This is a genomic window from Metabacillus halosaccharovorans, from assembly GCF_002019635.1.
Classification (GTDB): Bacteria; Bacillota; Bacilli; order Bacillales; family Bacillaceae; genus Metabacillus; species Metabacillus halosaccharovorans.
Genome location: NZ_KV917371.1, coordinates 288,057 through 518,742 on the forward strand (window position 1 = coordinate 288,057; position 230,686 = coordinate 518,742).

Here is a 230,686-nt window from a genome sequence, read left to right on the forward strand (position 1 = left end):
CTACTGTTGGTATTCCCAATTTGCGCACCTTACCATTCTCTTTTGGGATCTCCACTCTTAAGGCAGCTTGTGGTTGGTACTTTCTTGTTCTGATGCGCTGACGTAGCTCATCCTTGTTCTCTCTCAGATATTGTTTCAGTTCATCGACCGTTATTCCATCGACCCCACTAGCACCTTTGTTTTTATATACACGCAAGTAGGCTTCATTCATATTTTGATTACTTAGAATTTGTTCTAAAAGTTCCACACTCGTTTCTCCTTTCCTCTCACGTAGTAAGTGATAGCTCCATTTTGGTTATCCTTTGAGGTACGCCCATACTTTCACCATTAACACATTCGGAGTATGTCACTTACGCATTCGTGGTGTTGAAACACTATAAATTGTTCAGCCCTTCATGAAATTACTTCACTACTATGGCTTCTGCTGACTTCTTGCGACTAACCTTTTTCGACTGTACCTTTTGTACATCCGCAAGATCTCCCAGGGTAAGACAACCATCTTTCCTCTTTTACTCGCCTGATCTACTTTACAAAGTTACGCACATCTTTTGGACTTTAACTTGTTTAGGAGTCTTATCCCTTTGTAAAGCCTTAGTATCAGATTTCTGTTCGTCGAGCCAAGATTTTATTCCACGCTTCCTCCAGCCCTTATCTCACGATAAGTACCTTGCGCTTCCTTAGTGGTTGGTCGATGTGTACCCCCACAGTGGACTTTCACCACCTAGATAGTTGCCATGCCTGGCACACTAAAAAAAGAAACTACATTTGCAGTTTCTTCAAGCTAAGGTTTATATGGTATTTTCACTTCGAATAATGTTGAATATTTGTTTGATTCCACATTAATTGTTCCGCCATATTTGAGCACAACTTGTTTCACAATACTAAGTCCGTCTCCTCTTGGAACTCCTCTCTTTTCCGCTTTGGTCGAATAGCCCGCCTGAAAAATTTTGTTAAGGTTTTCCTTTGAAATGGTTGGCCCAATATTCTCTACTCTAAAGATATATTTATTTTGAGTAACACGAGCTTCAATATTGATGAATCTCTCAGATTCAAGTCCTAAAAGTGTGGCGTCAAAGGCATTATCTATTAAATTCGAAAATATTTTAATTAAATCAATCGTATGTATATGCTTAAACAAATGATCATCAACATGGAGGTGCATATCAACCTTTTCATTTTGTGCTCTTGCCCACTTGGACTGGAGCAAAATGAAGAGTGCCGGATTCTTGATGACAACAGGTAATTCCATTGTTTCTACTTCTGTTGTTAATGAGTTCACATATTCGTATGCCCGATCTTCCCGACCAATCTTCATTAATCCCTGGATAACTTGAATATGATTAAGAAAATCATGACGAATCGATCGCATTGTGTGAAGCATTGACTGAAACTCACCCTGGTAGGTCTCCTCCGCATCACCGACCTGAGAGTTCACTTTTTTTCGGTACCAAATTTGAAAAGCTATAAAAATACTAAAAGACAACAGAACTAACACACCACTCATAATGAATGAGGGAATACTTTTTTGCATAACATCCCGTTTTACCTTCTCAACTGATTCATGTGTTAACTCCACATCAAGGGAACCATTAAATCCCTCTTCACTCTTTTTTCTTTCTTGAATTTTTAATAATTCCTCTAAACTAGCAGTATCCCAAAATTCTAACTCCTGGTTTGAAGTCGGCATCGCCAAATGTCCAATTGTCAGATCGATCGTTTTAATCGTATTTAAATAAGTAGCATACAAATTAAATGCTGAAAACACCATGATAAGAAACATTGTTACAGAGATAATGACGGCATACTTTTTCTTTTTACTTTGTCTAATTTTCAGCCACCTCTGTCCCTCGAACTTATCCCTAATGAAAAACTCTATCAAATCAATATCTATAGATAATATACAACAGGTGATATTTTATAGGGTAATTTTTTCTTTATTTTCTAATTTTTTATACTATCAGAAAATATATGAATTTTATGGATGATAGTATAAGAAAAACTAAGGCTTTCGCCATTAGAACTTGGCGACAGGCCAAGTTTTTCTAATCATAAAGGAAAATGGTATATTAAGGAAGGCTAATTCCCTAAAACTCTTCCTAAATTATCATTATACAGCAAAAATAATCCTTTTGTCATATCCAAACATAGAACTTTGAACCTACAAGAATTCTTTTATATCATATACCCTTCCATTTTCTAACGGACCAGATAAAAGATTCATTAATGCCTTTGCCACAAAACTCGGTGAACGAAGCAGCCCTTTTTCATGATATTCCTCGAATTGATTGAGGGATGAGAATTCATCCTTTGTTGCTTTTCTAATTGTTCCTTGCATGTCTGTATCCATAATACCCGGTGAAAATGCAATTGATGTAATATTTGTTCGTTTCTCTTCTTGTTCAACCCCAACCGTTTTAGTATACATATTTAGTCCGGCTTTGGTACTACAATAAGCACTCCATCCTGGAACCGGTCGATTCGCGGCTCCTGATGTGATATTAACAATCACCACATTCGCAGAGGTCCCTTTTGTTTCGCGAATCAAAGCCTCACTTATTAATATCGGTGTTAGTAGATTCAGATGAACATGCAAGATTAACTCCTCTTGCTTAGCATTACCTGCTCCTTTAATCGGATTTACCGTGCCGGCGTTATTGATCAGTGTAATTTTTTGTGCATGACCGATATCCATCATCGATAATAGTTGGTCTATTATCTCAGAAAGCTGCTGTATATCTGACAAATCACATTCAATAAATGACAAAGGTATTTGTTTTTCTGCTGCGACTTTTTCAAGATTTGTGTTCATGGTTCTTGACAAACAAATGATCTTGCAATTTTGATCATTTATTTCATTCACAATTGCTTCTCCTAACCCTCGAGAGGCGCCTGTTACAATATAATAATTCATTTATGTCAGCTCACTTTCATTTGGATCGTCCTTCCAATTCCTTCTTCTTTTTAGCACATGCTACCAAGGAATGCAAGAAGTTCAATTCTCCATATTTGCCTTTGACAAACTAGAACCTTAATACTAAGCTAAAATCAACATATACATATATAAATTGCTAAATAAAGTAGGGATAACATGACAGGATTTTCTAAGGATCCATTTAACTATCATTTTGAACGCCTTGAGGATGTAGCAGAAAAGATTAGTGAAGTCCTTCAATGTCCAATTACAATAGAAGATGTAAATCATCGATTATTAGCATACAGCACCCATGATGACAGAACTGATCCTGCCCGAATCTCCACTATAATAGGTCGAAGAGTTCCTGAAAAAGTCATTAACAGCTTATGGAAAGATGGAACCATTCCAAAACTCCTTCATACAGATGAGCCTATACGAGTTAAAAATATTGATGAAGTTGGTCTTGGCAATCGCATCGCCATTTCTATTTGGAAAAATGATGAGGTACTGGGTTTTATCTGGGCTTTGGAAATTGAAAAGCAGCTCCAGCAATCAGACCTGCTTCTTTTGAAAAAAGCGGCAAGAGCTGTAAAAAATAAAATGCTGAAATTACAAGTTCGTAAAACCAAGAAAGAAGAAAGGAATCAAGAATTTTTTTGGAAGCTTCTCACTGGTCATGTCTCAACAGAGCATGAAATTACTCAAAGTTTCCATGAACTAAACTTACATGTCCCCTCTCCGTTTTCGGTATGCATTTTTAAGTTTCCTCAGGAAATAAATGAAGAAGCAGAAAAGAAACTTTCTTACCTGCTCCAAACCACTCAGCAGGTAACAATTCTTTTATATACATTTGATTTTGATGAACTCATCATTTTATTATCGGCAAAGAGTTCTGCACCCTTAACGGATATCAAACATTTTACTTATTCTACTATTCGTCAGCTTAACGAAAGATATCAATTAAAAAATGTAACGGCAAGTATGGGTGGGATTTTTTCATCACCGGTCTTTATTGAAAAAAGCTATAAAGAAGCGATAGCTGTACATTCACTAAAAAAAAGGTTTCCTAAAGAAACAACGGAATTAACGAGTTTTTCCGAGCTTGGCTTTTATCAGTACTTGGATATTTTATACAACCAACGAAAAGAATCAGGCCATCAGCATTATTCGCTGACAAAATTAAAAGAATACGATCAACGGCACAGCACAAATCTTGTTCACACACTTGAAGTGTTTCTTGACCATGACAGCAACGTCCACGATGCTTCAAAAGCACTTAACATTCATATTAATACACTAAATTATCGACTAAAGAGAATTTCAGAAATCGGTGAACTAAATCTTAAAAATATGAACCAAAAGATCACCATCTACTTACATTTAAAGCTCGATCATATGCCTTTGTGATTTTTCACAAAAGAATTCAAAACCTTTCTCGTTTTTAAACAAAGATATTTATATAATTTTTATTTATACTTGCTTTATTAAATAGAAACTATATAAATATTGCGTTCAAAGGAGGAAGGTTTATTTATGATTATCGGGGTTCCAAAGGAAATAAAAAATAATGAAAACCGGGTAGCCTTAACACCTGGCGGGGTCACACAGTTAGTTGCGTTTGGTCATCGGGTCTTAATTGAAGATCGGGCAGGTGTTGGAAGCGGTTTTGAGAATGAGGATTACAAACAAGCAGGTGCTGAAATTGTAGATAACGCTGAGAAAGTATGGGCAAATTCCGAAATGGTTATGAAAGTAAAAGAACCTCTGCCGTCAGAATATGCATACTTTCGAAAGGGACTAATTTTATTCACATATCTACATCTTGCAGCAGAGCCTGAATTAGCCCAAGCATTAAAAGATCAAGGTGTAACTGCAATCGCTTATGAAACAGTTACCGTAAATCGTGCATTGCCATTGCTTACCCCAATGAGTGAGGTTGCCGGCCGGATGGCAGCACAAATTGGAGCGCAATTTCTTGAAAAACCTAAAGGAGGAAAAGGAATTTTATTAGCAGGTGTTCCCGGAGTAAGTCGTGGAAAAGTTACGATTATCGGGGGTGGTGTAGTCGGTACGAATGCAGCGAAAATGGCGATTGGCTTAGGTGCTGATGTGACGATTATTGATTTAAGTGCAGACCGTTTACGCCAATTAGACGATATATTTGGTACACAAATTAAAACATTAATGTCAAACCCAATGAACATTGCAACATCTGTAGCTGAAGCTGATTTACTTATTTGTGCGGTATTAATTCCTGGAGCTAAAGCGCCAACTCTCGTTACGGAAGAAATGGTCCAAAAAATGAAGCCGGGTTCTGTAATTGTTGATGTTGCGATCGATCAAGGCGGAATCGTTGAAACCGTAGATCATATAACAACACATGATAACCCAACATATGAAAAACACGGTGTCTTACATTATGCGGTTGCTAATATGCCGGGAGCTGTTCCACGTACCTCAACAATTGCTCTTACAAATGTTACAGTACCATACGCATTACAAATGGCCAATACAGGTGCATACCGAGCGATTAGCGAAAGTCCTGCACTTCAAGCCGGAGTCAATGTTATGGATGGGGAAATCACATATAAAGCTGTTGCTGATGATCTTGGATTTTTATACAAGTCAGTTACTGAAGTTTTAAAAAGAGAACATTTAATGAAATAGCTCAATTTTAAAAGCCGTTTAAAAAAGTTTAATTAGATTTCACTTCACTTTTCCTTCATCATCCTTGTTGTTTACCGATACAAATGATAAGGGGGGTGAAACCTTGGATATTGCAGCCTTATCAATCGGATTAAATCAAGCATCTCTAAATCAAAATGTGAGCATTGCATTAGCTAAAAAAGTAATGGAAACTTCACAGCAAAGTAACGAACAACTGTTAAAAGCTATGGAAGCCCCACACCCCAATTTAGGGAAAAGCATTGACGTAAAAGGTTAAATCAAAAGTCCCTGTATGAATATGGGGACTTTTGAAGTCCAATTGTATCATCATTGGTGACAAAAACCTTCCCTAAATGTCGAAATTCCACTAACAATTCTCCTTATAATCCATCCATCCTTTGGAAAAGCTAATGTTATCAGGTAAGACTAGACACAATCATCATCTCAGCATAGTTGCTCTACTATTCATCCACGTCTTGCCTGTAAGTGAATTTTTATCCTACTTTCCCTACTCTTTTTTATAATGATATCGTATACTTTATAAAAACGTTTTTATCATTTTTTTTAAATCAATGAACAATTAATAGAAAAATTAATAGTATAGTACAACCTCCGAATTATTTTTTGACAGTTATCCTACGGTAACTGTCTTTTTTACATCCTATTTTATCTTGATCTGTCCTATGCCTCAATCAAAACTGTACCTTTGCTCAAGCCAAGGGTTACCCTCCATATGATAGCCGTTTCTTTCCCAAAAGCCGGGATGATTATGCTCTGTAAACTGGATTCCTCTTATCCATTTTGCGCTCTTCCAAAAATAGAGATGAGGAATAACGGCTCGAAGTGGGAAACCATGCTCGGGAGTTAACGGTTCATTGTTAAAGCTATGAGCTAGTATAGTTGTTTCTCTCATAAAGTCATCAATTGGTAGATTAGTCGTCCACCCTTCTTCTGCATAGAGGATAACGTATCTGGCATCAGAGTGAACAGTAATTCCTTCTAATAAATCTACCGTTTTAACTCCCTGCCAACATGCATCTAATTTCGACCACCCCGTAACACAATGAATATCATTTATTTGTTCTGACTGAGGGTATTCCTCTTTTAATTCCTTTAATGTAAGAAGCTTAGGATTATCGACTAATCCATAAATTTGTAAATTCCACTTACTAATATCATCATAGTAAGGAACATTTCCCGTATGTAAAACTGGAAATGAGGTTGTAACATTTTGATTTGGTGGAACCCTTCCGGAAGGATGTGTTTTTTTCTGTTTTCCAAAATACATGACAATACCTCCATCACTCCATTATGTTAACTTATATTAAAAATAAGTTGACAATCTTTTCTGGATTATATTATTCTTTTTTTAAGGATTTGTTTAGAAGGGGGAAATACAATGAAACGAAAATTAACTACATACGATATTTCATTAGCCGGTATGTTTGCAGCACTAATGGCTATTGGTGCTAATATTACGTCTTGGGCGCCATTTCTTCAAGTAGCAGGTGTTCCATTATCAATGCAGCCTTTTTTCTGTATATTAGCAGGGCTTTTATTAGGAAGCAGGCTTGGTGCATTGTCGATGATTATTTATGCATTAGTTGGAATTGCAGGCGCGCCTGTTTTCGCTCAGTTTAGCGGTGGAATTAGCGTGATTTTCCAAAGCACCGGCGGATTTATTTTATCTTATATTGTTGCCGCTTATGCAGCAGGTAAAATTCTGGAGGTTAGTAAAGAAAAGAAACTGACTGTTTTCATGGCTGCCTCATTTGTTGGAATTGTTCTTATTTATATTGTCGGGACAACGTATATGTGGCTTGCCTTAAATGTATGGTTAAATGTTCCGATGTCATACGGTGCTGCTTGGGGAGTTATGGCATGGTTTATTGTGAAAGATGTTGCTTTTACAGTTTTAGGTGCACTGCTTGCTCCCCGTATTTATTATGCTGTGACGAAGGCGGTTAATAAAAGAATTGCTGCTTAATTTATAAAAAGCCTTTGTCAATGACAAAGGCTTTTTTATTTATTTAATACTTTCATCATATCTTTCTAAGTATTGTTGCTCTTGTTCTTCTGACATGATACCGGTTGCTTTTCCGATTGTTCCTCCTTGAATACTCCAGATGGCATTGTGATCTTCATCAGCTTGTGAGAAATCACCTTCCTTCCAGCGGGTTAATATGTCCATCATTACTTCTTCATGTTCATGCTGACCATTTTCTACAGCATTGGATAGAAACAAGATTCGCTCATCTGTCATTTCGTAATGTAGCCACTTTTCATCTGCAATTACCTTTTGATGAGACATTCCGTGCATATAATTAAGAATATCATCTTCAGATAATGATGCCTGCTCACTTCCGAACGGATTATTACTCATTACTACTTCTTCAGATACAACCTCCTCTGGAGTTTTCGCGCTTTCTTCAACGTCTTCTACCTTCTGTGCAGTTGTTGGAGTTGCTTTTTGATTCAACATATCAAAAAGAATATACCCTAAAAATCCGAAACAAACAGCAACAACTACTACACTAGCTAATATCCACTTATGCTTTTTTATCCAAGACACGATAACACCCTCCTTAGAAGTATTTTACTTGTTAGCTTAATCAATAGCTTATCTATCAAAAAGAATAATGATTCTATAAGATAAAGATAGTCTAGTATCATCATACAATGGATAAATTAGGTTAAACAAGGAAAGACTTTGTCGAAATAAATCAGATTCATATTTTTTTACTATTCTGTTCTATTATATGTATAATGTTTACTAGTTTTGGTTATAAAAATAGTAGAGTACATGAAAGAGGTGTGAATATGAAAACATTAGTTGTAAAAAAATATTTCTTAGTTACAAAGGATAGAGAAGCATTCGAGAGTGAGATACTGGAGCACCATCCCGAATTGATAGAAACGATACTTGGATGGGATGACGAAGAATTGGTGGAACATTTACATATAATTAAGAAAAGCGCAAGCGAATCGATCAGCACCGACAAGCATAAGGCGATTTAGAATAGAAGGCGTTCTTTGTCTTCAATTCCAAATTGACTAGACCCTAGAGGGGCTAGGCGCTGGAGCTAGACACCTGCACTAAGTACAAGATTTGAAACTTTCTTATCTGTTTGAAAAAAAAACTTGGTAAAATAAAACCAAGTTTTTTCCTTTATGTTCTTCTATAGAATTATAGCTGCGATCCAACCGAAAATAATAAGTGGAATATTATAGTGAACAAAGGTCGGCACACATGTATCCCAAATATGATGATGATTTCCATCTGCAGCTAAACCAGATGTTGGACCAAGTGTACTGTCAGATGCAGGTGAGCCTGCATCTCCAAGGGCTGCGGCTGTTCCTACTATCGTAACAGTTGCCATTGGGCTAAATCCTAACTCCAGACATAGTGGAACGAAAATAGTCGTGATAATAGGAATTGTTGAAAAGGATGAACCAATCCCCATTGTGATGAGAAGACCAACAATTAACATTAACAATGCACCAAGTGCCTGATTACCATCAATTAACCCGGCAGCATCTTCTACAAGCTTTTCAACATGTCCAGTTTCTTTTAACACACTGGCAAATCCTGATGCTGTAATCATAACGAAGCCAATAAAGGCCATCATCTTCATTCCGTTTGTCATCATTGCATCTGCTTCATTACGCTTTAGTACACCACCAAGATATAATATACTTAAGCCGGCTAACGCACCAAAAATCATCCCTTCAACCTCAAGCTTTTGGGATAAAAAGAGTTGAACAGAGAGTGATACTAATATGGCGAGAACGGCAATAGTAATACTTCTTTTTGTATACACTTGTGTCACTTGTAGACCTGATATTTCACGGGTTTCATATTGTCTTTTTTTACGATAAGTAATGAAAACCGCTATAAGCAGGCCACACACCATGCCAATAGCCGGGATGGCCATTGCTGTTGGAATAGAAGATAAGGAAACAGTTAATCCACTCTCCTGCATATTCGTTTGCATGATCCCGTGAAAGATGGCCCCAAACCCAACAGGTAAAAACATATATGGCGTAATTAATCCAAATGTCATAACTGCTGCAATTAATCGGCGATCTACTTCAAGCTGATTCAAAACTTTCAAAAGGGGTGGAATAAGCACCGGGATAAATGCAATATGTACCGGTACCAGATTTTGAGAAAAAATCGCCATCATTAAGATTAAAAATACAATAAGTGCCTTAGATAACGTTTTTCTTCTCGTTTCTCCCTCACGTCCAACAATTTTTATCACACTAGAAACCATCGCATCAGGTAATCCTGTTTTCGTTAAGGCAACAGCAAATGCTCCTAGTAAGGCATAACTTAGCGCTACAGTTGCATTTCCACCTAATCCGTTTGTAAATGTCTCAATCGTTGCGGCTAACCCTAAACCTCCTGTTAGACCACCTATTAAAGCTCCAATCACAAGAGCAAAAACAACATTTATTCTTAATAAACTTAAAATTAGCATAACAATTACTGCTATTATGACTGCATTCACCGTCAAGACCCCCGAAATCCTTTAGTTTGCTAATATAGTAGAGAAATAAAACATCGAAAATAAACTTATCATATTTGGTTGAAATCTGTCAATTAGTATATCAAGATATTATTTTTAAAACATACAAGTCTCCGGCATCCCAATTTATATAAAAGCCCTTTCATTTTCTTTTTTTAATAAATCTTCAACTTTTTATATTAAAATTATTTCCAGTTTGTCCGATATAAACACTGGTCAAGTTTACATAAGTAATTTTCGGCCAAGCAACGGCAAACTTATTGAAAAATAAGGACGCAAAACTATGGGTCTAAGGCAATCGCTATGACCGCCAAGTTGCAAATGCTAATTCCATTCCCTTCTTGGTTGTTCATCTTAGATCCTCGCTACAAAAGAGAGGAGACATACAATGTCAAAAGGTAGTTATGAAATTAAAGTAAATCATGGTGCAAAAATTGTGGAGATGTATATTGGCGGTACATTTACTCCAACAGATGTGCAAAACTTCGTCAGTGATTATCAGAAAGAGGTTTCAGCTATTAACGCTCCTGTTTATACTTTAGAGATCGATTGTTCCTATATGGACCTTCTTAAACAGGAAATGATTCCAAGCTTAGAAAATTCCTACAAGATGTATAAGGAATCCGGATTCAAAAAAGTTATTTTCAAAATTAAGCAAAATCCTGTTTTAAAACTTCAATTAAATCGCCTTGCAAGAAATACAGGATTAACCAATGCTGAAGTAATAGAAGGTTAATAACTTTCAGGATGAATCAAAGTACTATACCTTGACTCATCCTCTTTTTTTATTTCACACTTATATAGGAGGAATACACTTTGCAATTTGTAAAAATACATTCTGTTGATATTTATCATCCAACAACAGTTGTTGATAACACATATTTTATCAATCATTTTCAACAGAGAGAAAAAGATATTACACGGTTTCTTGATCATATGGGAAGAAAAGAACGTTATATCATTGATAATCCAGACGAGAATAGTTTAACAATGGCAATTGAAGCAGCCAAACGTGTTCTTACTAAAGCTAAAATGAGTGGAAAAGATATTGATTTAATTATGTTCTCATCACAAATTCCTGAATACACATTTCCTACAAATGCTACATATTTACACGATGCTATTGGGGCTGGTTCACAAACCATTCTATTAGATTCAAATGCCAATTGCGCCGGCATGACTGTCGCTGTCGATTATACTTCAAGGTATATGTTAACAAGTAAGGAGATTAAAACCGCCTTAATAGTTGGGTCAGATTATAACTCTATCATTAGCGATCCTGAAGATGAAATAACATTTTCAAATTATGGTGATGCAGCGGCTGCTGTTATATTAGAAAAAACGGATGTTGAAACAGGTTTTATTGACTCCATTTATTTTACAGACTCGATTAATAAGGATAAAATTTTATATCCCGCAAAAGGCTTATCCAATGTTCTCCAAAACAAGGAACCTGGAAAGTATATCAAGTGGCTTCCTTTTGATGGGAATATTGCCCTGCCTCCTACTTATGAAATGATCCAAAAACTATTGGAACGTAATAATTTACAAGCAAGTGATATCAGTTGTTATTGCTTTTCTCAATTTTCTTTAGCCAATATTTTAAAAATACAAGAGAAGTTTGACATACATGATAAACAAATTGTTTATGTTGGTGATCGTTTCGGATATACGGGTACCTCCAGCCCGTTTCTTGCATTACACGAAGCAATAAATAGGGGAACTATTAAAAGAGGAGATTATATTTTATTTTGGACAATCGGTTCCGGTTACCAATTAGTATCCATGTTATTTAAATATTAATAGATGTATAAAAATATCACGAGTGACAGATACATCATGTAAGTAACTGCCACTCGTGTTCGCCACCAAATTCCCTACACATAATTACTGTTATTGACCAACTTCAAACCTCTCAACAAATGTTGCTAAGGTTCTCGCCATTACACCTGTTGCACCTGATGGGCCAAGTTCGCTTTCTTTTGACGTTGTTGCTGTACCCGCAATATCAAGATGTACCCATGGTGTATGTTCAGCAAATTCACCAATAAAGGTTCCTGCCATTATTGCATGCCCTTCTCGACCAGGTGAATTATTCAGATCAGCCATTTTACTATTTCGAACTCTTTTTTTATCGTTTTCCGAAATCGGCAAACGCCAAACAGGCTCATCACATTCATGTGATGCTTGAAGAACTTGTTCAAACATCTCTTCATTATTTGTCATAGCACCAGTCGTTTCAGTTCCTAAAGCAATGATGACTCCCCCTGTTAATGTCGCAACATCAACTAAGTAATTCGCTCCATGGAATTTTGCATATGTAACGCCGTCTGCTAGAGCCAAACGACCTTCTGCATCCGTATTTAGGACCTCAATCGTTTTACCGCTTAAAGAAACAATGACATCATCAGGCTTAAATGCTCCTCCACTTATCATATTATCTGTTGATGGAATTACAGCTACAACATTTTGTTCAGGTCTTGTTTCACCAATAATCTCCATTGCTCCAAGTACTGCTGCCGCACCACCCATATCTGTTTTCATGCCGACAATTCCATCCTTAGGTTTGATAGAGTAACCACCTGTATCATAGGTAATTCCTTTTCCAACAAGTCCAATAACATCTTTCCATTCTTCTTTTCCTTGATACTTTAACACAATCATTTTTGGAGGCTCTTCTGACCCTTTGTTGACAGCCAACAGAGCCCCCATCCCAAGACGCTCCATATCTTCCTTTTCAAGAATCTCATACTCAAAATTGTATCTCTTGGCAAGCTCTACAGAATACGAGGCTAATTCTGTCGCTGTTAACAGATTAGGTGGCATATTCGTTAGTGTTCTTGCACTGTTTGTACCTGTCCCAAATGCATATCCAACCTCGAGACTTGATTTTATTTCATCCAGTTTTCCATTTTCTGAAAAGATATAAACCGTTTCAATCTTTTTTTCAGGTTCATTAGATTTTAGCTTATAATCTAAAATTTTATATGTCGCGAGGACAGAAGCCTCTGAAAGCGCGTGGGCAATATCATTTATGTCATTTTCTTCATTGCGAAAAGAGTCAAGTGCAAAAGCAATACTTTGATGTTTTGCCTTTTGAATGGTTTGAAATAACTCTCCAAATGCTCTCTTTAATCGATCAAAGGTTAGGTTCTCCTCTTTTCCCAATCCAACAAAGTAAATACGTTTAAAAGAATGCTTCCCCAGGGTATGTAGCTTAGTAATTGATTTGTATTTTGTTTGCAGGTCTCCGTCTCTTAATAACTGAGATAGATCACCTTTGAGTTGTTCATCGATCTCACTAGCTAAACCTGTTAGTTTGCTTGTTTTTTGATATAGTCCAATAACAAGTGTTTCTTGATCTTTGATTTGTTCTAAGTGATGATGTACTTTAAATATCATCTCTGCACCTCCATATATGTATACAGTTCCATTTTAAAGCACAAAGTTTAAAAAGTATAATAAGGTGTAAATGAATAAGTGAAAAAGGTTTTCTAAACAAATTCTTTTCACGAGTAGAAGATGCAGGATGGTTATATGCTATAATGAAGAAAATCTTTTTATCCCATTTTTCTATCTATTTACAGTTTAGAGAGGTTTTATGCTGTTGAATCTAGGGCATTAGATCAAGGTGAAATGACTCCAATCACTCTGTTTAAATAGATGAATACTTCGTTAGAATGCAGAATGAAAGGAGCATAACATTGGAATTACTATATAATTTTCCCTTACTCGCTTCTCTGGCGGCTATTTTCTTTGCACAATTCATTAAAGTTCCGATCTACTTTATTGTTTCAAAAAAATTGGATTGGTCTTTAATCACAAGTACAGGAGGAATGCCGAGTTCGCATTCTGCAGCTGTTACTGCCCTTTCAACAGGTGTTGCACTTGATCATGGCTTGGATTCCTCCATCTTTGCTATTTCGGCTGTATTCGCCATTATTACCATGTTTGATGCAACTGGAGTCAGAAGACATGCCGGTGAACAAGCAACTGTACTTAATCAGCTTGTATTAGATTTCAATAAATTCGTTGAAGAAGCAAAGGTCTGGCCTAAAAAGGCTGAGCAGGATAAACAAAAAAAATTAAAAGAACTGCTTGGTCATCAACCAATTGAAGTATTTTTTGGGGGATTAACAGGTATATTACTTGCTTTATTTTTACATTATCTTTTTATGATGTAGATTCAGGGCTAAAACGAAATGATTTTTACATAAAAAAAGCTAGTGGCTGCGTACCATTAGCTTTTTGTTTTACTTTTTATATATTTTTGCCTAAATACCTGCATAGATTCTTCTTCATTTAAATTTTTTAATTGTTCTTCTGTTAATGTTCCATCACCCATTTGTACAACATAAACATCCAATTGTTTTTTTCCCCAGCTATTATATACGTCTTTTACTGTTTCATAATAGAGATCCAATCGGTTTCCTTTAATTGCTCCACCTTTATCAGCTACAACTCCATATCCATATCCAGGAATGAAGAGGATTGTCCCTAAGGGGAATACGTCTAAATCAGCTGCAACCGTTGAATATAGGTCACGTTTTACTTTAACACCTGAATATGTAATTCCATAGCTTGGATGATTAGGGCTTTTACCAGTTGATTCTACACCCGCTGTATATCCTGTTGCCACTACTTTTTTCACCGGGTATTGTGACCAATCAATAGCTTCTTCTAATGACATATCTTGATTAACCGCCTCAACACGTGAAGATATTTCTGTTTGGACAGTTGGTTCACTATTCATTGTCTTAAATGTGAGTCCTAAAACACGAAATGTACCACTTTCTTCACCAATTGTAAGATTCTTAGCATACCATTTCACCACATCTTTTGCTTCAACTCCGGATATAACTTCAAAAGTTGTGGTTAGTGCACAAAGAAATAATATCGACATGAAAAGCCTTCTACACATTCTTTTTATACTGATCATATCTTCCCTATTCACTCCTCTCACAAATCTATTCGTTCCCAATTTGTTGAGGAAATATTCATTTTTAACAGGAAACATACTTTACCAGTTTGAAAGCCACTCCCAAATTTTTACAAAAAACACAACAAAAAGGCTGATTATCAACAATGTGAAAATCAGCCTTTTTGTTATGTTTTTAAAACATTTGGTAACCTCTTTTTCGAAGCATTTTAATGATTATGCCTGAAAGAATTGCTCCAATTAGTCCTGAAGATAAAATCAGTATGTCAGCTAAAGCTAATGACAGAATTTTATTTCCTAACGCTGAGAATGAGGCACCGGGTTTTTGAAAATATTCTATAAATCTTACATTATCTATAATAAAAATACAGACAATTGGGTACACAATTGCCATAATCCAAGACATGCGTAAGAGCATATTTAATAAAAATCCAATACCGAAAAATAAAACTAAAAATAATAGCATTGATATTAGTAAAACAGGTAAGCTTAACATGTCTATCACCTCCATTACACCATTTTTAGTGTACTGAACAAAAGATAGACAGTCAATCATAACTTAGTGAACGTTTTATGACTTCTTCCCAGTTCCCTCACAGCTATTACAAGTTTCGGAGCCACCTAAGATCAATTGAAAATATCCTTTTCCATCACAGTACGGACATTCCTTCGTCTCTACCTTAGTTGTTGTACTCATATAAAGTCTCTCCTTTAGTAAATAAATGGTTATAATACAATATACCAATTATTCTGACAATAATAAAGGAAGAAAATCTAACAGAGATGTTTATGTAAGCGAATACAACATATATTTCCTTTGAATTTCTTTATCTTGCTTATTTTTAGAAAATTACAAAAATAAAGTATAGGAACTATATCCAAATTGATTCCCCGGATGAATGTGATCATATTTAATTAATTTCGGCTTTATATTTCTATTTGCCAAATCTTTAATCAAATTCGATGACTCACGATTCAGGACTAATTCTTCGGGTAGCATGAAGATTACTTCCTCCAGCTCTTTCTCTTGAACAACAATATCCTTTGTTATGGCAGTTAAAGAAAAAATAATCATGTTATCACTTATGTGGTCTCCAATTACACCTGACCTAATCCCAACTACTCCATTAACGGTAGCTGTAATCCCTGTCTCTTCTTTAATTTCTCTTAATACGGCTTCATCAATGGTTTCACCCTGCTCGACAAATCCGGCAGGAAGGGACCACAGTCCTTTTAGTCCACCATATTTTTTTTTAACAACAAGCCACTCACCATTCTCATTCTCGACAATACCTGAAACAGCAAGCCAGACATTTCCACTTTTAGAGTGACTCAACTAACACCACTTCTCCTTTTTAAAAAGGACAAGAGCAAAAGCTCTTGTCCCCCAACTATATTATAGAATATTAAATTTACCTTTTTTCAGTACTAATGAAGGTCCACCAACCATATATAATGCACGGTTATCGATCATTTTCTTCATAAATGATGCTTTTGTTCCAACAAGTTTTTTACCAAACACAACACCAACTGCATCATCTTCACCAAGGGAAGCTACAGATCCTTTAATGTCTGGTGTAAAAGTACCCATTTCTCCGCGTCCACGAATGGCAACTGCCAAGTTTTTCGCACAAGTTTCACCTTGTTGCATCGCAATTTGAGCTGTTGGAGGATATGGACGATTAATTTCTTCGTTGATAATTAATGAACAATCTCCGATGATGAATACTTCATCATGTCCTGGAGCACGTAAGTATCCATCAACTTTTACACGGCCACGCATGTTTTCAAAGCCTGCTTCTTCCACAACGCTGTTACCACGTACACCTGCAGCCCATACAACCGTACCAGCTTTAATTGTTTCAAGCTCCTCACCTTTTGCAACGATGATTCCATCTTCGATACATTCTTTAATAGCTGTACCGATCATGAATTCTACACCTTTCTTTTGAAGGTGATTTACAGCATAATCAACTAACTCAGGATCAAATCCAGGAAGTGCTGTTGGTGCTGCTTCAACACAAAGGATACGCACTTTCTTGAAATCAATATCATATTCTTTGCAAAGCTCAGGAATTCTGTTTCCAAGTTCACCTAAGAACTCGATACCCGTGAATCCTGCTCCACCTACTACGATAGTTAAACGCTCATCCTTCTTCTCTGCTTCCATATTGTATGTTGCAAATTGGTATTCAAGATGCTCACGTAATTGTCTAGCTGAGTCAATGCTTGTAATTCCAAATGCAAATTCTTTTAATCCTTTAATACCGAAAGTTTCAGGATGTGCACCTAATGAGATCACTAAATAGTCATACTCAACCTCACCGTTTTCTAACACAACTTTTTTTGCTTCTTTATCAATTGAAACAACTGTGTCTTTCACAAACTTCACACGATTATTGTCAATGATATCTTTAATTTGATAGCGAGCTCGATCGTGATGCAGTGTACCTGCTGAAGCTTCATGTAACCATGTTGTTTCATAGTGATAATCATTTCTATTCACTAACGTAATTTCTGCTTCATCAACACTGATTTGTTTTTGTAAACGAGTAATTGTAATTAATCCACCATAACCTGCACCTAAAATAACGACTCTTGGCTTTCTCACCGATACATCCACCTTTTCCTTAGAATTGTTGTCAAATTCGAATGATGTTTATTACTTATAATCCACCGAATCACAACATTTTATTTAGTTTAAGAGATAAAACTTTGTGAAATGATTCACTTACCAAAACACACGTTGGTTATTTTCTCTTAGAAATACATATAAATATATATAATTACGCCTATATTCCATATTATCTATACTATCATTTTTTTTCAAGTAGTTTTTTCTTACAAGGTAGTATATTTTTTTTTGAAAATATACTATAATTTAGAATATTTCGCCATTTTCAAATTAAAGCTACAAAGTTTGTAGGACATGAAATAACAGAGCTGGATATGATAAGATTCTGACATAGGTGAAAAAAGGAGGATGTTTTGTGAAAGAAGATACGAAAGTTTATGATATAACCATTATCGGGGGAGGTCCTGTAGGATTATTTACAGCTTTCTATGGTGGAATGCGACAAGCAAGTGTCAAAATTATTGAGAGCCTTCCACAATTAGGCGGACAGCTTTCTACATTATATCCTGAAAAATACATATATGATGTTGCAGGCTTTCCAAAAGTAAGAGCTCAGGAACTTGTAGACAATTTAAAAGAACAAATGGGGCAGTTTTCCCCTACAATCGTTCTGGAACAAGCAGTAGAACAACTTGACAAACAAGCAGACGGTGTTTTTAAGCTTACCACTAACAGTGAGGTTCATTATACGAAGACAATTATTATTACGGCTGGAAACGGTGCGTTCCAACCTAGAAAACTAGAGCTTGAGCATACTGAAAAATATGAAAGTGAAAACTTACATTATTTTGTGGATGATTTAAATAAATTTGCTGGTCGAAATGTTGCAATCCTTGGCGGAGGTGATTCTGCTGTTGATTGGGCACTAATGCTAGAACCTATTGCTAAAAATGTAAAATTAATTCATCGACGTGATAAATTCAGAGCTCACGAACATAGTGTTGAGCTTTTAAAAAAATCAAATGTTGATATTCTTACACCATTTGTCCCATCAGAGGTTCTCGGTGAAACAACTATTACGCAATTAGTTTTAGAAGAGGTAAAAGGTGACCGTAAAGAAGTGATCGAAATTGATGATCTTATCGTGAATTACGGCTTTGTTTCTTCGCTTGGTCCAATTAAAAATTGGGGTTTAACCATCGAAAAAAATTCTATTGTGGTCAATTCCAAAATGGAAACAAATATTGAAGGAATTTATGCTGCCGGAGATATTTGTACGTATGACGGTAAAGTGAAGCTAATTGCGAGTGGATTCGGTGAAGCACCGACGGCTGTAAATAATGCAAAAGCCTTCTTGGATCCCAAAGCACGTGTTCAACCTTTACACAGTACCAGCCTTTTTAATTAACTATAAGAAAAAAACGACTACTGAATTTTCAGATAGTCGTTTTTTGATGTTAACATTCTTCCGGAGTACCAGTATTCGTTGCTGTTCTGAAAGATGAACCACATCCGCATGAAGCAATCGCATTTGGGTTATCGATGGTGAAGCCGCCGCCCATCATGGATTGTTTGAAATCAATGATCGTACCCTTTAAAATCGGGGCATCTTCTTTTTTGATAAGCACTGTCATTCCATGCTGTTCAAGAACTTGATCTTCTTCGCTAATCTCATGCTCAAAGCCCATACCATAGGAAAGGCCGCTGCAGCCTCCACCTTTTACTCCAACGCGGAGATAAGCATTTTCTTCCTCATGTTCTTTCATCATATCTTTTATCTGATAAGCAGCTGCTTCTGTAATCTTTACAATATCACTCATTTAAATATACCTCCTCGCTCTTTATGAAAGGATCTATTTATAGTATACATCTAATAGCACTCATCACTCAAATAATTCACTCAAGAGGTAACAGATAGACATTATCATCTCAAGAAAAAAGTACCTGTACAAACAACTTCTGCAGGACCAGTCATTAAAACAGTACCTGTTTTTGTCCAATTGATTAGCAAATCTCCACCCGCAAGGTGGACAGTCGTTTCTTCTCCTTGGGAAGTATGGCCATTAAGTACCGATGAAACCACTGCAGCACACGCTCCTGTTCCACACGCTTGTGTAACACCGGAACCTCTTTCCCATACCCTAAAATGAAGCTCATTTTTTGATACAACTTCTACAAATTCTACGTTTACCCCCTCAGGGAAACGTTCATCTTTTTCTACGATAGGGCCAAGACTTGTAACAGGGGCTTGATTAATATTATCTACATAAAAGATAAGATGTGGATTTCCCATTGAGACCGCTGTCGCCTGGAAAACTTCACCTGCAAATTCCATCGGTTCATTAATCGTTTTTTCTTGATTCTTGCCTGCCATTGGTAAATCTGCCTTAAGTAATCTTGGTTCCCCCATATCAACTGTCACTAACTCGACTAAGTCATTGTTAACATGCACTTTTGCTTCAACAAGTCCTGATAATGTTTCGATTTTGAATGTTTCATTTGTTACTAATTTATGTTCGAATGCATATTTAGCAACACATCTTAACCCGTTGCCGCAATTTTTCCCTTCTGATCCATCATTATTAAAAATCCTCATTTTTACTTCTGCTCGATCAGAAGGACAAATGAGGATTAACCCGTCAGATCCAATACCTGTATAAACACTTGATACTTGCCTTGCAATCTCTGGTAAAGATTCTTCCTCAAGCTGTTCCTCAAAAAGATTCACATATATATAGCTATTACCTAAACCGTGCATTTTTGTAAATTGAAAAGAACTCATCATACGCCTCCAAAACTCTTTATTTTTACTAGTATAAAGTGATAGAAGTATGAAAACAATAAAAATATCCCCCGTTTGATAAGGAAAAGCTTCCTGTATAGCGCAGGAAGCTTTTTCAATGACTTTTCACCTACTCAAACTAAAAACTAGTCCATTTTTCATACAAATCTGATATAATTAGATCTTATATAATCGTTTACAAACTTATTAGGAGTGATTCCTATGAATAAAGAACTAGAATACTTATACGATCGAAAAGTTGAGTGTCAAATTTGTAAAAATACATATGTGACAAAAAAAGTAAGATCACGTTTTATACGTGCTCATCGACATGATACTGATTTTTGTTCATTCTATATTTCAACAAAAATTAATCCTCTGTTGTATTACGTTTCTGTTTGCCCAGAGTGTGGCTTTTCATCTTCAGAAGAATGTACCAACTATTTTCCACCAAAGGCAAAGGATCTCATTAAACAGAAAATCTGTCATAATTGGAAAAGAAAAGATTATGGTCAAGAACGCACATTAGACCTGGCCATTAACTCCTACAAATTAGCAATATACTGCGCAACAATAAAAAAAGAAAAACATATTGCACTTGGTGGACTTTATATACGACTTGCCTGGTTATATAGAACCGAACAGGTAAATCCTCAAGAAGAACAGCGTTTTTTAAGGCTCGCCCTTGATGAGTATATTCTATCCTATTCTGCTGGTGACTTTACCGATACACCTTTCTCTGAAACCAAGTTGCTTTACTTAATTGGAGATTTAAGTAGACGAGTTGGATTAGACGGACAAGCAACACGCTATTTTTCACGAGTCATTGAAAAACAAAAAGAAACGATTGAGAAAGGAATCGTTCAAATGGCGAAGGATCGCTGGAGTGAAATGCGGGAAGCAAAAAAATCAGGGTAAAAAGCCACAAAAGTGGCTTTTTTAAAACATTGGATTTTCTTCTAAAAATGTATACACATTCTCGACTAACTCATCTGGCGTGTCACCCATGACCATTTCCCCATTTACTAACGCATATAATGAATGGCCACATTTACCACAATAGCTTAAACAACCATATTCTATAATATCTAAATTAGGGTCCTTCTCCAGCTTCTCTAACGCTGCTTGTCCCCCATTAGCTAAATTGCTTATACAAAATTCAATAATTGGCTTCATTTATTCCCACCTCTCCACTGTTTTATCCTAATAGGATAAGCATTAATACGTCAAATTTTATTATACTCTATGTTTTCTATCGAAAATTAATTATTTCAATTCATAATCCATTATACATCTGGAAACTTTTTTGTATAAAGTATAGAAATGGGATTGTAAACACTATCTAAATAATTCATAATTGTGTTGTACTGTATCTTAGAATAGTTCATTTTACCAAAAAAGAAAACGTTCTATCAGCATTTATATTGTGAAAAAATGCGAATTTCGTTATACTTTTTATGGCATTTTTTAATCATACGTAAGAAAAGATATTTATTTTAAGATATAGGGTTATCTCTTTCTTATTCATTCATTTATGTAATACAACATTATTTTCAAAGAGTTTTTTAAAAAAGTGGGGAAAAAGGAGTATTAAAAAATGAAGAACCTAGTTATCCTTGGTGGCGGGTACGGCGGAATGAGAGTCTTACTTCGCTTGCTTCCGAATCAGTTACCTGACGATGTGCAAATTACTCTTATTGATAAAAACCCTTATCACTGTCTGAAAACTGAATATTATGCTCTGGCAGCAGGGACTATTTCCGATCATCATATTCGTGTATCCTTTCCGGAGCACCCTAGACTTCAAACTGAATTTGGCACAATTACAAAAGTTGATCCTAACAAAAAGGAAGTTATTCTAAACGAGGATCGTGCTATATCATATGATGATCTTATTGTCGGTTTAGGCTGTGAAGATAAATACCACAATGTTCCGGGTGCTGATGAGTACACATATAGCATCCAATCAATCGACCAATCTCGTGAAGCATACCAAAAATTAAATAATTTACAAGCTGATGCAACTGTTGCCATAGTTGGGGCAGGATTAAGCGGTGTTGAGCTTGCCAGTGAACTTAGAGAAAGCCGAAAAGATTTAAAAATAAAGTTATTTGACCGTAGCAAACATATCCTTTCCAGCTTCCCGGAAAGATTAAGCACTTATGTAGCCAATTGGTTCACTGAACATGGTGTTGAAATTATAAGTGAAGCAAATATTACTAAGGTAGAACCAAATATCGTATTTAACCATGATCAACCATTTGAATGTGATGCGATTGTTTGGACAGCCGGTATACAGCCAAATAAAGTTGTTAGGGATCTTGATGTTGAAAAAGATAACCAAGGAAGAGTTAAATTAACGATCCAGCATTTCATCCCTCAATATGAAGATATATTTGTCGTAGGTGACTGTGCAAGTCTGCCACATGCTCCTAGTGCTCAGTTAGCTGAAGCACAAGCTGAACAAATAGTTCAAGTTTTACTTAAAAAATGGAATAACGAGCCTCTTCCTGAAAATTTCCCACCATTTAAATTAAAGGGAGTTTTGGGATCATTAGGAAAGAAACAAGGCTTCGGACTTGTTAATGACAGACCTTTAATGGGCCGCGTTCCACGATTACTAAAATCTGGTGTTCTATGGATGTATAAATATCATAACGGATAATATTAAAACACACACTCGTCGAGTGTGTGTTTTTTTATCGTCTAGGAAATTATAAAATTCTTGAACTGTAGATAAGTGCGCGACATCCAGCTCCAGCGCCTAGCCCCTGGGCAAATAAGACGCAAAGGAATAGAAGCCGTTCTTTGTCTTCAATTCCTTTGTGGCTAGACCCTAGAGCTAACCAAGGCGCTTGCGCTTTTGTTCTGTTCATCACTGACCATACCCGTACCTTGCCATTTCTTCGTAAATGGTTTTCAGTCGCGGGCTTCCTTCACCAACAACCTTGCCTTCAATCACAACTAATGGATAAAAATATTCATCATCTAAAATCTTTTGAACAAATTCCTGTTTTTCTTCATCATGTTGAGGTTTATCAATATCAATATAAGTGATATGAAAAGGCTGATTATTAAATTTTCGTTTCAGTGCTGCATCAAGCCATTCATATGTTTCCTTAGCTGATGGCAAATTGACACAGCTTGGACAAAGTACCTCTGCACCATATACACTAATTTCAACTTTTTTCACTCTAACACCACCGCTCTTTTCTCCATTGTATTCCATTTCTCAAAATCTTTCCATCTTCATCATTTGGGTATACTTACTAATGTAAACAGGTGGTTATCTCTTACGTTTATAAAGGAAATATGATAAAATATACTCGATTACTTAATGAAAAAATAAATCATACGATTAGATTTTTCTCGCCATTTCAAATATAATATGGAATAAGGAAAGGAGTCGATAATAATGACAACTGAAACTGCAATGTTGGAACAAGTTCAAGAAGTTCTAGATAAATTACGTCCATTCTTACTTCGTGACGGAGGAGATTGTGAACTTGTAGATGTAGAAGATGGTATTGTAAAACTTCGCCTTTTAGGTGCTTGTGGAAGCTGCCCAAGCTCAACAATCACATTAAAAGCTGGTATAGAACGTGCATTATTAGAAGAAGTACCAGGAGTTGTAGAAGTAGAGCAAGTGTTTTAATTTAAGAGTCCGGTATACCTCTATGGTGTGCCGGACTTTTTTTACCATAACTATACAAAAAGGATTCGGGTCAATGTCCGAATCCTTTTTAACTATAAACTCTTTATCTCTTGTACCTGCTCTACTCGACAGCCAACTACATCAATTTCCAAGCTTTCAACATTACAATTTACAAAATCTTTTGCAAGTGTTTGAGCAAGGTCATTTCCCTTTCCTTTTGCTGTGAAACAAATGACAGTTGGACCTGCCCCGCTTAACGCGGAACCGTAGGCACCAAGATGTTGAATCTTTTCTTGAACAGCTTGGATCTCCGGAATCAGCTTGCCGCGATATGGTTGATGAAACAGGTCTTTAACCATCATCTCTCCAACAAGGTTCCAGTTATTTGTAAGAAGTCCAGCCACGAGCATATTGCTAATTGCACTAGCTTCTACAGCGTTTTTATAGGAAAGTTCTTGTGGCAAAACATTTCTTGCGTCACTTGTGAATACCTCGTATTTCGGAATCACGACAACCGTATCTACTTCGATATCCTTTATACAAACCAAGTCTGTTTTTTCAGCCTGGTGTAAACCGATAACCAAACCTCCGTATAGTGACGCCCCAACATTGTCAGGGTGTCCTTCTTCAAGACTTGCAATTCGAAGTTTTTCTTCATCACTCATTTGCAGCTGACAAAGCTGATTAGCAAGCTCAATTCCGGCAATAATAGCAGCGGCACTGCTTCCAATTCCTCTTGCCATTGGAATGTCACTCCACACCTTTACCTCACAAGGAGGAAGAGGCTTGTTGTACGTTTCTGCAACTTGTATAGCAACCTTAGCAATTAAATTATCTTCATTTGTAGGTAGATCCTTTACATGCTCTGTCATAGGCAAAAAAAGCAATTTGTCTGCTTTTTTCACCTCAAGTGTTAAGTACTTACCAAGAGCAAGACCGACAGAATCAAAGCCAGGACCCAAATTAGCTGTACTTCCAGGAACGATAATTCTTAACATGTCTCCTTCAATCATTGTACCGGCACTCCACTTAATTGCTGTAAGAATGCTTCTTCATCATTAGGAAGAACAATCGGCTTAATTTCAGAAACATCAATTGCTGTGTTAGGATCTTTTAATCCATTACCAGTTAAAACTGCTACAACCTTGCTACCCTCTGCAATAAGACCTAATTTACGATGTTTGATAAGACCTGCAATTGAAGCACATGAACCAGGTTCAGCAAATACACCTTCCTCACGGGCAATCAATTGATAAGCCTCTAGAATTTCTTCGTCAGTTACAGAGTCAATTCGACCGTTGGATTCTTCTTTCGCTTTAACTGCTGTTTCCCAGCTGGCTGGATTTCCGATACGAATCGCAGTTGCCACAGTTTCCGGATTCTCAATTGGTTCACCGCGAACAATTGCTGCTGCACCTTCTGCTTGGAAACCGTGAATTTTCGGTAAGCCAGTTTGTTTTTTCTCATTGTATTCCTTGAAGCCTTTCCAGTACGCAGTAATATTCCCTGCATTACCTACAGGAATAGCTAAATAATCCGGAGCACTTCCCAATTGCTCACAAACTTCAAATGCCGCTGTTTTTTGACCTTCAATACGGTAAGGATTAACTGAGTTAACCAGTGTAATCGGTAGCTTTTTACTTATGTTACGAACCATTGTTAACGCATGATCAAAGTTTCCTTGAATGGCGTAAATATCAGCACCATACATAACTGCTTGAGCTAATTTTCCGAAGGCAATTTTTCCGTCAGGAATAAGAACGATACACTTCATATTCGCTCTGGCTGCATAAGCTGCTGCAGCTGCCGATGTGTTTCCTGTAGAAGCACAGATAACTGTATCACTGCCTTCTTCTTTTGCTTTAGCAACTGCCATAACCATTCCACGGTCTTTAAATGAGCCGGTAGGGTTTGTTCCTTCTGTTTTCACATAAAGCTCCACACCCAGCTTTTCAGAAAGCTTAGGAAGATGGATAAGTGGTGTATTTCCTTCTTGAAGTGTTAATTTAGGTGTTTTTTCTGAAACAGGTAAAAACTCTGCAAATTCTTGAATTAAGCCTTTCCACATCATACTAATTCGTTCCCTTCTACACGGTAAGTACTTTTTACTTCTTCTACTACATCTAAATCATTCAGGAGTTGTAATATTTCTTCAAAGTCACTTTGTGCCGCTTTATGTGTGACAATGACAATTTCTGCTAGGTTGCTATTTTTTATTGGTAACTGCAGGATTTTCTCAAAGCTTACGCCTCTCTCAGAGAAAAGGGATGTAATATTTGCAAAAGCTCCAACTTGATCTTTTGCACTAATTCTCAAAAAGTGTTGAGCGTAAATATGCTCAGGACTTTTTAATTGTTTTTCAAATTGAGGTGCTACCGCACTTCTTCCGTTAACATCAAGTCTCATATTTTTCATTACACCAACTAAATCGGACACAACAGCTGTTGCAGTTGGTAAGCTTCCTGCTCCAGGACCATAAAACATTGTTTCTCCTACAGCTTCACCATACACATAAACTGCATTGTACTCATCATTAACTGATGCTAGCGGATGTGTTTCAGGTAATAATGTTGGCTCAACTGATACTTCGATTTTTCCGTTTTCGCGCTCAGCAATTCCAATTAGTTTCATAGTGTAACCTAGACGTTTACTATAACTAATATCATCATCTGTTACACTTGAAATCCCATTTACATTTACATCATCTAAATCAACATGCATCGAGAAACCAAGTCTGGCAAGGATGGCCATTTTTCTTGCCGCATCTAAGCCTTCTACATCTGATGTAGGATCTGCTTCCGCATAGCCTAAGTCCTGTGCTTCTTTTAGCACTTCATCATATGCACTTCCGAATTTGGACATTTTTGTGAGAATAAAGTTTGTTGTTCCATTCACAATTCCCATCATTTTTGTAATCCGATCAGATGCTAATCCATCTACTAAACTACGTAAAATTGGAATACCTCCTGCAACACTTGCTTCATAAAATAAATCACAGCCGTTTTCTGTCGCAATCGATAATAACTCTGTTCCGTACACCGCCATTAAATCCTTGTTCGCTGTTACAACATGTTTTTTTGCTTTTAACGCTTCGATCAATTGCTTGCGTGTTTCTTCTACCCCACCCATTACTTCAATGACAACATCAATATCAGGGTTATGAATAACATCTTCTACATTTGTTGTAAGCATTTCTTTATCAATATGAACTTGACGCTCTTTTTCTAAATTTTTCACGACAACTTTCTTTACTTTTACCGGACATCCTACTTGATGCATAAGTTTATCTTGATGGTCTTCAATAATTTTCACAACACCACTACCAACCGTACCGAGACCTAAAAGTCCAACATGAATTGCCTCCACACTACTCCACTCCTTCTTGTATATCTATAAAGCACAACTGTACTCTCATAAAAGACACTAATAATATACTTGTCATTATAAGATGCTTAGAACTGTTTTACAAGGGTGAATTTTCAGTTTTTTAAATTAAAACGTTTTCACACCAAAAAAAATATAAATGAACACTTTTTTAATTAAATAACAACTTTTGTTTTAGGCTCATTTCCATTTAGAACTGCTGCTATATTCATTGCGCAAAGCTTCATCATTGCGTACCTGGTTTCATAGCTTGCACTTCCGATATGCGGGAGGGCCACAACATTATGTAATCCAACAAGAGGATGCTCGGCACCAATCGGTTCATTTAAAAAGACGTCAAGCCCTGCCCCTGCTATCTCACCATTTACAAGAGCATCATACAAGTCTTCTTCATTTACAACAGCTCCCCGACTCGCATTGATAAATATGCTTGAGTTTTTCATTTTTTGAAAGGTCTCTTTATTAAAAAGCTCTCTTGTTTCCGGAGTTAAAGGTGCTAGACATACAATAAAATCTGAAGCAGTAACCAATTCATCAAATGAACGATAAGTTGCACCTAATGTTTTTTCAGCGTTTTCATTTCTTGAACGATTATGATAAAGAATGTCCATCCCAAAACCTGTTGCACGCTTTGCGACAGCCTGTCCTATTTTACCCATTCCGACAATGCCAATCGTTTTATGGTGAACATCATGTCCTGCTAGCAAAAGTGGTCCCCAGCTTTTCCATTGATTTTGTTTAACATACTCAGAAGCTTCCATTAAACGCCTTGCTGTTGAGAGCAATAATCCAAATGTCAGGTCGGCAGTTGTGTCAGTTAGTATATCAGGGGTATTACACACAACAATACCTTTTGAGTTGGCATATTGAACATCAATATTATCAAATCCTACCGCAAGATTAGCGATCACTTTCAATTGGTCTGCCTTATCAAGTAATTCCTTATCGATAGAATCTGAAAGCATTGTTAATAAGCCATCTGCCTTTTCAGCCTTTTCAAGTAAGATTTCACGGGGACAAGGTATTTCCTCTTCCTTCCACATGTCAACATCAGCCACTTCATATAGCGGTTTTAACTGTTCTTCTGAGCATTTTCTCGTAATATAGATGTATGGTCTTTTCATCTTTTTCACCTCTTCTATTAAATGAACTACCTTTATTTTATCATAATAAAAAAGAATCCTCCGTATAAGACCGGAGGATTCTTTTTTATTATGAGTATGTTGATAACCACTCTATGTTTGGAAGCATGATTCTTTTTGTCTTCATGGATAACATGCTCGAATAGGCTCGTAAGAAAGCTTCATATTGTGCAGAATTATTTAGAATACGGTTTAATTCTTCTTCAAATAATGGTTTTACATCTTCGGGTGATAAATAGTATTCTTCCACACATTCAAAATAATGGATAGGAAATAACAATCTGCTGTAAATTAATCTCCAGGAAAATGGAGATAATGGTGATGTTCTATCATACTCTTCCAGAAATCGAAAGCCTTCCAGCTTTAACTGTTCTTGTTTTTCAAAGTAAAGATGTCTCATATATTCCGCTAAGTCCCTACTAGCATGGTCAAACACCCAATCAACAGGCGATTTAATCATGAAGACCGGATTCCAAGTTGTTGAATGAAATCTTTGATGGCAAATGGTTCCCGAGTCATTTGGAAGTGGTTCCTCATCCAGTTCTGTGTCAACTAAATATTGAATCGCATTTTCCGCCAGCCCCAAATAATATGGAAATGATTCAACAAACATTTTTTCAAATTGAGTGAGTGGTTGTGTTTGGACTTTTCCTCTCCAAAACATTTCTAATTGATCTAACCGTTTCTCCCATAAGACTTTCCACTGGCCGATACGCTGAGTCTTCGTAACTTGATAAGGATAGATCCTTGCTTTTGCATGGAAACGAGCAAGATCTCTTCCAGGCTGTGTTGAGCGTCCTTCTGTATAGGCTGAGCATTTCATTACGACATACCTTACTTGATTTTCTTCAAAAAACAAATGGTTTTTTTTGGTTAGTACAAAACTTGCAACATATGGTTCTCTTTTGTCAATCATAAATTGACTTAATTGATATAATTCAAATAATTCCTCTTCTTCTATATGAGAAACTGGTACAATCACAAATTGGGTTTGATGCAGACGAAATGAATCATATCGTCCAACCTTTTCAAACTCTGTTACCTTAATTCCATACTCATCATATATTGTTTTTTTCACCACATTTCCCCCCTGCATTACTTTCCCTATTCTATCGTAATCAATTATTGGGAAGTTTATGATTAAATGAGGAAGGGAGAAATCTTTTTTTGGAGAAGTATACTATAAGGGTCGGTTTCAATTTACAGCATAAACGATTACCAATCCTTGATTTCGTTAAGAATGGTAAAAGTTCATTGTATTTAAAGTTTACATGCATATATCCAAGCACGGCATCATACAATGAATGAATACACCATATGCAAAATAAAAGAATGGGTGATCAAGATGAAAAGCAATGAAAAAATGGATTTTGTGGAAAAAACAGCTAGAGATTGGTTAGTCAAAAGAGGAGTCAAAATTGAAGATATAGCAGACCTCGTTTATTTTCTTCAAGAAAAATATCATCCGAATTTATCAATGGACGATTGCATTGAAAATGTAGACAGAGTCCTGACAAAAAGAGAAGTTCAAAATGCCATTCTTACTGGAATACAGTTTGACATACTTTCTGAAAAAGGCCAATTAGAGGAACCATTACAATCGATCATAGCGACTGATGAGAGCTTGTATGGTGTAGATGAAATTTTAGCCTTTTCAATTGTTAATATATATGGATCAATCGGTTTTACAAATTATGGATATATCGATAAAATGAAACCAGGTATATTACAAGCCCTAAATGATAAGTCATCAGGACAATGCCATACCTTTTTAGATGATATTGTTGGAGCTATTGCAGCAGCTGCTTCAAGCAGACTTGCTCATAGAGCTAAAAATGTGGAATAAGTTTTGAATATTAAAAAACAGGAAAAGCCATCGGACAGGTTAGAAGATGCTAATCGATGTCCATATGGCTTTTTCTTATGTTTATGAATGAAGTAGGTTTAAATAATCTGTTAATGAATCAACTGAGTATGTTGGTTTTTGTTCATAACGCTCTAAATGCACCTTTGTCGTAACCCCTGTATGAACAAGTAATGTATCCAATCCACAGTTCATTCCAGCTTTTATATCTGTATCATAATTATCCCCTACCATGATCACCTTGTCCGGATCTATCCCAAGAACTTGTATTGCCTGATCAACAATAATTTTTTCCGGCTTCCCAATGAAAATCGGTTTTGTATTGGTCGAAACAGAAACAACTGAGGTTAAAGCTCCATTTCCAGGTAACAGACCTCTTTCTGTCGGAATCGCAATATCTGCATTTGTTGAGATAAAGGTGGCTCCATTACGCACCGCAATACATGCCTTCGCAAGCTTTTCATAGGAAAGTTCTCTATCAATTCCAGTGACAACGAAATCGGGATTTTCATCTACAATCTGAAGTCCGCTTGATTGAAGGGCTTGTTTTAACCCTTCTTCTCCTATCATATACACAGGAGCATTTGCCTTTTTTTGAGCTATAAAGTTGGCTGTTGCCTGACTTGTTGTGAACACACGGTCTTCTGTTGCTAAAATATCAAATTCATTTAGCTTCTTCGCCACAAGTTCAGGTGGCTGTGAGGAATTATTTGTAACAAACAAATACGGAATGTTTTTCTCTGCTAAATAGTGAACAAATCGACTAGCATCTTCTATTCTCTCCGTCCCTCTATACATCGTCCCATCTAAATCTATAAGGTAACCACCATAGGTTTTCAATCAAAATTCCTCCTGTTTCCTCCATAGAAAGAGGATGACTTTATCGTCACCCTTTAGCTTTATTCATCCCACCTTAACGGGCAGTAAATCTCCAACTTTAAGATTCGAGTAAAGCAGAGAAGATAAATGGGCAATAAACTGCCCGTTAAGATCCGATATGTCTCGCTAATCATCAGTGCGGGTTGAAGCCCTTCCACTGATGGAAGTCTCACTTTATTTATTTAATGGTATAAAAGCTGAAACCGGACCAAGCTCATTTTCCAGATAATTTCTAACGTCGGATGAAAAACTAACTAAACCTTGTTTATGAGAAGAAATAGTAGTCACCAGTTCCTGGTGATCGATCTCAATATAATCTTGTACAAGTTTTTTTCTAAGCATAATAACCTGCTTTAAATCATGGGCATTTCTTTCATTCACTACTTTTTCATCCAGCAGGATGTCAATGATATCCTCATAGCTTCCAGGGTCTCTCATAATAAAGCCATCAATCATCGCATTACCAACATCAATGATTGTCTCAATAAACATATGACAAATACGCTCAAGTGCCGCTTTTTCCAAATCACTGCCCCATGTGGATTGATGTTCAAACTGTTTAATCTTTTTATTTAAAAAGTCTAGCTTTGCTTCGATCTTTCCCCGATCAACAAAATACAAAATATCACCTTCCTATAATAAAGCAACACGTTCTTTCTCCATATTACCAGGCTTTGCATAGAAATAGCCTTGTGCCAAGTCTACATGGTTCCTCTTCAGAACATCTGCTTCTTCCTTCTTTTCAATTCCTTCTGCTACTACAAGCGAACCTGTTTCACGAGCAATTAATATAAGGCCTTTTAACATCGATTCCTTTACCTTGCTCGTGTCAATGTCTTGAATAACTGAGCGGTCAATCTTGATAATATCAGGGAGAATTTCACTTATTGTATGTAAGCTGGAATAACCAGCACCTGTATCATCAACCGCAATTCGAAACCCCTTTTTACGCAATTGCTTAATATTATCATGGAAAAAGTTTAAACCTTCAATGGAATCTCTTTCTGTTACTTCAAAGATCATCTTTTTGGGATCAATATCAGGATGACGTGTTAACAACTTGTCAAGGCCTGCTATGAATCGTTTATTCCCAAGAGTGATTGGAGTAAAATTAAGGAATACATCATCCACACACCCAACAGCATCAATTAATTGAAATGATTTTTCCAAAACTAATAACTCTAGGTCATAAATTAAATTGGACTGTCTGGCAAGGGAAAATAGCTGGAGTGGATTTTCAAGTGCTGTCCCTTTAGGACCTCTTGTTAAAAACTCCCATGCATTAATTTGATTGCTGGATAAATCAATGATGGGTTGAGCCAGCAACGATATATCCCGTTTTTGGATAATCTCCCGCATTTCCAGTAGTGTTTCAATATATCGGGATTGTATTCGTTTTTCCGCCATGGCAACTGCTTGTTGCTGGGCTGTATATAAAGCTTCCTGTGTAGTGGAATAATTTCTTTCGATAAACATATATCCAACTTCAAAGGATTGCTTAAAATATGGATATTTAGTAAACATATACTTTTCTAATTTCGGAAGAAGAATTCTAATTAATTTTTCAATATGCACAACACTTTGTTTGTCATCGTTAATTTTTAAAAAAATTGTAAGACCTTCACTATAATAATCATGCACAACTAAAAGATCCTCACGGAAAGGGGAATGCTCAACTACTTCCCTAAATCCTTCCCTAAGCACGCTTTTATATTCTTTAAGCTGTACTGGTTCAAATTGCTGGGAAAATTCACGTAGGTTTGAAATGGTGATCACAACGACAGCAACCTGATTTCCTTGTGTCATTGCTTGATAGACACCTTCTAAGATTGGGTCCCTTAGTACAAATTTCGGTGGATAATACTTTAATTTATTTTGACGCACAAAAAGTTTACTCCACTTTTTCAACCTGCTTATATGCTTATCACAAGACCCACTCATCATATGTACTCAACCCTTCTGGCATTAACCTATACATACGTCATATTTTATCATATTTTTCTATCTTTCGACTGATTTCCCGGAAAAATTTATTACCTCAGACATTTATCAAAGGAAAAGGATTTGTTATGATAACAATAGTCTTAGCTTAAGATTAAAGGAGAGATACCATGTCTGAACGCTTTTTTTTATATGATGATACTGTCGAAACTAAAACACGCTTCGTCAGTTTTATGGGGGATAACCAGCGATTTGATTTAGCAGTTATTCAAAGTGACCGATATTATGGAAAACAGCTTGTATTGGATATACAAAGTAACCGTTTTGCCATTATTGGAGAGGATGATTTAAAGGAACCAGGTTATATAGAACATGCCTTTAACTTAAATGAAGAAAATGCAGAGGAGCTTCGTGATTTCTTATTTGAGATCGTTTAATGTAAAAATAATTTTAAAAAGTTAAAATGAGAAAAACCCCCAATTAAACAAAGAAGGGGGTTTTCCTGCCAAGTATACTTATTTCTTTACTTTTTTCAAAACAAAATATGCACAACCAAAGTTACAATACTCAAAAATGTACTCCTCAAGGGTGCTGATTTTTGTGTCGTATGTAGCTTTTTGGTTTTGATCATCGAAAAAGCCTCTTAGCCTTAACTGATTATATCCCCAATCTCCCACAATAAAATCATATTTATTTAAAATTTCACTATATCTTTCTTTAAATGCTTCTTCATTAAATCCATCTTTTTCTTCTTTGATTAATTCAAAAAATTGATTCTGAACAGTTATCATGATTTTCACCTCATCCATATTCACTAATCTTATCATAATCGAAACAACCTCAACCATCAATTGCTATGCAATTTTCCTCTTCCTTTGGAAACGATAAAGACGAGGAGGTGCTACTGTTGATAAAAACAAAATTAGCAGCCACTGTTTTAGGCTTATCATTATTAACTGCCTGTCAATATGGCGCAGAAGAAGATACATCTTTCATGCATGAAAATGGAAACACCATTAATGTTAGTGACCGAACTGACTTGTACAATGAAGAGGGAGTTCCGAATGCAAATGACAAAGGTGCAAGCTTTGGATTTGTTCGTCACCAAAAAAGCGGAATTCCTCAAGATGTTGCCTACACACCTACTCCTGGAATGAACCGTGAGCAGGTAGCAAATACAATTAGTAGTCTAAGCGTTCAGCTTCCGAATGTAAATGATGTTGCGACATTGGTGACTGATGAAGAGGTATTAGTCGCTTATGACACGGACTCAAAGGATCGAAATGAAACAGCCGATCAAGTCAAAAAGACAGCATTATCTGTCGTTCCACGATATTATCACGTGTATGTGTCAGATAATCCTAATATGATTCAACAAATACAAGCATATAGTCCACTCGATTCAACAAGCCGTGACATTGATGAAATCCTAAACGATACAATTCACAAAATGCTTGAATCTCCACAAGGCCGTGCTCTTAACAAAGGAGAAAATGCAAACGGTGAGGGTTATGGAGAAATGAATGAGGATATTGATGACGATATGAAAGATGATTACGAAAAAGTCCGTTATGAAAAGGATAAAATGCAATAGTATTAATTGGTGAACTGGCCTCCGGGTAGTTCACTTTTTTATTTTCGCTGAATAATCTTAGTATTCGCTGATATATTTTGACATACGCCGATATATTATAGATTTAGCTGATATGTGTCCTCAATACCGGGAAATAAGAAAAGCGCAAGCGCCTTGATCAGCCTTGGGCAAATAAGGCGATTTGCCTTCAATTCCAAATTGACTAGACCCTAGAGGGGCTAGGCGCTGGAGCTAGACACCTACACTAAGTACAAAATTTTATACTTTCTTATAAAACAAAAAAGGAGAGAAACCAAAATTAGGTTTCTCTCCCCTTTTTCAATTAAGCATGAGCTTGTTTTTGTTTAGCTGCTGAGTTTACTTGCTCATCAGCATGATAGGACGACCGAACAAGAGGACCTGCTTCACAATGGCTGAAGCCCTTGCTTAGCGCAATTTCACGTAGTTCTGCAAATTCATCCGGATGGTAGTACTTTTGGACTTTTAAGTGCTTTTTCGTTGGTTGTAAATATTGACCAATTGTCATAATGTCAACATCATGTGCTCTTAAATCGTCCATTGTTTCAATGATTTGTTCTTTTGTTTCACCTAACCCGATCATAATACTCGATTTTGTAGGAATGTCAGGCTGCATTTCTTTCGCTCGCTTTAAAAATTCCAATGAGCGATCATATTTTGCACGAGCACGGACCCTTGGAGTAAGCTCACGAACTGTTTCAATATTGTGGTTTAAAATGTCGGGCTTGGCGTCCATTAAAATTTTCAAGTTTTCATAAACGCCACCCATATCAGAAGGTAATACCTCAATAGAGGTGAATGGGCTTTTGCGTCTAATGGCACGAACTGTTTCAGCAAACACATTTGCACCACCGTCTTTTAAATCATCACGGGCCACAGCTGTCACAACTGCATGCTTCAAATTCATAAGTGCAACAGAATCTGCCACGCGTTCTGGTTCTGCTAAATCAAGCTCTGTTGGAAGACCTGTTTTAACCGCACAGAATCTGCAGGCACGCGTACAAACTGCTCCTAATATCATAAATGTTGCTGTACGACGAACTGCCCAACATTCATGGATATTCGGGCATTTCGCTTCTTCACATACGGTGTGAAGATTTTTTTCTCTCATTAGTTTCTTTAGATCTGTATAGTTTTCGTTAGTATTTAGTTTTATTTTTAACCATTCTGGCTTACGTAAATATTCTTCCTTTTTCGCCATCTGATTCATCTCCAATATGTATTCTATATCGATTTATTCCTCAAAACATTACCATATACGTTTACCACTTTATCATAAGGTCATGTGTTGGACAAGGAAAAGGAACGTATGTAATTTCTAACATTTTCTATTAATGAAATAGAAAATGAAAACCAAACTATAAAAAGAAACTTTGATATGGGTATTCCTTATATACCAGTATTACCTCTCATTTTCCTAATTAACCAATAACAGGATATCGAGCTGTCACCAGAGAAATTAAAGAAAGGAGCTCATTACTGTGAAAAAAGCGGTATCACTCATCATCATCTTTATGGTGATTCAACTTTCAGTCCAGACGAGTGTCTTTGGGGCTGAAAAAACAGATCAACAAAAAGAAAACGAAAAGCTAATGAGCTTATATAGAAAAGTTGAGACAATTACCTCTATTCCTTGGTACGTATTAGCTGCTATTGATCAATATGAAAGAAATGTCCGTCACTCAAGAAAGGATATTCCTAAGGCTGATGGATCAATTGAAATATATATTAAACCTGAGGTATGGGCTGGTCCATTAAACCCAAATCCAGATGATAAAAATCCAGCAAGTATAGGGCTTTTTGGTGGAATTGGGGAAGATGGTGATGGTGACAAAATAGCCGATCCAAAAAATGATGAAGATGTTTTGTATTCATTTGCCCATTATCTGCAATCATATGGAGCTGATTTAGAAAATCTAAAGATTGGCTTGTGGGATTATTACCAACGCGATAAGTCTGTGGGACTTATTTTAGGTCATATGAAATTGTATAAACATTATGGCCGCTTAGATTTAGGCAAACACACTTTCCCTGTTCCGCTAGGTCATAATTTTAGCTATAAGAACACCTGGGGTGATGCACGCGGCTGGGGAGGGCGAAGAATCCATGAAGGTACTGATATCTTTGCAAACTATGGTGTGCCTGTTAAGTCAACATGTTATGGAGTCATCGAAATGAAAGGATGGAACCGTTTTGGTGGATGGAGAGTTGGAATTAGGGACATTGACAATACTTATCATTATTTTGCCCACCTAAATGGTTTTGCAGATGGACTTAAGGTGGGACAAATTGTTGAACCCGGTCAATTAATCGGATCGGTCGGAAGCTCCGGCTATGGGCCTCCAGGAACAGCAGGGAAATTCCCACCGCATTTACATTATGGATTATACAAAGATAATGGGCGAACTGAATGGTCATTTGATCCTTTTCCACATCTTAGGTCATGGGAAAGAGCAGATCGAGCGGAAAGAAGAAAAAAATAAGAGGCTGATTTCCATTATCAGCCTCCCTCTTTATTTATTATTTTTGTTTAGCCTTAATTACAGCGTTAGCTATACTAGCAGCCAAGCCACCCCATACAACAACGACACCTATTACCATCATTACTATAGCAGACGTACTCATGATCGAGATACCCCCTTACTTGATGATGCTACTGTGCCACTTTGTTTTCTACGTGAAATTGAGAATAAAACCCCAATAAAGATAGCTCCTAATGCAACTGTCCATCCCCAATTAAATAGGAATTCGCGTGGATAATCACCATATTCGCTTGTTAAGTTTGTTCTTAAATTATCAAACATCATGTATCCTAAGACGATTGGAGTAATGACGCTTAAACAAATTCTCCACCAAGCCCCAAGCTGAATATCGGATATTTCATTTGCATGTTTTTGAATGTTCTTTAATTCTTTAGCAAACCATGCAATCGCAAGAACTTCGATTAAACCAGCTAATGTGACACCAAATGTATTGATGAAATAATCAACTGAATCTAAGAAGTATAGCCCCCCTCTTGTAGCAAATATTAATGAACAAAGCGCTGCTAAACCGCCGCCAATAGCAACTGCCTTTGTACGTGAAATATTAAACTTCTCTTGAAGACCTGCAACATATGTTTCAATGATTGAAATTAAAGATGTTAAACCGGCTAAGATCAATGATCCGAAGAATAAAAACCCGAATAATCCGTTAAAAGCAGGAAATTCATTAATAATTTGCGGGAATACGACAAATGCTAAACCAACTCCAGAAGAAACAACTTCTGCAACTGGAACGCCTTGTTGTACCGCCATAAATCCTAGCGCACTAAATACACCTATACCTGCAAGCACTTCAAATGCTGAGTTACCAAATCCAGTAATAAACGCATTGTTTGTAATATCCGATTTTTTCGGTAGATAACTTGAATAAGTAATCATAATAGCAAATGCAATAGATAAACTAAAGAAAATTTGACCATAAGCTGCAACCCAAACTTTACCGTCTAATATACTGCTCCAATCAGGTTTAAAAAACGCCTCTAATCCTTGTGCAGCACCGTCAAGTGTAATTGCGCGAACAACTATAATCCCAAACATGACTACTAGTACTGGAATAAATACTTTGTTTATAGCTTCAATTCCTTTTTTAACACCGGCAAATAGTACACCCAAAGCAACAATCCATACTAAAAGCATTGGAATCAAAACACCTGGCACTAAACCGCCGAAATCACCAGGGGTATCGGCTAATTTTAAATATTCACCGAATAGGAATCCTTCTGTATCACTGCCCCAGTTTTGATTAAATGAAAAAATTGAATAAGATGATGCCCATGCAATAATAACCGGATAATAACAGGAAATTACAAATGAGATTGCTAATTGCCACCAGCCTAACCATTCTTTCCCTTTACTTATTTTTGCAAATGTCATCGGAGCTGAACTGCGATATTTATGTCCTAATGTAAATTCCATGATCAATAACGGAATCCCTGCCGTTAATAAAGCAAATAAATATGGTAAGAAGAATGCGCCTCCTCCATTTTCATATGCTGTTGCAGGGAATCTCCATATGTTCCCTAAACCTACTGCAGAACCAACGGCTGCTAGAATAAAGCCTGCCCTAGTCCCCCACTGTGGGCGATTATCCATCCTTTTTCCTCCTCTTATGTTTCTCTTTTTAAAAAGTGGAAACAATTAGAAATTATATAATATTCTGATTATTTATTATAATCTATACATAGTATAAATGGACTTTATTCCTATGTCTATAAAAAATTTTGAAAAAATACTATTTTAAGATGATATTTTCAGAAATTTTAAATAGTTTTTTAAAAATATGGAAATAGTTTATGCATTACACTTCATATCCTCTTTTTCTTTATTTATTTAGTTCATAAAAGCATGAAAGTAAAATTTTTATCTGAAAAATGTTTTTATTAATCATATTATTACTTCTAGCAAGAAAGATAAATTACTATTGTTCTCATAATAAATTTTTGGTGGAAATTGGATTATGTCAAACCTTTCTTGCATAATGTACGTACATAAGACAAAAGAGAGAGCTATGCTCTCTCTTTAACCACTTGCTTTTGTTTTTTTGCAAAGATCGTAATAAATGCTCCCACTAAAAGAATGATACTAACAAAGCCAATTACACTGCTTCCTGTAAAGCCTAAAACCAGATAACCAACTGCTGCTATTCCACCGCCTATAATTGCATAAGGCAATTGAGTCATAACGTGATCTATATGATGACTTCCCGCTCCTGTCGAGGATAGAATGGTTGTATCAGAAATAGGTGAACAATGGTCTCCTAGTACTGATCCTGCAAGAACTGCTGCCATGGCCGGAAGAAGCATATTAATATCCGTTGCGGCTGTAATTTCTCCCGCAATTGGCAGCATAATTCCGAATGTACCCCAAGATGTCCCTGTTGCAAATGCCATAAATCCAGCAAGAACAAACATAACAACTGGTAGATATGATAGATCTAAATTAGATTTTTCTACCAATCCTGCCAAATATTCACCCGTACTCAATTGGCCGATCAAATCAACAATAACCCATGCAAATAAAAGAATATAAATGGCCGGTAGCATGGATTTAATTCCTTCTTTCACTGCTAAAGGTAAATAACTAGCCTTTATTCCTTTCGCTAAAAACAGGATGATTGTAATGGCTAACCCAAAAAGCCCTCCATATAATAGGGATGCAGAAACATCCGTGTTTTCAAATATCGTAAAAATTGTTACATCCGCTTTATCTTCAATCGCACTATATCCTGTGTACAACATAGATGAAACTGTTCCAATAATTAGGGAGATGATTGGCCAAACTAGATTTCCTATTGTTCCTTTGTCACTAGTTGGCAAGTCTTCTTTCACTTCACCAAGTACCTCTTTATTTGGATCAACAACTTGACCTGTCTCAATTGCTCGATTTTCGTGGATTTTCATTGGACCGATATTAATATTGAATACAGCAACGGCAAAAACTAAAGCTAATGCTGCGATAACATAATAATTCATCGGTACCATCGCCATAAAAGCACCTAGTGGCGTATACTCTGATACTCCGTGCGTAGTTAGAATTGTTGCAATCATTGCTATAATATAAGCACCCCAGCTTGATACAGGTGAAACAACACAAACTGGCGCTGAAGTGGAATCAATAATATAAGCAAGCTTAGCTCTGGATACTTTTTGGCGATCTGTAATCGGGCGACTAACCTGCCCAACTGCAAGTGCATTAAAATAATCATCGATAAAAATTAAGATCCCGAGCAATGCTGCTGTTAACTGTGCACCAGCACGGGTTTTTACACGTTTTTTTGCCCACTCACCAAAAGCGCGGCTTCCGCCTGAAATAGAGATAAGTGCTGTGACAATTCCTAAGATTAACAGGAATAAAATAATATAAACATTCCAGGTATTCACTTCTCCGTCAGAATAAAAAACACCTTGAATTGCCTTTAATATGACCATTCCTGAACCCGTGATTGAAAATTCTTCAATCAATAACGCCGCTGATATTATCCCTACTCCAAGAGATAATAAAACTCTTCTTGTCAAAATCACCATTAAAATGGCGATAATTGGTGGAATAATAGAAAAAATAGTTCCTGCCATAATGTTAAAAAGCCTCCCATTCTTTAATAATGGAAGGCTCTGAATTGATCATAGGATAATTTGTCTTTTTATTACATCCTAAAGAATAGAAAATAACAATTTTTCTTACTATGTTATCCTCCATCTCGATCAGTAGCCCTCCATTATAGATTTCTATAATGACAGTATTACCTTTATTTAAAGTAATACCAGCAAATGTAACCTGACTAGCAAACATTTACTTCGGCAAAAAACCCTTTCCAATATGATCTTCGATGTCATACTCACATATTGTACTTTTGTTTTCTGCGCCTCTACCTCATCGTGAGATAAGGTGATGTAGGTCAATATTTAGTATTATAAAAGCTATTCTACCAAAATAGTTGAATAAGAACAACTATGGTTTTTTTGGTAATTCAATAGAATGGTCTGCACCTTCCCCACTGTTATAATATTCAGGGACTTCTCCTTGTTCTGTTTGGATGACAACCGGAATAGTATTTACTGCTTTTACTACATCTGTAGCAAACGGAATCACTACCTGCACACTTACTTCAACGAATATAGCAATTTCATGAACAGCATTATTAATTCCATATTCCTCTGTTGTTCTTTTAATATCCGTAAATACATCTCCTATTAAATAGTATTCGATTGGTATTCCCGGTCCGAGTGTACTTAATATTGAGTTGCCTGTAATTTTCCCTAAAGGAATTTCATAAATAATTCCAGTATTACTCCCCTCTTCATTAAGCGTCATTCCATGGAAATTGTTTCTTTCTATTTCCCCAAGCTTTTTTGTTACATTATCAGTTACTCTTTTCTTTGCCATTGTTACAGCTCGTTGATTAAATGTAAATGAATTCACATTTCCTTCAGAATCCTTGTCAATTTTAACTAAATTCTCTTGTTCTTCATTTGTTAATATTTCTTCTTCAACAGCATCATGAATGATCGTCGTTGCAACTTTATTGGCTTCTAACCTCGCAATCTTCATCATGGTGGATTCGATCTGAACGTTTACTATCCAGAAGCTTATGGAAGTGATCAATATAAAAATAACACTTGTTAGTAATACAACATAACGAAAAGGTAAAGGCCCTCTACGCGGGCGTCGTCCGCGAAATTTAGCCAAAACAAATCCCTCCTTTACAAGCTATGTTTATGCATGTATGGAGGGATGTACGCTAATTTTTTATGATATTTTTCTCTCGAAGATGCGCTACATCATTTTAAGTAAAGCATCTCTTCCTTTTGTACCAACGGTAATTCCACGCTTTTCAGCCTCATAAGTGACTGATTCTAAAGGGGCCTCGAGAAGTTGTTCAATGGTGCGGACTCCTACCGCACGACCTGCAATAATTCCCCTATCTTTGAGCTTTTCATTTAATAATGCGACATCAAGCGCGCCGCACATAATATATCCCTTTTCGTTTGTGATTGCCATAAAATTTGTCTTAGGCAACGCAACCGTTATAGCTGTAAATTGGTTTCCATCAATGACGATTGGTGTCATAGTGACCATTATTTCTCTACACTCCTTTCTTGTTATATTTTTATGAACAAAGAAAGGATACGTGTAGATCAATGCCTATAGCTTCGTGGATTTCTTGCCTAATTTCCAGGCTAAAAGGTCTCGAAGCAACTCTGGCATATAGAAGATTTTTTTCTCGGCATGCCCGATTTCCGGATATAATGGTCCAAGTGTAAACATATCAATTGTTGCTACAGCATAAATGCGATCCGCTTGAATCTGTTCACCATTTATAAAGATGTCTGTTACATGCTCCTTACCATCCTGTAATACCTTCATTCGAACATCAATTCCATCAAATACCATTCGTCCCATTACTTTCCCTCGAAATCCTAATCCCTTTAATTTTAATTGTTCCATCTTTTCATCTCTTGACTGGACGATCACTTCTTTTAAAACATCACCTTTTAAGAAAACTTTACATGGGTTAATAGGATGAGGGCATATTCGATGGAGATCCTTTTTTGTAACAGGACCTTTTTGTAAGGGCGCTAAAATAATCCCGGAATTCACCATAGCTACTTCACCATCACACCACTCTTTAATGGCCTGAACAAGGAGCTCTGGAAAAGTAGAGTCTTGAAACCAATCAAGAGATAAATTTTCTCTTGATGTACCTACAACTTCTGAAAGAATTTGATCACTTTCCAAACTCGTTTGCTGCAACCATTGAATCGTTTCTTCACAAACCTCTTTTTCATGATCCATCGGATAAACGGTTGCTTTATGAGTTATTATCTTTTTTTCTTCTGTATCGATTGTTAAGGAAATATGACCGATGTAACGCCCGTATTTTCCTGCTCCTGCTATAAGAGTTTGGTTGATCTCTTTTCCCTCTGGTAGTACGTGATGAGTATGTCCCCCAATAATAACATCAATATCCGGAAACTCATTTGCAATGATTTCATCATCACTAATTCCTAAATGGGACATAAGAACAATAATATCAACCTGATCCTTAACCTGCTGAATGGTTTCTGTTAAACTTTGAAAAGGATCTTTAACTTTCCAACCTAATAATTCATAAAATTTCTCATAAAAAACAGTTACACCTAATAAAGCGATTTTCGTTCCATTATGTAATGTTAAAATATGATATGGCACAACCCATTTAGGTCTCTCGCCTAATTCTGTATACAGGTTTGAAAGAATGACCGGAAACTGCGCATCCTCATAAAGCATATCAAGATCATCATGAGAAAACGTAATGCCTTCGTTGTTTCCAATGGTCACTGCATCATACTGCAAATGATTTAATAAATGAACATTTGCCTTCCCTTTTGTTGCCTCCGTAATTGGATGAAAGCGATCAGCATGGTCACCAATATCGAGTAAAATCATTTGTTCCTGTTGTTCAGCATGATATGTCTTTTTTGTCTTTAGAAACTGAACAATAGATGGCCAGTTTTCAAAATGACTATGTAAATCGTTTGTATGATATAGATGAACCGTCTCTAACATATTCCTCTCTCCTTATTTACTGTGCCAACAACATGAGACCATACAAAAATGACCTAGTCCTCATCTGAAAACAAGCTTAACTGTTTTTCAGCAAGTCCGGAATATTGTATTCCTAATAATGATATCATCATCTTTGCATTATCTGCTGCATCACCACCAGAGTTATTATTAAAAAGCATATAAACTGTTTCTGTGCGGCTTTTAATTTTTGATAGATGTTCTTGCCATTCTTGCAATTCCTGCTCATTATATCTGTATAAATATCGTACATCCCGCCAGTTATCACCATTTGCAGGCTTGTTCCATCCATATACATTACGGCCATGAAGTCGAATCAAGGTCTTATGGGGATTTGTAGGCTGTAATACAGTAGGAATCGATCTTTCGCCAGCCTGCGGTTCATCAACGATACTGTGAATCCATCCCTCAGACTCCATAAAACGTAATGTTTTTTCATAGTAAGTTGGTGAAAACCAGGAACGATTACGAAATTCAAGCGCAACCTCTGTATCTCCCATTATTTCTCGACACCATTTTAAATAAGCGACATTCTCCTTCGTACAAGAAAACCATGGTGGAAATTGAAACAGCACCATTGCAAGTTTATTAGATGCTTTTAACGGTTCGAGTGACTTGAGGTAAGCATTGAACATATCAATTTTATTGTCAAAAGGAATTTCCTCCCGAAGATGGCCCGTCATTCCTTGATAGGCTTTTGCAATAAATTGAAAGGTTTCGGGTGTATCTCTGACCCACTTTTCCATATTACGCTCGGGTTGAATGGCATAAAATGAAGAATCAATTTCGACCGTTGGAAAATGAGCAGAGTATTCCTGTAATTTGCTTTTTGTATTTGAGTTCATGTAGAGAGAATCATGATCTCCCCATCCGGTTAATCCAATTTGAATGGTTGACATTCAGAATCACCCTGGAATATAGTTTTAGATTTTCTACCCATACTATACCACGTTCATAGATAGAAAGTTTAAAAAAAGGAACCGACATAATTGTCAGTCCCGTTTTGTTTCATTATATTAACCGATAGAACCTTCCATTTCGAACTTGATCAGACGGTTCATTTCTACTGCATATTCCATTGGAAGCTCTTTTGTAAATGGCTCAATGAAGCCCATTACGATCATTTCAGTTGCTTCTTCTTCTGAAATACCACGGCTCATCAGATAGAATAATTGCTCTTCTGATACTTTCGATACTTTTGCTTCGTGCTCGAGTGAGATATTGTCGTTTAAGATCTCATTGTATGGAATCGTATCAGATGTTGATTGATTATCCATGATAAGTGTATCACACTCAATATTTGATCTTGCTCCTTCAGCTTTACGTCCAAAGTGAACAATACCACGATATGTTACTTTACCACCTTGTTTTGAGATGGATTTAGACACGATTGTTGATGATGTGTTTGGAGCAAGGTGAATCATTTTTGCCCCTGCATCCTGGTGTTGTCCTTTACCAGCTAATGCAATTGATAATGTCATACCTCTTGCACCTTCACCTCTAAGGATAACTGCAGGGTATTTCATTGTTAATTTCGAACCAATGTTACCATCAATCCATTCCATTGTTGCATTCGCATCACAAACCGCACGCTTTGTAACAAGGTTAAATACGTTGTTTGCCCAGTTTTGGATTGTCGTATAACGGCAGTATCCACCATCTTTTACAATGATTTCAACAACAGCACTGTGAAGTGAGTTTGTTGTATAAACTGGAGCAGTACATCCTTCAACATAATGTACATGTGCGCCTTCATCAACAATGATTAATGTACGCTCGAATTGACCCATGTTTTCAGAGTTAATACGGAAGTATGCTTGTAATGGAGTATCCACTTTTACGCCTTTTGGTACATAAATAAATGATCCACCAGACCATACAGCTGAGTTAAGTGCAGAGAACTTATTGTCTGCAGCCGGAATAACCTTACCAAAGTGCTCACGGAAAATATCTTCGTTTTCTTTTAACGCTGTATCCGTATCTTTGAAGACAATTCCAAGATCTTCTAAATCTTCTTTCATGTTATGGTAAACAACCTCTGATTCATACTGAGCTGATACACCAGCTAAATACTTTTGTTCTGCTTCAGGAATACCTAATTTATCAAATGTAGCTTTGATTTCCTCAGGCACCTCATCCCATGAACGTTCTGATTTCTCAGAAGGTTTTACATAATACGTAATTTCATCGAAATTAAGTGAAGCCAAATCTCCACCCCATTGTGGCATTGGCATATTATAAAAATGCTCTAAAGATTTCAAACGGAAATCAAGCATCCATTGTGGCTCATCTTTCATACGAGAGATTTCTTCCACTATCTCTTTCGTTAATCCTCGTTTAGAACGGAAGATGGAAACATCCTTGTCAGCAAAACCATACTTGTAATCGCCGATTTCAGGTGCCTTTTTTGCCATCTACATTCACTCCAATCCAGTTAGATTTATAAGCGTAAATTATTCGTTTCCTTCTTTCACGCCTTTTTCCATTGCCTTCCAAGCAAGTGTCGCACATTTAATACGTGCAGGGAATTTTGCAACTCCCTGTAAAGCTTCAATATCACCTAAGTCGATATCATCATCATATTCTTTACCAAGCATCATATTCGAAAAGATTTCAGAAAGCTTTAGTGCCTCATCTAATTTTTTCCCTTTAATGGCTTGTGTCATCATAGATGCTGATGACATAGAGATGGAACATCCTTCACCTTCGAATTTTGCATCCTTTACCACATCATCTTCAAGATCAAGTGTTAAACGAATGCGATCTCCACAAGTAGGGTTGTTCATATCGACCGTTAGGCTATTATCAAGAATCCCCTTATTACGCGGGTTTTTATAATGATCCATAATTACCTGACGATAAAGTGTATCAAGGTTTACATGATTAGACATTACTGAAGTACTCCTTTGTCTTTTTAATACCTGCAACTAACTTATCTACTTCTTCTTCTGTGTTGTACAGGTAAAAACTAGCTCTTGCTGTTGCAGATACCTTTAACCATTTCATTAAAGGCTGTGCACAATGGTGACCTGCACGAACAGCAATTCCCTCAGCATCTAAAACTGTTGCAACATCATGTGGATGAACATCGTCAATATTAAATGTTACTAATCCGGCACGATGTTTAGGTCCGTAGATGGTCATTCCGTCAATCTGACTAAGTTGTTCCAAAGCGTACTGAGCCAGTTTATGCTCATGTGCTTCAATTGCATCTAAGCCGATATCCTCAAGAAAATCAATCGCAGCACCGAGTCCGATAGCTCCGGCAATAATAGGTGTACCAGCTTCAAACTTCCAAGGAAGCTCTTTCCATGTTGATTCTTGCAGTCCTACAAAATCAATCATTTCTCCACCAAATTCGACTGGTTCCATGTTTTCTAATAACTGCTTTTTCCCATAGAGTACACCAATTCCTGTCGGTCCACACATTTTATGTCCAGAAAATGCATAGAAATCACAATCTAAATCTCGTACATCAATTTTCATATGAGGGGTGCTTTGAGCACCGTCCACAACCATAACAGCTCCATTTTTATGGGCAATTTCAGTTATTTCCTTAATTGGATTAATCGTTCCAAGCACATTTGAAACAAGCATAACTGAAACGATTTTTGTATTTGAAGTGACTGTTTCTTCAACATCCTTTAGAGCAATCGTTCCATCTTCCTGTAAAGGAATATATTTTAATGTTGCACCCGTAATTTTAGCTACTTGCTGCCAAGGAATGACATTTGCATGATGCTCCATATACGTAATGACGATTTCGTCGCCTTCTTTTACATTGGTAAGACCGTAGCTTTGCGCAACAATATTTAACGCTGTTGTCGCACCACGGGTAAAGATAATCTCCTGCATTGATTTTGCATTTATGAATCTTCTTACCTTTTCACGTGCTCCTTCATAACCGTCAGTTGCCTTTGTTCCTAACGTATGAACTCCACGGTGAACATTAGAATTGTATTCCTTATAATAAGTCGATAAAGCCTCAATAACAGCTAATGGTTTCTGAGATGTTGCGGCACTATCTAAATAAACGAGATCATTGCCGTTTACTTGTTGATTTAGGATCGGAAAGTGGGCACGAATATCATGGATATTCATTACTTAACTTTCCTTTCAATAACCTCAACTAACTGCTTCTTTACGCCTTCAATCGGAAGCTCTTTAACAACCGGAGCCAAGAAACCATGAATAACTAAGCGCTCAGCTTCAACTTGAGGAATACCGCGACTCATTAAGTAATAAAGCTGAATTGGATCTACACGTCCAACAGAAGCAGCATGACCTGCCGTTACATCATCTTCATCAATTAATAATATTGGGTTTGCATCTCCACGGGCTTTTTCACTCAACATAAGAACACGTGATTCTTGTTCTGCATTTGATTTTGTTGCACCATGTTCGATTTTACCGATACCGTTAAAGATGGAAGAAGCACTGTCTTTCATAACACCGTGCTTTAAGATATAACCTTCAGAGTGCTTTCCAAAATGAACAACCTTTGTAGTAAAGTTTTGCTTTTGCTCTCCACGACCTACAACAACTGTTTTTGTATCACCGAAAGATCCGTCACCCATTAGATTTGTTACATTCTCAGAGATTGTATCTCCATCGTTCATTAAACCTAAAGCCCACTCAATACGTGAATCACGGCCGACAACTCCTCGACGGTTAACATAAGTTGTCACACCATTAGCTAATGTATCAACTGCACCGTAAGTTACACGGGCATTTGTATTAGCAAATACCTCTGAAATAATATTGAATACACCTTCAACCTTTTCAACAGTAGAAATATAGTTTTCTACATAGGTAACAGAACTGTTATCATCAGCTACAACAATAACGTGATTGAATAATGTTGTATTCGGGTTATCATGTACAAACACCGCTTGAATTGGTTCCGCGACTTCTACATTTTTAGGAACATAGACAAACACTCCACCATTAACAAGAGCAGCATGCAAAGCTGTTAGACGATGCTCGTCAACTTTTACGCCATCTGTCATAAAGTATTTTTGAAGTAATTCAGAATGTTCTTTAGCTGCTGTGTGAATATCCGTTAAGATCACACCTTGATCTTTTAATTCACTAGATACTGAAGTAAATGCAGCTGTGTTGTTTAGTTGAACATACAGATTTTTGTTTGCTGATTCAAGATCGATTAAAGATTTCACATCTTCATGTAATTCATTAAGAGAACTTAACTTTTGATTCTCAACAATATGTTCTTTAAAGTTTGTGAAATTCCATTTATCAATTTTTGTTTTATCTGGTTTTGGCATCGGAAGATCCTCTAGTTTTGCAAGAGCTTGTAAGCGAAGATCTTTTAGCCAATCCGGTTCACCAAGCTTACTAGAAAAGCTTGTGACATAATCCTGATTGATCGTTAATGTTTCCATACGTCTCTAATCCCCCTTACAATTATGCTTCTTGTCCAACAGTTTCGTCTTCAATACCTAATTCTTGCTTAATCCAGTCATATCCTTCTGCTTCAAGACGTTGAGCTAATTCAGGACCACCTGATTTTACTACACGTCCTTGCATCATAACATGTACTTTATCTGGTGTAATGTAGTTTAATAAGCGTTGGTAGTGAGTAATCATTAAGCAGCCGAATTCCTCACTGCGCATTTTGTTGATTCCTTTTGCTACAACTTTTAATGCATCGATATCAAGACCAGAATCGATTTCATCTAAGATCGCAATTTTTGGTTCAATCATCATTAACTGAAGAATTTCGTTACGTTTTTTCTCTCCGCCAGAAAATCCTTCATTTAAATAACGTTGTGCCATATCTTGATCCATTTCAAGCTCTTCCATATTAGCATCCATTTTACGGATAAATTTCATTAATGAAATCTCGTCTCCTTCTTCACGACGAGCATTAATGGAAGAACGTAAGAAGTCAGCATTTGTAACCCCACTGATTTCACTTGGGTATTGCATTGCTAAGAACAGACCTGCACGAGCACGCTCGTCAACTTCCATTTCAAGTACATCTTCACCATCCAATGTGATACTGCCTTTTGTCACTTCATATTTAGGGTGACCCATAATTGCTGAAGATAAAGTTGATTTCCCCGTTCCGTTTGGTCCCATGATTGCGTGGAACTCTCCGCCTTTTATTTCAAGATTTACACCTTTAAGAATTTCTTTCCCATCAATTTCTACGTGTAAATCCTTAATGATTAATGTAGAACCTGCCATATTGAAAACCCTCCATGTTATATAAAGTTTACTAATTCTCATTTTATTCTCATTCTAATATTATAACAAATGAAAAGTGAACACAACCTTTATGAAATATAGTCGAAAATTGTCGTGTGATAAATCCATGTCTTTCATACATTTACACTACAATGATATGTAGATAGAGAAATTAGCCAGTTTCTACTATATAACACATTTCTCTGTGAATCTACCCTTTAGGTACCTTGTATATTTTCTTCCTTTCTACTATAAAACATTCTCTAGGGATGAAATTTATTCTGCTTATATTATATTGGTTCAAATAAAAGAAGAATCAGTGTCTCCCACTGATTCCCCGATCATCTATAAATCCTACTTTTTCATTTTTCGTTCAAGATCTGCATAAATCAACTGACTTTTTCGGTATTCTTCTTCCCGACTCATTTCAACATCCATGCGTTTATCATGCTTTCTAGCATACTCTGCATATCCTATTCCGTGAGACTGATGCATCGCCTTTTCCATTTCCGGAGTAAATTTCAGGTCGAGTGAAGCTTGATTCGAGTGAATAATGAATCAATCCTTTCAGCTTATTATTTATTACATAATAAGCATAGCAAGAATTTTCACTCAACTCAAAGTTCGTAAGATAATCTCACAAACCATACTGTCTCATTACGAATCATTTTGTCAGATTAGATACACTATCTGTTGTTTTTCTCCTTGATTCTCTATTTTACTCAACTTATTGGTTTAATTGATTCAATTCTTGAATACATTCCTGAACAAGTGTAACAGCTTGGCTCATCGCAGCTCCTCCACCAAAAGCTGCTGTAACACCAACTGCTTCCAGGATTTCCTCTTCACTTGCCCCGTTATCAAGACATCCTTTTGCATGGTAAATAATACAGTATTCGTCTTGGGTATTAATCGCAATGCCTAAAGCAATTAAATGCTTTTCCTTCTTAGAAAGTTTTCCTTCCTTAAAACATGCCTCTGTAAATGCATTATAATGTGTTGCAATGTCCGGCATTTTTTGAGTGAACATTCCTAAACCCATTTTATATTCATGTAAAGCAGCTTCAGTAGAGGTCATAAGTTCTTCATTCTGTTCCATTTTACACAACTCCATTTCACCTATTTTTCACGGTTAGTATGCTTAACACATGATAAATGTATTCGGAATTTAAGCTATGGCTAGAAAAGAAAAAATGCTGACTACGAATTATCGTAGTCAGCATTTTATAGACATTACTCTCCTTTTGCAGCAGAGATAACAGAACCTTTGTATTTAGTTTCAATAAACTCTTTGATTTCATCTGATTGAAGAACATCAACAAGGGCTTTAATTTCTTCTCTATTTTCATCACCTTCACGAACAACAATTAAGTTTACATATGGGTTGTTTTCAGGTGACTCAAGTGCAATTGAATCTTCTGCCGGGTTTAAGTCGGCTTGAAGAGCAAAGTTACCATTGATTAAAAACGCATCTGCTTCATCATTTTCATATGCTTTAGTTAACATAGGTGCTTCAATATCTGCTTCAAATTCTAAGTTTTTAGGATTCTCTGCAATATCCTCAAGAGTAGCAGCTGTTTTATCAACGCCCTCTTTTAGCGTAATTAACCCTTTTTCTTCTAACATTGAAAGCATACGACCATGATCTGCCACTGAGTTACTCATGATGATTTTAGCACCATTAGGAAGATCTTCTAATGATTTATGACGTTTGGAATAAATTCCGATTGGTTCAATATGAACTCCGCCAGCATTTACAAATTTATAATCATTATCTGCAATTTGGGATTTTAAGTATGGCTCATGTTGGAAGTAGTTAGCATCTAATTCTTTTCCTTCTAATGATTTATTAGGTAAAACATAATCTGTAAATTCAACAATATCTAGTTCAATACCCTTTTCCTCTAATAGTGTTTTTGCTTCTTCTAAAATTTCAACATGGGGTACTGGTGAAGCACCTACACTAAGTGTTTTAGTTTCTCCTGCAGTACCTTCTGTTGTATCGTCTCCTTTGTCTGCTCCTCCACAAGCTACAAGTGCAGCCGCTAGGATAGTTAAGATCATAGCCAATAATGTCTTTTTCATTCTTTTTCCTCCTATCGTTTGTCGATTGATTTAGTTATGATATCTCCAATAAATTGGATAATAAACACAAAAATTAATATAATAATTGTGGCAACTAACGTCACCTGACTATTCCCTCTATTAAAACCTTCCATAAAGGCAAGGTTACCAAGACCACCTGCTCCAATGGCACCAGCCATTGCTGTATAACCGATTAATGAAATGGCTGTTACTGTAATTCCTGATACTAATGCAGGCATTGATTCAGGTAATAGCACTTTAAAAATAATGGTACTTGTTTTAGCTCCCATTGATTTTGCAGCTTCGATAACACCCTTATCAATTTCTCTTAGTGCAATTTCAACCATACGACCATAAAATGGTGCTGCTCCAATGATTAATGCAGGTAATGCTGCATTTACACCTAGCATTGTCCCGACAATTGCTTTCGTAAAAGGTATTAACAAAATAATTAAAATGATAAATGGTATTGATCGAAAAATATTAACGATGGCAGCTATCAGCTGATTAATCACTTTATTTTCCCATATGTTTCCCTTAGCCGTTAAAAATAACAATAAACCAAGAAGAAGTCCAAGAAAAAATGTAGCGATGACTGACCATGTTGTCATATATATTGTTTCATAAGTAGATTCCCAAACCTTTTCCCAGTTCACTTCTGGTAAAAGCTGCTCAAGCATGTGCGATCACCTCTACTTCTACATGCTGTCCGTAAATAAACTCTAATGCTTTGTTGATTTCCTGTTCGTCACCATCGAGGTGAATAAATAAGTTACCATATGAACCACTTTGAGTCTGAGCAATTTTCCCTTGCAGGATATTAACTTCTAAATCAAATTGTCGAATTAAATTTGAGATCAATGGCTGCTCAGCGGCTTCTCCGACGAAGGTAAGTTGAATGACTTTTCCTTTTGGATACAACTCTAATAAATGAGCTACAACTTCATTCGTTTCTTCAGGTTCTGTTACTTGCTTAACAAATCGCTTTGTTATTTCCTTTTGTGGATTTTTAAATACATCTAAAACCTCACCTTGTTCCACAACTTCCCCATTCTCCATTACAGCTACACGATGACAAATTTTACGGATTACATGCATTTCATGAGTAATGAGAACAATTGTTAACCCTAAACGTTTATTAATATCTACTAATAATTCTAAAATAGAATCAGTTGTTTGAGGATCTAATGCAGAGGTAGCCTCATCACATAATAATACCTTTGGGTTATTTGCTAGTGCTCTTGCAATCCCAACACGTTGTTTTTGTCCACCACTTAACTGTGACGGATATGCATTTTCCCGGCCTTCTAATCCTACAAGTTTTATAAGTTCATCTACACGCTTTAGTCGTTGAGACTTTTTCACACCTGCTATTTCCAAAGGAAACGCGATATTCTCTCGAACTGTTCTAGACCATAAAAGATTAAAATGTTGGAAAATCATACTTATTTCTAATCGAGCTTTACGAAGCTTTGCTCCAGTGATTGAGTCAATCTGACTTCCAGCAACATTTACCTGACCACTTGTCGGTCTTTCTAAACCATTTAAAAGGCGAATTAGTGAGCTCTTACCAGCACCACTGTAACCAATTATTCCAAAGATTTCACCTTTTTCTATTTCCAAATTCACATTGTTAACTGCCTGAACCTGACCTGATTTTGTTTCATATATTTTATTGACATTTGATAATGTAATCATCCTGTCACCTTCTTTCTAATTTCTTTATTATTAAAGATAAATAAAAAAACCTTTCTACTAATGAGCAGAAAGGCACTTATAAATCCTTTCTCTCATCTCTCAAAGCGATTGCTTTGCGTGAATTGGCACCATTTCAACATCTGTTGTTGGTTGCCGGGCTTCGTCGGGCACTTCCCTCCACCTCTCTTGATAAGAGCTTCATATATTAAATTAAGTAAATGTCGGTTTTTAAATACGAGTGTGATTGTATCATGTGTTAAAAAATTATGTCAATTAAAAACTATTTGTTATAAAATTAAAAAAATTCTGGCTAATCACTGGGTTAACTATAAAAAACGCCCTAATACAAAAAGAAAATAGGATGACATAAGCGATCATCCTACTTCTTTTTATATTTTATATATTCACTTGTTCTAAACTTCTTTTCCCTGTAGCCTTTTCAATGGCTTGTTCAAGGTCCTCAATTAAATCATCAATATGTTCTATTCCCACTGAAAGGCGTATTAAGTCTTCTTTAACTCCCGATTTCTTTAAATCCTCAACATTTAGTTGTTGATGTGTTGTACTTGCCGGGTGGATAATTAAGCTTTTGGCATCCCCGACATTTGCCACATGTGACCACAATTCAACGGAGTCTATTAAGGATGCTCCTGCTTCTCTCCCACCTTTAATGCCAAAAACGATGACTGCCCCTGCACCCTTAGGAAGATATTTATCAGCTAAATCTTTTGCAGGATGATTCGGGCTTTCAGGGTATAGCACCCATTCTACAGCGGGATGGTTCTCAAGGTAATCAACCATTTTTCGCGCATTTGATATATGCTCTTTCATTCGAACATGAAGAGTTTCTAAACCAAGTGTAAATTGAAATGCATTGTAAGGGCTAATGGCAGGTCCCATGTCTCTTAATAATTGGACTCTCGCTTTGATGATATATGCTTGTGCACCTAATGCTTCTGAATATACGAGGTCATGATAGCTTGGGTCAGGTGTTGTAAATCCGGGGAATTTAGGGCTATTCCAGTCAAACTTCCCACCGTCTATGATCACTCCTCCCAGCGTTGTTCCATTTCCTAATAACCATTTGGTCGCAGAGTGAACAACAATATCAGCACCATGTTCAATCGGCTTACACAAATATGGAGTTGCAAATGTATTATCAACAATTAGCGGAATACCAGCTTCATGTGCAATCTCTGCAACCACTTCAATATCAAGTATATCTAAGCTTGGATTACCAATCGTTTCAGCAAAAATCGCTTTCGTTTTTGGAGTAATTGCTGCGCGGAAATTCTCAGGGTTCTTCGGATCAACAAAAGTAGTGTTAATTCCATATTTCGGCAAGGTTGTGGCAAACAAATTATAAGTTCCACCGTATAAGGTAGATGCTGATACAATTTCATCGCCAGCTCCGGCGATATTCAATACGGACAATGTAATCGCTGCCATTCCACTTGCTACAGCTAAACTGCCAATACCTCCCTCAAGTTGGGCAATTCTTTCTTCAAATACTGTTGCTGTCGGATTATGTATTCTTGTATAGATATATCCCGGCTCTTTCAGTCCGAATAAATTAGCGGCATGTTCTGTATTATCAAACACATAAGCATTTGACTGATAAATAGGTACAGATCTTGCACCTGTCATTTCATCTTTTTTTAATCCACCGTGAATCGTTAATGTTTCTTGTCGATACTGTTTTTCACTCATATTGATTCCTCCCCTATTGTATTACTGCCTTGTCTACAAATAGGTGCAAATACTTGATGAAAAAACTCTGTTTTTAGACTCTTTTATTGTAATCTCCCAAGCATATTTTCGGCAAGTCTTCAAGGAGATTTAACCCTATGCTAATTTGATAAGTGCTTCGAGCTTTAAAAAATCACGATAAGACCCCTTTATGGATATACTGCCGAACGATATTAACTGTTTCATGCTAATGTTATTTTTGATCATTTCCTCTAAATCTTGCTTTCCCCCCTCAATTACGAAATCAACCTTTTGAGGACAAGAGGCCAAAATACTTGACCCTTTTGATGAAAACTCCAGAAAATAACTCTCAGTACTTTTAAGCTTAACTTCAACAATAAGGTTTCGATTCGTTAAGATGGGTTTTATAAAATCAGCTTTATTTAGGCTGGAAATAAAATCAGTCAAGAACATAAAAAATCCTCCCGATCATCAATTAGTTTATTAACTAATTTCATGAATGATCGGAAGAATCCTTTAAATAAAACTCGACAGTTTCTGCCCTTCTTGTGAAAACAACACTATTTCCCAAGAAATATGTCATCTTTTCCATTATATTGTTTTAAAAGGTCGTAAAGATATCCCACTGACTGAAACGCATATATTTTTTCCTTTAATTTTCCATCTTCAAAAATAAGTAAACATGGGACACTTTCAATTCCTAATTCTTTCGCTTCTTCAGGATAAAAATTTAAATTAACTGAATAAATATCTAAATCTGGAAGTAACTCATCCACTACACTTAACATTTTTCTAGCAACCTGACATGTACCACACATTGGTGTAAATAAATACATTACATGAAGGCCTTTATTCAGTATCGTAAGCTGCTTTTCATTCCACTCAATCATAGTCCTAACTTTTTTACACCCTTCTAAAGAAATTTTGCATTTACATCTATATTAGCAGTAAGCAGGACTGACGCAACATGGTGATCAGGTGCTGTTGCAACCTCACGATAAGCCCTGTCAATATAGAGGTGGGAAGCTTCTGGAAATTCCCGTTTAAATTGTTTTCGTAAACGATCTCCGGCATCATCTGAATCGACTAAAATATACACATCTTTAAGGAATAACTCATCGATTAATTCATCCATTTTTGTTAAACTGATCGTTCCATTTGTACAAATGATTTCTATAGGTTCACATATTACATTTAATACCTTCTTTTTATCTGATTTCCCCTCAACAATTAATACTTTTTCAACCTCAACTAACGACATAACCATCACCTAATTTTAAATGTAAAAGTCTTTTCTATAACGTATTCGATTTGTCGAGGTTGTTTCCCTTTAATTTCACGTTTTTTCTATTTTATAAAGAAAAAACATATAAAGAAAACAGACCATTAATTATATAGGTAAAAGTGCAAAAAAGCAGTGGTGTTAGCCACTGCTTTACCATTAACACCAGCCATTTTCATCGTCACAATCGACATATTTTTGATCTGGTCCAGATACTACATCTGCAATTTGATAAAAGTGGCTATTATTAAATTCATAACCAGCTTTCAAGTTATAATTATTTTCAGAGACCATCTGGCCAATTTTTTCTTTTTCCAGATAAAGATTTAATTGCCCATCTCCGAATTTCCCGACAACTCGATCAGTAATATCTAATCGTTGTTTTTGAATAGACATATGGACACCCTCCTTTACCTTACTTATAGGGTGTCCATTTTTTTTTACATCATGCTCTTAGTCTTGATTTGTCTTTTCTTCGTATTGTTCTGCAGTCATTAATTTTTCAACATCCGCAATATCTGAAGGCTCAATAACAATCATCCACGCCTTTTCATATGGTGATTCATTAACAAATTCAGGGCTATCATCAAGATCTTCATTGATTTCAATAATCTTCCCACTAATTGGTGCATAAAGCTCAGAAACAGTCTTTACAGATTCAACACTGCCAAATGGCTCGTCCGCTTTTATTTCATCGCCAACTTCCGGTAGTTCGACGAAAACGATATCACCTAGTTCTGATTGAGCAAAATCAGTAATGCCAATTCGAACTTTTTCTCCTTCAACTTTTACCCATTCGTGCTCTTCTGAATAACGAAGTTCTTTTGGTGTGTTCATGTTCTCATACCTCCAGGATTTTTATCATTATGAATGTCATTGGATCCGCTATATCCTTTAATAGTAATTACTATTGTTTTAGCAGTTTTTTGGCACTGTTGCAAGAGCTTCAGTTAATTCCCCCATGCTTCAACAAATTGGTCTTCCTTAAAACCTATTGTTACCTTTTGATTTCCAACAGTAAGTGGACGTTTCACTAACATTCCATTAGACGATAGTAGGTTGAGCATTTCGTCCTCTGACATTGATGCTAATTTATCTTTAAGACCAAGCTCTCTATATTTTTGTCCACTTGTATTAAAGAATTTTTTTAGTTCTACTTCACTCTTTTGGTAAATGCTTGATAATTCTTCTTTGGAAGGAGGATTTTCCACAATATGTATTTCATTAAATTCAATGTTATGTTCTTCTAACCATTTTTTCGCTTTTCGACATGTTCCACATTTAGGGTACCAGTAAAAATCTAATGCCATTTGTATCACCTCCAACATCACATGATCTATAAAGTGCTATTCCATTTTTGAGAGGAATATTTTTCTTTATCTTATCATAGATTTTTGACGGCGCCTAATTAGGAATGTCCTGTTTGTGACAAATTTTTTCAAATTTAAAAGGCTGTTTTTTGTATACTTTGCAATGTTATAGGTGAAAATTAGTTCGTTTCATTGCGCTCAAGACACTATAGAATAAAAATAATATTCAACTGCTACAATCTTTAAGAAGATAGCCGTAAAAAAGAGGCAATCCTCGTTAAAAGGATTGCCTCTTTCCCTTATGCCAAATAAGCGTTTTTATCAATAATAGCTGCAGCGATTTCTCTTTTCTTGCCGATTACATTGATCGGTGTGTGTCTAGTGAATTTTCTTAATGCTGATAACATCATGCGGAGGGAATCACCTGATTCGACTGCAATTAATGACTCTTTAGCATGGGACTCAATTTCATTAAATGCTTCCTGACAGTATACCTGTGTGTAAAGAAGCTTTTGCTTATTTTTTTCTTCACCTGTTTTGGCGATTCCCTTTTCTGTTCGAAGAATCGCTGATTCCATTGCATATACATTGCTCACGATGTCTGCAATATTCACTAATACTTCCTGCTCTTTTTGTAGTTCTTTTCCGTATTTTTGTGCAGCAAGACCTGCAATTAATACGCCGATTTTCTTCGCATTTTTCAAAAGGTATTTCTCTTGCTCCAATGTTCCCTCTCCAACTTCCTCAGGCATAAGCATCATCAACTCTTCTTGTAAGCTTTGTGCTTTTTGGAATAAAGGCAATTCTCCTTTAAGCGCTTTTCGCAAATAAGTTCCCGGTACTAATAAACGATTAATTTCATTTGTTCCTTCAAAAATACGATTAATACGGGAATCACGATAAACACGCTCTACTTCATATTCAGCCATAAAGCCGTAGCCCCCATGGATTTGGACAGCTTCATCGACAACATAATCTAGTGTTTCCGAACCAAAAACTTTATTCAATGAGCACTCAATTGCATATTCAGCTATAGATTGGGCTACTTCTTTGCCATCTTTGATTTCCTCATCTGTTAGTCTGCTCATACGGTCTTCAAAAAGTCCGACTGTCCGATAAACTGAGCTTTCCATTGCATATGTTTTCACAGCCATATTGGCAAGTTTTTCTTGAATAAGTGAGAAGCTAGAAATTGGAGTTTTAAATTGTTGACGTTGATTTGCGTATTGAACAGCAACATCGATTAATCTTTTTGAACCGCCAATTGTTCCAACTGCAAGTTTGTAACGGCCAATATTTAATATGTTAAAAGCAATGACATGACCTTTTCCAAGCTCACCTAATAAGTTTTCTTTAGGGACAAGTGCGTCTTCTAAAATAACGGTTCTTGTTGATGAACCTTTTATCCCCATCTTCTTTTCTTCAGGTCCTGTCGACACTCCCGGGAAGTCTCTTTCTACAATAAAGGCTGAAAAGTGTTCTCCATCTACTTTCGCATATACGATAATGACATCAGCAAACCCGGAGTTTGTGATCCATTGCTTTTCACCATTTAACACAAAATGTGTACCTTCTGCATTTAATCTTGCCGTTGTCTTTGCTCCTAATGCATCAGATCCTGAGCTTGGCTCTGTTAATGCATAGGCAGCAATTTTTTCACCTGTTGCAAGTTCAGGTAAGTATTTCTTTTTTTGCTCCTCATTTCCAAACAGAACGATCGGTAATGATCCAATCCCTACGTGTGCACCAAAGGAAAGGGAGAAGCTTCCTGCTCTTGAAATTTTCTCTGTAATAAGTGCCGAGCTTATTTTATCTAAACCGAAACCACCGTATTCTTCCGGAACATCTGCCCCTAATAAACCAAGTTCCCCTGCTTGCTTTAACAGTTTCACAGATTTTTCAAATTGATGATTTTCAATGTCTTCTAAATGCGGTAAAACTTCATTTACAGTAAAATCTTCTGTTGTTTTTGCAATCAACTTCTGCTCATCTGTAAAGTCTTCCGGGGTAAACATGCGATCGTACGAGATATCCTCAATTAAGAAGCTGCCACCTTTAATCACCGAATTCGTTGCTTTTGCCATGAAAAATTCCCCCACTCTTTTATTGTCAGTTCACGATCTATTCATCTTACTATGGTCCATGGTTACACTAATTCAAATACTCCTGCTGCACCCATTCCTCCGCCGATACACATTGTGACAACACCAAACTGCTGGTTTCTTCGCTTCATTTCATGAATAAGTGAGAGGGTAAGCTTAGCACCTGAGCAGCCTAGCGGGTGACCCAGAGCAATAGCTCCGCCATTCACATTGACTTTTTCTTCATCAAGTCCTAGTTCCCGTATAACCTGAATCGATTGAGATGCAAAGGCTTCATTTAATTCAAATAGCCCAATATCTGAAAGCTCCAGTCCTGCATATTTTAATGCCAATGGAACAGCTGCTACTGGACCAATCCCCATTACTTCGGGTGGCACACCTGCCACCGCAAAAGATTTGAATTTTGCCATAGGTTCGTATCCGAGAGATTCAGCTTTTTCCCGATCCATTAGCATAACAGCTGCAGCACCATCACTCGTTTGTGAGGAATTTCCAGCTGTAACAGACCCTTTTATTGAAAAAGCCGGCTTTAAGGTAGCTAATATATCTGATGTTGTATTCGCGCGAACTCCTTCATCTTGACTAAATTGAACCACTCTCTCCTGAAGCTTGTGATCAGCTCCAACTGTTCGAACATTGACTTCAACAGGAACAATTTCATCATCAAACTTTCCTTCTTGAATCGCCTTTGCTGCCCGCTTATGACTTCTTACAGCAAAAGCATCTTGTTCTTCACGAGAAATCCCATATTTTGTTGCTACCTGCTCAGCGGTGTGCCCCATTCCCATATAATACTCCGGTGCTTCCTCTGCCAGTTTTACATTAGGCCGAACCACATGCCCCATCATCGGCACAAGGCTCATAGATTCAGCTCCTCCGGCTATTGCAGTATCCGAATGACCAAGCATGATCTTCTCCGCTCCATAAGCTATGCTTTGCAGGCCGGAAGAGCAATATCGATTAATAGTGATGGCAGGAACTGTATAAGGAAGTCCCGCTAAGGCTCCTATATTTCTCGCCATATTTAAGCCCTGCTCTGCTTCCGGCATCGCACAACCGATAATTAAATCATCGATGTTACCTTCATAATCCCCGGCTCTTTTCAACGTCTCTCTTACAACTAAAGCACCTAAATCGTCCGGACGCATATTAGCTAAAGTCCCCTTTTTTGCTCTACCAACCGGTGTTCTGGCACCAGCAACAATGACTGCTTCCTTCATTCAATCCTACCTCCCTTTTATTAGTTTCTAAGCGGCTTTCCTTTTACGAGCATGTGCTGCATTCTTGCTTGAGATTTTCTTTCCGCTACTAAACTTAAGAACGCTTCTTTTTCTAAATTTAATAAATATTGTTCATCAACCTCTGTTCCAAATGGAACTTTTCCCCCTGCTATCACAAAAGCCAGTTTTTTAGCAATTTTCAAATCATGTTCTGAAATATAGCCTGAAAGGTACATAGACTGTGCACCAAGTAATAACGTAGCATATCCTGTTTCTCCAACTACAGGAATTTTCTTTTTAATTGGCGGTTGGTATCCTGCATCATATAGGTCAATGACACGTTTTTTAGCATCATGAATGAGATGGTCACTGTTTATACTTATACGATCATTTTCATTTAAGAATTGATTTTGTTTCGCTTCTGCTGCAGATGATGATACTTTTGCCATTGCAATTGTTTCAAACACTTTATTTGCAACAGTCTGTAAATCAAAACCAGCACCTTTAGGCATATTGTTTAGCTGTTTAATATAAAGCTCTTTATTTCCTCCTCCACCAGGTATTAATCCAACTCCAACTTCCACTAACCCCATGTATGTTTCACTTGAAGCTTGGATGCTGCTTGCCGGGAGACATATTTCAGCCCCTCCCCCTAATGTCATTCCAAACGGTGCTGCAACAATAGGTTTTTTGCTATATTTGATGTTCATCATGGCTTGCTGAAATTGGTTAATGACCATATCAATTTCAAACAAATTATCGTCCTGTGCTTCCATTAAAATCATTCCAAGATTTGCACCAACACAAAAGTTCTTCCCTTGATTTCCAATCACAAGTCCTTTGTAATTTTTCTCGACTTCTGCGATTGAGAAATTAATCATTTGAATAATATCAAATCCAATGGCATTACTTGGTGAATGGAACTCTAATAAAGCAACACCATCACCTAAATCAATTAAGCTCGCACCACTGTTTTTCTTTATTACCCCATGGATTTCTTTATATTGTTTAAGATCTATCACCTTTGGATTTCTTCTTACTTGTCGGTATTCACCATCAGAATAGTAAAATAGTACACCATTTTCTCTTCGATAAAATGTTCCGCAGCCTTTGCCAAGCATATCCTTAACCCAGACAGGTACCTTAGAACCCTGCTGTTCCATTAGCTCAACCGACTTTTCAATCCCTATAGCATCCCATAATTCAAATGGACCTAATTCCCAACCAAAGCCCCATTTCATCGCCTGATCAATCGCCACAATATCATCAGCAATATCACCTAGAAGTTGGGCTGAATATATGAGTGTCGGAATTGTGATTCCTCTTAATAAAGCTCCTGCACGGTCTTCCGCGTAAATAAGCGCTTTCAATTTATTTTCTAGTCCCTTTGCTTGCTTTGCCTGTTCAACAGATGGTGCCAGCAATTTTTTCCGCTCTTCATATTGGAATGTTTCGGGATTTAATTCAAGAATGTCTTTTCCTTCCTTCTTATAAAAACCTTGGCCGCTTTTACTACCAAGCCACTTATTATCAAGCATTTTTTGCATAAATACAGGAATATCAAATACTTCTTTTTCTTCTCCATCTACAAGTTCATATACATTTTTTGCGACGTGTGCAAAAGTATCAAGACCGACTACATCAAGGGTTCGAAAGGTTGCACTCTTCGGTCTGCCGATAAGGGGACCTGTAATAGAATCGACTTCACCAACACGATAGCCGCCTTTCATCATCTCCTGAACGGTTACTAATAACCCGTAAGTACCAATTCTGTTTGCAATAAAGTTTGGTGTGTCTTTTGCTTCAACAACACCTTTACCAAGGACATCTTCACCGAATGATTTTATGAATGCCAGGACTTCCTGATCGGTGTCTTTTGTTGGAATCACTTCTAAAAGCTTTAAGTATCTAGGGGGATTGAAAAAATGCGTACCTAAAAAGTGCTTTCGGAAGTCTTCTGAACGTCCTTCTGCCATAGCCTCTACAGAAATACCTGATGTATTTGAACTGATGATACTCCCTGGTTTTCTATATTGGTCTACAAGAGCAAAGACCTTTTGTTTTACAGCTAAATTTTCGACAACAACCTCAATAATCCAATCTGCCTCATTAAGAAGATGCATGTCATCTTCAAAGTTACCTACCTCAATACGTTCCAGATTACTCTTATCTGTAAGTGGTGCCGGCTTTTGTTTAAGAAGCTTTTGTACAGCTGTTTGTACAAGACGATTTCGAACAGCTTTATCTTCAAGTGTGAAACCTTTTTTTAGTTCTTCTTCATTTAATTCTCGAGGCACAATATCTAACAGTAAAACAGGGATGCCGATATTTGCTAAATGTGCTGCGATTCCAGAGCCCATTACCCCTGATCCTAAGACAGCCGCTCTTTTTATATGCTTGACCATATATTCTCCCCCTTTATTTGAATGAATACTCATTCATTTTATTTTTAAAAAAAATGAACCCTTATGAGTTTCTTTATTATAAATATAAAAGATTTACATCATGACTTCAATAGATTTATCACAATTTTTCCTAAATAATCAAATCAATCATTGGACAAGTTAATCTCTAGGAGGTGATATAAAATGGCAAGATTAAAAAAGTCTCCTTCAAAAGCGGGTGTTAGTGCTGCAAGCGTAAAGGGGAATGCGGGACCTACTAACGAAAAAGCTGGCGGCGGGAAACGCACTAGTCAAAATCAACAATATAAACAGCATAATATGGGTAGCGACGATATGTAATGTGGAGACATATGAAAAAGGGACTGGCACTATAGTTGCAGAGTTCCCTTTTTCATCTTTATCGTCTTTATCGTTTGATCATTCCTTTTATCACAAAGGCTATATTTGCAGGTCTTTCTGCCATTCTTCTCATGAAATATCCGTACCAATCTGTCCCATAAGGAACATATACCCTCATCTTATATCCTTCATGAACAATATCCAATTGCTTTTCAGGACGAATTCCATAGAGCATTTGAAATTCAAATTGAGTCTTTGAAATACTATATTTGTTTACAATTTGTTTGGTATATTCAATTATCTGGTCATCATGTGTTGCAATAGCTGTATAGTGACCATTAAGTAGATGCATTTTAATGATCTTTTTAAAATTCATATCTACATCTTTTTTATCTGGAAATGCAACATCTGCTGATTCCTTATATGCACCTTTAACAAGTCTTAAGTTTGCTTGATAAGTACCTAAATGCTCAACATCATCTACCGTTCGATACAAATAAGCTTGAAGGACTGTGCCAACATTGTCATACTCAGATCTAAGTTGTTTAAAAATCTTCAATGTTTTTTCACACCTTGAATAATCTTCCATATCAATGGTTATAAAAACACCATGTTTTTTTGCTGTTGCCAAGATGCGGCGCATATTCGATAAGACGACATCTTCAGAAATATCTAAGCCCATCGATGTTAATTTAATGGAAACTTGTGAGTTTAATCGCTCATTACCAATGATCTCAATCGCTTTTATACAATGATTGGCTGTTTCCTCAGCCTCGTTTTCATCAATAATAAATTCTCCTAAATAATCTAATGTTACGTCAAGACCTTTATGATTTAATTGTTTAATCACATCTTTTGCAACATCAATCGTATTACCGGCAACAAATCTAGCTCCCCCAAAACGCAAGCCGTATTTTTTGGCCAACTTCGTCATCATCTTATTTCTGGATAAAAACATAAAAGAGTTCCGTAAAAGTTTTTCCATCTTAAACCGCCTCCCTTTCATCTTTATACCGAAGAAAAGCACAATGAAAGAAAACGCATTCAAATTCTGTATCTTTATCAAATCTGTATTCGTCTTATTCCTACTATATGTTTGATGAATAAAACTGTTCAAAACCACAAGTGTCTTGCATAGGGCTACTGGGAATGTGTAATCATAGACAAGAAAGAATTGTGAGGAGGTTTAACATGCAACAGCAAAATTTTCAACAACAAACTCAACCTGGTATGATGCAGCAACCACCAAATGTTGTGACAACAAAGGATCAGCTTTACCTTACAGATATGCTTTCCTGGAACCTTTTAGCAATGAAAAAAGCTCATTTTTTTGCTTCACAATGCCAAAATCAACAAGTAAAAACGCAATTGGAAAAAGTCGGTCAAATGCATGAACAACACTATCAGAAAATTTTAGGGCATTTACAAACCCAACAGCAATCTTCACAGAGTTCACAACTTCAATAGGAGGCAGCACAAAATGGATCAAATAAAAAGTGCATCAATGACACCGGTTCAACAGGGACCACAAATGAATGATCGTGACTTTACAAATGATCTTTTAGCAACTGAAAAATATTTAACGACGGCATATTCAACTGCTTTAAATGAAGCAAGTCATCAAAGTCTTTATCAAGACCTGCATTCAATTCTAACTGAAACACAGCAGGCTCAAAGAGATCTTTATAACTTCATGTTTCAAAACGGATGGTATACTCTTGAAGCAGCTGATACACAAAAGCTTCAGCAGTCTTATCAAAAATTTTCTTCGTCTATTCAACAAGAATCTCCATACGGAAAGACCCAATAAAAGTAAAGGGACTGTTCAAAACACAGTCCCTTTACTTTTATTGATTTTTTGTTTCCCTATGTTTTTCATTTAAAACCTTTATCTCATTGATAATGACCTTCAGGTTGTCTTTTGCATCTGGATATGATGCATTCCAATGTTTGGTGAGTGGTGGCATTGACTTTGATATATGTGAATAAAGAGCCCACATTATTACTTTTTCCTTCAATTCATCAGAAGAATCTCCTAACAGCAATTCGGTATACTTCTCTAAGAGCCCATCAAATTGATCTTTTAATTTTTGATCCATTCATGAACACCTCCTAATTCGGACTTATGCATTCAATTGGACACGTATTACATCGATCATTATTTTTTGATGTAAGATAAAATAAACAGCAAGTTGATCTTTTTCGTATATCATTTTGTTTTTCATGAAAAAATGGAGCAAGTGGATTTTTAGCTTTTACTCCAAAAAGATGAGGAGATGCCTCCATTACAACATATGAAAAATCATCACGTATTCTCGCTTTTGTTTCTTCCGATAAATCCTTGTCTTCTAATGTAGACTCATACATCCAAAAAATATAGAGTGCTACATTCTCCCATAAAATAACCTTTGCAACACGCGATACTTTTGAAATAGATGTAATCATAAGAGCAATATTTTGTTTAAATAGAACCTCTAAAACCTCATCACGCCATTCATTTCGATTCGAAGCCGGAGTGGTGACTTCCGAGTTTGCAAAATGGAAACTCGGTAACCAAAATGGATCGTCCTCTTCTGTGTATAAAAAAAGGTTGTCAATGGAACTATTTATCCCTTTATTAAATACACTCATACTATATAAAACAAGCGCAGCTAAAAAGGCATAACTCTTTACAAGCATCGAACCTAATACCTGCTGTTTATCTGTGTTGTATTTTATTTGTAAATTATCATTGAATAATCTGATCAACTGGTCTTCATTTAATAAGTCCGAACCCCTGACCATGACCTGTGGTGAAGTCTCTTTTAAAGATAATCGATATTTTTCTAATATTTTTTCTTCTACTTTCGTTAATTCAGCCATTTAATGCGCCAACTTCCTTTACAATACATCGCCCTTTTCCATGAGGGATACAAAGCGGAGTTCCAAAAATGGGATCAACTGTGACCTCACAGTTCATCTCAAAAACATTTTGCACTAAACTACAATTGATCACTTCTTCAGGCTTTCCTTGTGCAAAAACCTTTTTATCTTTTAATGCTACTAAATTATGAGCATAACGACAAGCTAAATTCAGATCATGAAGCACCATAACAATTGTACGATTTTCCCGCTCATTCAATTCAAATAGCAGATCTAGTATTTCAATTTGATGTGTCATATCCAAATAAGTTGTCGGTTCATCCAACAAAATAATATCTGTTTTTTGTGCCAAAGTCATAGCTATCCATGCACGCTGTCGTTGCCCCCCTGATAATGAATCAACCGTTCTCTCGGCTAGCTCCTGTAAACCAGTTGCTTCTAAAGCACTGTTAACTGCTTCTTCGTCCTCTTCAGACCATTGCTTTAACCAGCTTTGATATGGGTAGCGTCCTTGTTTAACGAGCTGCAGGACTGTTAATCCCTCTGGTGCTGTTGGACCTTGAGGAAGAATTGCAAGCTGCTTGGCTACTTCTTTTGTTGATAATTTTGCTATTGCATTACCTTCCAGTAAAACAGTTCCTTCCTTCGGCTTTAACAGTCTTGCAATAGACCTAAGCAAAGTTGATTTTCCACAACCATTACTACCGATAAAAACGGTAATTTCACCTTTAGGAATTTTTACATCAAGCTCATTTATAATAATCGTATCTCCGTATGAAAGTGTTAGAGCACTTGTTTCTATGGCTGCCATTTTAAAATCACTCCTTTTTGGATGGTCTATTGTTAATTGTTTCTAGTTTTATATAACAAATAAATAAAATACGGTGCTCCAATTGCTGCAGTAAATACTCCTGCCGGAACCTCTAAAGGAGAAAATAAAATTCTTCCTAAAAGATCAGCCGCCATTACCAGAATCGCTCCGATTAAGGCAGATACTGGAAGGAGGGCTCCGAATGATGATCCAACGAGTCTTCTCCCTATATGTGGAGCCATTAATCCCACAAACCCAATAACACCTGCAAAGGCAACTGCGCTACCTGTTAGTGCTGTACTTAACAGTAATAGTAAAAAACGATTTCGTTGAACAGCACTTCCTACCCCTGTTGCCAGCTCATCACCAAGCTCTTGGATATTAACATTCCGAATTGAAATGATGCTTATAATTAATAAAACAACAACAACGGGTAATAGAATTCGAACCTGCTCCCATGTTGCTCCATAGACGGTTCCCGTAATCCATACATTCGCTTGTGAGGCTTGATAAATCGGACCTTTTACCATAAATAAAGTTGTCAGAGACTGAGCAAGCATTGATAAACCAATCCCAATTAACACAAGCCTAATAGAAGAGGCTCCATTTTTCCATGATAACAAATAAACGAGAATCCCGACGATCGCCGCACCTATAAATGCTGCTACAGGCATCCATTTAATACTTACAAAAAGCGAATTATTTTGATCACTGAACAGCATAAGAAATAAGACTACCCCAACAGATCCTCCCCCTGTTATTCCGATAATATCAGGTGAAGCAAGAGGGTTCCGAATTAATCCTTGTAAAATAGCTCCGGCAACCGCTAAACTAATTCCTACTAGTAAAGCAATCATAATTCTGGGCAGCCGAAACGAAAAGATAAATAAATTTTCCATTTCGTCCCCAAACCCAAATAAGGTCTTTAGCACATTAAGTGGATGAATGAGTACTTCACCAACCCCAGTACTCGTCAAAAATACAAGACATGTAACGGCAAGGAGAATAACAGAAACGGCAAAAGCTTTTTTATCAATTAAGAAAGAGAATTTATTTGAACCAAAGCGAAGCTTATAATATTTTTTCATGATTGATTAAACCCCCTGCGAGCAATGTAAATAAAAAAGGGAGTTCCTATAATAGCCGTCATTACACCAACTGGAATCTCTTCCGGCATCACAATATATCTAGCTAAAATATCAGCAAACACAAGTAAAGAGCCTCCGAGAACAACACAATATGGAAATATCCAGCGATAATCATTTCCTACAATAAACCTTGCAAAATGGGGAATTACGATCCCAATAAACGCAATTGGACCCGCTACTGCTACAGCCCCTCCCCCTAAAATAATCACAAGTAAAGCACCTGTTAACTTTACAAAGCCTGTTCTTTGCCCCAAACCTTTTGCTACATCTTCCCCCATTGTTAATACATTTATCTTTTGAGAAAGAATCAAGCTAATTATGATGGCAGGTAAAATATATGGGAGAACGGTAAATAAGCTTTCTAGCTTTCTCCCTTGTATAGAGCCTGCTAACCAAAAAAGAACTTGATCTAATGCTGCTTCATTAACAACCAATAACCCTTGTGTTAAAGATGAAAAGAGTGCAGCCATTGCTGCCCCTGCTAATGTCAGCTTCATAGGTGTCAGACCTTCCCGTCCAAAAGAGCCTACAAAATAAACAATAAACGCTGAAAAAGCAGCTCCTGCAAATGCAATAAATGTAAACCCCTGGTAAGAATTAACATAAAAGAAGGTAACCGCAACAACGATAAAAAAACCAGCACCGGCGTTAATGCCAAACACACTTGGTGATGCCAGAGGATTCTTAGTTAGTGCCTGCATAATGGCCCCTGCCAAAGCTAAACTGGCTCCTACCGTAGCACCTATTAAAGCTCTTGGCAAACGTACCTCGTAGACGATAATATGTTCATTTGTGCCATTAAAACTCGTAAATGCGTCATAAACAGTCTTTAAATTTGTATCTGCATATCCAAACACAAGACTTCCACACATTAAAAGCAAGAGTAATGATAAACCTAAAATAAGACCAATTGATTTTTGATAATTTGATTTTAATATCATATTTTCTCCTTGCAACTATCCATACTTCCTTTTCATCTTATCAAATATAGTTGATCTTGAAAATCATTTTCATTTAACTATTGACAACACTTTAACTTCACCTTATCATTCAGTATGTAAATGAAAATCATTATCAACAACGGAGGTCAAAACATGAGCAATACATACAAAAAGTCATGGTTATCATTATTTTTACTAAGCTTCACTCTTCTTATTCTTGCTGCATGTGGTAATAACAATGAAGAAACAACTGATTCTCAAGGTGCTAAAGATGGAAGTGATACACCTGCAGAAGAAACATATACAGTTGAACATGCTATGGGTACTACTGAAATTACTGGTACTCCGGAAAAAGTAGTCATCTTAACGAATGAAGGAACGGAAGCTCTTCTGGCAATGGGAGTAACTCCGGTTGGCGCTGTTCAATCTTGGCTTGGTGAGCCTTGGTATGATCATATTTCAGATCAAATGACTGATGTTCAAGTGGTTGGTACTGAGAGTGAAGTAAATGTGGAAGCCATTGCTGCACTAAAACCTGATTTAATTATCGGAAATAAAATGCGTCAAGAAAAAGTATACGAACAACTAAAGGCTATTGCACCAACTGTTTTCTCTGAGACATTAAGAGGTGACTGGCAGGAAAACTTTAATTTATATGCAAAAGCACTAAATCGTGAAGAAGAAGGCAAAAAGATCATTACTGAATTTGAATCAAGAATTACATCTTTGAAGGATTCACTAGGCGATAAAGTAAATCAGGAAGTTTCTGTTGTACGCTTTATGGCAGGTATGACAAGAGTTTATTATACTGATACATTTTCTGGAGTCATTTTTGACAAGCTTGGATTAAAACATTCAAGTTCGGTTCAAGAGTTATTTAAGGATAATCCAGATGATTTATTTATGCGTGAAGTTGGCAAAGAAATTATTCCACAATTAGATGCTGATATTCTATTCTACTTCACCTACGCACCACCCGGTGATACTGAAGCAACTAAAACGGAAGAAGAATGGACAAACGATTCTCTATGGAAAAACCTAGAAGTGGTGAAAGCGGAAAAAGCATATAAAGTTGATGATGCAATTTGGAATACTGCCGGTGGGGTCATTGCAGCTAACTTACTTTTAGATGATATTGAAAAAAAATTGATTGCTGAATAAGATAAAAGGCGGCTAACAATGTTGGCTGTCTTTTATTTATGTTTAACTTTTTGTTTTTTCTTCATTAAAAAAGGGGAAAATAGCAATATCCTAAACATAAAATGGGAGATGAGCTATCTTGCTTCAGGCAGCTTTTTGGGGTGCTTTTGCCGGATCACCCATCTTCTTTGGAGCGTTGGTAGGGCTTTTCACCAATCTTCCTAAGAAGATAACCGGATTGATTATGTCATTTGGTACAGGTGTATTAATAGGAGCTGCTTCATTTGAATTGTTGACAGAAGCAGTAAATGTAGGTGGTTTATGGGCAACATCACTTGGATTTCTTTCCGGAGCCTTAGTTTTCACTTTTTCTGAGGCAATTATTTCAAAAAAAGGAGGAAGTGAACGAAAGCGATCAAAAAAGAGATCTGAAAATCATTCCGGTTTATCAATCTTTATCGGGACAATTATTGACGCCGTTCCGGAATCGATTATTATTGGAGTAAGTTTACTTGAACAGGGAACGGTTAGCTACTTAATGGTTATTGCTGTTTTAATTAGTAATTTTCCTGAGGGTCTTTCAAGTACTGTTGGATTGAAACATGATGGCTATAAACGTAAGAAAATATTGCTTATGTGGCTAATCGTTGTGTGTCTTTCATCCATTAGCTCTTTATTAGGTTTTGCACTTCTTCAACATGCACCAAGTCACTTTGTTTCAATTATTTCTGCTTTTGCAGCTGGCGGAATTTTTGCGATGGTTTCTTCAACAATGATGCCTGAAGCATTTGAGGAAGGTGGTGCAGTTGTAGGCTTCGTTGCTTCATTAGGTCTCTTGGCTTCATTGTTTTTGGCAAGCATATAAACGATTAAAAGGGGCATCTCCAAATTAAAATGGAGACCCCTTCTTTTATTTATCCAGTTAAAATATCTTCTTCGGGATAACGAATCTTTTCTTTTGATGGTGTTGCTAAAGAAAACATTAAGGTTAATGGACCAAGTTTGCCCAAGATCATAATGAAGATAATAAGCTGTTTTCCAACAGATGATAGTGTCACTGTGAGCCCTGCAGAAAGACCGACCGTACCAAAGGCTGATACCACTTCAAACATGATATCAATAAATGAAGCATTTCTCTCTGTTAAATTTAATAGCAAGATACCAAGAATAACAAATACGATACTTATCATTGAAATTGCGAGAGCTTTCAAGAGAAAGGATGTATTTATTGTTCTTTTTAATACAACAATATCATTTTTCCCTCTTAAAAAGCTTATAGTCGCTAGTGCTATAATTAAGGCTGTCGTTAATTTAATTCCTCCGCCGGTAGATCCGCTACCTGCTCCGATAAACATTAAAATAATGATAAAAAACAATGTTGTTTCATCCATGCTTCCAATATCAATTGTATTAAATCCGGCAGTTCTAGGTGAAACAGCTTGGAAATAAGATGCCCAAAGCTTGTCTTTTAATGTGAAATGACCCAGTGTTTCAGGGTTACTATATTCCATACAAAAGATAAACAGCATTGCAACAATATTAATAATAAGAGTGCCAATAATCATCAATTTAGTATGAAGTGATAGTTTTTTGAACTTTCTCTTTTTCCACACATCGACTAAAACAGTAAAACCAATTCCTCCAATGATAAATAATATTGATATAACAATATTCACTAAAGGATCTCCTACATATTGCATAAGATTATCTGACCAAAGTGCAAAACCTGCATTGTTAAAAGCTGAGATTGAATGAAAAAAGCTAAAAAACAACCCCTTAGTCCATCCGAATTGCGGGACCCACCGAATAGAAAGGAAGATCATCGCAATAAGTTCAATCGTAATCGAAAATACAAACAAGTATTTCACCAGCTTAATAATTCCACCAACTGATGTTTGGTTTAAAGCATGTTGCATAAGCAATCTTTCTTTAAGTCCTATCTTCTTTCCTACCATCATGTAAATTAACACGGCAAATGACATGATTCCAAGACCGCCAACTTGAATAAGCACGGCAATAATAAACTGACCAAAGGTTGTAAAGGTTGTAGCCGGATCTACTGTTGCAAGACCTGTTACCGTCATCGCTGAGGTACTAATGAATAATGCATCTACCCATTTAATCCCCTCATGAGTAGAGAACGGTAACTTTAAAACACATGTTCCTACTGTTATCGACACAACAAAAACAAGTACCAGCAACTGTGAGGGATTCAATTTAATGAATTTTTTCACTTTACATACCAGACTCTTCAAAATTAATAATATCTTTATTTTTACCAATTATCAGTAAGACATCACCTACTGTAATCCGTTCGTCATCTGAAGGTGATACACAAATGTCTTCTCCTCTTTGAATACCAACAATATTACAGCCATATTTAGAAGGGATATTTAAATCATAAATTGTCTTATTACATAGTTTTTTTGTCGCAACGACTTCTACAAGACTGTACTCCCTTGATAACTCTATATAATCAATCATTTTTTCAGATATAATATGATGGGCAATTCGCTTTGCCATATCCCGCTCAGGATGAATCACTCGGTTTACACCAATTTTATCTAATACCTTTTGATGGTAGTCATTTTGAGCCTTTGCCCATACTTGCGGAATGCCTAGATCTTTTAAAATGAGAGATGTTAAAATACTTGCTTCAATATCATCACCAAATGATACGAATGCATGGTCCACATTTCGAACCCCCAGCTGTTTTAAGATCGTTTCATCTATGGCATTTGCGCTTACTGCATGTGTCGCATAAGCAGCATACTGTTGGACTTTTTCCTCACTCTTATCAATCGCAAGAACCTCAATTCCAAGCTCATGAAACTCCTTTACAAGACTTCCACCAAAACGACCTAAGCCAAATACTGCAAATTGCTTCTTCACAAAAATTCCTTCTTTCAATGCATAATGTAGTCAGTTACTAATGTCTTGTTAAAACAATGTGTACACATATGTTTCAAAACAACCCAAAAAGACACAAGGGTAGTGAGTCCCTGTGTCTTTTCATAAGCACATGGTCAACCCTTTAACGCTTACGGAGTTAGCTGTCGGATTCGGGCAAAAGAGTAGCCCTACAAACCATCGATTAAGATGTTTGATTCACCCCAAGTCTGTTAAGACACTTTCATGGGTCCCCCGCTCCTATTTTTATAGGATTAAGCGATCTTTGATCATCTATTCTTTTTTTGTTTGAAAACGTGCTTTTCTTAATAAGTAGTCGACTAACTTAATGATTCATATTATTTATGAATGTAATCTTACTCCCCTCACCAATCAATCGTAAAGCATGAAAAAGTTCATTTTTTGATAATATTTGTTCAAAATCACGCAATTAATCGTTTACATCTATTGTTTTCTTATTCAATCGTCTTATTTTATTCTTTTCCTAGGATATATTTTACAAAACAAAAAAAGACACAAGCATCATCTGCTGTGTCCATATCATTTAGTGATTACTTTTTTTATTCGCAGGCTCCTCATCATCCATAAGGCCCTTTGTAGCATTTTTAAATTCTCTAAGTGTTTTACCAGCTGCTTTTCCCAGTTCTGGTAATTTTTTTGGTCCAAATAATAATAAAGCGACAAACAAGATAAGTAAGATTTCACCGAAACCCAAATTCATGTGAACACTTCTTTCTTAAAGAGTGATAGACTTTACCTAAAATTATAAATGAATCTTATTATAGAATCAAAATAACTTTTTAGATTTTTCTAACTTGAAAATAAAAAAGAAGTGAAATAAATAGACCAATGATAACAGCTGTTGGAACAATGATGGATAAATGAAGGTCCTCTTTCTTATCATTTACCACTTCTTCATTTGTAACGATCTCACTTTTCATTTGTTCATTTTTCTCTTTATTTTCAACTTGATCAAGTTCTACTTCTTTTATAATCCTTTGATCCTCACCCTTGACGATAAGCTCACCAGATGGACTTACCTCTTTTTCAATCGTTTCTCCCTTTCGTTTTGTAAACGATGTATCTTCTGTAACCAGGAAGGAATGATCAAATCCATCTGTAAATTTTTCGTTTTTTAGTACAAGATCTGTTTCAAAGTGTTCAAAACCATAATCCAATAAGGTGATCGTGTCATCGTAGGATTGCTGACTGTACATTGAATTTAGCGTAACAGCAATCAAACTTATATTCTCTCGTTCAGCTGTTGTGACAAGAGTGAATCCCGCTTCCTGGACAAACCCGTTTTTTCCACCTGCGATTCCTTCATACTCCTTGTCTCTTACCATTTCGTGATGATTAATAAGAGTTGTATCCCAACTCTCTCCATCCCATTTCAATTCACTCGTTTGAAAAATGTCTCTAAATGTTTGATTTTGTATAGCATATTGCGTAATTTTGGCCATATCCTCTGCTGTTGTTAAATGATCTGGTTCATGAAGTCCATGCGGGTTTGAGAAATGGGTATTTTCTACTCCCACTTCTTGTTGTAAAAATTCATTAAAATCTTCGGTAAATTGTTCAACAGAACCACTAAGATGTTCTGCAATCGCAACTCCTGCATCATTTCCCGAATTAATAACTAAGCCTTGGATTAACTTTTTTAATGGAACCTGTTCACCTGCTTCCAGGTAAACTCTCGTACCATCCACATTTCTTGCATTCTCACTAACAGTCACAAGATCATTTATATTCCCTTTTTCAATTGCATATATGGCTGTAGCAATTTTCGTTATACTTGCCGGTGGAAGCTTCTCTTTACTATTTTTTTCGTAAAGGACCTCTCCTGAATCAGCATCAATCAGAACAACAGCTTCACTATAAAGCTGTAAATTCTTATTCTCCATGTTTGCGGCAGCATCCACTTCCATGGTTTTTGGCAATATAAATGAGCATATGACGAAAGCAATCAGAACATACTTAAGGTAGAATTTTTTCATGATGCTACTCCTATACTTTATCGTTCTTATTCTTTCTTGAATAGAATAACAAGCCCTAACTGAAAAAAGCAATGTCAGTATTTTGAAACTAACCCTACTTATTTCCTACTAGTAATTGAGGGATTGACTCTCACAAAAAGAGAATTTATACTATAGACTGACGAACGTAAGGAAGGTTGATAATATGTCTGCTTCTAAAATTAAAAAGGCTGCTTTAATTCAATTTGCACAAAATGGTTATGATGGCACATCTCTTGCAACTATTGCCAAAGATGTCGGCATAAAAAAACAATCCATTTATGCACATTTTGCTGGTAAAGACGAATTATATTTCACGATACTCGAAGAAGTAATCATAGATGAAAAACAATATTTACAAGATTATTTTTCAAGTTATCACACACTATCATTACATGATAAGCTTTTTCAGTTTTTATCTGACTATGGCAAACGCTATGAGACACATCCATCCACCATGTTTTTGTTAAGAAACGCTTTTCTTCCCCCCTCCCATTTGTATGAGCAAATGATGGAGAAGGTGTATCAATATTTAGATGGTATCGAGCTTCTTTTGTTTCAGTATTTAGAGGCGCAACGAACGGCTTTTCAAGTATCGGTGGAAGAAGTAGCCATTTCCTATATCGCACTTATTGATTCCCTTCAAATTGAGCTTCTATATAGTGGAAGAGATCGATTTCAAAGAAGACTTCATGCTTCCTGGAACATTTTTTGGAGAGGAATTACGGTTCAAAAGGAGGAAGAACACAAAAATGAATAAGTATTGGTTTCTTGTCTATATATCAACATTTTTTGAGGTTAGTTGGGTAACAGGGTTAAAGCATGCTACAACTGGCTTGGAGTGGGCTGGTACCGTGATATGTATTTTCGTGAGTTTTTATTTATTAATTACTGCAACTAAAAAGCTTCCGATTAGTACTGTGTATGCAGTGTTTACAGGGTTGGGAGCTGCTGGTACAGTCATTGTCGAGCTTGTCCTCTTTTCAAGTGAGGTAAACTGGTTAAAGCTTATATTATGTGCTGTCCTCATTACAGGGGTTGTTGGCTTAAAAATGGTTACTACTGAACCTGGTCAGCCTGTGAAAGGAGAGAACTAAGATGGATTGGTTTTTTCTAATTTTAGCCGGTCTCTGTGAAGTAGCAGGTGTTGCTGCAATTGCCCGTTTCAATGAGAAAAAGAATCTTTTAAATGGACTATTTCTGGTCTTAGGGTTTGGTACGAGCTTTTTGTTGTTAACGTTCGCGTTAGAAACGATTTCTATGGGAACCGCTTATGCTGTTTGGACAGGAATCGGAACAGCTGGTAGTGCACTATTTGGTATTTTGTTCTTAAAAGAACCTGCAGAATGGAAACGCGTTTTGTTTATTGCTTTGATCATATCCGCGACTGTTGGATTAAAGTTTTTGCCATCTTAAATATTGTTTAGGAATTCATGAGTAGGAAGACAGCGTATAAACGACTGCCATCCTACTCTTTTATATTCTGGGTTTTGTCGGATCACAGGATGGCATTTTAGTTTGAGCCGATTCCGCCACCTTCATTAAGTAATAACATTCCTCTCTCATCATATGATCTGCCATCAAAGGTGAAAACGTGCTGAGCATTTCCTTATTCAGCTCCATTTCTTCAACTTCAGCCAAGAATCCTCTAAACAACTCAATTTCAAGCTGAACTTCTTTATTCATTCTTGTTAACGCAGGAAATGAATCAATATTAGCTCGTAAGTATCCCGATAACTCGACCGCTTTTATATAAAACTCTTCAAATTCTTTTACATATTCATTACTTTTCCGTTTTAATTTTTTTTCGGTTGCATCTAATTCATCGGAAATAGCTCCTGCATGGCCTGCAGCATCTAATAGCCACAATAAGTGATGATGCAGCTCGTGAAAGATTGGTGGTGCTTCCTTTCTTTTTAAATAAGAGAGAACAAGTAAATATTCTTCGAGCTCATTCACCATATGATTAATAAAGGTAGGTGTGAGATGAATCTTTATTTCCCCTGAAATATGTCTTTTAATGATTGAAAGCTTAAACTCACGAAATTCCTTAGCATACTCCTCAGCTTCTAATGTTAAGGATGTTAGATTAGATTGTTCTCTTGATTTTTTTAATAAGGTATCAAATATATCTCTAAATCTCTTCGCTTTTTCAATATCCTGTGTTTCCATTACAACCAATGATTCCAGAATAAATCTTGCATGGTCCCCGAGTACCTGTAGCCAAAATTGATGTTCAAATGCTGCAGCTTCCTCAAATGTTTTCATCTTTTTCCTCCTCTCAACAATCTTCATTTATATGTATGTTTATAGAGCTTGTATTAGTAAAAGGAGAATAAATGAGGAATAGGACAATTTCATCAAGGAGTATATATATCCATGTTCACACAATATAAACAAGGAGGGTTTCTTCATGTTTTTTCACATCAAGGAACTTCAATACAATGCGAAACCCGATCGTCCGGATGCTGTTTATGCCAAAAAGCTTCAGGAAATATTAGGTGGTCAATTTGGTGAAATATCAGTTGCCCTACAATACTTATTTCAAGGCTGGGCAACAAGATGTCCAGGAAAATACAAGGATATGTTATTAGATATAGGAACAGAGGAACTTGCACATATAGAAATGTTGGCAACCATGATTGGTCGATTACTTGATAACGCACCTCTTAAAGATCAGGAAGAGGCTGCCAAAAATCCTGTCATTGAGGCAGTTCTGGGCGGTATGAATCCACAGCATGCCATTGTTTCAGGACTCGGTGCACTCCCTGTAAATAGTACCGGAGTACCATGGATGGGAAGTTATATTATTGCAAGTGGCAATTTATTAGCTGACTTTAGGGCAAATTTAAATGCTGAGTCACAAGGTAGATTACAAGCTGTTCGTTTATATGAAGCAACAGATGACCGCGGAGTTAAAGATATGCTGTCATTCTTAATCGCAAGAGATCGTATGCATCAAAATCAATGGTTAGCGGCTATTGCAGAGCTTGAAGCGAAGGAAGGGCGAACCGTACCAAGTACATTCCCAATACATTTGGAAGCACAGGCATTTTCATATAAATTTATGAATTTATCAAGAGGTGAAGAAAGTGCACAGGGCCGTTGGGCAAGTGGGCCAAGTATGGATGGTCAAGGTGTATTTGAATATGTCCAGCACCCACAACCGCACGCACCAAAACCAGTCCTACGACCAGCACCGCCAGTGTACCATGACACACCACCAAGTAGTTGTTAATACTAAGAAAAGCGCAAGCGCCTTGGTCAGCCTTGGGCTAGGCGCTGGAGCTAGACACTGAAACTAATTACAAAACTTATAAATTCTGATAGACAAAAAAGGTCCTCATCTTCAATATGAGGACCTTCATTTACTTAATGAAAAATATGTTTTTCCCAATATACCATATGTTCGTCCTGTTCCACTTTATTCATGAACAGCTTTTCTAATACACGTATTGATGCCTCGTTTGTTTTTAAGGTTTCTGCCACGATTTTATTTACTTTACCTGTTTGAAAAGCCCAGTTAACTAATGCTTCAACTGCCTCGGTAGCATACCCTTTGTTTTGTTCGTCAGGAGAAATTCCGTATCCGACTTCTACAACACCATCAACAGGCTTTCCTTTAAAACCTATATCCCCTATTAATTGGTGATCCGTTTGAGAGAATACGAGCCACACTCCCCACCCAATTAGCTCTTGATCGGATTCCAATTCTTCCAAATAGAGTTGGATATGAGGCTTTACTTCTTCGTCGCTTTCATATAAATCTCTTGTACAAGGTTTGATGTTTAATCGTTTCGTCTTAATCTCCATAGATTTTCCTCACTCTTTTACAATTCATTCACAAGACTTGGTCATTGGAAGTTGAATCGAGATAGTTGTTCCATTAGAATTACTATCAATACTGATAGCTCCATTATGATGTTTCACAATTTCAAAACTAACCATTACCCCGAGACCTGTACCATTTTCTTTTGTTGTAAAAAAAGGTTTTCCTATTTTATCAAGGATCTCTTTCGGTATTCCCGGTCCTTGATCTTGAATGTTTACCACAACAAAATAATCATCGTGTTGGTCAATAGTTAGTGTAATAGTCCCTTCATTTTCCATTGCTTCTATTGCATTTTTTATAAAATTAATAAATACCTGTTTAAGTTTATTTTCATCGCATAATATAAATAAAGGGTCTGAATGGAACTTTGTTTTTATATGTACATTGTGTAGTATTGCTTGAGATTTGGTAAGGGCAACAACATGTTTTAAAATATTTTGAATTTCTATATGGCGATACCGTTCTAATTGCGGCTTGGCCAATGCCAATAGTTCACTCAGGATAATTTCTATGCGATTAATTTCAGCAGAGATCACTGAAAAAAATTCTTGATTATAGTTTTTTCCGCTATCCATTAACTGCAAAAATCCTTTTATTGCTGTAATCGGATTGCGAATTTCATGAGCTATACCAGCTGCCAATTGTCCGGCAACTGTTAATTTTTCCGAGTTAATCATCATTTCATGTGCCAGTTTTCGTTCTGTAATATCCCTAATAATAAAATAAACTGCTTGATCCTCTAAGAATATTGTAGGAATGGTCTTAACCTCAACATCTATTTCTTTATTGTTAAGCTGTACCATTTTTACTTCGTGTAAATCTGATGCCTGCCCTTTTTCTGCCATGCTTAAATTTTTAATAAGCCTGCTTGAATACCCCCGGAAAAATCCGCTTACATCTTTTCCTAAAATATCCTTAACATCATTTCCTCCGAGTAACTCCGAAGCTTTTTTATTCGCAAAAACAACACGTTGCTCTTGGATGATGATCACTCCATCAGGAGAATGCTCTATCAGACTGCGATGGAGCCTTTCACTTTCCCTAAGCTTCTTTTTTTGTTCGTTAGAATTCGTGATATCCTTGGCTATTCCATATACACCAATAATCTCATTATCCACAATGATCGGAGAATTTGTCACTTCCAAATCCACTTTGTTGTTGCTTTTTGATATAATCGTACATTCGTATTTTTGAATAGCTCCTGTTATTGAGTACTGAAACTTTGTATCTACATCTTCAAGATGCTTATTAATGATAAGCTCTTTATAAGAGAGACGAATTAATTCATCCTGTGTATATCCCGATACCTTTTCACATGCTTTATTTGCTTTTACATAATTCCCTTCTAGATCCATAGCATAATAAGCTTCAGACTTTGACCCGTCAAACAGTTGTTTAACTAACACACTCTCTCTTATAAAGGTTTCCAGTTTCTCTCTCTTTTTCTCTATTTTTATGCTATTCATGGTGTTCCCCTTCCTAGTTTTCATAAGAATCTAGTTAAATAGATATGTATGCATGAACTAGTACCCATTTTTTATTGTACACTATCTAGTTTTCAAACTCTTCCCTTTTTTCATAATGATTCATTCACTCTGGTGAAAAAAGCGAAAAAGCTGACAATCAGTAAATGATCCGAAGGGGGATAGATCATTCCATCATGTCAGCTTTATTATTTATATAAAGAGTAATGGCTTTTCCTATTGCAAGATGTGAGTATTATGCGTTTGTGGCTTCACTAGTTGTTAGCTTGATCTTAACAGTAACTTTTTTACCTGCACGGTATAACGTTACATCTACTTCATCACCTATTTCTGTCTCAGTATATAGAAACTTTCTTAGGTCACTTGCATTCGTAATCGCCTGATCGTTCATAGAAACGATCACATCTTGTTGCTGTAATCCTGCCTCATCAGCCGGGGAGTTTGGTGAGACAGTTCCAACGACCACACCTTCTTTTACATCCTCTGGCAGGTTCATTTGTTCTTGCAAATAATACTGAGGTATTTCACTCATCTCTACCAAACCTACTCCAAGGAATGGCCGTTGAATTTTACCATTATTCATTAACTCTTCAGCAATAGGTAGCACATCATTACTCGGAATAGCAAATCCTAAACCCTCGACACCACTTTCAGTAATCTTTAAGCTATTGATCCCGATAACCTGTCCACTCATATTGATAAGAGGACCCCCGCTATTACCAGGGTTTATCGCTGCATCGGTTTGCAGAACATCCAGCGCCCAATTTCCTTCAGAAGTTGTAACATCAATAGTTCGATCAACTCCACTTATAATCCCTTGTGTGACAGTTCTTGTGAACTCTTCACCTAACGGATTTCCGATTGCAATAACATCTTCTCCTGTACGAAGCTCTGAAGAATCACCCATCTCAGCTACGACCTCTACATGCTCAGCATTAATTTTCAATACAGCAATGTCTGTTAATGCATCTGTTCCAACTAATTCTGCTTCAACTTTATCACCGCTATAAAGTGTGACTTCGATGGATTGTGCACCCTCTATCACATGGTTATTTGTAATTATATAACCAGCGTCTCCCTCTTTCTTAAAAATCACTCCTGAACCTGTTCCACTTTCAACACTTTCACCTGTGGAGTTTTGAAAGATGTCTCCAGTTTTTTGCGTTTGTAAATTTGTAATACCTACAATTGCCGGTGAAAGGCTGTCTACTATATCAGCAATTGAATTTGAGCCTGTTGATAGTGCTTGTGTATTAGCCGTAGAGGTTGAACTTTCATTTTGAGCAGCTGTTTCGACAGCTTGGTTAGTTTCTTTGACACTTGGTTGTTGATCGTTAGTAAAAGTAGTTACTCCCAGTACAAGTGCTCCACCAACGACACCGCTAATGATGGAAGAAAGAACTGGTTTAAAGCTTCTACGAGGTTTTTTATGTTCTCTTGTTATTTCAGTTTCATCATAATATCCCATGTTAACTTCCTCCTGTTATTCTTTTTAAAATTTTATATTTAAGCACCTTGTGAACTTACAAATCCACCAATGACGATTAAAAGTAAGAGTAGAGAAATACCTGTAAAAATAATAGCTCTCATTGTTTTTTAGATCTCCTTTTTGGATTCAACTTTATTTACTTGCTATTTGATTAGCTTAAGTATATGAAAAGACTTTGGGATAATAATGAGAGAATTATGGGAAATTGTGAAAAAGGTGAACGAGAAAGAATCAAGATTGTATAATAGCGTTGAGAGGAAGTGAAACAATGAGTTATAACGTATATTTAGTTGAAGATGAGCAGAATCTAAATGAATTATTGACGATGTATTTAAAAAATGAAAGTTGGTCTGTTACGTCTTGTCTGACAGGCTCTGCAGCCAGAAACTTAATAAACACTCCGCCACATTTGTGGATTTTAGATATCATGCTGCCTGATGTTGATGGTTATCAATTAATTAGAGAAATTAAGGCTGCCACACCTGATGTACCTGTTATCTTTATTTCAGCAAGGGATGCGGATATTGACCGTGTTTTAGGCTTAGAGCTGGGAAGTGATGATTATATTTCCAAACCATTTCTTCCAAGAGAACTTGTGATTCGCGCACAAAAACTGCTTTCAAGAACATATGTAGAGGAAACAAGTACTCAAAGTCACTTAATACAGCTTGACCCTTATGAAATTGATGAACAAGTCCGTATTGTTTATTTTAAAGGAAAAGAAGTTAATCTTACTTCAAAGGAATTTGATCTTCTTCAGCTTTTCCTTCACAACAAAGGGCAGGCTTTTTCGAGAGAACAAATATTAACAAATCTGTGGGGAGAAGATTACTTTGGAACAGATCGGGTCGTTGATGATTTGGTAAGAAGATTACGAAAAAAAATGCCTGAGCTTAAAGTAGAAACGATATATGGCTTTGGATATAGGATGTTAAAAGGATGAGAAACAAACCGTTAGCCTTTCAAATCTGGATTGTTTTCTCAGGCATTCTGCTTGCGATATCACTATTATTAGTTATATTATTTCCCACTACATTAAGAGGATTTTTCACAAAAGAAATTTATAAAACGATTGAGAATGAACAGCTTGTGTTAATGGAGTACGGAAATCTTGATAATAATCTTGGAATTGAAAAACAAAACGATCGATCTGTTACCCATTTATACCTTCCTATTCAACGATCTTTTTACTTTTATAAAAATGAAATTGAGCTGCCAGGCGATTTTCTTAGACAAACACAAGAATTAGCAGCTAATCAAAAAACGTCAGTTTATCAGTACGAGAAAAACTTAAAAAACCAAACACTGTTTTATGTTATACGCAAAATTTCTGTAAATGGTGAACCTAGTTACCTCCTTTCTTACTCTTGGGATTCCTATCGAAATGATCTTGTCTTTACTCTTTACAAGAGATTAATGCTAGTAATGGGGATCGTCTTTTTATTTAGCTGGATTCCCTCTATATGGTTAGCTCGCTATTTATCAAAGCCAATTGTGAAGCTCGAAAAGCATGTGAAAAATATCGCTGATCAAGAATGGCATGAGCCTGTTGAAGTTGACCGCAATGATGAAATTGGGAAGCTGGGACAAACCATTGAAAAAATGCGGCAGCATTTAGTGCGAAAGGATGAAGCACAGCAGACTCTGTTACAAAATATCTCTCATGATTTAAAAACACCTGTCATGGTCATCAGAGGGTACGCAAGGTCTGTTAATGATGGAATCTTTCCAAAGGGTGATCTTTCAAGCACGATGGATGTCATTGAAGATGAATCAGAAAAGCTAGAGAAGAAAATAAAGGATTTGCTTTATTTAACAAAGCTTGACTTTTTATCTACCCGAAAGCCAAGAAAAAGCGAATTTCGCATTGATACTCTTATTCGCGAAGAAGTTGAACGAATAAAGTGGGCAAAACCAGAATTAAATTGGAAGCTCTCATTAGAAGAAGGGGTGATTGATGGTGATTCGGAACAATGGGAAAAACTTTTGGAAAACCTTTTTGAAAATTCATTAAGGTATGCAGATCAAGTCATTTTCGTTTCAACAAAGAAAGATCAATCTAACCTTCTCTTATCCATATGGAACGATGGACCACCGATTGATGACGATATGATGGAACAGCTATTTGAGCCTTTTCAAAAAGGGCAGAAAGGGGAATTCGGAATCGGACTTAGCATTGTAAAACGGATTGCCGATTTACATGGTGCAAAGGTTTGGGCAGTTAACGAACGAAATGGCGCTGCATTTTATATAGAGATTCCTAACAGGAAATAGCCTGGCATACGCATTGCCAGGCTATTTATAAGGGATGAAAGTATAAAAGTTCTTACCAAGTGTTGGTGTCTAGCTCCAGCGCCTATCGCCTATCAAACTGCAGATCATCTCCCTACGATAAGTCAACATCGGTTCGGTTCGCTTCGCTTACCGTGTTTCCTAAATCTTTAGTCGATGCTCCTCCAGTTTGTACGGCGATGATCAAGGCGCTTTCGGTTTTCTTATTTAGGATAGGTCATTTCCTCCGGCTTGACATATTCCTCAAACTGCTCTGCTGTAAGTAATTGAAGCTTCAGAGCTGCTTCTTTTAAAGTTAACCCTTCTTTATGTGCAAGCTTTGCAATTTTCGCAGCATTTTCATAGCCAATATGCGGATTAAGGGCTGTTACAAGCATTAATGAATCTTTCACATACTTTTCAATGACTGGTATATTTGCTTCAATTCCTACAGCACAATTGTCATGGAAAGAATTCATACCGTCTGATAAAAGTTGAACTGACTGCAGAAAATTATAGATAATGACTGGCTTAAACACATTTAATTCAAAGTTTCCCTGACTTGCAGCAAAGCCAATTGTTGCGTCATTCCCCATCACTTGAACGGCAACCATTGTTAGGGCTTCACTTTGCGTTGGATTGACTTTACCCGGCATAATCGAGCTTCCCGGCTCATTTTCAGGGATCGTAATTTCACCAATTCCACATCTCGGTCCGCTCGCAAGCCATCTTACATCATTTGCAATCTTCATTAAATTGGCAGCTAATGCCTTTAACGCTCCATGAGCATAAACGGTCTCATCATGACTAGTTAGCGCATGAAATTTATTACTTGATGAGTGGAATGTCTTTTTTGTAAATTTACTAATTTCCTCTGCAACTCGATCGCCAAACTCCGGATGTGCATTAATCCCGGTTCCAACCGCAGTCCCGCCAATTGCTAAGTTTTTCATATAGTGAAGAGCCTGCTCAATCATTTCCTTCGTTTGCGAAAGCATATGAGTCCAGCCGCTGATTTCCTGACCCAAGGTTAATGGTGTTGCATCTTGTAAATGTGTGCGACCAATTTTTACCACATCATTAAATTGCTCTACTTTCTTATTTAACGTAGTAGATAGCTTTTCGATAGCCGGTAGTAGTTTTGTTTCTACAGCTAACACACCTGCAATATGCATGGCTGTTGGAAAAGTATCGTTTGAGCTTTGGCTCATATTTACATCATCATTCGGATGGATGACTTCATCGATCTCTGCTTCCTTTAAAAGCTCATTTCCCCTTCTTGCAATAACCTCATTAACGTTCATATTACTTTGTGTACCGCTTCCTGTTTGCCATACAACCAGTGGAAAATGGTCATTTAATTTTCCCTCAATAATCTCACCACATGCCTTAACAATTGCTGTCGCTTTTGATGTATGTAATTTCCCAAGTGAATCATTAACAATCGCTGCACTTCGTTTTAAGATGGCAAAGCCGATAATCACCTCATTTGGCATTTTCTCTCCACCAATTTTAAAATTTTGCTTGCTTCGTTGTGTTTGTGCTCCCCAATACTTTTCAGCTGGTACTTGAATTTCACCCATTGTGTCTTTCTCTACACGATAATTCAAACCTGCACACCTCCGGAATTGAATGATTTCACTTCTTTAGTGTATATTTTTTCCTTTCTTTTTAAAAGAAATGTGATTTAATGATAGAACCGACAAATAAAATATGAGTTCGTTCCAATGCGCTCCACTATCGTTTTTATCCAGTCACACAGCTTTACAACAATTTGTGTCTTGGTTGGTTTAATTATGTACTAAAAAGGCGTTGGATCATCCAACGCCTTTTTTGCTCTATTGAATTGTTTGTAACCCTGCTTGATTTAAGAAGTTCCATGGCTTGTTGTAATGTGGCTGGAAGAAGAAATCTACAAAGCCCAGCTCATCCATTGTCATCTTATTTTGAATGCATACAGACAATGTATTAATAGATTGGGTAACGTCCACTTTAGACATTACTTGAGCGCCGACAATTCGTTTTGTGTCTTCTTCATAGACTACTTTTAAATTGATATCTTCAAAAGTCGGCATGAATTCAGGTCGGTCATGTTCCAAGATTGTGATACTTTTCACATTCATACCCATACGAAGTGCTGAAGTTTCTGTTAACCCGGTTGTCGCAATATTTTGGTCATAAATTTTAATACCAGATGTACCTTGTGTTCCCATATAGCGAATAGTAGGTTTAACTAAATTTTTCGCTACTAATGTGCCCATTCTTACCGCATTTGTTGCTAGTGGAATGTAGGCATAATCACCGGTTGGATTGTAGCGAATAGCACAGCTGTCACCTGCAGCAAATACATCCTTGTTACTTGTTCTCATATAATCATCGACTATAATTGCCCCATTATCAAGCATCTCAATTTGACCTTTTACTAATTGAGTATTTGGCTGAAAACCAATGCAAAGGATAACGAGTTCTGCCTCATACGTTCCTTTCGTTGTTTCCACACCACTTACATGACCATTCTGCCCTACAAAACGAGTGACTGTTTCTCCTAAAGCCAGTTTCACGTCTCTAGTCTGAAAATCCTGTTCAATCACATCAGTAAATGCTTGATCTAAATACTTGCTCAATATTCTTTCTTCTCCATCAATAAGTGTCACATTCTTACCACTCATTTCAAATGCTTCTACTAATTCAATCCCTATATAGCCTGCCCCAACAACAACGATGTTTTGTACATCTTTTGCTTTTTCAATAATTGTATTAGCATGATGGAAGTTTTTACATAATAGTACATTTTCCATTTCAATGCCCTCAATTTTTGGGATAACCGGCCAAGATCCTGTTGTTAAAACGAGTTTATCAAATGTATCATGTACAATTGAATTTGTTGTTAAATTTTTTGCCGTAATCGTTTTTTCTTCAATATTGATATCATTTACTTCATGCATCATTCGCATATTAACACCGAGATTTATTAATTCTTGAGGAGTACAATAAAATAAACCATTTGGATCCTCCACAACTCCACTTACATGTAAAGCAATGCCGCAAGATAAAAAGGAAATATTATCATTTTTTTCGTAAACCGTGATATCTGCTTCCGGGTATAGTTTTATCATATTTGAAACGGCAGCAGTTCCTGCATGTGTACATCCAATAACAGCAATTTTCATTTTAAAATTCCTCCTAAGAATATATTGTGAAGATTTTCACATGAATTTGTGAAACATTTCACATTCACTTGATGACTTTATTATAATCCACCCTTTTTAAAAATACAATACTTTTTGTGAAGTTTTTCACAATGTGTTTAAAAAGATGTGTGAGCCCCCAAGACAGCAGCTCACACCTACTGATTTCTCTATTTTTCTTCGTCCATACATTCAATGACCACACCATCTACATGCTTGCGATTCATTAACTTCTTCTTTTTCCGTACATCTTTTGCATCAAAAACTTGATCCATGTCATATTGATCTGGATATAATTCTTCTGCCTTGATAAAAGGTTTCACTCGTTTATGATTAATTGTCACTTTTTCTCCTTTTACAACCAGCTTTAGTTCTCCCATTGCATTCACTGTTTTTTCAACTATTCCCTTTGTTTGAAGGTGCGGAATCCAAACTGAGTCTCCTACTTGATAGGATTGAATTTGTTGTTTTTCTTTATGTGCAACCTTTTCTTGTACTCTTTCTCTTTCTTTTGTAGCAGGAATAATCGTTAAATCTTCAATAGATTGGCGGCTGGATATTTCCTTTGCTCTTTGGATTATATTCATTGGCATTCCTAATTTTTGAGCAATAGAGAACGCTTGGCTGTCCCCTCCTTTTCCAACAATTAATTGATATAACGGTTGCAGGCTATCAATATCAAACCCCATAGATCCGTTTTGGAAACCAGCTGCTTTTTCAGCAAAGTCTTTTATTTCACTATAATGTGTTGTTGCAACAAGCATCGCCCCTGAATGATAAAGTGCTTCAAGGATTGAAATCGCTAATCCCATTCCTTCTCTCGGATCTGTCCCTGAACCAATTTCATCAAGAATGACCAGTGTGTCTTTACGTGACTTATTTAATATCTCGATGACATTGGTAATATGTGATGAAAATGTGCTTAAGGAATGCTCAATGCTTTGCTGATCACCAATGTCTACATAAATATCTTTTACGATACAAAACTTGCTGTTAGGATCTGCCGGAATATGCAATCCTGATTGAACCATCATAGCAAGTATTCCTATCGTTTTAATCGTGACAGTTTTACCTCCTGTATTAGGCCCGGTTATAACTAAGGCCATGTAATCTTTCCCTAATGTCACTGACAGCGGAACAGCGTTTTTTCCAAGTAATGGGTGTCTGGCACTCAGAATATTAAATCCTTCACCTGGCAGAATGTTTACCTCATGTCCGTTCATATATTTACTCAGCTTAGCCTTCGCAAATATGAAGTCATATGAAACCATTCCTTCAATATTAATCAACAATTCCTGTTTATAAGCTGCTGTCATATCTGTTAATTGTCCTATAATCTTTTGAATTTCTACTTCTTCTTCTACTTTTAAATAAGTGAGCTCGTCTTGTAACTTATTTAAATCATGAGGTTCCATAAAAACGGTTTGCCCACTTGAGGATTGATCAACAATCACCCCTGAAAATTTCCGTTTATATTCACTTTTTACTGGTACAACATAACGTCCATTACGAATGCTGATCACTTGCTCCTGAAGGAAAGAAGAAGAACTCTTCATGATTTGAGCAAGTTTTGTTTTAATTTTTTCCTCAATTGCTGCTAGTTTGCTTCTAATTTTCGTTAATGCTCTGCTTGCATAATCATCGACTTGATTATTCCTAATGCATCTTGTTATTTCTTCTGCAAGATCGGTTAGTTCATAAAGAGAATATGCATATGAACTAACTGTTGGGGCGTGATATTCTTGTTTCATCATGAACCGTTTTATTTTCTTCACACTATCTAGGAAAGCTCCTAAAAACTCAAATTGTTCAGGAGTAGGCAAGTAGCCTTTATCAACTAGTGTTACAATTTGCTCTACTCCATGTAACGAGTGAACAGGGATACTGGAAGATTTCTCAATGATTTTACATGCCTCAGTTGTTTCGTTTAGCCATCTTTTGATTTTTCTTTCCTCATCAATTGGCAAAAGCTCTAAAGCTCTTTGTTTTGCCGCTTCACTCATTGCGTAATTACTAAGTAATGCTAATACTTTATCAAATTCTAGACTTTCAATTGTTTTCTTGTTCAATGGTTGAACCTCCTGTGTTTTTAATAAAAGGCAATAGAAAATAGCCATAAAAAAAGAGGTGCTGAACAATGGTTGTTCAGCACCTCTTTTAGATCACGATTACATAGGCTTGAAGTGTGCACAAATAGACAAATCCCCCTCTAATAAGAGTTATTTGTTTCATTGTGAAGATACAAAAAATCCGTACTTAAACAAGCACGGATTTTTTCACGGGCACTATGCAAGAAGATCGCAAATTGTGTACGATAACCGTTTTTGTTCTTAACCGTCCACATGTACATGCGTAAATAAACCTTCGATAAGGAAAAGTTTTTTTGCATATTCATGTAGATGAAGTATTTACTTCGTTAGTTAAGAACAGAAACCCTCACAAAACACATCTCCTAAACTGTAATTACCTTTAAAATACCAGAGTCTGGAATACACTGTCAAGATGGAAATGAATTGTTAAAGCCCATTTCGAACATCCATTACACTTTTTCCGCCAAGAAACGCATGACCTGTCTTCACATTTAAAACAGTATCAAATCCCGACTTTTGGTAAACCCTCTCCACTTGTTCATTAATTGGCAATACCCATAAGCGTTCAACTTCCTTTTTCAGCATATCCTTTTGGATATAATGGATAAGGTGACCGATTAACCCTTTCCCTCTATATTCCTTAACTGTTGATACACTTTCTAACCTTGCATCTTGTTCATAAAAAAATATACAAGCGGTAGAGCACGGAATTCCATTATATTTTAATAAATAATGGATATAACAATCTTGCGAAAATTCTTCTTTAAAGGCCTGTTCACGAATTGAACCGCCAAGCTCCGTTATTTGACACTCTATATGAATTGCATCTTGCATATTTTCAGATGTTACCTTTTCAATCGTTATAAGCGAATTGGGTTCTATCTCTATTTCCCTTCTCCATAATTGAACAGGACTATCAAATTCTTCAAATCCAAAACCTTTATTCTTTAACATTTCAATAAACTCAGCTTGTCCTTCGTAGTTTGAAAGATAAAAACGCGGAATAAGATTTTTCTCTTGATAAAATGCAATCACTTCATTAATGATCTCTTCAAAATGACCATTGTATGTAGAGATGTGTGCATGATTTGCATCATAGTAATTTGGTTGATTTTCATTATAAAAAAGATATCCCCAACTTCTTTCTATTTTTGTAGCAAAGGATGAAACATAGGCAATATCTAAAGCTTCAATATAGTTCTCAATCATGATCGTTTTCCCCGCGTTCATTAAAAATTTTCCCTATCCCCATCATACAAGGTTCCTGCATTGGAATCTACTGAATATAGGATCTTATTTTGACAGGCACCTCATTTGGATTTTCTCTATTTTTTCACTTACACATGGTAAAATACGATAAAATACGTGTATGAAAGGAAGTTTCCCCCCGTGAATATCTTATTAGCTGAAGATGATATAAAGCTTGGTGAGCTTATCTCATATATGCTGGAAAAAAAGGCAAAATATCATGTAGACTGGGTACAAACCGGTGAAGATGCTTATGAATATGCGATTGTATCTCATTATGATGTGATTATTATGGATTGGATGATGCCTGATGGAGACGGAATCCAAACTTGTAAAAAATTACGAAGCGAACGCTATGGCGGGGCAATCTTAATGCTGACGGCTAAGGATGCAATTGAAGACAGGGTCATTGGACTTGATTCCGGTGCAGATGATTATCTAGTAAAGCCATTTGAAATTGATGAACTTTTAGCACGATTAAGAGCACTGGGACGACGGAATTTTTCTCCTATTCGTGAAGATATTCTTAAAATAGAGGACATAACCATTAAACGTACAAGTCAAACCATTGAAAAGGATTATCAACATATCCAATTAACCCCAAGAGAATATCAACTGCTTGATTTACTTGTACAAAATAAAGGACAGGTACTGACAAGGGACATTATTTATGATCGAATCTGGGGAACGGAAACAGATGTGTCTTATAAAACAATTGATGCTACAGTAAAGCTTCTTCGCAAAAAGCTGGCAATTTTCGATAAAGAGAATTGGCTTCACAGCATTAGGGGAGTGGGTTACAAACTTGAAACGTAAAAAGAAATCAGATCTTTTTATTAAAACACAGCACACTTTAACGATTAAATACAGCTTATTGATTCTTCTGTTTTTATTTCTTTTTATTATACTACTTTATGCGATCGCTTATTTCTGGTTTACAGCTGCAGAGAAAAATGAACTAAGAGAAATGGCGTTAAACGAGGTAGAATCTGTTGAACATCTGTTAGACAAACCAAATGATCGCATGCGTGAACCACAGTTTTTAACGGTGAACAGTAATCAATTATTTTATTATGTGTTCAACACTAAAGGTGAACTGGTCATACAAAATGAACAATTGTCACTCTTTAAAAGTGATTTTTTAAATCTAGTTAATGATTGGACTCCGGAAAGAGAACAAATTCAAACAGCAGATATAAAAATCAATCATGATGTTATTTCTAAACACAAAAAAGGAGATCAATTCTCCACCTACGTTCCTAAGAATGAAAAAATAAAGGTGATGATGATTGCAGAACCAATATATGAGAGAAATCAGATTATCGGCTATCTCTATTTAGGAAGGGATATTACAGATTTAGCAGAGCTCTTACAAGGACTTTTTATTATCCTACTTGTATTGATCGTTCTATTTTCATGTATTGCTTATTACTTCAGCTTTGTCATGTCAAAGCGTGCAATGGTTCCGATTCGCCATGCTTTTAAACGACAGCAGGACTTTGTCGCAGATGCATCACATGAACTAAGAACTCCTTTAAGTGTGATGCTGTCATCCATCGAAATTCTCGAGATGGAAAAAGACCAATTGAGCCATATGCCAGCAAGAATGGTTGATAACGTAAAGGAAGAAGTAAAGCGTATGACCGGGTTAGTTGGAGATTTGCTGACTCTTGCCAGGTCTGATACAGATGATCCAAAACAAATGAGTTTTGAAAGGTTTGACCTGCAATCTGTTGCAGAAAAGACCATACTCTCGTTTGAACCACATGCATTAGAAAAGAACATACAGCTTAACCTGGATGTGCAGTCTTCTATTACTGTATTTGGTCAAAAAGAGCGATTAACCCAGCTGCTGTACATACTTCTTGATAATGCAACCAAGTACTCACCAGAAAATGGTTCTGTCAAGTTACATGTATGGAAAGAAAAAGATAATGTCTTTATTTCTGTATCTGATACTGGAATTGGTATCGCTCAAAAAGACCTTCCATATATATTTGAACGATTTTACCGTGTGGATCGGGCGCGTACCCGACAAAATGGAGGACATGGTCTTGGTCTTTCCATAGCAAAGTGGATTGTGGATCTTCATGGAGGGCAAATCAATGTGGAAAGCAAATTGAATAAGGGGACTACATTTATTGTAAAACTGCCTCCGAAAGGATGACTTGTAGGGCAATTGGCTCTACAAGTTTTTTTATTTAGCTGATTGTCCATTTATTTACGGTTTTTAAGATTATTTTTCATTCTTAGATTTTATTTTCGATTCCAACATTCGCCACCCTTTCTCCTACTATCAACTTACTTAAATATTTTTCGCTCTCCTCCTGTTTTTCACCGTCTTTTCACCAAACTCTATTAAATTAATATTCATAGAAAGGCAAAGCACCAAAGAGGAGGTGAAGAAAAATGAAAAAAAGTCCTTTATTTTGGATTGTTGCTACGATTTTAGGGCTTGTTGCATTTACAATCGTTTTAAATATAATCGGACAATTGTTCATGCAACCATATATATTCTATAGCCGTGCTGGTGGGCTCCCCCATCATGATCTGAGAGTGATAAACATTTCATTCCTGCCATTCTTATTTCATCTGGGATTAATCATCTTAGGTTGGTGGGTTTTGAAAAAGGCAAATGGGGAGTTTATTAAAAAGTGGGTTGGAATGATTCTCCTATCTATTGGAGCATTTTCAATCTTACCGCTTATCATTGCCATCCCAGTTGCTCTCATTGCCCTCTATGTCATCTCTAAAAGCAAAAAACAATCAAAAAGTGAGTTAATGATCAATGAACCAATCATTATATCAACTCCGTCTTATAACCAAAACACACATCACATTCTAGACGAATGGGAACGTAAAACATTAAAGGAGGAAACAAAATAATGGGTATTTTTAAACGAGTTAAAACAATTTCATTAGCGAATATGAATCATTCCTTAGACAACTATGAGGATCCAATCAAAATGGCCAAGCAATACATTAGAGATCTTGAATTCGAAATTGAAAAAGCAAAAGCATGAAGGATTAATGCGTCAAGTAAAGATGACAATTGAAGATAGAAAAAAACAACAGCAGTTAGCTCTGGATAAAAGTAAAGATGAAATGGCAAAGCTCGCGATTCAAGAACGACTTGAACACGAAAAACAACTCACTCTCTTAGAAGAACAATACACTGTCATCCAGAACCAAACAAAAGCATTAAAAGACCAATTGGCAAAACTAAAAGATATTCATGCAGACTTACAAAATCCCAAATCACTTCTTGTCTCAAGAGCAAATGTAGCAGGAACAACAAATACAATGAACAACACCTTATTTTCCACACAATCGGAAAGTATTAAAAATGGTTTTACCAGGATGGAAGATAAAGTATTGCGGCTTGAAGCACAAGCAACTGCTCATGAATACTTCAATGAAAAAGTATACAAAAATGACAAAACATATTCGATTGATGTAGAAGAAGAATTTTTAAAAGCAAAAGAAGTATATGGAAAAAATTAGTAATAAAGGGTCTTCCACTAGGAAGACCCTTTTCTGCATTTACAGGCATGTCTCTCACTTCTGTTGCTTATACATGAAGTATGACCGATATTTATAGGAGAGTGAGAGAATGCGAACCTTTATACCTTATCTTTCTATTTTGTTCTTTTTATCCATTTTAATGGGGTGTGCCAGCACTGGAGTTCACGAAAACACTGCATCAGCAAAAGAAGATTCTATAAAAGTGAACGCCATCTATATTGGATTAATAGATTCACATTCAATTGAAGTCATCATTGACCAAACACCAACGGCACTACAAATATCTGAAGATCAATATAAAACATTGGAATCAATCCCGACAAACACACCCGTTACCATCACATACACCTTTCAAAAAAGCACCTCGCAGAGCATTTTAGAGGACATTGAAATATCTGAATAAAAAAAGAGGGTCGTTTCCATACTAAAGAAACGTCCCTCTTTTCACTTTACCTCTTTGTTTTCAACTGTTTGTCCAGATAAAAGGTTCCGAATGGAATAAATGCTAAAAACACCGCCCATATCGCCCATAGAAAAGAATAACGTTTTCTAAAAAGGACAAAGGCAACCATGATCACGTAAGCCACAAAAAGAAATCCATGCATTGCCCCAGTCAGGGAAACAGCTGAAGGAAAATCCCCAAAATACTTTAATGGCATCGCAATCAGTAATAAAACCAAATATGAAATTCCTTCTAAGTTTCCTGTGAATCGAAGTATTCCAACCGATGTATTGAACATCTTCTCACTCCATTTTCAATATCAATACATCTATTATACTAGCTGTTCCTCTCCGTTGAAAACGATTTCTATAATCATTCATCATAATGTTACTTTGGGGATAAGTGAATGATTTAATTTCCATACTATAAACGGAGGTGTGTTTTCTATGGAATTTTTACATAAATATGGCGTTGAACGTCAAAAAGATGGAGTCATTCTTACTCTATATGTATCTGATTTTGATACTGAATTTGCCGACGAATTGGGAACAGAAATAACATCAACTCATCAAGATTCTGTCTGTGAATATGCTGCTAAGAGATTTCCACATTTAAAGATTAAAGCGGTACAAATTGTATGCGGAGGTATTTCCATGGGAATATGCAAATCAAAAAAGGGGCGATAAAACGCCCCTTTCATAAAAAATTAATACCAGCCATATCCAGAACCATAACCAGATCCATAACCAGATCCATAACCACCTGAGAAAGCACCTGCTCCTACAATAATTAATAGGATAAATAATACGACTATTAAAGCAAAGCCGCTACCGTACCCTGCTCCACCGCAATTTTCACTCATTACTTTCACCTCCAAGATCAACTACCTTATTACTGTATGTAAACCTTGAGAAAGTGATATAGGCCATTTATTTAATACATGGTTTATTCCTTTATTTTAAATTTATTTATTGTCTTCTCTAATTCAATAATTGTTTGTGAAAGAGAAGAAGCCAAGTCACCTAGCTCTTCAGCTGCTGCTGCTTGCTCCTCTGTTGTCGCCGTTACTTCCTGAGTAGTAGCCGATGAAACTTCTGCAACATCCACCATCTCATTAATTGCATGTTCGACTTTTTCTTTATTTAAATTAATCTTACCGATTGAGGCTTCAATATAATCAATTTCATGAATAATCGAATTGGTTCCTTCTAAAATATTTTCAAATGCTTGTTGAGTATCGTGAATGGATGATGATTGATCTTTAAAAAGAGCGATCGTTGTTTTAACTAGCTCAACTGATTTTTTTGTTTGAGATAAGATACTGGCAATGACCGTCTCAATTCTCAGCGATGAGCTCTTCGTTTGGTCAGCAAGCTTGCGTATTTCTTTTGCTACGACGGCAAAACCTCTGCCTGCAGCTCCTGCTCTTGCCGCTTCAATGCTTGCATTTAGTGATAACAAATTCGTTTCTTCACTAACACCTTTTATTATGTTTACAATATCTTTTATTTGCTCAATTTCTACATTTAATTGGTCCATTGTTGAATCAACTTGACCAATGTTTGTTCCCATCTCTTTGTTCTTTTCGGTTAATTCCTTGATTGTCTCGATTGATTGACTACTTAACTTTTTCGATGTCTCCGTTATAGCTGATACCTTGACCATATTACCGGCTACTTCATTAATTTCACTTGACAGCTCCTTCATTTCACGGTTCGTTCTTTCAGAATAATCAACCTGACTAACAGCACCTTTTGCCACCTCATCGATAGCGCTCGCAATTTGATCTGTTGCACTAGCGGATTCAGCCGATATTCTCTTAAGATCATTAGCACTGTTCACGGCAGATGTAGAAGCCTTTTTATTTTCCCGAATCATCAAGGTCATATTATCAATCATATGATTAAAGCTGTTTCCCAGCTGCCCTACTTCATTCTTATAAAGATAATTAGCTCTGTGGGTCAAATCCCCTTTTTCTGCTTCTTTCATAATGGCGACAATTTTATTAATTGGTTTCGTCATACTTCTCGCCAAGAAAATACTTACAACCACTGACAGCAAAACAAAGCCCAGAATAATTAAATAAACGAGGTAAATAACGTTTTGAATTTCCTTCATTAAATAGGACTTTGAGGTCGAAACAGCCACCTTCCATCCATTCTCAGTTTCTTTTTCAGAAACAAGGTTATCTGCTGTATTTTTATGGTCTTCAAACTTTGACCCGACTAATTCTGGTTTATTACTAGAAATGATGACTCCATCTTCATTGTAGATCGAAATTTCTCTTGCTGTATTGTCTTGTCCATTTTCATAAACTTCTTGAAAAACTTCTCCGTTTGCTACAAGAATAATGGTACCAATTCGGTCAAATTTCCGGAACAAATAGACACTTTCATAATTGTTCTCAATACCTGTCTTCCATGTGGTCACACTTTTTGAATCTTCAACTTCCTTTGCATAAGGAGAAGAATTGAAATTACCTAAGGAAAAATCCTCCAGATTCTGTTCCCCATATACAGTATCCTCTCTATTCACAAAAAACATCGCTTTTGCATTTTTATTTGAAAAAGTAATGCTAGAGAAGAATTCTGAAGCTGTTCGCTCCTTTGTTATCTTTTCAAATTCTGATAACCCCTCATTGGTTCTTAATGTGTCCATCAGTTCCATATTTGAAAAAGGTACTAACGATAGATTATCAAGCTCTCTTAATGCATTGTTTACATTTTTTGTTACTTGAACATTAATATCTTCATTCATTGTTGATACTTTATTTTCAATTGTATTCATTGACACAAAATACACGACATTACCAATGATAATACTAGGAATAAGCGTAAATAAAAGCAAAAACAGAATAATTTTTGACTTAAGCGTCATTGCTTCAACATATCTTGGTACTTTTAACTTTACCTTTCTCCTTTTCTTTTGAGATTCCACAGTATTTGGAACTCTTTTTTTCCGTTCTTTCAAACGTTTCTTCATCGTCCCATCCCCCTCTTTAAAATAACAATAAGTTGTTTTCTCTATCTATCCCTACTTAGTTGTTTTATCTTCCCAATGTATTCGCTTTCAATTATACTATATTTTCGACCAAATTCTTCATAATATTTTAATATTTTCAAAGAAACTAGGAAATTTTTCACTTATTATTTTCATAAAATTACCAGTACTATTAGTTCATAATTCCTATGAATTCCATTAAACAATAATCGACTTTTGTCGATATTAAAAGAAATATGATAGATAGATGTTATTTTTGGAGGGATCTCTCGTTGTTAAATCATTTACGATGGAAAAACACAAAAATTGGTGGTAAATACTTTTATGTCTTTCTCGTTGTGACCATTACATTTTTAGTTTCCGTTCTTATTACGTATAGCTTACTCATGCAAACAAATCAGAAAATTAAACACTCATTAGTAAAAAATGAAGTGGCACTTTATAGTGCAGACATAGTTTCCTTATATCACGAAAAGTACAATCAAATACCAGAATACCTTTTATTGGCTGAAGATGAAAAACTTCTTGAGTATTTAGAAGATAGTCGTAAATTCATCGGAATTGCCAAAAATTTGAAAATCCAATTAGAAAACGAAGAACAAATTCAGATTTTCAATAAAATCATTGAAAACAACCATAAACTAGATCAATATTTCTTCAGCACAATCGTTCCAAATGTTCAACAAATTAATACAGAAGAGTTTAAAAGATTACAAGAAGAAGCCAGTGCATTAAAGTTGGAAACAAGTCAATTAAGTGAAAAACTAAAATCAATGGCTACAGATTCAAATCGAGCAGCGTTAACAGAATCACAAAATAATATTGGACAAACGATCAATCTACTTATTATTTCTGTTGTTATAGCACTTATTGTCTCAACGGTTCTTCTTGTTCTAATCAGCAGAAGGATTTCCGCCAATTTAAACAAGCTAGTGTCAACAAGTGAGGAAATCGCAAATGGAAATCTTAATTTCGAATCTCTAAAAAGCAATGGAAATGATGAGATAGGACAATTATCAAAATCTATTAATCATATGGGAGCTCGTTTACGAGAAATGATCGTGGAAGTTTCACATATTGCAACAGATGTTGATCAGCAAAGTTCTGCATTTGCAGTATCTGCTTCAGAACTAAAACAAGGAAGCTCACAGGTCGCCAATACTATTGAAGAATTATCTTCAGGCGTGAATAGTCAGGCAGATGAGGTATCAGAAATCTCTGAACATATTAAGGAATTTAGTCAAAAATTAATTGATGGAAATCAGGACGGTCAAAAATTAGTTCAATTTTCCAATGAAGTTCTTGCTGTATCTATAAATGGTGACAACCAAATGAAAAATTCTTTGGAACAGATGGACATGATCTATAAGATTGTTGAACTCTCTGTTGAAAAAGTAAAAAGTCTTGAAACAAAAACACAATCAATTACTGAACTTGTTACTGTTATTAAATCGATCGCAGAACAAACGAATCTTCTTGCATTAAATGCCTCCATAGAAGCAGCAAGAGCCGGGGAAAGCGGGAAAGGCTTTGCGGTTGTGGCATCGGAAGTGAAGAAACTAGCAAATGAAGTGACAGCTTCCATTGAAAACATTACAAATATTGTAACAAGCATCAAAGAAGAAACTAGCTCCATGTCACACGAGCTAAATAATGGCTTCCAAAAAGTAAATGAAGGAACAAAGCAGATCCAATTATCCGGTCAGTATTTTTCTGATATTAAAGATAAGGTAACAGAAATGGCAAACCGGGTAAAAAATATCTCAACTGCCTTCCAGTATTTTGAACAAACAAGCCAGGAAATTAATCAATCAGTTGAGCAAATTGCTGCTATTTCAGAAGAATCAGCTGCTGGCTCTGAAGAAATTTCTGCTGCAGTATATGAGCAAACACAATCGATTGACTCGATTTCCACAAGCGCAAATACTCTTTCTCAAATGGTTGAGCGCATGAACGGGATGATCAGGAAATTCAAAGTGTAAGACATAAAGTTGGAGGGAAAAACTAGTGACTGTATTATACAAAAAAGCGATGATAGGTTTATTGCTTTCTATAGTAGCTCTTGTTGGCACCGCTTGTTCAACGACAGAAACGAGCAGCAAACAAGCTTCAGTAAAATTAATTCAAGATGAATCTGTTCCATACATTGGTTTTTTATTGGATACACTTGAAGAAGAAAGATGGTACAAAGACAAGCAACTGTTTGAAGATCATGTAAAATCGTTAGGCGGACAAGTCAAAACGTTAGCAGCAAACGGCTCGGATGCTGTTCAGCTTGTGCAAGCACAATTATTAATCGAAGAAGGTGTGGATGTTCTTGTTGTTGTTCCACATAATGCTGAAGAAGGAGCAAAGATTGTAGAATTAGCTCATAAACATAAGGTCAAAGTCATCTCCTACGACCGCCTTATCACAAAAAGTGATCTAGATTACTATATTTCATTTGATAACAAAAAGGTCGGTGTCCTGCAGGCAACTGAAATTGTTAAAAACACACCTAAAGGAAACTTTGTTTATATTGGTGGAGCAGAAACCGATAATAATGCGGTACTGTTTAGAGATGGTGCATTAAGTGTTCTTCAACCACTGATTGATAAAGGTGACATTACCTTATTGGCAGATCAATATACAGAAGAATGGAACCCTAAGAACGCCGAGAATAATATGAAAGCAATTTTAACAAAATCGAATAACAAAGTCGATGCAGTCGTTGCAGCCAATGATGGTACTGCAGGTGGAGTAATTAATGCCCTATCTGACGTTGGATTAGCAGGTAAAGTTCCTGTTTCCGGACAAGATGCCGAGCTCGACGGAGTGAAAAGACTTGTCGCAGGAACCCAAACCATGACTGTCTATAAACCGATTCCTGTAATTGCCACACAAGCAGCAGAAATGGCTTACCATGTAGCAAAAGATAAACCAATTACCACAGATACAACGATTAATAATCAAAAAATTGATGTACCTACCATCCTTCTTGAACCTATGCCTGTCACAAAGGAAACGATTAAATCAACAATTGTGAAGGATGGGTATTTAACAGAGGAAGAGATTTATAGGAAATAAGATTTACCAATGGAGAAACACACCTTGGCATTTTTAAAAAAAAGATGAACTCTAAACCAATCCAGAGTTCATCTTTTTTTATTTACCTATTGAGTCTGTTCTTTTAATTTTTTCATTTCTTCAACCCATTTATTTACTTTTTCTTTTATCTCGTTTACTTTCGAATCAATTTCCTCCTTATTTCGTTCTTGTAACTCATCTTTAAGACGAGTTAATTCCTCTTCTCGAACAGCCACTAATTCTTTGATTTTAGTTAATGTCTCCTCTGTTAAACTCCCTTGTTCTTCCCAAATCTTTAACCCTTCTTGAAATCGTTGATTTTCTCTAGTCATTGAGGCAGTCCATCCATTTGTTAAGTCCGTAATTCTCTCAGTTTCGCGGAAAATCTCCCATCCATCTGGAACATAATTAACCGGAGCCCATGTGAGCTCTAGCATGGAAGGAAGCCATTCATACTCAATGGTGGATAGTAACTCTTCTTCACCATTCGCGGCAAAATATTCTCCATTTCCTGCATTCGCTACAGCTTTTAACTGGTTTTCCGCTTCATTATCAACCTGAAATCCTATTATATTGACAGAAACATTGTCTTCACCTTTCTCCTTCACAAATTTCTCGGCTGCTTTAGTAGGATTTCCATCACATGTTTCCACACCATCGCTGACAATATAAATGGTGATTTGGCCATTAAGGCCCTTACTGAATTCACTCGTTTTTTCAATTGCTGTTGCTAAAGGGGTCCAACCTTTCGCTTCAACCGTAGAAAGAGATTGATTGAAACGCTCGGCATCAAAAGCTCCCATTTTATAGACTTCTTCTATTTTCGAACATGATTCTCCCTTACCACTATCAGACTCATCACCTCGATGGCCAAATGCTACAAGTGAAATCTGACTTGTATCACCTATAGCTTTTGCAAAGCTTTCAACAGCCTCTTTTGCAATATCCATGCGCAGCTTTCCTTCTGAGTCCAGTAACATACTTGAACTAGCATCAAGTAAAATATAAGAATAGTTTTCCTTCTCAGCACCTGCACTTTTCGAAACCTGTTCAGGGCGAGGAAGCAGCGGTTCATTAAATCCCGGAGTAAACGAATCTAAATCCCGGACAATTTCATCATAGCTCGGGCTCCCTGTATAAAACACCAATGCTTTCATAAGTTTTTCCGGATCGTCCGTTTCCTCCGCTAATGGTTCCAATACTTCTTTCATGCTATTTATGTACTGAGGGTCAAGTTCTTCGAGTCCCCATAGGACTCGTTCTGTATCTTCTTCATATGTAATATTATTAGTTAATTCTCCTGCTTGAAATTTCATTAAAGACTCTACTGTTACAGAAGTGGAAAGCTCATTTATATCTGATAGCTCCCCTTTGTTTTTTTCTTCCTGGTTTGCTATGGCTTTTTCATCTTTCTTCTCTTTTGATGATGCTGCTAACTTTTCACCTTCATTTGTACAACCTGCACAAATAAGTAGAATTAAGAAAAAAGAGACAAGCCAATATTTATTAATCATATTCATCACCCTTATTTTGTCTAATTATCATTGTTTTTCCATTCCTTTTACTCCCTTACATATTACGAAAAGATAGAATAAAAGTTTCATCTCTCCCTTCTCTTATAATAATACCAATGGTTATATGGTTTACGATAATGGATTCCTGTTAAATATATAAGAAATAAATAAGAAAGGACTTAAAACATGTTAAATAATCATAGCCTAAAAGGGAAAGTAGCTGTTATCACTGGTGGCGGTTCCGGGTTAGGGCGTGCAGCAGCCTTTCGCTTAGTAAGTGAAGGAGTAAAAGTGTGTCTGTTAGATATTAATATTGAGCATGCAAATAATGTGAAGAAACAAATTGAACATGCTGGTGGCAAAGCCATTGCTAAAAAGTGTGATATCAACTCATCACAGGAAATACTAGAAGGAATAGAAGCGGCAATGGATGAGTGGAAAAGGATAGATATTTTATTTGCTAATGCCGGTATTGCTGGAGAAATGGCTCCGATTGAAACGATGAATGAGGAAAATTGGGAGCGTACCATAAATACTAATTTAACAGGAACTTTTTTAACGGTTAAATATGCAATTCCTTTTATGAAAGATAACGGAGGCAGTATTATTATTACAAGCTCTGTTAGTGGTAACCGCATTTTCTCACAAACGGTTTTACCGCTTATAGTACATCAAAAGCCGGACAGATTGCATTTATGAAAATGGCTGCATTAGAACTTGCCCGATATAAAGTCCGTGTTAACGCAATTTGTCCTGGTGCCATTGAAACAAATATTCAAGAGTCAATTCATCAATCTTCTGACCTAAAAAAGATTGAAATCCCTATCGTTTTTCCTGAGGGAGACCAACCTCTCGATCATAAACCGGGGAAATCGGAACAGGTAGCTGATTTAGTTACATTTTTAGCTTCTGACTTATCTTCACATATAACTGGAACAGAAATCTTTATTGATGGTGCGGAATCATTATTGAGATAAACAGAGGCTGCTTTTATTGTATCGCCTTTTTTCAAAATTAATAGACGCCGAGTATACATCTACCCGGCGTTCTATTCTTAAATTATCTCTCTATCAACAGCCATTGTCTTCTCTTGTTCTTCTGCTAATTTACGTTGCTTTTTTGACTTTCTAAAGTATAACAATTCATACACAACAGGAATCACAACAAGCGTTAATAATGTCGCAACACTTAATCCGCCAATGACAACAACTGCTAAGCTTGCAGAAACTAAGTTTCCTGCCTCCGCTTCTTTAAATAACAGAGGAAGCATAGCTGAGATTGTTGCAACAGCTGTCATAATGATTGGCCTCATTCGAATAGTTGCCGCTTCAACTATGGCATCACGTATGATCATGGTTTCTTCATTTTGTTTTACTCGATCTAATAACACAATGGCATTTGTCACGACAATTCCAATAAGCATAAGTGCTCCCAATAATGAGGTAATATCAACTGTTATTCCACTAATGATAATTCCAAGAATCGCTCCAATTGCAGCAAGTGGCAGTGAAAATAGAATAGCAATCGGTGCACGAATCGTTTTAAACGTAATGACCATGATGAGGAAGACAATCCCGATAGATGCTAACATCGTCATAAACAAATCATTAAAATCACTCGCTTGATCTGCACTTGCACCACCAACAAATACTTCAACATCGTCTGGCAAATCAATCCCCTCTAGGTCTTCACTTCCAAAAATTTCACTATTTATTTCTGTTGAAATGATTGATAGTTTTTCAGGATCAACATCCACCGTCACTCTTACATATTGTTTTCCATCTTTATGGAATGAACTTGTTGGTTCTTCAGTCTCTGTTAATTCTGCTACCTTTGAAATAGGTGTCATTCCTGCCTGTGTCATAATTGGAACCTCTGAAAGGTCCTTTTTCGTTTCTGCTGAGTAAACAGGCTCCAGCATCACCATTGTTTGCTGGTCATTTACCTCTATTGAACCCAGTGGTGTTTGATTCAACATAACAGCTGCTTGTTGGGCAATTTGATCAGCTTTTGCCATACTTGGATCAACGACAAATGAATAAACTGATTTTGTTTCTTCTTGGTTTGTTGTGACCTCTTCAACTCCATCAATTTCCTTGACCTTTTGTTGGATATTCTCTGAAACAGCAACAAGGTCATTTAGACGATCACCCATTATATCAATTGTAATTGACGTACTTCCTCCACCCATCATGGAAGCTTCTGTTGCCTCTAAGGCAGCATCCTTATATTCATCTTTTTGATCAAGGACTTTTTCAATAAATTCGCTCATATCTGCATCTTCTTTTAAGATCGCCATAATCTGAGTTTCTGTTGGGTTTCCAACAGCACCATATTTCGCCGCATCAGCAGAATTTCCAAGCTGAAGATACATATTTTCCAATTCTTTTTGTTCCAGTATATAGTTTTCAAGCTTCACAGACTCTTCTTTTACTTTTTCAATAGGTGTATCATTCGGATATGCTAATGATACAAAAACATAGTCAGCTTGAGTTTTATTCACAGAACCTTTAGGAAGAGCAAAATATGCTCCTATTGATCCTGCCAAAAGGATGATCGCTGTTAAAAAGACGACCCATTTATGATTTAAGGACCAAGTCAAAAATGCCGAAAAACGTACTGATGGCTTATGCTCTTTTATTTTAGCGTTTTTAAGTAATCCGGCACTCATAACAGGGACAATTGTTAACGCCACAATTAAAGATGCTAACAATGAGTACGTAATCGTTAATGCAAATGGTAAGAGAAAATCCTGCAGACCGCCATTAAGTAACCCCATTGGTAAGAAAACGGCAACTGTCGTTAATGTCGACGAAGTAATGGCAGAGCCTACTTCTTTTGTTGCCTCAATGACCATGTTAACTGAAAATTTCTCTGTTTGTGCTCTTCTAAAGATATTTTCAATGACAACAATACTATCATCAACAAGTCGGCCAACTGCCACAGCCACTCCACCAAGTGTTAAAATATTTAATGTCACACCGGATTGAGCTAATAAAAATAGAGTAAAGCCTAATGACAATGGAATGGAGACGATTGTAATCAATGTTGAACGTAAATTTCTTAAAAACAACATAATGACAATTGTTGCAAACAGAGCACCAAGTAATACTTCTTTTATCATACTGTGAACGGAAGATTCGACCATATCTGCAGATGCTAAAATGACGGTTGTTTCTAAATCATCGTAGTTCTCGTTTATTTCTTTTGATACGTTTTCCACTTCTTTACTAATCGTTACTGCATTTGATTGACTGTCCTTTGTGACAACAAATGTAAGAGCATCAGCACCATTTACTTTGGTTAAATTGCCCTCCTGCTTTTCCATTGAGATGGATGCTACTTCATGCAGCGGAACATTTGGAGCCACTTCTGTATCTTCAAGATCTTCTATCGTTTTTATATTACCAATAACTTTTATGTTAGCCGATTTACCATCAACTGTCGTTTCCGAAACAGCCGCAGCAGTATTTTGGCCCTGAAGCATTGTCATAATATGTTCAATTGAAACATTTTTTTCAGCCATCTTTTTTTCATTAAGCTTAACAGAAACAAAAGAAGGAATAATACCGTTTGTTTGAATTTCTGCTACACCTTTAATATCTTGAAATTGCGGCACAATTTCATCCTGTGCATACTGAACAGTTTCCGGACTGATTCCTTTATCAAAAGTAAGAGCGATATAGGAAACGGGAATCATTGAGGTATTTAACTGTACGATGTTTGGCTTCATAACATTTTCCGGGAGTGTTACACTTAAGAGGGCCTCTTCAATCTCCCGTTTTGCTTCTTTCTTATCCACACTAGATTCCAGGTGAATATCAACAGAGGAATATCCATCACCTGTAGTCGAGAACACATTTAGCTTTCCATTCATACTCTCTACTGCTTCTTCAATCGGAGTTGTCACCTGGTCTTCCATCGTGCTCGCATCAACCCCGTTCCCCATCGTCACAACCGAAATAAACGGCTGGTCTGCAGAAGGTAAAAACTCCATTGGAAGTCGGAAATAACTAAGAACTCCCATAACAAGAATAATCGCAGACATTAAGAAAACGGCTGCTTTGTTTTTAAATGACCATTTCGTAAACCATGACATTTACTAATTTCTCCTTTCAAGTTCCATTTATTTTTAATAAAATGTTGTGCTCCTTTCTAACCTGAGTCAAAAGAAGTATGATCAGTTCATTACTACAGACCTTATTTTAATAACAAAATGTGGAAACGATAATTGCCTTGAGGTGTAAAATCATCTAAGGCTTGAGACGTATATTCGATTAGGAGGTGATAAAGTGCAGCAAACTTAGCTGAGGGTTGCGTTTGATATGGAAGTGGTTGCGTCATTATGTAAAAACGTTGCATCTTTTTATTTCACCTTAAGATTGCGTCAATTATCTGTGTGAAAAAAATGACCAAAAAAAGACAGACTCAATGTCTGCCTTTGTATCAATATTCAACGGTTTCGACGAATCAAAAATCCATTATCAATTGATGTAAAACCAATTTTCGGGTAATATTCCATCGCTTCCTGTGATGCAAGTAATAAGAGGGATACTTCCTCGCCTATCTCTTCTTGAAGCAATCGAACAAGTTCTTTACCGATTCCTTGTTTTTGATGTTCGTTATCGATGGCTAAGTCTGATAAATAACAGCAATAGTTAAAATCAGTTATTGCACGGGCTACCCCTATGACTTTCCCGCCCAATCTTGCAGTGATGGTAATATCTGCTTTATCAAGCATACGCTGTAATCGAGGTAAATCATCTACTGGTCTTTTGATTCCTGATGCTTTAAACACTTGAGATAATTCTAATGCACTGATTTGATCATAGACTTTATATGTATATTCCATTTTCGGCCGTCTCCTCTTCCTACTTTTTCCCAGTATATACGAATAAGCCCGATTTCTACAAGACATAAAAATCGGGCTTCATAAAACTTATTTGTTTTCTAACACTTTAATAAATTCTCTCATATAATCAGGTAAATCTGGTGGGCGTTGACTTGAGACAAGATGTCCGTCAACTACAACTGCTTCATCTAACCAGGTTGCACCCGCATTTTCCATATCGTCGCGGATTCCCGGTGTACTTGTTACTTTTTTTCCTTGTAAAATTTTCGCTGATATTAACACCCAGCCTGCATGACAGATTTGTCCGATCGGCTTTTTCTGTTCCTCCATATGCTGAGTGATCTCAATAACTTCCTTAAAACGGCGAAGCTTGTCCGGGGCCCAGCCACCTGGAACTAATAAGGCATCATAGTCATTAGGATTGACTTGTTTAAAATCAACATCTGATGTTGCCGGTACACCATATTTTCCTTTATACGTAAAATTTGCTTCTTCACCAGCAAGGTGAACAGTAGCTCCTTCCTCACGCAAGCGATGAATTGGATACCACAGCTCCAAATCTTCAAAATCTTCATGGACAAAGCTTAAGATCTTTTTACCAGATAATCTCATATCTTTCCCTCCTTATAATTGACGATAACGTAATTTTTAAGTGTAGACAACTATGATCCCATATCTGCTAAAATATTTGCAGTCTGTTGATCTGTGATCAATACATTTGCATACTTGCCCTTAAGTGCACCATATATAGCCTCTACCTTTTTCGGACCACCGGCAACTAATATCGATTTTTCCTTTTTGGCCAGTTCATTCAGCTCAATTCCAATCGTACGGTTATTTAAGCTTTCAACACAAATCTCTCCATTTTTATCGAAAAAGCGAGAGCAAATTTCACCAGCTGCTTTGGATTGTATAAGATGCTGATCTTCTCTGGACAAATACTCTGCCTGTAATAATACTGAGTCAACAACAGGTGTTCCTACACTAAAGATAGCAATATTCGCTTTTTTACCAAGGTCAAGGATTTTATGAATATGACGATCCGCTTCAATTGCTTGTTTTACAACAATGTGATCCACGATTGCTGGCAGCGGTAACAAAAACGTTTGCGTGTGGAAAGCCTCACCAAATAAATGAATAATTTCAGATGCATAGGTTTTTGTTTCGGAATGACTTACACCGCCATTTAGTTGAACGATGGTTGTATGACTTAATGGTCTTTGCTTTAACCTCATTGCTACTTCATAAACTGTCGTACCCCAAGATGTCGCAATAACATCATGATCCTTAACAATTTTATGAAGATAGTTTGCGGCTACTTCGCCAAGCTGTTGTTTGATATAACGATTGTCATACTCTGATAAAGATACAACGACAACTTCCTTTAGTCCAAATTTTTCTTTTATACGCTCAGTTAATAATTCGTCTGCTTCCGTTGGATTATTGATTTTAATTTCAACAATTCCTAAATCCTTTGCTTGTTTAAGCAATCTGGAAACAGTTGGTCTTGAAACATCCAATTTTTTCGCAATTTCCTGCTGGCTATAATCTAATTGATAATAAAGTCTGGCCGCTTCAACAATTTTATTAAGTTTATCTTTTTCCATTTACAGCACCTAATTATCTTTTTTATATGACAAACGAGAGGCTGACATTATATGTACGTCAGCCTCTGTTGTTTGCATCTATTATTCAGCGATTAATTTTTTTACACGAGCTACTACATTTTCAACAGTGAAACCATATTCAGCTAGAATACGATTTGCCGGAGCAGATGCACCAAATGTATTGATAGCTAAAATATCTCCTTCATCTCCTGAATAACGATCCCAACCTAGTGGAGATCCCATTTCAATTGCAAGACGCTTTTTCACTTCTTTAGGAAGAACTGAGCGTTTGTATTCAACAGATTGCTTTTCAAAGCGATCCCATGCAGGCATACTTACAACTGCTGCTTCAATGCCTTCTTGAGCTAAAACTTGTTGTGCTTCTACAGCTAACCCTACTTCAGAACCTGATGCTAATAAAAGAACGTCTGCAGTTTCTTTTCCAGCTGGAGAAACAACATAAGCACCTTTTTGAACACCTTCATATGCAGTGTCTTTTGTTCCTTTGATTGTTGGTAAGTCTTGACGAGTTAACACTAATGCAGTTGGAGTTGATTTAGACTCGATAGCTGTTTTCCATGCTGCTGCAGTTTCATTACCGTCTGCTGGACGAACCACTGAAAGATTTGGCATTGCACGTAATGAAGCAAGTTGTTCTACCGGCTCATGTGTTGGACCATCTTCACCAACAGCGATACTATCATGTGTGAATACATATGTTACCGGTAAATTCATAAGAGCTGCCAGACGGATTGCCGGGCGTAAGTAGTCAGAGAATACGAAGAAAGTACCACCGAATACATGTAAACCACCGTGAAGTGCCATACCGTTTAATGCAGCACCCATTGCAAATTCACGTACACCAAACCAGATGTTACGGCCGCTGTAATCTTCACTTGTGAAGTCACCACTACCGCTAATTGTTGTTTTGTTAGAACCAGCTAAATCTGCTGAACCTCCAAAGAATGATGGAAGATTTTTCGCAATACCATTTAAAACTGCTCCTGAAGAAGCACGTGATGCAAGGCTTGATCCTTCTTCGTAAACTGGAATATCTTTATCCCAACCTTCTGGAAGCTCACCATTGATCGCAACTTTAAATTGATTTGCTAACTCCGGATACTCTTTTTCATATCCAGTTACTAATTCGTTCCACTCATTTTCCTTTGCACTTCCAGCTTCTTTTACTGTTTTATTAAAGTGATCATATACTTCATCTGGTACATGGAAATCTTGTTCAAATGTCCAAGCATACGCTTCTTTTGTTAACTTAATTTCATCCGCACCAAGTGGAGAACCGTGTGAAGCTGATTTACCAGATTTGTTTGGTGAACCAAAACCAATTGTTGTTTTTACTTCAATTAGTGTAGGACGGTTTAGATCTTGTTTCGCTTGTTCAATCGCATTTGAAATTTCGTTCAAATCATTTCCGTCCTCAACACGGATGACTTGCCAGCCTTGTGCTGTAAAACGTTGTTCAACATTTTCAGAGAATGAACGATCAAGATCACCATCTAAAGAAATATCATTTGAATCATAAAGAACAACTAAACGTCCAAGTTTTAAATGTGCTGCTAATGATGCTGCCTCAGAAGAAATACCTTCCATTAGATCTCCATCACCACAGATTGCATATGTGAAATGATCTACTACATTGTAAGATGGCTTGTTGTAAGTTTCAGCTAAATGACGCTCAGCCATTGCCATCCCAACTGCCATCGCAATTCCTTGTCCAAGAGGACCAGTTGTTGCATCTACACCTGCTGTATGACCGAATTCAGGATGTCCTGGAGTTTTGCTTCCCCATTGTCTAAATGATTTTAAATCATCCATTGATACATCATAACCTGTAAGGTGAAGAAGGCTATATAAAAGCATAGAACCATGTCCAGCTGATAATACAAAACGATCTCTGTTAAACCATTCAGGATTAGAAGGGTTAACATTCATGAATTTTGTCCATAACGTATACGCCATAGGTGCTGCACCCATTGGCATACCTGGGTGACCTGAGTTTGCTTTTTCAATTGCATCAATTGATAATGTACGGATCGTTTCAATTGATAATTTTTCTACTTTTGTTAATTCGCTCATTATATTCCCTCCGAATATGATATTTCTTTTAATACTGCTGTTTTATCTTTTATGATTAATTGACCTGATGGTTGATCTGATGTAGACCATTCAACAATTGCTTTTTTCAATTGATTTGTGAGAAGTCGATCTAATGCAGTCGGATATGGACCACTGCATTGTGATTCATCAATCACAACGACTTTCCAATCAAGGTCAAATTCTCCAAAATGTTCTTCTAATGCAACAGGATCAACATCTTGATCCATCATGAAAAAGGTGTATCCTTCATTGTTCACTTCTTTTTGTTTAATATGTTGTTTCAAAAGAGCAATAAGTGTTGAATCAACTCGCTCCACTACTTCAGCTTCAACAGCCAGTGCTGTGTCATGTAATAACCTCGAATTCTCTGCACCGGGAATTTGCACGTTAAAAACTCGTACCTTTCCATAAGATAAAGAACTGGCCGTATCTCTTACTCTTTCAATATTTTCTACAATCGAATTTAACGCAGTATCATAACCCAATGTGAGTTCTGAATCGTCAATGTTATTAAAGATACTAACAGGTACTTGCAGTAATTTTCCTGTAAAATCGGTTACATTAACTTTTGTATCCCCTAATAAAATAACCTGATCAAGCTCTGTTAATTCACTAGCAAGTACGGATATTTGATCGTTCCATATAGTAATTGGAAAAGCATTCAATACATGGGAATTTGCACCAAAAGAACGATATGTATTCTCATTAAGTTCCTTTAGATTTAACTGTTTTGCTATATCATCCCATTCAATCCCAATAACATTGTAACTTTGACTGGAAAGTTCTTCTACTAGGGTACGAACGATCTGTGCTGTACCTGCTGAAGCACAACCAAAATGAACTACACCTATTTTCATTATCGTAACCCCTTTATGCGAAATTTCGTTCATAATTAAATGAACATTTGTTACGTTGTTTAGTATAACATGAAGTACTTATAAAGATAAATAGGCAATAACTGAAATTTCGAGAAATTTCTTATTTCAATAAAAACCTAAAAAAAAACCGATCTCAATAACAATTAAGGTCGGTTCATTCTACTTTTTCAGGTAATCTAATCACAAAAGAGGTTTGATGCTGATCTGATTCGCAAAAAATGGTTCCATGATGTTTTTCTATGATTGATTTACAAACATATAATCCAATTCCCGTACCAAAGCTCTTGGTTGTGTAAAAAGGTTCAAAAATCGTTTCCCTTATTTCTTCGGGAATTTTAGGGCCATTATTTGTTATCTTAAAGGAGATAGTATGTTCAGTTTTTTCACAGGTAATCCATAGATTACGCTCCATAGAATTTTTTTGTTTCAAAGCATCAATAGAATTTAAAATGATATTAACCAACACTTGTTTTATTTCATCTTTTGCAGCTATAATCTTACAATGAGGATCAATAGATGTTGATACATTTACATCTCCATCTACTATACTCGGGTATAAAAAAGAAATAATATCAGAAAAGAGGCTATCTACTTGAATCTCTTTGTGCTCTTTTTCTCCGGAATCTAACCTGGAAGCATGTAAGAATTGAGTAATTCTAAACTTTAACTGATCCAACTCATGTTCAATCGTATCCATATATTTTAAATTGGGATGCTCATTTTTTAACAACTTCATAAATCCCATTACAGATGTTAATGGATTTCTAAATTCATGGACAAAACTTGAAGACATTTGACCTAGTAGTGATAATCGATCTTTATGTGACTGATTCACAAAAAGCATTTTTTCATTTATCTCAATATCTTTTAATTCTGTATATCTTGTAACTGCATGAAAACAATATCTGTCGAAATGATCGTTAATTCTATCAATGATTGGCTGAAGTTCCTGGATAGAAACACCTGACTTGTTGACATATTTAATAAGCGTGCTTCTTCCTATATTCATATTGAAAACAAACTCTCCGATATTGCTTTTACTAAGTACACGTTCCTTTGCTACTTTATAAGCAAGCTCTTTCAGTTCATCATCACTTATTGTCTGCAACAAAGATTTTTTGACCAATAGGTACATTTCGTATCCATTATTCCCTACCCGATCTTTGAAGATATCATTTTCATTTACAATAACATTTTCTAGCCACATTCCTAAAAACTCACTCTGAACTTTCTCCAAAAACTTAATTACCTTCTCTTCAACCGAACAACCTGATCCAGATATCGAGTTCACTTTTTCACCACTTTCATTGTGTGAATGCCTTAATGATAATTAGACAAAAACTGATAAATATCCTTCTTTTTTATCACTTTATTCAAATTTCTATAAAATATGTTACATATTGAAAAATAAAGTCATTAATTTGTACAATCTGTCATGACCATGATTCCTAACATGTTAGAAAACTCACTTTATTGCCAAGAACTTATAGGGATGGCCTTATTTTTTTATATGACCCTCAATATAATCTTCCGAACGAATAAAAAAGACTGCCTTAGGTGACAGTCTTTTTCATTCGTAACTAATTTTCTATTTTGTTTCACGATGTAGAGTATATCTTTTTAATCGCGGGCAATACTTTTTCAATTCAATTCGATCTGGATTGTTTCGTTTATTTTTTGTTGTAATATAATTACGGTCTCCTGTTTCTGTGCATGCTAATGTAATATTTACTCTCATTATTTTCCCTCCTAATTTTTAGTTTGTTACACAAATGCTGGAAGTGGATCATTAAACTGAGACCAGTTTTGCTGCATTTCAGCATCTGTTAATAAACATAGATTAAGACTTGTTTCAATTTCATCACGGTTCATATCAATTCCAATCATCACTAATTCCGTTATGCGATCACCATAACGTTTATCCCATTTTTTAAGCAACTCTGGTTCCTCTTTCAAAATGATCTCTTGTTCTTCCACCGGATAGGTTGCAATCCATTCACCTGCACCTTGAATTGTGATAGATGGACCAGCCTGAGAGAGAAGACCTGTTATCTCGTTTCTTGATGCGAGCCAAAAAAACCCCTTTGCCCTAACAACGTCTACTGGCCAGTTTTCTAACCAGGTCATAAATCTTGTTGGATGAAATGGACGCTTTTGTTTGTAAACAAATGACGAAATCCCATACTCTTCTGTTTCAGGTATATGTTCATTAGCAAGTTCCTGGATCCATCCAGCTGCTTGACTTGCCTCCTCAAAATCAAATAAATCTGTATCTAAAATTTCAGCCAATGAAACCTTTGAAAAACTAGTTTTAATAATTTTTGCTTTTGGATTTAACTTATGGATCACTCCACTTAATTCCTTAGCATCCTCTTCATTTACCAAATCTGTTTTATTTAATAGTAGAATGTTGGCAAATTCGATTTGATCTATAAGTAAATCAACAACTTCTCTCGTATCAGATAGGTCTGTCGCTTCTTTTCGATCAAGTAATGTTTCCCCTGAAGCAAAATCATGCCAAAACCTGTTCGCATCAACCACAGTTACCATCGCATCAAGAACACAATTATCAGTTAAATTAATTCCGAGCTCCTCATCTATATATGAAAAAGTTTGTGCCACAGGTATTGGCTCAGAAATACCGGTAGATTCAATAACTAAATAATCAATATCCCCTTGATCCACAAGCTTTTTCACTTCAACAATAAGATCTTCTCGAAGTGTACAACAAATACATCCATTTTGAAGTTGCACTAGCTTTTCATTTGTCCTCGTAAAACCTCCTTGTTTAATAAGTGAGGCATCAATATTGACTTCACTCATATCATTGACTATTACAGCAATCCTCCTATTTTCTTTGTTCATTAAAATATGATTTAATAATGTTGTTTTGCCCGCACCTAAATATCCACTTAACACTGTTACAGGGACTTTTCTTTTGACCATTCATCTTTCTCCTTTTTGCAAACCGACATTATTACGATTTATATTTTATGTTTCGGGAATAAAATTAACTACCACGGATATAAAACGTAATTATTACGATTTATATTCTATTATATGTGCTATTGAATTGCAAGTTTCTTCTTCATTTTTTTAATCAAAAACATGTTTAGATACATTAGAATCGGGAATTTATTAAGTACATAAGTATTTTTTCAAAACAAAAAGCTGACAACTATGTGCCAGCTTTTAAAAAGTATTACATGCTTACGCGTACTACACGTCCGTTAAATTTTTGAGCCCAATAACCGCTGGACATATCAGCAATAGCTACACCAGTTGAGCTTTGTGATCCGATAAATTTACCTCCACCTACATAGATGCCAACATGTCCATCTGTTTTGTAAGTGTTAAAGAATACTAAGTCTCCAGGTTGCATATTGCTTGTAGAAACCTGTTTACCTGCATATTTAAGTGAGTCAGTGCTTGCGCCTACGCTTACTCCTATTGTAGAGAAAGCCCAATGCACAAATCCGGAACAATCAAAGCGACCATTTGCTACATCATAGGAATTTCTTCCGCCACCAAAGACATAAACTGAGTTTCCGATATACTTATACCCAGCACGAATTAAATCATTCACTGTTCCATTCGGATTTACAGGTGTTGATTCAACAGTTGTAGTTTTAGAAGAAGTTCCTTTTGCTAATTTTACTGAACTTGATGAATCACTAGAAGAATCACTAGAAGAATCATTTGATGAATTTGACGAACCCTGAGCGATTGCAGCAGCCGCAGCTTCTTGAGCAGCTAAATTAGCTTCTTTTTGCTTAAGGCTATTTACTGCAGCTAGTTTTGCAGTTTCTTCATCTTTTAGTTGTCCTATTAAAGTATCATTTTCCTTTTTTTGAGAAAGGATTTGTTCCTGCATACCCTCTAACTCTGATTTCATGCCTTCTAAATCTGAAAGCGCTTCAACTTTTGAAACTTTCTTTTCATTTAATTCTTGTTCGTCAGCTTCTTGTTGTTGAATCATTGCACGGTCAGCTTCCACAATCTTACCAACTGCAACAGCACGATTAACGAAATCACTAAAACTGCTTGAACCTAGTAACACATCTATATACTCTACATTACCACCACTATGTTGGTAAGAAATTGCACGTTGTTTTAAAATATCTGTTCTCTCTTTAATTGCTTTTTCCAGCTTTGCAATCTCTGATTCCATTGTTGAGATTTCTGTTTGAGCTGTTTCTATTTTTGATTCAGTTTCTTCAATTTTCTTTGTGTTATCATTAATTGCTGCTTCAACACGTTCACTTTGCTTTTTTAATTCTGCCAACTCTTGTTGTACTTTCTCAACGTCCTGAGTTGCATCTTTTATATTTTCCTGAATTTCTGTACGCTCTGCCGTTTCAGCGTTAGCCGAAGGAATAGCAAATGAACTTCCTAATCCGATCATGACTGCTAAATTCATGATAACTAGTTTCTTTTTCGACATTCTCTTCCCTACTTTCGTTTCTCTCGTACAATCAGTATTTTTACCTATGTATCTATTAAAAATATTACTTTATACTCAGATTTGCCACAATTAGTAGTATATCATCAAAAAATGACAAAACAATGTATATAATATTACAATTATATTTCAAATATAACAAAAGACCTTTTTATTCTACCAAAAACACACATGTTCCACTGTACCATAGAAAAAGTTTTAACACTAGTATCAATCTATTAATGGAATTATTTGAGAAACTTTCTTACTACTTATCAGATTGATTGCTTTTTATATAATAGATCCGATCCTTTGTATTACCTGTAAATGGATAATGCAGTTTCTGTAACACTCTTTTCGCACTTGAACTGGATTTTATGTGAAGAAATGATCGAACTTCCCGATTACTTATACGCTCAGAAAAAAGAAGCTTATAATCAGTCAGAGCTTTAGTATGTGCATTTTTTGATTTTTGCCCGCATTTTTGGCATGCCCAAAAGCCAAACGTTTTCATCAAGGGAATGGTTTCACAAAATGGACATTGAACACCTGTTATTATCTCAGACTTTAATAGTTGATAGTGTTCTATAATTGAAACATCATTTTCAGTATGAGAATCAGTGATTCTGGCTGAGAGTCTATTGATACTTTGTTTTTTCAGCTTTATCTCTTTGTATTTATTTTCTAGGTGTTGGAATTTACTTGGAATTCTTGCAGCTTGGAGTATTAATGAATTAGAAGATTTTAAAATTGTAGAAGGATTACTGAGGACAACAAATCCTATACAGGGTATATTGGGTATTTTTTGTTCTTTTAACCAAAGACTAAAATGATCTTGCTGACGCCTAACTTGTATCAATGGACTAAGAAATCCTTCCTCTTTTCCATCCAATGTGCGAATCATCTGATCAGTTTCCTCATTTATATAAATCGATCCAGCTATGTTCTTAACTTCTAAAACACATGCAAATGAAGGAGTTATAATTAGTGTATCCATTTGAAAGTAGTGCTTGCGATCAAGAAGTCTAACATTGTGGAAAATAAGATACTCTTCCTTTAAGTAACTGAGAAAATAGTCAATAGATTTTTCCCCGTTGTAGCCAGCAAGGCTTTTTTTGTAATCTCGTTCAATTTTTGGGTACAGTTTATGTATTTTGGGCAGTCTTCGCAGCAATGCTTCTTGCTTTTGAAGAAACAATGGCTTCAGCCTTTCTTTCATAATCAAAACAATCATCTCCTTATTTTTTATTCGGGGTAATATTCGTTATCTTGATTAGTAATTCCTCTAATATGTTTCACTATTTTAATATTCTAGTAAAAGTTTGGATTATTAGTGGTTATTTATTCTCTATTATTAACTCCAAACGGTTATTAAACTGCTCTTATATATATATCTCATCATTTCTACTCCCCTAATTGAGTCACCTTTCCTATTTATTCGACCACTTCTGTGATTCTTTCAACCACTCTCTAGCATTATTCAACCACTTTTCTTCTTTTTTCAACCAATTCACTTTCTCCCCTCATCAATTGAGCCACTTTCCCCATTTATTCGACCACTTCTCTGATTCTTTCACCCACTCTCTAGCATTATTCAACCACTTTTCTTCTTGTTTCAACCAATTCACTTTCTCCCCTCATCAATTGAGCCACTTTCTCCATTTATTCGACCACTTCTCTGATTCTTTCACCCACTCTCTAGCATTATTCAACCACTTTTCTTCTTGTTTCAACCAATTCACTTTCTCCCCTCATCAATTGAGCCACTTTCTCCATTTATTCGACCACTTCTCTGATTCTTTCACCCACTCTCTAGCATTATTCAACCACTTTTCTTCTTGTTTCAACCAATTCACTTTCTCCCCTCATCAATTGAGCCACTTTCCCCATTTATTCGACCACTTCTCTGATTCTTTCAACCACTCTCTAGCATTATTCAACCACTTTTCTTCTTTTTTCAACCAATTCACTTTCTTCCTTACCTAATTAAGCCACATTTTCCATTTATTCGACCACTTCTATGATTCTTCCAACCACTCTCTAGCATTATTCAACCACTTTTCTTCTTTTTTCAACCAATTCACTTTCTCCCCTCATCAATTGAGCCACTTTCCCCATTTATTCGACCACTTCTATGATTCTTTCAACCACTCTCTAGCATTATTCAACCACTTTTCTTCTTTTTTCAACCAATTCACTTTCTCCCCTACCTAATTAAGCCACATTTTCCATTTATTCGACCACCTATGATTCTTTCAACCACTCTCCGGCATTATTCAACCACTTTTCTTCTTTTTTCAACCAATTCACTTTTCTCCTTTCCAATCAAGTCAACTAACCAATTCACCCACTCTGAACTGCACCCCAAAAGTTAGAGTAAAGAATCTAACTTTTGGGGTGTTTTATTAATGTCTAGATATGATGAAAAATTTAAGCTTATGGTAGTGAAAGAATATCAAGAAGGACAACTTGGATATAAACTGTTAGCTAAAAAACATTACATTAAGTCACATAAGCAAATCATTAATTGGGTGAAAAATTACGAGAAGTTTGGACCTGAAGGGTTAATGAGGAAAAAGCAGAACAAAACATATTCTGTTCAATTCAAGCTGGATGTTATAAGCTTTATGGAAAGAACAGGATCTTCAGTAATCGACACAGCCCTGGAGTTTGGGCTAACAAATCCTCCTATGATAACTGCGTGGAAGAAAGCCTTTTTGGAGGGTGGTGCTGTGTCTCTGGATAGACCGAAAGGACGGCCACCTATGTCTGATAAAGCTAAGAATAAAGAAAGTAAAAAAACAATTCAAGATAAAGAAATGACCTACGAACAAAAGTTGGAGAGAGAAAACGAGCTTCTTCGGTTAGAGGTAGAATACTTAAAAAAGTTACAAGCTTTTCAGATGAATCCGGAAGGTTATCTCGAAAAGCACAGGGGGCATTATCGTTTGAACTCAAAGAAAAGTTCAAACTAAAAGACGTTCTAAAAATAGTAGGAATTCCGGAATCTTCCTACCATTACCACATGAAAATGATGATGAAGGAGAATCCCAATCAGGAACTTGAAGAATGTATTCAATCCATATTTGAGGATCATGAGGGTAACTATGGGTATCGTCGTATCTATTTGAACTTAAAGCAACGTGGTTTGATAATTAATCACAAGAAGGTACAGCGCATAATGAAAAAACTTGGGCTCAAATGTGATAAATTCAGTAGAAAAACACGTAAGTATAGTTCTTATAAAGGAACTGTTGGAACAATTGCCAAGAACCGCATTAACCGTCGTTTTCACACAAGTTTGTGTCATCAAAAATTAACAACAGATATCACAGAATTCAAGTGCTCAGATGGTAAACTTTATTTTAATCCAATCATGGATATGTTCAATAGTGAGATTGTTTCGTATGGGATAGGTATGCGACCAAACTTAGAATTGGCCATAAAACCTCTCGAAGAAGCTTTGGAAATTGTAAAAGAATCAAAGTACAGAACCACTATTCATTCCGATCAGGGCTGGCATTATCAACATAAGAAATGGACAAAGACCCTAAAGAAACATAAGGTGTTCCAGAGTATGTCACGAAAGGGAAACTGTTTAGATAATTCACCGATGGAAAACTTTTTCGGATTAATAAAACAGGAAATGTATTATGGGGAAGCAGCCTGCTCATTTGAAGAATTAAAAAAGAGAATTGAAGAATATATCATTTATTATAATAACAAGCGCATAAAGCAAAAATTGGCAGGCATGAGTCCGGTTCAATTCCGTATCCATACCAGCCAATTAGCCGCTTAATATAAAACTCTAACTTTTAGGGGTCACCACACTCCCCTACAAAAAACCCCCCCACAAATTTGGGAGGTCATCAGTCTATTTAGATCTATTACTTTAATTGTTCTTCTACTGCTTTTAGCCATGTTGTGGCCATCAGCATGTTGCCTGCAGAGTTCATATGGACACCGTCTGTAGTTAAGTTGTAGCTGTTGTTTTGTCCTAGATACTTTACAAATGCTTGATGGGTAGGGACGAGCGTTGTTTCGAATTGTTTTGACATATCATTTACAACTTTAACGTAATTTTTTAAGATTTCATTTCCCTTCGATTGCAATTGTTCTTCAATTACAGTTGGTTCCATTAAGATAATGTGCGCATTTGTCTGTTCTTTCACTTGGGTTAATAGTTCTTTGTAAAGGTGTTCAAATTTCTCTATGTCTACTTGTTCCATTTCAGGGCGATCAAGTTGTCTCCATACATCATTGATCCCAATTGATATGGAAAGGTATTCAGGGTTTTGTTCAATGACATCTTGTTGCCATCTTGAAGCAAGGTCTGTAATACGGTTGCCGCCGATACCTTTATTTGTTATATCAAATCCTTGCTCTGGATAAGTTGTTAGTAAGTAATCATGGATGATTCTCACGTAACTTATGCCAATTTGTTCCGGATCCTCGCGTTTTCCCCATTCTGTAATACTGTCACCAATAAATAGTATTTTCTTTTGTTTCATCTTTTCTCCTCCATCTACCCTTTTGTATGTAAGACAGCGCCTTTTTATAAAATACATATATAGCTTTTCGAGAAATAACATTCATTTCCCTCTAAATTTCTATCATCCTTTAATAAAGATGAACGTCAAACGGTTTCGTTCCCTTTACTTCTCCGTTCACAATAATAGACAATACATGCCTACCGGGATAATGCTTCCTGGTTGTTAAGTCTTTAAAGGAGTGCATTTTTACATATTGCTTTTTTTCTCCAGGTTTTATCGTGACTTCCGATAGCTGAAATTGTTTACTTGATGGTTTCCCATTTGCCTTTATAAAATCGATTGAATACTCAACTCTTACTTTACGTAATTCCGTGTCTGTTGAAGCTAGTTTAAATGAAAAGGAAATTGCATCTCCAATCTTTACATTTTTTGTCACATCTAAATCTGACATTGTCATCGTATTTAATGGACCTAGTCCAAACAGTTCAAGAGCTTCTAAGTTCCCCTTTTTAAGCAGGGTTCGCAAGCCTTTTTTCAAAATCCAATTCGTTAAATCATTTTCTCCGTTCCATTTTTTGGCTAGTGATAGAACGATAGCCGGGTGATCTCTCGAAATATCATTTATATTATTTGCCACACTTTTTCTTACATATAAAGAGGGATCTTCCTTCAAATTTTCTAAAATCGGTAAAATGGGTGAAGGATCATTTTTCAAGCCGGTTAATACCATACCCCATGGAAGCCTAGGACGGGAGCCTTCACTTGCAAGTCTTCTAACATGCTCATTTGAATGAGTGCTCCAGACAATAAATTGCTGAAGCATTTTCTCTTGATCTTTTACCACAAAGGGCCGAACCGCAAACTCGGATGTTGAATACTGTGTGAAATATTTGAGGGCAGAGATTGACACATTCCAATCGTTTAAACCGTATACCTCAATGTAATCGGGAAAAATAATTCCTGCCAGGCTGCCTTCAAAATGAGGTGCTACCTTTTTTAATATGTTAACCACCTCTGGAAATTCCAGGTTTATCGTTTCATGAAAACACTCAGAAATTCGCCGGACTCTTTGCTTTAAAGTAAGGTTGTCCCATTCACCCGCGTAAATATATGCAAGAAATATTTCTTCATCAAACGATGGATAAGCATTCTTTAATTCCTTTGAAAGCTGATTCATAAAATCTTGATTGAATATGTTGCGAAGTTCCTCGGCCATTTGTTCTCCCCTTAACTTAGTATTTAATGGAAATTATTATATCATTTTATACATCAAATAAAAAAACAGCTGACGTAAGCATTTACTTAACAAGTCACCTGTTTTTACAATTCAATATTATTTATTACTCACAATCTCATAAGAGAAGAATTAAAGTCTTCTGCTCCAGTTTGTACTATAATTAGTCAATCATCAAACCTATTTCCAGTTTTTTACCACCTTGGAATGTCATCACGATTTCAATTGCTTCTTTAAAACCCGAAAGTGACATATTTCCTTCCATGATCGTTGGTGCTGTAATATCAATTGTCATTCCTTTTGAAAAGACATTTGTACATAGTCCACCTGATATCATATTGCCTAGCTCACCGGCAAATGACTTTAACATATCCCCTTCAAGTTCCATGCCAAACATTAATTCACCTACAGAAGTGAAAAAATCAACATCAGACTTATAGAGAACCTTACCATTTATTGAACCTGTTATCCCAACCAGGACACCAAATTGGCATGTTAACTCAGAACGTAGCTCAGGCGCTGTTATATTTTCATGTGGGATCGGAAGAACCTGTTTTATGGACTCTATCGCTGATCCATGTAGATCTTCTAATGTGTTTGATACAGTTGTACTCAATATAAACACCCCCTGCTCTATTAGAATATGTCACAGAATGACCGTTTCACACCCTTACTTATCTACTAGTAGTATAACTAAGACTTTTTTCTTATTATATAGTAAATCTTTCCTCATCTCATCATAATTTCGACATATATTACTATTTGAGATTCTTAATACTAGTTATATCGACAAACTTCTACCATTTGTTTAGAAAAAAAATGCTAGATTGTCAGGATGACAATCTAGCATTTTTGTTGGTACTAATTTAAATTTTTTTCTATCCACCTATATGTATCCTTATATACAACCTCACGATTTACTTCATTTAACATTTCATGCCGACCGTTCTCATAAAAATTATAGTCAATTTGCTTAATTCCATGTTTCCTTAACTGATTAATCAGCTTATTTACGCCCTTGGTATAATTTCCAACAGGATCCATATCCCCGCTAAAAAGATAGAATGGTAGATTTCTGTCTATTTTTGATACTTCCTCATCTCTATTAATCATATCAAGTCCATAGTATAAGTCTTGAAAAAATCCTGTTGTTCCTACTTTTCCGCAATACGGATCATTTATATACGCTGATACTTGTTCAGAATCCCGGGTTAGCCACTCATAACCTGTATTAGCATTCGTAAATTTTTTATTATAGCTTCCGGTTGTTAACTTTTGCAGAAATGGACTTTCAGCACGATTCCCCCATTTTTTGACCTGTGTTTCAGCTAATTTTTTTGCAACTTTTAAGATAAAACCTGGATTTCCTCCAGTTCCTGATAAAATTACTCCATTTAGACTCACCTGAAAACGCTGTAGAAAACGTCGTACTAAAAAAGATCCCATACTGTGCCCCATGAGGAAGACTGGTAATTCCGGATATTGATTTTTTATGAAATCATACACTTCTTTCATATCGTCAACTGTTCTTTCAAAGCCGTTGCTTTCGGCAAAAAAACCATATTCACCACCCTTTTCACCAGTCTGTCCATGACCTCGATGATCATGTCCTATTACGATAATTCCCTTGGAATTGAGAAACATTGCAAATGGTTCGTATCGTTTAATATGCTCTGCCATTCCATGAGCAACCTGTACAACCGCTCTTGGCTTAACCGATTTCTCTTCCCATTTGCAAACATATACTTGATGTTCATCTGACATAGATAACCAATTTTCATTTTTCATAGCCTTCCCCCCCTGTCTTTTATCCCGCTTACTTCCACTTAAGGTAGAATTCCATTTTACTTTTCAAAATTCCAGAGCTCTTTTTTGGATGTTGTAATGGCATCTGCCCCAGCTTCCAACGCTTTTTGAACTTCTTCACCTGTACGAATTAACCCGCCTGCGAGTATTTTAGTTTGTGTACGTTCCTTTACCTCTTTGATCATCCAAGGCATTGCACCTGGTAATACCTCAATATAATCCGGTTTTGTTTTTTCCACTAAGCGATAGCTTCGTTCTAATGCATGGGAATCAATTAAAAACATCCTTTGGATCGCAATAACACCTTTTTGCTTTGCTTTTAAAATAACATTCGATTTTGTAGAAATAAGACCATAAGGTTGATATTCCTGACAAAGATACTCTGCCGCAAAATCATCGCTTTTCAACCCATGGATTAAGTCAACATGATAGATGATTTTTTTATGATGTTGCTCAGCTAATTTATGTAGATTGGCCAATTGAGAAATATGCGTTTCCAAAAAAACACCAATCTCATAGTCGCTAACCAGGAACCGTTCGAATTGTTTAATAGATGAAAAAGCCGGTAAAATCTTTTGCATGTGTACTCCTCACTTTATCTTTATGTTGCAAATATTTATTTTTTCATCATAAAGCTTCGCTATAAAAATGTCACCCTTTTGCCAAAGATCCCTGATGCACTTTATTTTCAAAGACTTGGATAATTCACCCTAATTTGTTAACAATACGTGTTAGCACCCTTTTCTTGCTAGGAGGTTTAGATTGAAAACACGTGTTCCTAAACCATTGTCAAAATTAATAAAAGAAAAAAAACAAAACAAAAACTTTACTGAAAAATTATCTGCCATCCAAGAGATGAATAGCAGATCACAAGAGCAAAAGAAGATCGAACAAATCTCTTCCAACCTTCATTGGAACTTATCCTACATTAAAGAGGTAATAGGAAACAGCTCAGATATCGTTATTAGAGAATTCAAGGCCGGTCAAAGCGGTTTAATTGATATAGGAGTTATTTTTACTGATGGATTAGCTGACAAAACCTTTGTACAAGATTTGGTTTTGGACACTCTAATGGTTCAAATTAGGGATGCAGATGTTGATCATACTGATATTCACACAGACTTGTTTGAATTCATTAAGGCACAAACTCTACCGATCGGAGAAATAAAGGAGATTGTTCAATTCGAAACTCTTTTTTTTCACTTTTTGTCTGGTGATACTATTTTATTGATGGACGGATTTCCTAAATGCTTAGCTATTGGGTCAAGAGGCTGGGCTGATCGCGGAGTACAGGAACCTTCTTCCCAGACAGTTGTTAGAGGTCCAAAAGATGGTTTTTCTGAAACTTTAAGAACGAACACGGCTTTGATAAGACGTAGAATTAAAGATCCAAACCTTTGGCTTGAGACGAAACAGCTCGGCAAAAAAACGAAAACAGATGTTGGCATTATGTATATAAAAGGTGTAGCGAACGATAAGATTGTAAAAGAAGTTCATACTCGGCTCGATAAGATAAAAATAGATGCAATTCTTGAAAGCGGATATATAGAAGAACTCATACAGGATAGTACATTTACTCCCTTTCCAACTGTCTTTAATACAGAACGGCCTGACACTGTGGCGGCTGCCTTATTGGAAGGAAGAGTAGCCATTCTGGTTGATGGAACTCCATTTATTCTTATCGTTCCTGCTCTTTTAGTTAATTTTTTTCAAGCAAGTGAGGATTATTATCAACGAGCTGATATCGCAACACTAATTCGCTTACTTAGATATCTATCGTTTTTTCTCGCATTGCTAACACCTTCAGCTTATATTGCAGTAACAACCTTTCATCAGGAAATGCTGCCTACTCCGTTACTCATAAGTCTGGCAGCACAGAGAGACGGAGTTCCATTTCCCGCGATTGTCGAGGCAATCATTATGGAAATAACGTTTGAAATACTACGGGAAGCCGGAGTGCGAATGCCCAGAGCAGTTGGTTCAGCGATCTCCATTGTTGGTGCACTTGTTATAGGTCAGGCAGCTGTTGAAGCTGGGATTGTCACAGCCACAATGGTCATTGTTGTTTCCTTAACAGCGATTAGCAGCTTTGTTTCTCCAACATTTAATATGGGTATTGCAGTGCGGATCCTTCGTTTTGGGTTTATGTTTCTCGCTGGAACGTTCGGTTTATTTGGCATTATTTTAGGCTTAATTGCCATGGTCCTTCATCTTAGCAGTTTGAGGTCTTTTGGGATTCCTTATTTATCACCGAATGCCCCATTTATTTTACAAGACCAAAAGGATAATTTTTTCAGATTTCCACATTGGGCCTTATTTGCACGCCCGCGTTTAATCAATCAAAAGGATACAGATCGAGAGGATACACCTTCTCCAAAACCACCTACTACTAGTTAAGGAGTTTACCTTATGTACAAGAAGTTACTTATTATTATTTGTATGCTTCTTCTTACTTCTGGTTGCTGGAGTAAAAAAGATTTAAACGAACTTGCCATCGTAACAGCGATTGGTATCGATAAAACAGAAAATGGTTATTCAGTATCGATTCAAATATTAAATCCGTCAGAGCTTGCAGGAAATACAAGCTCTGGACGTACTGAAGTGGTGAGATTTGTAAAATCTGGAGAAACCGTGTTTGAAGCATTACGGAAGCTGTCAACTGACACTCCCAGACGTATTTATTTAGCACATCTTCGTGAAGTTGTCTTTGGAGAAGAAATAGCTAGTGAGGGGATAGGTAAAGCTCTTGATTTTATTTCAAGAGATCATGAAATGAGAACTGACTTTTATATTACAGTCGCAAAAGGGTCTACTGCAGCCGACATCTTAAATATTCAAACCGCAATCGAAAAAGTGCCGGCAAATAAACTTTTTAATGCACTTGAAAACTCTGAGAGTGTTTGGGCAGCAGCAAAAACAGTTAAGTTGGATGAATTGATTAATAGTATTGTGAGTAAAGGAAAAGAACCTGTATTAACTGGTATCTATCTTTACGGAAATGCCGAAGCTGGCGGAAGTATCGAAAACGTTCACAATGTCTCACCCGAAACAGGGTTAAAAATTGATTATCTTGCTGTGTTTAAGAAAGACAAACTGATTGGTTGGTTAAATAAGGATGAAAGCAAAGGTTTTAACTATATTACCGACAATATTAAAAATACAGTTGTAACGATTGAACAAGAAGATGGCAAAATCGCCATCGAAACTTTACGTTCTAAAACCAAAGTAAAGGGAAAAATGGAAAAGGGTAAACCTGTTATCGATATTTCCATCACAACTGAAGGAAATATCGCTGATGTTGAAAGTAGTATTGATTTAACAAAACCTGAAAATATCGACAAATTAGAAAAAAAGTATAGTGACAATATTAAAGAGAAGGTACAAACCTCTATTCAACAGGTTCAAGAGGAATTTCAAAGTGATATTTTTGGTTTTGGAGAAGTTATTCATCGGGAAGATCCAAAAGCTTGGAAAGGACTAAAAGATAACTGGGATGAACATTTCACAAATTTAGACGTAAATGTTCATGTCAAAGCGGACATAAGAAGATTAGGTACAATTACAGACTCATTCCAAAAAGAAACAAAGGAGTAGACATATATGTGGCCAATTGTTGGGATTCTCCTTATAGGTTTACTCGTTTGGGTTATTGAGATTAAGATATTATTAAAAAGTAAAAGCTACCGGGAGATTATCATCTATAGTTTCTTACTGATTAGCGGATTATCATTTGCTTTTCTTTTAGCACTTAATATAAGAATTCCCACTCCGCTTGATTTTCTAAACCGTATATATAGTCCTATTATTTCATCTATAGAACGCTTTTTGTCATAGAGAGGTAGTTGATATGTAAACATGCTTGAAAAAGGGAAAATTAATACAGGTGAATTTGAAATTATTGTGATTATTTTTACTCTAGGTAGCTCCATATCATTTTATAAAGGAACTATTATCGGTGGAATTATTTTATCAATCCTTATCATATTCAGTATCATAGTACTAGGAGCAGATTTTACTGCAAGGCATGCTTACCCTTCCTATATATTAGAAAAAAAAATAAGTCTTGAAACAGTAATTGAAAGATTGGAAGTCATTGTTGCCATCATTTGGTTTTTTTCTATGTATTTTAAGCTTACGATTTGCTATTACGGAATCACTCTTGGCCTTGCACAAATATTCAAATTAAAGAGCTATAAAATTCTGGTTTTTCCATTAGCCTTTTTACTAGTCACCTTTTCTATCATCCTATACCCGGATATCGTTTATTTTCAAGATTTCCTTGCCCACACATGGACACCGTATTCCTTAACAATTTGTTTCTTTCTTCCATGCATTATTCTGTTTACAGCTAAGGTTAAAAAAGTCAAAACGAACAAAGAAAGCGGAAGGTAAGACTAATATGGAGAATGCAAAGATATCCGCCATTCAGTTGGTTACGATCATGTACATTTTTGTTGTAGGTACAACCGTTATTTTCCCATTAGCTGCAGAAGCTGAACAAGCTGCCTGGATTTCAATTTTACTTGGTATGTTTTTAAGTTTTCCCTTGCTTTTGATTTATCACTATTTATATAAACTGTATCCTAACCTGGTCTTAACAGAATACACAAAAAAGATCCTGGGTAAATATTTAGGTACCGCAGTCGGCATTTCCTATGTTTTGTTTTTTTTATACGGGGCTGCCCGTGATGTTCGAGATGCAATGGAACTGGCACCTCTATTTTTACACGGAACACCTGTATCGGTCATCGGGATTATGTTTTTACTCCCTGTACTCTATGGATTATTTTTAGGAATAGAAGTCCTGCTAAGAACAAGTGAAATATTCATTGTATATCTGGTCCTAACAGGGATATTAATGATTATCTTTATTTTTCTTTCTGATATTTTTCAATATGAAAATTTATTACCTGTTTTAGAACCAGGTTGGGAAAAAATCGTTGGTACAGCAGTGAGAGAAGCTTGGATAGCACCTTTTGGAGAAGTTGTTTGTTTTACAATGGTATTTGCATATTTAAATAAACCAAAACTTCAATTAAAGGCATCTTTTATGGGAGTCATAATAGGAGGGTTATCTTTAACACTTTTTCACTTTTTAACGATCGGGGTATTAGGTGCCGATAGTAGAGGTACTTCCATATCTCCTTTTCTGAGAATGGTTCAAAAAATTGAGGTTGCTGACATTATTCAAAGACTTGATGCACTTTTTATGATTTGGCTGTTAGTTAATGATTTTTTTAAAGTCGCCATTTTTATGTATGCAGCAGTGATAGGCGGAGCAACATTATTTAAAATATCTAAAAATGTGTTAGTTTTACCTTTTGGAGCCATAGTCTTTTTCACTTCCAATTATTTTACAGGAAACTACATTTCTCATATGGCTCAAGGTGATTTTATGCTTGCATATATTTATCCTATTTTTACCTTTGCTATTCCACTTTTATTATGTGTAGTGGCTTTTATTCGGAAAAAGAGAAAGAAGTGATGTCGGTGTCGAATTTTATCTAATAGAAAATTGCAAATAATTATTCAGTGTCCAAAAAAAGCCATGAAAAAGGAGACTTACTTTCACCTTTTCATGGTCTTATGAAACGGAATGATTCTTTTCTTTTACCAGCTTATATTCACTTTCCAGTTCAGGTAAAGTTAATTCATATAATTGGCGATCATCTGATGATTTAAAGCAGTTTAACTTTAACAGTTGTTGAATGATAAGGTCCTTCTGAAAGACGATACCTTCTTTCATGTATTTACCCATTTCTTTCACATCCTATGAAAACCTACATTAGTTGATTTTCCGTCATACTATTTAAATGTCTTTCTAACATTATTTTTAACTCATTGGACTTTTTCAAGCCATTTGTCGCTTCCAAGAATGTATCCTCATCACCATGCCCCAGAGACTGATCAACCTGAAATTTCAAGTGATTAATATGTAACTCCAAATCCATTAACGAATAAATATATCCTTTAATGAAATACTTTTCTAAGTCGTCTAATGCCATATATATATACTTATCAGAATTCAGGATAACCATGTTATACCATCCCTGTTCATGTACATATGTACGTTCATTAGTTACTTCCAGAAATTCTCCACGCTTAATTGTCAGCATATCCTCATGCTCCCCATCTGGACAAAAACACTCGACAAAATGTTGGAACTGTTGATTCACGATAAAATAGTGATGCATAGTCGAAACTCCTCTCTTAATGGACATTTTGATCTTTAAATATATCTTTGCATAGTTTTGTTAAAGGACATTCAAAGCACCCTTGATTGTTTTCATTAATAAGTTGCTTTATATACTCCAAATATTGAACTCCCTTTGGAATATCTTGCTCACTTGGATAAAAGGCAGTTATTCTTCCATCTAATAAAGAAACAATCTCAATCTTTTCAGGTAGTATTCCCAAAGATTCGTAAGAGAAAACCGAAACGAGTTGACTATATCTTTCCATCAACTGCTGATCTGCCTCTAAAAGGAATTTTTTTACTGAAAAAGATGTAGCTGACCATTCTGCTAATTCGATCGTAATGGAGGCTTGAGATTCTAAACCCTTTATGTATAGTTTTTCATATAAGAAAAGCGGCGGTTGCTTACTTTTGGTTGAGAGAAACTGAAGCAAATGGTCCGTTATTTTGGCTAAAACCATATAATACTCTTCCCCGGACTGAAAAATATCAAACCTGACTTGGTGCCAATACTCATTTATTAACTTTAATGCAGATAGCTTTGTCTGATCTTCTAAACGAAGCTCATAATATGTATGAACAATTGAATTGATGACTGCCTGTATATTCTGTCTCCACATTCGCTCTTTTTCATGAAGGAGCTGAAAATAGTAAACTTGATACGGACATTTTATAAAAGACTCTAAATGATCTTGCATCACATTCTTCTCTGCCATATGTTTGTTTTCATTCATCATTTAGAGAACACTTCCTTTCATTTGATGATAATGATTATCATCATCCTTTATAATTGTAATTGAAAACCATTCTCAATGTCAAGAATTCATCTCAATAAAATTATTAGAAAAAAGGATCAGTTTCCATAACTGATCCTTTCCTTACTTCATCAATTTTTTCATCATTTTTAAACTGTTTTTTGCATTAGGATACCTAAAGCTGAAATCAAAACGATTGGTTTGTTTGAGTACACTCTTATAATGGGAAAATGTTTGAAAGCTCGCCTCCCCATGATACGTACCCATTCCACTTTCACCCACACCTCCAAAAGGCAGGTATGGTGTGGCAATATGCATAAGTGTATCGTTAATACACCCTCCACCAAATGATGTAGACTCAGTGACTTGTTTTGCTACCTCATCATTCGTTGTAAAGACGTATAAAGCTAACGGCTTTGGACGGCTATTAATAAAATCAACTGCTTCTTGTATGTTATCGTACTCCAAGATTGGCAGTATGGGTCCAAAGATTTCTTCTGTCATTAGAGGAGTTGTGAGATCTTTTGGTTTGATCAGTGTTGGATTTATCTTAAGCCGTCTTTCATCAGATTGACCGCCGAACAAGATTGTCCCATCTGATAAATAACTTTTTAACCGGTGAAAATGACGGTTATTCACAATTTTTGTAAACTCATCATTTTGAATTGCGTTTTCACCAAAAAATTCAACAATTACCTTTTTTAATTCTTCGATTAATGGCTCTTTAATTTTTTTATCGAGAAAGAGATAATCCGGTGCAATACAGGTTTGACCGGCATTTATTAGCTTTCCAAACACAATTCTCTTTGCAGCAAGCTGCAAATTGGCTGATTGGTCTACAATGCAAGGGCTCTTCCCACCAAGCTCTAATGTGATCGGAATTAATCTTTCGGCAGCAGCCTTCATCACAATTTTCCCCACAGGGACACTTCCAGTAAAAAAGATATAATCGAATGGTTGATCTAATAAAATACTTGTTGTCTCGACTCCACCTTCCATCACAGTCACATAGGCAGGGTCAAACGCTTCTTGAATTAACTTTACCAGTATTGAAGATGTATATGGTGTTAATTCAGAAGGCTTTAGAATGGCTGTATTTCCCGCTGCAATAGCTCCAATAAGTGGGGCCAGTTGTAGCTGAAACGGATAATTCCATGGTGCAATGATAAGCGTGACACCATAGGGCTCAGCTACTCTAATACCTTTTGATCCTATATGTGTCTTTGCTGTTTTTACCTTTTCAGGCTTCATCCATTTATCTAAATGCTTTAATGTAAATTTGATCTCCTCTAACAAAAAGCCAATTTCAGTCATATATGCTTCTGTTTCAGATTTATTTAAATCAAGTTTAAGCGCCTGACAAATTTCTTTTTCATGTTTCCGAACCTGTTCAGCAAGGGTTTGAAGCATTCTTATTCTGAAGTCCTTTGACTTTGTTTGACCCGTATGAAAGAAGTTTTTTTGAAGTTGAACAACTGTTGATACAGATTCAACAGTCTGTTCGCTCAATTGAACCATGACAATTCCTCCTAATAGAGCTTATCACCTGTTAATATAGACTTCATAAGGTGAAGATGTCAAAGTTTATCATTCCTACTTTCCTACATCGACTCTATTTTATTTTTTGAAAGAGGCGAATGTTGATATCCCCATTTCAATGATAAGAACATTCCGATTATTCCTGCTGCGCCTGCGGTCAAAAACACTGGAAGAAATGTTCCTTCCTCAGAAAATAACCCTGAGATAAATGGCCCTAGAAAAATACCGATTGCATACACAGCTTGAAACAACCCCATCGCAGTGGCGCGTTTTCTATTTGGAATGGTTTGAATCGCCATGCCCATTAACAATGGAATCGTCATCCCTTGGGCAAAGCCATTAAATGCCTGTGTGAGATAGAGAACTTCCAGGTTATTTATAAACGGAATGATGACTGAAAACACAAATGTACCAAAGAATCCCACAACTAAGATTTTCCACTTCTGAAAGTTTCCAGCTAAATATCTTCCAGTTATAATAGGCGCAATTGCATGGGGGACCATAAAGCTAAATACTAAATAAATAAGGCTCTCCTTTGAGGCACCTATCTTTAGCGCATAGTCTGGGGTAAATCCAAACATCGTAATAAATAGGACAGCGTGAGCAAGCGCTGATAGGATTGCTGCTTTTAAGACAGTAGGTTCTCTTAGGACTTCATTTAGTTCGCTCATTTTAATCTTCTTAGTCTCTGTTTTCTTCTTCGATTCTTTTATTTGAAGCGCTAACAAGATCCCAAGTATTCCAACAAATCCACCTATCCAAAATGGAGATTTCCATCCCCATTGAGTTACGAGGTATCCACTCAAACCCATACTTATAAGTTGGGAAGCAACCGTAATAAACTGTACATTCCCCATAGCTCTTGTAGTGTCTTCTTGCTTAAAATAGCTCGCATATAGAACAGTAAATGCAACCCACATCGATGCTGTAATACCGGAAATAAACCTTGAAACCAAAGCAAACTCTATACTCTCAGTTAAAGCAAAACCAAGGCAGCTGATCACTCCTGTCACTAAGCCGGCTATTACAAACGGCTTCCGAATTTGCAGACGATCTGAGACAACTCCAACGGGAAGTCGTAATAAAATTTGCATAATACCATAGCTTCCGACGATAAATCCGACGAACGTATATGTACCACCTAAATAGTCCAAATAAGAGACAAAAACCGGCACATAAATATAAAGTGAAAACCAATAAATAAAGGTAATTAGAATAAACAATATATGATCATAGAGTGAGAGCTTCTGAACTTCGATATCACCAGTCAAAATAAACCTCCTTATGTAGCTTTCTATGTGTATTTATCTATCTTATCGGCTTTCATACATCTTTTAAATACTAAAAATAAAAAAAGAGAAGAAAATCAACATTATGTTAATCTCCTTCTCTTTATGAATATGCTTAGAAGTACAATACCCAAATCACGACGACCAGCACAATACGGTAGATCGCAAATGGCATTAATTTAATTTTATTAATCAATTTTAAGAAAAACCGGATTGATATTAACGCAAAAACAAAGGCACTAATAAATCCTGCGATAAAAAACGGCATGGCATCAAGTGTGAAGTATTGCCAGTTTTTAAGAAGAGATAGAAAGCTTGCGCCCGCCATAATCGGTACAGCCATAATAAATGTAAAATCAGCTGCTGCACGGTGACTCATTCCCAATAACACACCACCTGAAATCGTCGAGCCAGAGCGTGAAAAACCAGGCCATAATGAAAGACACTGAATAAGCCCCACTGATAATGCCTGCTTGTACGTAATTTGGTCAACCGTATCAATCTTCGGTACTTTTGGACCGAAAAGGTCAGCAGCAATCATTAAGAGCGCACCCACAACTAACCCGATTAACACAGTTTCGATAGAGAATAAATACTCATCGATATAATCCTCAAACAAAACACCTAAAACACCTGCCGGAATTAACCCGACAATAACTTGTGACAGCTTTAGTCGATTCTGAGTAGTTCTTTTTTGTACACTTTTGCTAAATCTGCTTAATCCCAGCATTTGAATAAATCTGTCTTTAAATACAACGACAACTGCTAATATAGACCCTAGTTGAATAACAATTTTAAATGTATTTGCAACATATTTTGTTAAAAATTCTTCTGATTGTAACCACATATCATCAACAATAATCATATGACCTGTTGAAGAAACCGGTGCAAATTCTGTTAATCCTTCTACCAAGCCTAATATAACAGCTTTTAAGATTGTAATAAAATCCATCCTTATAAGCTCCTATCATTCTTTAATCGATAAACCCACAAATGTAAGTATACCGTCAAAGCAGCTGAGATGGAACTTAATTTTTCCTTAAGATTATTCTTTTACAAATGCCTTTGTACTTCTTACTGTGTCAATCTGACGAACCATTTTTTCAATTTGTTCACGTTTTGGTTCCAGAAAAGGTGGCAATGAGAGTTTTTCACCTAATGTTTCATAAGGCTCATCCCCCATAAATCCCGGACCATCTGTTGCAAATTCAAATAAAATATGAGGTGCAACCCTAGCATATAATGATTCAAAGAAATGTCTGTTTACATATCCTGATGTGTGGAATCCTATGTTTTCCATTCTGGAAATCCACTCTTCTAACACATTTCGATCCTCTACTCGGAAGGCTACGTGGTGAACTGTACCAAAGCCTTGAATTCCCTGTGGAAGCATAACATTATGCTCCACTATAACCTGTGCTCCATTTCCACCTTCACCTACTTCGAATAAATGGAATGATCCTTCCTGGGCAATTTCCTTAAACAAAAGAGCTTTTTCTAATACTTCTTTTAGTTGATCAAAATTGGAGATTCTGATAAAGATTGGCCCCAAGCCTGTAATAGCGTGCTCTAATGGAATAGGTCCTTTTTGCCAAGGTGTACCTGAAGCAACTCCCTTATTATGCTCATCAGAAATTAACTGGTAGTGTTGATCATCAAAATCAACAAAAGACAGTGTTTTCTTGCCAAATTGTTCTTTAATTCCTGTGTGATTAACTCCTAAACGATCAAATCGTTTGGCCCAATAATCTAGTGAAGCATCTGTTGGAACCCGGAAAGATGTTTTTGAAATTTCATTTGTTCCATGAGCTCCTTTTGGAATCCCAGGAAAATCGAAGAAAGTCATATCTGTACCAGCACTGCCTACATCATCGGCAAAAAATAAATGGTAAGTCTGAATATCATCCTGATTAACTGTTTTCTTCACTAACCGCATTCCTAATGCATAAGTGAAAAATTCATAATTTTTTTCTGCACTACTAGTAATAGCTGTTACATGGTGTATTCCTTTTAAATGGTTCATTTTTATTCCCCCGTTATCATGAATGTACTATTTATTATGATTTTTTTATGTTTATAAATACATTTAATTCAAATATCTTGATTTGAAGATAATATATCATGAAATTACCCTCATTGCAAGTCATTGAACTAAGGTAAAGTTATCAAAAAAAAACCAAGGATTTCTCCTTGGCTCTCGTTATCAATCATGAAAATTTGTACCATCTGTTGTTGCTTTAATAATACCTGCGCGGATTACGAAGTCACCAAAGTGCTCGTTTTCTTTACGCTCTTTTGCGTAGCGTGGAAGAATTGTACCAAGCTCTTTCAAAATTTCTTCTTCTCCGATGTTTTCACGGTACATTTTGCTTAGACGTGTTCCGTCATGTGCTGCACCTAAGTACATATTGTATTTACCAGGGGCTTTACCGATAAATCCTATTTCGCCTAACGCATGCCGTGCACATCCGTTTGGACAGCCTGTCATACGGATCGTAATCTCTTTATCATTAAGACCGTTTTGATCAACAATTTCATCGATTTTATCGATAAGTGTTGGTAGATAACGTTCTGCTTCTGCCATTGCTAAACCACATGTTGGTAACGCCACACAAGCAAGTGCGCTTCGGCGTAATGCAGAGTAATGCTTACCATCGGTTAGACCATATTTTTCAATAATCTCGTCGATTTTTTTCTTTTTCTGTGTTGATACATTTCCGATGATTAGGTTTTGGTTGGCTGTTAAACGGAAATCGCCTTTGTGAATTTTCGCGATTTCTCTTATTCCAGTCATCAGTTTGTAGTTTTCATAGTCTGTTATACGTCCACCTTCAATAAATAATGTGAAATTCCATTTTCCTTTCACACCTTTTACCCAACCATAGCGATCACCGTTATGGTCAAAGTTGAATGGTTTTGCTTCATCAAGACTCCATCCAAGACGATTATGAAGTTCCTCTACAACATTTTCCAATCCCAATCGATCAACAGTATATTTGAAGCGGGCATTTTTACGAGATGAACGATTTCCGTAATCACGTTGAATGGTGATAACTTTTTCTGCAACATCATAGATTTGTTCCGGTTTACAGAAGCCGATTACTTTTGCAAGCTGTGGATATGTCGTTTTATCACCATGTGACATACCCATTCCGCCACCAATCGCTACGTTAAAACCAACAAGCTTGTCGTTTTCAACAATCGCGATTAAGCCTAAGTCTTGAGAAAATACATCGACATCGTTTGACGGTGGTACAGCAATCCCGATTTTAAACTTTCGTGGTAAATAAAGCGGGCCATACATTGGCTCAACTTCTTCAATATCAGGTGTACCTGCTACTCTTTCTTCATCAAGCCATATTTCATGGTAAGCTCTTGTACGTGGAAGTAAATCATCACTTAGCTTTTTAGACCATTCGTACACTTCTTCATGGACAGTTGATTGATAAGGATTTGCCACACACATAACATTACGGTTAACATCTCCACAAGCAGCTATCGTATCCATTAAGGATGCATGAATGCCTTGTATTGTTGGCTTCATATTCCATTTTAGAATACCATGCATTTGAAATGTCATACGAGTTGTAAGCTTAAGTGTTCCATTTCCGTATTTATTTGCAAGATCATCCATTACAAGCCATTGATCAGGTGTTGCGACACCACCAGGTAATCGAACACGCAGCATAAATTGATAAGCCGGCTCTAATTTTTGTTTTTGACGTTCATTACGAAGATCACGGTCATCCTGCAAATAGCTGCCGTGGTGCTTCATCAAGCGGTTGTCATCATCAGAAATTCCTGCGCTTAGACGTTCGAGCATCGATTCTTTAAGTGTGCCACGCAAGTAGTCACTTTCTTCTTTAATACGTTCAACATCACTTGGAGCGCCTTCTGGTGCTTTTAAAATTTGGTTCGCCATGTTCTAGAAAAACTCCTTTCAATCAAAAATCAATATACATCACGTTGATAACGTTTTGTTTGCTGCATGTCGGCAAGGTAGCTTTCCGCTTTTTCACGGCTTAGCCCGCCTTCTTTTTCTATAATATCGATAAGGGTCTGATGCACATCGTGTGCCATATGCTTTTCATCACCACAGATGTAAACAACCGCACCTTGTTCAAGCCATTCGAATAGTTCCTTGCTGTGCTCATTCATACGATGTTGCACATAAACTTTTTCTTCTGTATCACGGGAGAAAGCAACATCCATTTTCGTTAGGACGCCATCTTTTAACCATTTTTGCCATTCTGTCTGGTAAAGGAAATCTGTCACAAAATGCTGATCTCCAAAGAACATCCATGACTTTCCTTCCGCACCGATCTCTTCACGCTCCTGCATAAAGGAACGGAAAGGTGCCACACCTGTACCAGGTCCTACCATGATAATCGGAGTATCCGGATTTTCCGGAAGCTTAAAGTTTTGGTTATTTTGCACATAAACCGGTAAAGTATCACCAGGCTGTAATCGTTCCGCCGTTAAAATTGAAGCAACTCCATTGCGTTTGCGGCCATGAGTTTCATAACGAACTGCACCAATTGTTAAGTGAACTTCCTCAGGGTTTGCTGCTAGACTACTAGAAATGGAATACAAACGGGAAGGCATTTTACGTAAAATCGCAACAAAATCCTGTGCCGAAACATTCCATGGTCCAAAATCACGAAGTAAATCTATTAAATCACGTCCGTCGATATATGATTTTAATTCATTGATTTTTTCCGGAGCAACAAGAGCTTTTAATTCTTCATTCGAAGAAAGCTGTGCTGCTTTTTCAATTAAAGGCTTTGTCAGAACAGTAATTTCGAGTTTTTTGCTTAATGCTTCTTTTAGCGTTATCTCTTCTTTATTAACAGTAACTGTTTGATTTCCATCCCATTTTGTTGTTTCTAACACTAGCTCAACAAGCTCAGGATCATTCTCCGGATACACACCAAGGCTGTCACCAGGCTCATAAGTTAGTCCGGAACCTTCAAGAGATAACTCTACATGACGTGTTTCTTTATTAGAACCACGACCATTTAAATTAAGGTTTTCAAGAACTTCTGCTTTAAAAGGATTTGTACGAGAATACGCTGATTCAACAGCAGGTGCTGCAGCAACAGCTGATGCTGATTCAACACTTGCAGACTGCACTTCACTTAATCCTGCATACACTCCTTCAATCCATTCTGCGGCAGGCTCATCAAAATCAAGATCACAGTCAATACGCGGGTATAAACGAGTGCCTCCAAGATCTTCTAAACGTTGATCAAATTCTTTTCCTGTTTGACAGAAAAACTCATATGAGCTATCACCAAGTGATAACACCGAAAAGCGAAGATCATCCAGCTTCGGAGCACGCTTTCCATGTAAAAACTCATGGAATGATAAGGCATTATCCGGTGGATCTCCCTCTCCATGTGTACTCACCACAATAAGAAGATTCTCAACCTTTTTTAAATTATTCGGTTTGACATCACTCATTGATGATACAGTCACTTTATAACCGCGCTCTTCGAGTGTTTTTCCTGACTTTTCAGCGAGACTCTGGGCATTACCTGTTTGTGAACCATAAAGAATTGTAACATCTTTTGATACCGGCTTTACATTAGCTTGAGCAACTGCTCCTGCTACCGGTGCCTCGGGCGCAGCCGGAACACTAGCAGAACCAGACTGAGTAGCAGCTAAATATCCGCTCAACCAGACTTTTTGAGAATCTGTCAAAGTTGGCAGAAGACGATTAAGGAGCTCAGCTTGCTCCTGATTAAACGGGCTGTTCATTACCTGAAGTTGCAACAAAATCCACCTCACAAAGAAATATACTTATACAAATTATTACATAGTTCCTAGTTTCCATCATTTTTTGCTCACATACAAGTAAAAAATATAATTCATTTTAACACAACTCATTATTCCTATCAATAAAGTTGGAATTAATTGTGCAAAGAATTAAAAAGTTTTTGTCAAATTTAAAATTCTCTTATTTTGGTAAGATCATATTTTCGTCCTTTATTCTCTCCTACATATGGAATATCCATTGATTTTAGCAATCTTTTTGCTGTGTCCGCTGATTGGAGATTCAAAAAGTCCCGCAATTGACTATTGGTTATTGTGGAATTGAATAGCAATCTATATTCATTTATTGCTTGTAGATGAGCCTGTTTACTTTTCATTTTGCAAACTGGACAAGCCCAGTAACCGTGATACCTCTTCATGCCAATATATTTGCATGAAGAACACATTACTCCTTTCCGAATGTCATTTTTTGTTAATTGAAACTTTTCGAAAATACTTTGATCTTGTTCAAGGTGACCCTTTAAGAGGGACCGTGCTGCTTTTTTCATCCCTTTAGAATTTAGTATTTCTGGTGATTTTGATTTTTCGAGTAGAAATAGCTTTTCAGGGAGTTCTTCCTTACGGATAACTTGTTGACTAATATGAAGGCTTTTTTTGGAAGTACGGATAATTGATTGAGGATTGCTGACCACAACATAGGAGGTAATGGGCATTTGCTTGAGGCGGTGCTTTTCCAGCCATCTCTTTAACTGCTGTTCCTGTCTTTTTAACTGTGTTAAAGGATAAGAATAAGCACGCTCTTTTCCATTGTGGGTGGTTTGAATAAGTTGCTTAAAATCATGATCAAAGTAAAGCGTACCTGAAATGTTTTTAACCTCAAGGACAATAAAATGGCTTTTTGTTAGGAGCAGTGTATCAACTTGAAAGAAGTACGTATTGTCTTTCAAGCGCAAATCGTGAAAAATCAGGTAATTTTTTTCATCCAAAAAGCTTAAAGGATAATCTAATGAAGTTTCTCCCCTATATCCAGCCTCTCTTTTTTTAAGTTCTTCTGTTATCTTCGGGATTTCAGGATGATGAGGAGAAATTCTGTCTAATAATGCATGTAATTTAAGGATCATAAGAGGTTTTTTGCGTTCTTTGACAATCATAGCATCACTCCAATGGATGTTTTCACCTAATTAAGTTCTCTATTTTTATAAATATCCCTTTCTCTGGTTTAAATTTATTTAAATACATCTATATCAGCGATTTCAGAGATATATCGGCGATCTATAATTTATATCAGCGAAATTGAACATATATCGGCGAGAAGCCGAATAAATCAGCGGAAACAACAACCACCGCCATTTAAAAAGCCCTCTAATAGCTGCATGGCTATTAGAGGACTCCAATTCATCCTTCTATGTCCCGTTTTCGATACCCGATAAATCCGATGATCATAAGAACAACTGAGATACAAGTTAGTAAAGTAATGGAAACATAGTTTATTTCCTCCACAGGAAGCTGTGGAACATGACCGAATGGTGAGAGATTTCCCATCCATTCTGGAAATTGAAGAAGTTCACCTAAATAAACAACAAAGAAGGAATAGCCTAGATACAACCATGCAAATCCGGAGATTCGGGGAATAACACCAATTACGAATACACCCAAACCTGTCATCATCCATATTGCTGGCAAATAAACAATCGCCGCTTTACATAATAAACTAAAAGAAATAGGATCTTGCATAACACTTGCCGCTGCAGCCCATAATCCAATTGTCGCTAAACACAACATGACAAATCCCAATATAATGGAAAGAAATAAGTAACTCCCTAGCAGTTTATACCGGGATACTGCGCGAGTTAATAAATGCTCAGTCCGATTTTGTTTTTCTTCCCCCTTTAGTTTAAAGAGAAATATTAAAGCAGGTACTGTGCTAATCATCGAAATAACGGACATTAACATGGAAACAAATTGTTCTGTCAAGGTTAAGCCTTCAACCGGTGTTAACATTTGACTCACCATCTCATTACTTGAAAAAAATAATTCTAAATCTCCAAATACTGAGCCGTAGGAAACACCTAAAATGAACATTCCGATCGCCCATGTCATAATAGATGTTCGTTGAATTCTAAATGCCAAACCAAGCGAACTTTGCAATAATCGTGATGCATGCTTTCGACCTGGCCTGGATGAAATAAATCCTGCGCCCACATCACGAATCGTATTTAAATAATATGCTAAGATCATAAGAATAATAGAAAAAAAGATGGTTAATCCGACCGGCCACCAATAATTGTTTACATATACTTCGGTTTTCAATCCCCAACCTAACGGTGAAAACCAAGATATTGTTTCATTGCTCACATCACCGATTGCACGAATTAAATAAGATATTCCTAATACCGTAAAGGACAGACCTATTGTTCCTCTAGCATTTGATGATACTTGTGCAAAAAACGCTGTAACAGCACTGAAGAAAATACCTGTTGTCCCGAGAACTACTCCATATAATAGCGAGCCTTCAAGATCCATACTTCCGATCTGCAAACTATACAAGCCAAATCCAATGATGATTGCCAGTAAACTATTCATTGCGATTAACACAATCATAGTTGCACTTAACGCTGAAAGGCGTCCAACAGGCAGGGAACGGATTAATTCAAGTCTCCCTTCTTCTTCATCTGCCCGTGTATGTCTTGTCACAAGTAAAATGCTCATGATCGCGACAATAATCGCGGTAAATAGTAACATTTGATGAGCCATCATCGGCCCCTCTGTATAATGATCCAGCCCATAGCCTGGTCCTACCATTGCGGTCATTGCCGGATTTTTCATCGTTTCTGCAATTGCCTGTCTTTCTTCCTCTGATTTGTAAAGACCTGTGAAGGCTGTTGCTGTGACAATTGTGATGAAAGACAGTACGATAATCCAGATTGGTAAACGGATCCGGTCCCTTCTTATTAGGAAGCGGGTCATTGTTCCGGTTTCACTATAAAGCTGTTTCCACATGAAGATCTACCTCCCGCTCTCAAGTTTCATCATAATGACGCATAAACAAGTCTTCTAATGTTGGCGGAGTACTTTCTAATTTATCGAGACCAAACCGGGAAATATAACGGATTACCTCATCAAGATCCTTTCCATTTACTTGAAAAGAAAATTCCCGATCATTGCCGACTATTTCATGAACACCCTGTATTGTTTCGAGCCCTAAAATTGGCTGCTTTGTTTGAATAACTAAATTTGTTCTTGTAAGGTGACGAAGCTCATCTAATGTTCCAGTTTCAATAATCTCTCCTCGTCTAATGATCCCTACTCGATCACAAAGTCTTTCAACCTCTGATAATATATGACTTGAAAGAAGCACACTCTTTCCATTCCTCTTTGCTTCTAATACACATTCTTGGAACACCTTTTCCATTAAAGGATCAAGCCCAGATGTAGGCTCATCTAATATAAAGAGATCAGCATCAGTTGAAAAGGCTGCAATTAATGCTACTTTTTGACGGTTTCCCTTAGAATAGGTACGACACTTCTTCGTAGGATCTAAATTAAACCGCTGAATCAATTCATCTCTGCGATTTTTATCCGCTGATACACCTCGTAACCTCATGAATAAATCAATCACCTCACCGCCAGTTAAGTTTGGCCAAAGATTCACATCACCAGGCACATAGGATAAATGCTTATGGATTTCAACCGCATCCTTCCACGCGTCCTTCCCGAAGATCTCCACTTCTCCGCCAGATGCTTTTAAAATCCCTAAAAATATCCGTATTGTAGTAGATTTCCCTGCTCCATTTGGGCCAATAAATCCATACACTTCCCCTTGGTTTACTTCAAGATTTACATGATTCAAGGCTGTGAATTTCCCAAATTTCTTTGATACATTAACTGCTTTAAGGATCGACATTATTCTCCCCCTTTTATAAGTTTTGAAATATTTTAACTTATATATTTCATAATATACAAATACTCAGTTGTTTTCAAGATATTTTGAACTCATTCATTTGTGATATTTCATATTTTTGATTAAACTAAGAATGAGGTGAAGAAATTTGGACGGGTTTCAACGACGAAAAGAACAAAAGAAACAAAACATTTTAGAAGCAGCCTTGCAATTATTTATGGATTTTGGGGTTCAAAAAGTAGCCATTTCAGATATTGCGAAAAAAGCAAATGTTTCGCAAGTAACGATATACAATTATTTTGAAAGTAAGCACAATCTTGTAAATGAAGTCTTTCTCTACTATGTAAATAAGGCTTCCAGTCAATTTGAACAGGTTATTCATAGTGACATACCTTTCCCAGAAAAAATTAAAACACTTATTTTTAACAAGAAAGAAGTTGCTAGTTCAATAAATGAGGAGTTTTATCAGTATTTAATGAAGGAATTCTCAACAGAAGGAAATTATATAGAGAAAATATATGCAGAAAAGGCTGTACCTTATCTTCAACTTTTACTTAAAGAAGGAAAAGAGCAGGGATATATTAATAAGGAGTTATCAGAAGAGGCCATGTTATTTTATATATACATGCTCAAGGATTATATACAGAGGGAAGAGGTGTATCAGAAGATCCTGCCGCTTACTGAGGATATAACGAATATATTTTTCTATGGAATCATGGGAAAAGAACGAGAATAATGAAGGAGGCGCATGGAAAAATTTCATGCGCCTACTTCAATCAACGATTAACTACTCGTTCAATATGAACCGTTAAATATAATTTCTCATCATTCGTTAATTCATAATCAAACTGTCTTTTTACATAGTTATTTATTTTTTCCGTACATTCAAAAGCATCTTTATGTTTATTTTTTACAGCTTCAAACAAGAAGTCATCATCACTTTCCATGTATGTTTGACTGTACAGCCTTTGTGCGAAAAATTTTAAATGAGTAACAAAACGGAAAAAGTTCAGTGATTCTTCATTAAATTCAAGGCCAAAGTGATATTTAACGATTTTAAGAATGTCTTGCATTGTTTTTGTTATATTTACAATATTCGGCATTTCTTCATTTAACTCAGCATTTACAATATGCATCGCAATAAAGCCTGCTTCATCCTCTGGAAGAGTGACCTCGAGCTTTTCCTTAATCAAGCATAAAGCCTCTAACCCGATAGAAAATTCATCTTTGTATAATTTCTTGATCTCCCACAATAAGGCATTTTTAATATCAAGACCTTTTTTATTTCTTTCAATTGCAAAGTTAATATGGTCTGTTAATGAAATGTATATACTATCATTTAGTTCTCTTCCAAGCTTTCTTTTTGCTAGTTTTATGATTTCTTCTGCTACTTCCATTAATTCTAATGAAACTTCATATAGAAGACTTTTAAATCGTTCTGATATATCATTGTTTTTCAAGGTAAATACCTTTTCTATTTTCTCTTCCTCTATTTCATCACCGGGCTTTTTTTGAAAAGCAAGACCCTTACCCATGATGACAAGTTCTGTATTTTCTTCATTATAAGCACTTACGACATTATTGTTATAAACCTTTTCTATTTTCATACGATCACCTAAATCATGTTTTATGGCGTTCATTTGAGGACATTAAAAACAGTATTTCTCTTATAATCTCTTTATATTACAGTGTATTATACGGCAAAACATATTCATTTTCATCTACTAGTTACTTTTGGTAAAAGCTTATAGGACAAAGGCTGTTTTATAATTAAGAGAAGAAGGAAAGCTCCATAACCTGAGCTTTCCTTGGTGATTTTTTTAAAAGTCTTCCCCATTTGTAGAAATCACATTTTTGTACCAGTCAAAGCTTTTCTTTTTATAGCGTTTATTTGTTCCTTTTCCTTCACTATCGCGATCTACGTAGATGAATCCGTATCGTTTTCTAAGCTCTGCAGTTGATGCACTTACAAGGTCAATTGGCCCCCATGATGTGTAACCCATTATCTCAACACCATCACCGATCGCATTTTTCATTTCACGAATATGTGCATCAAGATATTCAATTCGATAATCATCTTGAATTGAACCATCTTCTTCAACTTTATCAACAGCACCAAGTCCGTTTTCAACGATGAAAAGTGGTTTTTGATAGCGATCATACAATTGGTTACAAACTGTTCTTAAACCAACAGGATCGATTTGCCAGCCCCACTCTGAAGCTTTCAAGTATGGGTTTTTCACACCAGCTAAAAGGTTTCCGGCTGTTTTTTCATCTTGATGTTCAGGAGCTGTGCTCGCTACAAATGACATGTAATAGCTAAATCCAATGTAGTCAACTGTATGCTTTTGAAGTAGCTCCAAATCTCCATCAGCCATTTCGATGTGAATATCTTTGTCTTTAAAGTAATTTAACATATACGTTGGATATTTCCCTCTTGATTGAACATCTGAGAAAAATAATGTTTTACGATCTTGAGTGAGTGCTGCAAACATATCCTCCGGCTTAGATGTATAAGGATACGTTATCATTGAAGCAATCATACAGCCAATTTGTGATCCGGGAATAATTTCATGTCCGGCTTTAACTGCAAGTGCACTTGCTAAAAATTGATGATGTGCCGCTTGATAAATATCTTGTTCATTCTTTTGTCCATCTTCAAATTCCAGCCCACCACCTGTAAATGGTGCATGTAATAGAACGTTAATTTCATTAAATGTCATATAGTATTTCACTTTGTCTTTAAAACGAGTAAAGATCGTTTTTGCTAAACCTTCATAAAACTCTACTAATTTACGATTCTTCCATCCACCATAGTTTTTTACTAAACCCAGTGGCATTTCGTAGTGAGAAATGGTAAGAACCGGTTCAATATTATGCTTTAGCAGCTCATCGATCATATTGTCATAAAATTGAAGACCTTTTTCGTTTGGCTCTACCTCATCGCCATTTGGAAATAATCGCGTCCAAGAGATCGAGAAACGAAATGCCTTAAAGCCCATTTCGGCAAATAGTTCAATATCTTCCTTATACTTGTGGTAGAAATCAATTGCATCATGATACAAATTAAAATTCTCCATTGAGTAATCCGGTGGACTCATAATCCCATTAGGAGAAACATCAGCCGTTGAAAGACCTTTTCCGTCCTCTTGATATGCACCTTCTAATTGGTTTGCAGCAACTGCTCCTCCCCATAAAAATCCTTCTGGAAATTTTCGTGTGTTTGTATTCATACGTATCACCTTTCCATCCTTTTATAGTAAAAAATTAGAGCACTTCCCCATTCGTTTCGATTACTTTTTTATACCAGTCAAAGCTTTTCTTTTTATATCTAGTAAGTGTACCTTGTCCATCATTTTCTTTATCTACATATATATAGCCATAACGTTTTTTCATTTCACCGCTTGATGCACTTACAATATCAATTGGCCCCCAGCTTGTGTAGCCAATGATTTCTACACCATCTTTAATGGCTTCAGACATTTCTTTAACATGCTTTTTTAAGTACTCAATACGGTAGTCGTCATTTACTTCTCCGTCTGATGAAAGTTGATCGACAGCCCCTAACCCATTTTCCACAACAAATAATGGTTTTTGGTAGCGATCATATAATTGATTTGCTGTAATTCTGAATCCTTTCGGATCAATCGTCCAACCCCACTCTGATTTTTCAAGATAAGGATTCTCAATTGAGCCAAATACATTCCCAGCTGTCATATTATTGATTTCCGGATCTGTACTTGTTGCACGACTTGCATAGTAACTAAAGCCGATATAGTCAACAGTGTGACTTTTTAATAGCTCTTCGTCTCCATTTTCCATGTTAATCATAAGGTTATTGTCTTTAAAAAATCTCTTTGCATAACCAGGATATTTTCCGCGTGATTGAACATCAATGAAGAAAAATGACTCGCGGTCTTTATCCATCGCATCCCACACATCTTCCGGATTACATGTATATGGGTATGTCATTCCTGCAGCTAGCATACAGCCGATTTTGGCATCCGGACTAATTTCATGACATGCTTTAACAGCAAGTGCACTTGCAACCAACTGATGATGTGCTGCTTGGTATTGAATTTGTTTTTTATTGTCACTTTCTTTGAACACTAGACCTGCGCCTACAAATGGTAAATGTAGGAGCATATTGATTTCATTAAACGTCATCCAATATTTCACTTTGTCTTTATATCGTTTAAAAAGAGTTGTAGCATATGTTTCAAACAAAGAAACCAGTTTACGATTTCTCCAGCTTCCATAGGTTTCCACTAAATGAACTGGGACATCAAAGTGTGCAATTGTCACAACAGGTTCAATGTTGTTTTTTAATAATTCATCGAATAAATCGTCATAAAACCTTAGGCCAGCTTCATTTGGCTGATGGTCATCTCCATTTGGAAAAATACGTGCCCAGGACACCGATACACGCAAAGCTTTAAAACCCATTTCTGCAAAAAGCGCAATATCCTCTTTATAACGATGGTAAAAGTCGATTGCTTCGTGGGATGGGTAAAACTCACCTTCAAGTGGTTGAAAAGAAGGAAGGTTTCCAAACATAATATCCCAACGTTTTTCACCAGTAGGAAGTAAATCAATTGTAGTTAATCCTTTACCATCTTCAAGATAGGCACCCTCAGCTTGATTTGCAGCAATGGCACCGCCCCATAAAAACCCTTTTGGAAATGTCATTTGTTCCTCTCCTTTCAATTTTGGAGGAAAGAAAACAGAGCTTTCCTCCATTTGTTATTACTTTTTGTTTAGATTAAATAGTTGATCACCGAAATTTATTTGTTTTTCACTTGTTTTTTGCAAGTTGTAATCCTTGAAATTCGTTACCACAACTGGTGTTGTAACAGGTAATCCCTCTGCTTTAATTTGCTTAATATCAAATTCAATTAATAATTGTCCTTTTTCTACCCTTGCCCCCTGGCTTGTGTGAGCTGAGAAATGTTTCCCGCCAAGTTTCACAGTATCCATGCCAATGTGGATTAAAATCTCTGCACCTTGATCTGTTTTGATCCCAATCGCATGGTTAGTTGGGAAAAGTGCTGAAACTGTGCCTGAAGCTGGTGCGAAAAGCTTTCCTTCAATAGGTTCAATTGCCACACCATCACCAAGTGCTCCAGATGCAAACGCTTCATCTTTAATGTCAGATAAGATCTTGACTTCACCTTTTAGTGGGCTTGCGATTTCTTCTGTTGCTACATTAGAAGTAGTAGTTGTTGCTGCTGCTTCGTTTTGCGCAGATTTCGTTTCTTGGTTTTTGCCTTTACCCATTCCGAATAGATACGTAAGGACAAAACCTAATGCAAATGCAATAACAAATGAAATTAATGCTCCCCATAAAGCAAATGTAACTCCTTCAGTTGGGCTAATCATGGCTGGAATAACAAAGATTCCTAGACCACCTATCATATATAGGTTTGTTCCAACTGCACCAATGATCCCTCCACCAATACCTGCTGCAATACAGCTTATGATAAATGGCTTTTTAAGAGGTAATGTGATTCCATAGATTGCCGGTTCTGTTACACCGAAGATACCTGAGATGAATGCTGGAATACTTAATGTTTTTAACTTTTGTTGCTTTGTTTTTACATACACTGCAAGGACAGCGCCGATTTGTGCAAATGATGCAGCCAATGTCGTTGCTAAAATCGGATCTGCACCCATTGTTGAAATGTTATTAATTGCAATTGGTACAAGACCCCAGTGAAGACCAAAAATAACCATAACCTGCCATAGTCCACCTACAAAAACACCTGCGATAATTGGACTTAAGTTGTAAATGAATAGTGTTGCCATTCCCAATAAATTTCCTGCCCATGTTGATAGTGGGCCAATAATAATAAATGTGAGCGGTACCACAATTAGTAAAGTAAACAATGGTACTAAGAATGCTTTTACAACATCCGGAATCATTTTTCTTAAACGCTTTTCAACAACAGCCGCGAAATAAGCAGATAGAATAATAGGAATAACAGATGAAGCATAACTCATTAAGATAACTGGTACACCTAAAAATGTAATATAAATTGGTGATTCAAACATCGTGCCTGCAAATAATGTATAAAGTGGTTCACCTGCTGTTAATCCTGATAGCGTCGGATAAACGAGTGATCCTCCAATGGCCATCCCGATGAAAGGGCTTCCTCCAAACTTTTTAATAGCTGTATAACCTAAGAAGATAGGGAAGAAGTAGAAAAGTGAATCACCTATTGCATTTAAAATTTGATATGTTCCTGATGTTGACTCAAGCCAACCCATCGCAATAAAAAGTGCGTTAAACCCTTTGATCATCCCTGTAGCAGCTAATACGCCAAGAACAGGTGTAAAAATGCTTGAAATAATATCAATGAAACTTGCTTTTTGTTTTTCACCGTCATCATCAACAGGAGACTGTGCTTGTAATCCACTTACATCCAGAACTGCTTTATATACATCTGGCACATGGTTCCCAATAACAACTTGATATTGTCCGCCACTCTTCATGACCGTTACAACATCATCCATATTCTTCAAGACTTCTGTATTTGCTTTAGATTCATCTTTTAATTTAAATCGTAATCTAGTAATACAATGCACGACACTGGAAACGTTTTCTTTTCCGCCGACATTTAAAATAATATCTTTAGCCAACTGCTCGTATTTCATGAGTTGTCCCTTCTTTCGCGAAGTTTTTAGACAAATAAAAAACCTGAGCCAAATAGACCACACATATTGCTTATCGCGATATCGCAATTATTGTGTATCTATTCAGTCCAGGTTATGCCCACTTAAGGTAACATTCCTATAACGGAATATTTATTATTTATTTGTTATATGTAATTTATCATGGCACCAGAATAATGTCAACGCTTTCTATTTATTTTTTCTGCATTTTTCTAGACTTTTGTACTAGATTACAAATCTATCTGCTTTCTTAGGATAGAACAAAAGCGCAAGCGCCTTGATCAGCCTCGGGCAAATAAGACGATTTAGAATAGAAGGCGTTTTTTGCCTTCAATTCTAAATTGGCTTATGACCTCGAGGGGCTAGGCGCTGGAGCTGGATGTCGAAACGCTTATCCACAGTTTAAAAATTTTATAATTACCTAGACAAAAAAAGGAAGCCAGATGTGTCATTCTACCCTCCTTTTCGATTCCATCATATTTAATTTACTTGCTTGCTACCTTCATTTCTAAATGAAGTATCTGCAATTTTCTCAACCTGTAATTGACCATTTTCATAGCTTACAACTGAAACACTACAGTTTTCATGTACTTGGAATTCCTTGCTTTTTGTTACTTGGATGATGTAATTCCCGATCGTGACTCCGTGTGAAAAAATAAGAATATTTCCACCATCTGATGCATGTTTTTCGACGATCTCTTTTACAGCTTGTTCCGTTCTAGTAAAAAGCTGTGCATAAGATTCTCCTTCCGGTGCACATGCATTTACATCAAGACTAAATAATTTATCAAGTGCATCTCCATATAAGCTCGGAATTTCATCCTCAAGCAATGCTTCCAAAACACCAAAATTCATTTCCTTGAGTCTCTTGTCTATGGTTAATGGTATGTTCCTTTCACCAAGCGCATACTTTGCTGTGTCCTGAACACGTTGGCTGTCACTTGAGTAAGCCGCAATAAACGGAATATCCTCTAACCCCTTACCAACAGATTTTGCCTGTGAAATTCCTTTTTCAGTTAGTGGAGAATCACAGAAACCCTGCATACGTCTTTCAACATTATATTGAGTTTCTCCATGGCGAACAAAATAAAGTGTTACTTTGTTTTCACTAGTCACGATGAACACGTCCTTTTCTATATGTCTAATTGGCATTTTAGCATAACTTTCAAAAAAATCTAACTAAAGCTTTCCAACTATAAGAAAATTGAGAGTATTAAAAAACAGCCTTCTATCATAGCAAGGCTGTCATAAAGACGTCACATCGGGTGTTCTACTTTGACCCGTTTAATAAATAATGCAACCACTAAGCCAACAATCCCCATAATGATCGCAAATACAAATGCATCCTGAACACCTGCTGTGAAGGCAAGAAGCGGGTTTAGCGGATTTGCTTTATCTTCCACTGTACTCATAAATCCTTCTGCTCCAGACGATAAAATAGAAATCGCAACAGCTGTTCCAATTGCACCAGCCACTTGTTGTAATGTGTTCATAATTGCTGTTCCATCCGGATATAATTCACGTGGTAATTGATTCAAACCATTTGTCTGCGCAGGCATCATGACCATTGAAACTCCAACCATAGTGATAATGTGAAGGGCGATAATGAAAGCCGAACTCGTCTCAATAGTAATAGTGGAGAAGCCAAACATCGCTCCAGTTACAATGACTATTCCAATTGTCACCAACCATTTCGGACCAAATTTATCAAATAGTCCTCCCATAACCGGCGAAAGAATTCCATTGATAATTCCCCCTGGTAAAAGGAGAAGACCTGCAGCAAATGTACTTAAAGATAAAGATGTTTGTAAGTAGAGCGGCAGTAAAATCATAGATGAAAGAATAACCATCATACATACAACAACCAAAAGTAGCCCTATGGTAAACATTGGATATTTAAAAGCTCTTAAATTAAGAACCGGTTGCTCCATCTTTAATTGTCTTATTGTGAAAAACAGTAAGGATACTGCTCCAATAATCATGGAGACAATCACAGTTGCACTTCCCCAACCGCCACCTTCTCCTGCACTACTAAATCCAAATACAATCCCACCAAACCCAAGTGTAGATAACACGATTGAAAGGATATCGATTTTAGGTTTTGTTGGATTCGTTACATTTTGCATAAAGATCCATCCAAATATTAGGGCCCCAATCAATAATGGTAAAGAAATCCAGAAAATCCAATGCCATGATAAGCTCTTAAGGATTAGTCCGGAAATTGTCGGTCCAACCGCAGGTGCAAACATGATAACAAGACCAATGATTCCCATGATTCTTCCACGTTTATGTGGTGGTATGATCATAAGAATCGTGTTAAACATCAATGGAAGCAGCAAAGCTGTTCCAATTGCCTGCACCACTCGTGCGATCATTAACACACTAAAGCTTGGTGCAATTGCAGCAATAAATGTCCCAATAATCGATGCTACAAGAGCTGTAATAAATAATTGTCTAGTTGTAAACCACTGCATAATTAATCCTGATACTGGAACTAATATTCCAAGTGTAAGTAAATACCCAGTCGTTAACCACTGTGCAGTTGTTTCATGAATCCCGAAATTTTCAATTAAGTTTGTTAATGCCATATTAAGAGCTGTTTCACTAAACAAGCCGATAAATCCGGCAACAACAAATGAGATGATAATCGGTACAACACGCAAATCGCTTGCTGCCACATCCCCTGTTTTCACTTGTGTATTACCCATTTCCATTCTGTTTCCTCCTACATACATCTCTCTCTATTATTTTTTTAATAGCACCAGCAACTGCTTTGCGACCATACGTAAAGCATCACCATTTTGATATGTGATTGACAAAAGACATGCCCCTTCTATCATTGCCGTGATTGTTATTCCTAATTCTACAGCACTTGCTTTTTCAAACCCATACTGTTCAAGTATGTCAGCGTATAAGGATTGCCAATCTTTAAAAACCATTTCACACGCGTGACGAAGCTTCTCATGTGTTGAAGCTGTTTCTGAAGCGATTAATCCAATTGATAACCCCTCAACACAATCTCCCGAATCAAAGACATAAGCGATGTTATTCACATAAAAATCAAATGCCTCTACAGCTGAATTTCTTCCACTTAAATCTTTCTCAGCTCCCTCCAACAAAAGTTTTCTCATCACAGAAATTGCTTCTAACGCAATTTCTTCCTTTCCATTTGGAAAATGATAATAAATAGAACCTTTTGGAGCACCGCTTTCCTCGATTATTTGATTCAGCCCTGTTCCGTTATAACCTTGCCGTTGAAATAAGCGTGTTGCGCTTTGCAAAATTATGTCCTTTGTGTCCTGCCTCTTCTTCATATGATGCTCACCTCAAAATTATAACAACCGGTCTAGAAAATAGTATAGGAATTTATAAAATTAGTCAATTGATATGATGACCTTTTTAATATAAAAAGGAAAAAGGAAGATAAATAAAAGGACAGGAATTCTGATCCTGTCCTCTTACCTTTCCAAGTCATCTTTAATCGTCCTTAATTGTTTATTACTCTTTTTTAATCCAAATCGATACTTTTCTCCTTTTTCTATTTGTGTAACCTGTGAATCATGTACGGTAATTTGGACGGTTCCATACTCAATGTTCTCTAATAAACTAACAATCTTATCAATTATTTCTTGATCGATCTTATTATTCGAAGACAACTAAATCCTCTCCCTTCATTAAATATACTCGTAGAAGCATGTCTTTCAAAGTACTATTTCATCCATGTATTTTTAAAGTGTCTTATCGTTTATTTTCTTAATACCAAGTATTTCTATATGATTTAATTACTTTATATCATATTATGTATCTCATACTAAAGCAATCACTTTTTTGCAAAATAATTCCACATTTTTTTAGGAATTATTTTGAATGAAAAGACCAAACAGATTACTCATTACATACCTGTTTGGTCTTTTTCATTATTGCCCCAACGCCTCATCAACAAATTTATTTTCAATAACTTTCGACGTATCCAATTTCTGATCAATCCCTCCAACGGAATATAGGAAGTCTGCTTGCTTTTGATGTGCTTTTGAAAATTCATCTGTTGTTGGAGATAAGATAGGCTCTGAATTCTTTAAGACCGACCGAATAATTTCTTCGTCCACCTTTTGCGACTCAGCTAATTCCTCGGAAACTCCATCAATATTTTGCACAAATTGCTGTCGAACTTCTTCATATGTTTTTAGGAATAACACGGTTAAGTCTGGATGCTTTTCCGTAAACTCTGTTCTGGCAATTAAAAAGCTTGGGGCATTAATATTCAAATCTTCTCCCGTTACTAGTACTTTTGCATCTGTTTGAAAAACAGCAGTAGTAGCATAAGGCTCCCAAATTGACCAAGCGTCAATTGAACCGTTATCTAAAGCTGGTCTTGCTTCATCTGGTTGAAGTTGAATGATCTCAATATCACTATCCTTTAACCCTGCATGATCTATAGCCATATATAAGAAGTTAAATGCACTGCTCCCCTTAGCAACACCAATTTTTTTCCCCTTTAAATCAGATAACTCCTTAATGGTGCTTCCTTTTGGTACAATGATCGAATTACCTTTCTTTCCATCGCTAGAGACAGCAATAGCCTTAAAATCAACGTTACCTGACTGTCCTGCAATAACTGGAGTACCTCCCACAGCACCAAAATCCAACCTTCCTGATGCAAGTGCCTCAAAATGTGGTGGTCCACTCGCAAACTCATTCCAGGTTACTTTAACCCCTTCTTTCTCAAATGCTTTTTCAAAATATTGTTTCTCCCTTGCATAAGGCAGGATTCCCGTCTTTCCCTGAACACCAATGTTAACAACAACATCTTGGCTCTCCTTCCTTTGAGCTGCAACCTTCGAAGATGTATCTTTACTTGTTGAATTGCCGCAAGCACTTAAAACAAGAATGACTGCTATGAATGTTAACCCAATCATTATTTTCATTTTCCTTACCATAAACAAGACCACTCTCCTATTTTTCATATATACTTACTCGGATTTAGAACAAGAAAATTTCTTTATTTATCCTTGAAAATTATCCTGCCATTTTAAAAGCCTGCGTTCAAAAATCCGAACAAATGAATCAGATACTTTACCAAAGACAGCAAAAATAATAATTCCCACGAACACAATGGATGTTTGAGAAAACTGTCTGGCATCCATTATGAGATAGCCGACACCTTGACTTGATCCCATTAGTTCAGCTGCTACTAAAGCCAGCCAGGAAACACCTAGTGATAATCTCAAGCCTAGTAATATATTTGGTAAGGCCGCAGGTAAAATTAACAAGGTAATTTGCTTCCATCTACTAAACTCTAATACTTTTGCTACCGAAAACAGTTTGGAATCCACACCACGTATTCCAAGAAAAGTGTTCACATATAAAGGGAAAAACGCTCCCTTTGCAATTAGTAAGATCTTTGAAACCTCACCAAATCCAAACCATAATATAAACAGAGGGATGACAGCCAACGTTGGAATGGTTCTAAGCATTTGTAGAGTTGGATCGACCGTTTGTTCAATACTTTGATTGAACCCAACCGCTAATCCCAGCAATAAACCTAATGTCCCGCCTAACAAAAAGCCTCCGATTGCCCTCCACAAGCTTATTTGAAAATGCGTAATAAGATCCCCTGTCTTAACTAAGTCAATAAATGTCATAAATATATTGCTTGGTCTTGGAAGTAATGTATCAGAAATAAGTCCGAATATCCCTGTTAACTCCCAAAGAATGATTATCGTTATTGGTAAGATAAATCCCTTCAAGATGACGCTTGCTTTTCCTAACTCTTTTTTCCTTTTTACTTTTTTATCATGCAATGTTTGTATTTTTTCCAAAGATACTGTGGAATGATTTGCCACTTACTATCCCTCCTTAAATACCTGCACTGTTTACTAACTCAAGCTCTTCCACCTTTTCAAATTCTCCTAATACAAGCTGACGGAACTCTTGAAACGCTCTTGATGACTTCCTCCTTGGAAATGGAAGATCAATTGAGATGACTTTTTGAACGGTACCTGGTCTTGCACTCATTATGACGACTTTGCTTCCTAAATATATCGCCTCATCTATATCATGAGTGACAAAGATCATTGATGTCTTTTCCTCCTTCCATATTTCTAGCAAAGCTTCCTGCATATGTGAACGAGTGAAAGCATCCAAAGCACCAAATGGTTCATCTAGTAGGAGCACTTTTGGATTCCTAAGTAAAGCTCTTGCAATGGCAACACGCTGGGCCATCCCTCCCGATAATTCTTTTGGATATGCTCTTTCAAACCCTTCTAACCTAACAAGCTCCATTAACTTTTTAACACTCACTTTTACTTCTGTATTTTTTAGTGATAAATTTCCTGCAATATTCTTCTCCACCGTAAGCCATGGAAACAATCTCGGTTCCTGAAAAATAAATCCCTGGTTAATACCAGCCCCTGTAACCATATTGCCATCCAGCTTTATTTCCCCTGAATATTCCGTATCTAAGCCTGCAACAGCTTTAAGCAAAGTGCTCTTTCCACATCCACTTGGCCCTATGACCGTGATGAATTCACCTTGTTTTACATGTAAGGTAATATCTTTTAGAACGTTCAATTCCTCTTTTCCTTTTTCAAAGGATTTAATAAGCTGAGTTATTTCCAGTAATGACATGTTTATCTGCCTCCTATTTATACATTTATTTGATTAAAATGATTTGAAGGTCTTTGTAACCCAAGATGATCTCGTAAAGTTTGACCCGTATACTCTTCTCTAAAAAGCCCGCGGTTCTGTAATTCCGGAATCACTAAATCAACAAAATCATCTAAGCCTCCAGGTAAATATGGTGGCATAATGTTAAATCCATCTGCAGCACCATGTTCAAACCACTCCTGCAACTGATCAGCAATTTGAATCGGTGTACCTTTTATTTCTCTATGTCCTCTTGCTCCTGCCACTCGCTGGTAAAGCTGCCGTATTGTCAGGTTTTCTCTGTCACCCAAATCTTTAACAAGCTGAAATCTTGTTTTTGCTCCATTGATATCCTTAATATCCGGTAAGTTTGGAAGTGGCTCATCTACCGGGAAATTTGATAAATCATAGCTTATCAGTGCTGACAGTAATCCTACGCCCACTTTTTCAGGGATTAATTCAACCAGATGCTGTTTCTTTTCATTTGCTTCCTTCTCTGTCCTCCCAATGACCGGAAAAACACCTGGCATGATTTTTAATGATTCTGCTGACCTCCCATACTTCTTGAGTCGTCCCTTTACATCCCGATAAAAATTCTGAGCCTCTCCTACCGTTTGCCAGGCAGTAAAAATGACCTCCGCTGTCTTCGCAGCCAGTTCCTTTCCTGATTCCGATGATCCCGCTTGGATAATAACAGGATGACCTTGCACGGGTCTTGAAATGTTCAATGGTCCCTTAACTGAAAACCATTTCCCCTTATGGTTCAACTGATGTACTAGAGCTGGATCAGCAAATCTTGCAGACTCTCTGTCTATTAACAACGCATGATCTTCCCAGCTATCCCACAGCTTCTTCACAACCTCTACAAACTCTTCTGCACGTTCATATCTTTTACTATGTTCTAGATGGTGATCTTTACTAAAATTTAAAGCTTCTGCTTCACTTGAGGATGTCACAACATTCCAAGCTGCTCGACCGCGACTTAGATGATCTATCGTTGCAAATTTTCTTGCTAAATGAAACGGTTCATTATAGGTTGTGGAAGCTGTCGCAGTTAGTCCTATATGTTTTGTTACCACCGATAGTGCTGACAACAGGGTTAGAGGATCAGGTCGAACATTTACCGTTTGCTCAATGCCAACTCCATCTCGATCATGAACAGCATAACCATCAGCAAAAAAGAGCATATCAAATTTTCCACGTTCTGCTGTTTGGGCAAGCTGCCGGTACAATTCAAAAGATAAGATGTCATCTGTTTGACTCTCAGGATGTCTCCAAGCTGCAACATGATGACCTGGAATCATAAAAAATGCTCCTAAATTCATTTGACGCTTTTGTTTTTCCAATTCAATCATCTCCTTTTTATAGAAAGAGCAGTCTTCTTAAATATTGAAAGACTGCTCCAGTTATCTGGTCACATATTGTTGATTTTTATTTTGGTTATCCAAACTACCCTATTTTGTTTCCTTCATATATTCATTTTCGATTTCTGATAGTGTCAATTCATAGAGATGATGTTCTTCCTTCTTATATATTCCTAACGCTATTAACTGTATTATTAGTTTCTCTTTTCTCATATCTACTGCCTCTCGAAGCTTTGTCATTCATCTAAACCTCCTTAATTTTATATAAAGACGTAAATTTAGATAAGCCTAAGAAACGCTTCAATACCTTGATTTAATCTTTGCTGAGCGTCTTCATTGATAATAAATTTATTCTCCCCAGTTCGTTCTATGTGCTGATCGATAGTATATACACCATTCGATATAGTAGTTGCCCCCAAGACTGAAAGTACTGGATTTAATGCATATTGTATAGTTAGCAAATGTCCAAATGACCCACCCAAAATTAGTGGCAGAATCACCTTATCTTTCAAACCTTTTTGTGGTAAAAGGTCAAGATATGTTTTCAATATCCCTGAATAAGATGCTTTGTATACCGGGCTTAATATAATTACACCTGTAGATTTTTTTATCACCTCATTTGCTTTGATAATGGCTCCACTATCAAAATTAGCTTTAATTAAATCTTCTGCTGGTAGATTATGCACATTAATCGTTTCATAATATATTCCTTTTTCCTTTAACACATTTGTTACAAAATCTAAAATACCGTTTAAACGCGAATATTCATTTGGTGCCCCAACAATTATAGAAACGTTTTTCATGTCAATTTCTCCTTACCTGTTTTAATGATATTGACGAATTTGCCTTCGGGTTTCCGATCAGCAAAAAGGCCCCCGTCTAAGTTAAATATTACTTAGTTTCGAGAGCCTCTAGTTTTCTAGTCAGCTAATGATTTTTCTTCTGCTTTATTCAAATTTTTGTATGCTCCTAGTTTAAAGATCGTATAGGAAATAGCGACAATCCAAATTAGGGCAATTCCAATATAAATATATGGATAGATAGCATCATTCTCTATCCACATGTGTACAATTGTTCTGGCATTCACTAAGATAATGAATCCACCAACAAGCACTCCCATCAACTGTGCAGGAACTTTTTGAACTAACCATGCTGCTATTGGAGCTGCAATAATTCCGCCTATCATTAAGGCTCCAACCCACAACCAGTTGACCTCTTCCCACCCTAATGAAATGAGAAACCCTAAAGTAGCAGAAACAGCAATAGCAAACTCACTTGTATCAACCGTACCTACTACTTTTCGCGCACTCATTCCTTTTCGAGATAATAACACTGGCGTAGCGATAGGTCCCCAGCCACCTCCTCCTGTTGCATCAGCAAAGCCGGCAATTAAACCTAAAGGAATTGATTGCTTACGAGTCAATTCAATGCCTTTCTTCTCCTCGGATGTACGAAATTTAAATAAAAATCTTGTAAGAACATAGATACCTAAAAGTAATAGAAAGAGAGATATATAGGGTCTGACTAAATCTCCAGGTAGATTACTGAGGAATGTTGCACCCAAAAAGGCACCTATTGATCCTGGAATAATTAAACGAAAAACCGCTTGTTTATCCACATTCCCAAACTTTATATGTGATGCTCCAGATGCAGCAGTTGTGACTACCTCTGCCAAGTGAACAGATGCAGAGGCAACTGCAGGTGCTATTCCAAACGTTAGTAAAAGTGTAGTGGATGTCACACCATATGCCATTCCTAATGCACCATCTATTAATTGCGCAAGTAAACCGATAAAAGCAAAAATAAGTAACTTTTTCATTAAAATCTTCCTTTCTTTGTAAAAATAAAAAAGGCATAACCCTCTGAAAGAAATTGGGTTATGCCTTCGGTCGTCCGATCGGCTTTTTATTTTATTTTTGAATTAATCTGATTATAATCCCTACAATTCCTACCTGTCAACTAGAATTTAACAAAAATCACTCTTTATTTCGACTCTTTCATCACCTCTGTTTGAACTCTTTGTAAAAATTCCTTCACTACATCATCATTACCTTTTTGACTGCTTAATTTCATCATGGCTCTCCCGATAAAATTTACTCCTTTGTTAGATCCTTCATAAATAAATGTTGTTGTATCTTGTTCATTTTTCAAAAGTGTAAAAGTTAAAGATATTTCGAATGCTCTGCCTAGCACAAATCGTATTTGTTTCTTCTTCTTGTCTTCTGTATCTTCATAAGCTAATGTTTCTACAATATACGTTTCAACTCTTTTTCCTTCACGGTATTTTTGTTGATGCTTTGCGCCTACTTCATGTTCCTTTTTTTCAATTAATGTATGCTCTTCTACTTTGGGCATGATTTTTTTAATATTTTTATCTAAAAACAAACTCCACACATGTTCTATATTTTTATTGATAACAATTTCTTCTTTCCATTGAATCATTTACTTTCCTCCTCACCCGATAACAAAAATTCATCGATTGCTTTCATTTGGAGTTGCCGCTCTTCAATTTCAAGCATGATTTTATTTCGTTTTTGACGTAGCAATGAATCCAGATTTTCAAACGATTCATCTTCCATGACTGAGATCATTTCTTGAATCGTAAAGCCTAAGCTTCGTAATTTCACTAATAGTATAGCCAGGAAATAACTGCCGTCATCATAGTATCGATAGTTATTTTTCGGATCTATGTAAGCTGGTTCAAGCAATTTTACTTCTGCATAATACCTTAGTGTTTCTTTGCTTAAACCAGTGAGCTTAGCAAATTCACTTATTTTATACATCTTGTTCTCCCAAAACGATCATAAACTGTGTGGTGCACGACAGGGTCAATATTTTTTCAGATACAAAAAGCCACCTTTTTAAGGTGACTTCATCTATATTTATCCATATTAACTTATTATCATTTGTTCTTCATCTTCCCGTTCAACTATTTCTTTCGCAACTTGTTTTGCTGACTTTAATCTGGAAGGATCTTTTATAAAGTCACTGCCTTCCCAGAAAGGTGTATTCATTCCACCCATGTATACAGCAGATACCTTTATGGAGGTATGTTCAAGTTCTTTTATAAGACTTTCAGTAAAACCCCTCACGGCAAATTTGCTTGCTACATAAGCAGTTTCTCTAACTTTCCCGCGCAAACCTGCGGTAGAGATGATGTTCATAATTTTTCCTGATTGATGTTCCAAAAATATAGGTAGAACTTCTTTTGTCATGAAAATCGTTCCTTTTATATTTGTATCAATCATCTGACTTATTTCTTCTATAGAAAGATCCTGCAGGTTTCCAAAATAACCGATTCCTGCATTATTAATAAGCATATCTATCTTCTCTATTCTTACAAGGCGCTCTATCAACTTTTTAACTGCTTGTCCATCGCTAATATCACACGAAGCGACGAGAGAAGAACCTTTCGTCATTTTAATCAAATCTTTTACATCATTTAAAGATTCCTTTGTTCTTCCAACTAATATGATTCGGTCTCCTCTTTTTGCATATGCAAGTGCGAGTTCTTTTCCCAGTCCAGTTCCAGCACCTGTAATTAAAATTGTTTTCATTTGTTCTCCACTTCACTTTATATAGAAAATACTTAAATAAAGATTCCAGCAATTGCTGCACTTAATAAGGAAGCTAACATCCCTGCAGCAACTGCGCGAAGACCGAGTTTTGCAATATCAGGACGACGACTTGGAGCAAGTCCGCCTAACCCGCCTAAAAGAATGGCCATTGAACTTAAATTGGCAAAACCACAAAGTGCAAAGCTGACAACCATAACTGTTTTAGGTGTTAGTTGTTCGATTTGTGGTGCAAAAGAAGAGTAGGCAACAAATTCATTTAACACTAATTTTTGGCCGATAAAGCTTCCTGCCGTCACAGCTTCAGACCATGGAACACCGATCGCAAATGCTATAGGTGAGAATACAAACCCTAAAATTGATTCAAGTGATAGAGCATCATAACCAAAAATACCCCCGATTCCACCTAATATTCCGTTGATTAACGCAATTAACGCAATAAATGCAATTAACATTGCACCTACATTTAATGCAAGTGTTAATCCATCTCCAGCACCACGTGCAGCTGCGTCTATAACATTTACAGCTTCTTTATCTTTTTCCATTTCTAATGATTTTGCGGTTTCCGATTGTTCTGTTTCAGGCATCATTAGTTTAGCCAGTACCAATCCTGCAGGAGCTGCCATAAAACTAGCTGCTAATAAATATTCCAGTGGAACTCCTAGTAAAGAGTACCCTACAAGGACAGAACCAGCGACTGAAGCCAACCCGCCGGTCATGACAGCGAATAGCTCTGATTTTGTCATTTTTTCTAAGAATGGACGAATCACAAGAGGTGCCTCTGTTTGTCCTACAAAAATATTTGCAGCAGCGGACATAGACTCAGCTTTACTCGTTCCTAACAGCTTTGATAATCCTCCACCAATAATTTTAATAAACCACTGCATGATTCCTAAATAATATAGAACTGAGATTAAAGAAGAAAAGAAGATAATAATACTCAGAACTTGAAACGCAAAGATAAATCCTAATGGAGATTCCGCATTAGCTAAGGGGCCAAATACAAATGTTAGCCCTTCACTTGCATAATTGATAATATTTTGAACCCCCATCGTTAACCATTCTAAAGCCGTTCTCCCAGCTTCCCATTTTAAAACAATAAATGCGAATAAAATCTGTATCGCTAAACCTCCAAAAATCGTACGATAATTAATTGCCTTCCTTTGGCTTGATAGTAGAAATGCAATTCCTAAAACGACAACGATCCCAAAAATTCCCCATAATAAATTCATGTTTATCACCTCAAAAATTTGTAACTTTTTATATTGTTTGCAGAAACATATGAAATAATAAAAAAATTTTTCTTATCATCACAGACTTGTTGGACGTCGAACAACTAATTATAAATGAAAGCCCTTTCATAAAGTCCCACATACACATTATAAAGGTATGATGTCTAACAACTCAAGTGTTTTCCTATAAAAAAGATATTTTTTTTGATCCGTAGCTGGTCCAAAGGGACAGGTTCCTTGTCCCAAAATATGAAAAAGGACAAGGTTCACCCTCGTCCCTACTTAACTGCTCCATCAGAAATACCTTTAATGATATATTTCTGCAGAAACATATATACAACTATTATTGGAATAATACCGATAACTAATGCAGCTAAAGCCAAATGCCATTGTTTCGAATATTCTCCAAAGAAATAGAACATTTTTAAAGGAATTGTATATAACCCTTCCTTATTTATTACTAGTGATGGAAGTAAATAATCATTCCAGAACCAAATTGCATTTAACACAATAACTGTGACAGTCGTTGGTTTTAACATTGGCAGAATAATATACCTGTAAACCTGGAATCGATTACACCCATCAATAATAGCTGCTTCATCCAATGCCTTCGGTATACCCCTTAAAGCACCAAAATATAAGAAAACAGCTAAGCTTGACCCTAACCCTAAATACATGATCATCAATCCGGCTCGATTTAACATATCGAATGAGCCAAAAATCGAAACTAACGGAATCATGATCGATTGGAATGGAATCAGCATGCATATTGCAAAGATAAAATAAATGATCGAGCTTGTTTTTCCCTGTCTGCGCGATAATGCATAAGCAGCCATTGAGGTACATATACAGATAAGAAAAATACTCACCACTGTAATGATGACTGAATTTATAAAGCTTTGAATAAAATCTAAAGCAGTAAAGGCTTCAGGGTAGTTGGCCAATGTCCCCTCTGACGGAAAAGAAAGGGTATTAACAAAAATCTCAGCTTTTGTCTTAAACGAATTGACTATCACTAGATAGAACGGATAAAACCAAATGATTGAAAGTAATAGTCCAAGCAAAATAAATCCGTACGTTTTTGCTTTATTTTGTGCAATCATAAGTCAGTCTCCCTCTTTCTAGTCATATATAGTTGGATCACTGAAATTGCCGTAATAATAAGCAGGAAAATAATCGCTTTTGCTTGTGCATAACCCATTTCTTGAACCTTAAATGCTGTATCATATATATTCATCGTGGCCATCTGAGTGGAGCTGAATGGTCCTCCGGCTGTTAACGCCATATTTTGATCATACACTTTAAATGCGTTGGATAATGATAGAAATAAACTAACCGTAAACGCCGGTGCAAGTAATGGGAATTTAATTCTCCAAAAACGCTGCCATACATTAGCACCATCAATTGTAGACGCTTCAATTAATTCATCCGGGATATTATTCAAAAACGAAATATAGATAATCATAATATAACCGCTCATTTGCCAGATAAATAGAATCACCAATCCCCAAAATCCTGTTTCTGTATCTGATAACCAGCCTTTAAAAAATTCTAAGCCTGTAAGCTCTGCTACTCCTTCAAAAGCTTTTAGGAAAATAAACTGCCAAATAAACCCTAAAATAATCCCGCCAATTAAGTTCGGCATAAAAAAAACTGTTCGGAAAACTGTATTAAATTTCCCCATTTTTTGTGTAACAAACAAGGCTAAAAGCAAGCCAATAACATTGATTCCAATAACAGAGGCAATCGAAAATCCTCCTGTAAAGAGAAGACTATATAAAAATTGATCATCTTTAAAGAGATTGATGTAATTCTCAAAACCTACGAATTCTTTCACTTGAAACCCGTTGTATTCTGTAAAGGAATAGTAGACACCTTGGAAAAAGGGAATTATTAAAACAATAGCTAAAGCAGCTATACATGGAGCCAGAAATAGCCAGTAGGTGAGGTTTTTCATTTTCATTATGCTCACACCCTTTATATAAAATAGCGAATGGAATAAGGAATCATCATTCTCTTATTCCATTCAGATCCAAAAATTAACGCATTTCCGTAAATTTCTCACTAGCTGTTTTTTCAAGATCTTCCCATGAAATATCCCCATTTAAATATTTTTGATACTCCGGAAAGAATGATGTCTGAGAGAATCCACTTGGATATTGATTATGAGCCCATACTCTTGATTTTCCATCTAACAGCATTTGATAGACTTCTTTTGAGACAGGATCTGTTATACTGTCAATCTCATATCCTTCATGAGCAGGAATATATTTAAATTCTTCAACAATTTGTTGTTTTCCATAATCAGATGTATACATCCAATCAATAAAGTCCTTAGATGCCTCAACAACTTTCTCATCATGCTCTTTATTTATTCCCCAGAACCATGATGGACCCGCACTGATGTAACCGTCAGTATCGCTATCTACAAATAGTGGTAAAATACCTAATTTCTCTTTAGAAAATTCAGGATCAATGCCGTCAAGTGATGGTACAATCCAGTTTCCTTGGTGGATAATCGCTACTTTATTGTTTGTAAAAAGTTCTTCAACAGATGTACTATAATCTAATGACAAAATTGGTTGTACATTATATTTGTTTAGTAAATCTGTGTACTCTTTCATTCGATCTCCATATTTAAATGTAAGCTCAGTAGCTTTATATGCAACTTGTAGATCATTATCAAATTCAGGAGCTGTAAAGTGATTAGAAAATTGACTTGTTACCCAATCTTCTTTCCCACTGTATCCAAACACAGCTTCTAGACCAAGCTCTTCTTTTTTACTATCGATTGTTTCAACTGCCTTTGCAAAATCACCATAGCTTGCAATCGAGGCAGGATCTACACCGGCAGATTCAAAAATTTCTTTATTGATCATCCAGCCGAAGCCTTCAATATTTAATGGAATTCCATAAGGTGTCCCGTCAACAGTCGAGCCTTGTAATGTTCCCTCAATAGCTGTTTTTGCTGATTCCATTTCAGAAACATCTAATAAATAGTTTTGATATTTTTCAACATCAGATAAACCGCCTAATAAAAAGATGGCCGGATCTTCATTTGATGAAAACTTCGCTTGTAAAGCTGAAGCAGCGTCTTGTCCGCCGCCAACAGTTGTTAAGCGAATATCCACATCTTCATGTTCACTTTCATATTTCTCAATCATCGCTTCCAACTGATCTTTTGTTTCTACTTTTATATTAAAAACGTCAACAACAGTACCGGCATCACCACCACTGCCTCCTGAAGAACACCCTGCCAACAATCCACCTACTAAAAGAGCTGTACCTAAACCTTTGATCATGTTCTTTTTCATAGCGTAATACCCCCTCTTATGATATGGAAGAGTGTGATAGTCACACTCTTTGACAACTTACAAAGTAATATCTAACTTCTGTGATCCATTAAGATTTACCCTAACTCCATCTCTGCTTGAATCAACTTCACCAGCTGAGGCAGATGCAATGCTTTCATATCCTGCAAGAAGAATAGAATACGTTAAACCTTCCATTGATGTTTCAATATGAATGCTGTTATTTTGTTTAACCGCTTTTATTTCTCCTTTGATGTTTCCATTTATATCTGTTACAAAAGCTGTAGCTTGTTGGTTATCCTGTAACTGATAAAGTTCAAATGTCACATTATTAGCAAACTCATAATCCGGCCGGTCGTCATCATGACCGATCGCTAAAATGCTATTTTCTTTTATAAATAATGGAAGACTTAGATAATCAAAGTTTTCTGTTCTCCAAGTTCCCCCTTCAACAACTTCTTTTGTTAAATAGTGAGTCCATTTACCTTGTGGAAGGTAGTAAGAGCCTACTCCTTCTTCGTTCATAATAGGTGCAACCAATAGGCTGCTTCCGAGCATATATTGACGATCAAGCACATGTGTATTTGGATCTTCAGCAAATTCCAGCAGCATCGGTCTCATAACCGGGACACCTGTGTTATGGTTTTCAACAGATGCACTATACAAATACGGCATTAAACGGTTTTTTAATTTAGAGAAATGCTTTGTTACATCTACCGCTTCTTCGTCAAACAACCATGGAACACGGTATGATGAACTACCGTGAAGACGACTGTGGCTGGATAATAGACCAAAAGCAAGCCAACGTTTGAAGAGATCAGGACTTGCTGTATTTTCAAATCCACCGATATCATGACTCCAATAACCAAAGCCGGATAATGATAATGAAAGGCCTCCGCGTAAGCTTTCTGCCATTGACTCATAAGTAGCATTACAATCCCCGCCCCAATGGACTGGAAATTGCTGACTACCCACAGCTGCTGATCTAGCGAAAACAACAGCTTCTTGTTTTCCTTTTTCTTCTTCAAGTAAGTCAAAAACAACTTTGTTATAGAGATAAGCGTAATAGTTATGCATACGCTGTGGATCAGAACCATCATAATATACAACATCTGTTGGAATTCTTTCACCAAAATCAGTCTTAAAGCTATCCACACCCATATCAAGCAATCCTTTTAATTTCCCGCAATACCATTCACATGCTGCCGGGTTTGTAAAGTCAACAACTCCCATTCCAGCCTGCCATAAATCCCATTGCCATACATCACCGTTCGCTTTTTTCAACAGGTATCCGTTTTCGGCTGCTTCATCAAAAAGCTTAGACTTTTCAGCAATATAAGGATTAATCCACACACAAATTTTTAAACCCTTATCTTTTAGTCTTTTTAACATCGCCTCTGGCTCAGGGAATGCATCTTTATCCCATTCGAAATTACACCATTCAAATTCTTTCATCCAAAAGCAATCAAAGTGGAACACACTTAATGGGATGTCACGCTCTGCCATTCCATCGACAAAATGAGTAACTGTTTCCTCGTTATAGTCAGTCGTAAAAGAGGTTGTCAGCCATAACCCGTAGGACCATGCTGGCGGAAGTGCCGGTTTACCCGTTAACTCCGTATAGTTCGTTAATACTTCTTTAGGTGTTTCTCCACCAATTAGGAAATACTCAATACATTCACCTTCAACACTGAACTGTGTTTTTGAAACAGCTTCAGAAGCTATTTCGAAGCTTACGTTTTCCGGATGGTTTACTAATACACCATAGCCCTTGTTACTTAAGAAAAAGGGAATGTTTTTATAAGATTGCTCCGAACTTGTTCCACCATCTTCATTCCAAGTATCAACAATTTGTCCATTTCTCACAAATGGAGTGAAACGCTCACCAAGACCGTAAAGGTATTCACCAACACCGATGTTTAACTGCCCTCGCATATAACTTTCCTTCTCAGGCCCTTTAATCCATGCAACTCCTTTTGAATCAATTGAGGTTAGTACTTGATTCCCTTGAGTAAAAGTAACTTTAAAAGGCTTATGCTGTATGTTCACGCTTACATTTCCACTATTTAAAATTGTTTGTTCTTCTTTTTGCTCACAATTTAACGGAAGAAGCTCATTCTTACTTTCAAATTCCGGTTTTTTCGTTGTTGTACCTTTATGATGCCAAGCCTTGACTTTAATGACATTTTTCATTGGAGATGACAGCTGGATCGTTAAAGATGGTAGATTTAATGTGTCTCCTCTATGTTGAATATCTTTACATGGTGCGTAAAGTGTCACTGTATTTTCATTTATCACAACATCACGAACATTTCTTGGATGCTGAATATCAAAACCTTCTTTTGTCAGCCAAAAGCCATCAGTAAATTTCATAAAAACACTCCTTATCTATACATTCAGTTGCTGTTATATTTATTTGTCATCTTACAATTAAAATTATAGTGATAAAAATCCAGCAATTCTTGCACAATTTCAACAATTAATTGTACAATTCTGATATATAGAGGAGATGGTAGTGTGAACAAACATAATCTGCTTGAGGATCGTGTACATGGCGATTCTATGTTTCCTTTTCGTATTTACATGGTGGATTATCTCGATGGACAAGTGATCTTTAACATGCATTGGCACCCTGAGCTGGAGTTTATATATGTGGAAAAAGGACCGATCAATGTACAAGTGGGGACAAAACAATATCGATTAGAAGAAGGAACCGGTTGCTTTATACCAAGCGAACAATTACATGGTGCCTATCCTTGTGGTGACAAGCCTTTTAAGCTCCATGCTGTCGTTTTTTCGATCGATTTGTTACGAAGCTTTGGCTATGATTTAATTGAAAGTCATTATTTAGAGGCTATTAAGAAATTTTCTTTTATTCACTCTATGAAACTTACACCACAAACACCAGAAGAACAAATGATGTTAAAGACCATTGCCTGCATGATTGAGGCTTATTCTACAAAGGAAACAAGCTATGAACTTAAGGTAAAGGGATATCTTTTTCTTTTATTTGCAGACATTTTCAAGAAACAATCTTGGGTTCATAATGAGGAAGTAACACAAAAGGACTTAACAAAAACAGAGCTATTAAAAAAGGTTCTTCAATATATTGATGAACATTACAAGGAAAAACTATCCGTGCTGGATCTTGCTTCACAGGTTCAAATGAGTGAAGGTCATTTCAGCCGATTTTTCAGATCACTTGTCCGAATGACACCGATGGAGTACATTAACACCATACGAATTAATAAAGCATGTATACTACTACTAAAATCGGAACGAAAAATGCTGGATATTGCAATGGACGTGGGGTTTCAGAACCAAAGTTACTTTATTCGATTGTTTAAAAGACAGAAGGGGTGTACACCTAAGGAATATAGAGGTGGGATGTAGGTCTCTTGTCCCGTAAACGGGACAAGGGACCTGTCCCCTCGTACATTAAGATGAAAATGTTTTTAATAATGCGTTTAGTTCTTCGGATAGTGTTGCTAGTTGGTTTGCGCTTCCAGCGATTTCTTCCATTGAAGTGCTTGTCTGCTGTATGGATGCTGCTGTTTGTTCAATTCCTGCAGCTGATTCTTCAGAAATTGACGCAATGTCTTCGATTGAATTACTCATTTTTCCACAGTCCTGGTCGATTTCAACTAATCTTATCGCTACTCCTTGAATTTTATCAACAACCTCTGAAATCGCGTGGTGCATTTCATCAAACGTTTTTCCTGTTGTTTGGATATCCTCAGTCCCTTTTTCCACTTCACTATATCCCTCTTCAAGTGATGTCACAACATTATCTGATTCCAATTGAATGTTGTGAACAATTCCGGTAATATCTGTGATGGAAAGAGATACTTGTTCCGCTAACTTACGTACTTCACTTGCTACAACAGCAAAACCCTTTCCATGCTCACCAGCTCTTGCCGCTTCGATTGCTGCGTTTAATGCAAGGAGGTTCGTTTGCTCAGCTATTGATTGAATAACCCCGACAAGCTTTGAAATTTCCTTTGATTGCTGATCTAAGTTTTTCACTTTTTCAACAGAACCTTTTACAATATTGTTGATTTTCTTCATCTGTTCAATTGACGAATTCATTAACTGTTGCCCTTCTTCTGTTAAGGATTGAACAGACACTGCTGAAAACACAATCGTTTCACCAAATGAGTTGGACTCTTTTATTTTTTCACCAAATGTACTCATTGTTTCAGCAAGCTCAGAAGAGGCATTTGCTTGTGACTCAGACCCAAGTGATAGTTCCTGCATAGTAGCTGCAACCTGGATACCGCTTTCCTTTACTTCATGAGATGACTGCATCAATTCTTCACTTTGCATGGAAACTGTTTCAGAAACGTTCGTAATTCGTTTCATCATGTCACGTAAATTCAAAAGCATCGTATTCATTACTGTACTTAGCTGGCCAAGCTCATCTTTACTAGTATAAGTACTAGCTTCAACAGATAAATTACCAATGGATATTTCATTTGCCATATGAATGACATTGTTTAATGATTTTTGAATCATGCGATTGATCACAATTGCAATGGTAACTCCCAAGATTATTGCAATACCGATAGAAATAAATAAAACAAGTATAGATCTGCTGATACTATCCTTTGTTTCCTTAAGTGCATCTTGATGAGAATTATTAATCAACTCTCGCAATTCCCCTAAGTACCTTACAGCTTCATTACTTAATGACTGAGTAAAAACTCGATTCGTATTAATATTCTCGGTATTTCCAGCAGCCACATCTTTCACGATTTCCTCTAAAAATACGTCATTCATTTTACTATCAGTATTTTGGATATAAGTAAATAGTTTTTCCTCATCCTTTGTATCAATAGAAGAAATGAGTTCTTCTTGAAGAGCATTGAACTCTTTACGCTTTTCTTCAAAAGCAGTTGCAAACTTTTCTTCCGGTGAATTAATATAATCCGCTATCAAAATGTTTTTCTCTCTAAATATAGCCATCATTTCTGTTGTCTTAATCGCCCGATCTCCTCTTATCTCAAGCGCTGACAATTGGTCTTGAACATTTTGCATTTCGTAAAAAATAATAAACGAAGATACAATAAAGAGAATAAAAGAAAAAATAAGTGCTAGACTATACTTCCAACCTAGCTTTAAATTCCTAAAAAGTTTCATAAAACTGCCTCCATACATATAAATAATCCTACTATATTACTATCGGCTAAATTGTAAGCACTTAAATAGATATCTAAAATTTTATCAGACATTTTCGTGGTACAGGGGGACAGGTACCTTGACCCAATAAAAAACAGGACAAATTACTGTCCTGTTAAACCGCCATAAGCTGCTTTATTAACTTTTTTGTTAGTGAGGCAGATCGTACACGTAGGTGTAGATCCGGTGAGATATGAATAGTGAAAACATTGTCTTTAATTGCCCTTTTCACTTCATTTATTGTATTGTAGTGACCATAGAATTCATTTACTATTGAGCCGTATTGAAGGAATTGGTGAGTATCACTTCCTCCTACTATCGGCAATTCCAGTTCTTCAGCGAATCCATAAACATATTTTTGATTTTCTTCAATTCCGATTGAATGAAGATCTTTACCGTTTAAATCAAGGGCATCCAATCGTTTCAGCTGAAATGGCTTGTGCTGGGTAAGCGGTGTACTTGGTCGGAATGGATGTCCTCCTATTTTAATTGTTTCAAAGGATTCTGCAAGGTCCATTAGATCTGAAAAAGGGATAAAATTCTCTTCGTCCAGATGGTATTTCAGTTTATGATAGATGGCTAAAATGGATTCACGGCGACTGATTAGCAAAATGTGGCCAACTTCCTTTACATCGACTTCAATTCCAGGGAAAATCTTCAATCCATTTACATCATAGTAATCATTTATATAGGGATAGTGAGCGTCTAAAAAGTCATATACCTCAAGGAAATTCAACGTATTAAAATGCTCTGTTAAGGCAATTGCATCAAGACCGGCTTCTTTAGCCTCCCTTGTCATTTCCCGAAAGTATCCCGGATCAAAGTTTGATTTTTTTGATATTTTGATATGAGTATGAAAGTCCATTTTCATTAATAAACCCCTCCATTTTTATTTATAAAGATTACCTGCTACCATGAGAACGATGATATAAAAAATACTTGTGGTGAGAAATAGAACATCATTCCGTCCAATGCTTAGGGATTGAAGCTTTAGTTTTTTCACTGCAGGATTAGTAAAAGCATTTTTACTGCCTTTTGTTTCAAGCGCTTCAACAGTTGTCCTTGCTCGTTTAGCCGTGCTTAAAAGCAACGGGTAGAAGGACATCACCGCCAATTTGATGAAATAACTTGCTGTCCTCCAATAGAATACTCCTTTTTTCTCAGGTGCTCTTCCCCTTAATCTGTATGACATAAACACATGGTTGTATTCTTCTAATAACAAAGGAAGCATTCGATAACCATATGAAATTGAAAAGGAAACTTGACCTGGTACGCCAATACTTAACAGGCCCACACTTAATTTTTCAGGACTCATAGAGCAAAATACCGTTATGCTGGCAAGCGAAATGACAGCCAGCTTTACTGTTAACATTAATAATGGCAATAGGACAGCCGTATCTCCTCCAAAGAAAAGAGATGCAATGAGTAAATAACCGCCTTGCCCGAGTAAACCCAGAATTAAAATAAAGAGGATTAACCTGCTTACTTTTGTCAAAATCGTTGTTATTATCGTGACAGTTAACAAACCGAATAAAACAATTTCATTATGAATAAACCAAGGGGCGATCCCAAAAAATCCGTACCACATAAATAATATTCGCGGATCCAGTTTCGCAATAAATGTCTGATCGTTTGCATACGCTGTATTCATCAATTCGATTTTCACTTGTTCAACACTTAACTTATCAATCATGCTTTTTGCATATTCCATCTTGTTTCCTCCTGATATCGTTCCACAAATGAACCAATAGAATAAGCAGCAGGTGAAAGCTGCAGCCTGTGGCTAAGTTCAACAATTTGCGGGGGTACAATGCCTGCTTTTCTCATTAAAAACAGATCGGAAAACAATCCTTCCTTGTCACCATCATAGATCACTTGTCCATCATGCATGACAACAACACGTGTCGCCCACTCGCTAACTAATTGCATATCATGTGTGGCGATCATGACCAATTCCGTGTGGTGGTCCAACATATGAATAAATTGGACAAGCTGTTTCCGTGTAGCAATATCAAGGTTTGCCGTTGGTTCATCTAGTAGAATAATAGCCGGATCCATCGCCGCTCCGATTGCAAGCGAAGCACGCCGTTGTTGCCCTCCGCTCATGAGACGGCTGTCTTTATTCTGCAAGTCCGACAAGTTAAACAGCTCGAGAATATGATCAACTCTTTCTTTATACCCTTTTCGATTGCGGGCTTTTAAGAAAAAATCAACATCCTTACGAACAGAATCCTCAATAAACATTTGCTCAGGATTTTGGTAAATATATGTCACGATATCCGCTAACTGCTCAGGTGAATGTTTTGACGTCAAATGCCCCATCACATTTACGGTTCCTGAAGCAGGCTTGCGAAAACCCGTTAAAAGCCGCATTAATGTTGACTTTCCAGCTCCATTATTTCCAACAAGAGCTACTTTATCTCCCTTATAGAAAGTGACATTAATATTTTTTAAAATATGATGAAATGATCGGTCAACCGTCTTATAAGAGAATTCAACATCATGAAATGATACTGCTTCTTCCCTTTTTCCTAAAGGGGCAGATGGATAACATAAAGTATCATTAGAAAAAAATTTATCAGTAAAATAATTTTCAGCTTCTGCCAATGTAATTGGAAGAGCAGAAGAGCCACTAAGTTCAATTGCTGCTTGTGTCACCTGAGGAGGATAAATATTTCGCTCCATTAAATCTTCCACAGCTGTAAGTGCCTTTTTGACTGACCTCTTCCATATAGCTTGCCCTTTGTCTACCAACAAAACAGTTGAACAATAGTCAGCAATAAACTCTGTATGATGTTCGATAACAATAATCGTTTTTCCATGTTCTTCATGAAGCTTTTTTAGAATCTCGTACATTTTTTTTGCATGATGCGGATCTAATTGTGCAATTGGTTCATCAAGTACTAGAATATCGGGACTAAGAGCTAGACAGCCGGCAAGTGCAAGTAAATGCTTTTGACCACCGCTGAGTTGCCACACAAATTCCTGTTCACAATCCTCAAGTTCTACTAACCGGAGAGCTTCCCGAGCACGTTCCTTATAGTCTGCATATCCGAAATTAAGTGGAGCAAACGCCGCATCTTCAAGCACTCTCGCCTGAACTAGCTGGTTTTCGAAATCCTGATACACATAGCCAACATGTGCTGAAAGGTCGGCAACAGTACTTGTTGCTACATCCAACCCATTGATCATCGCCTTACCTTCAAAATCCCCTGTGTAATAATGAGGAATTAAGCCGTTCAACAACTTGCATAATGTGGATTTTCCACTCCCATTTCCTCCGATAATGGCTAAAAACTCTCCTTGTTCTACCGTCACATTCATATTCCGTAATATTGCTTCTTCTTCACTTGGATATGTAAAGGTGACATTTTCAATGCTAATGACAGGTTTCATGCTGCATTTTTCCTTTCTTTTTTGGAACGGGAAATAGTCATATACAATATTAGTGATGCAACAACCCCTGCTACTCCAATACTTATCCATGTTAATGTTGCTTCAGAGTCTTCAGCAAACGAAGCTTCCCATTCAAACACATTTAAGTCTGTTTCAGATAAAAATTCAAACCCAAATGCAGAAAATGCAAGAATGACCGATAAAATAACAAGTTTTGGATGCAGAATTCCACGATTGGAGTGTGCATTTTCACGAGTCCTCGGCTTCATCCCGAGCAGTGGTTCAATTTTCCCGTATAAACGTGGAACAAGATACAAAGTAGGTAATAAAGCAAATAAAATCCCGGAAAATAAGATATCATTTAAAAAGGCAAAACCTTCAACAATAACAACACTTTCTGCAAGTCCCGGAAGTACTTCAAAGTCATCAACACCTATCCAAACCTTCCCTATATCAACCATCATGCTAATTAACTGATGAATTATGACTCCCGAAATCGCCGCAATACCTACTTGGCGCTTGCTTGTCGGATCACTTACCATAATCCCCGCAATATACATTGCCAAAGAAAAGGCAATGAATTTTTCAAGCTCTCCAAAACCACCAAATTGACCGAGCATTAATTCACCAAAAATCACTTCACCTAATGCTGCACCTACAGCTGCGTACAATGGATGGAACAAGATACAAAGAGTTAGAGGAATAAAAGCAAAATACTCAATAGAGAATTCAACAGGACCTAAATAAACGGATGGGACTAGTTCTGTAATCATGTTTGATAAGCCGTAAAGAGACATGGATAAGATAAAAACCATCATTTTTTGAGACTGTGTTAATGTGTACTGTTTTTTCATGGTATTCCCTCCTTTAGTTATTTCCTCTTTATTTTAAGAAGGGAATTTAAACCTGTGATGGTGTTCATGTAAAGCTTGTGTAAAATTATTATCATTTTCTTTCATTTTGATATTTTTTTATCAAAAGATGCTAGCATAATAGAAAAAGGAGGATGCTAATGTTTGAGTTACATGCACTTTCACAAAGTCAACTAAAAATTGGCCGTTGGATTCTCCATAATGAATCAACTGTGATGATCGCAACTGAAAAAGATATTGCACAAGCAGTGGGAGTATCTGTTGCATCCGTATCACGTTTTTGGAAAACCATTGGATATGAGAATTTAAAAGATTACAAACAAAAATTAAAGGAAAAGCGCGACATAACTCCTGCAAAAAAGATATTAAAAACCGTGATTGACTTGGAGTACACAGACGTTCAAAGTCATCATTTAAATCGCAGTATCCATCATCTTCAATCAACATTGAACCATTTTCAGAGAGAGCAGTTTGAGGAAGCAATCAACATCATTCGTAAAGCAAAATGCCTGTTTATCTATGCTCCCGGTCCTTCTCTTAGTCTTGGAGAGCTTTTAACCTATCGGCTTAGACGCTACGGAATAGATGTAAAATTGATCAAATGGATGGGAAGCGAGATATTGGAGGAACTCATTCACATTAATAATCAAAGTGCAGTATTACTATTCAGCTTTAGCCGATTATTAAAAGAAGCCGAGGTTCTTTTAAAACATACAAAAGATACAAGGTGTAGCACGATCGTAATAAGTGATGAATTCATGCTCGATGCTCCCTATCCTGTTGATGTGTTTTTGTATGCAGACCGTGGAGAAAAAGATGAATTCCACTCTATGATTGCACCGCTTTTTTTAATAGAAAACTTAATAGTGGAAATAGGTAAAATAGAAGACTCCATGATTCATATGGAGTTACTAGATAAGATGCGAAAACTATACAAGGAGGATCTTCCGAGGTGAATAGAGGTTTTTGGAGGAGGTCCTTAATTTCTTAGCAAAAAAAGGAGTGACCTAAAAGTCCAATATACCAGACATTTTTAGCGTCACTCCTACTATTTTATTACCGGCAGAATCACTTCTTTTTTCTAGTTTTAATAAAGAAAATAACAAAAGCAATCGCAAGTAAAGCCAAAATGACATACACGACATCAGAGTAAATATCCATTTTTTCAACAATTGCTTCCCATGATCCCCCAACCGATGCACCCAGGTATACTAAGACAATATTCCAAATAAGGGTTCCAAATGTTGTTAAAACAAAAAATAACCCCATCTTCATATTAGACATCCCGGCAGGAATCGAAATCAGACTGCGAATTAATGGGACAAACCGACAAAAGAAAACTGTCCAAGGTCCATACTTATCAAACCAGGCATCAGCTTTGTGGATATCTTTCTTTGTCAAACGTAGAATATGGCCCCATTTTTCTACGATTTTATCTAGTCTTTCAACATCAAGCTGTAACCCGATAAAATATAGCACACCAGCCCCTATGACAGAACCGATTGTTGAGGCAATGACAACTCCCGTTATTGATAGATTCGTCGTAGTGGTCATGAAACCGCCAAAAGTTAAAATTACTTCTGAGGGAATTGGAGGAAAAATATTTTCTAAAGCAATTAGTAACATAATCCCTACATAACCGTAATTCTCCATAACTGACATTAACCAATTTTCCATAATTTCTCCTTATCATTTTAACAATTTTTAATACTATTCCTAGTTACTTAAACCAGCCTTTGCTTTTGAACCACAAAAACATTAAAATTCCTATCACTACCATTAAGCCCAATGATAAAAAGTAGCCATATTTCCATGTTAACTCAGGCATGTTCTCAAAATTCATACCGTAAATTCCTGCGATAAATGTTAACGGGGCAAAGATGGAGGTAATAATTGTAAGAACCTTCATGACATTATTTGTTTGATGTGAGTTTAATGAGAGATAACTGTCCCGTATGTCGGCTGTTACTTCTCTATTTGACATAACCATTTCTGATAGCTTCAAAAGATGGTCATAAATATCGGAAAAATACTCTCTTCTTTCTCTTATCCCATGTAAGTGATGAGAATTTAACATGCGGTAGAGTAAATCACGCATTGGATGCACACTGTGTCTTAAGTTTAACAGCATATGTCTTGTATCAAATAACTCATTCATTAACACAGTCATCGATTTGTTTTGTGTATTGTCTTCAATTTTGTCCAGCCGGTCTTCTATTTTATAAATAAGTGGGAAATAATTATCCACAATCTTGTCTAAAATTTGATAGAACACATAAAAGCTGTCCCATTTCTCCATATTTTTTTGCCCTAATAATCTGTCCCAGACCTGAGCTACTTCTTTCGACGGCATACGATGAAAGGTCACAATAAATTTTTCACCTACAAAGAAGTCAATTTCCTCTTTGTAAATTTCATTGTCTTGTTCTCTGACTATATGTGTGACATAAAAGCTATGATCATCATAATAATCCAGCTTTGGACGCTGAAGGACTTGAATACAATCTTCAATCGCCAGTGGGTGGAAACGGAATGTGTAAGCAAGATGCTTGATCTCATCATCACTAGGTTCATGAAAATCTACCCAAAACCACTTATACAGATCTAAATCTGCGTCATGTATCGAGAGATTCTTTTCTATTTGATTGTCATATGTAATCCCAACTACATTTATCATAAAAAGCACCTGCTTCATACTTTTTCAAGAAACATATCCTCATTTCCGGCAAACAACTCTTCTAAAGAAAATATTGTAACAAAAATCTACCCTCAATGAAATGGTAGGTAGGAACGGTTTCTTATTCCTGTTTAATAATAGCACAGAAACGGGGGGACAGGTACCATGTCCCAGCGCTTCGCTGGGACGAGGTACCTGTCCCCCTGTCCTTATGGTATGACATATCCATTTATTGCACATATAGTAATGATGGAGATATTCGTTGGGTCTGTTAGATCATCTACCAGGAAGACTAAACAGTCACAGACGTTTAGAACATATAGGTTTTCTGTGGGGTCTGTTTGACCAGCGATGAATAGATTTACAGCAAGACCGAATTTCGCTGCAGCCTCTAGATCTCCACTGATCTCATGTTTACATTTATTTAATTTTTTCCCACATTCACAAACATCATGATCATTTTTAGTTCCACAGCTATAAGCATATTCAATGAGGGCATTGAAAAACTCTTCTGTTGAAGCAGTGTTACTTACACTAATACCAGATATATTTCCTAGTGGGATTGTAGTTCTTGGATTCGGTTCTACCTGATCGCTATCTTTAAATGTTACCGTTTTACAATGGTCGATAAACGTAATCTCTTGATCTTCAACTGGGTTAGCCGCTATCGGGAAGGTTAGTAAAATATTAACTCCGTTATCTTCACTTGAAGCTTGCAGTATTTGCACTTTCCTCAGCAAAGAACATAATGAACACTTACAGCATGTTTCACAATGATCTTTTTCATCACATTTCTTTTTCTCCTGATGATGGTTTTCTTTGCATGAACCACACATAACATCACTTTGGCAATTTGTTGTTAAATTGACTGTCACTCCGCTTACATTCGTATCAATTCGTTGTGTATTATTTAGTGGTGATATATTTGTATGTCCACGAATAATTTGATCTCCTAAAGTTTGATCTCCATGTGACTGCTCTTGTGTTTGTTCTCCAAGTGTTTGTTCTTGATTTCCATGTGATTGTGTTTGATTCTGGTCTTGGTTGCCTAGTGTTTGTTGTTGATCTTGATCGCCATGCGATTGTGCCTGATTTTGCTCTTGATCTCCTTGTGCCTGGCCTCCTTGATCTCCATGTGTTTGATAAAGGTTCTGCTCCTGCTGTTGGTCTCCGAGGGACTGACTTTGCTGTGAATCACCTATTGTTAAAACTTGCTCCTGATCTCCAATGGTCTGATTCTGCTCCTGATCTCCCTGAGCTTGCCCTCCCTGGTCTCCATGCGACTGCCAAAGTGTTTGTTCTTGGCTTCCTTGTTCTTGTCCTCCTTGATCTCCATGTGATTGACAAACAATTTGTTCCTTTCTGCAATCCTTGCAACCTGGTGGACATTTATGAGGTTCCGGACATTTAGGCCGCAACATTTCATGACAACTTGCACGAAATTTTGACTTTTTACGCTTGCATTCATCTTTCGGGTTACATTTACTGCATTTATGACATTCATCACAACGTTCATCATGGTTACATGAATCGTGCTTTACATTCTCCTTTTCCTCCATTATGCACACTCCATTACTTTAATTAATGCCTATTACTTTTTATGTAAAAAAACGAGGAGTGTCCTTCATTTCAGAAAAATAGTCTACTGCCTACCTCCAAAACAATCCTTAAAAATACGGAAGTGCACCTATTATCCAGTTTTAACATAAATTGGGTAGAACATTAAAAAAAGAGGAGGAAGAAAAGAATGGCCTTAAATTCACAAACAGCACAATTCACCTATGATTTAAATAAAAGTCCGCTTATGAAAAAAGATAAAAACAATTACATTAACATTTTAGGTGTCCAGCAATTAAACACACTTAAAAACGTTTCACTACTAGATATTTACCTTAGTGCTAATAATGTGGTTGAACCACACTATCATCAGAATGCGGCTGAACTTGTTTATTGTATTTCCGGTGCAGCGGTTGTCTCCATATTGAATCCAAATACGAAACAAATTCAAAACTTCCCAATTATACCTGGTCAAGTAGCCAATGTCCCAAAAGCATGGTGGCATTATGAAGTAGCTACGGTAGACAACACTCACTTGCTTGCTATTTTTGATGCAGATACTCCGGAAGTTATTCTAGGTTCAGATCTATTAAAATTAACGCCTTCAAATATTATGGCTCACACATACTGTATGGATGAATCAAAATGGAAAGAGGCAATCAAACCTGTTACACCATCCACTTTCATCGGTCCTACTAAAGATTGTAAAAAGCAACAAAATCGTTCCCACAGATCTTCACAATATCAAAATCAACATGATTGGAACTATTCACAGCAGCAGTATTATTCGTACTTTCCATACCATTATTAGGGATAAGTATTAAAAAGGACGAGATTATCCCTCGTCCTTTTTATGGTAAGTATTTAATTTTCTCTTGAATTGGTTTTCTGTCTTTTGGAGCATTAATTTCCTCCGGATATCCGACACCGAGTACTCCAACTACATCATATTCTTCTGAAACACCTAGTATTTCACGATTTTTTTGAGCGTTTCCAACCGATGACCAGAATGTTCCTACTCCTTCTTCCCATGCAGCTAAATTAAAATTTTGAACAAAACATGCTGTAGTGATCAAGTTTTCATATGTTTCGATATCTGTTGCACCATGTTTAGATAATACGGCAAGAACAACAGGTGCACCAAAAAAGTCTGCTTTATGATTCAATTTAGCTCTTGTTTCTTCTCCAATAACTAGCACTTCCCAAGGTTCTGTCATTTTATGATTGGGTGCCATAGTACCGGCTTGAAGCCATTTGTTTAATAGCTCTTTATCAATAGAATCAGATTTAAAGTTTTTGATATTACGACGGGAATGAATAGTTTCAAGTATTTTCAAGAAAAAGCCCTCCTATTTGGAAAATCATTTATTTTCCTAGTGATTAAGATTGTATGTCATTTTCTTTAAGATGTTCACGAGTATTTCTTGTTCCTCTGAAGTAAGCTGATTAAACGGACCTGCCAGCAACTCTATTTGAGCATCTTTCATTTTCATAATAGAATCTTTTCCTGTATCTGTTAAGGTCACTACCTTTGTTCTAGCGTCTTGTTGGTTCGGTTCCCGAGAAACCATACCAGCTAATTCCAGGCGATCAATCATTTGAGACATGGAACTGGAACGAACTTCCAACTGCTCTGCAAGCTGGCCAATAGAACAACTACCGTGTTTCCAAAGGAAGCGAAGAATGATCCACTGTGTCTTCGTCATCTCTGTTGCTTTATGATTACTTCTCTGATTTCGCTTCATAGATCGGCCAATCGCTTGAAAACAATCCACGAACTGTTCCAACTGCTGGTCACGCGATTTCATCAATCTTCACCTCACAATTAAATTATATAGCGATCCTAAATATTAGTCAATGTGAGTAAAGTATCTTTATAACAATTTATACGCAGTCTTTTTCATTCTTTATTTTTTATTTCCTCCAACAATGATATTACTTTTTCATTTTGTTCTATTAAAATATCGTTTTGCCTTCTCAGCCTTGTGAAATCAAATAAGAATACGATTAAAATAATAATAATCATGATCACCATAATAGTGCGGTCCCCCTACTTTTTAGATTAAATCCTATTTTATATACCATGATTATAACTATAGCAAGGTCTCCTTTTTATACAACCTTCCAGTTAAAAATACTTCTTATTCATAAACAAAAGTATAAAACGTCCATCATTTTGTTTGACATCAAATAAACAATTTAATATTATGTTTATATAAACAACAAACGAAATATAATTATGTTTATATACAAACGTTAGGAAGTGTATGAATATGGAAACATCCGGTATATTTTGGGAAGCAACCCTTGAAGATCTGAAACAGGGATACATCGAAACTAAAGACTCTTATACTTGCTTGTTATGTGAGAAAAAAATCGAAAAAGGGATTGTTTATCCTTATGAAGATAGACTTTACGAAGCAGAAAGATTTATGAGGATCCATATTGAAAGCACTCATAATAGTGTTTTTGATTATTTAATTGGAATGGATAAAAAACTAACAGGTCTAACCGAACATCAAAAGCGGCTTTTACAGCTTTTTTATCAAGGGAAAAGTGACAAAGACATTCAATATGAACTAAACATTGGAAGCACCTCTACCATTCGCCAGCACCGATTTGCTTTAAAAGAAAAGGAACGACAAGCGAAGACATTTTTAGCAATGATGGAGTTATTAAAAGAAAAGGATGAATTTGCTCCTGCTTTTTTACCCGTCCATAAAACAGCCACAATGGTAGATGACAGGTACAATACTACTCAAGATGAACAAGAAAAAATAATAAACAAATACTTTCCTGCAGGGACACGCAAGGCCTTGAGTAAATTCCCTCCAAAAGAAAAACAAAGACTTGTTGTGCTTAGAGAAATTGCCGGAGCATTAAAGTCAGAACATATCTACAATGAAAAAGAGCTCAATCAAACGTTAAAAGGCTATTATGAAGATTATGCTCTGATCAGAAGATATTTAATTGAATACGGTTTTATTGACCGTAAATCAGATGGAAGTCAGTATTGGGTTAGAAAATAAGGAGAACAAGGAGGAAAACATCATGGACCGTAAAAAAGAATTGAAACATCAATATAAAGAAATCCCCATTGAAGCAGGTGTTTATCAAATTAAAAATGAAAAAAATAACAAAATCTTTATTGGTAGTACAAGAAACTTTAAAAATTTAAATGGGAAAAAATTCATGTTAGAAACAAATGGTTTCGTTCCTAACAAACAACTACAAAAAGAATGGAATGAATTTGGGAAAGATGCCTTCTCATTTACTATTTTAGAAAAACTAAAAAAGAAAGACGAACCTTATTTTAATGAAAAGGAGGCTTTAGCCCTTCTTGAGGAAAAATGGCTGGAACAAACTCAGCCATATGGAGAGAATGGTTATCATAAAAAGTAAATGTTTTTTAGTGGCATTAGGACTTGGCAATAAACCAAGTCCTAATGTAATGAATTGACTATCTATTTATGTGCTCCTAACCCAACCAATCATTTACATAGGCTAAGATTCCAAAGTTGCACCTATTACAGCACCAATAAAAGCAAACATTTATGTCTTTAATTTGTCTTTAGGATTATCGATAAAATCCACACTTCCTTTTTCAATTTTCAGCTAACTGCTTAATGACTTGCTTGGATTTTTGAGCAAATTCCACTGAAGCATCATAATACATTTGACCATTACTAAGTAGGGAAAAGTCACCAATTTCAAATTTGAGCAGGGTCTGGTTTCCCATTTCTTCTAATTGATAACGGTAAGCCACATCACCTTCGTTCGGTTTGACTTCCCATCTCGAAACAAATAACGAAATAATGAGCTCCTTCCCTACCTCTGCTTTAATGATGGTTGTAATGGATTTCCCTCCATCAGGCAGCTCCCAAACGACCTGGCTTCCCTCAGTCATATCTTCATTAGGATAATCTTCTGGTAACTCATCCCACTGTGCAACATATTTTGGTTTTGTTAGAATTCCCCAGACTTTTGAAGGTGTTGCGTTAATCATAATTTCATCTTTCACGATTAATTGTTTTGTCATTGTGAGTGCCCCCTAAATTCATATTTTTATAACTTTTCTTTTAAGATTAAAAATTTGTGAAAGCAGCCTTTTTATTTAATTTTTCTTTGTTTCATTACTCCTATTATAATAGGAATTCCCGTACCTAAAATAGTTAATGGCAAAAACCATTTGCTAAAGCCAGTTCCCCAGCCTAAAGCTATAGATGCTGATTCATATATAATAAGAGCAAAAAGGATTAAGCAAATATTTTTCAGTTGATTTACTAGTTTTCGACTTAGTAAATAAAACTTTTCTGCGTTGGATTCATTTAACCGCGCAGGATAATTATGCACTTCTGGATATTTTTCAATTAGCTGCAGGAAGACTAGTAAAAATGCCCCGATAATAGGTAAAATCAAAAATTCCCACTTTGATCCCCAACGATTAACTTCACCAATAGCATTATAATGTGCAGGAACTTCATCAGGAAGCATGTTCCAAACAACCATTAAGAAGATTAGTGACCCTAAATACAAAGCATATCCAATAACATCCCAAGTCCATTCACTTTTTGTTTTCTTTATGTGAATTTTGGGCCGTTTCCAAGAAGTTGACACAGTCCTTCCTCCCCTATTGTGTTAATTCCATATACGAACTTCCCCCTCAACAAGTTTCACTGAAAACATATGTAAAAAATATTATTTTATTGCTCTTCATTCATTTAATTAAAAATAGCGCTAATCCCCTTTCCTTGGATAGCGCACCTTGTCACGAACTTTTTATTTCAACATCATTAAATAATTACAATTTCCTAATTCATCATAATTATTCAAAATATCCAATGATAGTGTTCCAACTTCCTCTTATCTCTTTGTCAAATCATTTCGATTTTCTATCATTGGAGGTTCTTCCATCCAACCATTTTTCAACATAAGTTTTCCACCTTGCTTTGCAAAATCCAGAATATCTTTCGAAAGGAGGATCATTTTAGAAGGTAAATCTGTACGTAAACTAAAGGCTCCTCCCAGTGCATTACTTCCAAGTCCGAATGTGGTTAACAGGCTGGTAATATACAGCATTATTTTATCTGAAAATGGGGCAACAGTTGAATCGGTAGCTTTTCCGGCATAAGTTGCAGGAGGTTCTATAAAGTCTTGACGCAAAAATTCGCCTAAGGATGTTTCAACTTTCTTTGAAAGCTCCATACCTTTTATAAAATGTTCTCTTACCTGTTGATTGTTTGCTACTTGAGCAAACCCAATCATTAATTGCATTCCTGTTAGGTTTGTCTCTATCGCATGATGGATAAGAGAAATTTCGATCGTATTTAAAGACCTTTCATTACTAAACCAGTTTATTCCCGTCATATATTTTTTGTCATTTACATACTTCACTTCTTTTGGCATGGAAACATAAGGCGGCCGCGAAAGAACTCCTGCTTCTAAAAGGCTCTGTGTTGTTTGATCGTATGTTTCTTGTGCTTCAGCTGTTAATCTTTTATAAAATTGTCTAATATCTTGACGATAAGACATCGTGGAATAAAGTGCATAAAGATTAGTGTCTATCTTGGCCATCATATGTAAATACATGAGGTCGTACATAAAATTAAAAAGTTTTGGAACACCTTTATTCACATCTTCATCAGTAAAGCCATTTGGAATGACTGCGCCTTCCTCTTGAAAAATGGATGTGACTACCTCAACACTTTTGCCTGCACGTTCATAATATTGTTGTAAAAGATTCTTAGTTCCCTCATTATCAGCGTGTTCAAGAAAATATTCAAGAAATCTCATAATCATTGTTTTTTCTTGATATGTCATCCACAAGTTTCCTAATTCTGAAGATGTAATTGGTATTCGAGCTGAACTAGTCACCCAAAACGCCCCCTGTCCCTATTTTTCTTTTAACTTTCCCAAATTAATGAAATTTATTAACTTATTATGCATGTCGGAAAAATAAAAATTAATGTTCTTCTCTAACTAGAAACGGGTATTAGTCTTTTATATCTATGAGGAGGCATGAAAATGGAATTACATAATGGGAATTTATATTGGCGGGAGACGTTTAGCAACATATCAAATTATCCAAAACTTAATGACGTGATGACTTGTGATGTTTTAATTGTAGGCGGTGGAATGTCAGGTGCTTTATGTGCCCATACTTTATCAAAACTTCCTATCAAGACTGTATTAGTTGAAAAGGAAACCGTTGGTAGTGGAAGTTCAGCCGCTAACACTGGTTTACTACAATATGCAAATGACAAGATGCTCCATGAATTTATTGAAAAGCTAGGGGAAGAAAGGGCGGTTCGCTTTTATAAACTTTGTTTGAAGGCAGTAGACGAACTACAGGTAATAGCAAATGAACTTACTGAGCCTGTTGATTTTGTACGCAGAGATAGCCTGTATTATGCTAGTTCTGAAGAAGATATCCCAAAGCTACAAAAAGAATTTGACGCGCTCAAGAAGCATCAATTTGACGTTGACTTTTTAGATAAAAATGAAATAAAAAAAGTCTACTCTTTTGAAAAACCTGCTGCTTTATTAACCAAAGGTGATGCAGAAGTAAACCCATTTAAATTTATTCACAGCATTTTTAAAAATGCACATCAACAAGGTGTTGAAATCTATGAGCAGACAGACTTGGAGGAAGCCGGATCAGATGAGGAATTTATGTATTTTCAATCAGAGACCGGAAAAATAGCTGCAAAAAAAGTAATTTATTCTACCGGCTATGAATCAATTCCATTTGCTAAAAAATTAGGAGGGAAAATAAACCGTACATATGCGATTGCTACAACTCCCTTACCTTCCTTTCCAAATTGGATGGAAAACTGCTTAATATGGGAAACAAAACGCCCTTATTTTTACATGCGGACAACAAAGGACGGTAGAATTATTGCAGGGGGACTAGATGAAAACAAGAATGAAGTTCCATCTAGTAACTACACAATAGAAAAATATGGTGAATTACTGCTTCAAAAAATAAAAGAGCATTTTCCTGATTATCAAATTGATGTTGCTTATTCATGGGGAGCCACATTTGGTGAGTCAGTTGACGGATTGCCGTTTATCGGGCCGCTTCCGGAAAACGATAAGGTTTTTTACTGCCTTGGGTATGGAGGAAATGGGACAGTTTATAGCATGATTGGAGCAAAAATGATAAAAGACTTAATCTTATATCAATCAAATCCCGATGCGGAGATCGTGCGTCTTGACCGTTAAATCCAAAGATCAGAAAAGCACTTTATTTTTGATCAAACCAGTAGTAAACCTTATTCCATTTACTGATTAACTGAAACTTTCATTGTTCTCATCCGTATATTGATATATAGACAAATATATCGGAGGTCTTCATTATGTACGAATATAAATTTGTAAAAGTTGATCTTAGTAACTGGAATAGAAAGCCGAAAGAAGATTATCAAGATATCATACTCAACCACGCCAAGGATGGATGGCGATTTGTGCAAATATTCGCTCCTGCTACGGCTGGGTATGGTTCTGCTTCTTATTTTGAAATTATTTTCGAAAAACCCCTTAGTTAGTTTCTAAGTATTTGTTTCAGGCATTTTAAATCTACCCATTAAAACTGTATGATAATATTTCCCGTCCGAGAGAATTTTGTCGTTTTTTAAAATCCCCTCCACCGTGAATCCATATTTTTCATACAGTTTTATCGCCTTTTGATTTGTTTCAAGAACACTCAAATTTATTTTTTTAATACCGTTTGAATCAGCCCAAAAAATTGATTCTTTTATCAGATTTTGTCCGATACCATAGCCCCAGTAATCCTTTAATACACATACGCCAAATTCTACTTTATGTGAAGTTCTTTTTAATTGATTTCCCTCACATCTTGAGAACCCAACAATCTCTCCATTTATTTCTGCAATTAAAAAGAGGTTTCTTTCAGATGCTGTATCCTCTTTAATGACCTGTATAAATCCTGCTTCATCTAGATATGCTTCGCCTTTTTCTCTGTCCATATTTTCTGTTTCTCCATCAATCTTCACACGAACTTCAGATAGGCTTTTAGCATCTTTTTCTTCTGCAGATCTTATAATGTATTTGACATCAAATCTAAAAAACTCTTTATCTTTTATTTTCATTCCGACACCTCAATTCCTATCCAAAGTATAGCAAATTTGCATATTTAACCTATAGCAGGTCATATATGATATTCCATTTTTGCATATAAATCACGAACCTATTGCGCTATTTTAAATATACCATAATCATCCATGAATTTTTTCTTCCAGCAACAGAACCTTTCCCTTTTCATTTATTAGAGGTAAAATAATATTGTTTTGTTGAAATAATTTATAAATCCAGGATGAAAAGAAGGACGGGTATGAAATGAAAAATCTATCATCATCTGCAACAATCTTTGCATCCTTGCAATGGTTGTTTTTTATCTTTGCCAATACGATTGTTGTACCTATTTCGATTGGGACAGCATTTGATCTGCCTTATAGTGAAATCTCTATGATTCTTCGAAGCTCCCTTGTTTTCACTGGTATTGCTTGTTTATTACAAGGATTGATCGGACATCGATATCCATTAATGGAAGGACATTCCGGTATTATGTGGGGCTTGATGCTTAATTTATGTGTGATTGCCTCTTCCACTGGAACAAGTCTTCAAACGATCGGTGGCGGGATCGCAAGTGGTTTGCTGCTTGCCGGTATTGTTGTCCTTATTTTAGGCTCATTAAAACTTATTTCTTATATCCAAAAAGTGTTTACACCAATGGTCATGAGTGTCTACTTGTTTTTATTAACCTTTCAATTAATTCTCATTTTCTTCAAAGGAATGCTAAAGTTTACTCCTGACGGAAAATTGGATATTCCGGTTAGTTTATTTTCACTTGGTGTTGTTTTACTAGTATGTTTAATTAAAATCAAAGGCAAGGCAGTTATTAGTAATTTTGCTATATTGATCGGGATTGTTGTTGGCTGGATTTTTTATATGATTTTATTTCCAGCGGAGCAAAGCACGATCTCACAATCGACCGGCTTGGGGTTACACCTATTTCCACTGGGTACACCAAATTTGAATATTGGGATTATCGCCATCACATTTCTGGCAAGCTTTATCAATTTAAGTAATACGATTGCATCAGTGTCAACGGCCTCAACTATGTTTAATGATACGTTTTCACAAAGTCGTTTGGATCGGTCTTATTTACTTAATGGCGCATATTCGATCGTATCAGCATTATTTGGTTTAGTTCCTTATGCACCATTTGCCTCTTCGATTGGGTTTTTAGAAAGCACCCGAATCTTTCAACTTCGCCCATATTTGATTGGCGGAGGATTAATGGTTTTATTAGGTAGTGTTCCATTCTTGGGAGGCTTGCTGGCTACATTACCTGTTACAGTAGGTAATGCCGTTCTGTTTGTCGCTTATTTTCAATTGTTCGGAACTTCATTAAGAAGCATTCATAATCAATCATTTAACTCGATTACGATTCATCGCCTTGCTATTCCTGTCTTAGTTGGGGTCTGCATAATGAATATGGACGCAGACACTTTCAATACATTACCAAGCTTAATCCAACCTTTAGTTTCAAATGGATTTATCATGGGCGTATTATTGTCTATTCTTTTAGAAATGTTTGTGAAATGGGAAAAAGGAAAGGTTCAAATGAATGAGGTCGAGGTTTAAATCTAAAAGCAGGTACATACTCTTGTACCTGCTTTTACTATATAGCGCTTTAATAGATGCGAGCCGATCACTTAGCTAACGCTTCTCTTAATACAGTAGTTAAATACTCAACATTCGTTATTTTTTTATTACATTCATTACTATCCGTACAAATCAGATTGCCGATGGACTTATAATAATCGGGATTTTTAGATTTTTTGGCTTTTGTTTTAGTAGAAAAATAGGTTACCTCACCTATAGATTGACAAATCGAACAATAATTAGCTTTACTTGTCGGAGTAACTTTACATTCAATACCAATCATTTTCCCATCCAGCTCATAAACAATAAATTTTTTATTTAATCCCAGATCGGTCCAGCTCAAATATGTCAGTTTGCTATGGTCGATTGTTGATAAATCCGGCAACTTTAATTTCTTATTCTTGGGAAACATCTTTTTCAAATGCTGCTCTGTGATTTTCGGAAAAGGCAGCACATAGGACGATAAATGTTGGATATACTGCTCATATTCAACGTCAGTTCTTAAGGTGGATATATCCAGCATTTCAAGTTGTTCTTCTGTTGCATGTGGCATATTGTCTATAATTTTAGCATTAGCTAAGTCTATTTCAGCTAGCAAAACACTTTTGGGTACATTTCTTTTGGAAATATCCTTTATCAATGCAATCTGTTTTTTTATAAAGTTCAATTGCTCATTTTTTATAAATTTTTCGTTCATCACGTAACTCTCCTGTTCATTTGCTGACGTCTTTTTATCATTATTTTAAAGAATATCGTCAGCTTATAAAATGGAGAAAACGACTTAGTACTGTTTTATACCTAAAAAGCACTGATGAAAAAGAATTCTCACCAGTGCTTTTTTCTACGTTTTATGTGAATAGACAATTTTCTTGATCGTTTCGGTTGAAAGGTAATATTCATTCGCTAATTGCTCAATACTCTTTCCACCTGCAAAGGAATTTTTTATGGCGGTATTACGATGATCAAGCATTTGTCTCCCGCCACTTAAGCTTCCCCATTTTCGATGCTCTGTTTCCTGCTTAGGAATATAAAGGGTTTCCCCTTGGATATATTTTTGGATCTCCACGATCAGTTTCTCTGGTAAAACTTTGGTAGCATTAATATATTTCACTTTAGCCCGCTCCCTTATTTTAGTTTTCTTTCAAATAAGGTGCAAAGCCAAGTTATTAGAAAAGCTTGTTCAGCGATAAAAATAAATATTTCACCCCATGCAAAGTATCGCCTTTCCAATAATAGGCTTTGCATGAGTGGAAGAAGTCCCGGACAATCTTTCGTGATTCTCCATCTAGTAACACCCCCTTTATAAGCAAATTATACGGAATTTCATATTGGATATCAAAAGCATCAGAAAATTCATAAGGAGTTAGCCCTTGAAAAATCATTTAAAATCTAGTAAACTCTTCAAAGTATGATCGAAATTAAATAATTGATACCTGTATAACCTCTGGAATATGGCTGGAGGGTCTCTACCAGGAACCTTAAAATCCTGATTACAGAAAATGAAAAATTCGTTTTCTGTAATCAGGATTTTTTTTATTTCTGAAAAATATATAACAGAAGGGATGAAAAAATACAATGAACATAAAAGTTTTTATTCTTGCCTTATCAACCATCGCAGTTGGACTGGTTGAATTAATCGTAGGAGGAATACTGCCTACGATTGCAAATGATTTTAGTATCTCATTAAGTACTGCTGGTCAACTTATATCTGTTTTTGCTCTTATCTATGCGGTTGCCGGACCTGTATTGCTTGTCTTAACCAGTAAAATTGAGCGAAAAAAATTATATCTAGCATCTTTGTTTGTTTTCTTCATTGGGAATATCATGACCTATTTTAGCCCTAATTTTACTTTTATGATGATTGCTAGAGTTTTGACTGCCATGAGTACAGCACTTATTGTCGTCCTGTCATTAACAATTGCAGCCAAGATTGTGGCTCCATCACATCGGGCAAAAGCTTTGGGGCTCATCTATATGGGAATTAGTTCATCACTTGTAATGGGTGTACCGCTTGGAATCCTCATTTCCAATACTTTTGGCTGGCGTGTCATTTTCCTTGGGATTGCCCTATTATCCATTGGCTCCATCATTCTAATCTCTATTTTTCTAGAGCGAATTCCGGGAGAAAATGCGGTTCCTCTTTCACAGCAAATCAAAGCCGTTGCAAGCACGAAAATAGGCAGCGCACACCTTGCAACGATGTTTATGTTAGCAGGACATTATACAATTTACGCCTATTTCACTCCATTTTTGGAATCGGAACTTCATCTCAATTCTAATCTGATCAGTATTTGTTATTTACTATTTGGGATTGCGGCAGTAAGTGGAGGTGCATTTGGGGGAATTCTTTCAGATTCGATCGGCGCGCAAAAAAGCATTATCGTTGTGATTAGTTCGTTTGCTTTCATTTTATTCTTATTACCATTTACGACATTTTCACTGATCTTATTTATCCCGATCATGATGGTATGGGCAGCATTAAGTTGGAGTTTGGCACCACCTCAACAAAGCTATTTAATTCAAACAGATCCTGCTACATCCGACATTCAGCAAAGCTTTAATAATTCCGCCTTACAAATAGGTATTGCAGTCGGATCAGCATTTGGCGGTTTTGTACTAAGTGAAACCGGATCAGTTTCCAACACTGCATGGTTCGGAGGAGTCATCGTCATCATCTCGTTGCTATGTGCCGTGTATTCTATAACAAGAAAAAAGATTGTAAGAGATAATGCGATTTCACTTTCACAAAGAGATCACTCACATACTCAGGCTTAAAGGATAGATTTTGAGATTGGGATGTTCTTTCTGGTTGACGATGAAAGACTTTCGTCATGCCATTCAAGGGGGAATTGTCTTTCATATTAGTGATGAAAGACATCCACCGTACGGGTCAAGCGGAAATTGTCTTTCATTTAAGACATGAAGAACATAACTCGTTTGACTCATGAGCGTAATGTCTTCCATGCATTTCATAAAGTACATGAAAGACATTGTTGGCAAGATCTATGTTTCAATAGTCCGTCATCTACCCAATCAATGAAACAAACCGCCGCCCATTGTGAAGATTCATATAATTATAGATTAGAAAAACTTGGCTTGTCGCCAAGTCCTAATGGCGAAAGCCTTAGTTTTTCTTATACTATCATCCATAAAATTCATATGCTTTCTGATAGTACAAAAAAGCTTACCTGCATGAGTAAGCTTAACCACTATACACTCCATCACAAGTTCCAGCTTTTGGTTCATAATAACAATGATTTTTAAATTGTCCGGCAAAAGGCTGACCATACCATGTAGGTGGGCATGGAGCATATGGATTAAAATACCAAAGGGCATACTTAGCCGGGTGTTGTCTCCAAAAGTCCAAATTCTGTCTCGCTAATCTTCTTTCCGATTCTCGGGCTCTTTGATAAAACATATTACCTTTTTGAACAGCTTCAAAGGAATAATTTCCACCTTGCACTTGATAAATGACTTGAGGGACTGTTCTCAGTCCTTCAAAGTCTGAACAATTAGCTACTAACCGATTAACAATGACATTTCCAACATATAACATGCCTTGTTTTCCTTCACCTTCAGCTTCTGCCCTCATCATTCTAGCCATTAAATCAACGTCTGAACTTCGGTAACTTGCTCTTGCCATTTTAATCACCCCAAAAATATAGTATGAAAAAAAATGGGTGTTGATACCATAGTTATTAATTATGCAGACTTGTATATCCAATAAACTTATTTTTTATGAAAACCTCTTAAATTTCAATTTTCAAGGTTTTCAGCTCCATTGAAAAGTAAAATCAACAATTTATAAAAACTTCAAAGTCTATCAGAATCTTCAATTCTTATTTCAGTTACTTCACAATTTTCCCTTCTCTGAATACTATACTGTGCCCAATTAAATTATACGGAGGAATTAACTTGAAAATTGAGAAAAAAGTTACGTATTATGGTTATGACCTGTTAATTAATTCTGTATTATATAAGCGGTGTATACATTGTAATGAATGGTATGAATTTAAACACGAATTAGGCTATTGCCCTGACTGTATTTTTTCCTATGAAGCACATTTGAGTAAATCGAAGGAATTGGAAACGAAGTTTTTGTAACCCTTTACAATAGTGTGGTTAAAATGGATGTTTTGAATTTTCGTCCTGTTTTTTGTTACTAACCGTTTTGAACCTATAAAGAGTGGAGATAACGATCAATTATTCTTAAATCTTAACGAGAATCTTTTTAAATAGTTTAAACCTGCAATGTGTCAATACAAATGACTTATGATCCTATTTGTAACTCCCTCTTTCTTATCTATATAGAGTGAGCTTCTTGGTAAAGCTTTTTTATAATAGTCTCATACTTAGCTAAAACGAAGAATTTGATTTGAGCCTATCCTTTTTTAATTGGAGTTTTTGCATTTCCTAATATATAAGGATTGAATAGCATTTTTAATCAAACTTTATTCCCAAACAATAGCTAGATTGTTTGGGAATATGACTGCCTGATTCGTTATTCGATTACAAAGAAGTTTATTGATAGCGTTAAGCAAGTTGGGCTGTGGGCCGAACAACCAGCTCGTTCACATCTACATCTTCTGGCTGCTCTATCGCATAAGCTATGGCACGAGCGATGGCGGAAGCCGGGAGAGCGTCGCGTCGGTATGATTTCATCAGCTCTCTAGCTTCGTTGTCTGAAATGCTCTCTGCGAGCTCGGACTCAGTCACACCGGGAGAAACGAGCGTTACCCGGATGTTGCCATCAACCTCCTGTCTTAAACCTTCCGTGATGGCACGAACGGCGTATTTGGTAGCACAATATACCGCTGCCGTCGGCGTGACCGTGTAGGCACCGATGGAAGCCACATTAATAATGTGACCGGATTGCTGCTCTTTCATAACCGGGAGGCCTGCAGCAATGCCATGCAGAACCCCCCGGATATTGACGTCGATCATTCGGTTCCATTCGTCGACTTTCAAGGCTTCCATGGGAGATAGAGGCATCACACCGGCGTTGTTCACGACGACGTCCACACGGCCGAACTGGCTATGCGCCAAGTGAATGATCGTTTGCATCTGATCGATATTCGTAACGTCTAGCTGTTGATAAGCGACTGAACCTCCTTCTGCCTCAATGAGAGATGCCAGAGCTTCCAGTCTTTCTACCCGTCTAGCTCCAATGACGACATGGGCGCCCCGGCTTGCCAGAAGCTTCGCCGTTGCTTCGCCAATCCCACTGCTTGCACCTGTAATCACAACTACTTTCCCATTGATTTTAGACATTATACATTTCTCCTTTTGATTTGATTTATAAAAATTATTTTTCACGATAGAGAACCATACCGGCGTGATAGAGCACCGAATCGCGGAAATCTCCGTCTGCCGTAAACCCTGTATCATCCACATATTCTATATGATCGCCTACGATGGTATATTGGCCTTGATAAGCGCTCTTCCGGTTTCCACGCGCTTCTTCGTACCGGCCGTTCGGCAACAACTCATGCCGGATGTAACCGTCTTTTGTTATCCACATTCCAACATAAGGATGTTTTTTTACATTTTGAGTATTCATTTTAGAATATTCTTCCCCTTCCATTTGCGAATGTACAAGTGTATCTACCTGATCATCGGTTCCACTGTTACGAACTTCCTACCTGTGCACCGCAATTTTTTATATAATTATTATCTTATCAGGGGAAAGTTAGGCGGTAGCAGAATCATACGAGATGATTGCCTAATCCTCCAGAAAAATGTAAAGTTAAGTTATTCGTGTGAAAGGAAGGGGATTAGAGGATGAGTGAATGGTTCGAAAAGCAAAGGAGAGAACTGCTACAGATTATAGAGAAATCCACACCAGAAGACGGGATACATGACACACAAGTTCCTGGTTTACGCTTTATTCGTGCTTCCCAGTTATCCGAGCCTGTTTATTCAGTCTATGAACCCTCCCTTTGCATCGTAGCGCAGGGTTCCAAGGCGGTTATGTTGGGGCAAGAGGTGTACCAGTATAATCCAAGTAGCTATTTAACTGCCTCGATACATTTGCCGATTACAGGACAAGTGATAGAAGCTTCGAGAGAAATACCGTATTTAAGTCTGCAGATTCTATTCGATATGAACCAGATTCTTGATGTCATTCAGGTATCTGGGAAGACCATACGAGCAAGAGGGGAGGCCAGTCGAGGGTTGAAAGTAAGCAGGATGAAGGATACGCTCATGGACGCAGTGCTAAGGCTTGTGAAACTGGTCGAAGCGCCGGAGGATATCCCGTTGCTGGTGCCTCCTACCATTCGGGAGGTTATTTATCGGATACTTCAAAACGAAAGCAACACGTCTTTGACGCAATTTGCAGTCACCGGAAGCCATGCACAACGAATTGCAAGGGTCGTCGAGAAGCTTAACCGCAACTTTGCACAGCCCCTGCGTGTAGACGAATTGGCAGCAGAGGCTCGAATGAGCTCCTCGTCTTTGTATCATTATTTTAAAGAAGTCACTGGGATGAGTCCGATCCAGTTTCAAAAGCACCTTCGATTGCAAGAGGCACGCCGTCTGCTCTTTTCTGGATCAATCGATGCGGCGGAAGCTGCGTTTCAAGTTGGATATGAGAGCCCATCGCACTTTAGCCGGGAGTATGCGCGGATGTTTGGACTGCCGCCAGTCAAAGACGTTCACCGGTTACGCAACTCCCTTATTGACGAGAGAATGGAAAATTCTTAATTATATTCTTGTTTTTATTCGTTACAACTTGTGTTAAATGATTTCTGTATGTCAAGAGAAAGGTAGTTTACTTTAACAGTTTTCAATATCTTCTGGATGTTTATTTCATATACGGTGGCTTATCCCTTGGTTTATATACATTATCGAATTTGATCAAACACAAAATTATCTAAACTAAAAATCCGACATGACTCTTATAGGAGTAGGAGACCAACATATGATCCTATTTGTAACTCCCTCTTTTCCTATCTATATAGAGTGAGCCATCTTCTTGAACTTCAGCGTAAAAAACGTCCTTTATCGACCTAATTCCATTTTCCTCCAATTTTGTATTAAGACAGTTTTCATCCAAATTGTATTCATTTAAATTTCTTTTTATAACGTTACCATCAGTAATGACACTCACTGGAAGTGGAATTATTTTATTAGGTATTGGCATATTGAAATCCTTTTTTGTGGGAATTGACTTTCTTCCTTCTTCACTACTGACAACTCTCCATTAACTTCAAGTATTGCATATCGAACATCTAAAATAGAGAAAATATTTTTTTGTCTTAGCAAAGAATTTATAGAATCTATATCAAGTTTTGTCTTTCTCATAACATCTTCCATCATTTTTCCGTTCTTTATGACAATCTTCGGTTCTCCCTCAAGAACAATCCTAGCTTTTTTGGAATTTAATACGATATAGTCTGATAAGAGTGTAATCGATCCCCAAAGGATAAGCGCCAATACTCCGTTACCCACACTAAGCTGTTTATTTACTGCAAGATTGCTCCAATTGATCCTATAGCAATAGCAGATACAAAATTAAAAAAGGTCATTTGACTTATTTCTTTCCGGCCCATAATCCTTACCATTATGAACATGATTAGAAAGGTTAGTAATACTCTAATGATTAATTCAATTCCTGACATCTTCTTTCACCCACAATTCATTCTTATTGCATTATTGTTACTATTTACAGTTTTATTTTTGTCAATTATAGATAATGAATAGATAAAAATAACCAGCACATACTATTTTTTGTCTAGCAAGACATCAACCTTACTTAGGAGAATTTTTAATGGATTTTAAGAAAACAATAGGGAGTGCTTTTATGGGAATTTTAAGTGGTAATCCTCAAAACGAACCATTACACTATGGAGAGGTTTTTGGTGCTTGGTCTTTTCTGTTAGCTTCAAAGGGCATGGTAGCAGGATACCAGACAAAACTGAATCATGCAGGCGATGAGGATCTTCGCAAACTATTAGTCGAAGCCATAGAACAATGTCAACAAGAAATGAAACAAATTGAAAATCTGTTAAAGGAAAATGGAGTCGGACTACCTCCTACACCACCAGAACGTCCCAATGCTCGATTAGAGGATATACCAGTAGGAGCAAAATTTATGGATCCTGAAATTGCTGCTACTTTATCTGCTAATATTGCCGCCGGGTTGGTTTCATGTAGTCAAATGATTGGACAGTCCATTAGAGAAGACATTGCTATGATGTTTGGGCAACTACATACACAAAAGGCAACTCTTGGTGGCAAGGTCCTTCGACTCAACAAAGAAAAAGGATGGCTAGTGCCACCTCCCCTGCATCTAAATAAAGCAGATGATTGTTAGAAATGAATGAAACCAAAAAGCAACAATTTTTTAACGTTTTAATAGCCTTAGCAAATGAGCTAAGGCTTATTTAGTTTCACTTGTATTTTTTTAAAAAAGCTTTCACTCTCTAGCTTCAACGCCACTTTTCCTTTCAATACATACTACTACCTCTCACACCCACCCAGTTATTAGACACTTTTTTTAACTTTACATTTATTAACTTAATCTTTACACCAGGAAAATATTAAGTTAACAATCTATCTGTATATTTTAGTTGAATACAAGTTGAATACAACGAGGGGTGAGAGCATATCAAATCTCTATTTTTACATAGATGAGGTAATCAATGTTTGGTCTTAAAAATCGCAGTAAGGATCTATTTAATAATTGTTAATTAACTTTAAAAAGGAGACAAACAAAATGATGAAAAAACTATCAAAACTATTTCTAACAGTAGGACTTATATCCACTTTGGCAGCTTGCGGGAATGGAGCGAATTCATCATCTTCTGCCTCAGCTGACACTGAAAAAAAAGGATGGCCGGAAGAACTGACTTTAGTTCAAATGCCAAACGAAAACAACCCCAATGCAGCTTCTATGCATACCTCATTGAGAGAGCACCTTTCAGAAGAATTAGGAATTGAAGTGAAGGAGTTTGAAGGGGGCAGCTATGCTGTTGGTATTGAAGCTTTAGCAAGTGGAAATTTAGATGTGATGCTCGCTAGTCCAATGAGCTATTATCAAGCAGATAAAAAAGCAGGGGCGGAATTGTTAGTTACTCCTCATGTAGAGGGTCTTGAATATTATACGGCTTTTATTACAAAAAAGGATAATGATGAAATCAACAATATGGAAGATTTAAAAGGAAAGAACTTTGCCTTTGTAAATGCTGCTTCATCTTCCGGCTATCTTTTTCCAAAGGGGACTCTGGTACAGGAGTTTGATCTAGATCCAGATTTAGTTGAACAGTCCGGCTACTTTTTTGAGAATGTGACCTTTTCCGAATCACATCCAAACAGTGCCATGGGTGTAAAGATGGGTGACTATGACGCAGCGGCAGTGGCTAAAGGTGCTCTAGATAGTATGATTGAGGCGGGAGCTGTTTCAGAAGGTGATTTCAAAATTATCGGACAGACAGACAATATTCCTGACGCTTCTTATATTGTTCGCGAGGATTTACCAAAAGATTTTAAAGAAGCTTTAAGAGATGCGTTTGTATCATTTGATGATGAGAAATATTTTGAGGCTGTTCATAATGATCCAAATGCTAGATTTGCAGCGACTGAACAAGACTATTATGATCCTACGATTGAAATGCTTGATGCCATAAATGCTTTAGAGGAAGAATCAAAATGATGAATCCAATATTATCAATAAAAAACCTAGTTAAAGTGTACGGAAAAGATACACGTGCTTTGAATGGAATTTCTTTAGATTTCTATCCAGGTGAATTTATTGTTGTTATTGGTCCTTCTGGTGCTGGAAAGTCAACCTTTATAAGGTGTATTAATCGCCTTGTAAACCCGTCGGAAGGGGAAGTTATATTCGATGGTCAGCATTTGGAGAAACTAAATGGGCGGAAATTACGCAAAGAGAGATCAAAAATAGGAATGATTTTTCAGCATTATAATTTGGTCGGCAGAACAAATGTCATTAAAAATGTTCTCCATGGCCAATTAAGCAACATTCCTTTATATAAGAGTCTGCTTGGTCTCTATCGTCATGAAGACAAGCAAGAAGCCGTTGAACTTCTTAAAAAAGTTGGTCTCCAGGACCAAATTTATAAACGAGCTGATGAGCTTTCCGGAGGACAAATGCAAAGGGTTGGAATATGTCGGGCGATCTTACAGAGACCGAAGCTATTGCTTGCGGACGAGCCGATCGCGTCATTGGATCCTCTTTCTGCCAATATTGTCATGCAGCAGCTTCATACGATTTCTAATGAAAAAAAATTAACATGTATTGTCAATCTTCATCAAGTTGATTACGCAAAAAAATACGCCACACGTATTATTGGAATAAAAAAAGGGACAGTTGTTTTTGATGGAGCACCATCCCAATTAACAGATGAGATGATTCAAAATATCTATGAAGGAAAAGAATCGCAAATGAAGCTTCAAAGTGCAAGTGCAACACATTTAGAAAATGAAGGAAAAAGAAAAATGCAAGTGGCGGTGGGACAAAACGATGAATAATAAAACTGCACATGTTCATAAAATCCCGCTCGATCACAGAGATTCTAAACAAACATTTGCGGTTGTGGCAGCAATACTAGCCGTACTAATTTTCTCTGTTATTTATTTAGAGATTTCTTTTATAGACATGCTTATGGGCTTACCAAGCTTTGTGATGTTTTTCTTTGAGAAGTTTTTTCCGCCAAACGCGGAGAATATCCAACAATATATTCCAGCGGTAATTGATACGCTCGGTTATGCGGTCATCTCAACTTACATTTCTACAATTATTGCGTTTATTTTTGGAATATTAATCTCGGAAAATACCAATAAATTTAAAACATTACGAGTGGTAACCCGCGGTTTTGTCTCAATTTTACGAAACATCCCTTTTATTATTTGGGGAGCGTTATTGATTTATATTTTTGGTATTGGCGGGATTGTTGGCGTTTTGGCATTAATTCTTGTCACAATCGGATTTTTAAGTAAAAGTTATGCAGAATCAATCGATGAAATTTCCGGAGAAAAGCTTGAGGCATTACGGGCGAATGGTTCCTCTTATCTTCAAATCTTGTTTCATGGAGTGATCCCCCAGTTTGTTCCAGCTTGGATTAATTGGACATTATTTGCCTTTGAAATTAATGTCCGAGCGTCCGCTGTATTAGGTCTTGTTGGAGCGGGTGGTATTGGTGTCTTAATTGATACTAATATTAATTTGTTCAAATATGGAGAAGCAATTACGATTATTGCGGTAGTTGTCTTGATTATTTTATTAACAGAGTTAGTAACCAATTCGATTCGGAAACGTTTCGTTTATTAACGTAAGGAGATTAAAAACAAATGGAGCATATTCGAGTCACGTCAAAAGGAAGTATTGGCAAGGCGATTCTTCTTTTTCTTCTATTGGGTACTGTGTTTATTGCAGCGGTGAATCTTATTAACCTAGATATGCAAAAGTTTTTTGAACGATTAGAAAATGTTCCAGACGTTTTAAGCCGAATGATGGCTGTCGATTTCTCAATTGTTCCTGATGCTCTTTTGAATATTGTGACCAGCTTAGCATTGGCTTTATTAACATTGGTCGTGGCTGTTTTTTTAGCTATGTTTTTAAGTTTTTTAGCAGCATCAAATATTGCACCAAATCGTTATGTAGCGATTTTTATTAAAGGTTTTTTCGCCATCGTTCGTTCTGTCCCTTCCTTGGTTTGGGGGTTAATGGTAATTGCAAGCCTGGGGTTTGGCAATGTGTCAGGTTTTATTGCCATATTGATCTCTGCAGTCGGCTACCTAGTCAAAACGTTCACAGGAAGTATTGAAGAGTCGGGCGGCGAGATTATTGAAGCGATGAAGGCAACAGGGGCTTCCTGGTTCAAAATTGTTTACCACGGATTGATTCCCCTTTGTATAACTGCTTTTGTTGCTTGGATTACTGTTTGTTTTGAAATGAACGTTTCTGAATCTATCGGTTTAGGAATGATAGGGGTTGGCGGTATAGGTCTTTTATTAACACAAGCGATTAATACGTATAACTATGCTCAAACAACGACAATTGTCATTATGATTTGTATTCTTATGGTTGTGCTTGAATTCGTGATGACGAGAATTAAAAATAATATAAAATTTGGAAATCGTTGATAACAGGAGGATCTTTTTATGAAAAATGCAAAATTAAATTGGGTTCGTTTACCCATCGATAGCTTAGAAAATTGTCGGGAGTTAGGTGGCTACAGCACACCAGTTGGAGAACAAACAAAGTGGCATTCCTTTTTAAGATCCAGTGATATGAGTAAGCTCACACAAGAGGACATTCTCTTTTTAAAAGAGTACGGGTTAAAAACCGTCATCGACCTGCGTGGTAAAGATGAAATCGAGACTCATAAAAATCCACTTGCAGATGAGGATTTCTGTCAATATCATAATATATCGTTTATTACCCAGAGAGTTTCAGATATTACTCTAACCACGTTTGACGTTTCCATGGGAGATTTCTACATTGATTTGTTGGAACAAAAAAACGATCAAGTGAAGAGAATTTTTGATGTGATTGATCAGTCTGAAGAAGGATGCATCGTCTTTCATTGTGCAGCCGGAAAAGATCGTACCGGGGTCTTAGCTATGCTGCTTTTAGGCTTAGCAGGAGTGGAAAAGAAAGATATTGTCTCTAATTATGAAGTAACCTACACAAACTTGGAGTCTATTCAACAAATCGAAAATCCGTATGAAAATATTCCAAAGGAATACATGTATTCAAATCGTGACTATATTATAAAAGTTTATGATTACATCCTTCATACCTATCAAAGTGTTGATCAATATTTAATGGCAAAAGGTGTGGAGCAAGATGTCATTGATCGGGTAAAAGAACGGTTTATTGGACTTGGCGAACCTGTTGCACTATAAAGATAAAGATGTTCAGCAGTTAAAGAAGTGTTCGTGCACTTCTTTTTTTCTTTTAAACTGTCATGATGGTTTCAACATTTTACTTATAAAAAACAACGATTTGTGAATTGCGATTGTTTTTTTCCCTTTATAGAGCTAGTTGCCTCAAATAGTATTGCGGAGGATGATAGAATTATATAGAATTAGTGTGTAATTCAGTTTGAAAGGAATTGTAAAAATGACCCAACAATCACTGGTTGACATCGCATATACAAAAATCCGTGAGAATTTAATTAATGCAACTTATATGCCAGGACTTTTTCTATCGGAAAATGGGTTAGCAAAAGAACTGAATATGAGCCGAACTCCTATTAGAGTTGCCATTTCCCGCTTAGAATCAGAGGGATATGTCTCATCTATTAAAAACCGTGGAATCATAGTAAAAGAGATTTCGATGAAAGAAATGTTAGATATAGCACAAGTTATCTTTTTTTTGCAGGAATTCTCGGTAGATGAAATTGTAGCGAAGAGAGACAGTTTCAATCTTGAAGAATTAAAAATGTATCTAGACCTCCAACTTGAAGCGGAAAAGAATAAAGAATATTTTCACTATGTTCAAAATTCAATCCTTTTTACTCGTTGTATGGTTTCGTCCACAAATAATAAATTAATGCTAGAATTCATGGATTCGTTAAAAGATAAATTTGTACGAATGGCTGTTGTTAATTGGAAATTAACTCCTAATCAAAAGCATTATTCTGCAAATCAAATAAACAAATTAATTTACGAAGCGATTAGTTCGGAAGATTATTCTAAAGCTAAGCAGATCGGAAAAGAATATTTATCAAAATGGAGAAAAAGTATCATTAATACCAACGCATTGTGATTCTCATTCAACAAGATGCATGCACAATAAATGAGTGTTCATAGATTAGGCGACAAAGCGTTTCTTTAAGAAAGCTTTGTTGCCTTTTTAAGTTTCAAGTTCATTGTTTTCTTATCGTAGTAAATAAACATCTTCTCATTAAGAATAAAGTTACTTCACTCGTCTAGCCGCCTGCTGAATAGGATCCCAAACACCATTATACGGCGGAGCGTACGCAAGATCTAAATCAAGCAGTTCATCTGTTGTCATCGAATGGAATATCGCAGTTGCCAGCACGTCTATTCGTTTATCGATCCCATTTTCCCCGATAATTTGACCGCCGAGTACTTTATATGTTTCTTTATGATAGACAAGCTTCAAGTTCATCTTTTTATCATCAGGATAGTATCCCGCAATATCCCTTGATGTAATGCTTATAGAGCTACATGGAATATGCAGCATGTTTGCCTCTGTTTCAGATATCCCTGTTCTTCCTAAAGTTAATCCGAAAAATTTTATGATTGACGTGCCTACAACACCTTTAAATGTTTTAGGTATATTTACGATGTTCACCCCTGCTATTTGCCCTTGTTTATTCGCATGTGTTCCTAATGGAATATGATCATCCTTTTCTTTTACTCGATGATATTGTGTTGCACAATCTCCTGCAGCATAGATATCTTTAATACTTGTCTGCATATAAGCATTTACTTGTATAGCTCCATTAACACTTGTTTGGATACCGGTACCTTCCAAAAATGTTGTGTTAGGTTTCACACCTACAGCGACTAATACTAAGTCTGTTTCATATTTTCCTTTATTGGTTTTTACAAATTCAACATGTTCATTACCGCCGAACGATTCAACAGATTCACCCAGTTTTAACTCAATGTTTTGCTTAACTGCTTCTTCATGAATAAGTTCTGCCATTTCTTTATCAAATATTTTGGCTAATTGTTCATTCCGTTCAATGATTGTTACCTTTTTCCCGAGCTCTGCAAAGCTTTCAGCCATTTCAAGGCCAATGTACCCTCCGCCAATTACCGTTACATTTTTTATATCCTTTTCAAGATAATTCAAAATGGCCTTAGCATCAGGAATTGTTTTTAAAGTGAAAACCCCAGGAAGTTTGACACCTTCCCAATTTGGAACAACAGAGCTGACACCAGTTGCAATGAGAAGGCGGTCATACGGTAAACTAAATGCCTGACCACTACTATGATTTAATCCCTTTACCATTTTATTTTCAACGTCTACCGCTTCTACTTCATGTAAAACTCGAGCATCTATGCCGTATTTTTCTTTAAACGTTGACTGTGTCCTGGCGATTAACTTATCTGTTGACTCAATTTTTCCGCTAATGACATAAGGCAGGCCACATTGCCCGTACGAATACACACCACCCTTTTCTAAAACCGTAATTTCAATTCCAGAGCTGTTTCGTACAATTTGCATGGCTGCGCTCATGCCTGCTGCATCTCCACCAATAATAACTACTTTCATCGTCATCCCTCCTTTGTTTATTTTCCATTTATTACGGATTTTTAAACATTTTTTACTCTAGTAAATATGTCTCCCTTCTAAGAATTTGGGTACATATAAAACTTTCATTTATACCTTATAAAATATGTATTTCCTCCTGTTTCTTATTTGCAAATGATTTTTTTACAATATAAATACACTCTCTTTACACTACGGTGATAAGTTGTTTTCGTATCAAAATAATATGAATTAGGAGGATTTTTGCATGAGAAATGTAGAGAAGTTTCGTTATCTTATTGTCATTGCTTTGGTTTTATTTACATCGCTTTTTTCATTTGATTCTTTAAGAGCAGCTAGTACATTAACAGTTTCACAAGCTATTCAGACACAGAATAATTCAGTACAAACAGTTGAAGGGTATGTGGTAGGAAAACCAATTTCTTCATCAACAGTAGTAAAAAGTAACTTTCCTGATGATTATGCTTTAGCTATAGCAGATAGTAGTAGTGAAACAGATTCTTCAACAATGCTATATGTTCAGATTCCTTCTCAATTTCGGTCTCAATTCGGATTAAAAACCAACCCGGATCTAATGGGAGAGAAACTAAAAGTGACAGGTCAATTAACAGCCTATTACTCTCATCCAGGGTTAAAAAACACATCCCAAATGACAATCGTGGGTTCAGATGATACTCCTGAAGATACACCAGAAGACACATTAAGTGACTACTATGAAAATGCGCTTGGTAAGACAGGTACCAGCTTAAAAACGGCTTTACATAACATCATCGATGATCATACTGAAATTTCCTATTCAAATGTCTGGGAAGCACTAAGAAACACAGATGAAGATCCAGCTAATCAGAATAATGTTATTCTTCTATATACCGGCCGCTCTCAAAGCAAAACATCTAATGGATCATCCATTGACTCATGGAACCGTGAACATGTTTGGGCGAAATCACATGGTGACTTTGGAACGTCTATGGGAGCTGGAACAGATCTGCACCATTTGAGACCAACAGATGTCTCAGTTAATAGTTCAAGAAGCAATAAAGATTTCGATAATGGCGGCACTGCACAAAAAGAAGCGCCTGATACGTATGCTGATAGTGATTCTTGGGAACCACGTGATGAAGTAAAAGGTGATGTTGCCAGGATGATTTTCTATATGGCTGTGCGCTATGAAGGAGACAATGGAGAGTTAGATCTGGAGGTAACTGAAAAAGTAAATAATGGTTCTGCTCCATTGCATGGAAAGCTATCAACATTGTTACAATGGCATCAACAAGATCCTGTTGATGATTTCGAACAAAACCGCAATGAAGTCATTTATCAGGATTATCAACATAATCGCAATCCATTTATAGACCATCCAGAATGGGTAGAGGCGATTTGGTAATAACCTTCTTAAATAATTTTGAAAAAGGTCACAACTGTGGCCTTTTCTCTTTTCTACAGAAAAACAAGTGAAGAAATATGTATTGTTTTCCCCACTTGTCTTTAATTGTATCTCTTCCTAATTATGAATATTATACATGTGATACGATAAACTCAGCCTCACCTGAAAGTTTATATTCACCCACTTCATGTGGAAGTATAAAATGACTGCCTTTTTCCATTGAGAAAACTTTTTCATCAATTGTGATAGTACCTTTCCCTTCTGTCACACTGACCTGTAAAAAGTCTTGATCATGTATCATGGATGCTTCTCCATTTAATTGCCAATGGTATACGGTGAAATAATCTGATTTTGTTAATGTCTTTGTCGTTAAACCGCCCACCTTGGACTCATCTTGTTCTGTTTTCACATCTTGATGTGGGACAGTTGTTACTTCTATCGAACGATCTAAATGCAGCTCACGCTTTTGACCACTTGAATCAGTACGATCATAATCATATACACGGTACGTAATGTCAGAACTTTGCTGTGTTTCCAGTATAGCGATACCTTTTCCAATTGCATGAATCGTACCGCTTGGGACATAAACAAAATCACCGGCTTTTACGTTTTTACGACGTAAAAACGTTTCCCATTCTTGATTTGAAAGCATTCTCTCAAGTTCTTCTCTTGATTTTGCATGGTGTCCAAGGACAAGCTCAGCACCTTCTTCTGCACTTAACACATACCAGCACTCTGTTTTTCCGTATGGAACACCTTCTACTTCACGTGCAAATGTATCATCCGGATGAACCTGTACGGAAAGATCAGTATTTGCATCTAATATTTTTACAAGTAATGGATATTCCTCATTATTAGATGCACTTTTATTAAATAATTCTCCATGTTCCTGCCAAGCATCTGCAAGAGTTTTTCCTGTCAGAAGACCATTTTTAATAACACTTGGGCCATGAGGGTGGGCAGAGATAACCCATGCTTCCCCGGTTTTTTCATAAGGAATTGTATACCCAAATTCAGTGTGCAGCTTTTGTCCACCCCATATTCTCTCTTGAAAAACAGGCTCTAAAAATATCGGTTCTTTATACATTCGGTATCCCCCTATTTAAACTTAATGAACTTCCTCTAACACCGCCATTGCTTCTTGTTTAGAAGAAACGTTCAATAGCTGATTTCTAAAATCTTCATCCATTAACTTACGAGACAGCATTTGTAAAATCTTCAAGTGTGCATCACCGGCATTTTCCTCCGGCACAGCAATCATGAAAATAAGCTTTGCGTCTGTACCGTCAAGACTATTCCAATCAACACCATCACGCTTTATACCAAAAGCGACTGCCGGTCTTTTTACAGCGTTTGACTTACCATGTGGAATAGCAATATTCATGCCAAGTCCTGTTGAGCTTTGTTCTTCACGATTTAGGATTGCTTGTTTATACTCGTCCTTAGAAGTTAATATACCTTGCGAATCAAATTTTCCAATTAGTTCATCAATAACAGCATCACGCGTTGTTCCAGCTAGATTAATATTCATTAACTCCACGTTCGTAATATCAACCAATTTTTCAATTTCCTGCTCTACTTCTTGTTCGGGAGCAATTGTAGTACTTCCCTCTTGTATTTTATCATTAGATACAGTTTCAACATCTTTTTTCAAAAAATTAACCATAAATGCTGTAACAAGGACACCTGCTATTGCTGCGATAAAGAACATCACAACATGATCCACAGCACCTAATATGGCAACAATAGGGCCGCCATGTGCTACTTTGCCCCCTACATTTCCAAGCATAGCGATGACAGATCCCACCACAGAACCAGCAACAATACTTGGAATAACACGAATCGGATCTTGTGCTGCAAATGGAATGGCACCTTCTGTAATTCCGAAAAGACCCATTGTGAATGATGCTTTACCAGCTTCCCTCTCGTTAGGAAGATATTTTTTCTTATTCATTAATGTTGCAAGACCCATCCCAATTGGCGGGATACAGATAGCAACCGCAATTGGACCCATAATTTCATAGTTTCCTTCAGCGATCATGGCAGACCCGAATAGGAAAGCTACTTTGTTAAATGGTCCACCCATATCAACTGCGATCATGGCACCAAGGATGACTGCCAATAGAATAGAGCTTGCTCCTTGCATACCAGCAAGCATTGATGTTAACCCTTCAAAAATCTGGGCAACTGGAGCACCAATAACGAAGATAAATAAAAGCCCAACGATAACAGATGAAAAGATTGGGATAAAGATAATTGGCATAACAGGCAGTACTGCTTTTGGAACTTTAATTTTCTTAATGCCCAAGGCAATATAACCTGCCAAGAAACCTGCTATAATTCCTCCAATAAAACCAGCACCTGCTTCACTTCCGTAAAAGCTTCCGTTTGCTGCAATGTAACCGCCAATCATACCTGGTACTAACCCCGGGCGATCAGCTATACTTACTGCAATAAAGCCAGCTAATATCGGAATCATAAACATGAAGGATGTTGCACCTAGAGTTTCAATTTGTTTCCAAAAAGAGCCCTCAGGAATGACGATCCCGCCTGGTGTTTGTTCACCACCAAGAGTTAAAGCCAACGCGATTAATAATCCTCCTACCACGATGAACGGAACCATATATGAAACACCGCTCATTAAGTGCTTATAGATTGGATTTTCCTTTTGCTTACTCTTTTGCTTAATTTCACCTACTGACTTCAACTCTGGTCTGTAGAGTGGCACATCACCACTTTTTATTTTTTCGATCAATTCTTTCGGCTTACGAATTCCATCTTGTACACCTGTAACGATTACTTTCTTTCCAACAAACCGATCCTTTGGTACTTCTTTATCTGCTGCGATGATAATGCCATCTGCTTCTGCAATATCTTGGTCTGTTAATCCATTTTCAATCCCAATTGAACCTTGTGTCTCTACTTTAATATCAACACCTAATTCCTCGCCTGCTTTTTGTAAATTTTCAGCAGCCATATATGTGTGAGCAATCCCGACCGGGCATGCTGTGACAGCTAAGATCTTCATGAACCTTTCCTCCTTAAAGCCTTTGATGTAATTGCTTACATTCATTGTACTAGTCATTAGGTCATGAATTGATTTTTATTTTTACCAGAACTTCCGGTAAAAATAAATTAATACCGGAAGTAAAAAAGAAACCCCTTTATTTTAGCTTCTCCAGAAACTCTTTTACACTGCTTGATCCTATTAAGGAATGAATAAATGACGGGGTTTCACTATAGGCTACAATTTGTCCGACAGCTTTACGATTTAGTTTTGGATCTTGAGTCGATATAGCTAGCATAAAAACAAGGGAAACTTGCTCATTTCCCCAAATTATTGGTTCCTCCAAAAGAGCAATAGCAACTGCGGAATGATTAACCATTGTTGGACTTCCATGTGGAATGGCGATTAATCCACCGATCGATGTAGATGACTTTCTTTCTCTTAGAAGTGCACTATGAATAAACTCCTTTGTCACGAAACCTTTTTCATATAATATATTACCTAACATTTCGATCACTTGAAAAGGATGCTCTTTATCAACATGTATGTGAACTAGATCTCCTCTACTAAGTTGTGTCAGCACCTTCTTTTCATTACTTATTACCTGTTTCTTCTCCATTTCGGTTAAAAACTGATTCAGTTTTTCCTTATCCTTTGCTTCCAGCAAAGGTGAAATCGTAAGATGAGGAATACTAACCTGTTTTAACTCTACTGTAGAGATGATAAAATCAACGGTTTTCCCCTTCAAATATTCGCTTAATTCAGCTTGTCCAATACACCCAACAACTTGCATATCTTTGTAATGCTGTTCAATCTTAGCCTGTAATAAATGGGACATACCAACACCCATATGACAAACAATTAAGGTTCTTCGCTGTTTTCCTCTTTTTTCTTTTAACCGTTCAATTGATGCCTGGAAATGGAGAACTAAGTAAGCTGCCTCATCCTCGGGGACTTCCAGTTCGTGATTTTCCTTAATTTCATTCAACGCTAGCAACACCATATTAAACAAATATGGGTACATTTTTTTGATATTTGGTAAAAGTGGGTTTGTGATAGGAAAACCATATTTAATACGGTTAATGACCGAGTGTACATGAACGATTAACCCGTTTTTTAAAATCGGATCATCTGTAAATGGAAATAATGTCATTGTACTAAGTTTTGTTGTTAAGTCTTTAATAACATTTAACAAGAAATTATCCTTAATAAACGGGTCCTCTATTGCATCATTTTTTCTTTTTCCACTAATCAAATGCCAAGTAAAATAGATTCGCTCATCTTCAGGAAATTTAACTCGGAAAGCAGACTCAAGCTGTTCAAAAAAGGGAATAGCATATGAATATTCTTTGGAAGAATAAGCTGCCTCCTTTTCTTTATCCGGAACCGTAACAGGCGACTTTTGACGCGTTCTTTTCATCATAATAAGTGAATGAACAAGTAAACTCTCTATTGCAGCATCAGTAAATGAAATCGAATTCTTTTGCTGTAATTCATTCAATGCTTTTTTTACGGCCGTTATTTCATAAGGCTGAAACAGTTCAAGTACATAATTTTTAGTATCTGATACAGAAGAAAGGAGTTCTGATAAATGTGCCAATGCACTGCGTTTTCGTAGTTCGGATCCTTGAACAATATTTCCTAATCTCGGTTTGGAAATCAGCTCTAGTTGATATGCTTTAAACCATTTCGCAATGCTGTCAAGATCCTTTTTTATCGTAGCCTTTGGAACATAGTACTTCTTCGACAGCTCCTGCAAAGTAATCGCTTTATTACTTACTAATAAATGATAGGCAATTTCAATGAATCGATCTTCCGGAGTTTTCGGCTCAGTGGATAATAGCTTTTGAAACATTTCAGACCTGCTCGCTTCTTCAATCTCTAGTGTAATCCCAATCCCCGGTTGCCGACTTAAATAGGCAGATGGATAATCTGCTAAAAGCTCCTCAATTACGTTCAAGTCATTACGAACTGTCTTTTCCGCACATCTCAGCTGTTCCGACAAATCCCCTATATGTAAAGTTTGTCCATTCTGAACTAATAGCGTTCTTAATAATTCTTTTTGTCGATCGTTCATAGCTGCACCTCTCTCAGGTAGTCAAACAGTAGTGTAGCTCATTGTACTCATTAATTCAATCATTGGTATGAGTTTAGTATATTATCCACTCTAGCCTTATTTGTAAAATAGCAAAAAATGTTAAGAAGAAAGAGATACATGCTGATATAGTGTATTTAAGGCAGGTGAGGGATTATGGATTATGTTAAATGTATACAACGAACGCTTGATTACATTGAAGAAAACCTTGATAAACAAATGACACTGGAAACCTTGGCAGAACTTGCTTGCTTTTCTCCCTTTCATTATCATCGTGTCTTTCAGACTTTGGTGGGGGAATCTGTGATGGATTATATTAGAAAAAGAAGGCTAACAAATGCAGCAGAGCGTCTATTCTATACAGATGAAAAAGTGGTTCATATAGCATTAGATGTTGGTTTTCAATACCAAGAATCCTTCAACAGAGCGTTCAAAAAGGTCTATGGTGTTTCACCGAAGCAGTATCGCCGTGCCAAGAGCATATCCGGACCCTTATTTGGGAAATCCTGCCTTCATTCAATACCAATATCAGGAGGAGAGAAGATGGAACCAAAAATAGTGACTAAATCTGCGTTTAATGTGATTGGATATGAATTATTAACAAAGAATGATAACGGTCAGAACAATAAAGATATCCCTGAATTTTGGCAACAATATATGACAAAGAATTTAGGGTGTAAAATTCCTAATCCCTTATACAAGCATGTGGAACTTGGTATTTGCACAGATTTCAACTCTGAAACAGGTGAGTTTGGTTATATCATTGGAATGGAGGTGGAAAAGGGATCACAAGCACCTGAAGGTATGGTGTACAAAAGTTTTCCTGAACTGGAATATGCAGTGTTTACTACACCGAAGTCGGATGAGGAATCATTTACAGCTTCGATTCAGTCCACTTGGAATTATATTTTTACAGACTGGTTTCCACGATCAGGTTATGAACATTATGGTGAAGTAGAATTTGAACTGTATGATGAAAGATGCTACGGTTCGGAGAATAAAGAAATTGATATCTACATTCCAGTAAGGAAACAACGTGTGAAATTATAAGCAGCCTTATCTGAACACTAACAGAAATTTTTAAAAAATAGCCCTCTCTCAAGTTATAGCGAGAATTGGGCTTTTTGTATCCTGACAAATAATTAAAATATTTGAATCTATTACTTATTACACACACTAAAATTCCTTCGAAGAAAAAGGCAAAAAGAATTTAACCCCCCTCTTATTAAATGGTAAAACCTTCATATCAGCAATCAAATGACTGCCATAACTAAGTAAGCATGTTAAAAACACACCGTCCACACTGATGGAGGCTTGAAAATAATGAGCAATGAAGGCAAAAAATCCAATCCCTACTAGTGAGTGGGTGTAGCTTCGGTGAGGAATAAAAGAAGCAACTATTATATAGATCCCTAATAAAATGAGCCACATTTCTTGTAATGAAATTCCTCCTAAAAGGACTCCTAATCCGGTAATTGTTAACATATGCCTTTGTTTAATTTGAGAAGCAATTAAAATGATAGCAAGTCCAACGCCAATACCCAGCCATTTTTCTCGACCTGTTCCTTCAAGAATTGTGTAGACGATCATCATTAACCCGATTAATTGTGCCACAGACCGAATCAATGTATGCGAGAAAGTGATTCTATTACTCAATTTCCCATCTATATCAATATCAGGAATCAATCCTCCTATGCCACCTATCCCCACTAATAATAAGGTTATTGTCGGGTCAGCTTGCACCGACTGGGCAACGATAAACCCTGTTCCGGCCCCTATTGTTCCATGTGCAGTTCCATTCAATTTATCCACCTATTTCTATGTAAAAATTTCATCAGCATATTATTATACACCAAAAAAAGCGGGATAAAGGTTGTGTTTAACTTTGGAATAGTTATTTTTATTAAAAACGTAAAACATTCGGTTTAAAGACAAACTTTTTTATAAAAGGTCAATATTCTTTTATATGTTTCCGTACCCACTAAACAACCAATGATCGAGATCCACTCATTATGAGACATCATCTTTAGTCCGTAATAAATACAAGTACTGACTAAAAGGTCTGTTATTAGAAAGGTTTTAATGGAAGAGCTATGAATAACAAGAAAGAAAAACTGGTTCGACATATTTTTGTCCATCCTGTTTCCACCTTTTTCATTTTTACCTATGAGTATGTTTTAGGAGCACTGTCCTATTCATATTGGAAATGCAACAAACCTTAAACACAAAGAATTAAATGTTTTTTTAAAGGATAGTAACCATTTAAATCATCCATAATAAAACTGGTGTTCAATCACCCACTTACTTTCGATGTGGAGGGAAATGACATGAATATTCGCGAAGGCTTAATTCCGACTGCATTAGGTTCAGCTGTAACAGCAACTGGTTATGCATTAAAACAAAAACGCGGTTCAAATAAAATGATCGCAAACACAGTTTTTGGATTCGGTTTAGCCCATGTAGTATTAGGTGCCATTGACCTTGTACAACATCGTCGTTAGTGATCGACGAGCATAATTTTTATGCTCGTCTTTTTTTGAAGACTAAAATCAATATGTAGACAATTAACATAGTATATAAGAGACATAAGAGAGGTGGATATAATGTTGTTTGTTACTTTGTTATTACCGGTCATTGTACCTTATGGATGTCCTGTGACTTTTTTGGATCCACGGGCTAATTATAAAAGAGAAACAGAATTCTTTACCTGGATAACATCCGTTAAAGAAGAGAGTCCACAATATCCACAAGTACCATTATTAAAAAGTGAAGAGTTCGAAAAGCATCAAGCTACTTTTATTGAAGGTGAACAAGAAACGCAAACGAAATTTGTCCCTAGCAGGGTATCATAATATGTTTCCATGCACTCAAAAAAAAGAATGCCCATTAAATGAACATCCTTAGAGTCACATATATATTAGTAAGTTGTTGCTAGTGCATTTTCTTCCTTAAACAAGTCCTTTCTAGCGACACCTGACTTATATGCCGCTTCAACGACTGCTTCTCTTACTTTCTCTACTACTTTTTGATTAAAGACACTTGGGACAATATATGTTTCACTTAATTCCTCGTCAGAAACAACACTTGCTATAGCTTTTGCTGTCGCTAACTTCATTTCTTCATTAATTTCAGATGCACGGCAATCAAGAGCACCCCGGAAAATTCCTGGAAAACATAAAACATTGTTAATTTGATTCGGATAATCTGATCGGCCTGTCGCTAAGACACGTACAAAAGGTTCGGCTAGGTCAGGGTCAATTTCCGGTACCGGGTTTGCTAGCGCAAAGACAATTGGGTCATTCGCCATTGTTTTTAAATGACTTTCAGTTAATACTCCTGGTGCAGATACACCGATGAAGACATCCGCTCCTTTAATCACATCACCTAGAGCACCCTTTTCATTATAGGGATTTGTCATATTCGCAAAGTCCGTCCAATTCTGATGATCATATACCTCATCACGGTGAAGAGCACCTGCACGATCTACACCAATAATATGCTGAACACCAGCTGCAATCAGCATTTTCGCACAAGCTGTTCCTGCAGCCCCAACACCGTTTAGAACCACTTTAATCGATTCGATTTTTTTGCCCGTTAACTTAAGTGCATTATAAAGACCAGCCAGCAATACAACAGCGGTCCCATGCTGATCATCGTGAAAAACCGGGATATCTAATTCCTGTTTAAGTCTTGCCTCAATTTCAAAGCACCTTGGTGATGAGATATCTTCAAGATTGATTCCACCGAACGCTGGTGCAATTGATTTTACAATGGAAACTATTTCATCAGGATCTCTTGTATCCAAGCAAATAGGAAATGCATCAACACCTGCCATTTGTTTAAATAACATCGCCTTACCTTCCATAACAGGCATGGCTGCGAGCGGACCAATATCTCCTAATCCAAGAACAGCTGTACCATCTGAAACAACTGCAACTGTATTTCGTTTAATCGTTAAAGAATGTGCTTTAAGCGGTTCATCAGCAATCGCACGACACACTTGAGCAACTCCCGGCGTATAAACTCTTGATAAATCATCACGGTTTTTAATTGGATTTTTTGGTGTTACTTCAATCTTGCCTCCAAGATGTAAAAGAAATGTTCTGTCTGAAACAGAGATGACCTTAACACCTTGTAAGTTTTGAATAGCATCCATTACACTCTGTCCATGTTGCTGATTTTTCACCGTGATGGTGATATCTCGTACAGTTTGGACTTTACTAGTGGAGATGACATCAATACCTATAACATCTCCGCCTGTTTCACCAATGACTTTTGCTATTTCACTAAAGGTAATAATGTTTTTCTGAAAATGTAATCGAATAATGATATTCATGCTTGCATTGCTCAATTGAGACATGTTTAACCTCCAAAAGCTTTACCTTTTCTGGGGATATTGAAAACAACCATTCTAATTTTTGTACGTAGCGAAGCTTGTAAGCTTGCTGAAACTAGATTGGTTCTGTTGGAAGCGTTTTAATATCCTCACTACGATCGTAATACAAATCATGAAGTTTGTAACCGTTCTCTACATTTATTGTTTTAAATTTATTTCAGATATTTTGTTCATTTTGTTTATGGGGTTTCATGTTTAGCCGATATCTGCCGCTTCATGCTGATGTTCATTTTTACCGAAGTACCCTCTTAGAAAAATCGGAACAATAAATAAGATAAAAAACACCCGAAATAACTGATAAGCTGCTACTAATGACACATCTGCCTGGACAGTATGAGCAGTGACACCCATTTCAGGCAAGCCACCTGGGGCAATACATAGAAAAGCAGTAGCGATTGTCATTGGATAAAAAATATGTAACACATAGGCAAGGAAAAAGGCGAAGCCTACGATTGAAAGACCTGATAATAGTGTAATGGGTAATAACCTTTTCCAATCTCCCAGCATATCTACCTTCATACTCAAGCCCAGGTATATCCCTAAACACAGCTGAGCTATAAGGTTTACAGATGAAGGTAATTCCGACGGTTCCATACCTGTTATTGAAAGAAAAGCTACTGATAGGAGTGGTCCAATAATCCATGGAGTTGGGCATTTATAGTGTACAGCTATTTTTGTCACTATAAATATGAGAGAGAGATAAAATAGAGTCTCCAACCCCACAATTGATTGCTCTGCTCCTGAACTTTCTTCCATAGGTAAAACTGCTTCTGCACTTGAGAACGTATGAATAGCCAAGGTTGGAACAATAAATATGACAGTTAGCATTCTAATCGTTTGCATGAACGTAACAATTGTAGGTTCTGCCCCTTTTATTTCTTCACTTAACACCACCATTTGTGATAAACCACCTGGGGTTGTCCCCATCACAGCACTTGGAAAAGAGGTAGTGGTAAATTTTGAAATGAGCGTTGCCATGATTAGCCCAAATCCGACCATAAGTGTCGTACTAAGCACCATTGATGGAAACTGATGCAGAATTTGTCTTGCACTTTCTGCTGTAAAAGATAAGCCCATACTATATCCCAGAACGAACTGACCTCCATTTTTGAATCCAACCGGCCAATTCAACTCCCGTTTGGTAAAAAGTTTCCATACAATCACAGCTGTTAGTGGACCTAACATCCATGCCAAAGGAAGCTGAAGCATATGAAATAAAAAGCCGCCGCCCATTCCAATTATGACTGTTTCTATAAACTTGAACAACTATATCTACCCCCGAGCAAAAACAATTCTAATCTTTTTAACGTACAAAAAAGCCGACTCCAAGAGATAAGTCTCCCTTTGAATGAATGGAGGAGAATTGACAATCTCTTTAAAGAGTCAGCCTATGGCTCAATATTTAACTAGCTGCTTCTATAAACTGATCATTGAAATAGATAACATGTGAGAGAATTTTACTGCCTTGTATCTTTTTGATTGATTCTTTTGCTTCTTTCTCATCTTCAAATTCAAACATTTTAATACGATCATCAGCATAAACAGTTATAACCCACATTTACCATTTCTCCCTTATAAAAATCATTAAAAGTCTTCGAAGAAAGATAGTCCTCTGGAAACTTTCCTCCATATCATAAGTCCTTCTCATTCCAATGTAAATAATATAACTAATTATTTCATTTTGTTCATTTCGTTCATCAGAAGAATCTTACCTAGTGAACGCCCATAAGCTGCTCATACATCATACTTTGCTCCTCAAGATACTTATATGTTTCTTCACTATCTTTATAAAAGTCTTCCCACATAAAATGTTCCAACGTTTTTTTCCACGCTTCTGTTTTAACCATTTCCCCAAACACATGGTCCCAAAATTCAATTTCTTCTTTTGACATATTAGGGGGACCCATAATTCCCCTCCAGTGTTGAAAAACAATATCAATTCCTTCTTCTTTCCAAGTTGGGAGTTCGGGTAATTCCTTTAATCGTTTATCCGAGGAAATCACAAGCAGCTTTACTTGATCACGATCATAATATTTTTTCGCTTCGGAAATGGACATTGTCGCCACTTCTATTTCCTTGGATATGAGCGCCTTGACAACTTCGTCACTATTTTCATAGATTCGGAATTGTAAGTTTTTTGGTTGAATTCCATATTGTTTGCTAGCTAAAACAAAGGAGAGCTGGTCATCATTCCCCAGTCTTGGTGAAATCCCGATTTTATACTGTTCTGGAGCTTGTTTTATTTCAGATAATAATGTATTCGCACGATTAATACTGGAGTCCTTTGACACAATGACGACTTCCCATTCTTTTGCTAAAGTGGCAATAGGGGTAAAATCTTCAAACGTTAATTTGCTTTGACCTAATAAATGATTTGTAATAATTAAACTTGAATTCATTGCCAGTACATTTTCTTGTTGTTGATAGGTATATTTCCAACCTAACTCTCCTCCGGCACCAACTTTATTGATGACTTCTATATCATCTAATATGTTTTCCTGTAGAAGAATCTTCTTAATGGCTCTTGCCGTCACATCCCAGCCTCCACCTGTAGAACTGGGTGCAATGATTGTGACCTCTTTATCAAATTCACGTTTTACACCTTCTTCATTTGCACAACCGGTTAGGAGCAAGAAAATGAGTGTGGATACAAGCAACGGTTTTACTTTCATGTTAGTACCTCAACCATCTATTTTTTTAAATAGTATTTCCTTTCAGGTCTACCTACAATGCCATATTCATGCTTTGCGATACAAATATTAATAGAGACAAGATATTCCAGATATCTTCTTGCGGTTGTTCTAGAGGCACCCATCTTTTCTCCCATTTCCTCAATTGATATTCCTGAATCCAGAGTATGTAACACCTCTTTTACTTTTTGAAGTGTTAAACGGTCAACTCCGGATGGAAGGTCTTTTTGATTGAATGACAACTGATTTACTGAAGTACCAAAGTACTGATCTATAATAGATTGATCAACTTCTTCACGATTATGAAGCAGTTTTTTTCTCTTTATATAGCTTTCAATTGTTTCAATAAATTTTTCCATTGTAACCGGCTTTAACAAATAATGAAATACTCCTTGGCGAATTGATGTTTCAAGCATTGCCTTTTCGGTTGCTGCCGTTATCATAATAATATCAATTTCCGGGTAATTCTCCCGTATATGGGGTAATAAATCAGTACCAAGACGATCCGGCAAATAAATATCTAATAATATAAGATCAACTGTTTGTTTTTTTAACAAATTGATCGTATCCTCTGCATTCAACGCTTTGCCGACTACTTGAACGTCTGGTATTTTTTGTAGAAACCCTTCTTGTACTTGTGCAATACGAAAATCATCCTCTACAATTAACACCTTAATCATGTAGATTGTCTCCTTCTCTATTTTGTATCTTTTTTGGCAGAAACACAGTAAAAATTGCTCCACCATGTTTACGATTCGTTACTTCAATTGTTCCATTTAAAGCTTTCACAATTCGCATGACATTATATAGCCCAAAACCTCTATGACTGCCTTTTGTGGAGGACCCTATCTTGAACAATTCTTCAAACTGTTCCGAGGAAATGCCGGGACCATTATCTGTTACCTCAATAATGATTTCATTGCCAATGCCCATAATGGAGAATGTAACCATTTTCTCTTTTTGTGACATAACTGCTTCAAACGCATTGTCGATTAGATTTCCTATAATAGTTATACTATCTGTTATTTCAATATGATCTGGCAGAGGATCTACATAACTATCAACATCAATGATCAGCTCTATTTTCTTCTCTGATGCTTTTCCGAGCTTTCCTAACAAAATAGCCTGTACATTAGGATCTTGTATCTGATTGAATAAAATTTTGGTCTGGTATTGATGGACATAAGACTCCTTCTGAATAAAATCAAGGGCATCTTGATATCTTTCCAATTGCATAAGACCGGACAATAAATATAATTTATTTGAGTACTCATGAGTTTGGGCCCGTAATCCATCAGAATATTCCCGTACTTCTGAAAGAGTTTCAACCAATTTTTTCAGTTCTGTTTTATCTGTGAAGCTTGCTACAACACCAATGACCTGTCCGTTTTCTAAAATAGGAATGAAATTAAAAATAAACACTTTATCATTAATCGCAACCTCAGCATGATGAACGATTTCACCCGTCTCAAGACCTTGGTCAATTTGTAACGAAGGCAGGACTTCACTAATATGCTTGTGAATATAATTTGAATCATCTAAATTCAACATATTTTTTGCTGAATGATTAATCATTGTAATGAATCCCTGCCTGTTTATAGCAACAATACCTTCTTTTATTGAAAGTAAAATCGCATTTCTTTCTCTGTACAGAGAGGCAATTTCATGTGGTTCTAACCCTAATGTATCTTTTCGAATATTTTTTGTTAAATACACTCCACCAATGATTCCCAAACATAGCACAACCAGTGAGGCAAACAGTATGGTCTTTAGTTTTTGATATAAATTTTTATAAATATTTTCTTCTGGAAATTCAACAGCTACTGTTCCGATCACTGAATCATACTGTTCAAAACTTGCTATTATTGGTACTTTTCCAACAAGTACATCACCATTTTCACGAACGACCTCAAAGTTATAAGATCCACCAAAGGTAAGCACCTGTTCATTTGCATCATGATGAATTCCTGTACCGACCTCACTTGGATCAATATGAGAGTAGATGATCGTTTCACGATCTTCTACTATGATATTTGAGGCATGGATTTGATCCTTTACCTGTTCGGCAATCGGCCGAAATGTCTCCTCTAATTCATTTTCTTCAATCGCTTCATGAAGTTCAGGCATAAGTGCGATTGTTTTAGCCGTTTGCAGCACAAGCTGTTCCACCTGATTTCTGGAATCAACGAACAATACATAAGAAGAGATTCCGACTAATAAAAGGATGATCATGACGATTAACCCTGTAATTAATGTCAGTATTTTAAGTTGTAGGGGAATTTTTTTATACGTTCTCATCTTTCGCAACCTTTTTTTGATGTTGTCTAAAAGAGCAAAGGGTCAGACTCCATATTCTGAGCCAAACCCCTTTAGTGATTATTTATATATTATATGGAAATGACTCCAATTACTATAGATACAACTAACATGACAAGAGACGTACCGACTGTCCACTTTATCGTGAATTTTTGAAAGTCACCAAATTCGACCTTTGACATCCCTACAAGTAAATATGTTGAAGCAACTAACGGGCTTAATAAGTGGACCGGCTGGCCTAATAAAGAAGCTCTGGCAATCTCAACCGGATTGATTCCATAGGCTGTTGCTGCTTCAGCGATGATTGGAAGCATGCCAAAATAATAAGCATCATTGGACATAAAAAAGGTAAATGGCATACTTGTTAAAGCTGTGATAATTGGAAGATAAGAACCTAAAGCATCCGGTATTAATGCAACTAAACTATTTGCCATCGCATCAACCATTTCCGTACCTGACAGGATACCTGTAAATGCACCAGCTGCGAAAACAAGAGACACTACAGCTAAAACATTGCCGGCATGTGCTTTAATCCGTTCTTTTTGTTCATCTAAATTAGGATAGTTGATCACGATAGCAATCGCAAATCCGATCATAAATAAGGCAGGCAGTGGCATCACACCTAAAATAAGTCCGATTAGAAGGAGAACCGTCAAAGCAAAGTTTACCCAAATAAGCTTTGGCCGTTTTTCACTCTGTACCTCCAATGTTGCTGCATGTTGAGTAAATGGTGAGCTTTGGTGACCCGGCAGCTTATCCAATTCCAGGATACCTACTCTTTTTCTTTCTTTCATACCAAATAAATAGGCAACAAAAATAACCCACAGTGCCCCGCCAACCATCGCCGGGATCAAAGGTACAAACACATCAGACATATCAAGACTTAATGCGCTTACAGCCCTAGCCGTTGGACCACCCCATGGTGTTAGATTTGTTACTCCAACACCCATGATCGCAACACATGGAAGAATTAACGGATTCATTTTTAACCTCTGATAAAGAGGAAGCATTGCCGAAATAGTAATCATATAAGTAGTCGTCCCATCTCCATCAAGTGACACAACTAATGCAAGGACAGCCGTTCCAACGACGATTTTCATCGGGTCTCCTTTTACTGCCTTTAAGATGGCTCCTACAACAGGATCAAATAAACCTGCATCTATCATTATACCAAAATACAAAATAGCAAACATTAGCATCACGCCGGTAGGAGCTAACTGATTAATTCCATCAATTAACATAGGACCCAAATCAGCCCCAAACCCACCTATAATCGCAAACAATACAGGAATAATGATCAATGCAATTAATGCAGATAGCCTTCCTGTCATAATCAGAAACATAAATACAAACACCATGAGAAAACCTAATATCGCTAACATAATAGCCCCCTTTATTGAACGCGCTTACATAAGTAATTGTTTGAATAATTAAAATGTTATTTCAACTATAAATGAAGGGCTACCAAGCGTAAATATTACGTATTATTTAGACTTAAAAAACTATATGAATGTATTATTCTTTTTGAACATTTTGTTCACGGAGGTTCTACTGATCTATGAATACAGATACTAAAAAGCCTATAGGGGATCCTATAAGCTTTAATAAAATACTCAATTAACAATTTAGACCGTTATTTAAAGTTTACCTTGAATATCCGTATACCTGTTCAATGCATCAAACAAAAATCCCTTATGATACCCAGTCTTTTGATGAATTTTTTCTACCCACTCTTCAATCCCTATTAATTTAGGCTCTTCTACTATGCCTTCACTTGTACTTAAAAAGCTTTCCCAGTTGTAAAATTCCCAATGTGCTGTTTCAGATTTAAGGGGTATTCTGCATTCCAGCAATGGATTAGGGTGAATGAGGTTTTGACAATATTCAGCTGCCCCTAAAAAGTCATGTAAATCTATTGGCTCTGTTTGAAACATTTGTGATGAGACTTTGCCATTTGGTCGATGGTAATGGATCTGCAATTGATGATGTTTCTCTTGAACTTGTACCTTCGCAGCGGGAAAAAAGCCTTCCACTTTTTCATCAGTATAATCCGGACTATTTTTATCAATGAGGATAGGACACAGCCATTGATCACCTAAATCACAAAAATATCGGTTACCATGCTCATTGACAGCGATCACTGCCACATGTGCATGTTCGGAACTAAGATCATGACCAATTGGGTATGCTTCAACGCCATCCCTTTTAAATTCATCCAGTAGCCAAAGTGCCAAATCAAAGCAATTACCGGTTATGCCATATGCTTGTCGATGTTCCCTCATAAGAGATACTTCCCGTTGCTTCTTCGCGTATCCTTTGGCGTTATACCAAACTTTCGTTAATGTTTCCATCGGAAAATCATAAAACTTCTCCCAAGTTGAAAGTATGCTTTGTGTCGGATGCATATGATCACCTTCTATACCAATTTTATGTGGCTCTAGCTTTTAATACAAAACGATGTTGTTTCACATCAAAGAAACCGTTTGTTTGAATAGACTTGTGAATATCTAATAATCTCTTTTCATATGTTAATACTTCAAAATCCGGTATTTGCCAGGGTATCGCCTTTAAGTAATAAACAAGTGCTCCAACATCATAAAAACGCTGGATCGGGTACTCCTCTTTGCTAAACAACACTTCAAATCCACTGTTTTCAAGCTCTTGCTTTGCAGTCGTTACATTCCAGTTTTCAAACTCATGGTTGTAAGGTGCCTCTAATGCTTCGTTAATTCCCCAACAATCAGTTCCCCCAACCTGCTGTGTTAAAAATACCCCATTTACCTTCATCATTCTTCTGACCTCTTTAGGAGAATATGATTCATGTTTATTTAAAATCAAATCGAATTGATGGTTATCAAAGGGCAGATTGTGATCATCTTCAATAGCTGCCACCTTCACTCCTAAAGGCTCTAAACGTTTTTTTGCAATTTCTACATTAGGCTTATAACCTTCTGTTGCGAAAACGGCTTTAGGAAATGGTCTCAGCATAGATAAAAATTCTCCTCCACCAGTCCCCATATCCAGCATTGAGCTGGCAGAGCCGATTAGCTGCTTTGCCATACTTCCATAAGACCATGAAAGTATATCACTTCTCACACGGTCTGTATCTGTAATATATGAAAAATCCCATCCTGAAAAAGGCTTGCTTCCATCTTTTATTAAATGTAAAAATTGAAGATCTTTTTTCATCATTATCCCCTTATATTAGAATATGATAGTAGCAATCTGGTCCTACAAAAATGTTGCATCACCAACATCAACAAACATAGCTTCCCCTGTCATTGCATCAATGGCTCTTACGTGACCAACCGTTGCCGGGAATGACGGTGAATAGCTTAGCTTATAAATTGCTTTTTCATTTTCATCATAATCACGAGTAAAGACCAGCTCCATTTCAAGCTGATTTTTATAAATTCCCTTTGCTTCATCATATGAAATCTTTGGGCTTGTTAGAAGATGTGTGTATAACTCTGGAGCTGGAATATCCAAATCAAAGCTTGTGATTTTCCCGGTGAATTTACCTATGTCCAAGGTGGATACATGCTGATCGACCCTAATGCCCTGATGATAGAGATGGAAATAGAATGTGTAGGTTTGTTCATGTTCGATATATTCTTCCTCATCTAAATCTTCGTCTTCTATGTCAAAATCTTCTTCAAAATAATCGTCTAGATCAAATTCGTCTTCAGATTCATCATCCATTTCTTCATCTTCAAACTCCTCTTCATCATCGAATTCCTCAAGAACTTCTATATGAAATCTCTCATTCGCATCAGGAAATAGTTTAAACATGAAATCTATTGCGTGTTTCTTGGCATCCTCTAAGCAGATTTCTTCTCCATCATTTTCAAATTCTTCCCCACTGAAAACACCAAGTAGACTTTCTGTTTGTTCGTCAAATTTAAGCTTTACAACATGATTTTCAGGCTCATCCATCTCGAAAGATCCAGAATCAAGTAACTTGTTTTTTGTCCATACTTCTGTTTTCTTTCCTTCTTCTTTTAAACTATCTAAAAGTCTATATTCAGATGTGATTCCCACTAACTCATATACACTCTTATTCGGAGGATCCTGTAAAGGGATATTACACTCACCCTTATTCTCCTCACGAATACTAAATGGGTCAGACCCATCAACTGGTACATCTGTGATATGCTCAATTAAACTGTATGATAGATGGTATAGGGAATCACCATTTTTATACACTTCATGATCATAATGTTCAATGGTTAGGGCAAAGTCCAGCTGATTTATATATTGCTTTAATGCTTCTTCTTTTGTTATGACATGATCATCGTTTTGAATCTCGTACTCTTCCTCTGAATAGTGAAATTGGGTTACTTGTCCAGCTGATGATACGGAAACAACGAATCCCATACTATGCAAAAACAACCCGTAGGTTTCATCTCTTTTTTCATAGACGACCATGTATGGATTATCTAAATCCAGAATCGCTGAAAGCTCGTACTCTTTCTTTGTTGGATGAAAAGTTTTAAGAAACTTGTCAGCAATAGCTGCAATTTCATCCTTTACGACATCGCCTTGTGTTGTTTCATCAAAAAGAGAAAAACTCACAAGCTCACCATGTTCATTAACTGAATAAGATCCAATCTCTTCGTCAGTCTTTTCATCAATGATGTCAAAAGTCATTTCTTCATATTCTGATACTCTAGCAATAGCTTTAGAAGGTAAAAAAGGGATTAGTTGTTCAATTATGTTATTCATGGGCTTCTCCATTCACATAAAATTTTCCACTTCCTGTCATACGAATTTTACCTGTTAAAAGTTTCATTTAATTAGAAAAACACGACTTACCGCCAAGAATGGCGGAAGTCGATGTCCTTTCTTATACTATCATCCATAAAATTTATATACTTTATGATAGTACAAAAAAGATGACTGCTCATATTGAACAATCATCCATTGATTTCCTATTCTTATCTCATCAAATATATAATTTCGCTTTTCGTCCATGTAATACATAATATAGAGGAATACATACTAAAATAACCGGCAGCATCCATAAGAAAATGGTGCGATACCCGACAAAAGGAATGAATAACCCTAATAAATATGGTCCTAATCCCAGTCCAATATCATAAAAAATAAAGTATGTTGATGTCGCAAATCCGAAACGATGGGGCTCTGTTACTTTTACCGCAATCGTTTGTGCGATGGAATTGAAGTTACCAAACCCAAGTCCGATTAACGCAGCAGCAACTAACAGCATCCAACTGCTGCTGGCATCACTAAACATATACATACCAACAGCAAACAGCACGATACAAGGATAGACAATGATATTAGGCCCTTTTCGATCCATTAAACGTCCGGTAAAAGGACGTGTTAGAATCGTGGCAACAGCATATACAATGAAGAAAAAACTTGCCGCATCAACTAAATGAATTTCTTCTGCAAAGAAAGATAAAAACGACATAACTCCTGAATAAGCAAAGCCTATTAATAAGGCAATAAATGAAATTGGTATCGACTTTGGCTCCATAAATTTTGCAATAAATGATTCGTTTGTTTCTTTATGCTCACCAGTACGAAACATGGATGAATCTAATTTCATAAAAACTAATGCGAGAATCATAATAGCTGATAATAATACATTAAATCCAAAAATATACGTATTCCCATTCTGGAATTTCATTAAGAATATCCCGATAAACGGTCCAATTGCAGTTGCAAGAATAACACTTAAACTGTAATATCCAATCCCTTCCCCTTTTCTGGAGGCAGGGAGGATCGAGGCAATAATCGTTCCTGCGGCCGTTCCTATTATTCCAACAAAAATCCCCTGGATAAAACGGTTAAATAATAAAAATCCAATATTGATTTCAATAAAGTACAAACATGCACTAATGAAAAATAATAAAACACCCATCGTCAATATTTTTGATGGACCTAATTTGCCGATGAATCGCCCTGTAACGAGCCTTCCAACCAATGCTCCAATTACATAAATACTTGAAACCAGACCGGCAATACTTGTTGATACATGATAGGTTTCGATTGCATAGCTGGCAATTGTTACGATTAATAAGTAAAACATTAAAATCGATAAAAAATTAATTAATGAGATCACAATAAAATTTCTTGACCATATCTTATCCTTCATATTTCTTTAATCGCTCCTCCAACACCATTACCTGTTCTGTCCATTCTTTGATCATTTCATCCAGGAACGGCTCTGTGACGAATGATTGAAGCTGCATCACTTTGTCTGATACTTTTTGGCATAGAATATGTCCTTCGTCAGATAGTGATAAGTACTTTTGTCGTTTATCTTCACCACTTGTGAATTCTAGGAAACCTTGTTCGTTTAACTTACGGACTAATGAAGAAACAGTTGGTTTTTCAACTGACCATTCTTTGACAATATCCATACTAGTACAGCCTTCATTTTTATAGACGTGCTGCAACACAAGCCATTGTACGGCTGTAATGCCATTTGCTGAACAAATCTCTTGAAGACGAAGTACATACAACTTATTAAAACGGTAGATGATTGAAAATAAGTTCATGCTTACCTCCTTGGTAGTTAGTATCCCTAACTAACTATATAATAACATATCTTTTTTGTAAAGTTTTTAGCTTGATATGCAGATTTTATAAACTTTATTTGACGTAAGGAAAAGGTCCGTTCCATTGCGCTAACATTTCAAAACTGGTTTCTAGTGCACAAAAAAGACATCTTCTCATCATTAATGAAAATGCCTTTAAGGTATACTGATTTACATAAACATTGCTGACAAGCCCAGAAACACTAAAAATAAAATGATTAGCTGAAGAACAATCCCAACTATACTGCAAATTCTCCCTGCTACAGCAAGCCCGTATCCATTTTGATGGTGAGCTCTTATTTCAGACAAAGCCTTTGATGATAGAATGACACCAATAATACCTAATATAAAACCTATATATGGTATAACAATTGCTAGTATTCCTAAAGTTAAGGCTGCTATTGATTTACTATTTACCTGCTCCATAAATGACCACCTATTCTCTATTCTTTCCTTGCAAAATAAGGACCACACCAGCCCTTTTCATGGGTTACAACAAAGGTCCATGTAAACTCTTTGTCTACTATGTATACATCTTCTTCCTCAATTAAATCTATTGCTTTTATAGCTGAGGCATTTTTAATTAAGAGAGCATGGTCGTAGTGTTGATAAAACAGGTAACAGAATTTTTTGGGTTCCATATTAAAAGCTTTCTCCGCTTTTTCCTTCTCTAAGCATTTCTTTTTCTCATAACTAAAAATATGCCAGAGGTAACCACATAATCCACCATCATCGTAGAGAAAGATTGATTCTTTCTCCTGATGAGTAAGATGTGCTAAAATTCCTCATCCCAACGATTTCGTAAATAGGCACCCCAAGCAGGGATTTCTTTTGCTTGTATCTTTTTGTTTTTTAAAATCTCGACTATATCCATAACTTCCTCCTACATACCTGAAAGACTAATCATCATTTGAAAACAAGTAATCTTTTTTCTTCAAAGAAATATTTAAAACCAATCCTAATGCTATCATGCATGACATGACCGAGCTTCCTCCATAACTAAGTAGGAGTAAAGGAATACCCGTAATGGGCAAGAGTCCTGATACCATCCCAATATTCTGGAAAACATGAAATGTAAATAACGTTGCAACCCCAATACAAATCAATGTATTAAATAGATCTCCTCTTGAATAAATTGCTATTACTATTAATCTATATACAAGCAAAAAATAAAGGGCAATAACAATACTTGCTCCAAAAAAACCAAATTCCTCAGACAAAATCGTAAAAATGAAATCTGAATGGGCTTCTGGTATATAGACCTCACTATTCAAATACCCTTTTCCATCTAACATACCTGAACCAATCGCTAATAACGATTGTTTTAATTGATATCCAATATCTTGTGAGTTTTCAAACGGATCAAGCCATGAGTATATTCTGTTTAACTGATATTCTCCAAAGAAGTTCAATAGAAACTCCGGATAAAATATAAATAAAACAACAAGTAAACCAATCCCAGTTATGGCGATTCCTATAAATGCCATTATTATTCGCCAATTCATATCAGAAGCAAAAACAATACCTGAAGTAATGACAAGCATCACAAGTGATGAGCCAAAATCATTTTGCTTCAACACTAATAAGATTGGTATTAAGGCAACAAACGCAATTTTTAAAAGAAGGAAAAAATCTTGCTTAATATGATGGTTTGGGGCATTTTCATCGTGTTTTTTTATAACATGCGAAAGCATTAGTATTAAAAATATTTTCATATATTCCGAAGGCTGTATAGAACCTATTCCAGGTACAATATACCACGACTTTGCTCCATTGCGATAAGGTGCAATTGATTCCGGCGCAATGAGAATTCCGAGCAGCAAAACCACTCCTAATCCATAAAGATAAGGGGTGATCTTTTGAATTTGTTCACTATCAAAAAGAAAGATAAACATAGCGATTACCGTACCTAGAACAAACCAAATCAACTGTTTCATCATGAAATCTTCACTGTATTGAGCGTATTTTTCTGCACTTGAAATGGCCACACAGCTACAAATCATAATAAGGAAAATGAAAAATACAAGTGTATAATCGAAATAATTTCTATCTTTTGTAAACATAACATCACCATTATTCTTTTTGACTAAATTCTTACATAACCTTACAAATTTTAACATAACTCTTATTATTTTTGTTCAATATTTTAAAACTGATAGAAAAAAGCACCTACAAATTTTTGTAGATGCTTTTCATAATTAGTTAGTAGCTTTTTCACCGTTAGTCGATGTTACAGACCTTTATTCTTTTACAGAACCAACAACAATACCTGTAATAAAATATTTCTGTAAAATTGGATAGATGAGTAATAATGGAATAGTGGAAATAACAATTTTTGCAGCATTTAAATTTCTATTTGAAACTTCCATTACATTCTCCAATTGACTTGAGTTTGCACCTGCTTTTAACATATCTTGAATATCAATTGATAATGCTTGAATATATGTCATTAACGGGTAATTGCTCACCTTTGTCATATAAATCAATCCTGAGAAAAAGTCATTCCAGTTTCCAACAATACTAAATAATGCAACGGTTGCTAGTGCTGGTAGAGAGACAGGAATATACACCTTTATCAACACTTGCCACGGGTTTGCGCCATCCATAATCGCTGCTTCTTCTAACGATTTTG

The 230,686-nt window shown here is 36.4% G+C and carries 234 protein-coding genes, 3 pseudogenes and 5 riboswitches (2 of these 242 only partly in view); of the genes and pseudogenes, 67 read left to right on the top strand and 170 right to left on the bottom strand.

What is annotated here, in order from left to right; translation table 11 throughout:
• From ltrA to BK577_RS01405, 3 genes are all read right to left on the bottom strand, one after another.
• Positions 1-247 carry the beginning of a group II intron reverse transcriptase/maturase gene (gene ltrA, locus BK577_RS01395; protein WP_078431273.1) on the bottom strand. Its footprint begins 1,028 nt before the window's first position, so 247 of the gene's 1,275 nt are visible here — the first part of the coding sequence; the start codon lies at positions 245-247; the stop codon falls past the left edge of the window.
• Positions 248-781: 534 nt separating this feature from the next.
• Positions 782-1,879, bottom strand: a complete 1,098-nt coding sequence (locus BK577_RS01400; RefSeq protein WP_078431274.1) for a sensor histidine kinase — start codon at positions 1,877-1,879, stop codon at positions 782-784.
• A 279-nt stretch (positions 1,880-2,158) separates the two neighbouring features.
• Positions 2,159-2,911, bottom strand: coding sequence for a (S)-benzoin forming benzil reductase (locus BK577_RS01405; protein WP_078431275.1), 753 nt, complete (start codon positions 2,909-2,911; stop codon positions 2,159-2,161).
• Positions 2,912-3,088: 177 nt separating this feature from the next.
• On the opposite strand from BK577_RS01405, the gene BK577_RS01410 reads away from it, so the two are divergent.
• The 3 genes from BK577_RS01410 (at position 3,089) to BK577_RS01420 (ending at position 5,858) form a co-directional block, all read left to right on the top strand.
• Complete coding sequence (locus BK577_RS01410) at positions 3,089-4,321, top strand: sporulation transcriptional activator AdeR (RefSeq protein WP_078431276.1); 1,233 nt, start codon at positions 3,089-3,091, stop codon at positions 4,319-4,321.
• A gap of 126 nt (positions 4,322-4,447) precedes the next feature.
• Positions 4,448-5,581 carry an alanine dehydrogenase gene (gene ald / locus BK577_RS01415; protein ID WP_078431277.1) on the top strand — a complete coding sequence of 378 codons (1,134 nt, stop codon included), beginning with the start codon at positions 4,448-4,450 and terminating at the stop codon, positions 5,579-5,581.
• A gap of 103 nt (positions 5,582-5,684) precedes the next feature.
• Complete coding sequence (locus BK577_RS01420; protein ID WP_078431278.1) at positions 5,685-5,858, top strand: YjfB family protein; 174 nt, start codon at positions 5,685-5,687, stop codon at positions 5,856-5,858.
• Positions 5,859-6,269: 411 nt separating this feature from the next.
• Here BK577_RS01420 and BK577_RS01425 read toward each other — a convergent pair whose 3' ends face one another.
• Positions 6,270-6,869: a sulfite oxidase-like oxidoreductase gene (locus BK577_RS01425; protein WP_078431279.1), complete on the bottom strand. Its 600-nt coding sequence runs from the start codon at positions 6,867-6,869 to the stop codon at positions 6,270-6,272.
• Positions 6,870-6,980: 111 nt separating this feature from the next.
• Here BK577_RS01425 and BK577_RS01430 point away from each other — a divergent pair, with 111 nt between their 5' ends.
• Positions 6,981-7,568, top strand: coding sequence for a biotin transporter BioY (locus tag BK577_RS01430; protein ID WP_078431280.1), 588 nt, complete (start codon positions 6,981-6,983; stop codon positions 7,566-7,568).
• Positions 7,569-7,607: 39 nt separating this feature from the next.
• Here the strand turns inward: BK577_RS01430 and BK577_RS01435 are convergent, their stop codons facing one another.
• On the bottom strand, positions 7,608-8,153 hold the full coding sequence (locus tag BK577_RS01435) for a DUF6241 domain-containing protein (RefSeq protein WP_078431281.1): 546 nt from the start codon (positions 8,151-8,153) through the stop codon (positions 7,608-7,610).
• A 248-nt stretch (positions 8,154-8,401) separates the two neighbouring features.
• Here BK577_RS01435 and BK577_RS01440 point away from each other — a divergent pair, with 248 nt between their 5' ends.
• The gene (locus BK577_RS01440; protein ID WP_078431282.1) at positions 8,402-8,599 is read left to right on the top strand and encodes a hypothetical protein; all 198 of its coding nucleotides are present in this window, start codon (positions 8,402-8,404) and stop codon (positions 8,597-8,599) included.
• A gap of 161 nt (positions 8,600-8,760) precedes the next feature.
• On the opposite strand, the gene BK577_RS01445 is transcribed toward BK577_RS01440, so the two are convergent.
• Positions 8,761-10,095, bottom strand: coding sequence for a Na+/H+ antiporter family protein (locus tag BK577_RS01445; RefSeq protein WP_078431283.1), 1,335 nt, complete (start codon positions 10,093-10,095; stop codon positions 8,761-8,763).
• 258 nt (positions 10,096-10,353) lie between these two features.
• Positions 10,354-10,436: riboswitch (cyclic di-GMP riboswitch) on the top strand.
• 65 nt (positions 10,437-10,501) lie between these two features.
• Between BK577_RS01445 and BK577_RS01450 the strand changes: the two genes are divergently transcribed.
• Both BK577_RS01450 and BK577_RS01455 read left to right on the top strand, forming a co-directional pair.
• The gene (locus tag BK577_RS01450; RefSeq protein WP_078431284.1) at positions 10,502-10,849 is read left to right on the top strand and encodes a hypothetical protein; all 348 of its coding nucleotides are present in this window, start codon (positions 10,502-10,504) and stop codon (positions 10,847-10,849) included.
• 80 nt (positions 10,850-10,929) lie between these two features.
• A complete protein-coding gene (locus tag BK577_RS01455) occupies positions 10,930-11,916 on the top strand; it encodes a ketoacyl-ACP synthase III (RefSeq protein ID WP_078431285.1) in 987 nt (328 codons plus the stop codon).
• Positions 11,917-12,006: 90 nt separating this feature from the next.
• Here BK577_RS01455 and BK577_RS01460 read toward each other — a convergent pair whose 3' ends face one another.
• Entirely contained in the window at positions 12,007-13,512 is a 1,506-nt protein-coding gene (locus BK577_RS01460) for a leucyl aminopeptidase (RefSeq protein WP_180321210.1), read from the bottom strand.
• Between the two features lie 305 nt (positions 13,513-13,817).
• Here BK577_RS01460 and BK577_RS01465 point away from each other — a divergent pair, with 305 nt between their 5' ends.
• Entirely contained in the window at positions 13,818-14,297 is a 480-nt protein-coding gene (locus tag BK577_RS01465; protein ID WP_078431287.1) for a divergent PAP2 family protein, read from the top strand.
• A 56-nt stretch (positions 14,298-14,353) separates the two neighbouring features.
• Here BK577_RS01465 and BK577_RS01470 read toward each other — a convergent pair whose 3' ends face one another.
• From BK577_RS01470 to BK577_RS01485, 5 genes are all read right to left on the bottom strand, one after another.
• Positions 14,354-15,052 (bottom strand): 3D domain-containing protein, encoded by a 699-nt coding sequence (locus BK577_RS01470; RefSeq protein ID WP_078431288.1) that lies wholly within the window; start codon positions 15,050-15,052, stop codon positions 14,354-14,356.
• A 175-nt stretch (positions 15,053-15,227) separates the two neighbouring features.
• On the bottom strand, positions 15,228-15,548 hold the full coding sequence (locus BK577_RS01475) for a YuiB family protein (protein WP_078431289.1): 321 nt from the start codon (positions 15,546-15,548) through the stop codon (positions 15,228-15,230).
• 75 nt (positions 15,549-15,623) lie between these two features.
• Entirely contained in the window at positions 15,624-15,749 is a 126-nt protein-coding gene (locus BK577_RS25840; RefSeq protein ID WP_169908055.1) for a YuiA family protein, read from the bottom strand.
• A 153-nt stretch (positions 15,750-15,902) separates the two neighbouring features.
• Positions 15,903-16,388 (bottom strand): NUDIX domain-containing protein, encoded by a 486-nt coding sequence (locus tag BK577_RS01480; protein ID WP_078431290.1) that lies wholly within the window; start codon positions 16,386-16,388, stop codon positions 15,903-15,905.
• A gap of 60 nt (positions 16,389-16,448) precedes the next feature.
• A complete protein-coding gene (locus tag BK577_RS01485; RefSeq protein ID WP_078431291.1) occupies positions 16,449-17,663 on the bottom strand; it encodes an NAD(P)/FAD-dependent oxidoreductase in 1,215 nt (404 codons plus the stop codon).
• A gap of 379 nt (positions 17,664-18,042) precedes the next feature.
• Between BK577_RS01485 and yumC the strand changes: the two genes are divergently transcribed.
• Entirely contained in the window at positions 18,043-19,035 is a 993-nt protein-coding gene (gene yumC, locus BK577_RS01490; RefSeq protein WP_078431292.1) for a ferredoxin--NADP reductase 2, read from the top strand.
• Positions 19,036-19,084: 49 nt separating this feature from the next.
• Here the strand turns inward: yumC and BK577_RS01495 are convergent, their stop codons facing one another.
• Positions 19,085-19,447 carry a HesB/IscA family protein gene (locus tag BK577_RS01495; protein ID WP_078431293.1) on the bottom strand — a complete coding sequence of 121 codons (363 nt, stop codon included), beginning with the start codon at positions 19,445-19,447 and terminating at the stop codon, positions 19,085-19,087.
• Between the two features lie 104 nt (positions 19,448-19,551).
• On the bottom strand, positions 19,552-20,409 hold the full coding sequence (dapF, locus tag BK577_RS01500) for a diaminopimelate epimerase (RefSeq protein ID WP_078431294.1): 858 nt from the start codon (positions 20,407-20,409) through the stop codon (positions 19,552-19,554).
• 222 nt (positions 20,410-20,631) lie between these two features.
• Here dapF and BK577_RS01505 point away from each other — a divergent pair, with 222 nt between their 5' ends.
• Positions 20,632-21,327: a DUF2225 domain-containing protein gene (locus BK577_RS01505; RefSeq protein ID WP_078431295.1), complete on the top strand. Its 696-nt coding sequence runs from the start codon at positions 20,632-20,634 to the stop codon at positions 21,325-21,327.
• Positions 21,328-21,348: 21 nt separating this feature from the next.
• Here the strand turns inward: BK577_RS01505 and BK577_RS01510 are convergent, their stop codons facing one another.
• The gene (locus tag BK577_RS01510) at positions 21,349-21,585 is read right to left on the bottom strand and encodes a YuzB family protein (protein WP_026559026.1); all 237 of its coding nucleotides are present in this window, start codon (positions 21,583-21,585) and stop codon (positions 21,349-21,351) included.
• A gap of 421 nt (positions 21,586-22,006) precedes the next feature.
• Here BK577_RS01510 and BK577_RS01515 point away from each other — a divergent pair, with 421 nt between their 5' ends.
• Positions 22,007-23,074 (top strand): NAD(P)/FAD-dependent oxidoreductase, encoded by a 1,068-nt coding sequence (locus BK577_RS01515; protein WP_078431296.1) that lies wholly within the window; start codon positions 22,007-22,009, stop codon positions 23,072-23,074.
• Between the two features lie 210 nt (positions 23,075-23,284).
• Here the strand turns inward: BK577_RS01515 and BK577_RS01520 are convergent, their stop codons facing one another.
• The gene (locus tag BK577_RS01520) at positions 23,285-23,602 is read right to left on the bottom strand and encodes a YuzD family protein (protein ID WP_425435893.1); all 318 of its coding nucleotides are present in this window, start codon (positions 23,600-23,602) and stop codon (positions 23,285-23,287) included.
• Between the two features lie 222 nt (positions 23,603-23,824).
• Between BK577_RS01520 and BK577_RS01525 the strand changes: the two genes are divergently transcribed.
• Entirely contained in the window at positions 23,825-24,064 is a 240-nt protein-coding gene (locus BK577_RS01525) for a NifU family protein (RefSeq protein ID WP_078431298.1), read from the top strand.
• 92 nt (positions 24,065-24,156) lie between these two features.
• Here the strand turns inward: BK577_RS01525 and thrB are convergent, their stop codons facing one another.
• From thrB to yutH, 5 genes are all read right to left on the bottom strand, one after another.
• Positions 24,157-25,077, bottom strand: coding sequence for a homoserine kinase (gene thrB, locus BK577_RS01530; RefSeq protein ID WP_078431299.1), 921 nt, complete (start codon positions 25,075-25,077; stop codon positions 24,157-24,159).
• Positions 25,074-26,132 (bottom strand): threonine synthase, encoded by a 1,059-nt coding sequence (thrC, locus tag BK577_RS01535; RefSeq protein WP_078433422.1) that lies wholly within the window; start codon positions 26,130-26,132, stop codon positions 25,074-25,076. Before thrC ends, thrB begins: the two co-directional genes overlap by 4 nt.
• On the bottom strand, positions 26,132-27,430 hold the full coding sequence (locus BK577_RS01540) for a homoserine dehydrogenase (protein ID WP_078431300.1): 1,299 nt from the start codon (positions 27,428-27,430) through the stop codon (positions 26,132-26,134). The genes thrC and BK577_RS01540 overlap by 1 nt, the downstream gene beginning before the upstream one ends.
• Before the next feature lie 173 nt (positions 27,431-27,603).
• A complete protein-coding gene (locus tag BK577_RS01545; protein WP_078431301.1) occupies positions 27,604-28,572 on the bottom strand; it encodes a 2-hydroxyacid dehydrogenase in 969 nt (322 codons plus the stop codon).
• Positions 28,573-28,660: 88 nt separating this feature from the next.
• Positions 28,661-29,671: a spore coat putative kinase YutH gene (gene yutH / locus BK577_RS01550; protein WP_078431302.1), complete on the bottom strand. Its 1,011-nt coding sequence runs from the start codon at positions 29,669-29,671 to the stop codon at positions 28,661-28,663.
• A gap of 264 nt (positions 29,672-29,935) precedes the next feature.
• Between yutH and BK577_RS01555 the strand changes: the two genes are divergently transcribed.
• Positions 29,936-30,436, top strand: a complete 501-nt coding sequence (locus tag BK577_RS01555) for a phosphatidylglycerophosphatase A family protein (RefSeq protein ID WP_026559035.1) — start codon at positions 29,936-29,938, stop codon at positions 30,434-30,436.
• A gap of 81 nt (positions 30,437-30,517) precedes the next feature.
• Here BK577_RS01555 and BK577_RS01560 read toward each other — a convergent pair whose 3' ends face one another.
• From BK577_RS01560 to BK577_RS01570, 3 genes are all read right to left on the bottom strand, one after another.
• On the bottom strand, positions 30,518-31,294 hold the full coding sequence (locus BK577_RS01560; RefSeq protein WP_078431303.1) for a TIGR01457 family HAD-type hydrolase: 777 nt from the start codon (positions 31,292-31,294) through the stop codon (positions 30,518-30,520).
• A gap of 213 nt (positions 31,295-31,507) precedes the next feature.
• A complete protein-coding gene (locus BK577_RS01565; protein WP_078431304.1) occupies positions 31,508-31,954 on the bottom strand; it encodes a DUF86 domain-containing protein in 447 nt (148 codons plus the stop codon).
• Between the two features lie 12 nt (positions 31,955-31,966).
• Positions 31,967-33,217 (bottom strand): EAL domain-containing protein, encoded by a 1,251-nt coding sequence (locus BK577_RS01570; RefSeq protein WP_245823407.1) that lies wholly within the window; start codon positions 33,215-33,217, stop codon positions 31,967-31,969.
• A 227-nt stretch (positions 33,218-33,444) separates the two neighbouring features.
• Between BK577_RS01570 and BK577_RS01575 the strand changes: the two genes are divergently transcribed.
• A complete protein-coding gene (locus BK577_RS01575) occupies positions 33,445-33,711 on the top strand; it encodes a DUF3055 domain-containing protein (RefSeq protein ID WP_026559039.1) in 267 nt (88 codons plus the stop codon).
• Positions 33,712-33,789: 78 nt separating this feature from the next.
• Here BK577_RS01575 and BK577_RS01580 read toward each other — a convergent pair whose 3' ends face one another.
• A complete protein-coding gene (locus tag BK577_RS01580) occupies positions 33,790-34,065 on the bottom strand; it encodes a YutD family protein (RefSeq protein WP_078433424.1) in 276 nt (91 codons plus the stop codon).
• A gap of 116 nt (positions 34,066-34,181) precedes the next feature.
• Here BK577_RS01580 and BK577_RS01585 point away from each other — a divergent pair, with 116 nt between their 5' ends.
• Positions 34,182-34,868 carry a YhcN/YlaJ family sporulation lipoprotein gene (locus BK577_RS01585; protein WP_245823408.1) on the top strand — a complete coding sequence of 229 codons (687 nt, stop codon included), beginning with the start codon at positions 34,182-34,184 and terminating at the stop codon, positions 34,866-34,868.
• 322 nt (positions 34,869-35,190) lie between these two features.
• Here BK577_RS01585 and lipA read toward each other — a convergent pair whose 3' ends face one another.
• Positions 35,191-36,087 (bottom strand): lipoyl synthase, encoded by an 897-nt coding sequence (gene lipA / locus BK577_RS01590; protein ID WP_026559041.1) that lies wholly within the window; start codon positions 36,085-36,087, stop codon positions 35,191-35,193.
• 280 nt (positions 36,088-36,367) lie between these two features.
• On the opposite strand from lipA, the gene BK577_RS01595 reads away from it, so the two are divergent.
• Positions 36,368-37,369: a M23 family metallopeptidase gene (locus tag BK577_RS01595; protein ID WP_281252534.1), complete on the top strand. Its 1,002-nt coding sequence runs from the start codon at positions 36,368-36,370 to the stop codon at positions 37,367-37,369.
• A 37-nt stretch (positions 37,370-37,406) separates the two neighbouring features.
• On the opposite strand, the gene BK577_RS01600 is transcribed toward BK577_RS01595, so the two are convergent.
• The 27 genes from BK577_RS01600 to BK577_RS01730 form a co-directional block, all read right to left on the bottom strand.
• On the bottom strand, positions 37,407-37,511 hold the full coding sequence (locus BK577_RS01600; RefSeq protein WP_078431306.1) for a methionine/alanine import family NSS transporter small subunit: 105 nt from the start codon (positions 37,509-37,511) through the stop codon (positions 37,407-37,409).
• Positions 37,508-39,022 carry a sodium-dependent transporter gene (locus BK577_RS01605; RefSeq protein WP_078431307.1) on the bottom strand — a complete coding sequence of 505 codons (1,515 nt, stop codon included), beginning with the start codon at positions 39,020-39,022 and terminating at the stop codon, positions 37,508-37,510. The genes BK577_RS01600 and BK577_RS01605 overlap by 4 nt, the downstream gene beginning before the upstream one ends.
• 413 nt (positions 39,023-39,435) lie before the next feature.
• Complete coding sequence (locus tag BK577_RS01610) at positions 39,436-41,001, bottom strand: Na+/H+ antiporter NhaC family protein (protein WP_078431308.1); 1,566 nt, start codon at positions 40,999-41,001, stop codon at positions 39,436-39,438.
• Positions 41,002-41,126: 125 nt separating this feature from the next.
• A riboswitch (Lysine riboswitch) is annotated at positions 41,127-41,305 on the bottom strand.
• A gap of 72 nt (positions 41,306-41,377) precedes the next feature.
• A complete protein-coding gene (gene yunB / locus BK577_RS01620) occupies positions 41,378-42,115 on the bottom strand; it encodes a sporulation protein YunB (protein ID WP_078431310.1) in 738 nt (245 codons plus the stop codon).
• A gap of 87 nt (positions 42,116-42,202) precedes the next feature.
• Positions 42,203-42,505 carry a YunC family protein gene (locus BK577_RS01625; RefSeq protein WP_026559046.1) on the bottom strand — a complete coding sequence of 101 codons (303 nt, stop codon included), beginning with the start codon at positions 42,503-42,505 and terminating at the stop codon, positions 42,203-42,205.
• Between the two features lie 66 nt (positions 42,506-42,571).
• Entirely contained in the window at positions 42,572-43,975 is a 1,404-nt protein-coding gene (locus tag BK577_RS01630) for a bifunctional metallophosphatase/5'-nucleotidase (protein ID WP_078431311.1), read from the bottom strand.
• A 53-nt stretch (positions 43,976-44,028) separates the two neighbouring features.
• A complete protein-coding gene (locus tag BK577_RS01635) occupies positions 44,029-44,892 on the bottom strand; it encodes a DUF72 domain-containing protein (protein WP_078431312.1) in 864 nt (287 codons plus the stop codon).
• A gap of 117 nt (positions 44,893-45,009) precedes the next feature.
• A complete protein-coding gene (gene sufB, locus BK577_RS01640; RefSeq protein ID WP_078431313.1) occupies positions 45,010-46,407 on the bottom strand; it encodes a Fe-S cluster assembly protein SufB in 1,398 nt (465 codons plus the stop codon).
• Between the two features lie 39 nt (positions 46,408-46,446).
• A complete protein-coding gene (gene sufU / locus BK577_RS01645) occupies positions 46,447-46,884 on the bottom strand; it encodes a Fe-S cluster assembly sulfur transfer protein SufU (protein ID WP_026559050.1) in 438 nt (145 codons plus the stop codon).
• Complete coding sequence (locus tag BK577_RS01650) at positions 46,877-48,094, bottom strand: cysteine desulfurase (protein WP_078431314.1); 1,218 nt, start codon at positions 48,092-48,094, stop codon at positions 46,877-46,879. The genes sufU and BK577_RS01650 overlap by 8 nt, the downstream gene beginning before the upstream one ends.
• A complete protein-coding gene (sufD, locus tag BK577_RS01655; RefSeq protein WP_078431315.1) occupies positions 48,094-49,395 on the bottom strand; it encodes a Fe-S cluster assembly protein SufD in 1,302 nt (433 codons plus the stop codon). Before sufD ends, BK577_RS01650 begins: the two co-directional genes overlap by 1 nt.
• A gap of 22 nt (positions 49,396-49,417) precedes the next feature.
• On the bottom strand, positions 49,418-50,203 hold the full coding sequence (gene sufC / locus BK577_RS01660) for a Fe-S cluster assembly ATPase SufC (protein ID WP_026559053.1): 786 nt from the start codon (positions 50,201-50,203) through the stop codon (positions 49,418-49,420).
• Positions 50,204-50,557: 354 nt separating this feature from the next.
• Positions 50,558-50,698, bottom strand: a complete 141-nt coding sequence (locus tag BK577_RS25845) for a YuzK family famiily protein (RefSeq protein ID WP_169908043.1) — start codon at positions 50,696-50,698, stop codon at positions 50,558-50,560.
• Positions 50,699-50,930: 232 nt separating this feature from the next.
• Positions 50,931-51,302, bottom strand: coding sequence for a carboxymuconolactone decarboxylase family protein (locus BK577_RS01665; protein WP_078431316.1), 372 nt, complete (start codon positions 51,300-51,302; stop codon positions 50,931-50,933).
• Between the two features lie 134 nt (positions 51,303-51,436).
• Positions 51,437-52,288 carry a MetQ/NlpA family ABC transporter substrate-binding protein gene (locus BK577_RS01670; RefSeq protein ID WP_078431317.1) on the bottom strand — a complete coding sequence of 284 codons (852 nt, stop codon included), beginning with the start codon at positions 52,286-52,288 and terminating at the stop codon, positions 51,437-51,439.
• Positions 52,289-52,299: 11 nt separating this feature from the next.
• On the bottom strand, positions 52,300-52,968 hold the full coding sequence (locus BK577_RS01675; RefSeq protein ID WP_078431318.1) for a methionine ABC transporter permease: 669 nt from the start codon (positions 52,966-52,968) through the stop codon (positions 52,300-52,302).
• A complete protein-coding gene (locus BK577_RS01680; protein ID WP_078431319.1) occupies positions 52,961-53,986 on the bottom strand; it encodes a methionine ABC transporter ATP-binding protein in 1,026 nt (341 codons plus the stop codon). The genes BK577_RS01675 and BK577_RS01680 overlap by 8 nt, the downstream gene beginning before the upstream one ends.
• 89 nt (positions 53,987-54,075) lie before the next feature.
• A riboswitch (SAM riboswitch) is annotated at positions 54,076-54,182 on the bottom strand.
• A 200-nt stretch (positions 54,183-54,382) separates the two neighbouring features.
• Positions 54,383-55,696 (bottom strand): O-acetylhomoserine aminocarboxypropyltransferase/cysteine synthase family protein, encoded by a 1,314-nt coding sequence (locus BK577_RS01685; RefSeq protein WP_078431320.1) that lies wholly within the window; start codon positions 55,694-55,696, stop codon positions 54,383-54,385.
• A 135-nt stretch (positions 55,697-55,831) separates the two neighbouring features.
• Positions 55,832-56,149 (bottom strand): SCP2 sterol-binding domain-containing protein, encoded by a 318-nt coding sequence (locus BK577_RS01690; RefSeq protein WP_078431321.1) that lies wholly within the window; start codon positions 56,147-56,149, stop codon positions 55,832-55,834.
• Positions 56,150-56,256: 107 nt separating this feature from the next.
• Positions 56,257-56,586, bottom strand: coding sequence for a thioredoxin family protein (locus tag BK577_RS01695; protein WP_078431322.1), 330 nt, complete (start codon positions 56,584-56,586; stop codon positions 56,257-56,259).
• A gap of 23 nt (positions 56,587-56,609) precedes the next feature.
• Entirely contained in the window at positions 56,610-56,957 is a 348-nt protein-coding gene (locus BK577_RS01700; RefSeq protein ID WP_078431323.1) for a toprim domain-containing protein, read from the bottom strand.
• A gap of 180 nt (positions 56,958-57,137) precedes the next feature.
• On the bottom strand, positions 57,138-57,374 hold the full coding sequence (locus tag BK577_RS01705) for a YusG family protein (protein WP_078431324.1): 237 nt from the start codon (positions 57,372-57,374) through the stop codon (positions 57,138-57,140).
• A gap of 57 nt (positions 57,375-57,431) precedes the next feature.
• Positions 57,432-57,815, bottom strand: a complete 384-nt coding sequence (gcvH, locus tag BK577_RS01710; protein WP_078431325.1) for a glycine cleavage system protein GcvH — start codon at positions 57,813-57,815, stop codon at positions 57,432-57,434.
• A 113-nt stretch (positions 57,816-57,928) separates the two neighbouring features.
• Complete coding sequence (locus BK577_RS01715; RefSeq protein WP_078431326.1) at positions 57,929-58,288, bottom strand: arsenate reductase family protein; 360 nt, start codon at positions 58,286-58,288, stop codon at positions 57,929-57,931.
• A 299-nt stretch (positions 58,289-58,587) separates the two neighbouring features.
• Complete coding sequence (locus tag BK577_RS01720) at positions 58,588-60,372, bottom strand: acyl-CoA dehydrogenase family protein (RefSeq protein WP_078431327.1); 1,785 nt, start codon at positions 60,370-60,372, stop codon at positions 58,588-58,590.
• 62 nt (positions 60,373-60,434) lie between these two features.
• Entirely contained in the window at positions 60,435-61,610 is a 1,176-nt protein-coding gene (locus BK577_RS01725; protein ID WP_078431328.1) for an acetyl-CoA C-acetyltransferase, read from the bottom strand.
• Between the two features lie 20 nt (positions 61,611-61,630).
• Positions 61,631-64,015 carry a 3-hydroxyacyl-CoA dehydrogenase/enoyl-CoA hydratase family protein gene (locus tag BK577_RS01730; RefSeq protein ID WP_078431329.1) on the bottom strand — a complete coding sequence of 795 codons (2,385 nt, stop codon included), beginning with the start codon at positions 64,013-64,015 and terminating at the stop codon, positions 61,631-61,633.
• A 183-nt stretch (positions 64,016-64,198) separates the two neighbouring features.
• Between BK577_RS01730 and BK577_RS01735 the strand changes: the two genes are divergently transcribed.
• Complete coding sequence (locus tag BK577_RS01735) at positions 64,199-64,354, top strand: YuzL family protein (RefSeq protein ID WP_078431330.1); 156 nt, start codon at positions 64,199-64,201, stop codon at positions 64,352-64,354.
• Positions 64,355-64,421: 67 nt separating this feature from the next.
• On the opposite strand, the gene BK577_RS01740 is transcribed toward BK577_RS01735, so the two are convergent.
• Positions 64,422-65,339: a proline dehydrogenase family protein gene (locus BK577_RS01740; protein ID WP_078431331.1), complete on the bottom strand. Its 918-nt coding sequence runs from the start codon at positions 65,337-65,339 to the stop codon at positions 64,422-64,424.
• 206 nt (positions 65,340-65,545) lie between these two features.
• Between BK577_RS01740 and BK577_RS01745 the strand changes: the two genes are divergently transcribed.
• Positions 65,546-65,821 carry a hypothetical protein gene (locus BK577_RS01745; RefSeq protein WP_078431332.1) on the top strand — a complete coding sequence of 92 codons (276 nt, stop codon included), beginning with the start codon at positions 65,546-65,548 and terminating at the stop codon, positions 65,819-65,821.
• 13 nt (positions 65,822-65,834) lie between these two features.
• A complete protein-coding gene (locus BK577_RS01750) occupies positions 65,835-66,164 on the top strand; it encodes a spore coat protein (protein WP_078431333.1) in 330 nt (109 codons plus the stop codon).
• Positions 66,165-66,201: 37 nt separating this feature from the next.
• Here the strand turns inward: BK577_RS01750 and BK577_RS01755 are convergent, their stop codons facing one another.
• The 5 genes from BK577_RS01755 to BK577_RS01775 are packed head-to-tail and all read right to left on the bottom strand — an operon-like array spanning position 66,202 to position 70,116.
• Entirely contained in the window at positions 66,202-66,453 is a 252-nt protein-coding gene (locus tag BK577_RS01755; RefSeq protein WP_078431334.1) for a YusU family protein, read from the bottom strand.
• Positions 66,454-66,466: 13 nt separating this feature from the next.
• A complete protein-coding gene (locus tag BK577_RS01760) occupies positions 66,467-67,216 on the bottom strand; it encodes a (2Fe-2S)-binding protein (RefSeq protein ID WP_078431335.1) in 750 nt (249 codons plus the stop codon).
• On the bottom strand, positions 67,209-68,027 hold the full coding sequence (locus tag BK577_RS01765) for an ABC transporter ATP-binding protein (RefSeq protein WP_078431336.1): 819 nt from the start codon (positions 68,025-68,027) through the stop codon (positions 67,209-67,211). Before BK577_RS01765 ends, BK577_RS01760 begins: the two co-directional genes overlap by 8 nt.
• 32 nt (positions 68,028-68,059) lie before the next feature.
• Positions 68,060-69,115: a FecCD family ABC transporter permease gene (locus BK577_RS01770; RefSeq protein ID WP_078431337.1), complete on the bottom strand. Its 1,056-nt coding sequence runs from the start codon at positions 69,113-69,115 to the stop codon at positions 68,060-68,062.
• Positions 69,112-70,116: a FecCD family ABC transporter permease gene (locus BK577_RS01775; protein WP_078433426.1), complete on the bottom strand. Its 1,005-nt coding sequence runs from the start codon at positions 70,114-70,116 to the stop codon at positions 69,112-69,114. Before BK577_RS01775 ends, BK577_RS01770 begins: the two co-directional genes overlap by 4 nt.
• Before the next feature lie 153 nt (positions 70,117-70,269).
• Between BK577_RS01775 and BK577_RS01780 the strand changes: the two genes are divergently transcribed.
• On the top strand, positions 70,270-71,277 hold the full coding sequence (locus tag BK577_RS01780; protein ID WP_078431338.1) for an ABC transporter substrate-binding protein: 1,008 nt from the start codon (positions 70,270-70,272) through the stop codon (positions 71,275-71,277).
• Positions 71,278-71,395: 118 nt separating this feature from the next.
• Entirely contained in the window at positions 71,396-72,121 is a 726-nt protein-coding gene (locus tag BK577_RS01785) for a ZIP family metal transporter (protein WP_078431339.1), read from the top strand.
• 49 nt (positions 72,122-72,170) lie between these two features.
• On the opposite strand, the gene BK577_RS01790 is transcribed toward BK577_RS01785, so the two are convergent.
• The 4 genes from BK577_RS01790 to BK577_RS01805 form a co-directional block, all read right to left on the bottom strand.
• The gene (locus BK577_RS01790) at positions 72,171-73,490 is read right to left on the bottom strand and encodes a TrkH family potassium uptake protein (RefSeq protein WP_218970487.1); all 1,320 of its coding nucleotides are present in this window, start codon (positions 73,488-73,490) and stop codon (positions 72,171-72,173) included.
• A 1-nt stretch (position 73,491) separates the two neighbouring features.
• Positions 73,492-74,148: a potassium channel family protein gene (locus BK577_RS01795; RefSeq protein WP_078431341.1), complete on the bottom strand. Its 657-nt coding sequence runs from the start codon at positions 74,146-74,148 to the stop codon at positions 73,492-73,494.
• A 131-nt stretch (positions 74,149-74,279) separates the two neighbouring features.
• Positions 74,280-74,437: riboswitch (cyclic di-AMP (ydaO/yuaA leader) on the bottom strand.
• A 273-nt stretch (positions 74,438-74,710) separates the two neighbouring features.
• Positions 74,711-74,887: a twin-arginine translocase TatA/TatE family subunit gene (tatA, locus tag BK577_RS01800; protein ID WP_078431342.1), complete on the bottom strand. Its 177-nt coding sequence runs from the start codon at positions 74,885-74,887 to the stop codon at positions 74,711-74,713.
• A gap of 79 nt (positions 74,888-74,966) precedes the next feature.
• A complete protein-coding gene (locus tag BK577_RS01805) occupies positions 74,967-76,163 on the bottom strand; it encodes a D-alanyl-D-alanine carboxypeptidase family protein (protein ID WP_078431343.1) in 1,197 nt (398 codons plus the stop codon).
• Between the two features lie 184 nt (positions 76,164-76,347).
• Here BK577_RS01805 and BK577_RS01810 point away from each other — a divergent pair, with 184 nt between their 5' ends.
• Genes BK577_RS01810 through BK577_RS01820 form a run of 3 tightly spaced genes read left to right on the top strand, consistent with a single transcriptional unit; the run spans position 76,348 to position 77,597 of the window.
• Positions 76,348-76,941 carry a TetR/AcrR family transcriptional regulator gene (locus tag BK577_RS01810; RefSeq protein WP_078431344.1) on the top strand — a complete coding sequence of 198 codons (594 nt, stop codon included), beginning with the start codon at positions 76,348-76,350 and terminating at the stop codon, positions 76,939-76,941.
• The gene (locus BK577_RS01815; RefSeq protein ID WP_078431345.1) at positions 76,934-77,278 is read left to right on the top strand and encodes a DMT family transporter; all 345 of its coding nucleotides are present in this window, start codon (positions 76,934-76,936) and stop codon (positions 77,276-77,278) included. The genes BK577_RS01810 and BK577_RS01815 overlap by 8 nt, the downstream gene beginning before the upstream one ends.
• Position 77,279: 1 nt before the next feature.
• The gene (locus BK577_RS01820) at positions 77,280-77,597 is read left to right on the top strand and encodes a DMT family transporter (RefSeq protein ID WP_078431346.1); all 318 of its coding nucleotides are present in this window, start codon (positions 77,280-77,282) and stop codon (positions 77,595-77,597) included.
• Positions 77,598-77,657: 60 nt separating this feature from the next.
• Here the strand turns inward: BK577_RS01820 and BK577_RS01825 are convergent, their stop codons facing one another.
• Positions 77,658-78,449 carry a DUF2935 domain-containing protein gene (locus BK577_RS01825; protein WP_078431347.1) on the bottom strand — a complete coding sequence of 264 codons (792 nt, stop codon included), beginning with the start codon at positions 78,447-78,449 and terminating at the stop codon, positions 77,658-77,660.
• 145 nt (positions 78,450-78,594) lie between these two features.
• Here BK577_RS01825 and BK577_RS01830 point away from each other — a divergent pair, with 145 nt between their 5' ends.
• Positions 78,595-79,419, top strand: a complete 825-nt coding sequence (locus tag BK577_RS01830; RefSeq protein ID WP_078431348.1) for a manganese catalase — start codon at positions 78,595-78,597, stop codon at positions 79,417-79,419.
• Positions 79,420-79,553: 134 nt separating this feature from the next.
• On the opposite strand, the gene BK577_RS01835 is transcribed toward BK577_RS01830, so the two are convergent.
• From BK577_RS01835 to BK577_RS01845, 3 genes are all read right to left on the bottom strand, one after another.
• Positions 79,554-79,994, bottom strand: a complete 441-nt coding sequence (locus tag BK577_RS01835; RefSeq protein WP_078431349.1) for a GNAT family N-acetyltransferase — start codon at positions 79,992-79,994, stop codon at positions 79,554-79,556.
• A gap of 24 nt (positions 79,995-80,018) precedes the next feature.
• Positions 80,019-81,479, bottom strand: a complete 1,461-nt coding sequence (locus tag BK577_RS01840; protein WP_169908056.1) for a PAS domain S-box protein — start codon at positions 81,477-81,479, stop codon at positions 80,019-80,021.
• A 253-nt stretch (positions 81,480-81,732) separates the two neighbouring features.
• On the bottom strand, positions 81,733-82,965 hold the full coding sequence (locus BK577_RS01845; protein ID WP_078431351.1) for a S1C family serine protease: 1,233 nt from the start codon (positions 82,963-82,965) through the stop codon (positions 81,733-81,735).
• Positions 82,966-83,254: 289 nt separating this feature from the next.
• On the opposite strand from BK577_RS01845, the gene BK577_RS01850 reads away from it, so the two are divergent.
• Both BK577_RS01850 and BK577_RS01855 read left to right on the top strand, forming a co-directional pair.
• Positions 83,255-83,929, top strand: coding sequence for a response regulator transcription factor (locus tag BK577_RS01850; protein WP_078431352.1), 675 nt, complete (start codon positions 83,255-83,257; stop codon positions 83,927-83,929).
• Positions 83,926-85,260: a sensor histidine kinase gene (locus BK577_RS01855; protein ID WP_078431353.1), complete on the top strand. Its 1,335-nt coding sequence runs from the start codon at positions 83,926-83,928 to the stop codon at positions 85,258-85,260. Before BK577_RS01850 ends, BK577_RS01855 begins: the two co-directional genes overlap by 4 nt.
• A 221-nt stretch (positions 85,261-85,481) precedes the next feature.
• On the opposite strand, the gene fumC is transcribed toward BK577_RS01855, so the two are convergent.
• The 4 genes from fumC to BK577_RS01875 all read right to left on the bottom strand — a co-directional run bounded on the left by fumC (position 85,482) and on the right by BK577_RS01875 (position 91,744).
• Positions 85,482-86,867, bottom strand: a complete 1,386-nt coding sequence (gene fumC, locus BK577_RS01860) for a class II fumarate hydratase (RefSeq protein WP_078431354.1) — start codon at positions 86,865-86,867, stop codon at positions 85,482-85,484.
• Positions 86,868-87,095: 228 nt separating this feature from the next.
• Positions 87,096-88,427: an FAD-dependent oxidoreductase gene (locus BK577_RS01865; protein ID WP_078431355.1), complete on the bottom strand. Its 1,332-nt coding sequence runs from the start codon at positions 88,425-88,427 to the stop codon at positions 87,096-87,098.
• Between the two features lie 188 nt (positions 88,428-88,615).
• Complete coding sequence (locus BK577_RS01870) at positions 88,616-90,514, bottom strand: endonuclease MutS2 (protein ID WP_169908057.1); 1,899 nt, start codon at positions 90,512-90,514, stop codon at positions 88,616-88,618.
• Positions 90,515-90,961: 447 nt separating this feature from the next.
• Positions 90,962-91,744 (bottom strand): GNAT family N-acetyltransferase, encoded by a 783-nt coding sequence (locus BK577_RS01875; protein WP_078433427.1) that lies wholly within the window; start codon positions 91,742-91,744, stop codon positions 90,962-90,964.
• 180 nt (positions 91,745-91,924) lie between these two features.
• Between BK577_RS01875 and BK577_RS01880 the strand changes: the two genes are divergently transcribed.
• From BK577_RS01880 to BK577_RS01905, 6 genes are all read left to right on the top strand, one after another.
• Positions 91,925-92,599, top strand: coding sequence for a response regulator transcription factor (locus BK577_RS01880; RefSeq protein WP_078431357.1), 675 nt, complete (start codon positions 91,925-91,927; stop codon positions 92,597-92,599).
• Positions 92,589-93,950: a sensor histidine kinase gene (locus BK577_RS01885; protein WP_078431358.1), complete on the top strand. Its 1,362-nt coding sequence runs from the start codon at positions 92,589-92,591 to the stop codon at positions 93,948-93,950. Before BK577_RS01880 ends, BK577_RS01885 begins: the two co-directional genes overlap by 11 nt.
• 242 nt (positions 93,951-94,192) lie before the next feature.
• Entirely contained in the window at positions 94,193-94,669 is a 477-nt protein-coding gene (locus BK577_RS01890; protein WP_078431359.1) for a hypothetical protein, read from the top strand.
• Positions 94,669-94,806: a PspA/IM30 family protein gene (locus tag BK577_RS26555; protein WP_078431360.1), complete on the top strand. Its 138-nt coding sequence runs from the start codon at positions 94,669-94,671 to the stop codon at positions 94,804-94,806. Before BK577_RS01890 ends, BK577_RS26555 begins: the two co-directional genes overlap by 1 nt.
• A gap of 7 nt (positions 94,807-94,813) precedes the next feature.
• Positions 94,814-95,287, top strand: a complete 474-nt coding sequence (locus BK577_RS01900; protein WP_169908058.1) for a PspA/IM30 family protein — start codon at positions 94,814-94,816, stop codon at positions 95,285-95,287.
• A 109-nt stretch (positions 95,288-95,396) separates the two neighbouring features.
• The gene (locus BK577_RS01905) at positions 95,397-95,711 is read left to right on the top strand and encodes a hypothetical protein (RefSeq protein WP_078431362.1); all 315 of its coding nucleotides are present in this window, start codon (positions 95,397-95,399) and stop codon (positions 95,709-95,711) included.
• Between the two features lie 46 nt (positions 95,712-95,757).
• Here BK577_RS01905 and BK577_RS01910 read toward each other — a convergent pair whose 3' ends face one another.
• Positions 95,758-96,048, bottom strand: a complete 291-nt coding sequence (locus BK577_RS01910; protein ID WP_078431363.1) for a DUF3817 domain-containing protein — start codon at positions 96,046-96,048, stop codon at positions 95,758-95,760.
• A gap of 148 nt (positions 96,049-96,196) precedes the next feature.
• Here BK577_RS01910 and BK577_RS01915 point away from each other — a divergent pair, with 148 nt between their 5' ends.
• Complete coding sequence (locus BK577_RS01915; RefSeq protein WP_078431364.1) at positions 96,197-96,436, top strand: hypothetical protein; 240 nt, start codon at positions 96,197-96,199, stop codon at positions 96,434-96,436.
• Positions 96,437-96,525: 89 nt separating this feature from the next.
• Here the strand turns inward: BK577_RS01915 and BK577_RS26770 are convergent.
• Together BK577_RS26770 and BK577_RS01925 are read right to left on the bottom strand one after the other, a co-directional pair.
• Positions 96,526-96,612: pseudogene (locus BK577_RS26770) on the bottom strand (YjcZ family sporulation protein); the annotation flags it as partial.
• An 83-nt stretch (positions 96,613-96,695) separates the two neighbouring features.
• Positions 96,696-98,732, bottom strand: coding sequence for a methyl-accepting chemotaxis protein (locus BK577_RS01925; RefSeq protein ID WP_078431366.1), 2,037 nt, complete (start codon positions 98,730-98,732; stop codon positions 96,696-96,698).
• Between the two features lie 290 nt (positions 98,733-99,022).
• On the opposite strand from BK577_RS01925, the gene BK577_RS01930 reads away from it, so the two are divergent.
• On the top strand, positions 99,023-100,732 hold the full coding sequence (locus BK577_RS01930) for a methyl-accepting chemotaxis protein (protein ID WP_245823410.1): 1,710 nt from the start codon (positions 99,023-99,025) through the stop codon (positions 100,730-100,732).
• 49 nt (positions 100,733-100,781) lie between these two features.
• Positions 100,782-101,816 carry a sugar ABC transporter substrate-binding protein gene (locus BK577_RS01935; protein WP_078433428.1) on the top strand — a complete coding sequence of 345 codons (1,035 nt, stop codon included), beginning with the start codon at positions 100,782-100,784 and terminating at the stop codon, positions 101,814-101,816.
• A gap of 86 nt (positions 101,817-101,902) precedes the next feature.
• Here the strand turns inward: BK577_RS01935 and BK577_RS01940 are convergent, their stop codons facing one another.
• Positions 101,903-103,330 carry a VWA domain-containing protein gene (locus BK577_RS01940; RefSeq protein ID WP_169908059.1) on the bottom strand — a complete coding sequence of 476 codons (1,428 nt, stop codon included), beginning with the start codon at positions 103,328-103,330 and terminating at the stop codon, positions 101,903-101,905.
• Between the two features lie 186 nt (positions 103,331-103,516).
• Here BK577_RS01940 and BK577_RS01945 point away from each other — a divergent pair.
• Positions 103,517-104,307, top strand: a pseudogene (locus BK577_RS01945) (SDR family oxidoreductase).
• 77 nt (positions 104,308-104,384) lie between these two features.
• Here BK577_RS01945 and BK577_RS01950 read toward each other — a convergent pair.
• The 11 genes from BK577_RS01950 to BK577_RS02000 form a co-directional block, all read right to left on the bottom strand.
• Complete coding sequence (locus tag BK577_RS01950; protein WP_078431369.1) at positions 104,385-107,429, bottom strand: efflux RND transporter permease subunit; 3,045 nt, start codon at positions 107,427-107,429, stop codon at positions 104,385-104,387.
• A 354-nt stretch (positions 107,430-107,783) separates the two neighbouring features.
• Positions 107,784-108,182: a GNAT family N-acetyltransferase gene (locus tag BK577_RS01955; RefSeq protein ID WP_078431370.1), complete on the bottom strand. Its 399-nt coding sequence runs from the start codon at positions 108,180-108,182 to the stop codon at positions 107,784-107,786.
• 87 nt (positions 108,183-108,269) lie between these two features.
• Entirely contained in the window at positions 108,270-108,794 is a 525-nt protein-coding gene (locus BK577_RS01960; RefSeq protein WP_078431371.1) for a type 1 glutamine amidotransferase domain-containing protein, read from the bottom strand.
• Between the two features lie 50 nt (positions 108,795-108,844).
• Positions 108,845-109,789 carry a DNA-binding transcriptional repressor DeoR gene (locus BK577_RS01965; RefSeq protein ID WP_078431372.1) on the bottom strand — a complete coding sequence of 315 codons (945 nt, stop codon included), beginning with the start codon at positions 109,787-109,789 and terminating at the stop codon, positions 108,845-108,847.
• Between the two features lie 81 nt (positions 109,790-109,870).
• Positions 109,871-111,883, bottom strand: coding sequence for a transketolase (tkt, locus tag BK577_RS01970; protein WP_078431373.1), 2,013 nt, complete (start codon positions 111,881-111,883; stop codon positions 109,871-109,873).
• Positions 111,883-112,761 (bottom strand): 6-phosphofructokinase, encoded by an 879-nt coding sequence (locus BK577_RS01975; protein ID WP_169908060.1) that lies wholly within the window; start codon positions 112,759-112,761, stop codon positions 111,883-111,885. The genes tkt and BK577_RS01975 overlap by 1 nt, the downstream gene beginning before the upstream one ends.
• A 175-nt stretch (positions 112,762-112,936) precedes the next feature.
• On the bottom strand, positions 112,937-114,073 hold the full coding sequence (locus BK577_RS01980) for a histidine kinase N-terminal domain-containing protein (protein ID WP_245823412.1): 1,137 nt from the start codon (positions 114,071-114,073) through the stop codon (positions 112,937-112,939).
• A 297-nt stretch (positions 114,074-114,370) separates the two neighbouring features.
• The gene (gene rpmG, locus BK577_RS01985) at positions 114,371-114,520 is read right to left on the bottom strand and encodes a 50S ribosomal protein L33 (RefSeq protein WP_026559107.1); all 150 of its coding nucleotides are present in this window, start codon (positions 114,518-114,520) and stop codon (positions 114,371-114,373) included.
• 26 nt (positions 114,521-114,546) lie between these two features.
• Positions 114,547-115,728: a GTP-binding protein gene (locus BK577_RS01990; protein ID WP_078431375.1), complete on the bottom strand. Its 1,182-nt coding sequence runs from the start codon at positions 115,726-115,728 to the stop codon at positions 114,547-114,549.
• A gap of 256 nt (positions 115,729-115,984) precedes the next feature.
• Positions 115,985-117,226: a coiled-coil domain-containing protein gene (locus tag BK577_RS01995; protein ID WP_078431376.1), complete on the bottom strand. Its 1,242-nt coding sequence runs from the start codon at positions 117,224-117,226 to the stop codon at positions 115,985-115,987.
• Positions 117,227-117,491: 265 nt separating this feature from the next.
• The gene (locus tag BK577_RS02000; RefSeq protein WP_245823477.1) at positions 117,492-118,442 is read right to left on the bottom strand and encodes a nuclease-related domain-containing protein; all 951 of its coding nucleotides are present in this window, start codon (positions 118,440-118,442) and stop codon (positions 117,492-117,494) included.
• Positions 118,443-119,631: 1,189 nt separating this feature from the next.
• Between BK577_RS02000 and BK577_RS02005 the strand changes: the two genes are divergently transcribed.
• Together BK577_RS02005 and BK577_RS02010 are read left to right on the top strand one after the other, a co-directional pair.
• Positions 119,632-120,198 (top strand): helix-turn-helix domain-containing protein, encoded by a 567-nt coding sequence (locus tag BK577_RS02005; RefSeq protein WP_078431378.1) that lies wholly within the window; start codon positions 119,632-119,634, stop codon positions 120,196-120,198.
• Entirely contained in the window at positions 120,099-121,022 is a 924-nt protein-coding gene (locus tag BK577_RS02010; protein WP_139367248.1) for an IS3 family transposase, read from the top strand. The genes BK577_RS02005 and BK577_RS02010 overlap by 100 nt, the downstream gene beginning before the upstream one ends.
• Before the next feature lie 88 nt (positions 121,023-121,110).
• Here BK577_RS02010 and BK577_RS02015 read toward each other — a convergent pair whose 3' ends face one another.
• The 5 genes from BK577_RS02015 to BK577_RS02035 all read right to left on the bottom strand — a co-directional run bounded on the left by BK577_RS02015 (position 121,111) and on the right by BK577_RS02035 (position 125,337).
• On the bottom strand, positions 121,111-121,734 hold the full coding sequence (locus BK577_RS02015; protein WP_078431380.1) for an SGNH/GDSL hydrolase family protein: 624 nt from the start codon (positions 121,732-121,734) through the stop codon (positions 121,111-121,113).
• A gap of 109 nt (positions 121,735-121,843) precedes the next feature.
• Positions 121,844-122,932, bottom strand: coding sequence for a DNA alkylation repair protein (locus tag BK577_RS02020; RefSeq protein ID WP_078431381.1), 1,089 nt, complete (start codon positions 122,930-122,932; stop codon positions 121,844-121,846).
• Positions 122,933-123,113: 181 nt separating this feature from the next.
• Entirely contained in the window at positions 123,114-123,566 is a 453-nt protein-coding gene (locus BK577_RS02025; protein ID WP_169908062.1) for a chemotaxis protein CheX, read from the bottom strand.
• A 245-nt stretch (positions 123,567-123,811) separates the two neighbouring features.
• Positions 123,812-124,738, bottom strand: a complete 927-nt coding sequence (locus BK577_RS02030; RefSeq protein ID WP_078431383.1) for an alpha/beta fold hydrolase — start codon at positions 124,736-124,738, stop codon at positions 123,812-123,814.
• Between the two features lie 56 nt (positions 124,739-124,794).
• Positions 124,795-125,337 carry a glycerol-3-phosphate responsive antiterminator gene (locus tag BK577_RS02035; protein WP_078431384.1) on the bottom strand — a complete coding sequence of 181 codons (543 nt, stop codon included), beginning with the start codon at positions 125,335-125,337 and terminating at the stop codon, positions 124,795-124,797.
• Between the two features lie 274 nt (positions 125,338-125,611).
• Here BK577_RS02035 and BK577_RS02040 point away from each other — a divergent pair, with 274 nt between their 5' ends.
• The 5 genes from BK577_RS02040 to BK577_RS02060 are packed head-to-tail and all read left to right on the top strand — an operon-like array spanning position 125,612 to position 130,241.
• Positions 125,612-127,153 carry a spore germination protein gene (locus BK577_RS02040; protein ID WP_078433429.1) on the top strand — a complete coding sequence of 514 codons (1,542 nt, stop codon included), beginning with the start codon at positions 125,612-125,614 and terminating at the stop codon, positions 127,151-127,153.
• A 12-nt stretch (positions 127,154-127,165) separates the two neighbouring features.
• Complete coding sequence (locus tag BK577_RS02045; RefSeq protein ID WP_078431385.1) at positions 127,166-128,350, top strand: Ger(x)C family spore germination protein; 1,185 nt, start codon at positions 127,166-127,168, stop codon at positions 128,348-128,350.
• A 6-nt stretch (positions 128,351-128,356) separates the two neighbouring features.
• Positions 128,357-128,590: a hypothetical protein gene (locus tag BK577_RS02050; protein ID WP_078431386.1), complete on the top strand. Its 234-nt coding sequence runs from the start codon at positions 128,357-128,359 to the stop codon at positions 128,588-128,590.
• A 21-nt stretch (positions 128,591-128,611) separates the two neighbouring features.
• Positions 128,612-129,148, top strand: a complete 537-nt coding sequence (locus BK577_RS02055) for a GerAB/ArcD/ProY family transporter (RefSeq protein WP_078431387.1) — start codon at positions 128,612-128,614, stop codon at positions 129,146-129,148.
• 7 nt (positions 129,149-129,155) lie between these two features.
• The gene (locus BK577_RS02060; protein WP_078431388.1) at positions 129,156-130,241 is read left to right on the top strand and encodes a GerAB/ArcD/ProY family transporter; all 1,086 of its coding nucleotides are present in this window, start codon (positions 129,156-129,158) and stop codon (positions 130,239-130,241) included.
• 99 nt (positions 130,242-130,340) lie between these two features.
• Here the strand turns inward: BK577_RS02060 and BK577_RS02065 are convergent, their stop codons facing one another.
• From BK577_RS02065 to BK577_RS02120, 12 genes are all read right to left on the bottom strand, one after another.
• A complete protein-coding gene (locus tag BK577_RS02065) occupies positions 130,341-130,514 on the bottom strand; it encodes a Fur-regulated basic protein FbpA (protein ID WP_078431389.1) in 174 nt (57 codons plus the stop codon).
• A 22-nt stretch (positions 130,515-130,536) separates the two neighbouring features.
• Entirely contained in the window at positions 130,537-130,950 is a 414-nt protein-coding gene (locus BK577_RS02070) for a hypothetical protein (RefSeq protein WP_078431390.1), read from the bottom strand.
• Positions 130,951-130,966: 16 nt separating this feature from the next.
• Positions 130,967-131,689 (bottom strand): hypothetical protein, encoded by a 723-nt coding sequence (locus BK577_RS02075; protein ID WP_078431391.1) that lies wholly within the window; start codon positions 131,687-131,689, stop codon positions 130,967-130,969.
• A gap of 141 nt (positions 131,690-131,830) precedes the next feature.
• Positions 131,831-133,225 carry an aldehyde dehydrogenase gene (locus BK577_RS02080; protein WP_078431392.1) on the bottom strand — a complete coding sequence of 465 codons (1,395 nt, stop codon included), beginning with the start codon at positions 133,223-133,225 and terminating at the stop codon, positions 131,831-131,833.
• 83 nt (positions 133,226-133,308) lie between these two features.
• Entirely contained in the window at positions 133,309-134,517 is a 1,209-nt protein-coding gene (locus tag BK577_RS02085) for an MFS transporter (RefSeq protein ID WP_245823413.1), read from the bottom strand.
• A 133-nt stretch (positions 134,518-134,650) separates the two neighbouring features.
• Positions 134,651-135,487, bottom strand: coding sequence for an undecaprenyl-diphosphate phosphatase (locus BK577_RS02090; protein WP_078431393.1), 837 nt, complete (start codon positions 135,485-135,487; stop codon positions 134,651-134,653).
• A gap of 93 nt (positions 135,488-135,580) precedes the next feature.
• Entirely contained in the window at positions 135,581-136,558 is a 978-nt protein-coding gene (locus tag BK577_RS02095) for a ring-cleaving dioxygenase (RefSeq protein WP_078431394.1), read from the bottom strand.
• Positions 136,559-136,738: 180 nt separating this feature from the next.
• Positions 136,739-138,457, bottom strand: coding sequence for an assimilatory sulfite reductase (NADPH) hemoprotein subunit (cysI, locus tag BK577_RS02100; protein ID WP_078431395.1), 1,719 nt, complete (start codon positions 138,455-138,457; stop codon positions 136,739-136,741).
• Positions 138,458-138,486: 29 nt separating this feature from the next.
• Positions 138,487-140,310: an assimilatory sulfite reductase (NADPH) flavoprotein subunit gene (locus BK577_RS02105; RefSeq protein ID WP_078431396.1), complete on the bottom strand. Its 1,824-nt coding sequence runs from the start codon at positions 140,308-140,310 to the stop codon at positions 138,487-138,489.
• Between the two features lie 173 nt (positions 140,311-140,483).
• On the bottom strand, positions 140,484-141,461 hold the full coding sequence (locus BK577_RS02110) for a nuclease-related domain-containing protein (protein WP_078431397.1): 978 nt from the start codon (positions 141,459-141,461) through the stop codon (positions 140,484-140,486).
• Between the two features lie 244 nt (positions 141,462-141,705).
• Positions 141,706-143,310 carry an ABC transporter permease gene (locus BK577_RS02115; RefSeq protein ID WP_078431398.1) on the bottom strand — a complete coding sequence of 535 codons (1,605 nt, stop codon included), beginning with the start codon at positions 143,308-143,310 and terminating at the stop codon, positions 141,706-141,708.
• Between the two features lie 19 nt (positions 143,311-143,329).
• A complete protein-coding gene (locus tag BK577_RS02120) occupies positions 143,330-144,214 on the bottom strand; it encodes an ABC transporter ATP-binding protein (protein WP_078431399.1) in 885 nt (294 codons plus the stop codon).
• A 145-nt stretch (positions 144,215-144,359) separates the two neighbouring features.
• On the opposite strand from BK577_RS02120, the gene BK577_RS02125 reads away from it, so the two are divergent.
• A complete protein-coding gene (locus tag BK577_RS02125; RefSeq protein ID WP_078431400.1) occupies positions 144,360-144,947 on the top strand; it encodes a TetR/AcrR family transcriptional regulator in 588 nt (195 codons plus the stop codon).
• Positions 144,948-144,987: 40 nt separating this feature from the next.
• Here the strand turns inward: BK577_RS02125 and licT are convergent, their stop codons facing one another.
• The 23 genes from licT to yicI form a co-directional block, all read right to left on the bottom strand.
• Complete coding sequence (gene licT, locus BK577_RS02130; protein ID WP_078431401.1) at positions 144,988-145,818, bottom strand: BglG family transcription antiterminator LicT; 831 nt, start codon at positions 145,816-145,818, stop codon at positions 144,988-144,990.
• A 213-nt stretch (positions 145,819-146,031) separates the two neighbouring features.
• On the bottom strand, positions 146,032-147,444 hold the full coding sequence (bglH, locus tag BK577_RS02135; protein WP_078431402.1) for an aryl-phospho-beta-d-glucosidase: 1,413 nt from the start codon (positions 147,442-147,444) through the stop codon (positions 146,032-146,034).
• Between the two features lie 34 nt (positions 147,445-147,478).
• Positions 147,479-148,900 carry a 6-phospho-beta-glucosidase gene (gene ascB, locus BK577_RS02140; protein ID WP_078431403.1) on the bottom strand — a complete coding sequence of 474 codons (1,422 nt, stop codon included), beginning with the start codon at positions 148,898-148,900 and terminating at the stop codon, positions 147,479-147,481.
• A 57-nt stretch (positions 148,901-148,957) separates the two neighbouring features.
• Positions 148,958-150,865 (bottom strand): beta-glucoside-specific PTS transporter subunit IIABC, encoded by a 1,908-nt coding sequence (locus BK577_RS02145; protein WP_078431404.1) that lies wholly within the window; start codon positions 150,863-150,865, stop codon positions 148,958-148,960.
• Positions 150,866-151,363: 498 nt separating this feature from the next.
• Positions 151,364-151,999, bottom strand: coding sequence for a histidine phosphatase family protein (locus BK577_RS02150; protein WP_169908063.1), 636 nt, complete (start codon positions 151,997-151,999; stop codon positions 151,364-151,366).
• A 140-nt stretch (positions 152,000-152,139) separates the two neighbouring features.
• Entirely contained in the window at positions 152,140-153,591 is a 1,452-nt protein-coding gene (locus BK577_RS02155; RefSeq protein WP_078433431.1) for a DHA2 family efflux MFS transporter permease subunit, read from the bottom strand.
• A 36-nt stretch (positions 153,592-153,627) separates the two neighbouring features.
• Positions 153,628-154,197, bottom strand: a complete 570-nt coding sequence (locus BK577_RS02160) for a TetR/AcrR family transcriptional regulator (RefSeq protein WP_078431406.1) — start codon at positions 154,195-154,197, stop codon at positions 153,628-153,630.
• Positions 154,198-154,341: 144 nt separating this feature from the next.
• Positions 154,342-154,539, bottom strand: coding sequence for a YezD family protein (locus BK577_RS02165; RefSeq protein ID WP_078431407.1), 198 nt, complete (start codon positions 154,537-154,539; stop codon positions 154,342-154,344).
• Positions 154,540-154,800: 261 nt separating this feature from the next.
• Entirely contained in the window at positions 154,801-155,820 is a 1,020-nt protein-coding gene (locus BK577_RS02170; protein WP_245823478.1) for an aliphatic sulfonate ABC transporter substrate-binding protein, read from the bottom strand.
• A gap of 66 nt (positions 155,821-155,886) precedes the next feature.
• On the bottom strand, positions 155,887-156,726 hold the full coding sequence (locus tag BK577_RS02175; protein WP_078431408.1) for an ABC transporter permease: 840 nt from the start codon (positions 156,724-156,726) through the stop codon (positions 155,887-155,889).
• 13 nt (positions 156,727-156,739) lie between these two features.
• Entirely contained in the window at positions 156,740-157,516 is a 777-nt protein-coding gene (locus BK577_RS02180) for an ABC transporter ATP-binding protein (protein WP_425435933.1), read from the bottom strand.
• An 11-nt stretch (positions 157,517-157,527) separates the two neighbouring features.
• On the bottom strand, positions 157,528-158,853 hold the full coding sequence (locus BK577_RS02185; protein WP_078433433.1) for an LLM class flavin-dependent oxidoreductase: 1,326 nt from the start codon (positions 158,851-158,853) through the stop codon (positions 157,528-157,530).
• Positions 158,854-158,982: 129 nt separating this feature from the next.
• The gene (locus BK577_RS02190) at positions 158,983-159,132 is read right to left on the bottom strand and encodes a Fur-regulated basic protein FbpA (RefSeq protein WP_078431410.1); all 150 of its coding nucleotides are present in this window, start codon (positions 159,130-159,132) and stop codon (positions 158,983-158,985) included.
• A 38-nt stretch (positions 159,133-159,170) separates the two neighbouring features.
• Positions 159,171-159,695 (bottom strand): NADPH-dependent FMN reductase, encoded by a 525-nt coding sequence (gene ssuE, locus BK577_RS02195; protein WP_078431411.1) that lies wholly within the window; start codon positions 159,693-159,695, stop codon positions 159,171-159,173.
• Between the two features lie 116 nt (positions 159,696-159,811).
• Entirely contained in the window at positions 159,812-160,711 is a 900-nt protein-coding gene (locus BK577_RS02200) for a sulfite exporter TauE/SafE family protein (RefSeq protein WP_078431412.1), read from the bottom strand.
• A gap of 164 nt (positions 160,712-160,875) precedes the next feature.
• Positions 160,876-161,334: an SRPBCC family protein gene (locus BK577_RS02205; protein ID WP_078431413.1), complete on the bottom strand. Its 459-nt coding sequence runs from the start codon at positions 161,332-161,334 to the stop codon at positions 160,876-160,878.
• A complete protein-coding gene (locus BK577_RS02210; RefSeq protein WP_078431414.1) occupies positions 161,331-161,675 on the bottom strand; it encodes a MerR family transcriptional regulator in 345 nt (114 codons plus the stop codon). The genes BK577_RS02205 and BK577_RS02210 overlap by 4 nt, the downstream gene beginning before the upstream one ends.
• A gap of 108 nt (positions 161,676-161,783) precedes the next feature.
• Positions 161,784-162,449 (bottom strand): SDR family NAD(P)-dependent oxidoreductase, encoded by a 666-nt coding sequence (locus BK577_RS02215; protein ID WP_078431415.1) that lies wholly within the window; start codon positions 162,447-162,449, stop codon positions 161,784-161,786.
• A gap of 32 nt (positions 162,450-162,481) precedes the next feature.
• Positions 162,482-163,699, bottom strand: coding sequence for a NupC/NupG family nucleoside CNT transporter (locus BK577_RS02220; RefSeq protein WP_078431416.1), 1,218 nt, complete (start codon positions 163,697-163,699; stop codon positions 162,482-162,484).
• Positions 163,700-163,977: 278 nt separating this feature from the next.
• Positions 163,978-164,802, bottom strand: coding sequence for a carbohydrate ABC transporter permease (locus BK577_RS02225; protein ID WP_078431417.1), 825 nt, complete (start codon positions 164,800-164,802; stop codon positions 163,978-163,980).
• Positions 164,799-165,662, bottom strand: a complete 864-nt coding sequence (locus BK577_RS02230) for a carbohydrate ABC transporter permease (protein ID WP_078431418.1) — start codon at positions 165,660-165,662, stop codon at positions 164,799-164,801. Before BK577_RS02230 ends, BK577_RS02225 begins: the two co-directional genes overlap by 4 nt.
• 76 nt (positions 165,663-165,738) lie before the next feature.
• The gene (locus BK577_RS02235) at positions 165,739-167,013 is read right to left on the bottom strand and encodes an ABC transporter substrate-binding protein (protein ID WP_078431419.1); all 1,275 of its coding nucleotides are present in this window, start codon (positions 167,011-167,013) and stop codon (positions 165,739-165,741) included.
• A gap of 57 nt (positions 167,014-167,070) precedes the next feature.
• A complete protein-coding gene (yicI, locus tag BK577_RS02240; RefSeq protein WP_078431420.1) occupies positions 167,071-169,383 on the bottom strand; it encodes an alpha-xylosidase in 2,313 nt (770 codons plus the stop codon).
• Between the two features lie 144 nt (positions 169,384-169,527).
• On the opposite strand from yicI, the gene BK577_RS02245 reads away from it, so the two are divergent.
• A complete protein-coding gene (locus BK577_RS02245; protein WP_245823414.1) occupies positions 169,528-170,403 on the top strand; it encodes an AraC family transcriptional regulator in 876 nt (291 codons plus the stop codon).
• A 45-nt stretch (positions 170,404-170,448) separates the two neighbouring features.
• On the opposite strand, the gene BK577_RS02250 is transcribed toward BK577_RS02245, so the two are convergent.
• From BK577_RS02250 to BK577_RS02270, 5 genes are all read right to left on the bottom strand, one after another.
• Positions 170,449-172,149: a methyl-accepting chemotaxis protein gene (locus BK577_RS02250; protein WP_169908064.1), complete on the bottom strand. Its 1,701-nt coding sequence runs from the start codon at positions 172,147-172,149 to the stop codon at positions 170,449-170,451.
• Positions 172,150-172,303: 154 nt separating this feature from the next.
• Positions 172,304-173,059: a PHP domain-containing protein gene (locus BK577_RS02255; protein WP_078431422.1), complete on the bottom strand. Its 756-nt coding sequence runs from the start codon at positions 173,057-173,059 to the stop codon at positions 172,304-172,306.
• Positions 173,060-173,077: 18 nt separating this feature from the next.
• Complete coding sequence (locus tag BK577_RS02260; RefSeq protein ID WP_078431423.1) at positions 173,078-173,899, bottom strand: energy-coupling factor transporter transmembrane component T family protein; 822 nt, start codon at positions 173,897-173,899, stop codon at positions 173,078-173,080.
• Positions 173,878-175,584: an ABC transporter ATP-binding protein gene (locus BK577_RS02265; protein ID WP_078431424.1), complete on the bottom strand. Its 1,707-nt coding sequence runs from the start codon at positions 175,582-175,584 to the stop codon at positions 173,878-173,880. The genes BK577_RS02260 and BK577_RS02265 overlap by 22 nt, the downstream gene beginning before the upstream one ends.
• On the bottom strand, positions 175,581-176,438 hold the full coding sequence (locus BK577_RS02270; protein WP_078431425.1) for a DUF8171 family membrane protein: 858 nt from the start codon (positions 176,436-176,438) through the stop codon (positions 175,581-175,583). Before BK577_RS02270 ends, BK577_RS02265 begins: the two co-directional genes overlap by 4 nt.
• Positions 176,439-176,596: 158 nt before the next feature.
• On the opposite strand from BK577_RS02270, the gene BK577_RS02275 reads away from it, so the two are divergent.
• Complete coding sequence (locus BK577_RS02275; protein WP_169908065.1) at positions 176,597-177,412, top strand: MurR/RpiR family transcriptional regulator; 816 nt, start codon at positions 176,597-176,599, stop codon at positions 177,410-177,412.
• A 112-nt stretch (positions 177,413-177,524) separates the two neighbouring features.
• Here BK577_RS02275 and BK577_RS02280 read toward each other — a convergent pair whose 3' ends face one another.
• From BK577_RS02280 to BK577_RS02290, 3 genes are all read right to left on the bottom strand, one after another.
• The gene (locus tag BK577_RS02280; RefSeq protein WP_078431427.1) at positions 177,525-178,133 is read right to left on the bottom strand and encodes a DedA family protein; all 609 of its coding nucleotides are present in this window, start codon (positions 178,131-178,133) and stop codon (positions 177,525-177,527) included.
• Between the two features lie 43 nt (positions 178,134-178,176).
• Positions 178,177-179,133, bottom strand: coding sequence for a magnesium/cobalt transporter CorA (gene corA / locus BK577_RS02285; protein WP_078431428.1), 957 nt, complete (start codon positions 179,131-179,133; stop codon positions 178,177-178,179).
• A gap of 209 nt (positions 179,134-179,342) precedes the next feature.
• Positions 179,343-180,692: a hypothetical protein gene (locus BK577_RS02290; RefSeq protein WP_078431429.1), complete on the bottom strand. Its 1,350-nt coding sequence runs from the start codon at positions 180,690-180,692 to the stop codon at positions 179,343-179,345.
• 188 nt (positions 180,693-180,880) lie between these two features.
• Here BK577_RS02290 and BK577_RS02295 point away from each other — a divergent pair, with 188 nt between their 5' ends.
• Complete coding sequence (locus tag BK577_RS02295; RefSeq protein ID WP_078431430.1) at positions 180,881-181,501, top strand: cupin domain-containing protein; 621 nt, start codon at positions 180,881-180,883, stop codon at positions 181,499-181,501.
• Positions 181,502-181,541: 40 nt separating this feature from the next.
• Here BK577_RS02295 and BK577_RS02300 read toward each other — a convergent pair whose 3' ends face one another.
• The 3 genes from BK577_RS02300 to BK577_RS26565 form a co-directional block, all read right to left on the bottom strand.
• A complete protein-coding gene (locus BK577_RS02300) occupies positions 181,542-182,027 on the bottom strand; it encodes a nitroreductase family protein (RefSeq protein WP_078431431.1) in 486 nt (161 codons plus the stop codon).
• A 36-nt stretch (positions 182,028-182,063) separates the two neighbouring features.
• Positions 182,064-182,498 carry a MarR family winged helix-turn-helix transcriptional regulator gene (locus tag BK577_RS02305; protein WP_078431432.1) on the bottom strand — a complete coding sequence of 145 codons (435 nt, stop codon included), beginning with the start codon at positions 182,496-182,498 and terminating at the stop codon, positions 182,064-182,066.
• A 92-nt stretch (positions 182,499-182,590) separates the two neighbouring features.
• Positions 182,591-182,725, bottom strand: coding sequence for a hypothetical protein (locus tag BK577_RS26565; protein WP_264144055.1), 135 nt, complete (start codon positions 182,723-182,725; stop codon positions 182,591-182,593).
• Between the two features lie 238 nt (positions 182,726-182,963).
• Between BK577_RS26565 and BK577_RS02310 the strand changes: the two genes are divergently transcribed.
• Together BK577_RS02310 and BK577_RS02315 are read left to right on the top strand one after the other, a co-directional pair.
• Positions 182,964-183,719, top strand: a complete 756-nt coding sequence (locus BK577_RS02310) for a DUF2087 domain-containing protein (protein WP_078431433.1) — start codon at positions 182,964-182,966, stop codon at positions 183,717-183,719.
• 22 nt (positions 183,720-183,741) lie between these two features.
• On the top strand, positions 183,742-184,092 hold the full coding sequence (locus BK577_RS02315; RefSeq protein WP_078431434.1) for a GIY-YIG nuclease family protein: 351 nt from the start codon (positions 183,742-183,744) through the stop codon (positions 184,090-184,092).
• Between the two features lie 202 nt (positions 184,093-184,294).
• Here the strand turns inward: BK577_RS02315 and BK577_RS02320 are convergent, their stop codons facing one another.
• The 3 genes from BK577_RS02320 to BK577_RS02330 all read right to left on the bottom strand — a co-directional run bounded on the left by BK577_RS02320 (position 184,295) and on the right by BK577_RS02330 (position 186,564).
• Positions 184,295-184,729, bottom strand: coding sequence for an SRPBCC domain-containing protein (locus BK577_RS02320; RefSeq protein ID WP_078431435.1), 435 nt, complete (start codon positions 184,727-184,729; stop codon positions 184,295-184,297).
• 71 nt (positions 184,730-184,800) lie between these two features.
• Complete coding sequence (locus BK577_RS02325; RefSeq protein WP_078431436.1) at positions 184,801-185,307, bottom strand: DUF1648 domain-containing protein; 507 nt, start codon at positions 185,305-185,307, stop codon at positions 184,801-184,803.
• 246 nt (positions 185,308-185,553) lie between these two features.
• Positions 185,554-186,564, bottom strand: coding sequence for a DUF3231 family protein (locus BK577_RS02330; RefSeq protein WP_078431437.1), 1,011 nt, complete (start codon positions 186,562-186,564; stop codon positions 185,554-185,556).
• Between the two features lie 150 nt (positions 186,565-186,714).
• Here BK577_RS02330 and BK577_RS02335 point away from each other — a divergent pair, with 150 nt between their 5' ends.
• Complete coding sequence (locus BK577_RS02335) at positions 186,715-187,914, top strand: NAD(P)/FAD-dependent oxidoreductase (RefSeq protein WP_169908066.1); 1,200 nt, start codon at positions 186,715-186,717, stop codon at positions 187,912-187,914.
• A gap of 134 nt (positions 187,915-188,048) precedes the next feature.
• Positions 188,049-188,237: a DUF4177 domain-containing protein gene (locus BK577_RS02340; protein WP_078431439.1), complete on the top strand. Its 189-nt coding sequence runs from the start codon at positions 188,049-188,051 to the stop codon at positions 188,235-188,237.
• Between the two features lie 3 nt (positions 188,238-188,240).
• Here BK577_RS02340 and BK577_RS02345 read toward each other — a convergent pair whose 3' ends face one another.
• Complete coding sequence (locus BK577_RS02345; RefSeq protein ID WP_078431440.1) at positions 188,241-188,801, bottom strand: GNAT family N-acetyltransferase; 561 nt, start codon at positions 188,799-188,801, stop codon at positions 188,241-188,243.
• 247 nt (positions 188,802-189,048) lie between these two features.
• On the opposite strand from BK577_RS02345, the gene BK577_RS02350 reads away from it, so the two are divergent.
• Positions 189,049-190,359, top strand: coding sequence for a uracil/xanthine transporter (locus tag BK577_RS02350; protein ID WP_078431441.1), 1,311 nt, complete (start codon positions 189,049-189,051; stop codon positions 190,357-190,359).
• Positions 190,360-190,426: 67 nt separating this feature from the next.
• Here the strand turns inward: BK577_RS02350 and BK577_RS02355 are convergent, their stop codons facing one another.
• Together BK577_RS02355 and BK577_RS02360 are read right to left on the bottom strand one after the other, a co-directional pair.
• Positions 190,427-191,077 (bottom strand): FusB/FusC family EF-G-binding protein, encoded by a 651-nt coding sequence (locus BK577_RS02355; RefSeq protein WP_078431442.1) that lies wholly within the window; start codon positions 191,075-191,077, stop codon positions 190,427-190,429.
• A 144-nt stretch (positions 191,078-191,221) separates the two neighbouring features.
• A complete protein-coding gene (locus tag BK577_RS02360; RefSeq protein ID WP_078431443.1) occupies positions 191,222-191,491 on the bottom strand; it encodes a CD3324 family protein in 270 nt (89 codons plus the stop codon).
• 302 nt (positions 191,492-191,793) lie between these two features.
• Positions 191,794-191,893, top strand: a riboswitch (purine riboswitch).
• A gap of 62 nt (positions 191,894-191,955) precedes the next feature.
• Here BK577_RS02360 and BK577_RS02365 point away from each other — a divergent pair.
• Positions 191,956-193,155 (top strand): MFS transporter, encoded by a 1,200-nt coding sequence (locus BK577_RS02365; RefSeq protein WP_078431444.1) that lies wholly within the window; start codon positions 191,956-191,958, stop codon positions 193,153-193,155.
• A gap of 427 nt (positions 193,156-193,582) precedes the next feature.
• Here BK577_RS02365 and BK577_RS02370 read toward each other — a convergent pair whose 3' ends face one another.
• Positions 193,583-194,023, bottom strand: a complete 441-nt coding sequence (locus BK577_RS02370; RefSeq protein WP_026559170.1) for a cell wall hydrolase — start codon at positions 194,021-194,023, stop codon at positions 193,583-193,585.
• Positions 194,024-194,295: 272 nt separating this feature from the next.
• Here BK577_RS02370 and BK577_RS25685 point away from each other — a divergent pair, with 272 nt between their 5' ends.
• Positions 194,296-194,484, top strand: a complete 189-nt coding sequence (locus tag BK577_RS25685) for a hypothetical protein (protein ID WP_139367250.1) — start codon at positions 194,296-194,298, stop codon at positions 194,482-194,484.
• Between the two features lie 429 nt (positions 194,485-194,913).
• Here BK577_RS25685 and BK577_RS02375 read toward each other — a convergent pair whose 3' ends face one another.
• Entirely contained in the window at positions 194,914-195,651 is a 738-nt protein-coding gene (locus tag BK577_RS02375) for an SDR family oxidoreductase (RefSeq protein WP_078431445.1), read from the bottom strand.
• A gap of 34 nt (positions 195,652-195,685) precedes the next feature.
• Positions 195,686-195,940: an Atu4866 domain-containing protein gene (locus BK577_RS02380; RefSeq protein WP_078431446.1), complete on the bottom strand. Its 255-nt coding sequence runs from the start codon at positions 195,938-195,940 to the stop codon at positions 195,686-195,688.
• 221 nt (positions 195,941-196,161) lie between these two features.
• Here BK577_RS02380 and BK577_RS02385 point away from each other — a divergent pair, with 221 nt between their 5' ends.
• Complete coding sequence (locus BK577_RS02385; RefSeq protein WP_078431447.1) at positions 196,162-197,085, top strand: AraC family transcriptional regulator; 924 nt, start codon at positions 196,162-196,164, stop codon at positions 197,083-197,085.
• A 223-nt stretch (positions 197,086-197,308) separates the two neighbouring features.
• On the opposite strand, the gene BK577_RS26720 is transcribed toward BK577_RS02385, so the two are convergent.
• The 3 genes from BK577_RS26720 to BK577_RS26730 are packed head-to-tail and all read right to left on the bottom strand — an operon-like array spanning position 197,309 to position 198,002.
• Positions 197,309-197,524 carry a YetF domain-containing protein gene (locus BK577_RS26720; protein ID WP_342743264.1) on the bottom strand — a complete coding sequence of 72 codons (216 nt, stop codon included), beginning with the start codon at positions 197,522-197,524 and terminating at the stop codon, positions 197,309-197,311.
• On the bottom strand, positions 197,503-197,817 hold the full coding sequence (locus BK577_RS26725) for a DUF421 domain-containing protein (protein ID WP_342743265.1): 315 nt from the start codon (positions 197,815-197,817) through the stop codon (positions 197,503-197,505). The genes BK577_RS26720 and BK577_RS26725 overlap by 22 nt, the downstream gene beginning before the upstream one ends.
• A 29-nt stretch (positions 197,818-197,846) precedes the next feature.
• Positions 197,847-198,002 (bottom strand): DUF421 domain-containing protein, encoded by a 156-nt coding sequence (locus BK577_RS26730; RefSeq protein WP_342743266.1) that lies wholly within the window; start codon positions 198,000-198,002, stop codon positions 197,847-197,849.
• 182 nt (positions 198,003-198,184) lie between these two features.
• Between BK577_RS26730 and BK577_RS02395 the strand changes: the two genes are divergently transcribed.
• The 7 genes from BK577_RS02395 (at position 198,185) to BK577_RS02425 (ending at position 204,118) form a co-directional block, all read left to right on the top strand.
• Complete coding sequence (locus BK577_RS02395; protein WP_078433435.1) at positions 198,185-198,697, top strand: DUF3231 family protein; 513 nt, start codon at positions 198,185-198,187, stop codon at positions 198,695-198,697.
• Between the two features lie 402 nt (positions 198,698-199,099).
• Positions 199,100-200,035, top strand: a complete 936-nt coding sequence (locus tag BK577_RS02400) for a phosphate/phosphite/phosphonate ABC transporter substrate-binding protein (RefSeq protein ID WP_139367251.1) — start codon at positions 199,100-199,102, stop codon at positions 200,033-200,035.
• Positions 200,032-200,874, top strand: coding sequence for a phosphonate ABC transporter ATP-binding protein (gene phnC / locus BK577_RS02405; protein ID WP_078431448.1), 843 nt, complete (start codon positions 200,032-200,034; stop codon positions 200,872-200,874). Before BK577_RS02400 ends, phnC begins: the two co-directional genes overlap by 4 nt.
• Entirely contained in the window at positions 200,867-201,673 is an 807-nt protein-coding gene (gene phnE / locus BK577_RS02410) for a phosphonate ABC transporter, permease protein PhnE (RefSeq protein ID WP_078431449.1), read from the top strand. Before phnC ends, phnE begins: the two co-directional genes overlap by 8 nt.
• Positions 201,674-201,693: 20 nt before the next feature.
• Complete coding sequence (locus tag BK577_RS02415; protein WP_078431450.1) at positions 201,694-202,488, top strand: PhnE/PtxC family ABC transporter permease; 795 nt, start codon at positions 201,694-201,696, stop codon at positions 202,486-202,488.
• A gap of 18 nt (positions 202,489-202,506) precedes the next feature.
• Complete coding sequence (locus tag BK577_RS02420) at positions 202,507-203,253, top strand: tyrosine-protein phosphatase (RefSeq protein WP_078431451.1); 747 nt, start codon at positions 202,507-202,509, stop codon at positions 203,251-203,253.
• Between the two features lie 217 nt (positions 203,254-203,470).
• Complete coding sequence (locus tag BK577_RS02425; RefSeq protein ID WP_078431452.1) at positions 203,471-204,118, top strand: GntR family transcriptional regulator; 648 nt, start codon at positions 203,471-203,473, stop codon at positions 204,116-204,118.
• Between the two features lie 150 nt (positions 204,119-204,268).
• Here the strand turns inward: BK577_RS02425 and BK577_RS02430 are convergent, their stop codons facing one another.
• Complete coding sequence (locus tag BK577_RS02430) at positions 204,269-205,600, bottom strand: CoA-disulfide reductase (RefSeq protein ID WP_078431453.1); 1,332 nt, start codon at positions 205,598-205,600, stop codon at positions 204,269-204,271.
• A gap of 244 nt (positions 205,601-205,844) precedes the next feature.
• Between BK577_RS02430 and BK577_RS02435 the strand changes: the two genes are divergently transcribed.
• Positions 205,845-206,981: an endonuclease gene (locus tag BK577_RS02435; protein WP_078431454.1), complete on the top strand. Its 1,137-nt coding sequence runs from the start codon at positions 205,845-205,847 to the stop codon at positions 206,979-206,981.
• Positions 206,982-207,111: 130 nt separating this feature from the next.
• Here the strand turns inward: BK577_RS02435 and manA are convergent, their stop codons facing one another.
• From manA to BK577_RS02450, 3 genes are all read right to left on the bottom strand, one after another.
• Positions 207,112-208,068 (bottom strand): mannose-6-phosphate isomerase, class I, encoded by a 957-nt coding sequence (gene manA, locus BK577_RS02440; protein WP_078431455.1) that lies wholly within the window; start codon positions 208,066-208,068, stop codon positions 207,112-207,114.
• A 21-nt stretch (positions 208,069-208,089) separates the two neighbouring features.
• Positions 208,090-210,009: a PTS fructose transporter subunit IIABC gene (locus tag BK577_RS02445; RefSeq protein WP_078431456.1), complete on the bottom strand. Its 1,920-nt coding sequence runs from the start codon at positions 210,007-210,009 to the stop codon at positions 208,090-208,092.
• A gap of 136 nt (positions 210,010-210,145) precedes the next feature.
• A complete protein-coding gene (locus tag BK577_RS02450; protein WP_078431457.1) occupies positions 210,146-212,065 on the bottom strand; it encodes a BglG family transcription antiterminator in 1,920 nt (639 codons plus the stop codon).
• Positions 212,066-212,239: 174 nt separating this feature from the next.
• On the opposite strand from BK577_RS02450, the gene BK577_RS02455 reads away from it, so the two are divergent.
• Entirely contained in the window at positions 212,240-213,133 is an 894-nt protein-coding gene (locus BK577_RS02455) for an AraC family transcriptional regulator (RefSeq protein WP_078431458.1), read from the top strand.
• A 126-nt stretch (positions 213,134-213,259) separates the two neighbouring features.
• On the opposite strand, the gene BK577_RS02460 is transcribed toward BK577_RS02455, so the two are convergent.
• Entirely contained in the window at positions 213,260-213,886 is a 627-nt protein-coding gene (locus BK577_RS02460) for a metal-dependent hydrolase (RefSeq protein WP_078431459.1), read from the bottom strand.
• A 524-nt stretch (positions 213,887-214,410) separates the two neighbouring features.
• Between BK577_RS02460 and BK577_RS02470 the strand changes: the two genes are divergently transcribed.
• The gene (locus tag BK577_RS02470) at positions 214,411-214,584 is read left to right on the top strand and encodes a hypothetical protein (protein ID WP_026559180.1); all 174 of its coding nucleotides are present in this window, start codon (positions 214,411-214,413) and stop codon (positions 214,582-214,584) included.
• Between the two features lie 102 nt (positions 214,585-214,686).
• The gene (locus tag BK577_RS02475) at positions 214,687-214,935 is read left to right on the top strand and encodes a hypothetical protein (protein WP_078431461.1); all 249 of its coding nucleotides are present in this window, start codon (positions 214,687-214,689) and stop codon (positions 214,933-214,935) included.
• Between the two features lie 65 nt (positions 214,936-215,000).
• Here BK577_RS02475 and BK577_RS02480 read toward each other — a convergent pair whose 3' ends face one another.
• The 16 genes and pseudogenes from BK577_RS02480 to BK577_RS02550 all read right to left on the bottom strand — a co-directional run.
• Positions 215,001-216,443, bottom strand: a complete 1,443-nt coding sequence (locus BK577_RS02480) for an NAD-dependent malic enzyme (RefSeq protein ID WP_078431462.1) — start codon at positions 216,441-216,443, stop codon at positions 215,001-215,003.
• Between the two features lie 231 nt (positions 216,444-216,674).
• Entirely contained in the window at positions 216,675-217,745 is a 1,071-nt protein-coding gene (locus BK577_RS02485) for an AbrB family transcriptional regulator (protein ID WP_078431463.1), read from the bottom strand.
• Positions 217,746-217,881: 136 nt separating this feature from the next.
• A complete protein-coding gene (locus tag BK577_RS25850; RefSeq protein ID WP_169908067.1) occupies positions 217,882-218,037 on the bottom strand; it encodes a hypothetical protein in 156 nt (51 codons plus the stop codon).
• Between the two features lie 154 nt (positions 218,038-218,191).
• Complete coding sequence (locus tag BK577_RS02490; RefSeq protein WP_078431464.1) at positions 218,192-219,151, bottom strand: tripartite tricarboxylate transporter substrate binding protein; 960 nt, start codon at positions 219,149-219,151, stop codon at positions 218,192-218,194.
• 17 nt (positions 219,152-219,168) lie between these two features.
• A complete protein-coding gene (locus tag BK577_RS02495; RefSeq protein ID WP_078431465.1) occupies positions 219,169-219,849 on the bottom strand; it encodes a response regulator in 681 nt (226 codons plus the stop codon).
• On the bottom strand, positions 219,842-221,467 hold the full coding sequence (locus BK577_RS02500) for an ATP-binding protein (RefSeq protein WP_078431466.1): 1,626 nt from the start codon (positions 221,465-221,467) through the stop codon (positions 219,842-219,844). The genes BK577_RS02495 and BK577_RS02500 overlap by 8 nt, the downstream gene beginning before the upstream one ends.
• Before the next feature lie 89 nt (positions 221,468-221,556).
• On the bottom strand, positions 221,557-222,867 hold the full coding sequence (locus BK577_RS02505) for a CitMHS family transporter (protein ID WP_078431467.1): 1,311 nt from the start codon (positions 222,865-222,867) through the stop codon (positions 221,557-221,559).
• Positions 222,868-223,122: 255 nt separating this feature from the next.
• Positions 223,123-223,890, bottom strand: a complete 768-nt coding sequence (locus tag BK577_RS02510; RefSeq protein ID WP_078431468.1) for a hypothetical protein — start codon at positions 223,888-223,890, stop codon at positions 223,123-223,125.
• A 22-nt stretch (positions 223,891-223,912) separates the two neighbouring features.
• Complete coding sequence (locus BK577_RS02515) at positions 223,913-224,674, bottom strand: class I SAM-dependent methyltransferase (protein ID WP_078431469.1); 762 nt, start codon at positions 224,672-224,674, stop codon at positions 223,913-223,915.
• 42 nt (positions 224,675-224,716) lie between these two features.
• Positions 224,717-226,210: a YcdB/YcdC domain-containing protein gene (locus BK577_RS02520; RefSeq protein WP_078431470.1), complete on the bottom strand. Its 1,494-nt coding sequence runs from the start codon at positions 226,208-226,210 to the stop codon at positions 224,717-224,719.
• A 220-nt stretch (positions 226,211-226,430) separates the two neighbouring features.
• Positions 226,431-227,609: an MFS transporter gene (locus tag BK577_RS02525; protein ID WP_078431471.1), complete on the bottom strand. Its 1,179-nt coding sequence runs from the start codon at positions 227,607-227,609 to the stop codon at positions 226,431-226,433.
• A complete protein-coding gene (locus BK577_RS02530; protein WP_078431472.1) occupies positions 227,599-228,015 on the bottom strand; it encodes a MarR family winged helix-turn-helix transcriptional regulator in 417 nt (138 codons plus the stop codon). The genes BK577_RS02525 and BK577_RS02530 overlap by 11 nt, the downstream gene beginning before the upstream one ends.
• 210 nt (positions 228,016-228,225) lie before the next feature.
• Positions 228,226-228,480, bottom strand: coding sequence for a DUF4190 domain-containing protein (locus BK577_RS02535; RefSeq protein WP_078431473.1), 255 nt, complete (start codon positions 228,478-228,480; stop codon positions 228,226-228,228).
• A gap of 17 nt (positions 228,481-228,497) precedes the next feature.
• A pseudogene (locus BK577_RS02540) lies at positions 228,498-228,928 on the bottom strand (DUF4275 family protein).
• Positions 228,929-228,953: 25 nt separating this feature from the next.
• Entirely contained in the window at positions 228,954-230,117 is a 1,164-nt protein-coding gene (locus tag BK577_RS02545; RefSeq protein ID WP_078431474.1) for an FtsW/RodA/SpoVE family cell cycle protein, read from the bottom strand.
• A 177-nt stretch (positions 230,118-230,294) separates the two neighbouring features.
• Positions 230,295-230,686: the final stretch of a carbohydrate ABC transporter permease gene (locus tag BK577_RS02550; RefSeq protein WP_078431475.1), read on the bottom strand. The gene runs 502 nt beyond the window's last position; the window shows 392 of its 894 coding nt (coding positions 503-894); its start codon lies beyond the right edge, outside the window; it ends in the stop codon at positions 230,295-230,297.

What these genes read in the sequence shown, in the direction of transcription:
- BK577_RS01515 (WP_078431296.1), top strand. Translation starts at nt 22,007, where the DNA reads ATGAAGAACCTAGTTATCCTTGGTGGCGGGTACGGCGGAATGAGAGTC.
- BK577_RS02055 (WP_078431387.1), top strand. Translation starts at nt 128,612, where the DNA reads ATGCTTGAAAAAGGGAAAATTAATACAGGTGAATTTGAAATTATTGTG.
- BK577_RS01745 (WP_078431332.1), top strand. Translation starts at nt 65,546, where the DNA reads ATGCAACAGCAAAATTTTCAACAACAAACTCAACCTGGTATGATGCAG.
- phnC (WP_078431448.1), top strand. Translation starts at nt 200,032, where the DNA reads ATGATGAATCCAATATTATCAATAAAAAACCTAGTTAAAGTGTACGGA.
- BK577_RS01825 (WP_078431347.1), bottom strand. Translation starts at nt 78,449, where the DNA reads ATGAAAACATTTGAGGAAGCTGCAGCATTTGAACATCAATTTTGGCTA.
- BK577_RS01705 (WP_078431324.1), bottom strand. Translation starts at nt 57,374, where the DNA reads ATGTCTATTCAAAAACAACGATTAGATATTACTGATCGAGTTGTCGGG.
- BK577_RS01730 (WP_078431329.1), bottom strand. Translation starts at nt 64,015, where the DNA reads ATGGTCAAGCATATAAAAAGAGCGGCTGTCTTAGGATCAGGGGTAATG.
- BK577_RS02530 (WP_078431472.1), bottom strand. Translation starts at nt 228,015, where the DNA reads ATGAACTTATTTTCAATCATCTACCGTTTTAATAAGTTGTATGTACTT.
- BK577_RS02080 (WP_078431392.1), bottom strand. Translation starts at nt 133,225, where the DNA reads ATGGTTCAATTGAGCGAACAGACTGTTGAATCTGTATCAACAGTTGTT.
- BK577_RS01410 (WP_078431276.1), top strand. Translation starts at nt 3,089, where the DNA reads ATGACAGGATTTTCTAAGGATCCATTTAACTATCATTTTGAACGCCTT.
- BK577_RS02095 (WP_078431394.1), bottom strand. Translation starts at nt 136,558, where the DNA reads ATGAACCATTTAAAAGGAATACACCATGTAACAGCTATTACTAGTAGT.
- gcvH (WP_078431325.1), bottom strand. Translation starts at nt 57,815, where the DNA reads ATGAACACACCAAAAGAACTTCGTTATTCAGAAGAGCACGAATGGGTA.
- BK577_RS02480 (WP_078431462.1), bottom strand. Translation starts at nt 216,443, where the DNA reads ATGTCTCAATTGAGCAATGCAAGCATGAATATCATTATTCGATTACAT.
- BK577_RS01510 (WP_026559026.1), bottom strand. Translation starts at nt 21,585, where the DNA reads ATGAAGCCAATTATTGAATTTTGTATAAGCAATTTAGCTAATGGGGGA.
- BK577_RS01600 (WP_078431306.1), bottom strand. Translation starts at nt 37,511, where the DNA reads ATGAGTACGTCTGCTATAGTAATGATGGTAATAGGTGTCGTTGTTGTA.
- BK577_RS01555 (WP_026559035.1), top strand. Translation starts at nt 29,936, where the DNA reads ATGAAAAGCAATGAAAAAATGGATTTTGTGGAAAAAACAGCTAGAGAT.
- BK577_RS02385 (WP_078431447.1), top strand. Translation starts at nt 196,162, where the DNA reads ATGAGTGAATGGTTCGAAAAGCAAAGGAGAGAACTGCTACAGATTATA.
- BK577_RS02155 (WP_078433431.1), bottom strand. Translation starts at nt 153,591, where the DNA reads ATGGGTAATACACAAGTGAAAACAGGGGATGTGGCAGCAAGCGATTTG.
- BK577_RS26565 (WP_264144055.1), bottom strand. Translation starts at nt 182,725, where the DNA reads ATGGTGATCATGATTATTATTATTTTAATCGTATTCTTATTTGATTTC.
- lipA (WP_026559041.1), bottom strand. Translation starts at nt 36,087, where the DNA reads ATGGCGAAAAAGGAAGAATATTTACGTAAGCCAGAATGGTTAAAAATA.
- BK577_RS02265 (WP_078431424.1), bottom strand. Translation starts at nt 175,584, where the DNA reads ATGAAACCTGTCATTAGCATTGAAAATGTCACCTTTACATATCCAAGT.
- BK577_RS01685 (WP_078431320.1), bottom strand. Translation starts at nt 55,696, where the DNA reads ATGAGTGAAAAACAGTATCGACAAGAAACATTAACGATTCACGGTGGA.
- BK577_RS02225 (WP_078431417.1), bottom strand. Translation starts at nt 164,802, where the DNA reads ATGATTGCACAAAATAAAGCAAAAACGTACGGATTTATTTTGCTTGGA.
- BK577_RS02350 (WP_078431441.1), top strand. Translation starts at nt 189,049, where the DNA reads ATGAAAAATCTATCATCATCTGCAACAATCTTTGCATCCTTGCAATGG.
- BK577_RS02355 (WP_078431442.1), bottom strand. Translation starts at nt 191,077, where the DNA reads ATGAACGAAAAATTTATAAAAAATGAGCAATTGAACTTTATAAAAAAA.
- BK577_RS01430 (WP_078431280.1), top strand. Translation starts at nt 6,981, where the DNA reads ATGAAACGAAAATTAACTACATACGATATTTCATTAGCCGGTATGTTT.
- BK577_RS02120 (WP_078431399.1), bottom strand. Translation starts at nt 144,214, where the DNA reads ATGTCGATCCTTAAAGCAGTTAATGTATCAAAGAAATTTGGGAAATTC.
- BK577_RS02090 (WP_078431393.1), bottom strand. Translation starts at nt 135,487, where the DNA reads ATGGATTTTATTACAATCTTAAAAGCTGTTATATTAGGCTTGGTAGAA.
- sufD (WP_078431315.1), bottom strand. Translation starts at nt 49,395, where the DNA reads ATGGAAACATTAACGATCAATCAGGATTATGTCACAAGCTTTTCTAGT.
- BK577_RS02185 (WP_078433433.1), bottom strand. Translation starts at nt 158,853, where the DNA reads ATGAATTTAGGAGCATTTTTTATGATTCCAGGTCATCATGTTGCAGCT.
- BK577_RS01670 (WP_078431317.1), bottom strand. Translation starts at nt 52,288, where the DNA reads ATGAAAAAGACATTATTGGCTATGATCTTAACTATCCTAGCGGCTGCA.
- BK577_RS02230 (WP_078431418.1), bottom strand. Translation starts at nt 165,662, where the DNA reads ATGAAAATGAAAAACCTCACCTACTGGCTATTTCTGGCTCCATGTATA.
- BK577_RS02415 (WP_078431450.1), top strand. Translation starts at nt 201,694, where the DNA reads ATGGAGCATATTCGAGTCACGTCAAAAGGAAGTATTGGCAAGGCGATT.
- ssuE (WP_078431411.1), bottom strand. Translation starts at nt 159,695, where the DNA reads ATGAAAAACGTTTCTATAATTGTTGGGGCACCAAATGAATATTCGCGT.
- BK577_RS02505 (WP_078431467.1), bottom strand. Translation starts at nt 222,867, where the DNA reads ATGTTAGCGATATTAGGTTTTCTCATGGTGTTTGTATTTATGTTTCTG.
- BK577_RS01610 (WP_078431308.1), bottom strand. Translation starts at nt 41,001, where the DNA reads ATGGCAGGAACTATTTTTTCTATTATTCCACCAATTATCGCCATTTTA.
- BK577_RS02000 (WP_245823477.1), bottom strand. Translation starts at nt 118,442, where the DNA reads ATGAAAGAAAGGCTGAAGCCATTGTTTCTTCAAAAGCAAGAAGCATTG.
- BK577_RS26720 (WP_342743264.1), bottom strand. Translation starts at nt 197,524, where the DNA reads ATGCCAATACCTAATAAAATAATTCCACTTCCAGTGAGTGTCATTACT.
- BK577_RS02475 (WP_078431461.1), top strand. Translation starts at nt 214,687, where the DNA reads ATGTTGTTTGTTACTTTGTTATTACCGGTCATTGTACCTTATGGATGT.
- BK577_RS01525 (WP_078431298.1), top strand. Translation starts at nt 23,825, where the DNA reads ATGACAACTGAAACTGCAATGTTGGAACAAGTTCAAGAAGTTCTAGAT.
- BK577_RS01950 (WP_078431369.1), bottom strand. Translation starts at nt 107,429, where the DNA reads ATGTCATGGTTTACGAAATGGTCATTTAAAAACAAAGCAGCCGTTTTC.
- sufC (WP_026559053.1), bottom strand. Translation starts at nt 50,203, where the DNA reads ATGGCAGGTTCTACATTAATCATTAAGGATTTACACGTAGAAATTGAT.
- BK577_RS01760 (WP_078431335.1), bottom strand. Translation starts at nt 67,216, where the DNA reads ATGGCTGAATTAACGAAAGTAGAAGAAAAAATATTAGAAAAATATCGA.
- BK577_RS02395 (WP_078433435.1), top strand. Translation starts at nt 198,185, where the DNA reads ATGGGAATTTTAAGTGGTAATCCTCAAAACGAACCATTACACTATGGA.
- BK577_RS02015 (WP_078431380.1), bottom strand. Translation starts at nt 121,734, where the DNA reads ATGAAACAAAAGAAAATACTATTTATTGGTGACAGTATTACAGAATGG.
- BK577_RS01495 (WP_078431293.1), bottom strand. Translation starts at nt 19,447, where the DNA reads ATGAGTGATATTGTAAAGATTACAGAAGCAGCTGCTTATCAGATAAAA.
- BK577_RS01855 (WP_078431353.1), top strand. Translation starts at nt 83,926, where the DNA reads ATGAGAAACAAACCGTTAGCCTTTCAAATCTGGATTGTTTTCTCAGGC.
- BK577_RS02170 (WP_245823478.1), bottom strand. Translation starts at nt 155,820, where the DNA reads ATGGTAAGGAAAATGAAAATAATGATTGGGTTAACATTCATAGCAGTC.
- BK577_RS02320 (WP_078431435.1), bottom strand. Translation starts at nt 184,729, where the DNA reads ATGACAAAACAATTAATCGTGAAAGATGAAATTATGATTAACGCAACA.
- yicI (WP_078431420.1), bottom strand. Translation starts at nt 169,383, where the DNA reads ATGAAATTTACTGATGGCTTTTGGCTGACAAAAGAAGGTTTTGATATT.
- BK577_RS02205 (WP_078431413.1), bottom strand. Translation starts at nt 161,334, where the DNA reads ATGATTCAATGGAAAGAAGAAATTGTTATCAATAAAAATATAGAACAT.
- sufU (WP_026559050.1), bottom strand. Translation starts at nt 46,884, where the DNA reads ATGTCTAATCATGTAAACCTTGATACACTTTATCGTCAGGTAATTATG.
- BK577_RS01940 (WP_169908059.1), bottom strand. Translation starts at nt 103,330, where the DNA reads ATGATTAATAAATATTGGCTTGTCTCTTTTTTCTTAATTCTACTTATT.
- bglH (WP_078431402.1), bottom strand. Translation starts at nt 147,444, where the DNA reads ATGAATACAAACACACGAAAATTTCCAGAAGGATTTTTATGGGGAGGA.
- cysI (WP_078431395.1), bottom strand. Translation starts at nt 138,457, where the DNA reads ATGGCGAACCAAATTTTAAAAGCACCAGAAGGCGCTCCAAGTGATGTT.
- BK577_RS02500 (WP_078431466.1), bottom strand. Translation starts at nt 221,467, where the DNA reads ATGAGAACGTATAAAAAAATTCCCCTACAACTTAAAATACTGACATTA.
- BK577_RS01835 (WP_078431349.1), bottom strand. Translation starts at nt 79,994, where the DNA reads ATGGAGATTAAGACGAAACGATTAAACATCAAACCTTGTACAAGAGAT.
- BK577_RS02250 (WP_169908064.1), bottom strand. Translation starts at nt 172,149, where the DNA reads ATGAAACTTTTTAGGAATTTAAAGCTAGGTTGGAAGTATAGTCTAGCA.
- BK577_RS02260 (WP_078431423.1), bottom strand. Translation starts at nt 173,899, where the DNA reads ATGGAATATGCAAAAAGCATGATTGATAAGTTAAGTGTTGAACAAGTG.
- BK577_RS02070 (WP_078431390.1), bottom strand. Translation starts at nt 130,950, where the DNA reads ATGCATCACTATTTTATCGTGAATCAACAGTTCCAACATTTTGTCGAG.
- ascB (WP_078431403.1), bottom strand. Translation starts at nt 148,900, where the DNA reads ATGACATTTCCAAAAGGGTTTTTATGGGGCGGTGCCATTGCTGCAAAT.
- BK577_RS01470 (WP_078431288.1), bottom strand. Translation starts at nt 15,052, where the DNA reads ATGATCAGTATAAAAAGAATGTGTAGAAGGCTTTTCATGTCGATATTA.
- BK577_RS01925 (WP_078431366.1), bottom strand. Translation starts at nt 98,732, where the DNA reads ATGAAGAAACGTTTGAAAGAACGGAAAAAAAGAGTTCCAAATACTGTG.
- BK577_RS02310 (WP_078431433.1), top strand. Translation starts at nt 182,964, where the DNA reads ATGGAAACATCCGGTATATTTTGGGAAGCAACCCTTGAAGATCTGAAA.
- BK577_RS01975 (WP_169908060.1), bottom strand. Translation starts at nt 112,761, where the DNA reads ATGAAAATAGGTGTAGTTCATTTTGGTTGTGCTTCAGCAGGTACAGCA.
- sufB (WP_078431313.1), bottom strand. Translation starts at nt 46,407, where the DNA reads ATGGCAAAAAAGGCACCTGAAATCGGCGATTACAAGTATGGTTTTGCT.
- BK577_RS01995 (WP_078431376.1), bottom strand. Translation starts at nt 117,226, where the DNA reads ATGTCGAAAAAGAAACTAGTTATCATGAATTTAGCAGTCATGATCGGA.
- BK577_RS01425 (WP_078431279.1), bottom strand. Translation starts at nt 6,869, where the DNA reads ATGTATTTTGGAAAACAGAAAAAAACACATCCTTCCGGAAGGGTTCCA.
- BK577_RS01475 (WP_078431289.1), bottom strand. Translation starts at nt 15,548, where the DNA reads ATGTTAAGCTTACCTGTTTTACTAATATCAATGCTATTATTTTTAGTT.
- BK577_RS02535 (WP_078431473.1), bottom strand. Translation starts at nt 228,480, where the DNA reads ATGGAGCAGGTAAATAGTAAATCAATAGCAGCCTTAACTTTAGGAATA.
- BK577_RS01770 (WP_078431337.1), bottom strand. Translation starts at nt 69,115, where the DNA reads ATGAAAAAATATTATAAGCTTCGCTTTGGTTCAAATAAATTCTCTTTC.
- BK577_RS02450 (WP_078431457.1), bottom strand. Translation starts at nt 212,065, where the DNA reads ATGAACGATCGACAAAAAGAATTATTAAGAACGCTATTAGTTCAGAAT.
- BK577_RS01775 (WP_078433426.1), bottom strand. Translation starts at nt 70,116, where the DNA reads ATGATATTAAAATCAAATTATCAAAAATCAATTGGTCTTATTTTAGGT.
- BK577_RS02375 (WP_078431445.1), bottom strand. Translation starts at nt 195,651, where the DNA reads ATGTCTAAAATCAATGGGAAAGTAGTTGTGATTACAGGTGCAAGCAGT.
- BK577_RS02345 (WP_078431440.1), bottom strand. Translation starts at nt 188,801, where the DNA reads ATGAAAATAAAAGATAAAGAGTTTTTTAGATTTGATGTCAAATACATT.
- BK577_RS25845 (WP_169908043.1), bottom strand. Translation starts at nt 50,698, where the DNA reads ATGCATCAGTCTCACGGAATAGGATATGCAGAGTATGCTAGAAAGCAT.
- BK577_RS01990 (WP_078431375.1), bottom strand. Translation starts at nt 115,728, where the DNA reads ATGGTCAAAAGAAAAGTCCCTGTAACAGTGTTAAGTGGATATTTAGGT.
- BK577_RS02145 (WP_078431404.1), bottom strand. Translation starts at nt 150,865, where the DNA reads ATGAAATACGAGCAGTTGGCTAAAGATATTATTTTAAATGTCGGCGGA.
- BK577_RS01440 (WP_078431282.1), top strand. Translation starts at nt 8,402, where the DNA reads ATGAAAACATTAGTTGTAAAAAAATATTTCTTAGTTACAAAGGATAGA.
- rpmG (WP_026559107.1), bottom strand. Translation starts at nt 114,520, where the DNA reads ATGAGAGTAAATATTACATTAGCATGCACAGAAACAGGAGACCGTAAT.
- BK577_RS02035 (WP_078431384.1), bottom strand. Translation starts at nt 125,337, where the DNA reads ATGCAAAAGATTTTACCGGCTTTTTCATCTATTAAACAATTCGAACGG.
- BK577_RS01935 (WP_078433428.1), top strand. Translation starts at nt 100,782, where the DNA reads ATGATAGGTTTATTGCTTTCTATAGTAGCTCTTGTTGGCACCGCTTGT.
- BK577_RS01740 (WP_078431331.1), bottom strand. Translation starts at nt 65,339, where the DNA reads ATGGAAAAACTTTTACGGAACTCTTTTATGTTTTTATCCAGAAATAAG.
- BK577_RS02290 (WP_078431429.1), bottom strand. Translation starts at nt 180,692, where the DNA reads ATGGAGGAAAAGGAGAATGTAAAGCACGATTCATGTAACCATGATGAA.
- thrB (WP_078431299.1), bottom strand. Translation starts at nt 25,077, where the DNA reads ATGATTGAAGGAGACATGTTAAGAATTATCGTTCCTGGAAGTACAGCT.
- thrC (WP_078433422.1), bottom strand. Translation starts at nt 26,132, where the DNA reads ATGTGGAAAGGCTTAATTCAAGAATTTGCAGAGTTTTTACCTGTTTCA.
- BK577_RS01580 (WP_078433424.1), bottom strand. Translation starts at nt 34,065, where the DNA reads ATGATAACTGTTCAGAATCAATTTTTTGAATTAATCAAAGAAGAAAAA.
- manA (WP_078431455.1), bottom strand. Translation starts at nt 208,068, where the DNA reads ATGTATAAAGAACCGATATTTTTAGAGCCTGTTTTTCAAGAGAGAATA.
- BK577_RS02370 (WP_026559170.1), bottom strand. Translation starts at nt 194,023, where the DNA reads ATGGCAAGAGCAAGTTACCGAAGTTCAGACGTTGATTTAATGGCTAGA.
- BK577_RS02315 (WP_078431434.1), top strand. Translation starts at nt 183,742, where the DNA reads ATGGACCGTAAAAAAGAATTGAAACATCAATATAAAGAAATCCCCATT.
- BK577_RS01900 (WP_169908058.1), top strand. Translation starts at nt 94,814, where the DNA reads ATGCGTCAAGTAAAGATGACAATTGAAGATAGAAAAAAACAACAGCAG.
- licT (WP_078431401.1), bottom strand. Translation starts at nt 145,818, where the DNA reads ATGAAAATAGAAAAGGTTTATAACAATAATGTCGTAAGTGCTTATAAT.
- BK577_RS01680 (WP_078431319.1), bottom strand. Translation starts at nt 53,986, where the DNA reads ATGATTACATTATCAAATGTCAATAAAATATATGAAACAAAATCAGGT.
- BK577_RS01915 (WP_078431364.1), top strand. Translation starts at nt 96,197, where the DNA reads ATGGAATTTTTACATAAATATGGCGTTGAACGTCAAAAAGATGGAGTC.
- BK577_RS02220 (WP_078431416.1), bottom strand. Translation starts at nt 163,699, where the DNA reads ATGAATTTATTATGGGGAATTTTTGGGATCGTTGTCGTTTTAGGAATT.
- BK577_RS02520 (WP_078431470.1), bottom strand. Translation starts at nt 226,210, where the DNA reads ATGAATAACATAATTGAACAACTAATCCCTTTTTTACCTTCTAAAGCT.
- BK577_RS02335 (WP_169908066.1), top strand. Translation starts at nt 186,715, where the DNA reads ATGGAATTACATAATGGGAATTTATATTGGCGGGAGACGTTTAGCAAC.
- BK577_RS02510 (WP_078431468.1), bottom strand. Translation starts at nt 223,890, where the DNA reads ATGCATCCGACACAAAGCATACTTTCAACTTGGGAGAAGTTTTATGAT.
- BK577_RS02190 (WP_078431410.1), bottom strand. Translation starts at nt 159,132, where the DNA reads ATGACAAAGCTTCGAGAGGCAGTAGATATGAGAAAAGAGAAACTAATA.
- BK577_RS01675 (WP_078431318.1), bottom strand. Translation starts at nt 52,968, where the DNA reads ATGCTTGAGCAGCTTTTACCAGAAGTGAACTGGGAAAAGGTTTGGGAA.
- BK577_RS02365 (WP_078431444.1), top strand. Translation starts at nt 191,956, where the DNA reads ATGAACATAAAAGTTTTTATTCTTGCCTTATCAACCATCGCAGTTGGA.
- BK577_RS01820 (WP_078431346.1), top strand. Translation starts at nt 77,280, where the DNA reads ATGGATTGGTTTTTTCTAATTTTAGCCGGTCTCTGTGAAGTAGCAGGT.
- BK577_RS01735 (WP_078431330.1), top strand. Translation starts at nt 64,199, where the DNA reads ATGGCAAGATTAAAAAAGTCTCCTTCAAAAGCGGGTGTTAGTGCTGCA.
- BK577_RS02020 (WP_078431381.1), bottom strand. Translation starts at nt 122,932, where the DNA reads ATGGCCGAGGAACTTCGCAACATATTCAATCAAGATTTTATGAATCAG.
- BK577_RS25850 (WP_169908067.1), bottom strand. Translation starts at nt 218,037, where the DNA reads ATGTGGGTTATAACTGTTTATGCTGATGATCGTATTAAAATGTTTGAA.
- BK577_RS02030 (WP_078431383.1), bottom strand. Translation starts at nt 124,738, where the DNA reads ATGAAAAATGAAAATTGGTTATCTATGTCAGATGAACATCAAGTATAT.
- BK577_RS02005 (WP_078431378.1), top strand. Translation starts at nt 119,632, where the DNA reads ATGTCTAGATATGATGAAAAATTTAAGCTTATGGTAGTGAAAGAATAT.
- BK577_RS02495 (WP_078431465.1), bottom strand. Translation starts at nt 219,849, where the DNA reads ATGATTAAGGTGTTAATTGTAGAGGATGATTTTCGTATTGCACAAGTA.
- BK577_RS02275 (WP_169908065.1), top strand. Translation starts at nt 176,597, where the DNA reads ATGTTTGAGTTACATGCACTTTCACAAAGTCAACTAAAAATTGGCCGT.
- BK577_RS26730 (WP_342743266.1), bottom strand. Translation starts at nt 198,002, where the DNA reads ATGTCAGGAATTGAATTAATCATTAGAGTATTACTAACCTTTCTAATC.
- BK577_RS02455 (WP_078431458.1), top strand. Translation starts at nt 212,240, where the DNA reads ATGGATTATGTTAAATGTATACAACGAACGCTTGATTACATTGAAGAA.
- BK577_RS01955 (WP_078431370.1), bottom strand. Translation starts at nt 108,182, where the DNA reads ATGGAATATACATATAAAGTCTATGATCAAATCAGTGCATTAGAATTA.
- BK577_RS02075 (WP_078431391.1), bottom strand. Translation starts at nt 131,689, where the DNA reads ATGATGAATGAAAACAAACATATGGCAGAGAAGAATGTGATGCAAGAT.
- BK577_RS01575 (WP_026559039.1), top strand. Translation starts at nt 33,445, where the DNA reads ATGTCTGAACGCTTTTTTTTATATGATGATACTGTCGAAACTAAAACA.
- BK577_RS01665 (WP_078431316.1), bottom strand. Translation starts at nt 51,302, where the DNA reads ATGGAACAGAATGAAGAACTTATGACCTCTACTGAAGCTGCTTTACAT.
- BK577_RS02430 (WP_078431453.1), bottom strand. Translation starts at nt 205,600, where the DNA reads ATGAAAGTAGTTATTATTGGTGGAGATGCAGCAGGCATGAGCGCAGCC.
- BK577_RS01810 (WP_078431344.1), top strand. Translation starts at nt 76,348, where the DNA reads ATGTCTGCTTCTAAAATTAAAAAGGCTGCTTTAATTCAATTTGCACAA.
- BK577_RS02435 (WP_078431454.1), top strand. Translation starts at nt 205,845, where the DNA reads ATGAGAAATGTAGAGAAGTTTCGTTATCTTATTGTCATTGCTTTGGTT.
- BK577_RS02270 (WP_078431425.1), bottom strand. Translation starts at nt 176,438, where the DNA reads ATGAAAAAACAGTACACATTAACACAGTCTCAAAAAATGATGGTTTTT.
- BK577_RS01715 (WP_078431326.1), bottom strand. Translation starts at nt 58,288, where the DNA reads ATGGCATTAGATTTTTACTGGTACCCTAAATGTGGAACATGTCGAAAA.
- BK577_RS01405 (WP_078431275.1), bottom strand. Translation starts at nt 2,911, where the DNA reads ATGAATTATTATATTGTAACAGGCGCCTCTCGAGGGTTAGGAGAAGCA.
- BK577_RS02040 (WP_078433429.1), top strand. Translation starts at nt 125,612, where the DNA reads ATGAATAGCAGATCACAAGAGCAAAAGAAGATCGAACAAATCTCTTCC.
- BK577_RS02525 (WP_078431471.1), bottom strand. Translation starts at nt 227,609, where the DNA reads ATGAAGGATAAGATATGGTCAAGAAATTTTATTGTGATCTCATTAATT.
- BK577_RS02490 (WP_078431464.1), bottom strand. Translation starts at nt 219,151, where the DNA reads ATGAAAGTAAAACCGTTGCTTGTATCCACACTCATTTTCTTGCTCCTA.
- BK577_RS01755 (WP_078431334.1), bottom strand. Translation starts at nt 66,453, where the DNA reads ATGGATCAAAAATTAAAAGATCAATTTGATGGGCTCTTAGAGAAGTAT.
- BK577_RS01830 (WP_078431348.1), top strand. Translation starts at nt 78,595, where the DNA reads ATGTTTTTTCACATCAAGGAACTTCAATACAATGCGAAACCCGATCGT.
- BK577_RS01840 (WP_169908056.1), bottom strand. Translation starts at nt 81,479, where the DNA reads ATGAATAGCATAAAAATAGAGAAAAAGAGAGAGAAACTGGAAACCTTT.
- BK577_RS01635 (WP_078431312.1), bottom strand. Translation starts at nt 44,892, where the DNA reads ATGTCAACCATTCAAATTGGATTAACCGGATGGGGAGATCATGATTCT.
- BK577_RS02200 (WP_078431412.1), bottom strand. Translation starts at nt 160,711, where the DNA reads ATGAAAAAGTTACTTATTTTTGCTTTTATCGGTTTACTTGCGCAATTA.
- dapF (WP_078431294.1), bottom strand. Translation starts at nt 20,409, where the DNA reads ATGAGTTCTTTTCAATTTACAAAAATGCACGGTTTAGGTAATAGCTAT.
- corA (WP_078431428.1), bottom strand. Translation starts at nt 179,133, where the DNA reads ATGATAAATGTAGTTGGGATTACATATGACAATCAAATAGAAAAGAAT.
- BK577_RS02400 (WP_139367251.1), top strand. Translation starts at nt 199,100, where the DNA reads ATGATGAAAAAACTATCAAAACTATTTCTAACAGTAGGACTTATATCC.
- BK577_RS02305 (WP_078431432.1), bottom strand. Translation starts at nt 182,498, where the DNA reads ATGAAATCGCGTGACCAGCAGTTGGAACAGTTCGTGGATTGTTTTCAA.
- BK577_RS02545 (WP_078431474.1), bottom strand. Translation starts at nt 230,117, where the DNA reads ATGTTTACAAAAGATAGAAATTATTTCGATTATACACTTGTATTTTTC.
- BK577_RS02470 (WP_026559180.1), top strand. Translation starts at nt 214,411, where the DNA reads ATGAATATTCGCGAAGGCTTAATTCCGACTGCATTAGGTTCAGCTGTA.
- BK577_RS01965 (WP_078431372.1), bottom strand. Translation starts at nt 109,789, where the DNA reads ATGGAAAAAGATAAACTTAATAAAATTGTTGAAGCGGCCAGACTTTAT.
- BK577_RS02380 (WP_078431446.1), bottom strand. Translation starts at nt 195,940, where the DNA reads ATGAATACTCAAAATGTAAAAAAACATCCTTATGTTGGAATGTGGATA.
- BK577_RS02160 (WP_078431406.1), bottom strand. Translation starts at nt 154,197, where the DNA reads ATGAAGAAGAGGCAGGACACAAAGGACATAATTTTGCAAAGCGCAACA.
- BK577_RS01815 (WP_078431345.1), top strand. Translation starts at nt 76,934, where the DNA reads ATGAATAAGTATTGGTTTCTTGTCTATATATCAACATTTTTTGAGGTT.
- BK577_RS01875 (WP_078433427.1), bottom strand. Translation starts at nt 91,744, where the DNA reads ATGATTGAGAACTATATTGAAGCTTTAGATATTGCCTATGTTTCATCC.
- BK577_RS01695 (WP_078431322.1), bottom strand. Translation starts at nt 56,586, where the DNA reads ATGATTGAGTGGAATGAAAAGCAGCTTACGATACTGAATAAAGGCCTT.
- BK577_RS02065 (WP_078431389.1), bottom strand. Translation starts at nt 130,514, where the DNA reads ATGGGTAAATACATGAAAGAAGGTATCGTCTTTCAGAAGGACCTTATC.
- BK577_RS02340 (WP_078431439.1), top strand. Translation starts at nt 188,049, where the DNA reads ATGTACGAATATAAATTTGTAAAAGTTGATCTTAGTAACTGGAATAGA.
- BK577_RS02050 (WP_078431386.1), top strand. Translation starts at nt 128,357, where the DNA reads ATGTGGCCAATTGTTGGGATTCTCCTTATAGGTTTACTCGTTTGGGTT.
- BK577_RS02420 (WP_078431451.1), top strand. Translation starts at nt 202,507, where the DNA reads ATGAAAAATGCAAAATTAAATTGGGTTCGTTTACCCATCGATAGCTTA.
- BK577_RS02515 (WP_078431469.1), bottom strand. Translation starts at nt 224,674, where the DNA reads ATGAAAAAAGATCTTCAATTTTTACATTTAATAAAAGATGGAAGCAAG.
- BK577_RS01865 (WP_078431355.1), bottom strand. Translation starts at nt 88,427, where the DNA reads ATGAAAATTGCTGTTATTGGATGTACACATGCAGGAACTGCTGCCGTT.
- BK577_RS25840 (WP_169908055.1), bottom strand. Translation starts at nt 15,749, where the DNA reads ATGAGTACAACAACTAAGGTAGAGACGAAGGAATGTCCGTACTGTGAT.
- BK577_RS01700 (WP_078431323.1), bottom strand. Translation starts at nt 56,957, where the DNA reads ATGTCGTTAGTTGAGGTTGAAAAAGTATTAATTGTTGAGGGGAAATCA.
- BK577_RS02115 (WP_078431398.1), bottom strand. Translation starts at nt 143,310, where the DNA reads ATGTGGAAACAGCTTTATAGTGAAACCGGAACAATGACCCGCTTCCTA.
- BK577_RS02060 (WP_078431388.1), top strand. Translation starts at nt 129,156, where the DNA reads ATGGAGAATGCAAAGATATCCGCCATTCAGTTGGTTACGATCATGTAC.
- BK577_RS01625 (WP_026559046.1), bottom strand. Translation starts at nt 42,505, where the DNA reads ATGGTCACTATGACACCAATCGTCATTGATGGAAACCAATTTACAGCT.
- BK577_RS26555 (WP_078431360.1), top strand. Translation starts at nt 94,669, where the DNA reads ATGGGTATTTTTAAACGAGTTAAAACAATTTCATTAGCGAATATGAAT.
- BK577_RS01720 (WP_078431327.1), bottom strand. Translation starts at nt 60,372, where the DNA reads ATGGCAAAAGCAACGAATTCGGTGATTAAAGGTGGCAGCTTCTTAATT.
- BK577_RS02425 (WP_078431452.1), top strand. Translation starts at nt 203,471, where the DNA reads ATGACCCAACAATCACTGGTTGACATCGCATATACAAAAATCCGTGAG.
- BK577_RS02235 (WP_078431419.1), bottom strand. Translation starts at nt 167,013, where the DNA reads ATGAAAAAGAACATGATCAAAGGTTTAGGTACAGCTCTTTTAGTAGGT.
- BK577_RS01450 (WP_078431284.1), top strand. Translation starts at nt 10,502, where the DNA reads ATGTCAAAAGGTAGTTATGAAATTAAAGTAAATCATGGTGCAAAAATT.
- BK577_RS01690 (WP_078431321.1), bottom strand. Translation starts at nt 56,149, where the DNA reads ATGTTCTTGACTGATTTTATTTCCAGCCTAAATAAAGCTGATTTTATA.
- BK577_RS02215 (WP_078431415.1), bottom strand. Translation starts at nt 162,449, where the DNA reads ATGAAAACAATTTTAATTACAGGTGCTGGAACTGGACTGGGAAAAGAA.
- BK577_RS01850 (WP_078431352.1), top strand. Translation starts at nt 83,255, where the DNA reads ATGAGTTATAACGTATATTTAGTTGAAGATGAGCAGAATCTAAATGAA.
- BK577_RS01765 (WP_078431336.1), bottom strand. Translation starts at nt 68,027, where the DNA reads ATGGCAGCCATAGAAACAAGTGCTCTAACACTTTCATACGGAGATACG.
- BK577_RS02295 (WP_078431430.1), top strand. Translation starts at nt 180,881, where the DNA reads ATGGCCTTAAATTCACAAACAGCACAATTCACCTATGATTTAAATAAA.
- BK577_RS01750 (WP_078431333.1), top strand. Translation starts at nt 65,835, where the DNA reads ATGGATCAAATAAAAAGTGCATCAATGACACCGGTTCAACAGGGACCA.
- ald (WP_078431277.1), top strand. Translation starts at nt 4,448, where the DNA reads ATGATTATCGGGGTTCCAAAGGAAATAAAAAATAATGAAAACCGGGTA.
- BK577_RS01545 (WP_078431301.1), bottom strand. Translation starts at nt 28,572, where the DNA reads ATGAAAAGACCATACATCTATATTACGAGAAAATGCTCAGAAGAACAG.
- BK577_RS01630 (WP_078431311.1), bottom strand. Translation starts at nt 43,975, where the DNA reads ATGTTAGAGACGGTTCATCTATATCATACAAACGATTTACATAGTCAT.
- BK577_RS01505 (WP_078431295.1), top strand. Translation starts at nt 20,632, where the DNA reads ATGAATAAAGAACTAGAATACTTATACGATCGAAAAGTTGAGTGTCAA.
- phnE (WP_078431449.1), top strand. Translation starts at nt 200,867, where the DNA reads ATGAATAATAAAACTGCACATGTTCATAAAATCCCGCTCGATCACAGA.
- BK577_RS01845 (WP_078431351.1), bottom strand. Translation starts at nt 82,965, where the DNA reads ATGGGATATTATGATGAAACTGAAATAACAAGAGAACATAAAAAACCT.
- BK577_RS01605 (WP_078431307.1), bottom strand. Translation starts at nt 39,022, where the DNA reads ATGGATAATCGCCCACAGTGGGGGACTAGGGCAGGCTTTATTCTAGCA.
- BK577_RS01890 (WP_078431359.1), top strand. Translation starts at nt 94,193, where the DNA reads ATGAAAAAAAGTCCTTTATTTTGGATTGTTGCTACGATTTTAGGGCTT.
- BK577_RS01725 (WP_078431328.1), bottom strand. Translation starts at nt 61,610, where the DNA reads ATGAAGGAAGCAGTCATTGTTGCTGGTGCCAGAACACCGGTTGGTAGA.
- BK577_RS01805 (WP_078431343.1), bottom strand. Translation starts at nt 76,163, where the DNA reads ATGAAAAAATTCTACCTTAAGTATGTTCTGATTGCTTTCGTCATATGC.
- BK577_RS02280 (WP_078431427.1), bottom strand. Translation starts at nt 178,133, where the DNA reads ATGGAAAATTGGTTAATGTCAGTTATGGAGAATTACGGTTATGTAGGG.
- BK577_RS02445 (WP_078431456.1), bottom strand. Translation starts at nt 210,009, where the DNA reads ATGAAGATCTTAGCTGTCACAGCATGCCCGGTCGGGATTGCTCACACA.
- BK577_RS01910 (WP_078431363.1), bottom strand. Translation starts at nt 96,048, where the DNA reads ATGTTCAATACATCGGTTGGAATACTTCGATTCACAGGAAACTTAGAA.
- BK577_RS01650 (WP_078431314.1), bottom strand. Translation starts at nt 48,094, where the DNA reads ATGAATATCCATGATATTCGTGCCCACTTTCCGATCCTAAATCAACAA.
- BK577_RS02110 (WP_078431397.1), bottom strand. Translation starts at nt 141,461, where the DNA reads ATGATTGTCAAAGAACGCAAAAAACCTCTTATGATCCTTAAATTACAT.
- BK577_RS01905 (WP_078431362.1), top strand. Translation starts at nt 95,397, where the DNA reads ATGCGAACCTTTATACCTTATCTTTCTATTTTGTTCTTTTTATCCATT.
- tatA (WP_078431342.1), bottom strand. Translation starts at nt 74,887, where the DNA reads ATGAATTTGGGTTTCGGTGAAATCTTACTTATCTTGTTTGTCGCTTTA.
- tkt (WP_078431373.1), bottom strand. Translation starts at nt 111,883, where the DNA reads ATGAGCGAATTAACAAAAGTAGAAAAATTATCAATTGAAACGATCCGT.
- BK577_RS01960 (WP_078431371.1), bottom strand. Translation starts at nt 108,794, where the DNA reads ATGAGATTATCTGGTAAAAAGATCTTAAGCTTTGTCCATGAAGATTTT.
- BK577_RS02045 (WP_078431385.1), top strand. Translation starts at nt 127,166, where the DNA reads ATGTACAAGAAGTTACTTATTATTATTTGTATGCTTCTTCTTACTTCT.
- BK577_RS02255 (WP_078431422.1), bottom strand. Translation starts at nt 173,059, where the DNA reads ATGAAAATGGACTTTCATACTCATATCAAAATATCAAAAAAATCAAAC.
- BK577_RS02210 (WP_078431414.1), bottom strand. Translation starts at nt 161,675, where the DNA reads ATGTATAAAATAAGTGAATTTGCTAAGCTCACTGGTTTAAGCAAAGAA.
- BK577_RS01780 (WP_078431338.1), top strand. Translation starts at nt 70,270, where the DNA reads ATGAGCAATACATACAAAAAGTCATGGTTATCATTATTTTTACTAAGC.